The sequence below is a fragment of the Alcanivorax borkumensis SK2 genome, from assembly GCF_000009365.1.
In the GTDB taxonomy this organism is placed as follows: domain Bacteria; phylum Pseudomonadota; class Gammaproteobacteria; order Pseudomonadales; family Alcanivoracaceae; genus Alcanivorax; species Alcanivorax borkumensis.
Genome location: NC_008260.1, coordinates 637,372 through 868,057, shown reverse-complemented (window position 1 = coordinate 868,057; position 230,686 = coordinate 637,372). Strand labels below are relative to the sequence as shown.

Sequence of the window (230,686 nt, the reverse complement as noted above, 5' to 3'; positions counted from 1 at the left end):
CCTTACCTCTCACATAATTGGCGATCTGACCGTCCATTTCGTGCCATACGTGAGAAAGAATCCGCCGCTTACGAGGCAAAAAGCCCAGCATCCAGTTGACCAGGGTTTCCCTGTCTTTCAAAAAGAAAAACACCAACAAAGGGACCAGCACAAGAAACACCATTATTTCTACCAGGTTGGGAATCGATGCCAGCGACAACGTCAGCACTCCCTGGCCCGCCTCAGCCACCTCCCGCTGAATTACCGCGACAATGGAATTCACCTGATCCATGGAAATCACTTCTGGATAGTGAGCCGGCAGGCCCCGCAGCCAGATTTCCCCATTTTTGAGCATATGGGGCAGCTGATCCTGAACTAACAACACTAGCTGTCGCCACACCATAGGCAACAGCACCACCAAGGTGGCGGTCAACAGGCCAACAAACAGCACAAATACCAAATTGACCGCGAGCATACGCCTAACGCCCCGGCGCTCCAGCGCCCCCACCAGCCCCTGCATTAGATAGGCCACCACCATGGCCGTAAACACCGGCGCTAGCATGCCACCAAAAAAAGCAATCACCAGCCCAACGGCCAACAGCAGGACAACTAAATACACCGCCTCTTCGTCAGAAAAATAACTATCGGCCCAATTTTTCAGTATGCGTAGCATCAAGGCTCCTGTGTGCCGCAACGGATCACGAAATAGTAACAGCCTTTCGATTCCCCCATGCGAACTAGCGCATGGCAGGACTGTCTCAGATAGGCGGGAATATCATTGGCTGACCCCGTGTCCGTGGCAATCACTTCCAGCAATTGCCCGGCACGGAGCTGCCGCAACGCCTGCCGGGTTTTCAACAGCGGCAACGGGCACTGTAACGTGGACGCATCCACATGGAGATCAACCTTGTGTTCAGACATCTGGTGCTTAGTCATTCTTATCACTTCATTCATTGTCGCCCTGCCGGCATTATAGTCATAAGAGAGCCTTTGAATAACGCCTTGTGTAGCGATACTCAAGGTTACCCTACCCGTTACGACTCTCTGAACGGAGCCACGACTTGACGTTGTTTTTGCGTACATTTTTGCTATTCAGCTGCTGCTGGCTAGCCAACCCGTCCAGTGCCGATAACAATCTTCCGGTGCTAGGCGACCCTACCGCAGCGCTCATGTCTTCCGGCCAGGAATACCGCTTGGGTCGTGCTTGGCTACGCAGTCTGCGCGGGCAGACTTCCATCATGTCCGACCCCATGTTGCAGGAATACGTGGAGAGCCTAGTCTACCGGCTAGCCTCCTACAGCGACCTGAAAGAACCCAACCTGGATATCGTGGTAATAAACAGTCGCCAGATTAACGCTTTTGCAGTGCCCGGTGGGGTAATCGGGCTCAACGCCGGCCTGTTTCTAAATGCGGAGAGCGAAGACGAAGTCGCCGGAGTGGTTGCTCACGAAATTGCCCACGTAAGCCAGCGGCACTTTGCCCGCCGATACTTAGATTCAAAAAAAATGAACACTGCGGTGCTGGCCGCCATGCTGGCCAGCCTGGCCGTTGCCATTGCCGGCGACGGTGAAGCTGGGATGGCCGGTATCGCAGCCACCCAGGCCGGGGCCATTCAGGCTCAACTGGCCTATTCTCGTCAAAATGAACGCGAAGCTGACCGGGTGGGCATGCAGACCCTCGCCGCCTCTGGCATGGACCCAAGCGCCATGCCGCGCTTTTTCGAACGTATGCACGATAGCCAACGTTTCTCCGGAAATCCGCCGGAGTTTCTGCTCACTCACCCGGTCACCGAAAGCCGAATTGCTGACAGCCGCGCCCGCGCCCGCGCCCTTCCACCGGCACGTCTATCCGTTTCCACCAGTTTTCTGCTGGCACAGGCCCGCCTCAAGGCAGGCTTCATTACCTCTGATGAGCAAGCCATTGAATATTTCAAACGCTACAGCAATGAACGCAGTGCGTTAGGGTTACAGGCCGCACGATACGGCCTAGCCCTGAGCTATCTGCGTGCCAATCACTATGATCAGGCTCGCGGATTGATGCAGGGGCTAGCCGATCAATACCCCGATCAACTCTGGTTCCGCCTAGGGTTAGCTGAAGTGGCGCTGGATGAAGGTAGCTACCCGCTAGCGATTAAAGAAACCGGGTGGGTACTGAACATTTCACCGGACAATTACGCCGCGTCCATACTGCAAAGCAAAGCCTACCTGCGCAGCAAGCAACCAGAAAAGGCCCTGCCATTACTCAAACCGCTACTCAAAGACCACATCAATGATCCTCACATCTGGGACCTGCTGGCTGATGCCTACGGCAACAGTGGCGACACCGTGCGCGCCCTGCATGCCCGTGCCGAAAGCCAGTTTCTACGCGGCAACGATTCTAAAGCCCAGCAACAAATGCGCTATGCCCTGCGCGACGCAGAGAATGACTTTGCTTTGCACAGCAAATTGAACGGGCGCCTGCGAGAAATGAAGCGATTATCTGAAGAAGAGTTCTGAGCGCGGTGGCGGGGTACTGTCTAAATCGCAAGAATACAACCTGCGTTGTTTGCACAGGTTGTATCAGGCGTCACACAAAATAATAGCGGCCGGTCACGCTTTCAACTTGCGGCCGAAATCCAACATGCGGTTCAACGGCACCATGGCTTTTTCTGCCAGCGACGAGTCCACGAAAATTTCCTGCCCCATGCCGTTGGCATCTTCCAGCACCGCGAGCATGTTCTGCAGGCCATTCATTGCCATCCACGGACAGTGAGCACAACTGCGACAGGTCGCACCGGAGCCCGCCGTCGGCGCTTCCAAGAAGGTTTTGCCCGGCGCTAACTGCTGCATCTTGTAGAAAATGCCCTTGTCGGTGGCAACGATGAACACCTCATTGTCCATCTCGCAAGCGGCCTTGATCAGCTGTGAGGTTGAGCCGACCACATCCGCCATTTCCACCACCGAGGCCGGGGATTCCGGGTGCACCAGAATAGCGGCATCCGGGTAGGCGGCTTGCAAATCATGCAACCCTTTAGCTTTAAACTCTTCGTGAACAATGCAGGCACCGTCCCAACACAATACATCGGCGCCAGCTTTATCACGAACATAGCCGCCAAGGTGCTTGTCCGGCGCCCACAGAATTTTTTCACCGTTGCTATCTAGATGCTCAATCAACTCCACGGCGATGGACGAGGTGACCACCCAATCGGCACGGGCTTTCACCGCAGCGGAAGTATTGGCATAAACCACCACAGTGCGGTCCGGGTGCTGGTCGCAAAATGCGGAAAACTCTTCTTCCGGACAACCGATATCCAATGAACAGGTCGCTTCGAGTGTCGGCATGAAGACGCGTTTTTCCGGGCTAAGAATTTTGGCGGTCTCACCCATAAACTTCACCCCGGCCACAATCAACGTGGACGCAGGATGGTCTTTGCCAAAGCGGGCCATTTCCAAAGAATCAGACACACAGCCACCGGTTTCTTCCGCCAACGACTGAATTTCCGGGTCTGTGTAGTAATGCGCTACCAACACCGCATCGCGTTGACGCAACAACGCCTTGATCCGATCACGATAGGATGCGCGTTGCTCTTCGCTGAGCGTGTCCTCGGGCTCCACCTCAGCTAAATGCGCCTGGACCCGTGCTTGTGCCTCTGCCGTCATTGCCTTACCGCCCGGGGTTTCCCCCTGAAATCAACAACTTGGAAAATTGATAAAAGAATAAGGCGGGCATAATACCACAACAGCCAAAAACCGCTGAATAGCGGCCTGTTGTTAGCCCTGCAAAGGATTAAATGCGTCCGACGAGGGCGGTTTTCAAGCTTCCCTTCAAGCTTGGAAGGAAGGCCGGTAAGCGGGTCCGGCGGCAACCAGATGCACCGTGCTGATGGCCCGCTCCAGGAACGCGCCCTCGCAATAGCACAGGTAATATTCCCACATACGCACGAACCGCTCATCAAAACCCAGCTCGCGAATGCGGGGCAGCGCATCATGAAAACGCTGGCGCCAGTGATTTAAGGTCAGCGCGTAATCATGACCGATGTCGTGCAGTTCCGTGGTCACCAAGCGGGTATGGCGCGTGAGGTTGTCGCACATCACCGACACACTGGGCAGGAAACCGCCGGGAAAGATATAACGCTTAATGAAGTCCACCTGCTTCAATGCATAGTGGTAACGCTGGTCCGGCACCGTGATTGCCTGAATCAGCAGCAACCCTTCCGGCTTCAAACGCTTGCCCAACACATCAAAATAGCCAGGCAAAAATTCCGCCCCCACCGCTTCGATCATTTCCACGGACACCACCCTGTCATACTGTCCGGTGAGTTCGCGATAATCCTTTTCCAGAATGGTGATGCGATCACTTAGCCCGGCATCGGCAACCAGATCACGGGCATAACGGGCCTGCTCGCGGGATATCGTTGTGGTGGTAACGGTGACCCCGTAATGCTGCGCTGCATGCAGCGCTAAACCGCCCCAGCCCGTGCCAATTTCAAGCACCGTCATGCCGGGCTGTAATTGCAGCCGTTGGCAAATCAAATCCAGCTTGTGCACCGAGGCCTCCTCCAGGGACGCCTCCGGGCGCGAAAAAACCGCACTGGAATACATCATGGTGCGATCAAGAAACAGGCTGAAAAAATCATTGCCCAGATCGTAATGCGCGGAAATATTTCTGCGCGATCCTTGCAGCGAATTGCGATTATAGCGGTGCAGCATTCTCAACGCGGGTTTGGACAGCGCGGCAAAGCCGCCTTCCAGCGCTTGCATGGCGTCCACATTTGCGGCGAAATACCGTATTACCTTAACCAGGTCCGGGCTCGACCAGCTTTGTTCCATAAACGCCTCTGCCGCCCCCATCGCCCCACCGCTCATCATCATGCTGTAGGTGCACCAATCGGTGAGTACGATATGGCCGATTGCCTGGCTATTGTGTGAATCGCCGAGTAACACGGTGTTTCCATCCGGCTCATCAATACGCAGGCCGCCGTGTGGCACTTTCGCCAGCTTATTCAACACCAGAGTACGAGCCACTGATTGCGACCAACTCAATGTGCCGGCCTGGATACTTTTATTGTTAGAGGCTCTATCGCCAGACAGCATTACCTTACTCCCTGTTTCCATCATCGCCTGAATCACCATCATCACGTTGAGCGTTCTCGCCAGCGGGGTGACCGTGAAAGACCGCGCCTTTACGCCACAGTTTGAAGGCCTGCCAATAAATATTTTTCAGCGTGGCCAACCCTTGGGCACCAAACCGGAAAATGCCCTTGCCCATGGCGGCGGAATCCGGCGCAACTAATTGCAACTTCATTCCGGCCTTGAACACGCAGACCTGTTTATCCCGGTCCTCTAACCCTATTCGCAGATCGGGTAAGGCAACGTGAAGATGCCAATGGTATTGCAGCAGCATGGGCAAGAAAGGGGACACATGAAAAGCCTTGGGGTGGTTCACCAGCAGCACCCCGTTTTCATTTCGGGAAAACGTGAGAGGGTAAAAATGGCGCTCTCGCCATGGGGTATTTTGCACCTCGGCGATCATGCTGTCGGGCTGGCTTTTTCCTTGCGGGAAATGCAGGTACAACACCAATGGATTAAACAGGGTTCCGAAGGTACGCCACTGCGCCAGCATAACCGTTCTGCCATGGCTCCAGTTCAGCCCCAGGCTGAGCGCTTTTTCGCGAACTTTTTCCGCTAACGGCACGGCACGAGTATCCAGGTAATCCTGATCACGAAAAGTGACCGGTCGCCACCTCCTGCCCCAGGCCCAGTGCCGCCCGAGCATGGCATCAATTTTTTCCAGATCGCACCAAACCATCCACAGCGGGTAATCAAAGCTGTAGGTAAACGGTTGCAACCGTTGATGCCAGACGCGCCCGCGCGCAATAGCATAGGGCGTCAACGGGTCATTGACCGAAGCCTCCATCACGCAACGCCCCCTTCCTGCGCCTTGCCAGTGATCCCTGCCACCACGTTCAACGCAGACACCACACCATCTTCATGGAAACCATTGCGACACCAGGCACCGGCAAACCAGGTGGCATTTTTGCCGTTGTCTTTCAGTAATTGTTCCCGGGCCGCCACCGTCTGCGGTGTGAATAACGGATGCGCAAAATGGTAACGGGCGAGTACCTTTTTAGTATCAATTCGGTCACTGGCGTTCAGCGTGACACAGAAGGTTTCCGGGGCAGCAATACCCTGCAGAATATTCATGTTATAGGTCACTTGAACCCGTTCCTGATCCTGCGCATACAACATGGCATTCCAGCTTGACCATACCCGTTCCCGACGCGGTAGCAATGCTGTATCCGTATGCAGGACCACTTCATTGTCCTGGTAACCCAATTGCGACAGGTTCGCTTCTTCCCGTTCGTCTGGGTCACTGAGTAATGCCAGCGCCTGGTCGCTGTGGCACGCCAGCACAACCTGATCGTAATGCCGCTCTGTCCCGCCTACGGTGACGGTGACACCGACACCAGCCTCTACGCCCACTCCCGCTGAGCCCCGTCGTATCGACTGCACCGGGGTGCGGGTATGAAAGGTAGCGTTGCAACCGTCCACCAGAGGTTTCACGTATTGATTGGAACCACCAGGCACCACGAACCACTGAGGCCGATCATTCAACGACAATAAACCATGATTCTGGAAAAACCGGATAAAAAACCGAGCAGGAAAAACTTCCATCTGCTCCAGCGAACAAGACCAGATAGCCCCACCCATGGCGAGAATATAATCCCGGGCAAAGCGTTCACCGTAACCCTGCTCACGCAGATACTGCCCCAAAGGAAGATCTCCCTTGGCGCTATTAAGCAAAGCCGGTGCCTGCTTATTGAAGCGCAAGATGTCGCGAATGAAACGCCAGTGTGAAAAGTTCAGCAAATTGCGTTTCTGGGCAAACATGCCCCCCAGCCCATCGCCGCAGTATTCCAGCCCGTTCTTCTCATCACTGACCGCAAACCCCATAGGAGTGGGTTGGCCCTGCAAGCCAAGCTCCTCCAACAAACGAAGGTAATTCGGGTAGGTTCGATCGTTGAATACAATAAACCCTACATCAATAGCGTAATCACCATGGGGTCGAGATACCGGAATCGTACAGGTATGCCCACCCAGATAATCATTGGCTTCAAATACATCGACCTGATGACCCGCTTTTGACAGATACCAAGCGGTGCTAAGCCCACTAATACCGGCTCCAACAATAGCAATACGCTGACTCATGTCTTTCCCTTCCTACTATTGCCCATGGCCGGCGGCGACACGGGGTGTTGCTGATCCTAAGAGGTTTTATCAAACCGGCTTTTAGCCGCCTTGAACGCTACCGTCACCCGCTCACGCACTCCCGCATGGGGCACCACCGGTGGTGGATAATCCCGGGCCAGTAGCGGCTGCTTCCAGGGCTCATGGATTTGCTTGCTATCCAAGTCGCGCAATTGCGGCACCCAATGAGCAATAAAGCGGCCTTCGCTATCAAAACGTTGCCCCTGACGAACCGGATTAAACACCCGAAAATAAGGCACCGCATCGGTGCCAGATGAGGCACTCCACTGCCAGCCACCGTTATTGGCGGCAAAGTCCCCATCGATCAAATGTGTCATAAAGAACGCTTCACCGCGGCGCCAATCCAGCCAAAGATGCTTACTGAGAAACATGGCTGTCACCATGCGTAGCCGGTTATGCATCCAGCCGGTGGCAACCAGCTGCCGCATGGCTGCATCCACCAACGGGTACCCCGTACGCCCTTCACACCAAGCGGCGAATAGCTCGTCATCATTTTTCCATTCCAGCAAATCCGTTTCCGGCCGGAAGCCTTGTCCGCGGCTAACGCGAGGAAACTGCGCCATGATCTGGCGGTAAAAATCCCGCCAGGCCAACTCGTCGATCCAGCAGGCAGCACCATCACGGCTACCCGCATCCGCCATGGCCTGGGTTGCGGCCCGGAAACAACTGGCCACCGACAGGGTTCCCGCCGATAGCGCCACCGATAAGCCGCTGGTGCCAGACAAATCAGGAAAATCACGGTTGCGGCGATAGTCGGCCAGCGACCGCTCCATAAATTGATCAAGTTGTTGCCAGGCGGCCTCTTCTCCAGGCGCCCATTGCTGCGTTAGCGCCTCAGGCACGTCCAGCATTTCAAGGGCCTTCGCCACAACCTTAGCCCCCATAAACGTACCTTCAGCCCTGCATTGTGATGGCACCGGTGTCATCGCCGGGTGATGATCGGCCGTCCATACATCCCAACGTTTCTTATAAGCCCCAAACACCGTATACGGTGTTCCTTTACCGGTGCGCAGTGCCGCGGGTGGAACTAACACGCCATCGTCGAAACCGCGCAGGATAATCCCTTGCTCACGCAGGCGTTCAGCCACCAGTGTGTCTCGCTGCTTTTCATTGAGCGGATACTCACGATTGCAATACAGGTGTGTCACACCTTGGCTCTGGGCAAATTCTGCTAACGCCTCCGGCACCTTCTCGAAGGTGTCCACATCCAGCACATGCAGATCAATGCCGCGGTTAGCCAGGGACTCGCCCAGCTCACGCAAGCTTTCCAACACATACCAGCGGCGCAACGGCGCCACCTGATGACGATCCCATTGCCCCTGACACAGACAATACACCGCCAGCGCCTGTGGCCTCGTCTCACCCGCGCTTATCGATGACTCTGTCAACGCAGCGTGCAGAGGCGAGTGTGCCGCGACACGCAGGTCGTTGCGGTACCAGACCAGATTCATGGCGTACTCCAGGATTGTTGAAGTCGATCCAGTTCGCTCGCCAGCCCCTGCCGACGCCCGCCAAGCTGGGCTACCTCTTGCGGCAGTGTCATTTGCGATAGATCCAGCCCCCAGCACGCCTCACTGAGGCCACAACCAGAAGCGATACCGATTTGCTGACGCTGGGCCGCCGTTGGCCAGCGATCCACCACCCAGAGCACACCACCGGCCCGTTGCGCCAGGCTTTTGAGTACACTGCGCAGTTCTACCGTCACCAAAGGAGCCCCCAGACACCAGAGCGGGCGGTTCAATACCATCGCCAGTTCCAGTGCCGGCAAGGCTCTCCCCACCGGCACCAGCAACCAGCCGGCCTCCCCACCCCGTGGCGCCAGCGATAATGCCCGCGACGACCACTTGGCCTGCAGCACACCGTCAAACAGGGTGAGCCATCCACCCAGGGCTGAAGTGTCAGCCAAACGTGCCCGCACGGGATCACAAAAGTGATCCAGTACCAGAGCATGGCTATAATCATTCAGCAGCCCATTGAGCAACTGTTCCAGACGGCGGGTGTTGAGCGACTCCAGCGCGCAGATCGCGTCTGTTACTGCCCCGCGCCAAGGCCCTTGCTGTTCGGCACCCTGTTCCCACACCGCCCCGTTAGCCGCTGCTGAATCAGCCAGTAGCCCCGCCACCTGACTGATCGGCACCCCTCGCTCCAGCCAATGCTGAATCTGCTCGATACAAGCGATATCCACTTCGCTATAACGCCGATGCCCTTTATCCGTGCGTGCGGGCGTCAACAAACCATAACGACGCTCCCAGGCACGCAAAGTCACCGCGGGGATACCGCAGTGCATGCTCACGTGCTGAATGCTGATGCTACCGGCTTGTCGGTCCGCAACTTGAACCCTGCTTGTAGACTCGCTCATACCCGATTTCTCAGGCCTAGCGGGTCCGGGTACGGGGAAAGATAGCGCTGCTGGGCCAAGTAAGGCTGATCGGTTTTACGCAGGGCACCACGCAACAGGGTCATCGGCACAACCAGCGGCACCTCTTCACGCAGATAAGCGTCTATCTGTTCGTTGATCAACGCCCTGTCGTCTCCACCTAGATCCTGGCGCAAAAACCCGGCCAGATGTTGCAGGGTATTCACATGGGCGCCCCGGGATACACGCTTCTTCATGGCGGACATCACCGCATGAATATAATCCCCGGCAATGTCTTGCAGCGGGCGTGCTTGAAGGTCCGCCAGCATGGGGCCCACTTCACGGTAGGTTTTCTGGCAATGAGCCAACAGCTGAAATTTGTGACGGCTATGGAACACAATCAGCTTTTTAGCGGTCAGGCCTTGTTCCATCATCTGACACCAGTCGTCATACAGGAACACGCGCTCGATAAAGTTTTCACGCAGAGCGGCATCATTCAGGCGCCCTTCTTCTTCCAGTGGCATTAGCGGATAACGGCGTGCCAGCGCCGCAGCGAACAGCCCGCTGGCATCCCGACGTTGTACATTGCCCGCCTCGTTGTAGACACGGATTCTTTCCATCCCGCAGCTGGGAGACTTGGCCATCAGAATATAGCCACGCAACGGCGCTAGTGACGGCAACGTCCGGTCGATGAAATCCATCATCATCCCGGTGCAATCTCGCTTACCATCCGTGGTTAGCAACCGCAGCGGCGCTTCAGAGCCTTCGCCTGCGTCATTATTCACCGGATGCTTTTCCCCATCGTCCACCAAATGCATTGCTTTGCGCGGTGCCGACATTCCTGCCCCCATTTCTGGACACTGGGAGCGAAACTCAAAGTACTGCGACAGAACCTCGGTACAGTAACGCGAATGCTTGTGGCCTTTATCGTGGCGCACCTCCAAGCCCAGCAAACAGGCGCTGATACCAACCGGAATACGCGCCAGAATGTCCTTTTTCTCAGATTTAACCGCGTCCATGGAGTGACCTCAGTGGCAGTAGAGGCTGGCAAGCAGTTCCGCCGGCACCTCAGGGTTATACAAAAGTAGAAATCTGTACAACCTTACCCCAGCGACCTGTCAACGCATTGTGAAGGTGTTCCATCACACTTCAGCAAGACAGTGATCACAAAGGTGCAATCGTTGAAGTCTATGCTTATACTCCTCAAAACACTGACCTTATGGACAGCAAAATGCGCATTCTTGTCTGCGGTGGCCGTGATTTTGACAACCAGGCTCTACTGGCACGCACCCTGAACCGTCTACATCGGGATAACACCCTATCCCTCCTCATCCATGGCAATGCCAGCGGTGCGGACCGTCTGGCTGGGCAGTGGGCCCATGACCACGGTATTGATCAGGTGAGCTACCCTGCCAACTGGAAAGCCCATGGTCGAGCTGCTGGCCCCATGCGCAACCGCCGAATGCTGCACCACGGCCGTCCGCAGGCAGTGATTGCCTTTCCCGGCGGACGCGGCACAGCACATATGGTGGCGCTTGCAGAGCAAGCGGGTTTGCCGGTGTGGAGGCCTGCAGAAGAACAGGAAGCCTGCGGGTTTCAAGGTATTGGGGAGTTACAGCGCTAATTCACCTACCGCGCAAAGATCATCAAGGAAGAAAATAGAAAGGAAGCTGGAACGAAAAAGGGCCCGCCGTAGGCGAGCCCTTTTAAATATGGTGGGTCGTGCTGGATTCGAACCAGCGACCAATTGGTTAAAAGCCAACTGCTCTACCAACTGAGCTAACGACCCGCTCCCGAAGGAGGCGCAAATAATACGGATTTATTTCTTGGTGACAAGGGGTTAACCCATTTTTTTTCTGCTTTATTGATAGTTTGTTGGATCTTTAACCAATGCATCCTCGAAGCCTTGGCTGCGCAGACGGCAACTGTCGCATTTCCCACAAGCATTTCCATGATCGTCAGCCTGATAACAAGAGACGGTAAGACCGTAATCCAAACCCAACGCCACCCCCCGCTGAATAATCTGCGCTTTACTCAAATGCATTAACGGAGTCTCAATCTGCATGGGCCTCCCTTCTACCCCTGCCTTGGTGGCTAAAGTGGCCATGGACTGAAACGCCTCGATAAACGCCGGCCGGCAATCTGGATAGCCTGAATAGTCCACCGCATTCACTCCAATAAAAATAGCTTGCGCATCAATCACTTCCGCCAAACCTAGCGCCAGAGACAGGAATACCGTGTTACGGGCCGGCACATAGGTCACAGGAATACCGTCACCCCCGTTTTCCGGCACCTCAATGGAATGATCCGTCAACGCAGAGCCGCCGATATTCCCCATACCCAGCTCAATGACACGGTGACTCAACGCCCCCAACACGCCAGACACACGCTCCGCCGCATCCAACTCTGACCGAGTGCGTTGGCCATAATCGAATGCAATGGTATGGCAGGCATAGCCCTGATCACGGGCGATCGCCAAGCAAGTGGCTGAATCCAAGCCACCGGACAACAGCACCACGGCTTTTTTCATGGCAGGTTCCTTCATTACTCTTTGCTTTAGGGTTGTGAGACTTCACGTTTGGCGCATAGAGATCTTGCGTCTGACCTTAATCAGCGTCCGCGAGCATCATTCCAAAGAAGCTTATGTAGCTGCAATTGGAAACGTACCGGCAAACGGTCTTCGACAATCCAATTCGCCAAGTCTCCCGGGGCTAAAGTCCCTTGCACAGGTGAGAACAGCACATCACTGACCCGCTGGTGTAACTGGTACTGATCCAGCATAAAGCGTGCCCAATCGTAATCCTTGCGGTCCGCCAGCACGAACTTCACCTGGTGGTGAGCCTTGAGTAGAGCGATATTGCTCAGCCGATTATTGTGCTGTTCACCTGAACCCGGCGCTTTAAGATCCATCACCACAGACACCCGCTCGTCCACACCGGCAATATCCATGGCGCCGCCCGTTTCCAGGCTTACTTGATAACCCTCATCACAGAGCGTCTTAAGCAATGGCAGGCAGCTTGGTTGCGCTAAGGGCTCTCCTCCCGTCACCGTCACATACTGAGCACCGAGAGCCGCCACCTCCTCAAGAATAGCGGCCAAACTCCATTTTTCTCCCCCGGAGAACGCATATTCTGTATCACACCAAACACAGCGTTGCGGGCAACCCGTTAGGCGCACGAATACCGTTGGGCGGCCCACAGTGCGGGATTCACCTTGTAACGAATGGAATATTTCGGTGAGGCGGAGTTCCACAACATCTCCTGAAAGCCCTGAAAGAGGGGGGAAATGCGCGGATTCTATCACCTTTGCCCGCATCTGTGACGCAGATAAAGGTGATAGGCGCGGCTTACTCGTTGAGCTGCTCGAGAAGACCCTGAGCTTGCTTGGCTTCTCTACTATCCTGATATTGCTTGATAAGCTTGTGCAGATTGACCTTGGCAGGCGAAATTTCTCCGGCGTTGGCCTGCATGACCGCCAAGATATAGAGGCTTTTCGACGCCTTGCTATGGTCCGGGTAGTTGTCCGCCACAGCTTGGAAATGACCTTGCGCCTTCTGCAAATCCGGCTCTTTCTGGTCACTGTACAGCTTACCCGCCCAGAAATGGGCATCCGCCCGGGATAGCCCTTGCGGGAAATCCTTCAGGTACGCCTCGAAACCGGCAATGGCACCGCTGAAGTCACCAGCCACCAACTTGTCTTTAGCGGCGTTATAGGCAGCTCGATCCGCTTCCGGGTCATTGTTACCCGCGACTGCAGCCTCTTCCTTCGCAGTGCTTCCCCGCTCCGCTAACGTATTAATTCGGGCATCAAGATCCAGATAACGCTCACGCTCAGCTTTTTTGAGAGTGGAAAGTTCATGACGCAACTCTTCCAGCTGCCCCTGCAGCTGTTGAATCTGCTCTTCAAACTGTTGCTGCTGCTGCATTAATACCATCAACCCATCCTCATTCACCGCAGCAGACGGTGTGGAGGCACTGCGCATTTTTGATTGCGCCTGGGCTAGGCTGCGCTCTTCTACGGCCAGCGGCCCAGTGCTCTGTGCATGTGCACAGAACACCAAGGTGCCGAGCATCGCGCCTACAATCAGGCGCGCTCTCATCAATACCTTCATGCCTTACGGACGGCCAGACAGATAGTTAATTTCTACACGGCGGTTTTTGGCCCAATCCATTTCAGAGTGACCAAATGCTGCCGGCTTCTCTTCGCCATAGGACACGATTTCAAGCTGAGAAGAAGCAACACCCTGTACGCGCAGGAACTTCTCTACCGCTTTAGAGCGACGCTCGGACAGTGCAACGTTGTATTCACGAGTACCGCGCTCATCAGCGTGGCCTTCCAGACGAATTTTCGCGTTAGCGTTGTTCTTCAAGTAGGTCGCGTGGGCTCGCAGGGTTTCAAACGCCGCAGCCGGAATGGTGTTGCTGTCGAATGCGAAGTAAATAACACGTGAATCGGTGGTACCGTCATAGTTGGACGGATGGTTGTAGAAGTTGTCAGCAGTTAGCGGAATGCTGCTAGTGTCGGGCTTAACCGGCTCTGACCGCTCAACAGATGTTACTGGAGAGGTATCAGTCTGAGACATGCTATCGGTAGCAGAGGTATCATCTTCAGTCGGTGTACTGGAACAAGCTGCCAATGCAGCTGCCAGAACCAGAGCAAACAGCGGGTTTAGTAATGAACGCATGCGAAAAACTCCTATAATTTCCTAGTATTGGACTCGAGCACCACTCAGAGGAACGGCGACCATGCCGGCTCTCTGACTTCCCCTTCCTTCGACGGCAGCTCAACTTTGACTCTGCCATCAATGGATACGGCTTCCAGAACCCCCGCTCCCCCATGTTGCGTCCCGTAAATTACCATACTTCCATTGGGCGCAACACTGGGCGATTCATCCATATCGGTACGGGTCACAATATTAAATGTGCCACGCTGGAGGTCCTGCACACCGACATTGTAATTTCCATTTCGTCGATGCACATAAACGAGATAGCGGCCGTCTGGGGTTACATCCGAGCGCGCATTATAGCCGCCCTGGAACGAAACCCGCCGAACCGACTTATCATTTATGTTCAGTTTGTAAATCTGTGGCCCCCCGGAACGGCTGGAAGTGAACACCAAGTGTTCGCCATCGGGCAACCAACGCGGCTCGGTATCAATGCCGTAATTGTTCGTTAACCGGGTCAACACCTTGGTCGACAGATTCAACATATAAATTTCGGGATTGCCGTCACGGGACAAGGTCAACGCCAAGTGCTGACCATCTGGCGACCAGTCTGGTGCACCGTTAATGCCGCTAAAGCTGGACACCTTCTCCCGTTCAGTGGTGGCCAGGTTGTGAATATAAATACCTGGCCGCCCCTGATCTTCAAAGGAAACGTAAGCAATTTTCCTGCCATCTGGCGACCAGGTAGGGCTCATTATCGGTTCGTTACTACGCAAGATGGTCGTTACTCGGTGGCCATCCGCATCGGCATATTGCAGCTGATACGGATTGGCATCATGGCGATTATGGGTCACATAAAGAATTTTCGTAGAGAACGCTCCAGGGATCCCAGTGAGCTGCTCATAGATACGATCGCTGATGGCATGGGCCACATCACGTAGCTGGGACGCCGGCGGGCGATAGGTTTCCGACATCAATTTCTTTTGCCGCGCCACATCAAACAGTGCATAACCGACCTCGTAACCGCCGGTTTCCTGACGCTTCATGCTGCCGGTGATCACATACTCTGTGCCCAGCACTTTGAAATCCCGATAAATCATCTCTTGCTCATTACGGGGGCGGCTGAGCATGTCTTGCGGCGGCAGCGGTTTAAACTGACCGCTGCGGTGCAGGTCCGCCTGAACGATCGCGGAGACATCTTCCTCTGCATTTTTTGCACCATCAAAAGGCACTACAGCGATCGGCACCGCATCCACACGGCCCTCAGTTACCTTGATGAGCAACTCAGCCTGCGCACTGATCATCCACAAAGATGTCACCAAAGCGACGCTGATTTGCATCCATATCTTTCGTTTACAGGTTTGCTGCATCCTTAACACACCTATCATTGTGCAACTCCAGGATCGAATTCGATCACCAGTGAGCGAAACTGTTCGTTAAAAAGCGATCCATCAGGTACCGGTAGTGGGCTGGCTAGCTTGACTGCATTCAACACCGAGTCGTCAAAATCCGGGTAGCCGCTACTTTGCGCCACAGAGACATTCACCACTTCACCACCAGGGATCATCTTTATTCTTACCCGTGTGCGGATGTCATCTCGGTTACGATAATTGCCGGGAATCCGCCATTGCTGACCCACATGGGAGGCAATGGCATCGGTAAAACTGGCCACCTGTGCATTTGCCTGATCCGCGTTACTAGCCATTTCCTTATCTGGCTGGGCAGAGGCTTTGTTCTGCCTGTCCATTTCCAGCTCTTCCTCGGCCAACATCTCTTCCAAGCTCGGGGTATCGATCTCCGGTACCACCAGCTTCTTCTCGGCCTTGGGTTTAGGCGCCGATTTGGGTTTAGGTTTAGGCTCCGGCTTTTTTGCCGGCGCAGGCTTCGGATCGGGCTTGGGCGTCGGTTTAGGTTTAGGTTCCGTTTTGGGCTTAGGCTTAGGTTTTGCTGTCGGCTTGGGGGTCGGTTTTACTTCCTTCTTGGGTTTCGCTACCGGCGCTTTCTGCTGCTTGGAGCGCTCCACCATGGTCGCCTTCACATGGGGCGGCACCACTGGGGCCTTATGCAATGACGGATCCGTGCTCCAGCTAAACACCAACAAACCAAACACCAGCAAGTGAATAAGCAGCGTAAACAACAACGCAACACGGCGATCACTCATTGCGTCCCTGCGGCTCAGTCACCAACCCAAGTTGGCTAATGCCGGCTTCCTGCAACGCGCCCATCAATGACACCACCCGGGCATAGGCCACATTGCCATCACCTTCCACCAAAAACAGGGTGGACGGCTTATGCTTATGAATACGCAGAACATGACCTTTGACGGTTTCCAGGCTAGAAGATTTCTGGCTGTCACCGCCCACATCAATGAAATAACGGCCATCCGCAGTCACCGAAATGATCACAGGCTCGCTCTTAGTGGTATCAATAGGGTCGCTGTTGCTGTCCGGCAGGTCCACATTAATACCCTGGGTCATCATCGGAGCCGTGGCCATGAAGATCACCAGCAGTACCAGCATCACATCGATGTAAGGCACCACGTTCATCTCGGCGACGAGCTTGCGCGGCACCCGTATCTTTACGCCGCTCATGATTATGCTCCGCGCCCATGGGCTTGACGGTGAAGTACGGAAGAAAACTCTTCCGCGAACATTTCATTTTCCGTCAGTAACGCATCACTCTGAGCCGAGAAACGGTTATAAGCCATGACCGCCGGAATCGCGGCAAACAAGCCAATGGCGGTGGCGATCAGCGCCTCGGCAATACCCGGGGCAACCACGCTGAGCGTAGCCTGTTTCACGTTCGCCAACGCCATAAAAGAATTCATGATGCCCCAAACTGTGCCGAACAACCCAACGTAAGGGCTGGTAGAACCAACTGTGGCAAGAAAAGGTAAATGCTTGGTAAGGCGGGTCTGTTCGCGCTGCAAGGCAACCCGCATGGCACGCTGGGCGCCATCCATCACCGCCTCTCCGCCACGTGCGCTTTTAGAAAGCCGGACAAACTCCTGAAAGCCCGCGCGAAAAATCGCCTCGCTGCCGGAATCTAGATCCGGCTCTTTGCGGCTCTGGTTGTAGAGGGAGGCCAGGTCATCGCTGGACCAGAATTTTCCCTCAAAGGCACGGCCCGCCCGTTGAGCACGCCCAAGCACCCGGAAACGGCCAACAATCATGTACCAGGACGTCAGCGACGCCAGAATCAATAGCGCCATCACCAGCTGCACCACCACGGTGGCGTTGCTGATCAAACTGACGACAGACATGCTGGATGCCTCAACCATGTAGCCCTTCTCCTTTGCTGGCCGCGCTAAATTTTTTATACAGTGCCGTCGGGATAGCCGCCGGCTTGAGGGTATCGGCTCTCACGCAAGCCACCTTAATGTCTGCCTGACAAATTAATGCGCCGGCTTTACGCACCTGCTGATCAAACACCAGCGTGGCCTTACCCATTTTTTTCAGTGTGGCTGACACGGTCAGCGCATCATCAATACGTGCCGGCTGGCGATACTGCACATTGGCCGAGTGAACGACAAACTGAAAATTGTCATCCGCCAGTGCATAGTGCTGATAACCCAGCGTACGTAGAAATTCAGTACGCGCCCGCTCCATGAATTTCAGGTAATTCACGTAATAGACTATGCCACCTGCATCAGTGTCTTCGATGTAGACGCGCACAGGCAGGGTAAATTCCCCGTTTTGTTGATTTTTTTCAATCATTAAACAAATCACCGTCTTGACGCGGGCGCTGCAAACCAAAATGACGCCAAGCATGGTTAGTCACTGCCCGCCCACGCGGGGTGCGTTGAATAAAGCCTTGCTGTATCAGGTAAGGCTCCACCACCTCTTCCAAGGTTCCGGAGTCTTCATTGAGTGCTGCTGCCAAGGATTCCAGTCCCACCGGCCCACCATCAAATTTGTGCATGATCATATCCAGCAGGCGCCGGTCAGTGCCGTCCAGACCACAACTGTCCACCTCCAGCATGTCCAAGGCTCGCTGGGCGATCTCTTCAGTAATCCGCCCATCGCCCTTCACTTCGGCGTAATCGCGCACGCGGCGCAGCAGGCGATTGGCAATACGCGGGGTACCACGTGCGCGGCGCGCCACTTCCATGGCACCGGCCGCTTCGATAGGAATAGCAAGAATATCGCAGGCGCGGCTAACAATGCCGGACAAGTCATCTACAGAATAGAATTCGAGGCGCTGCACAATACCAAAACGATCACGCAACGGAGCGGTAAGCAAACCGGCTCGGGTGGTCGCACCGACAAGAGTAAACGGCGGAAGATCCAGTTTGATGGAACGGGCGGCCGGCCCTTCACCGATCATGATATCCAACTGGTAATCTTCCATAGCCGGATAAAGGATTTCCTCTACCACCGGAGACAGGCGGTGAATTTCATCCACAAAAAGCACATCGCCCTCTTCCAGGTTGGTCAGGATGGCCGCCAAATCGCCTGCCTTTTCCAGCACCGGACCAGAGGTGGACTTGAGATCGCAGCCCATTTCTCGGGCAATGATATGGGCAAGCGTCGTCTTGCCGAGACCGGGCGGGCCGAAAATTAAAGTATGATCAAGGGCCTCATTGCGTCCGCGGGCGGCATCAATAAAGATTTCCATGCGCTCGCTGACTTTCGGCTGCCCATGATAATCCGCCAAGCTGGCCGGGCGAATCGCCCTGTCTTGCTGTTCTTCTTGGCTACCAACGGCAACCGCGGTAATGACTCGTTCGTTATCCATGCCTGCAGCGGGCTTGCCTCTATATCGTGGGAGTCGCTAGCGTATCGTACCCTGATACCGTACTGCCATTACTGTTATCACAAAGTGTTATGCAACTCTGGCTCAAAGCACTAGCGGGCCAGACTTTTAAGCGCCTTACGGATCAGTTGCTCGCTGCTCATGCCTTCTTGATCTGCCGCTTTACCCACCGCAACAGCGGCATCCTTGTTGCGGTAGCCCAGCGCCTCCAGGGCCGCAATGGCGTCACTGCGAGCATCATCAGGTTGATCCGTATCGACCCGGCCCGGCACACTCACTGGCCCACCATCAATCTTATCGAGTCGGTCTCTCATCTCGATAACCAAACGCTCGGCGGTTTTTTTCCCAATGCCCGGCACCTTCACAAGTGACGTGGTGTCCTGATCCTGAATACAGCGCGCCAGACGATCAGCCTCTATGCCAGAAAGAATAGCCAACGCCATTTTTGGCCCCACCCCATTCACCTTGATCAAAGCGCGAAACAGCTCACGCTCATAACGATCGGCGAAACCATACAGCAACTGAGCATCTTCACGGACCACAAAATGCGTGTGCAAGGTGAGCTCCGCACCCGCCTCGGGCAAATCGTAGAACACCGTCATCGGTGCCTCGACTTCATAGCCAACGCCATTTACGTCCAGCAGCAGCACCGGGGGGCGTTTTTCCAACAGGGTGCCACGAAGTTGTCCGATCATCATTTTTCCATTTACCCGTACACAACAAAAGTATCGCGTAGAAAATACAGGGCGAATATTCGATGCTCACAATCAATCACTGAAGCAATCAACGAATACAGACACCACACTAACGAACCCGGCCGCGCCTTACCGATGTGGCACCAGCCATTCTAGCCAGGGAGAGACGCATATGAGCATGACAAAGCGCGATAGCCAGGGCATCAGCGGCGTCCTCCTGCGGGCGTTGATCCAGTTTAAGCAGATACTTCACCATTTCCCCGACCTGATTTTTTTCCGCCCCACCTTTGCCCACAACGGCCTGTTTTACTTGGCGAGCCGAATATTCAAACACTGGCACACAGGCCTGCATCACTGCCGCAATAGCTGCACCGCGAGCCTGGCCCAATTTCAGGGCAGAATCCGCATTGCGAGCCATAAACACTTTTTCGATGCTCACTTCAGCCGGCCCGTATTCCTTCACCACCTGATCAATTCCCGCGAATATCTCACCCAACCGCGGCGGGATCTCCTTGTGGGAAGTCGTAATAGTACCGAAAGCCACCGCGCGGGAACGATTTCCCACCACATCCACTACGCCGTAACCGGTGCGTCGAGAACCGGGATCAATACCCAGAATAAGCGCCATATTTCACAGACCAATAATAAAGAAGACAGGCACCCAGCCCAGCTCTTAGTAGGTGCCTCCGTTCTACCCGAGCACTGTCCAAATGTCCAGCCAACAAAGAAACGCTTCAGGTTAAACGGCTGATGCGACACGTCCTAAAGCCGCAGGCGGATTACCGCCACGCCCAGAAACCCAGACAGCAAAAAGCCCCAAACGATTCGGGGCTTTTAATTTTGCTTGCAGCTTGTTTTGTAACGTGAACCTCGCTGCTATTCCTCTTCTTGCGGTGCCGGCCAACTGGCATTGGTGTAGACGTTCTGCACGTCGTCCAAATCTTCCAGCATGTCGATCATCTTTTGCACGGTTTCAGCTGTATCCGTGTCCATTTCCGCTTCTGTAGACGGGTGCATGGTGACTTCCGCCTCAGCGAATTCCAACCCAGCTGCACGCAGGGAGTCCACCACTTCACCAAAGCTCTTATCCGGAGTGGTAATGACCAAAAAACCATCATCTCCCATCTCTTCCACATCTTCGGCACCGGCTTCCAGGGCGACTTCCATCAGCTTTTCTTCATCCACACCGGGCTCGAAAAAAATCTCACCACGTTTAGTGAATAAAAAAGCCACGGAACCACTCGTGCCCAGATTACCACCGAACTTGGAAAACGCGTGACGCACCTCAGCCACGGTACGGTTCACATTGTCCGTCATGGTTTCTACCAGAACCGCTACACCACCCTTACCGTAACCTTCATAGGTGATTTCATCCATGCTGCCGTCATCATCACCGCCGGCGCCACGCTTAACCGCACGGTCGATGGTGTCACGGGTCATGTTCTGGCCCAGTGCTTTATCAATCGCGGCCCGCAAGCGCGGGTTATCGTTGGGCTCGCCCCCACCCATCTTGGCCGCTACCGTGAGCTCGCGAATCAGTTTGGTAAAGATCTTGCCACGCTTGGCATCCTGAGCCGCCTTACGGTGCTTGATGTTGGCCCACTTGCTATGTCCTGCCATGTTACCTCCGCCAGCACGCAGCACGCGTCACGCAACACGTCTCTGGCACGCCTCTTCGCGTGATGCGTGATACCTGCCTGCGTTTCTCCTATATCAACCTTCTTCTTTACGTACCTGTACGCCAACTTCACGCAGCTGCTTGTTGTCCACCGGTGACGGTGCATTGGTCATAGTGCACGCCGCCGTTTGCGTCTTCGGGAAAGCGATCACATCACGAATTGATTCACAACCAGTCATCAACATCACCATGCGATCCAACCCAAACGCCAGGCCACCGTGGGGCGGGGCGCCGTATTTCAGACCGTCTAGCAGGAAGCCGAATTTTTCCTCGGCTTCCTCATCAGAAATGCCCAGCGCTTCAAATACAGTGCGTTGCATGGCTGGGCTATGGATACGGATGGAACCGCCACCCAGCTCAGTACCGTTAAGCACCATGTCATAGGCCCGCGATAACGCCTCGCCCGGATTACTCTTAAGCTCTTCCGCGCTACAGCTGGGCATGGTGAAGGGATGATGCAACGCATGGTATTGCCCTTCGTCTTCCTCGAACATGGGGAAGTCCACTACCCACAATGGCGCCCATTCTCCCTCGACCAAATTCAAGTCATGGCCCACTTTGACGCGCAGAGCACCCAGCGCTTCGTTAACGATCTTGGCCTTATCAGCACCGAAGAAAATCAGATCGCCGGTCTCGGCGCCAGTGCGCTCAAGGATGCCTTTAATCGCATCTTCGGTCAGGAACTTCAGGATCGGAGACTGCAGACCTTCAGCGCCGGCTGCCAAGTCGTTGACTTTGATGTAAGCCAAACCCTTGGCACCATAGATGCTGACAAACTTGGTGTAGCCATCGATATCCTTGCGCGACAGGCTGCATCCACCGGGCACTCGCATGGCTGCCACACGACCTTTCGGGTCGTTGGCCGGGCCGGAGAACACTTTAAAGTCCACGCCAGCAAGCAGGTCGGCAATATCAATCAGCTCCAATGCAATACGCAGGTCAGGCTTGTCGGACCCGAAACGCTGCATGGCCTCGGAGAATGGCATGCGCGGGAAATCCGGTAAGTCTACACTGAGCAATTCTTTAAACACCGAACGCACCATCCGTTCGGTAATGCCCATAATGTCTTCTTCCTCTACAAAGGAAGCTTCCAAATCAATCTGGGTAAATTCTGGCTGGCGATCGGCTCGCAGGTCTTCGTCACGGAAACACTTAGCAATCTGGTAGTAGCGATCAAAGCCCGCCACCATCAATAGCTGTTTGAACAACTGCGGAGACTGCGGCAACGCAAAAAAGCTACCCGGATGCGTTCGGCTGGGCACCAAGTAATCCCGTGCACCTTCCGGCGTCGCTCGGGTCAGAATCGGCGTTTCCACATCCATGAAACCCTCGCCTTCCAGGAAGGCGCGCACAACATGAGTCAGGCGCGAACGGAACTGGAAGTTTTTCAACACGTCCGGACGACGCAGATCCATATAACGGTACTTGAGACGCACCTCTTCACCGGCGGCGGAGTGGGCATCCAACTCAAATGGCGGGGTCTCCGCTTCATTAAGAATCGTCAGCTCTTTACCCAAGACTTCGATATCACCAGTGGCCATCTTGTTGTTACGCACTGATTCGTCACGCATGCGTACCCGGCCGCTCAAGCGAACCACATATTCACTGCGTACTTTGTCAGCCAGCGCGAAGGCATCCACAGTGTCCGGATCAAACACCACCTGCACCAGACCATTACGGTCACGCAGGTCGAGGAAGATCACCCCACCGTGGTCACGGCGGCGACTGACCCAACCGCAAAGCTCTACTGTTTCTCCGTCGTGGGAGGCTCGCAAATCACCGCAATAATGGCTTCGCATGCTTAAAATCCGCTTGTATTCTGATTACGCCGCCCGGCGATCAAAGGCTGGCTGAAGCCACCCCGAAGCCGGACCACTGAAAAAGGCGCCATAGTATAGCGATTCAACGGCCCCCGAGCCATGCCAGACGGCGATTCACTGCCGAACGGGGCACAAGCCTACCTAATTTCACAAAATACCTTTAAAAAGAGTGTATCTACGCCTTGTGCCCTGAAAACCCATGGCATATAAAAGATGCGAACCTTAGTTAAAGACCCTCTGCGTTGCGCAATCCAGGGGCGAAGCTAACGAGGCAGCATCGCCGGTCATCCGTAGCATTACGGGGCCAATACGACATCAAAAAGACACTAAAAAGGGGTAAGTAATTCATGGCTGCAAAAAAAAAGACAGCGGCTAAAGCGTCCAGTGCTACAGCAGCTCGCAAGGTGAAAACCATCACCGAACCGATGAATAAGACTCAGATTATCAATCAGATTAGCGAAACCACCGGCCTGACCAAGAAAGACGTGAACGCTGTTTTCGACCAACTCAACGACATTATGGAAGGCCACCTGAAAAAGCGTGGTGCCGGCCAGTTCACGCTACCGGGGTTGCTGAAAATCGTGACCCAGAAAAAACCTGCCACCAAAGCACGTAAAGGCATCAACCCTTTTACCGGGGAAGCGACTACCTTCGCAGCCAAACCTGCCCGAACCATGGTCAAGGTTCGTCCGCTAAAGAAACTGAAAGACATGACCGCCTAAATTCAAGCTCTACCACCGGGTGCCCGGTGCCCGGTGGGCATTGATTCCGTTTATCCTCACTCCAACTTGTCGCCCTACACTGGCCCCCAAAGCCCGCAACCCTCTATAATGCGCGCCGCACACGGAGGAGAACCCCATGGCTGAACGTAAAGACAAACAGAAGGTGATCGGCGAGCCGATGACCGATGAGCAGATCGCAGTGTTCCTGGATTTCTCTCCCGAGGAGGGTGTAAACGGGGACTTCCACGTACTGGAAAAAGCTTACCGCGCCCTTCGCGCCGAGGATTTCACCCGCTTCTTGGCATTTTTCAAGGACCAGAACCGGGACTTGGATGCTCGCGATCCACAAGGCCGCACCCTACTATCCCTGATTGACCAACACCCGAAAGGGGCGAAATACGCGCAGGCTCTGCGCGACGCTGGCGCCACCGCCTGAGTTTCCTCCCTTCTCCCTCTGCCGGGCCGGCACAAACCGGGCCGGCACAATAACGCGACGTCCCTGCACACCAACCCATACTGGGTAGAGCTTGTCCACATCCCGCCTGCGTGGCATTGTTATTCAATTACGGGCGATCTATGCCCGGCAAATTTGTTCGCCAACAAACACAACAACAAGAGCTGTAAAACACCATGGCAGCATATTCTGCACCCTTTTGGCGCTCCCTGTGCCTAATCGCATTCTGCGCGATCAGCTTGCAACTCCATGCGGCCAGCGATGATAAGGCCGAAGATGACATAGACGACGTCTCTCCAGAAGAACTGCAAATGCAGGACATCCCGGTGGATGAGCGTATTTTCGTCGAAAAATGGAACGAAGTGCCTTACAAGAAAAGCTATTTCACCTACACAGACAAGCAGATACGTGACAAGTGGGAATACTTGGTACGCGGCCTGAAGGTACCTTACCCTTCTGCTGCCTACATGGAAGAACAGTTCACGAAGTATCCCTTCATGAAAGAAGGCATCATAGGTTGGGATGGCGATTACCAGGCACTTGAAGCACGTAGTCTGCGAGTCTGGCGTAAATTCTTTGCCGGTGACTTTCAGGAAGCCCGCGAAGAGGGCTTACAACTAGGCCCCATCGGTAAGATTCCCGCCCTGTTTTCCCAGCTGATGTACGCTATCTACTTGGCTGACCGCCAGAGTACCAAGTACATGATGCTCCAGGACGTGGCCAACCAAGCAAAGGAATACTTCGACGACATGGAGGAGGCGGCTGACGATCCGGCCGTTGCCCCCATTGTTGCCTCTATTAAGCTGGGATACGCCTACGCCATCGCTCGTATCGCCGAAGAGTCACCGGTACCGATCGTTGTCGCCCGACGCTATATCGGCAAGATCAAGAACAGTGCGGAAGAAGTGGTTGAAATCATGCCCGATCAGCCGTTGGGGCATGCCTTCCGTGCCGGTGTGGACGCCGGCATCATGCGCCGGGTGGGCAAATTCACCGGCCGCATGACTTACGGCGCACGAACCACCACGGTGCAAGAATCTTTTGCTGACGCGCTCAAACTCGCCCCGGACATTCCCATCGTCAATTACGAATACGCTAATGCGCTGATCTACATGAATCGCAAACGCGATCTAAATGAAGCAATCAGTTATTTGGAAAAAGCCATGAAAATTCGCCCGGAATTTTCCATGGATGCGCTGGACGTCATGTATTCCTACAAACGTTTACAGGAAGTAAGGCTGTATGCGCTGAACTTCCGTAGTTTTCGCAAATTCGAGAAACTGCGTCGCAAGTACAGCAAGAAGACGGATCGGAACCTGACCAGCATCATCAGCGATCCGCTGAGCATGGAGATGCTCAATAACCCGGAAAAATACATCCTCCCAAAACGCAACTAACAGGCAACCCCATGTCTCTTTATGAAGACAAGCTGTTCCCAGTATTACTGAACTGGGCTACCCGCCCAGTTTACCGGGACCGCCAACGTTTACTCGCCCAAGCCACGGGTCGGGTTCTGGAACTGGGCGTCGGCACCGGCGCCAATTTTCCTTTTTACAGCCCTGCCGCCACGGAAATTCACGGCATCGAACCCGCCGGCGGGCTGCTTGCTTTGGCCCACGACAGTGCGCAACAGTGCGTCGCACCCGAACGCTTCCACATCCAGGAAGGCGACGCTCAACAGCTGCCTTATCCTGATCAACATTTTGATACCGTGATTGCCTGCCTAGTGTTCTGCACCATCCCGGATCCGAATCAGGCCGCGCAGGAAGCGTTCCGCGTCCTTAAGCCAGGCGGCAGTCTGCTATCGCTAGAGCATGTTCTCAGCGAACGTCCTTGGATACAGCGCCTACAGAAAACCTTGAATCCGGCCTGGAAACCGTTAGCTTGCGGCTGCCAGCTCACCCGTGATACCGCGCGCATTTTCCAGCGCGCGGGCTTCCAGGCCGATACTGCCCGCCAGCATCGCCACCCCAAACTGCCCGCCTTTGCTGGCGAGCTATACGAAGGGCGATTGCTGCGGCCCTGAAGAGGCGCAACAAAAAAGCTCAACGTTAAAAGTTGGAACGCGCGTTAATTCGGGTTTCAACTTTTAACTCGCGCCCTACTCAGCGGGACAAACTGCCACACCTCTGCACCCCAATTTACCGTTACAATAGCGGCCATGGATAACCGCCCCCCCTTATTAAACTGGCGCCTGCGTCTCATCTGGCTGCGCAGCCTGCTAGTACTGGCCATCACACTCGCCCTAATCGTGCTGCAACGTTTCGGCCACAGTGGCTATCAGCTGGCTGAACTAGGCTGGCTGGGCGCGCTGTTATTACCAAACCTTGTCACCCTACTCACTCGCAAAGCCCCTTCCCAGCGCCACAGCCAATTGCTGACGTTGGAATTGGCCATGGACGCGATTTTGTTTGCTGGTTTGATTCAAGGCTTCGGTGGTGCCGGCAACCCCCTTTCCTTTTATTTATTAGTGCCCGCCTTGATGGCCTCCCTGACTTTACCCATGGCCAACGGCATACTGGTGGCGCTATTAGCTTTAGCAGGATACATGGTGTCATTAAGCTGGTACCAAATGCCCGCCATGAACAGCCCGCTACACGCTCTCACTCATCAACTCAGCGGTCTTCACAGCACCGGAATGGCGGCTGTTTTTATCGCCCTACTAGTCATGCTCAGTGTGCTCGGACAAGTAATTCAACGGCTAATACAGCAACAACAAAAGCAACAAGAACAGGCTTTGGATCTAGCCGGTCGCCGTGAGCACATGTACCAAGTAGCTGCGACCTTGGCCGATCAGGCCCATGAACTGAACACCCCGTTAGGCACTTTGGTGATGCTGGCCGATAACCTTATCCATGCTCCCGAGATGCCCGACTCCCTGCGTCCAGAAGTGGAACAAATGGATCACCTGGCCCGCAACGTGGCCAACCGTCTTAAACAAGGCAATGAAGCTCAGCTAGAATCCGGGCTGCCGCTGAGCATACTGATACAGCGATTACAACAGCACCTGCGTCATCTGGCCCCTACGCTCAGCGTGACGCATACGTTGAAAGCAGACCCCATTGTGGTCGATAGTCAGAGCTGGTACCGAGTACTGTGTAATCTGGGTTATAACGCCATGGATGCAGGCGCCACCCGCTTGGATATCATCGTCAGCGACCATGCATCGCAATACCGGCTGCAACTCAGTGACGATGGCCCAGCCCACCCGGATTCAGAACGCGAAGGTCTTGGCATGGGGTTGACCTTAGTGCATTCCGCCTTGGCACACATTGGCGCTGAACTGGAAATGGACTTTGGTCATAGCTGGACCCAAGCCCGAATTCACTGGGCCCACACCGATAGCCCTGGAGCTGGATCATGAGCAACGCCATTTCCATCCGCCACCTGATGCTAGTAGAAGACGATGACCTACTGGCTGAGCAAACCGCACGGGCTCTGGGTCGTCATGGCATCCAAGTTCATGTCGCTCACAGTCGCGAACAGGCCTTACTCGTGATCGCTGAACTCAACGCACAGGGCACCCCACCCGATGGCGCCATTCTCGATCAAAATCTGGGAAACGATAACGGTCTTGATCTGATCGAACCGATTCGGCAACAGTTTCCCCGCTGTCGGGTAATTCTGCTCACAGGCTACGGCAGCATTGCCGCCGCCGTCGCCGCCACCCACCGTGGCGCCCACAATTATTTGACCAAACCCGCGAGTGCCAACGACATTCTGCAATCGCTTAATGCAGACCCTGCCAGCCAGACCTTACCTCTACCCGACAGCCCTCCATCACTGCAACGGCTAGAGTGGGAACACATCCAGCGTACTCTGGATGCCCACAACGGCAATATCTCGCGTGCGGCAGAGGCCCTTGGTATTCACCGCCGCACGCTGCAGCGTCGGTTGAAAAAGCGTCCCAGCGCCAGCGACTATTTACGTGACTCTCAGAGAGAGGCTCCACAAGAAAAACAAACAGAGCAGCACGTTAGCCCTACTGCCAACAAACCCACCCCACAAGGCTAACCACCTTCACCGTTAAGGTTCTCGTTCCCCTTCCCCTTGGCTTACACTGTGGGCTGACACGAACAGGGATGCAGAGCTTGGCGCACCATCGACACCACAAATGGCAGAGCAGGGCGATCGCCCTAATACTACTGATGCTATTGCCTGCTCTCGCGTTCAGCAAAACCGCGCCGAGCCTAGAAATTACCGGCAACGCCAGCGAAGCGGTGACTCATAATATACAGGCCCTGATCGATCTCTCACGCTACCCTTGCCACCCCCCCCAGGCCCAATATGGGCTGATTCGCCGGCAGATCATTGCCAACAGCACCGGTGCATTACAGGCTATGGGTTATTACGATAGCCAGCTAAACCTGTCCACCGATGAAAACAGCAATTGCGTCAGCTTCACCCTGGATGTGAACACTGGCCCCCCGGTGATACTCACGCACCTAAAAGTGGAAATTACTGGCGATGCAGCCCAGGATCCGGCGTTCTCCACGCTGCTGGAAAAAACCCAGTTGGCCATCGGCCAACGGCTTCAGCATGATCGCTACAGCAACCTGAAGAAAAGCCTGCAACAGCACCTGATCAGCCGCGGCTATGTTCAAGGCGAACTGACCGTGCACACCCTCGAGGTGGATACCAAACAACACCGCGCCAGCATCACCCTTCATGTGGACAGCGGGCCGCGCTATCACTTCGGCGAGATCAGCCTAACCGGCAGCGTGCTTGAGCGTTCGCTGGTCAACGCCTATGTAAGTTTTCAGGAAGGCGAGCCCTACGACAGTGGTCGCATGTTACAAACCCAGCAGGCTTTTTTGGGCGCCGGCTATTTCAGCGCGGTGCAGGTTCAAAAAGGGAAGCCCAACGACACCACCCGCCGGATTCCCGTCAGCATTACGCTCACCGACAACAACCGTTGGTCGCTACTCACGGGCATAGGTGTCAGTACCGATACCGGGCCGCGGGTGAGGCTGGGCGTGGAAAACCGCCGGGTGAACGAAGCGGGGCACCGCTTCCGGGCAGAAACCGAACTGTCTAAAGTGCAACAGGGCGCCGGGGCGAGCTACCAAATTCCGCTCAAAGACCCGCTCCATGAACGGCTCGATCTGCACACCAGTTTTATCAACGAAAACACCGACAGCAACGAAAACGAACGCTGGAGCACTGGGGCCGATTATATCGTCGAGCTGGAAAATCACTGGGTAGCGACCACCTCCCTGGAGTTCCTGCGTGAGACTTATCAAATCGCAGACCAAGTAGATCAAGCCGAATTGTTGATACCCGGTTTCCAGTTAAGCCGCGTCAAAGCCGACGACCCGGTCTACCCTACCTTCGGCTGGCGTCTCAGCACCGCCATGCGTTTTGCTACCCAGAGCCTGTCATCCACCGCGGACTTTTTTCAGTTCACCAGTGGCGCAAAAATTCTTTTTCCCTTACTGGGCGGGCGCGTATTGATGCGTACCGACCTGGGTTATACCGAAGTTACTGATGTGACCGAACTCCCCGCCTCTATTCGCTTCTTCGCCGGCGGCGACTCCAGTGTGCGTGGTTTCGCTTATGACTCTCTGGGCCCTGAAGACAGCAATGGCGAGGTCATCGGCGGGCGCAACCAGGCCACTGGCAGCCTGGAGTACGACCACTCACTTACTGAAAAATGGCACTTGGCCGTGTTCACCGATGCCGGCAATGCCTTCAATGAATTCGATGAATTTGAAGCCCGCCACAGTGCCGGCCTGGGTATTCGCTGGCGCTCGCCACTGGGCCCCATCCGGTTGGACATGGCCCGAGCTGTGGATGAGCATCGCGACTGGCGGGTGCACCTGAGCATGGGGCCAGACTTATGATCAGCCGCCAACGCCTGTACGGCTTTGCCATGGGGCAAATACTGACCCGCGGCTTGCTGGTGTTGCTCAGCCTGTTATTGGTCTGCCTCCTGGCCCTGGCGTTGCTGCTGGGCACCGCCACCGGCAACCGCTGGATACTGGAACAAGCTACCCCCTTTATCCCCGGCGAACTTACTGTGGGTGAGTGGCATGGCAGCCTGCTCAGCGGGATCACCCTGAACCATATCGACTACCGCTATCAGGAACTCAATATCCGCCTGGACCAGCTCAGCGCTGAGCTGGCACCGCACGCCCTACTGAAAGGCTGGCTGGAACTGACGTCGCTCTCACTGGGGACCTTGCACGTTACCTTGCCGCCCGCCGATGATACCCCGCCACAACCGGACTCCCTGCCCGATAGCCTGCTACTGCCTTTCGGTATCCGCATCGACGCACTCACCGTGGGTACCTTCCAGCTAAACGACACTGTTCTGATTCGCCAGCTGGAAGCAGACAACCTGGCCGCCTGGCGGCGCTTCCAGATCGCCCGCCTGCAAACCCTCACCTTAGCCGGCGCCAACGTACAAGCCACCGCCCAGGGCAAACTCACCGCCCCCTTTGATGTGCAGGGCACCGCCAGCTGGGCTCTGCCGCTACCCGAAAGCGACACCCTGCAAGCTAGCCATGCCAATGGCCAGCTCACCCTGACCGGCCCATTGAGTCAGCTCCAGATCCATCACCAGCTTAGCGGCCCGGTGAAACTGCAAAGCCAGGGGCAATGGCTGCTAAAAGATGGCCAGTGGCAAATCGCTTTACAGCACCACTGGCCCGCTCAAGCATTGCCGCTAACCCTGCCGCAACCGTTGGCGCTGGGCAAAGGGGAGCTAGGCACCCATGGGCCACTCGACGCACTGCAGCTGAAAGGACACACTGGCCTCGCCAGTGGGGAGCGCAAGGTAGCAATCACTCTGGATAGCGCCCTGATACCCGGCGGCATTACTCTGCACGACCTAACCGTCAAGGACGGCGAGCAAACGCTGGGCAGCCGCGGGCAAGTCCTGTTCAGTCCGTTAAGTTGGGATCTGGATTTAAGCGGCGACCTGGATACCGCCCTGCTGCATCCACTTTTGCCCGGCCAGTTGGCCATCGACGGCCACAGCAAAGGACAGTGGGACGGCGACCGCTGGTCCCTGTCTCCCAGTGAGCTCACCCTGCGCGGGGACGTTCGCCAACAACCTTTATCCGTGACCAGTACAGTGCAAAGCCAGACGGCCAATGGCAAACAACAACTGCAGTTACGCAGCCAAGGACGCTGGGGCGATAACTGGCTTCAAGCCAATGGCCAGGTATGGCCACAGTGGCAACTACGCAGCAAGCTGAACCTCACACGATTAGAACAACTCTACCCCGGCCTGGCAGGCAGCGTGGCAGGGCAAATTCAACTTAACGGCCGTTACAACGACCCCGCCCTCAGCGGCCAGCTCACTGGCAATAACCTAAGTTGGCAAGACTGGTCTCTGGATCAAATGCAAAGCCGTTTTTCGCAATTACGGCTACCACAGACATCCCAACCAGGATCGATGTCACTCACCTTGAACGGTCACCAGCTAACGCAGGCCAACACCGAGCACGTCGGCACTTTTGCCCTCAGCGCCGACGGCACTTGGGCCGAGCACCAACTCACCGCTAGCGCCCGCCGCGATACGGTGGAACTGAACACCCGTTTGCAGGGGGGCATGAATACCGCAGGTAACACATGGCAAGGCACTCTTGCCGACACCCGGCTACAACACCTTCAGCTCGGCATCTGGCAACAGGATACCGACAGCACCCTGCGCCTATCGGCCCAGTCACAATCTTTGAGTCCGTTCTGCCTGGTTCAGGCCCCCAGCCGCCTGTGTCTGCAAGGTAATCACGCCGCCAATACCCTAGAAGCTCAAGCCCGCTTGGCCGACCTGCCACTGGCCCTGATCAATACTCTGCTTGGCCCCACTCTATCGATGGAGGGCACCGTCGATGCGAACCTTTCAGTGCAGGGTCCGCTGGACAACCCGAAAGGTCAGTTTGCCCTGCAAAGCCGAGAGGCCAATATCACCATCAATACGGCGGATGCGCCCCCTCCGCTGGAAATCAAACAACTAAGCCTGCACGGCAACCTGGCCAATCAACGAGTCAACAGCGCGCTAACCCTGACCACCGCGCTAGGCAATGCCCATGCACAACTGGAACATGGGCTGGGGCTCGACGCCACGTTGCAAGGCGACGTGAATTTTGATCTGAGCAGCCTAGCCTTCGTGGAACTGTTCACCGCCGACCTCCGTGAAGTTAAAGGGAGCATCAACGGCGACTTTTCCCTGGCCGGCAGTCTCCGCCAACCCATCATAAACGGTGCTATCACGCTGCAGAATGGGCAAACATTGATTCCCTTCCTCGGAGTGGATATAGCCGATGTACAGGTAGCCATTCAGGGTAACCCCCAGGGCCAGCTGGATATCATCGGTTCTGCGCAAATGGGATCGAACACCGTGGCACTTAATGGTGCTGTGGATCCCAGCCAGCCGAATATCCCCATGCAACTTACCCTCAGCGGCGACCGTCTTCTCGCCGCCGACCGGCCCGATGCTCGCATTTTGTTAACACCGGATCTGACTCTGACAGGCTCACTGGAAGGGCTGACCCTAAGCGGCTCCTTGACCATACCTGAAGCCGAAATTAGCCCAGTGGAAATTCCAGAAGGCGCCATCACCGTCAGCAAAGACCAAGTACTGGTGCACCAACAGGCGGACAGCACCACTCCTCTTCCGCTGGCCATGGATGTAACCCTGACCCTGGGAGATAAGGTGCATTTTAATGGGTTCGGGCTCGATGCCATGCTCGGAGGCGCTCTGCAAGTGGAACAGAAACCCCAGCGTCCACCACAACTCAATGGCGAGCTAATCATCCTCGAAGGGCGCTACCGAGCCTACGGTCAGAACCTGGCCATCAGCGACGGCCAGCTGATTTTCCAAGGGCCGCCGGAGAACCCCGGCCTAGATATTCGCGCCATCCGCAAAATTCCCAGCGAAGGGGTCGTGGCGGGTGTGCAATTGAGTGGCACCTTGCAAGAACCGAATGCATCACTGTTTTCTGACCCCAGCATGGAACAAAGCCAGGCCATGTCTTATCTGCTCACCGGACGACCATTAGAAAGCGGCTCCAAGAGCGAGGGTAATAAAATCGCCCAGGCATTGGCATTGTACGGGCTGGAAAGAGGCAGTGGTGTCACCGAGAAAATCGGCGACAAACTGGGGGTAGATGAGATCAGCGTCGGCAGCGACTGGGAAAGCGATGACGCTGCCCTGATGCTCGGCAAACAACTCTCAGAACGCTTATATCTGACCTATGCGGTAGGCTTGTTCGACGCCATTTCCACCGTCATCCTGCGCTACACCCTGACACGAAGCTTGCACCTGGAAGCACGCTCTAGCAGCGAAGCTAACAGCATTGATGTGATCTGGGAGAAAGAACTGAGGTAACAGCAGCGACTAGCGCTGAGCTACTAGCCGCCAGGTAGCATAAAGCCTCCTGTAGAAAGCACGCACTTTTCCGCCTTTCCCTATCTTTTTTCGTAACGTGTAACTCAATGCGGCAGCGCGTAGGTCCCGGTGACGTGAGCCACCATTTCATCATTACCCTCACTGAACAGCTGTACTTCCAATACCGCAGCGCGCCGGCCCAACCGCAAGATCACCGCTTCAGCAATCAGATCCGCTGGCGCCGGGCGTGACAAAAAATTGATGTTCAGGTTCTGCGTTACGGCCATCTCCACCTGGCCCAACTCAGCCAAGATTGCCGCGTACATGGCCGCATCGGCCAGTCCCATCATGGTTGGCCCTGAGATACTACCGCCGGGGCGCAGGGTCGAAGGTCGAAACGGAGAGCGCAATCGCGCCCTTTGCTCCCCTACCGCTTCGATCTGCAGCCCCTCTTGCGAAGCCGCCGGCAAACCTTGGTAAATCAGATCCTGCACTTGTTGTGCATTCAGCATATCTATTTCTCAATTAACTCAGAGAGCCCAAGCATACGAAAGCCGAACAAATAAACACAGTGCAGGAAAACGCGGATGACTGGTTAGCCGTGCCCTTTGCCCATAGAATGGAGGGCTTATCGAATCAATTGGCCGAAGACTCCTTTTATGCGCACCTCCCAGTATTTGCTTGCTACCGTTAAAGAAACTCCTGCAGACGCCGTTGTAACCAGCCACCAGCTAATGCTGCGTGCCGGCATGGTCCGCAAACTGGCTTCCGGTCTTTATACTTGGCTGCCATCCGGGTTACGGGTATTACGCAAAGTGGAGCAGGTGATCCGGGAAGAAATGGACCGGGCCGGCGCTCAGGAAGTGCTGATGCCAGTGGTTCAACCCATGGAGCTGTGGGAAGAGTCCGGCCGCGCTCCGGCCTATGGCCCTGAACTGCTGCGTATTACCGATCGGCACAACAATCCCTTCTGCCTGGGCCCCACCCATGAAGAAGTGATCACCGACATGGTGCGCAATGAGCTGCACAGCTACAAACAGCTCCCCGCCAATTTCTACCAGATTCAAACCAAATTCCGTGACGAAATTCGCCCGCGTTTCGGCATCATGCGCTCTCGCGAATTCATCATGAAGGACGCCTACTCCTTCCACACTAATATGGACTCCCTGGCAGACACCTACCAGATCATGCACCGCGCCTACTGCGCCATCTTTGATCGCCTGGGCCTAGATTACCGCCCGGTAGAAGCCGATACCGGTGCCATCGGCGGGGCCGCCAGCCATGAATTCCATGTGCTGGCCGAGTCGGGTGAGGATGATATCGCCTTTTCCGATGGTTCCGATTACGCGGCCAATGTAGAACTGGCGGAGGCGTTGGCACCCACCAGCGAACGCCCGGCCCCAGGCGCGGCCATAGAAAAGGTAGACACCCCCAACGCTAAAACCATTGAAGAGCTGGTGACTCAATTCAACCTGCCCATTGAAAAAACCATCAAGACATTGGTTGTTAAAGGGGCAGAAGAAGGCCAGCTGGTAGCATTACTGGTGCGTGGCGATCACGAACTGAACGATATTAAAGCCGAGAAACTGGATGCCGTCGCCACACCGCTGGAATTTGCCAGCGAAGAGGAGATTCGCAAAGCAGTAGGTGCAGGCCCCGGCTCCCTAGGCCCCGTAGACCTACCATTTACGGTTATCGCTGATCGCAGCGTGGCAGTGATGAGCGACTTCGGCGCCGGCGCCAACGAAGACGGCAAACACTACTTCAATATCAACTGGGAGCGCGACGTGGCGCTGCCGCAAATTGCTGACCTACGCAATGTGGTGGACGGCGACCCAAGCCCAGATGGTAGCGGCACGCTGACCATCAAACGCGGTATTGAGGTTGGTCATATCTTCCAGCTGGGCACCAAATACTCCGAAGCCTTGGGTGCCACCGTACTGGATGAGAATGGTAAATCGGTGGTCATGCCCATGGGCTGCTACGGTATTGGTGTCACCCGCGTAGTCGCCGCTGCCATTGAACAAAACAACGACGACCGGGGCATCATCTGGCCAGAAGCCATTGCACCGTTCCAGGTGGCCCTAGTGCCGGTGAACATCAAAAAGAGCCCCCGTGAGAGAGAGCTAGCGGAAAAGCTCTACGCAGAACTCACCGCCATGGGTATTGAAGTATTGTTCGATGATCGGGAAAAAGAACGCTTGGGCGTGAAACTGGCCGACACCGAACTGCTGGGCATCCCCCATCGCATCGTGATCGCTGAACGTGGCATGGACAACGGCGTGCTTGAGTACAAGGGCCGCCGAGATGCGGACAAGACCGAGGTGGCCATGGACGAGATTGTGGCGTTCCTGAAAGAGAAGATGGGAATGAATTGATCATTAAGAATAGGTAGCTGTCGTAAGACAGTAAGTCATTCCTCGAAAAGCAAAGAGGCCGCGCCCATAGAATGGGCGCGGCCTCTTTGCTTTTGAGAATCACCAACGGCCCATTCGCGCTGTTATCAATTATCAGCTAGACCTTAACGCTCCGCTTTACCGCCATCACTTGGCTCATGGTATTGTCGCCGTGGGCCGTCAATTGCCAGAGCGGTAGGCCTCGGCTATCTTTTTCCGCGGAGCGGTTAATCAGCCCCAGTGCTCGCAGATGAATTTTCACCTGATTAAAAGCATGCGTTGCCAGCACCACGTTGCGTACCGCATGAGCTCGCGGAAAATCTGCCTGCACATCCCCCAATGCTTTACGGCCAATAAAACCTTCCAGAGCCTTCTGTAACACCGACTCAGCCACCGGGTTCAGCATTAGTGGCGCCACACAAGAAAACGCCTGGTCCCAGCTAATTTTAGTAGTCACCGTGGCCAGCTTACAGTCACCGCCCTCATAAACATTACAAGAATAATCCAGTGCCACCCGGTCCCCACCTCGGGCTAGAGTCCTCAATGGTGGGCGTGCTTGGTTAAAGGCCTCTTCCCGCTCTTTTTCGAGCATTTCAATACGCGCCTTCAGCGCTTCACTCGAGGCGCCGAGGCCCTCACCAACCTGATCGGCACGTACCCACCCCACCGCTTGGTGATCCCGAATAAAGTTAGGGATAACCTTACCAGCAAGCGCATTCAAGCCCGCTTCGGTACTCCACCGATAACAGACCACTTTTTCTTCTAGCAGGCGAACAAAATCGTCTCGTCGCACCTGCCCTTCACGGGTGGGCTCGCGTTGTGCTTCCGACAGCTCAGAAGGATTATCATGAATAAACGCGATGATAGGTTTGCGTTTAGTCGCGGCGAAAATGTACTCGCGATGTATCTCACTCAAGCCCATAGGAGAGAGCGTTCCGTAACGACCTCCCACAATCAGAATGAAATAATCACTGCTATCAATCAGCGTCTGGATGACCGGCAACAGCGTATTACATTCTGCAGCAGCACTGTCCAATCCGGTGGGAATCAGGCCACTAGCCAACATGGGCGGCATCAACGCCTGGCGCGCTCCCCGCATATCGGGAAACGTGGCGCTGATAAAGGCTTGATAGCATTTGTTGGCTGTCGCGCTCACCCTGATCATGACCTCATTCTTTGTAATTCCGGCCCATTGGGTTCGGTCGGCGGATGGTTATTAAAACGCCTGACTGCCCCGATCACAAGCCAGCCTGGTAGCCTGAAAGCCCAGCATACACCCGACATGGACATTTAACTGGTTCATGCTAGCCTGAGCCCAGTCTATAACGCGGCCAAGGCCGCTATAATGGCTGATTGCACCGGCGGCAAAGGAAGCCCACGCAGGCTTTGAAAAGCCCTTCCCCTTGCCCTATGGGGCTTTTCAACAACTTGCCCGCAATACACTTCCAAAGTTTACAGGAAAGGAACGCCATGCAAACCATTGCCTTTTACAACCTGAAAGGGGGTGTAGGTAAGACCTCAACAGCAGTGAACATTGCCTGGCATGCTGCTCGCTGGAAACACCGCACTCTGCTTTGGGACCTAGACCCACAAGGTGCCGCCAGCTTCTACTTGGGCGTAGATGATGGCGATGGCTACAAAGCAGGCAACTTGATCAAAGGCAAACAACCGATCGGCCGACTAAAACGGGAAACCCGCTGGAGCAACCTGGATGCTATCCCTGCCGATCTTTCCATGCGTAATGCGGACATCAAGCTAATCGAAAATGGCGGCGCCAAAAACCGCCTGAAACAATTGATTGCTCCGCTGGGGGAAAGCTACGAGCTGGTTATTCTGGATTGCCCTCCCACCTTAAGCCCGATGGCCGAAAGCATCTTCGCTGCGGTTGATTATCTGTTTGTCCCAGTGATTCCCACTCACCTGTCAGTGCGTGCTTTCCAGCAGGTTCTCGACTGGCTGGACAGCAAAAACTACAAGAACCTAACCGTAGTGCCGTTTTTCAACATGGTGGATCGCCACCGGGATCTACACGTGGAAATGCTGGTGAAGCGCCCCAAGGCAATGAAAGGCGGGCTAAAAACCTGGATTCCCTATTCCACTCACGTGGAGCAGATGGGCGACCACAGAGCCCCAGTAGGCGAGTTTGCCCCCTACACCCCAAGCGCCCAAGCTTTTCGCGCCATGTGGTTCGAGATTGTCGGAAAATTGAAATTATAGTTTCTCTAGGCGGGGGGGGCTTTTCGTGAGAGGCGAACCTCTCCTTACTTGGTAGCCCCGAGGACAAGTCCCAAGGGCACCAATGTGGCGCCAGAAAAAAGCTTAGTTCAGCATGGTCTGTGCCAGCACGCCCAGCATCGTCATGCACAGCACCATCCCCCATAGCGGCACCTTGCCGCTGTACAGCAACAATAAACCAGTCAACACCGCCAACAGATCCCAAACATCATGCACCGCGGAAACAAACACAGGCTGATAAAGCGCCGCCAACAGCAACCCAACCACTGCCGCATTGATGCCCGCCACCGCCCCGGCTAGTGCAGGACGAGAAGACAACCACTGCCAAGCGTCCATCAACCCCAACACCAGTAAGAAACCGGGCAAAAAAATGGCCAGGGTGGCAATCAATGCGCCCCACCACGGGCTAGCCGGCAATAACACAGCCCCTAAGTAGGAGGCCAATGAGAACATCGGCCCGGGCACCGCTTGCGCGGCGGCGTAGCCGGTGAGGAAGGCATCCGGGCTCAGCCGTGAGCCCACCAATTCCTGCAGCAAGGGGAGAACCACATGGCCGCCGCCGAAAACCAAGGCGCCGGCGGTGAAGAAATCATTCCACAGCGCCAGCAACGGTCCGTCAGTTAACAGCGCCGCCACCACTAATAGCCCAAACAGCACCAAAGGACGCCGCCGTAGCACGGGCTTGCCCACAGCTGGGCCGGCTAGCACTGGGCGCAACCAACGCCCCCCCACAATCGCCGCTAACAGCAACGCGATCACTTGCCCGTAGAGGGTAGGCCAACCGATTAACAGTAACGCCACCACCATTGCCAAACACCGGGTCAATTTATGGGTACAGAAGCGCCGCCCCATATTCCATACCGCATCAGCAACCACGACCACCGCCAGCCACTTAAGCCCGCTGATCACTCCCCCCTGCAGCCAGAGCGGCAATGCGTTGGCATAAAGGGCCAGCAACCCCATCAAGAGAAAAGACGGAAGCGTAAAGCCTATAAACGCCACAAAAGCGCCAGCCACCCCACCCCGTAACCGACCGATAGCAAAGCCCAACTGGCTGGATGCCGGCCCCGGTAGAAACTGGGTAAGCGCCAACAAGCGCGCAAAATCCTCGTCATTCAGCCATTGCAGTTGCACCACGAAACGCTGATGGAAATAGCCCACGTGCGCCGCCGGCCCGCCAAAGCTGATCAAACCCAACAACAAAAACTGCCGAAAAATATCGGTCATTAACTGCACTCACACCTATTATCAGTTGTACCCAAAACGCTACCACACCGTAGTGTCAGACGGATGTCATCGTTTCCGCCCTGCAGGTATACTCCCGACCATGCAATCCAATGCCCACTCCGTGCTCGAACATGTCTTCGGCTATCATCAATTCCGTGGTGAACAACAAACCGTTATCGATACCCTGATACAAGGTGACGACGCCTTAGTGCTCATGCCCACCGGGGGCGGTAAATCTCTTTGCTACCAGATTCCCGCACTGGTGCGCACAGGTACCGGTGTAGTGATCAGCCCATTGATTGCACTGATGCAAGACCAAGTGGACGCCCTTAAAGCGTTAGGGGTGAGAGCGGCCTTTCTTAACTCCACCCTGGCGCACGATCAGGCCCGGGCGCTGGAAAGCGCCCTGCTGCAGGGTGAGCTGGACATGCTCTACATCGCCCCCGAACGGCTCATACAACCGCGCACCCTGGCGCTGCTGAAACAGGCTGAGATTGCCCTGTTCGCCATTGATGAAGCCCACTGCGTTTCCCAATGGGGCCATGACTTCCGCAACGACTATCTGCAGCTATCCTTGCTGCACCGGGAATTTCCGGATGTGCCGCGCATTGCGCTAACCGCCACCGCGGACCAGCGCACCCGCACGGAAATCGCCGAGCGACTCGACCTAACTCAGGCACGGCATTTTGTCTCCAGCTTTGATCGCCCCAATATCCAGTACCGCATCGAACGCAAGGACGGCGCCCGCAACCAACTACTGCGCCTGCTGCGCGCAGAACACGCCGGCGAAGCCGGCATCGTCTACTGCCTGTCACGTAACAAGGTGGACCGGGTGGCTGAATGGTTATGCCAGCAAGGCATCAATGCCCTGCCCTACCACGCCGGGCTGTCTGGTCCCATGCGGGAAAAACATCAGCAGCGGTTTTTACGCGAAGACGGCATCGTCATGGTGGCAACGATTGCTTTTGGCATGGGTATCGACAAGCCCGATGTACGCTTTGTGGCACACCTGGATTTACCTAAAAGCATCGAGTCCTACTATCAAGAAACTGGCCGTGCCGGCCGCGACGGTAATCCGGCCACCGCCTGGATGGCCTATGGACTGGAAGATGCCATCAAATTAAAACAGATGCTCGCCCAGGGCAGCGGCAACGAGCAACACAAGCGCAATGAAAACCAGCGTTTGGAAAGCATGCTAGGGCTATGTGAAATCACCCACTGCCGCCGTCAGGCCCTGCTACATTATTTTGGCGAAACCCTGGAAAAACCCTGCGGCAACTGCGACACCTGCCTGCACCCACCGGAAACCTTCGACGCCACCGAGGCAGCTCAAAAAGCCCTAAGCTGTGTGTATCGCACCGGACAACGCTTTGGCGTCAACCATTTAATCGACGTCCTTACCGGCAACCGCTCGGACAAAGTCGCCAGCGCCGGCCACGACCATGTGTCCACCTGGAACATCGGTAACGAATTCAGCGCTACCCAGTGGCGCAGCATTTACCGTCAACTGGTAGCCCGTGGGCTTCTCACCGTGGACATGAATGGTTACGGGGCTCTCCAGCTCACCGATGCTTGCCGCCCTTATTTGCGCGGCGAGCAGCCCCTGCTCCTGCGCAAGGAAATCGCCAAAGCGAAGAAAGCGGGCCTGCGCAAAAGCCAATCCAACGTGGCAGAGGCCGACCGCACACTCTGGGAAGCGCTGCGCGCCTGTCGCAAACGGTTGGCAGAAGAAGAAGGCGTGCCACCCTACGTAGTGTTCCACGACGCCACCCTGATGGACATGCTCGCCATTCGGCCACGTAACCATCGGGAATTTTCCGCCGTAAGCGGGGTGGGCGATCGCAAACTGGACCGTTACAGTGACGACTTTTTAGCTGTCCTGAATGGCCACGCAGAGGGTAATGACAACGACGAGGCAGACGCTGCCGGCCCCGACAGCAACGACATTCTTACTCTGGCCCTGGCCAACATGGATCCACCCGCTATCGCCCGACAACAGAACGTGAACGAACAGACCATCTACCGAGCATTGAGCAAACTAATCGTGAGCGGTAAGTTGTCACTGGAACAAGCGTTGGGCCTTAGCCACGTAGAAATCGGTATTATTCAAGATGCCTTGCTTAGCCAAGCTAACTTGGCCGAAGACACGTTCAGCTACCGCCAGATCAAAGAACAACTAGCCGATGACTGGCCCACAGGCGTTCTTCATTGTGTACGTCAAGCCATTTTGGCGCAGTGCTAAACCTCCCTGCGCAGAAACACCGTCTTTTCCTCAGTGATCTCTGAATCCTGGCAGCTAACCATCTGCCCTAAACTGGTTATTTCACTCTTTTTCCGTGCCTCTCTTAAACGAACGCGGAAACTACAGTGTCAGGAAGTTTGATCAACGATGTACTAAGCCAATCTCGTAGCGGCTGTAGACCACCAGCAGGCCATACTCAACTTCGGCACGGTAATGATGACGCCGATGTAAGCAAAAAATTATACCGATACAACAAAATCCACTACTGGATTAGGCTAACGCAAGTACAAAAAACAAACAGCGGGAGGAGGAAAAAAAGGAACAGGAAGAATCTATACAGGGGAACATGCCAACCTCTTAACGGCCTAAACCGGTCATCGGCTTTACCAAGCATTACTCGTGTTCACCGCCCGGATCAGTTAGGCTTGCCGCCCTTTTCCAGCTGATCCTCCCAACTTCATGCATTTTTCAGATCTCGGGCTGTGTGATGCCCTGCAAGCGGCCGTCGCTGAACGTGGCTACGACACCCCTTCTCCTATTCAGGCTCAGGCCATTCCCGCCGTACTCTCTGGCCGTGATGTGATGGCCGCAGCCCAGACCGGTACCGGCAAAACCGCCGGCTTTACGTTGCCGCTTCTGGAGCGCCTGCGCACGGGCTCACCCGCCCGCAATAACCAAGTCCGGGCTCTGGTGCTCACGCCGACCCGCGAATTGGCCGCCCAAGTAGCAGAGAGTGTGGCCACCTACGGCAAGAACCTGCCCCTAACGTCCACCGTGGTATTCGGTGGAGTGAAGATCAATCCACAAATGCAACGCTTGCGTGGCGGTTGCGATGTGCTGGTGGCAACTCCGGGGCGCCTGCTGGACCTATACCAGCAGAACGCGGTGAAGTTTGATCACTTGGAAGTGCTTATTCTGGATGAAGCCGACCGTATGTTGGATATGGGCTTTATCCACGACATCCGCAAAATTCTTGCGAAACTGCCGCCCAAGCGGCAGAACCTGATGTTCTCTGCCACCTTCTCGTCGGAAATTCGCGCGCTGGCCAAAGGCCTGGTCAACGACCCGGTGGAAGTGGATATTAGCCCACGCAATACCACTACCGAACTGGTGACACAGTGGATTGCCCCGGTGGACAAAAAGCGCAAACCCGCTTTGCTTACCCATTTGATTCAAGAAAACGGTTGGTTCCAAGTGTTGGTATTCAGCCGCACCAAACATGGGGCCAATAAACTGGCCAAGCAATTGGAAGCCAACGGTATCGAAGCGGCGGCCATCCACGGCAACAAAAGCCAGAATGCTCGCACCCGGGCACTGGCTGATTTCAAGAGTGGTAAAGTCCGCGCCCTGGTCGCCACGGATATCGCCGCCCGTGGCTTGGATATCGAGCAGCTGCCTCAGGTCGTCAATGTGGACCTGCCCAATGTTCCCGAAGATTACGTGCACCGCATCGGCCGTACTGGCCGGGCCGGCGCCACTGGCCAAGCCATCTCTCTGGTCAGTGCCGACGAATTCCAGCAGCTCAAAGACATTGAACGCCTGACCCAACAGCAGCTGGAACGCAAAATTGTAGCGGGCTTTGAGCCTAGCGAACCCTTACCTACCGGCCGCGCGCCCCTTCCCCCCAAGAGCAAGCGCCCCAAGAAGCCTAAACCTGCCTCCGCAGGCAGGAACCGCAACGGCCAGCCCTCGGGTAACGGCCAGCGCGCCCAACAGGGCAGCAAGGGAAACCAGAGTGGTAATGGCGGCAATAGTAGCCATGGCGCCAAACCTGCCGGAAATGGACAACGCCGCCGTCGTCCCCCAGGCAACCGCCCCGCCAATGGCAACAAAGCCTAAATGCCGTGGCGAGACGCATAACGCCCGGCAACTGATGGCGAACAAAAAACGGGGCCTACAGGCCCCGTTTTTTGTACTCACGCCAAAACCTTAACGCTGGCGCAACAGGCTCTGATACTGCTCCATATAGGCCTTTAGATCGGCATCACTCAGGTCTTTCAAAACCTTGTTGTTCACCGCATGCATCGCTTTGCGGCTACCGTCCACCCCTACATTCAAGGCTTTCTGGGACACAAACCCCACCTTCACTTCCTTGGTATTGGCGACAAAAACCTCATCAATCACTTTGTCCGACACATCATTCATTGCACGGATTACCAGCGACACCTCTTCGGTTCCTTTACCCGCTGCACACAATTCAGTGGCCTTATGGAAGCGCTCGGCAAAATCGTCATCCACCGCAAACGCCATATACGCCTGGTTATCGTTATCGTCACCGGCCGGCCAGTACATCTCCTTTACATTGGCCAATACCCGCGAAAACTCTTTGCTCGTGATTTTTTTGAAAATCTGGCGAGTCAGCATGCTGGACGCCTTACTCCCCGTTGAAACGGCAAAATCGATCACTTTTTTCTGGCCGCCAGAAAGCTCGGTCCTGTTGGCCGGTTCCAAAAGAAGCAGGCTAATAACACGATCGGTCAGGTGGTCCACCATCTCAATAAACTTTTCTGCGCTATCTTTACGGTCGTTTTCAACCGCATGAATAAAATCTTCTGTGCTGTTCACCAGCGCCGGGTTTGCTGGAATCGCCACCACGTTTTTCATTGTTAGATCCTTGCTTTACAGGTCTGTGTGCCCAGGCCACCTAATGGGCGGCCGATCAAGTTGGCCATAATAACGGTGCCATGGGCGCAGGGGAAACGCCGATCAGGCCGGAATAACAAAGGCTATACGTATATGGGGCTAACGGGCGTCATGTGTAGCCGACTCTCGAGCTGCCGATCCACACCCGTTTGCCTGCTCCAACGCCGTGCCACACCAGTGATGCCGGCCCCAGCAGCCTGCGCAATGCTTCTGTTTGCTGGCATCACAAGCCATGCGCGGTACTCAAATACCCTCCGGCCCCAGATGCTGCGGGGTTCACATCATAAATAAAGACACACGTTTGTTGGCAAGCCGAGAAGGAGAAAGAGGCTTGCAGTCGGAGGGTATGCTGCAGCTAAATCAGACCCTCACCGGGTGCAGGCAGCGCCCCCTCCTTACACCAACCGGTAACCGATACTGCCCAGCACCGCCAGCACCACTATCCATTTGGCTGTCACATAGAACGGCTTGTTCTTTCTTTTTACGGACTTAAGGAACGCTTTGTAAGCCAACACCCCCTTGCCCAATTTGTTGCCAATACCCGTATGGCTGCTATCCACGTTATCGATCATGAACAAACGATTAAAGAACCAGCCAAAAAACCAATAGCTCTTCTGCACCCATTTAATTTTCATGGGCCGGTCCACGTCTGTCATCAAAATAATACGAGGCGTCTCGGTACGGTTCCAAGCGGAATGAATATAGGTTTCATCAAAGATAATACTGTCGCCATCACGCCAGATATAATCCTCTTCATCCACCGTCAATCCGCAGCCTTCATCGTTGGGTGTACTCAACCCAATGGAGTATCGCAAGGTGTAGGCAAAAGGATCATGGTGCCGATTGAGCTTCTTGCCCGGCATCAACACCGCGAACAAGGCGATATTCAGCGTCGGGATTTGCTCCAGCAGCGCCATGGTTTTAGGCGCTAAATTGTAGGCGGAGGGAAGCTTATTGTCGTACACCTTCAAGTAGAAGCTGGTCCAACGGTTATCCTTATAGAAGCTGCTAGCGGGCAGGTCATCCTTTGCCGTAATTAAACCACCTTGGTACAGCGCCACCGCCTCATCACGGATGGTTTCCCAGTTATCTTCAATCAGTTGCAGCTCCGGCAGATACGACAAATCGATACGCGGTGTGGTTGGCACTTTGGACAGCAAATAGGCGGGGATATTGAACGGCACCATAAAGGTGGAAAAATCCGACAACTGGCGCTTCAAGCCAAACGGCTCGCGATTACGCATCCGGATAAAAAGAATACAGCCGGCATAAATTAGCAGGCAGGCCAGAATCACTGTCATCAGCTTTTCCCTGGGTTCTGGGCAGACCTACTGCCCGAAAAATCGACGGACGGGATCTTAAAAACCACCCCGTAAAATCAGCATAATACCTGCCAATCAGCGCCATTGCTCTGTCAAACGGCTCCACTGGTCTGTTGCCTCTTTTGCGGGAATACAGACACTACCGTTATCACCATTTTGCTTTCTTTACAGATTGCCGCTTGAGTCCGTCAAGCCAGCCCGTAAACTTGCCGGTTAATGCTCACAAACTGACTGGAGCGCTTTATGCTCACTCGATTGATTGCCGTTCTTGCCTTTGCTTCGCTGACCGCCTGCGTAACCCCCGCCTCGCCGATTCGCGTCGCCGATGGCAACCAAGCCGAAGGCTCCGTGACCCTGGCCACCGACTACAGCCTGATGCAAAACCCACAGATAGATTGGCAACAGGGCCTGCAGAAAGCCAGCACCCAATGCCAAGGCTGGGGTTATAACGGTGCGATTCCCAGCGGCAAACCGAAGCGGACCTGCAACAATGAAACCCAGGATGGAAATTGCATCGGCTGGACCGTCAATGCCACCTTCCAATGCACGGGACCGAACCAGCCACAATAACACGGCTAAAAACGCGACGATGGCCAGCCGCTCTCCTTAGTTGCTTATAGTTGCTTATTTTTTCCTGTCCAACGTCGACCATCCATAAACAAAAAAAAGCCTCTTTCCAGAGGCTTTTTCCTTTTACTCAATGTCGATCAAGCGCAACGGCTCTTGGGGCCGATTACTTTCCGGCATCCAGCGCCTGATAATAATCCATCAGAATCTGTGCCACTTCCGGGCGCGAAAATTCCGGCGGCGGCGCAATGCCTTGGCCCAACATCTCACGCACCTTGGTACCTGACAGGAGTACAAAATCGTCTTTGGTGTGATCAGGCACATCGCGCATCATCACCACGCGATCGAGTTTTTTCGAATAGGCGGTGTGGTCGGCTTCGAAGATTTTAATTTCCAGTGCACCCGCTGGCACTTTCTCCTGGAAGATGGTTTGTGCGTCGAAGGCACCGTAATAATCACCCACTCCGGCATGATCACGACCAACGATCAAATGACTGCAACCACAGTTCTGGCGGAATACCGCGTGTAGTACCGCTTCACGGGGGCCAGCGTATAGCATGTCAAAGCCGTAGCCGGTAATCATCACGGTATTGGGCGGAAAATAGACGTCTACCATCTTGCGAATGGAGGCATCGCGCACGTCAGCCGGAATATCGCCGGCTTTCAGCTTGCCCAGCAGCATGTGAATCAGGATGCCATCGGCGTTCAGCGCTTCTTGGGCCATGCGGCACAGTTCTTCGTGGGCACGGTGCATCGGATTACGGGTCTGGAAAGCAACCACATTATTCCAGCCGCGTTCAACAAATTCATTACGGATGGACACCGCGGTGCGGAAGGTGTCAGGGAAGTCGTCAGCAAAGTAGGAGTAATTCAACACCTGGATGTCGCCGGAAACAATAAAGTTACCCGCAGCAAGGAAGTTGGCCACGCCCGGATGTTGCTTGTCTGTGGTGGAAAAAACCTTCTCCGCAACGGCTTCCAACTCAGCGTCAGTTGCTTCCTCAATGGCCGCCACGTCCATCACCGCAATTACCGGCTCACCCTCCACATTGGGATCGCGCAAAGCAATACGTTTGGCCCCGGCAATAGCGCTAACATCCTTCAACATATTGAGGATCGGCACAGGCCAGAACAGGCCATCGGCGGTCGTCAGGTTATCAGCCACCGACAACATATCGGCCTTATTCATATAACCCGTGAGCGGGGTAAAATAACCAGCCGCCATCATCACCGCATTGGCGGCGGCCGAGGAACTGATCACCACCGAAGGCAGAGTCTCCGCTTCACGCTGCAAGGCAACGCGGGCGTCTTCATCGGCGACGTAAAGGGGGGTTAATTCATCCGCACCATGCGGCTTGACCAAAGCGACCATCTAGTTACTCCAAATACTCAATCAACGAGGCATCCATATAGCGGCGCAGTATAACAAAAGACGAGTGTCAGGTCGGCCCAACAATGAGGCATAAGACAAACGCAAACCGGCATAAGGAGCCTTGTAAAGCGTTAAGCCGTTACCACGAACAGCGAGCCCCATTCTTTCCTGACTCAATTCAACGCGCCATGCTCTATGCTCTATACAATCGGCAGCTGCCCGGATTGCGTCGGCCCGTCTTCGATATCCGAGGTAAAGACTTCCAGTGACTCCGCCACTTCACTGACTTCCTCGAAACGAGCAATGTGATACAAGGCTTCGCCTTCATTCACCAGCGGCAAGTTATTGCGACCCACCAGAATGCCCGATGCGGGAGAAATAATATCCACGTCGTCGCCACCAAACGGGCTGGAAATGCGACCGATCAAATCGCCGCTTTTAATCCACGCACCCAGCGCCACCAGTGACAAGAACACACCGTCGCGTTCCGCACGGACCCAGCTTGAAGAACGAGCAATATAAGGCTCACGCGGGGCTTTGGTACGGCGGCTACCGGTCATTCCTAGGTGATGCATGACATTGAGCACGCCTTTGACGCCGGCACGAATACAGGATTCATCAAAGCGCAACGCTTCGCCAGCTTCATAGGTAATCACCGGAATGCCTTGAGCTTCTGCCACTTCGCGCAAGGTGCCTTCGCCCAGTACCGAGTTAATCACCACCGGCACGCCAAAGGCGTTAGCCATGGCACCGGTATCTTCGTTGGACAGATTAGCCCGAATTTGTGGCAGGTTATCGCGATGAATAGCGCCGGTATGCAAGTCCACCGCATAGCTAACCCGGTCCAGCACTTGAGTCTTGAACTGCCACGCCATTCGCGCGCCCAAGCTGCCGGTTTCAGAACCGGGAAAACAGCGATTCAAGTCCCGGCGATCCGGCAGGTAACGGGATTTATGGATAAAGCCGAACACATTCACCACCGGCACCGCCAGCACGGTACCGCTAAGGTTCTTTAATGCGGAGTGGCGCAACAGGCGGCGAATGATTTCCACGCCGTTCAGTTCGTCTCCATGGATAGCCGCGCTGACCATAAATACCGGTCCCGGCTTACGCCCATGAATCACATGGATCGGTACGTTTAACGGTGTTTGGGTATAAAGCTGCGCTAACGGCAATTCCACTTTCGCCCGAGTGCCGGGCTGAACCGTAATGCCGTTGATCTCGAAGGGGGTATTTTTAGGCTCTCTACTATTTTTCATTTTTTATTCAATACCTTAGAGAAAAACCGTTGTGCTAAAGATCTCCCTGCAGGAGCCCTTAAGAGGCCAATGGCGCCTACCCATTTCGTCCCTCAAGGGGCTCCTACGGTGACCTCCGTCAGCCTTTGGATCCTTTTGTCTGGGTTCTATAAGGCCGCGCATCCTTTTCGATAAATTTGATCAGCAAACCGGCCACATCCTTATTGGTGGCTGTTTCGATGCCTTCGAGGCCCGGCGAGGAATTCACTTCCATAACCACAGGGCCATGGTGTGAACGCAGGATATCCACACCGGCCACGTTGAGGCCCATGATGCGCGCAGCACGCACCGCAGTGGCGCGCTCTTCCGGGGTAATACGGATCAGGCTAGCACTGCCACCGCGGTGCAGGTTGGAGCGAAATTCACCCGGGGCGGCCTGGCGCTTCATGGCCGCAATCACCTTGCCGCCCACCACAAAACAGCGGATATCCGCACCGCCGGCCTCCTTGATGTACTCCTGCACCATCACCGAGACGTTCAAACCCATAAAGGCTTCGATCACCGACTCTGCCGCCTTGCGTGTTTCCGCCAGCACCACACCGATTCCCTGGGTGCCTTCCAACATTTTGATCACCAGCGGCGCACCGCGAACCATGTTGATCAGATCAGGAATGTCATCCGGAGAATGAGCAAAACCGGTAATCGGCAGGCCAACCCCTTTACGGGACAATAGCTGCAAGGAGCGAAGTTTGTCCCGGGAACGGGAGATCGCCACCGATTCATTCACCGGAAACACGCCCATCATTTCAAACTGGCGCACCACCGCCGTGCCGTACTGGGTAATCGAGGCGCCAATACGGGGGATCACCGCATCAAAGCCTTCCAGCACTTCACCTTTGTAGTGAATCTCCGGCTTGTGGGCCACCATGCTCATATAGCAACGCAGAGTGTCAATTACGTGCATTTCATGGCCCGCTGCTTCGCCGGCTTCGACCAGGCGACGCGTAGAGTACAAACGCTTGTTTCGGGAAAGAATCGCAATTTTCATGGTTGCTCTTTTGTGCCGCCCAGTAGGAATGAGGCTGTCGGGTCCACAGTTATCAAATCCATGGCGGTTCGTCCCAGCAGCATGCGGAATTTCATATTTTCACGGTCAGTGAGGGTGATTTCTATGGGCCATTGGCGCCCACCTAACGCGATCTCTGTGCGAATCACGGGCCGCTCTTCCTTGTGCCCACCGGAGTCAGTGACCACTCGGCGATCCAGCACAGGGGCTTCACATTCACGAATGGTGTTCTGATCTTGAATCGGATGAATACAAAAACGTACCCATTCGTTACCGCCGCGCTCAAAGGTTTCTACCTCATAGGCATGCAACGCCGAGGTACGAGCACCGGTATCCACCTTCATCTTGATGGCATCAATACCCAGCTCCGGCAAAGTAGCCCACTCGCGCCACCCTACCGTCACCTTGCTAAGTGCCTGCGAATCATTCGATACCATCAATCGCGTCCCAGCAATTCGACTTTGTAGCCATCCGGGTCTTGGGCAAAGGCCAGTACCGTAGTGCCGTGTTTCATGGGCCCCGGCTCACGGGTAATACGGCCACCTTTTTCCCGAATACGCTCACAAGCAGCGTACACGTCGTCCACGGCAAGAGCCACATGACCATAACCGTCGCCCAGATCATAGGCGCTCTGATCCCAGTTGTAGGTCAACTCCAGCACCGCACCCTCAGATTCTGGCTGGAAGCCCACAAAAACATTGGTAAAGCGGCCTTCCGGATACTCTTTACGACGCAATTCGGTCATTCCCAGCACCTGAGTATAGAAAGCAACGGACGCCTCAAGGTCGCCCACACGCAACATGGTATGCAGGATTCGCATGCAAGAATGGCTCCCAACGATATTAGAACGCTACAAGGCTTGTACAGGCCCTGCCCTATCAGGGCGGAGTGTGGTGTCAGTTTGGTGAATTAACAAGAAAAAAACCGTAAAGCTAACGCGTAAGGTCCCACGCCCGCCAAGGCCAGAGAACTATCTGAGCCTAGCATTCGGCAACATGATCCAAAGCAGCAACACAGAATCCTGGTAATCTACATCTGCTTTTCGGCCTACGGTCGTCATGTATACGTTGCAGGTGAGTATTCACTTTCACCCAGACCAAACGAGCAGGCAGAAACGTGCTGTCAGCTGCGCTCACAGCGATGCCGTGTAGGGCAAATGCAAATAGTTACCGTCTACCGAGGCAAAGATCCTACGATCGAAATGCGATTTGCAGATGTCCATGTGACCTATGGGGCTGAAAAACAGCCAAAAAAAACCGCCGCGAACCCAGGGTTCGCGGCGGTTTCCGTGCACATGCAACGTGCCGCGTTTCTTAGCTAAGCTTACGGCCGGTTTTAGCCGCAATACGTAAGCGCAGAGCATTTAGCTTAATAAAGCCTTCCGCGTCCTTCTGATCATAAGCACCGGCATCGTCTTCAAAAGTAGCAATGGAGGCGTCGAACAAGCTGTCATTGTCGGAACGACGACCCACCACAGTCACGCTGCCTTTATAGAGCTTCAGGCGTACTTCACCGTTCACGTGTTCCTGGGTGGCATCAATCAGCTTCTGCAGAGCCAGACGTTCCGGGCTCCACCAGTAACCGTTGTACAGCAGCTCCGCGTACTTGGGCATTACCGAATCTTTCAAGTGTGCAGATTCACGATCCAGTGTCAGAGACTCGATGGCACGGTGAGCCGGCAACATAATAGTGCCACCGGGTGTTTCGTAGCAGCCACGGGACTTCATGCCCACATAGCGGTTTTCCACGATATCCAGGCGGCCAATGCCGTTATCTCCACCCAGCTTGTTCAGCTTGGTCAGCACATCGGCCGGGCTCAGGGTTTCACCATCGATAGAAACGATATCGCCTTTTTCGAAGCCCAGAGTAATGTAAGTCGCCTGATCCGGCGCTGCTTCCGGGCTAACGCTCCAACGCCACATGTCTTCTTCCGCTTCCCACCACGGGTCTTCAAGGTTGCCGCCTTCATAGGAGATGTGCAGCAGGTTGGCATCCATGGAGTACGGGGATTTTTTCTTCTTGTTGGAGAAATCCACCGGAATATTGCGCTCTTCACAATACGCCATCAGCTTTTCGCGGGAGTTCAAGTCCCACTCGCGCCAGGGAGCAATTACCTGGATGCCGGGGGCTAAGGCGTAGGCGCCCAGCTCGAAACGCACCTGGTCGTTACCTTTGCCGGTGGCGCCATGAGAAATAGCATCGGCGCCCGTTTCTTCGGCGATTTCCACCAGGCGCTTAGCGATCAATGGGCGCGCAATAGACGTACCCAGCAGATATTCACCTTCGTAGATGGCATTGGCGCGGAACATAGGGAAGACATAATCACGGACGAACTCTTCGCGCAGGTCTTCAATGTAGATCTCTTTCACGCCCATGGCTTCTGCCTTGGCCCGGGCTGGCTCCACTTCCTCACCCTGACCGATATCCGCGGTGAACGTCACCACTTCACAGTCATAGGTATCTTGCAGCCATTTGACGATAACCGAGGTATCCAGGCCACCGGAATAAGCCAGTACCACCTTGTTGATCTTGGACATTGAAAAGACTCCGCAAATGGGTCGCCGGCAGCGCATGAGCCAGCGCCCGATGAATCGTGAGGCATATAGAGGGGGCGTATTGTACCCGCCTGCCCCCTTGCCCGTCACCTCCATGACGGCCGCGCGTGCGGTTTCGTCTGTTGCCTGCGTAGCTATTCCGGTAGCATAAGCCCCCCTCGCCGTTACGCTTAGCGTTCCTGCGGGGTCTTTATGTTTGATGGAGTGATCATGAGCGATCAGCATCCTAGCCTGGCGCTACGTTTCCGCGGCTTTTTACCCGTTGTAATCGACGTGGAAACAGGGGGATTTAATTCCCAAACCGACGCGCTGCTGGAAATCGCCGCCGTTTTGATTGAAATGGACGCCCAGGGCAACCTGCGCCCGTCCACTCGTATCCAATTTCATGTGGACCCGTTCCCCGGAGCCAATCTGGAACAAGCTGCACTGGACTTTACCGGTATCGACCCAAACAACCCGTTGCGCGGTGCGGTACCGGAAGAAACCGCCCTCAAGGGTGTATTCGACCCTGTGCGTAAGGCGATAAAGCAACACGCCTGCAGCCGTGCGGTATTGGTGGGACATAACAGTTTCTTCGATCAGGGCTTCCTGAACGCCGCCACCGACCGTACCGACATTAAGCGTAACCCGTTCCACCCGTTCTCCAGCTTCGATACCGCCACTCTGGCCGGCCTAGTCTACGGGCAGACGGTGCTGGCGAAAGCCTGTGAAGCTGCCGGTATCCGCTTCAGCCAGCGCGAGGCCCACTCCGCACTGTATGACGCTACTCGCACTGCAGAACTATTCTGCTCAATGGTCAATCGCTTTAAGACTTTGGGCGGCTGGCCGCCTCCACCCGCAAAAACCATCCCGCCAACTCTGGCGAGAGAACTGGATTGAGTTGAACAGCTGACGATACGCCGCGTTTTTGATCTAGATTTTAACGCCAGTCATCCAGCTTCAAGCATCCAGAAAACAGCATAAAAAAGGGGCGCTATTTCTAGCGCCCCTTTTCTTTGTGCGGCTTATTATTACAGTTTGTCGGCATTACCAGACAGGTACTCGGCCACGCCGTCCGGGGTGTCCTTCATACCGGAATCGCCTTTCTGCCAGCCCGCCGGGCACACTTCACCGTGCTCTTCGTGGAACTGCAGGGCATCAACCAGACGAATCAGCTCGTCCATGTTACGACCCAGTGGCAGATCGTTAACGATCTGGCTGCGCACGACACCGTTTTGATCGATCAGGAACACACCACGGAAAGCCATACCGCCTTCGGACTCAACGTCATAGGACTGGGCAATACCGTGGTTCATGTCTGCGGCCAGGGTGTATTTCACTGGGCCGATGCCGCCATCGTTAACCGGCGTGTTGCGCCATGCGTTGTGAGTAAAATGACTATCGATGGAAACGCCAATCACTTCCACGTTGCGTTCTTTGAACGCGTCCATGCGATGATCCAGAGCAATTAGCTCGGACGGGCACACGAAGGTGAAGTCCAGCGGGTAGAAGAACACCAGGCCATACTTGCCTTTAATGGCTTCAGACAGGGTGAACTCATCAACGATGCTGCCATCGCCCAATACAGCAGGAACAGTAAAATCCGGTGCAGGTTTACCTACCAGAACGCCCATTGTTTCTCTCCATTGTTTCCATTTATACGATATAGCCAGAGCAGTGCCATCTCTCTGGCCGCTTGAAATCAGTGCAGCAGATCATACAACGCCCATGGCAATACTGCATTGGGCTAGTGCCGCATTGGACAATCATGGGGATTGTGTCCCGGCTTTCAACAGGCAAAAGGCGTTCTTTAGCAGGAATCTGCATCGTTTGCGCAAAACGCCGTCAATTCAGGGCTAGGGCACGTATTAATCAACTGCAGCAGATCAACAAGAATGCCACAAAAAAAGACGCTATAGACAAAAAAACCCGGCGCTAAGGCCGGGTTTTACGTAATACTAACGCCCTATTCAAGCGTCGTCATCCGATTCCACGGCAACGCCGTCAACCATCTCTTTAAGCTGACCGGAGCGGTACATATCCATAATGATGTCGCAGCCGCCAACCAATTCGCCGCCCACCCACAACTGCGGGTAAGTCGGCCAGTTAGCATATTCTTTCAGATTCTGACGAATTTCTGGGGCTTCCAGAATATTCACATAGGCAAACGGCTTGCCAACGGCGGTCATCGCTTCCACCACCTGTGCGGAAAACCCACACTGGGGAAACTGGGGGGACCCTTTCATGTAGAGGATCACCGGGTTCTTTTCGATCTGGTCTTTGATGACCTGGATAACATCCATACTGACTACCTGGCGGTTGTGGGGTGTATTGGCTGTGGTTGGCCACTATTCTACCACTGATGGCCCTGCCCATCCCAGATGGGGTCACAGAGGCGCAGCTTCAAGAGGCACGAAACAGAAAAGGGGGCTTAAAGCCCCCTTTTCTTCTTACCACAAAGAGCAACCTCAGAAATGCACTTTCATGCCCACGTAGCCAGTACGCGGCTTGTTGGGGCGAGCACCGGCAGGGTCACGAGAAACGATTTCTTGATCGTCAAACACGTTATCCACTTTGACATACACTTCCATATCACTGTTCACCTGATAAGTCGCCACGATATCGGCAATCACGTAATCGCTGGTGCGTTTGAACGTGGTGACTTCTCCCGGGCGGTCACAGCTATTATCGATACACATGCCATCGGTGTGACTGACTGACATCAGCGCAGACCAAGCCGCCGGCTTCTCCAAACCAAACGTCAGGCTAGCCAAATGCTCAGGCAGGTAAGGCAACACATCGCCCTCCAGCACCGACAGGTCATCCGCATCCTTGGTGATTTCACCGTCGGTGTAGGTATAAGCCAGCCGTACCGGCGCTCGCAGGCCGGTATCACCTTCCCAAATCACACTGCTCAAGCCCACTTCCAGACCCCGTACTTCCGACTCACCAAAGCTCTGGGTGCCAAAGTCATTGCCATTGGGGCATGGATTAGCAATAGAACAGTTCTGAATGGTATTTTCATAATCGCTGTAGAACGCAATCACATCCGCACTGAAGTTTTCCTGCCAGTAGCGGAAACCGGTTTCGTAGTTAACGCTTTTTTCCGCATCAGTGCCTTTCTGGGAAGACGCACCTGCCGGCGCAAAGCCCTGGTGAACGCCCGCTAACAACGACCAATTGTCATTGAGCAGCCAAGTAGCCCCCAGCCCCGCCATCAGTTCTTCGTTACGATTTTCAGTGCGTGAGCTCACCGTGTTACGTGCCGGATCGCCCCAACGCTTGCTCTTGCTTTCCACGTTCTCGTAGCGCAATGAGCCGGTGACAATAAAATCACCAACATAAGCGTGATCTATAATCCAGGCAGACACAGCATCCGCATTTTCCAGACGGTTATCCCCCCCCGTGGGCAAGGTGGACGACTGGTACACCAAGCTGCCATTGACCTGATCAAACGTGTCCGTGGGCTGATAACGATCCACTTCATCCTGATGGTAACGAGCCCCGACAATCAGATCATTGTCCACAGAACCGGTCTGGAAACGGTGATTCAATTCAGTCTGCACACCTTCAGAGATGTACTCCCGATTATTGTTCTTGAATACCAAATCCGTGGCATCAGCAGCACCACTCAACACGGCCTGCTTAGTACCACCATTAGCGTTAGCATCCGCCACAAAGCCACCAATGCTCTGGCCACCAATACTGGCCAATTTGTACCAGTTACGGTTGAACTCGTTACGATACACCACGGAGTTCAACTGGGTGTTCTCGTCAAACACTAAGGTATGGCGCAAAGATACCGCGTCTCGATCATTATCCATCTGATCGATATCGCTCATACCGTAGCGACGGTTGGCATCATTCTCGAAATCCCGGTCGGTCAGGCCCAGGTAGGTTTCATCAGAAACCTCACTGGAATGCTCCAGCTTCAACTCAAATGCCTGTTGAATATCCGCGGTTTCCGGGGCCTGCCAGCGCAGCTTGGCGACATAATCACGCTTATCAAAACCACTATCGCGGTTGGAACGGTCGATATCCTTGAAGCCTTGAGCTCGTTGTTGATGGGTTTCCAGCATGAAACCAAACTGACCTTCGGTGGCCCCATAATAGGCATGGGCACGCTGCGATCCATCTTCACCACCCTCCACATTCACCATGCCAGACGCACGGGCAGGAATCGGGGTGGACAGGAAGTTAATGGACCCGCCCACGGTGAAGGGCCCATAACGCAAGGTATCCGGCCCTTTCAACACCTCAACACCGTAGAAACGACCGGCACTAGGGAAATAATAAGCGGCCGGAGCAGCATAGGGGGCCGGCGCAATCAGCACACCATCTTCCATCAAAGAGATTTTACTGGAGCGATCTCGGCCGGAACCACGGATACCGATATTTGGGCGCAGGCCGTATCCATCTTCTTCCTGGAAATACACGCCAGGCACGTCGCGCAGCATGCGGTGCACATCGGTGTTTTCCTTTTCTTCCAAATCTTCGTTAGAAAGCACGTGGGCAGAGCCACTGATGCTAAAAGTGCTCTGACGATCCCCAATAATCTGTACCGGTTTCAGCTCATTGGCTTGATCAGCAAAAGCTGGAGCGGCCATAGCGGAGGCGATGGCACAGCAAAGCAAGCGGCGCTGCAAATACATGACTTTTCCCTTCCCGACGCAAATGTAAATAATGTAAGCGCGCAGAAGATATAACGAAAAAGAATCAATATCAATATGCTATAGTTCTCATTTGCATTCCCTGCCGCGATACCCGCCACCGCCGGGTGAAGCCACTAACAACCGATCACCGGGGCGAGCGGTGAAGCTAGCTTTCGGTGGCAACAACCGGCCGTTATGGCGGTTTTCCCCCACCGCTCCACTCTGCCCGCCGGCCAGCCCCCAGGGAGCGAAAAGGCGACGCTCAGTAAGCAGGGTGACCTGGGCATCAGCCAAGAACTCCAACTCACGGACCAAGCCCTCGCCCCCCATAAACTGCCCACTCCCCCCACTGCCCCTGCGCAATTGATAACGGTGCACCCTCAGCGGATAGTGAGACTCAAGGCTTTCGACTGGCGTATTAAGAGTATTAGTCATATGACTGTGCACCGCCGACAGCCCAGGGCCACCAGCATGAGCGCCCGTACCACCGGCCATGGTTTCGTAATAATCCCAGCCATTGTCACCGCCAGCGCCCATAGCCACATTATTCATGGTTCCCTGACTGGCTGCGGGAATTGCCTCCGGCGCCGCCTGAGCCAGCGCACCCAGCACCACATCCACCACCCGTGAACTGGTTTCCACATTGCCGGCAGCCACCGCCGCCGGGCGGCGGGCATTGAGCAACGAGCCTGGCGGAGCGGACAGCTTTATAGGCCGAAAGAGACCATCGCAGGCAGGCACGTCATCGTCCATCAAGCAGCGAAAGCAGTAATAGACCGCTGCGGCTGCCACGGACAACGGGCAATTGATATTTCCCGCCACCTGATCTGCCGTGCCACTAAAATCCAGAGAGGCCTGATCTCCGCAAATCGTGAGGCTGACGGTAATGAGGATGCCCTGCTGGCCTTGGCCATCGTCGTCCATGTAATCCTGGAACCGGTAACAACCATCCGGCAGGGTCGCGATGCGAGCGCGAGCACGCTTTTCACCATACGCATTGAGGGCATCAAAGGCCGCCACCAGATCAAATTGCTGATCGGCCAGCTCCGCCAAACGCCGGGCACCCGCCTCACAGGCACTAGCCTGGGCAGAAAAGTCGGCAAAACGCGGAGTCTCTACCGGCAACGTCCCGTGCTCCTCCAGCCCGGCTAGGCGCCGGCACAAAGGCACCTGCCATTGCCCTGCGCGTTTTAGCCAACTGGGAGCAATAACAATCCCTTCTTGCTCCAGATGGGTAGATACCGGCATGGATCCAGGGCTGTGGGCACCAATATTCGCATGGTGGGCCCGGGTCACAGTGAAGCCCATTAGGGTCTGCGACTGAAATACCGGCGCAACCACCGTTACATCCGGCAAATGCGTGCCACCCAAATAGGGATCATTCACCACCATCAGATCTTCTGCCTGCCACTCTCTGCCCGTGACCAGATCCGCCATGGCATAAGCCATGGACCCAAGATGCACCGGGATATGGGCCGCCTGGGCGCACAGCCGACCTTGGGCATCAAAAATAGCACAGGAAAAGTCGAGTCGGTCCTTGATGTTCGGGGACAGCGCACTCAGGCGCAATACCGCACCCATTTCCTCACAGATACCGCCAAGGCGGTTGGCAAAAATACTCAGCTGGACAGGATTCATAGGGCAATAGGCAGTCAATAATGAATAGTTGATAGCGAAAATCTAATGCAGAGCAGTCTGCCCTTGTTCATTGTCTTGCATCAACTATTAACTATTGGCCAATAACTGCGCTATTATCGGCGGTTCCGGCAGCCCTCGGCTGCCGTTTTTTGTTTTGGGACGGGAACCAGACGCGGATAAGAGCGCACTGGCTCGTTATCAATTATTCATTGCCAATTATCAATTGCCTGCTATGTCGCAATATTTGATCCCCACCTACGCGCGCCAGCCAGTGGCTTTCGTGCGGGGCGAAGGCGTGTGGTTATATGACGAAAACGACCACAAATACATGGATGCCATCTCCGGAATTGGTGTGTGTAACCTAGGCCACTGCCACCCGGCGGTGACCCGAACCCTGGCTGAACAGGCCAGGCAATTAGTGCACACGTCCAACCTGTACCGCATTCCCGCCCAAGAATCGCTGGCGCAGCGTCTGTGTGAGTTGAGCGGCATGGCAAACGTGTTTTTCTCCAATTCTGGTGCAGAAGCCAACGAAGCGGCCATCAAGATTGCCCGCCTGTACGGCTCTCGCAAACAGATCACCTGCCCCACCGTGGTGGTGATGGAAGGCAGCTTTCACGGCCGCACCATGGCCACCTTGTCGGCCACTGCCAACGCCAAGGTGCAGGAAGGTTTTGCACCCTTGCTGGACGGCTTTGTTCGCGTCCCGTTCAATGACTTGGCGGCAGTAGAAGCATTAGCAGAGAACCGCGACATCGTCGCTGTACTGGTAGAACCGGTGCAGGGCGAAGGTGGCATCCACATTCCTGCGGACGACTACTTGGCTGGCCTGCGCGCCCTGTGCGATCGCAACGACTGGCTACTGATGCTCGATGAAATACAGTCCGGCAACGGCCGCACCGGGGATTACTTTGCCTGCCTGGGTGCCAATGTCACTCCGGATGTGCTGACCACGGCCAAAGGCCTAGGCAACGGCTTTCCGATTGGCGCCTGCCTGGTTGCCGGCAAAGCCGAAGGTGTGTTCGGCCCCGGTAATCACGGCAGCACCTACGGCGGCAACCCGTTGGGTTGCGCTACTGCCCTGACCGTCGTCAATGCGCTCACCGATGATGTCATTGATGGTGTGGCCGACAAAGGCGCCTGGCTGAAAGATGCCTTTACTCAGGCGTTTTCAGACCTGCCCATGGTCACCGAAATTCGTCAGCGGGGCCTGATGCTAGGTATCCAGCTCGATCGCCCTTGTCCCGAGCTGGTCAACCGCGCCCGCGACGCCGGCCTACTAATCAATGTCACCGCCGGATCCGTGGTACGGCTACTGCCGCCGCTAGTGATCAACCAAACTGAAATGCAGCATCTAGTGGACACTCTGTCTGCCCTGATCCACCGTTTTGCCGATGAGCAGGAGGTCGCATGACCCGTCATTTCCTGACCCTGACCGATCTAACTCCAGATGAACTCGGCTACCTGATTCAGCGCGCCATTGAGCTGAAAACCATGCTGCGCAACGGCCAGAACCATGAGCCATTGAAAGGCAAAACGCTGGGCATGATTTTCGAAAAATCATCCACCCGCACCCGGGTATCCTTTGAAGTAGCGATGACCCATTTTGGTGGCTCCAGCATCTTTCTCTCGCCCCGAGACACTCAGCTGGGCCGGGGTGAACCGATTGAAGATTCAGCACGGGTACTGTCACGCATGGTCGATGCGGTAATGATCCGCACCTTTGACCACGCCACCCTGCAAACCTTTGCCGACCACTCGGCGGTACCCGTGATAAACGCCCTCACGGATGACTTCCACCCCTGCCAGCTACTCGCCGACATGCAGACGTTTGTAGAGCATCGCGGCAGCATCCAAGGCAAGAAAGTGGTGTGGGTCGGTGATGGCAACAACATGTGTGCCAGTTACATTAACGCTGCCAACCAGTTTGATTTCGAATTGGTCATCAGCTGCCCAGACGGCTTCACCCCAGATAACGACCTGCTGGGCCGCTATCCGGAGCGGGTCAGCTTAGAAGCGGACGTGGCCACCGCCGTGCAAGGCGCTCATCTGGTAGTGACCGATGTATGGGCTTCCATGGGCCAGGAAGATGAACAGCAAACCCGCCTTAACGCGTTTGAGGGTTATCAAGTCACCCCTGAACTAATGGACAAAGCCGATCCGGATGCGCTGTTCATGCACTGCCTGCCCGCCCACCGTGGCGAAGAAGTCAGCCACGAAATGATGGACGACCCCCGCGCCGTGGTCTGGGACGAAGCCGAAAACCGCCTGCACGCGCAGAAAGCCTTGCTGGAATTTCTGCTCACTGGCCAACATTGATGGCAACGCTGCACGCCTCACACGCATACGTTTGCGTGTTGCGTGCAGCCTAGAGCTGCGCAATCATGAAAGAACCACTGCTTAGCCTCAATCATCTGGCCTGCGGCTACCACCAGCAGACCGTCGTCAATGACCTGAGCCTGACGCTGGCCGCCGGGGAAATCGCGTGCCTGCTCGGCCCAAGTGGTTGCGGAAAAACCACCACCCTGCGCGCCATTGCCGGGCTGGAACCAGTAACCTCCGGCTCCATCAGCATTCTGGGTAAAACCGTCTCCGGCCCCCACCAACAACTACCACCCAACCAGCGTGGCCTGGGCATGGTGTTTCAGGAACATGCCCTTTTCCCCCACCTTACCGTGGCCGACAACGTAGCCTTCGGCCTGCGGCACCAAAGCCGCTCGCAACGCCAGGAACGCGTGCAAGCCTGCCTGCAACGAGTGCGCCTTGGCGGCCTTGATCAACGCTACCCTCACGAACTTTCCGGCGGGCAACAACAGCGCGTCGCCCTAGCCCGAGCACTGGCCCCCCAGCCAGCCCTGCTGTTGCTGGACGAACCCTTTGCTAGCCTGGACTTGGATCTACGCCGGTCGCTGGCCCAAGAATTAGGCGATATTCTCCGTCAGGAAAAAGTCACCACCTTGCTGGTAACCCATGACCAAGAAGAAGCCTTTGCGTTGGCCGATCGGGTGGGGGTCATGCAGCAAGGCCGGCTAGAACAATGGGATACCCCCTACAATATCTACCACGCCCCGGCGAATCGTTTCGTGGCAGAATTCGCCGGTTACGGCACCTTCCTGCACGGCACGGTGCACGACGGTAACACCGTTCACACAAGCCTTGGCGATGTGACCGGGCGCAGCCGCGCACCCCTGCAACCCGGCACCGAGGTGGAAGTTCTGCTACGACCGGAAGATGTGATCGCCGACGAATCCGCTCCTCTGGCCCTACCCGTCACCCGCCGCCAATTCACCGGTGCAAGCATCCTCTACCACCTAAGAGTCGGCGCCAACGAAACCCTGCTCTGCCAAACAGACAGCCACACCAATGTGGTAGAAGGCGACAATCTTCATGTCCGGCTGGGAACCAAGCATCTGGTAGCGTTCGAAACGCATTGAACGTTGAAGTGCTAACCATGCAAAGTGCATATTGGCCTGCGCTACAACAATGAGACCCTTTCCATCGTAAATGACTTGCTCTGCGGCACAGGAGTTTATCGTCTAGCGGAGCCCGCTGATCGCATTGTTCGACTTTCAACTCATGCAACTCGGCTCTGGTCCCGCCCCCCGGCCTTTGCCCTATATAAGCCCTGATCCGCCCGGTTAAGCAACTCGTCCACGCGCTCTCCCTCCTGGTAAGCCGCCACGCCCACAGACAGGCTGACTATCGCCGGCCCACCTTGAGCATCGAAGCGTTGTTCGCGCCAACGCAAGCGCAAGCGTTCTGCCACCAGTAAAGCACCTTGGGCGTCACTCTGCGGCAACACCAGCAGAAACTCTTCGCCACCCAAGCGGCCAAAGTGATCGCCATCACGCATTCCCGACAACGCCAACTCGGAAAACTGACGCAGCACTCGATCGCCCCAGTCATGGCCATGACGATCATTAATTTTCTTAAAGTGGTCAAGATCCACGTAACACACCGCAAACGGCACGCTCTTACTGCTGAACAAAGCCCTCTGGCGCTCCAGAATTTCCAGTAAGTGGCGGCGGTTAAACAGGCCAGTGAGGTCATCACGAATGGCCATTTCCCGTACCTTTTTCACTGCATTGGCGAGGTCACGATTTTTATCGACCAGAGCGTCGCGAAGGCGATTGATACTGCCACCGGTGACGGCAAAGCTCACCGAAATCATGGCAAATACCAACCATTGCAACAGCTCCACTGACAGACTCAAGTGTACCCAACGATCCAGCAGAGCCAGCCACAGCATCAACGCATAGGCCGCACTGGCCATAAACGCCACTGCCACCATGACTTTACCGCTGAGCCGAAACGACACTAACAATAACGCGGAAAAAAATAGCGTTACCACGCTGAGCCGAAACTCATCCACGTAATAGCCCGACACCATGAACACGCCGATAAAATACAGGATTAACGGTAACGATAAGCTCGGCTCACGCAGCCTAAAGGTGACGCCTGTTGCCATCAGCAACTGATAAGCCAACAGTGAGCCCCAGACCAGCAAAGCCAGCACCAACGCCTCCGTCAGCGAGATATCCATGTAGCCAAGCTGAAAATAAACCACGCACAATAGGGTGTGCATAGCGATGATTACCATGGCAGAACGACTATGCCTTTGCATCAAGCGTTTCTCGCTCAGTCTCAGCTTTTCCGCCTGATGCAAATCATGCTTCATTCGGTCTCCCCGATAATCAGTTTATCGCGTCCGGTTTCCTTGGCCCGATACAAGGCGAGATCGGCTCGTTTAATCAATTGTGCAGGAGTTTCACCATCCGCCCGCATGGCCAGCCCCCCGGACACCGTCACCATCAGCCCCGGTGCATCCTTAAAACGCTGGCTGCGCATGCTCATCAGAATACCTTCCACTAAGTTACGTGCCTCCTCCTGGTCAGTCACTGGTAGCACCAACATGAATTCCTCCCCCCCCAGCCGGGCGGCCAAATCCTGCTTGGTCAGGTGGCGACGGGCCACATCCGCAAAACGCTGCAAGACCGCATCGCCCATACGGTGGCCATACTGGTCATTGGTTCTCTTGAAGTGATCCAAATCCAGGTATACCACCGCCAACTGGTACGCCCCGCGGGCAGACTGTCCGCACGCATTATTTAATAGCTCCATGGCATGGCGGCGACGATAGAAACCGGTCAATTCATCTTTCACTGCCATCTCGTGAATGCGCTCGACAATTTCTGCTAACTGCTGATTACGCCTGCCCAATTGGAACCGAATAGTGGAAATTTCAGACGCCAACAACATGGCCGCCACCACCATGACACTAAACAACCCCCACTGAATCCACTCGCCCCGGGCATCAATCGCTTCCGGCCAGTACACACAAATAACCCCCAGCACAATTGCGTAGCCCAACACGCAATAACTGGCCAGCGCCATGAACTGCCGCAACGACGCCTGAAACACCCCAAGCTGAACAATGGCGAAGAAAAGCAGCATGACACACAGGCGTACCTGATCCACGAATAACGCCGTTATTAGCAACCCGGTGGTCGACCACACCATTAACGGCATAATCATGGAAGGCTCCGCCAAACGGCGATTCAGCCCCATCAGCATGAATAGAATAAAGAGAAGATGACCCGCCCAAATGCCGGCAAAAAGAGAATAGAAAAGGAACTCTCCACCCCGGAAAAAATCCAGCTGTAAAGCGATCCAACAAAGTAGAGTATGGGCACCGCCACCCGCTAGGATCGCAAACCGCACGCGGCGCAGCTGTTGGGACTGCAAAGCCACAGGGTGAAGCGTTAACGTTTGATCCATGCCGGATTCCTGAGTTGGTGCAACCCTCCCCATTAGCAATCGCACCAACTGGTAGCATAATATTATTATTGATGTGCTAATAATAATACTGAATGTCGACTACGTCACAGTTTGATCATCCCCAAAACCGAACCGTCCATCGTTATAAAGCGCTCTTTACTGCCAGCGAAATCCTTAACGTTTATGCAAGTTAGCCATCAATTAGCACCCCGTGAGGTCTGACAAACTCGAGCCACCGCATCCCGCCACCCTTGATAGCGCTTCTGCCGCTCCGGCTCAGCCAGCGCGGGGGAAAAGCCCCGTTCACAACGCCATTGCTCTGCTATGGATTCCAGTGATGCATACAACCCGACCCCCAGGCCAGCCAGATAGGCAGCCCCCAAGGCCGTGGTTTCGGTGACTACCGGTCGGTCCACACAGACGCCCAGCACATCCGACAAGGTCTGGCTCAGCCAGTTATTCACCACCATTCCACCATCCACCCGCAGGGTGGTCGGCCGGGTGCCACAATCCGCCGCCATAGCATCCAGCAAATCCCGCGATTGATAACACACGGCCTCCAGCCCCGCGGTGACCACCTCGGCAATCCCAGTATCACGGGTCAACCCCATTAAGGCTCCCCGAGCATGGGGGTCCCACCACGGTGCGCCCAAGCCAGTAAAGGCCGGCACCAGATACACGCCTCCGGCAGAACCGACGCGGCGGGCCAGGGCTTCGGTTTCTCTGGCATCCCGAATTAAATGCAAGCCATCTCGTAGCCACTGAATCGCCGCTCCAGCCACAAAAATAGAGCCCTCCAGTGCATAGGTGGTTTTGCCATTGAGGCGATAGCCCACGGTGGTCAGTAAGCGGTTATGGGATTCCACCGCCTCACCCGTATTCATGACCATAAAGCAGCCGGTGCCATAGGTGCTTTTCACCATCCCCGGAGCAAAACAAGCCTGCCCCACCAACGCCGCCTGCTGATCACCGGCAATACCGGTCACCGGCACCGCCGCGCCCAACAATTCCGGGCAGGTGGTACCGAAATCAGCGGCACTGTCGCGCACGTCGGGCAATACCGATGCAGGCACATTGAATAATGTCAGCAGCTCTTCATCCCAGCATTGCTCATGAATATTGAACAATAAGGTACGCGACGCATTGGTGGCGTCAGTAGCGTGCACCTTGCCACGGGTCAGTTGCCACAACAGCCAGCTATCGATAGTGCCAAAAGCCAACTCTCCGGCTTCTGCACGCTGACGCGCATTGGGGACGTTATCCAGCAACCAGGCCAACTTGGTAGCGGAGAAGTATGGATCCAGCAACAAACCTGTTTTGCTACGCACCTGATTTTCATGACCCTGATCACGCAACGCTTCACAGGTAGACGCCGTACGACGATCCTGCCAAACAATTGCCCGGGCCAACGGGTCACCGGTCTCGCGATCCCACAACACCGTAGTTTCACGCTGATTGGTAATACCAATGGCCACCAATTGCTGCGCTTCTACCCGGGCATTGCGCAAGGCTTGCTGACACATGGCCAAGGTATCATTCCAGATTTCCATGGCGTCGTGTTCCACCCAGCCATCCTCGGGAAAATACTGGCGAAACTCTTTCTGAGCCTGCCCGCAAGCGTGCCCATTGGCGTCGAACACAATCGCCCTTGAACTGGTAGTGCCCTGGTCGATGGAAAGGATATAAGGCATGGCTCGTCTAACCTTGTTATGCATATGGGGGTAGAAATCAAACAAATGCCACGAGATAGCATGGAAAGCGTATTTTAAATGAAGACCGGATGACACATTGCACAATAACGGCCAACCCAATAGACCTTATCGGCTACCAGCGGCTTTGTGCAAAGGCCTAAATAGAGGAACATTTAAGCTTTCCCTATTCAATGAAGTTCGTTCACCCGCCCTAGCACATGCTGGCCCTGCTGATCCTTGGGCAAGGTCACGGTAAAGCGGGCACCACCTTGCGGGCTTTCATCCACGCAAATCCCGCCTCCGTGCCAATCCACAATACGTTTCACAATGGACAAACCCAAACCGTACCCACCGCTGGCCCGGTGGCGGCTCTTATCCAAACGGGCAAAGGGTTTAAACACCCGCTCGCGTTCGTGCTCTGGAATCCCCGGGCCGTCGTCATCCACATGAATGAACACCAGATCATCACTCTCCTCAACCCGCATAACAATATGGGATTTAGCGTAGCGCAAGGCATTGGTCACCAAGTTCTGAAGCACCCGATGCAGATAGCGTTCCTCCGCTTCCACTTTGAGGGTCGGGCAAGCGTTGTTCACGGTGATGACCGTTTCATCACGAATGGTTTCCAACTCATCGCGCAGCTGTTCGCACAATTCGCCAATCACCACCGGTTTGAATTCAATATTAGGAGTGCCTTGCTCCAAGCGAGCATAGGTAAGGATTTCGTCAATCAGCTGATCCAGCTGTTCGATATCTTGATCCATAGCATTGAGCTTTTCACGGCGACGCTCCGCCGACTCAATATCGGCAAGCATCTCCAGCCCAAAACGCAACCGCGCCACCGGGGTGCGTAATTCATGGCTCACTGCGCGAGTCATCTCTCGCTGTGACTCAATCAAACGACGAATATGTGCCGTCATACCATTAAAGGTTGCTGCCACCTGCCCAATGGCATCACTGCCTTCGATATTGGCATAGGCTCCCAGGTCCCCACTGCCCAACTGACTCACCGCCTTATCAAGCCTCTTGAGTCGCCGCTGCAGGGGGCTCACCTGTAGATAAGTGGCCAGCGCCACCGCCAACAAGCTGGTAATACCAGCAATCAACAGCAACTCAATAGGAAACCGGTCAAACAAGCTCAGCGGGCCAAGCACCAACAATTTATCGGTTTGTGCCACCGGCGCATAAATCCGGATACTGGAATCATTGCGAGTACTGTCGTCAAGAGCAATAACCACCTCACGGCGCCCGAGTCGCTGTTCTTGCTCATCATCCAGAGAGACATCATCGCGCTGCAGCAACGTCAGAGGGTAACCGAACTGACGCTGCAAAGTAGTCAACGCCTGATCCCACTCTGATTCTTGGAAATGGGACAAATAATGAAGGATCAACACAGCCGTAGCCCGCGCCTGTTGTTCAGACACCTTGGTCATCCGCGTGTTGATATAGACATCTTCGCCAGGAAGCTGAAACAAGACATCGGCGTAGCCCGCATCGTCATTCAGACGCATCACCACAAGGCCGTCTTCAAGGTGCAAACGTTCCCGATACCCCAGCGCCAGATCATCACTGGAGAGCAGCGCGATCTCGGCACTGAACAGCTTGCTAAGCACCTGACTCCAGCGATCGCGGTCGCCAACCTCATAATGCTGGTAGCCTTCCGCCATCAGAAAGAAGGTGCCCCGGGCCATCTTTTCACGGTACAGGTCGGATCGGTAACTGTTCACCAGCTCCACCGCACCATAGGTGATGGCGCCGATCAAACACAGCGCCAGCAACAAGCCCCCGTAGAGCCTCAGGAAAATACTATTCAAACATCACCCAGCGTCATCCCTGCGCCGCAACGACCAACTCAGCCGTTATATTGCGCCGATTTCCTTGACGAACAGATACCCCTTGGAGCGTACCGTTTTGATGCGCTTGGGGTTTTCTGGATCGTCCCCTACTTTAGGGCGAATCCTGGAAATACGCACATCAATAGAGCGGTCTTGCCCGTCATATTGAATGCCCCGCAGTTTCTCGAAAATTGTTTCCCGTGACAGCACCGTGCCCGCGTTGGACGCTAGCAGCCAAAGCAAATCGTATTCCGCACTGGTAAGATCCACCGAATCGCCGGCCAAAGTCACTTCGCGGGCAGAGTTATCGATCACTAAGGCACCGAATTCCAAGCGTGCCGGTGAATTATCACGCTCACTATCCGTTTCCACTCGACGTAACAAGGCACGGATCCGCGCCAACAACACCCGGGGTTTAACCGGCTTGGCCACGTAATCATCGGCGCCCATTTCCAAGCCCAGCACCTGATCCATATCATCGGTGCGAGCGGTAAGCATGAGAATGGGATTCTTATAGGCACTGCGCACTTCACGACATACCGTCAGGCCGTCGGCACCGGGCAGCATCAAATCTAGCACCACCAGATCCGGCTGATCCGCACGAATACGGCGAATAGCTTCTTCACCGTCGCTGACTACCGTCACACCAAGGCCATTGCTTTGCAGGTATTCACAGGTTAAATCGGCAAGACGCTCATCGTCTTCTACGATCATGATGGCTGGCGGGTTATCCTGCACAGTTGTCATCCCGTCCTTATCCTTCTTGAAATTTGTATCGTTATTGTCGTTTTGTTCCAACGCCAACCCGGCAAACTGTAACAAACGTATCTCTATCGTATGTTTATACGCATACGCGTTGTACACGGCAACCTCTCAGGCGGCTCATCATACAGACAACAACGCCCCTGTGGTTTTCCCATACTTCTCCCAATATAGACGCCTTATATACAACAATCTGCAAGAGCACCCCCATTAACAAACACTATATCTAGTGTGGCATGCCCCAAAAAAAAGCCTTCTCAATGCACTCACATTGCCCCACAAGTTATCCACAAGATTTCCCCAGGTGAAGTGCTTGCAAATAAGCAAGCACAACTATACCTTGTACCAGAGTCAGGCGCGCACCCCAACATGTTGGGTTTTTATAAAGCTAACGCCTCCCCAAGACAAAGCAGTCTATCGCACCGGAAAGTGCAATCTCATCAGCGATTTAGCACTTTCCTGACAAGCAAGGGGGAAAATTACGTCATGAATAAGACACAACATCTTGTGGTTCGTGCGCTCACGACCCCACCATGCATTACCTAAAACACGATTTAACGCGCCATGGCCGTACGGCCATGGCGTTTTGCGTAGTGAAGCCGCCAGGTTCACAGCACACAAACACAGACAGCTAAAGCACAAACAATGGAGAGGGCACCATGCAGACGGATATGAGCCAGAACCCACAGAACGCTGGCTCCCCTGCCAGCGACAGCAACGATCAGGACCAGAGCATTGCCAGCACAGCGCCCGGCCAGCTACGCGTCATCAAGCGCAATGGCAAGGTCGTGGGCTACGATGACGACAAGATCACCGTTGCCATTAGCAAAGCTTTCCTTGCTGTCGAAGGCGGCACCGCCGCTGCATCGTCCCGCATCCATGAAACCGTAGCTCGCCTTACCGAGCAGGTCTCCGCCACCTTCAAACGTCGCATGCCTTCCGGCGGCACCATCCACATCGAAGAAATTCAAGATCAAGTTGAACTAGCCCTAATGCGCAACGGCGAACAGAAAGTCGCCCGTGATTACGTGCTGTATCGCGAACAGCGAGCCTCCAAACGCGCTGCCGAACAGAAAAGCACAGACCTGCCCGCACCGACTCACCAAGTGGATATGTCTGTCACCATGGAAGACGGAAGCAAAGCACCGCTGGACATGGCACGCCTTGAGCACCTGATCCGCGCAGCCTGTTCCGGCCTGGAAGACGTGAACGCCGACAAGATCATCACTGAAACCGTGAAGAACCTGTACGACGGCGTCTCCATCCACGACGTGAACACCTCCATGGTGATCACCGCCCGCACCATGATCGAAGTGGAGCCGAACTATTCCCAGGTGACCGCTCGCCTGCTGATGGACAAAATCCGCGCCGAAGCACTGCAGTTTTTGCGCGTGGCCGAACGTGCCAGCCACGATGAAATGAATGCCCTCTATAGTGATGCATTGAAAGCCTACATCAGCAAAGGCATCGAGCTGGAACTGCTGTCTCCGCAACTAGCCGAGTACGACCTAGACGCGCTAGGCGCGGCCCTAGATGGCAATCGCGATCTGCAGTTTTCCTACCTGGGCCTGCAAACCCTGTATGACCGCTACTTCATTCACCATAACGACACCCGCATCGAACTACCCCAGTGCTTCTTTATGCGTGTGGCCATGGGCCTGGCAGCGGAAGAAGATAACCGTGAAGCGCGCGCCATCGAGTTCTATAACCTGCTATCCAGCTTCGATTACATGAGCTCCACGCCGACCCTGTTCAACGCCGGCACCCTGCGCCCGCAGCTATCCAGCTGCTACTTGACCACCGTGCCGGATGATCTACACGGCATCTACGGCGCCATTCAAGATAACGCCATGCTCTCCAAGTTTGCCGGCGGGCTGGGTAACGACTGGACCCCCGTGCGCGCACTGGGCGCTTACATTAAAGGCACCAACGGCCGCTCACAGGGCGTGGTTCCTTTCCTTAAAGTGGTCAACGATACCGCCGTGGCCGTTAACCAAGGCGGCAAGCGCAAAGGCGCCGTCTGTGCCTACCTAGAAACCTGGCACATGGACATCGAAGAGTTTCTGGAGCTGCGTAAAAACACCGGTGATGACCGTCGTCGTACCCACGATATGAACAGCGCCAACTGGATTCCCGACCTGTTCATGAAACGCGTGATTAACGAGGAAGACTGGACTCTGTTCAGCCCCAACGACACGCCAGACCTGCACGACCTGTACGGTGAGGCATTCGAAAAAGCGTATACAGAATACGAAGCCAAAACCCGCAGCGGCGAACTGAAACTGTTCAAGCGACTGCCCGCCATCAACCTGTGGCGCAAGATGCTCTCCATGCTGTTTGAAACAGGCCACCCTTGGTTCACCTTTAAAGATCCGTGCAACCTGCGCAGCCCGCAGCAGCACGTGGGCGTAGTGCACTCCTCCAACCTGTGCACCGAAATCACCCTGAACACCAACCAAGAAGAAATCGCCGTATGTAACCTGGGCTCCGTAAACCTGGCCCAGCACGTGGACGAAAACGGTCTGAATATCGAAAAACTGCAAAGCACCATTAACACCGCCGTGCGCATGCTCGATAACGTGATCGACATCAACTACTACAGCGTGCCCCAAGCGAAGCGTTCCAACATGAAGCACCGCCCGGTGGGCCTGGGCATCATGGGCTTCCAGGACGCACTGTATAAGCAGGGCATCAGCTATGCTTCCAGCGATGCGGTGACCTTCGCCGATACCTCCATGGAAGCGGTGAGCTACTACGCCATCCAAGCCTCCGCCAAACTGGCGGAAGAACGCGGTGCCTACCAGACCTTCGACGGCTCCCTATGGAGCCAGGGCATATTGCCCATCGACTCCATCGATATTCTGGTCAAGCAACGTGGCGAAGATTACTGCAAGGTGGACCGCAGCCAGACCCTGGACTGGGACAGCGTGCGCGCCATGGCCAAGAAAGGCATGCGCAACTCCAACGTGATGGCCATTGCACCGACAGCAACCATCGCCAACATCACCGGGGTTTCTCAGTCCATTGAGCCCACGTACCAAAACCTATACGTGAAATCGAACCTGTCCGGCGAATTCACCGTGGTCAACCCTTACTTGGTTAAGGCGCTTAAAGAACGCGGCCTGTGGGACAACGTCATGGTCAACGACCTGAAATACTACGATGGCTCCGCACAACCCATCGAACGTATTCCGGCGGACCTGAAAGAACAGTTCCGTACCGCCTTCGAAGTGGAACCGCGCTGGTTGGTAGAAGCAGCAAGCCGGCGCCAGAAATGGATCGATCAGGCTCAATCCCTGAACCTGTACATTGCCGAAGCGAACGGCAAGAAGCTGGACGTGACCTACAAAATGGCCTGGTTGCTGGGTTTGAAAACCACCTATTACCTGCGCGCCATCGGTGCCACCCAGACCGAAAAGTCCACCATCAGTGATGGCAAATTGAACCAGGTTTCCTCCGGGCCAGAAACGCCGGCTGAATTCAATCAGGCCGCCGACGTACCCAAAGCTTGCTCCATCGACGAACCTGACTGCGAAGCCTGCCAATAAGAGACGCTCGCACGCTATCACGCGCCATGCAGCACGCATTTTCCTGCGTACCCACATGAAACGTGAAGCGTGCACGCTGGCATAAAGAATACGCAAGCGGTGAATCAACACCACCAAACTTGTAATGGAATATGGAGAGAACACATGCTGAGCTGGGACGAATTCAATGCGCAAGAGACGCCTGTCGCCAAACCGCAGCCCACACCCGCAACGCCGCCGGAACCTAAGGCGGTATCTGACCAAGCGTCACCTGAAGCTAAAGCACCGGGAACGGGAAGTACTGCGGATGATGGAATCGAGCAGCAGCGACGAGACAACACCGCCGCCGCCCGAGCCGCCTCAGACGCGGTAGCCCGCGCCCAGGCCTCCGTGGCAAAGATGGACATAGAAGACGGCGTTGCCGAACTGGAAGGGGCCGCTGGCCGCGTAGAAGTTGACGACAAGCGCATGATCAACTGCCGCGCCGACCTGAACCAATTAGTTCCCTTCAAATATGACTGGGCCTGGCAGAAATACTTGGATGGCTGCGCCAACCACTGGATGCCTCAGGAAGTGAACATGAACGCCGACCTGGCGTTGTGGAAAAAGGCCGACGGCCTCACCGACGACGAGCGTCGCATCGTCAAGCGTAACCTGGGTTTCTTTGCCACTGCCGACTCCCTGGTGGCCAACAACTTGGTGCTGGCCATCTACCGCCTAATCACCAATCCAGAATGTCGCCAGTACATCCTGCGTCAGTCTTTTGAAGAAGCCATCCACACCCACGCTTACCAGTACTGCATCGAATCACTGGGCATGGATGAAGGCGAAATCTTCAACATGTACCAGGAGATTCCGTCCGTAGCCAAGAAGGCCCAGTGGGGCATCCAGTATACCCGAGACCTATCCGACCCGGAGTTCACTACCGGCACCCCGGAAACCGACAAAGCACTGCTGGAAAACCTGATCGCGTTCTACTGCGTACTGGAAGGCATCTTCTTCTACTGCGGCTTCACCCAAATTCTGTCCATGGGTCGCCGCAACAAAATGACCGGCGTGGCCGAACAGTTTCAATACATCCTTCGTGACGAATCCATGCACGTGAACTTCGGCATCGACGTGATCAACCAGATCAAACTGGAAAACCCACATCTATGGGATGCCCAGATGCGCGACAAAGCCACCCAGATGATTCTGGAAGGCACCGAACTGGAAATTCAATACGCCCGCGACACAATGCCACGCGGAGTACTCGGCATGAATGCCGCGATGATGGAAGAATACCTGCAGTTCATCGCCAACCGCCGCCTGGCCCAACTGGGCCTGCCAGAACAGTTCAAAGGCGTGAACAACCCGTTCCCGTGGATGAGCGAAATCATGGACCTGCGTAAAGAGAAAAACTTCTTCGAAACCCGGGTCACCGAATACCAGGTGGGCGGCGCACTCTCCTGGGAATAACAGTGTGAGTGTTGTGAGTTGCCATTAGAGAGGGCACGTTTGCCATTAGACGGTAACGTGCCCTCTTTTTATATCAATAACTTACAGATTTCTTGCCATTAGAGGATCTTTAGCAGCCTCGCACCACCCTTCGCCTCAACATCCAGCCAGTGAAAAGAGGAGCCGCAAATGTCAATCGCATTAGTAAAAGAACAAATTCAAGAATTTTTGGCGGATGACACGCCCGAGGTGCTGGCAATTCGTGGAGACTGGGGAGTAGGTAAAACCTTTACTTGGAATACCTTTCTTACTGCTGCCGCAGAATCACAGTCTGTCTCACTTGACAACTACTCATACGTATCCTTGTTTGGCATCAATTCACTTGAAAATTTTAAGTTTTCAATTTTCGAACAGGTAGTTGATGTTAAGGAAATAAACCATAAACCAAGCCTAGAATCCTTCAGGAAAAGCACGGAAAAAATCAGTAAATCACTGGGAAGGAAGGCCGTTCGCACAATTCAAGGCCTCCCTTATGCCAAAGACCTTTCCCCTGTTTTTGAGGCCATATCCTTTCTATCTTTAAGAAAAACACTTATTTGCATTGATGACATTGAAAGAAAAGGTGATTCATTAAAAATAAAGGACATACTAGGCTTAGTCTCTTTACTCAAAGAACAAAAAGACTGCAAAATAGTTTTGATATTAAACAACAAATCGTTATGTGATAACGAAGAAAACGAGCTTAACAAATATCGAGAAAAGGTTATCGACATTGATCTCGTTTTTTCCCCTTCAGCGAAAGAGTCTGCCCAAATCGCCATACCTGAATCCATACCAAACAGCGAACAAATATCAGAACTCACAACAAAACTGAACATAAACAACATACGAATTATCAGAAAGATCCTCAGGCTAGCAGAAAAGCTTCCCTCAATACTTTCCGACTATGAACCGGGGGTAATAAATCAGGGGCTTCACAGCTTAATATTATTTTCATATTCATATTACCAAGGAGGGAACCCCGACGTTCCTCCATTCGACTACATAAAGAATATAGGCGGAAAACTCTGGGGCATCGGGAACGACAAAGCGACAGCAGAAGAAGTCGCATGGAATGACTTTCTGTCAGGCTACTCGTTAAAAGATATAGATGCATTCGATCTTGAAATAGCCAAAGCTGTTGAAAAGGGAGTTTTCAACAAGCCTACCCTAAAAAAAGAAGCAGAAAAAATTAACGAAAAATTTATAGCCCGAAAATCAGAAGCCTCAATATCAAAAGCCTGGAATAAATATCACTTCACATTCGAAGACAATGAATCAGATTTGATCGACTCCTTACTTAACAGCTTTAAGACGAACCCCCAGCATATAAGCGTATTAAACCTTAACGGAACCGTTGATTTACTTAGAGACCTTGGCTACAACAAAGAAGCCAACGAAATCATCGAGCTATACATAGCCGAATTTCAAGACAAAAGAGAAACCTTCGATCTAGACACGACCCCTTTTTCAGAAAGGGTAAATGACAAGACCCTGCTTCAAAGATTCAAAGAGGAACACGAGAAAATCAACGATGACAGAGATCCAGATCAAGTCCTTGATACTTTCGTAAATAACAACGCTTGGAAAAGAGAAGACATAATACTTTTATCACGGGCAACGGCCGAGCAGTACTACAAAATTTTTAAAAAAACAAAAGGCGAGAAATTACCAAGCTATATCCGAGCCTGCCTTCGCTTTGAGCGAATCGCTAACATTGGTGATAACGAGAAAGTGATAGCCCAAAATGCCCGCCAAGCTCTAACCAGAATAGCAAAAGAGAGCAAACTAAATGCACTTCGAGCAAAACGGTTTGGAATCAGCCTCAATACAGATCCCCCTGAAAGCCAATAAGTGTAGTGATCTAATGAATCCGGACACCAACTTAGGTAGTAAAATTATCACCTTAAGCGAGGTGTCAGATGACCAGGAAATGACGTTCCTTTACTCCTGAGTTCAAGCCCGCTTGGTGCTAGATCAAGGTTATACTTTACCCAAGGCCAGAGCATTGCCCAATTTACTCACTGGGCCCCATTTCTGAATTCTCCTTTCGACTCTTCCATAGGCACAGATAAGCGCGCTATAGTCCATAAATATACTGAAAACTATATATTCATACGCAAGCAAAGCGTGCTATTCGCAGCTATTCAGCGTTTTGGAAGTTCTGAATTATGCTATCTAATTCAAGTAGTTGCGCGATCTGTGCTTTTTATTATGGCAAGAACTGCGATTTACCTATGGCAAGAAATCGCTAAGTTATTGTTTTTACTAGAGGTGGAGTGATACCTCTAATGGCAACTCACAAGTGTGTGAGTTGCCATTAGAGAGGGCACGTTTGCCATTAGACGGTAACGTGCCCTCTTTTTATATCAGTAACTTACAGATTTCTTGCCATTAGAGGATCGTTCGCAGCCGCAAACGCGCAACTAAACGCCCTCACACTTCACCTCAGCAACGCTCCGCCACAATCTACACAGCGCACCTCTTGCCCCTTCATTACTGCCTGTGTCCACGATTAGCTGTAACCCCCCCCCGAAAATTAATCAAGGTTTTGAGTAGAGAATTTTACTTTGATCGCACAAGGAGCGAATAATGAAGAAGTCTCGATTTTCCGACAGCCAGATTCTGGCGATTCAGCTTGAATGAAGGGCAAGAAGGAGAAAGAGGAGCGCCACCGGATGGTGGCGCTGGGCGTTTTGCTCAGCTTACAAAGATTTGGTGCAGAAGTAGAAATCCTTGCAGTCGTATTCACCTGACTCTACACGGGCGTTGGCCGCTTGCGCGGTCTTGGCCGGCGGGACGATGACCTTGTCTCCTGGCTGCCAACCTTCCGGGGTGGCGATGCCGTTTTCATCACTGGTTTGCAGTGCTTCTAGCAGGCGCAGGAATTCGGGAATGGAGCGACCATTACTCATCGGGTAATAAACCATGGCACGCAGGATGCCATTAGGGTCGATGATAAAGGTGGCGCGCACGGCAGAGGTATCCGCTGCGCCCGGATGGATCATTCCGTAAGCATTGGCCACTTCCATCTTCAGGTCTTCAATGATCGGGAAAGGGATCTCCACACCGAAGTTCTGTTTGATATTGCGTATCCAGGCAATGTGCGAGTGGATGCTGCCGATAGACAAGCCAAGCAGTTCACCGTTGCGCTTGGCAAATTCTGGGGCGGCCTTGGCAAAGGCCATGAATTCGGTGGTGCACACCGGGGTAAAGTCCGCCGGGCGGGAAAATAGCACCAACCACTTACCACGATAATCTGCCAGGGTTCTCTGGCCATCGGTGGTCAGTGCGTTGAAATTGGGGGCCGGTTCATTGATCTGCGGCAGGCCGCGGGTTTGCTGTACTGGGGCTTCCATTGGTCTCTCTCCTTGCATTAAAAGCGGGGGACCGGGCTTGCAGAAAAAGCATAAAAGGGAGACCGTATTCCTGAAATATATATTCTTATATGGTTTAGATATATAAACCCTGTCGCTCACTTTTAATCTGAATGTAGGCCGACACCAGCAAGGCAACAATCAAGCGAGACGACAACAGGAAAAAGGAGTCAGTGATGAAACGGACACGGGTAACGGGGTTGGCGTTAATGCTCATGGCTGGCCCTTGCGTTGCTGATGCGCTCACGGACAGGGAAGAGGCGCGCCAGGCCAGCATGGCTCTGGGCGGGGCACTCAAACAGGCATTGATAGCGTCCATGAAGGAAGGGGGACCGCTGGCGGCCATTGACGTGTGCAATCTGTCCGCCATGCCGATTACCGAACAGGTGAGTGAACAGAGCCAGTGGGCTGTGGCCCGCACCAGTCTGAAGATTCGCAACCCGGATAATGCCCCGGATGCCTGGGAGCGCGAACAGCTTGAAGCCTTCCAGGCACAACTGGATGCCGGAGCCTCGCCGGATTCCCTGGAGGTGCTGCAGACTGAATACCGTGACGGTAAGCCAGTGCAGCGATACATGAAACCGATCATGGTTCAAGGGCCCTGCCTCGCCTGCCATGGCAGTCAGCTGTCCGCCGAGGTGACGCAGGCACTGGATACCCATTATCCGCAGGACCAAGCCCGGGGGTACCAGACCGGTGAGTTACGCGGTGCCTTTACTCTGGAGCGTCCGCTTCCCTGACCTGGCCTGCGGTAATTTAAGGGGGCTGGCCTGAATGGCACTGAGTTAACTCCAAGCCGTTCATGCTACTGATCGATTTCCTCCCCGTTGCTTTGGAGGATGGCCATTCTTGCGTATATCGACGTGTGGCTCATGTCTGAACGCGTCAATAGTGGTGTCGGCTTTGTCCTTCATTTGATCGCTCTTGGCTCAATGTGCCAGGCGTTTTTCATCTCACCAACCAGCATTCCCCCTTTCACGCTGGTGCGCATTAAAGCCAAGTGGCTTTAGCGTTCTAACAGCAGGAATGCTTCTGTGGGTCGATTTACAGATAGCGAAAAATTGATCACTTTTCTTAATATTAAAACTAAATACATTCCATTCTGTAAATACGGTGATAGGCCCCTATGTCCACGATCCGCAGCCTGAAAGACGGACTCAACCTTGAACTCTTCAAGCTAACCCTTGCTACTCAAATACCGTGGTGATTGCCATTTTGTTGCCTGAACGGAGCCTCGGAAACTCGTGGTAATTCAAACGACGGCAGAAGGTGTAGCCCCAGGTAAGCAACCACCAAAGAACGCAGCGTCGCCTGCGAAGATCCCGAGACCTTTCATCACAAGCGCTCAAAATTTCAGCAGTTTCGGGGAAATGCCGTTTGTTTTACGTGATCATCATTGGCAACATGGAGACGAGCCCGTACCAAGGCTCATTCCAACCGCAGGAGGCTTCGCATGAGCGATTACGACGACAGAGATGATTACCAGCAAGAAGCCGAAGATCTGTTGGAGACGATTGAGCAGGTGGAAGAAACCCTGACAGTCATGTCTAAAGTGGTCGGGCAACTGAAAGAGCAAGTGGCATCACACCTAGACCCGAACACGATAGAAATGAGCGCCGAGGAATTCCTCGATCAATGTGAAAATTTAGAAGGAACTTGGCACTAGCGCTAATTCAACGCGCTTTGCGCAGAGCGCCGACCCCGCGCTCTGCGCAAACGGGGGCTACATGGCTGACCTTGGCCGCTCCGCCTGCCCGCTCGGGTAGCGGCGCACCCCTCCCACCCACGTGCCTAGCACCTGAATCTCCCTCCAGTCACCAATGGCTTCCCGTGGATCCCGGTCCATCCAAACCAAGTCCGCACGCATTCCTGGGCGCAACTGCCCCACCTGATCGGCCACCCCAAGCTGTTTAGCCGCATCCACTGTCACCGCTTGCAACGCCCGCTCCACGCCTACTGCCTGTGCCGGGCCCAACAAAGCGCCAGAGGCGGTCTTGCGTTCAACCGCGTTCCACACCAGCTGCAACGGCTCAAACGGTACCATTGGGGAATCTGCATGCAGGGTAAAGCGCAAGCCGGCTTGTGCCGCTTGTGCCAGCGGACTTACCTGCCGTGCCGGCTCCTGCCCCGGGAAAATATCCTGGTGGCGATCGCCCCAGTAAGACATATCGACATTGAAGAAAGAAGGAATCACATCCAGCGCCACCATTCTTTGCAGCTGCTCCGGGGTGGCCATTTGCACATGAATCAACACCGGCCGCACTCGCACCTGCGGGCAGGCCGATCGTGCACCGGCGATAGCATTCAAGCTCTGATCAATGGAGGCATGGCCATTGGCATGCACGGCCACCTGCCGGCCCTGGCAATGAAACTGTTGCACCTGATCATTAAGCGCCTGCTGAGATAACGCGCCCCCCCCCAAATCGTCCTCTGGGGAATCATCCGGCAACGAATAATACGGCGAGCCGAAAAAACCACTGTAGCCTTGCAGCGAACCCTCGCTGACCAGTTTCACCGGCCCCAGGTGAATACGATCGCCCTCCGGAATGTCGAGTTTCCCAGACTGTCGCTGTTGTTCCGCTTCCGTGTTAGGCCAGAGACTCAAGCGCAGCGGAATCAGCCCGAACTGTAGCGCCGGTTCCAAAGCTCGAATCGCTGCCGGGTCTGCCAATCCATTCTGCGCAAAAGTAATGCCACGGGACAGATAGATATGCGATGCCCGGGACAACACCTTCAAAAGGTCCATGCTTGCCAACGCCAATGCCTTGCTACGCACTGGATAAAACGCCGCTTCTGCTAGCAAGCCATTGAGCCGCCCGGTTTCATCGCGCCCATAAAAACCACCGGTAGGATCTGTGACATCTTCCTTGATCCCCATACTGCTCAGCGCGGCGGAATTAACGACCCCAAAATGCCCGGAGCGATGCATCACCACAATCGGTCGCGTCTCGCTTACTGAATCCAACTCCGAGCGGGTGGGGTAACGTTGCTCACCGATAGCCGTGTGGTCAAAACCGTAGGCAAGCAGCACCCCTTCTGAGCGACGCTGCGCCAAAAGACTCAAGCGCTCCAGCAAAGTGTCTATGCTGTGTAAATCGCCAATGGGAGGACTGTTAGCATCCACCGCCACTGCCGATAACCCTTCACCGGGGAAATATCCATGCGCTTCAATAAACCCGGGCATTAGCGTGCCGCCCTCCAAATCGATCACCATCACATCGCGGCTGACCTGCTGACGCAACACTTCGGCCTCACCCAACGCAACGATTTCACCATGCTTAACTAGCATCGCGTCTGCTACTGGCTGCTGCGGGTCCATGGTCAGCACCGTACCATTGAAGAACAGTTGGGCCGCCGGCGCCGGCGGATTAAACCAACGATGAACCCCTACCGCGGTTAAGATCAGCAAGGCGATCACCACCACCACAACCCACAACCCAGCTTTCTTCATCGCTCTCTCTCTCAATGCTGGCCGGTGCATTTAGCCACCCACAAGCCTTCACTCATTAAGGGCAGACTCTGCCCTTCTCCACCGCGGAGAACAAGCTTGCTGTCTCTAAGGCCAAAACCCCTTCTGCTTTCATCACCTTTTTCAATCAGACAGATTCGTTAACCCCATACCGGCTTGCCTCTTCAGCGCGCTATAGTGAAGCCGAACCTAGAGCCGCCGCACCTTTTATGTGCATTATATATGCACCATAACAAAGAAAAAGCGGCATCATCTTTGCATCACACGCGGTAATAATTTTATCGCCACGCATCGTGGAACCCGGCAAGGCCGCAAGCCAAAAACGGGACAAACTGGAGACAAAGAGTCATGAAAGCATCGGATTTGTTCGTTCGCGCCCTGGAAGCAGAAGGGGTTGAACATGTGTTTGCCATTCCCGGTGAAGAGAACCTCGATTTGCTGGAGTCCCTGCGCGGCTCCAACATTGAGCTGGTGATCACCCGCCACGAACAGGCCGCCGGCTTCATGGCATCCACCTACGGTCGACTCACCGGCAAAGCCGGGGTTTGTATGTCCACCTTGGGTCCCGGTGCCACTAACTTGGTTACTGCTGCCGCCTACGCCCAGCTCGGAGCCATGCCCATGGTCATGATCACTGGCCAAAAGCCGATCAAAACCAGCAAGCAAGGCCAGTTCCAAATCATCGACGTGGTCGACATGATGCGCCCACTCACCAAGTTCACTAAACAAGTTGTCAGTGGCGACTCCATCCCCACCCGTATCCGCGAATCGTTCCGCCTGGCCCAAGAAGAGCGCCCTGGGGCTACTCACCTGGAACTGCCGGAAGATATTGCCCGCGAACACTCCACCATGCCGGTAACGGAACCCAGTGCTACCCGCCGGCCTATCGCTGAAGACAAGGCCATCTGCAAGGCCATCGAGGCAATTAAGGGTGCTCGCAAACCGCTGCTGCTGGCCGGGGCCGGTGCCAACCGTAAGCTGACCAGTAAAATGCTGCGCCAGTTCGTGGAGAAGCTGGGCATCCCGGTGATCACCACCCAGATGGGTAAAGGCGTGGTTGATGAAACCGGCCCACACTTCCTGGGTAACACAGCCTTGTCCTCCGGCGACTTCGTGCATCGCGCCATCGACCAGGCCGACCTGATCATCAACGTGGGCCACGACGTGGTGGAAAAGCCGCCCTTCTTTATGCGCCCCGGCGGGGCCGAAGTGGTTCACATCAACTTCAACTCCGCCCAGGTAGACCCGGTCTACTTTCCCCAAATTGAAGTGGTCGGCGACATTGCCAACAGCCTGTGGCAGCTTAAAGAACGCTTGGCCCCCCAAGAACATTGGAGCTTCTCGGATTTCCACCGTATCCGCGATGCGCTGCAAAAACACATCCATGAAGGCATACAGGACGATAGCTTCCCGATCCGCCCGCAACGCCTGGTGGACGAGATACGCAAGATCATGCCGGAAGACGGGATCCTGACCCTAGATAACGGCATGTACAAAATCTGGTTTGCCCGTAACTACCCAGCGACCAAACCCAACACGGTACTGCTCGACAACGCCTTGGCGACCATGGGCGCCGGCCTTCCTTCTGGCATGGCCGCCAAAATGGTACACCCGGACCGTCGCGTGATGGCCATCGTCGGCGACGGCGGCTTCATGATGAATAGCCAAGAACTGGAAACTGCAGTACGCCTGAAGCTCGACATCGTAGTGCTGATTTTACGCGACGATGGCTACGGCATGATCAAGTGGAAGCAGAACGACATGGACTTCCAAGACTTCGGCCTGGACTTCCAGAACCCGGATTTTGTTGCCTATGCCCGTGCCTACGGCGCCAACGGCCACCGCGTGGAGTCCACTGCCGGACTGGGCCCGCTGGTGGAAGAGTGCTACCAACAGGGGGGCGTACACGTGATCGACTGCATGGTGGATTACCGCGACAACAGCCGTATCCTCAACCGGGAAATCCGCGAACTCAGCAGCAAGTTGTGAGCAACGCAGCACGCAATAAGCTTTTGCGTGCCCGTATGTTGCGTGTCCCATGCTAGCGAATCATAGATTGCCCCAACCTCATGGCCTCACTAACGCCATTAAGGAACCAACATGTTAAAAGACGCTTACCCGTACTACTTGGCCAACGAAGCTGTGTTCGCCAACCAAGATCTGGATGTTACCGACAAATACAGCGGTAACGTCGCCACCCGTGTCGCCATGGCGGATGCCGCCACTATCGACAAGGCCATCGACGCGGCCGACAAAGCCACCAAGCCCATGGCACAACTGGCCCCTTACGAACGCCAGGCGATTCTCTACCATTGCGTTAAGCGCTTTGAAGAGCGCTTTGAAGAACTGGCCCTAGCGCTGTGCATCGAAGCGGGCAAACCCATCAAGGACGCCCGTGGTGAAGTGGGCCGCCTGATCGACACTTTCCGAGTCGCCGCCGAAGAAGCTGTACGCATCGATGGCGAAATGCCGAACCTGGAAATTGCCGCCCGCGCCAAAGGCTACCGGGGCATGGTCAAGCGCGTGCCCATTGGCCCGTGCTCTTTTATTTCCCCGTTCAATTTCCCACTTAACCTGGCCGCCCATAAAGTGGCGCCGGCCATTGCTGCCGGCTGTCCCTTTGTCCTCAAACCGGCCAGCCGCACGCCCATTGGCGCCATCATCATTGGTGAAGTGCTGGCAGAAACCGACCTACCGAAAGGGGCGTTCTCCATCCTTCCCTGTCACCGTGAAGGCGCCGACCTGTTCACCACCGACGAGCGTTTCAAGCTGCTCAGCTTCACCGGCAGCCCAGACGTGGGCTGGGACCTGAAAGCCCGTGCCGGCAAGAAACCAGTCATTCTGGAACTGGGCGGCAACGCGGCGGTGATCGTGGATGAAGATGCCGATCTGGACGATGCCGTAGAGCGCATTACTTTCGGTGCCTTCTATCAGTCCGGACAAAGTTGCATCGGCGTACAACGCATATTGATTCACGATGCCATTTACGACGAACTAAAAACCCTTTTGGTAGAAAAAACGGCCAGCCTGACAATGGGGGACCCTAAAGATGAAGAAACCTTCATCGGCCCGGTGATTTCGGAAGGCGAAGCTACCCGATTGGAAAACTGGATCAATGAAGCCGTGGACGCCGGCGCTACCCTATTAGTGGGCGGCAAGCGCGAAGGCGCCATGCTCGAAGCCACCCTGCTGGAAAACGCCCCTAAAGGCAGCAACATCGTGGAAGAAGAGGCCTTCGGTCCTGTTGCCGTCATCAGCCGCTTCACCAATTTCGACGAAGCGCTGAACACCGTTAACGAGTCCAAATTCGGCTTGCAAGCCGGCATCTTCACCCGTGACCTGTACAAAGCCCACAAAGCCTGGGACGAACTGGAAGTGGGCGGTGTGGTGATCGGCGATGTGCCCAGCTGGCGCGTGGACAACATGCCCTACGGCGGCGTGAAAGACTCAGGCCTGGGCCGCGAAGGCATTCGCTGGGCCATCAATGACATGACTGAAGAGCGTTTACTGGTGATTCGTACCGCACCGTAAATTTCAAAGCGGCAGGCCTATTCACAGGCCTGCCGTCTTCTCCATCCCCCTCTTCTCTACCCGCTCAATCTCACTCAACTTCTGGCAAGTAGAAGGCTCTTAACTCAACCGGAAGCGGCACGGGGATTTCCGCTCAGCAAGCGTTTTCACACCACCGGCACCCCATCCATAACACACCTATAGTCAATGCGTGCAAGGGCACCCGAAACATTGCAGAAAGCCCTTAGCTGAAAACGAATCCCATTCATCACCAATTTCTGCCGCATTACCTGTAATTGATTTACCGCTTTTAACCTCGCTCATAAAGTCGAACCACCAAACCCAAAGCGTGACATATATCACAAAATTAATTTGTCACTTAACGACTCATTGGCAATGGATAAAAACATGAAAAAAACACTTACCGCTCTGGCTCTCGGCTCCACCTTAATGAGCACCGCAGTAATTACCTCTGCCGCTGAACTGACAGATAGCTTTGATGTACTGCTCAACCTGCAATCGTCCTGCACCCTAGACAGCACCACTGACCTGGATTTTGGCGACCAAACCGATGCCGACGTGGTAGCAGGCAACATTGATGCAGCCAACTCCGTGACGGTGACTTGCTCCAATGGTGCGGACTTCACCATCGGCCTGACAAATGGCGCCAATTTCGGCGATGGCCCTGTGGCCACAGAGCGCGCCATGAAGTCTGCCAACGCCTCCTATGTCAGCTATCAAATTTTCCAGGACTCCGGCAGAACCACCGCCTGGACCGACACGGACGATGTTGCTTTCAATGGCACCGGCGCCTCCCAGAACATTGATATTTATGGTCGCATCCCGGCTCAGACACCGACCATTGATGCCGCTGACACCTTCAATGCCACGGGCCTAGCACTCACCGATACCGTCACCGTAACGCTGACTTACTGATGCCTCTTCCCCGCTGCCCTTGGCGGCGGGGGAAAAAGGAAAGGCGCTCCGTGAATAGCAGCGATGACAGGATCTGTTCCCCCCTGCCTGCCTGTATGCTTAGCGCAGCCTTTAAGGCCGCGGCATTACTGGCTCTATTATCCGTCTCATCCGTCATTCATGCCCAAAGCTCACCCCTTGAGCGGGCAGCAAATGAATCGCAGGTCGTCCGCCTTTCCAGCGCGTACTCCCCATCCGACATTGTCCGATTACGCGCCCAGGCCAGAGGCCAAGGAGGCAATACCTATGTGGCCTACCCTCAGTTAATCCTCAACGGTCGGCCCACCGCTTACATGCTCCCTGTACAGGTATACGGTGAAGAGCTGACCATTGATACTCAAGCTCTGGCTTCTCAGGGAGTCACCTTTCCCGCCCAAGCAAGCAGCAAGCAATGGCAAACGCTAGGGCAACTTAATATTACTGGTCACTACGACAACAGCGCCCAGCAAATCAGCCTGGTAGTGCCTGCTAATTGGCTTCCCCAACAAACGCTGGAAGTAGGGTTTTCTCTGGTTAACTCACCGGTGCAACGTGGCCAAGGTATACTGATTAATTACGATGCATACAGCTCTTGGCTGGATAACGGTGAACAAACCCTCTCTGCTGCCCATGAGCTGCGCGCTTTCGATGATTGGGGAGTGGTCAGCTCCAGCGGGGTGGTGCGCTGGAGTGATAGCGCCCCTGATAACGGCGATTACATCCGCCTAGACAGTTACTGGCGCTATACAGACCCGAACCACATGCGCACCTACATGGTGGGCGACACCATCAGTGACGCGCTAACCTGGTCGCCCTCAATTCGCTTGGGCGGGGTACAGATCGGCAGAAATTTTTCCTCTCGCCCGGACTTGATCACCTTCCCCCTGCCACAGATCCATGGCTCTGCAACGCTGCCCTCGGCACTGGAGGTGTTCGTCAACGACCTTCGCCTGTCGGACCAAACCGTGCAGCCAGGCCCTTTTGTTGTTGAAACATCGCCTATGGTCACCGGCTTTGGCGAAGTGCAAGTGGTGACCACCGATACACTAGGAAGAGAAACCGCGCAAACCGTGCCTTTTTATGTCAGCCCAAAACTTTTGAAGAAGGGCTATTGGGATTACTCCGCCAGCCTGGGCGCCCCCCGGCGCTTTTACGGGCAGCGCGCCAACGACTATGACAACCAGGTCGTGGCAACCGGTGTGGCGCGCTATGGTTTCAACAACACTCTGACCCTGGAAAGCACCCTGAACGCCAGCGGCACATTGACTAACGGCGGCGCCGGCATGGTGATCCGTTCCGGCTTGCTTGGGGTATCAAACCTATCTATTGCCCACGGCAGCGATAACGACGATCAGGGAAACCAGTGGGTTGCTGGTCATGAATTTCGCACACAACGTTACAGTATCAGCGGCCAATACACCGAGCGCACCCGTGGCTACAAAGATTTATCCAACAGCATCGACCTGCGCATACCTATTAAGAGCAGCACACAATTGAACGGCAGCGTCAGCTTCGGGCAACAAGGAAACCTGAACGTAAGCTACCTAGAAACCCGACTTTTCAACGGCCCCGACACCCGGTTTCTAGTACTGGGCCATAGCCGAAGCCTGTGGCAGCAACTTTCACTGACCTTGAGCGTTAACCAAAACCTGGAAGCCTCCAGCGACAGAACCTGGCTGGCCGGCTTTACCTACCGCCTGGACAAGCCCAGCGACCGACCGATTCAGGCCGGGGCGCGCATTAACCACAACGAAAAAACCGAAAAAACCGAAACACTGCTCACATTGCGCCAGCATGTGCGGGATTTCTGGGATCTTGGCTGGGACTTGGCCTATAGTCCCGACGCCAACGGTACCCGCCAGGCAAGAGGCCGCTGGTGGACTCCCTATGGCGACATTCAGGCTGGGGTGTATGGTCAGGATGGCGAGAACAATAGCTTTGCCAGCCTAAGTGGTTCACTGGTCTCCAACTACCAAGACCTGTTCGCCGCGAACACCATGAACAACAGCTTTGCCATCGTCGATACCGGTGGCTATGCCGGCATACCGGTGCGCCAGTCGAATCGCGTGATCGGCAAAACCAATCACAAAGGCAGGTTGCTACTACCTGACATCATTCCCTTTACTGAAAACGAGCTCGCCATCGATATTGATGACCTACCGGTGGATGCACAAAGTGGTGCCAGGACGCTAACCATCAAACCCGCAGAGCTTACCGGGGTAACCGCCCGGTTTGACATTGCCCGGCAGAACAGTGCCATTGTGGTGATTCATAACGCCCAGGGGAAACCTGTTCCGGCAGGAGCCAAAGCCCTGCTGGCAGACGCAGACGCCACAGTTGTGGGCTATGATGGGGAGGTATTCTTGCAGGGCATAACCGAAGGTAAAAATGAAATAGACATCATTAGCAACGGCGAATTATGTACGGTGATATTCAACTTCGCCGCAAAGCCGGGCACCCTGCCTCGACTTGGCCCTTATCAATGTTTGCCACCGTCAGCGCGTTAAAAAGGACTGTGTACCATGAAGATATTTACCAAGGCGCTATTTCTCTCTCTATTCACGCTGTTACCTTCTGCTGCGCTGTGTGGCCAGCTCACCGTTTCGCCCCTAATCATGAAGATGTCTCCATCGCAGCCTAATGCCGCCTATAAACTCAAGAACGGTTCGTCCCAAGACGGCTTTTACCAAATCCAGCTTTTTGCTTGGGAACAAGGAGACGATGGAGAAAACCGCTTGCTACAACAAGACGATCTGATCATCACTCCCCCGGTGACCCTTATTCCAGGTAACGAAGAGCAACTAGTCAGAGTAATCCAGAAAAACCCGCAACCATCCGATAGTGAGAAGAGCTACCGTCTGGTCATCAGTGAAGTGCCGGACACCGAGTCCGATCAAGGAGCCAACCTCAAAGTTCTGCTGCGCATGTCCTTGCCGCTATTTGTTGGCACACCAGAACAAAATCATACTCTTAGCGTGTCGCTCCAGGATGGCACCCTACGCATACGCAACACAGGAACCGCCCACGCGCGAGTATCAAATGCCTACTGGCAAGCCCCCAACCAAGATAAGAAGTTTGCTATCCAAGAGGGCCTTGTGGGTTATGTGCTGCCTGGCAGGGAATTGCTCCTCCCAATTGAAACCGTTCCAGCAGAGAGCACCGTTGCCTCTTTTTCAGCATCAATCAATGGAACCCCATTCACCCTCTTGGTGAAGGATAGCCCGAAATGAAACGGTTAATGTTGGCGCTCTTTTTCCTGATAGCACCACTTAAATTGCTCGCGGCTATTCAGTGCAGTATTGATAACTCACCAACCCTTGATTTTGGTGCTACGGATCCGTTCATGGCCGGCCCCCTCAACGCCAACACCCAGATCCAGTGGTCATGTTCTCGGGGGATTGGAGTTCTTGAGAGCATCCCTTTTAAAATGTGCATTTATGTGGCTGCAGACAACGATGGCGGCATCCTTCCACGCAACCTCAGGCCGGCCAATCCTGGCCCGGCCATCCCTTTTAATGTTTACACTTTGCTTGTCGGCGGTACCATTATCCAGCCATCGACAAACGCCATTGAAGTTCAAGTAGACATGTCCAGAGCTTTCCAGTATTCAGACAGCGACACTGTCAATATTTTCGGAATTGTCCCCGGCCCACTGCCCGGCAATGCCCTTGCAGGCGAAAACAGAGCCAGTATGGTAAATTCACAGGTCACCCGCATCGGCACCAATCAGTCATGTAACACTACTAGCGGTTTACCGCTGACGAACTACACTCTGAATGCAAATCTAGCCATCCAGAACCAATGCAGCATAACCGCCAATGACCTAAATTTTGGCACCCAAAGTTCACCTCTGCCACAGACGGACAGTGACACGTTTATTGATGTGCGCTGCACCAATACCAGCCCGTTTACGGTCGGGTTAAGCGACGGACTGAACCCCTCCGGCGGCTCGCGAAGAATGCGCGACGGCAGCCAGTTCGTCAGCTACGGTCTGTTCCAGGACGCCGCCAGAAGCATTCCCTGGGACAGCACCACAAATCGCAAAGGGGCCACGGGGCTTGGCACTAGCACCAGTATCATGATGAGTGTATTTGGCCGCATTCCCGCCGCCCCCTCCACCCCTCCGGGTAATTACACGGATACCATCACCGTAGACATTGAGTTTTAGCAAGCCTATGAACATCCCTTGCATGCTCAGTCTCTCAAACCGATTCGCAATCGGTGCTCATTCAGGGCACAGAAGGCGCATTTTTGAGGGCATGCCGGTTGCCTATGGAGAAAGGCAACAATGAGAGAACTAGCCTGAAAGGCTCGAAGGGCGCAGCTTTCCATAAACGGCATCTGGATGTTCATCTTTTCATACTGACTTACACAAATAACATGATTACGCCGTATTCTTTTGCCTGAACCCATCCTATAATCAAGAAACTATGGCGTGTATGGGTGTGGTATCAAATGAGTACATCTCTAGGCCTGTTAACAGGCGCGATTACCAGCCTGCTGGACCCGCAGGAAGTGGCACAGCCACGTTACCAGCCAACAGTGGAAACCACCTGGCAAATCCAACTGCAAGGCGCCACCAATACCGGTTACCAAGCCGACCTGTATATACTCGATCTATTCGACACCCCGCAATCCGTCATCACTGACCTGCAGGCCAGCGGTCGTAAGGTAATCTGCTACTTCTCGGCGGGCACCTATGAAGAATGGCGAGAAGATGAAGGGCGTTTCACTGCGGCAGACAAAGGAGGCCAGCTGGACAACTGGCCCGGCGAACGCTGGTTGAATACCCGCTCTACCAATGTCCGCAGCATCATGGTGGATCGCCTAACACTGGCGGCGGAGAAAGGTTGCGACGGAGTAGACCCAGACAACGTTGATGGTTACAGCAACCAAACCGGCTTTCCCCTCACCTATGACAGCCAGCTGGATTACAATCGTTTCTTGTTTAACCAGGCTCAATCCATGGGCCTGGCGGTATCACTGAAAAACGACGTGGAACAGGTCGCAGACCTGATCGACTATGTAGATTTTGCAGTGAACGAATCCTGTCACGAATGGCAAGAATGCCACCGGCTATTGCCATTCGTGGAGGCCGGCAAACCAGTGTTTCATATCGACTATATCTACAGTCAAGACCCCGATGGCCATGCCATCCATTGTCAACATATGGGCAGCTTGGGCTATCGCTCGCTGACCCTGCCAGTGGCGCTGGACGACAGTTACCGCTTTAGCTGCGACTAACTCGCCCCGCAAAACACACCATCAGATACTAAGACTACTCCCGGCAACGTGGGCTGCTACACTGCCATTTCGCCCATTCGGAATGCAGTGTTATGCATGACACCCTGACACTTACTGTGGTCCTACTCAGCAGCGCGGTGGTAGCCGTGGTGCTTTTTCGCCGTCTGGGCATGCCGCCCATTCTTGCCTACCTGCTGTCCGGTCTGGCCGCTGGGCCATTCGGCTTTGGCTGGATCAACGATGTGGAAGGCATTCAGCATCTGGCGGAATTCGGCATCGTCTTTTTGCTGTTCACCCTGGGGCTGGAATTTTCCATCCCCCGCCTGTTGACCTTGCGCCGCATTGTGTTTGGCGCCGGGCCACTGCAAGTGGTTCTGACCGCAGCGGCGGTATTCGCGGTGATGCGCCTGTTGGGTTTTCAGCCCATGACCGCCGGGATTACCGCCGGGGCCCTGGCACTGTCCTCCACCGCCATTGTGATCCGTGACCTGATCGGCCGTGGCGCCGTAAATACCGGTTACGGACGAGCCTCCACCGGCATCCTGCTGTTTCAGGATCTGGCGGCGGTGATCATGCTGGTGATGCTCCCCGTGATCAGCACCAGCAACGGCAACGCCCTGTGGACCATGACCGGTATCACCCTGGGAAAATCCCTTCTGCTGTTTGCCGGCATTTACGTGGTGGGCAAATGGATACTGCCACGACTGCTGGAAGAAACCGGCCGCACCCGCTCCGATGAAGTCTTTGTGATGACCGCCCTGTTACTGGCACTGGTGGCCGCCTGGGTCACTCACTTGATGGGTCTATCCATGGCGCTAGGCGCTTTTCTGGCTGGCATGATGTTGGGGGAAAGCCATTTTCGCCACCAGATCGAAGCAGACCTGCGCCCCTTCCGCGATCTGCTGCTGGGGCTATTTTTTATCAGTGTGGGCATGCTGGTAGACCCAAACCTGTTCGCCGAGCAATGGCACTGGATCATCCTCGCGGCCGTGTCCCTAATGCTGTTCAAGGCGGTGCTAATCTTTGCCTTGCTACGCCTGTTGGGTGAACCCACCGACACCGCGACTCGTAGTGGCCTGGTTTTATCCCAGTGTGGCGAGTTCGGCTTTGTACTGGTGGCCCTGGCGGTGTCGCATCAGGTTATGTCACCGGGGAAAGCCGGTCTACTGGTTTCTATTACCGTGCTGACCATGGCGGTAACCCCGGGGCTGCTGCAACACAGCGGCAAACTGAGCCGCCGCCTGCTACGCCCCTGGATGGACATCCCCAAAGACAGCCCGGTCTCCGACGATATCACCGGCCATGTCATCCTGTGCGGCTACGGCCGGGTAGGTCAGAATCTGATGCGTTACCTGAACCGTTTCCATCTCAAAGGCGTGGCGGTAGACATGGATCTGGTGCGCCTGCAGGAAGCCAGCGCCGCCGGGGAACATATCCTGTTCGGCGACGCCAGCCGCAAGGATATCCTTGAGCGCGCCGGCATTCATCGTGCCCGCCTGTTGGTGGTGACCTTTGATGATGCCCGTCTGGCAGAGCGTATCATCCATAGCTGCCGGGACCTGAATAGCAAGGTGCGGGTTCTGGTGCGTACCCGCGATGACACCCACCTGGACACACTCACCGCCGCCGGCGCCGCCGAGGTAGTTCCCGAAGTGCTGGAAGCCTCCCTGATGCTGGTGGCCCACGCCCTGATGATGCTAGACGTACCTTTTGAAAGGGTGCTTGCAATGCTGCGCAAAACCCGCCGTGATCGTTACCGCATGCTGCAGGGCTATTACCATGGCGACTCTTTTCCCACCAGCGACAGCGCCGGCAAACCCTACCGGCTACTGCACGCGGTGACCTTGAGCGATAAAGCCCGCAGCATTGGCTTGAGCATCCATGATTGCGCCTTGCGGGATGTGGAAATCCGCGCAGTAAAACGCAATGAACAAACCCGGGAAAGACCGGACGACACCTTGCGGCTGGAGCAGGGAGACACAGTGATTCTCTATGGCCCCCTGGAAGCTGTGGAAGCCGCCGAAGTCCGCTTGCTGGGAGGCTAAACCCACAAACTGAACAAGACTAGCGGCTGCCTCTCTGCGGGCCAGTGCACTTGCGGGCAGCCTCGCAATACAACAAGCTAACCAACAACTATTTGATCAATAAAATAGACCCGATAGCCCCGGATAATGGCATAGACAGCCTGTCATCGTGGCGGACGCCAGTATCGGCTTTTTTCAGGGGAAATAGCCCATGTCTTCCAGACCCATTAGCTGATCCATGCTCAGGAAAAATCGCAACCATCGGCCCCACAGGCACCATCGCTTAGCCACGACGAGCTGCACCGCTTCAACCAGTTAGTGAGCACGCTCTATGGCTGCCCGCATTCCAGCCTCGGCAGATGATGTAGGCTGAACCTTCGGCTATCCGGAAGGTTTTGAGGGGAGGCTCATCCACCGAGACCTGCCAGAGCGGGATGAAGCTCTAGCTCGCTACACTGCGCTGCCACCCTGACAATTCGATTCCCTCCTCCACGGTGATCCCGACAAGAACATTCTCGACATGCTCAGCGCAGAAAGTCACCCTTGGGCAGAATCCGTGGGCATAGGTGACAGCGCTGACATGTTGGTCATGCCAACAAAACGATAGCAATAGAGCGTAACGGCGTGCTTGCCGAACTGTTCCGCTACGACAGCAACATGTAACCGAATCTGCGTAAGCTGCAATCCATGTTCCACTGCACCCCGGACGAAGCCAGCATTGCAGCCGAATTAATCCACGGCCTCAATGCCACTAAAATCGCAGATAAGAATGGCATCTCTATTCACACAGCTCGCCAGCACATCAAAGATTTGCTATCCAAAAACGGGTACCGAAAACAGACAGAACTAGTCCCCATGCTGGTCAGAGCCCTTTCATAGGCAACAAATTTGCGGCCAAACAAGAGCATTGTCAAAAAAAGGAACGCTTGTTCAGTTTTTCCTTACCGAGCTTCCTTATCCACAGCATCTTGTGAACATTTACACACAAATACTGTGGAGGGCTCGTTCTCATGCGAGCCACATCAGCGCAAAACGACAATATGCACTTCCCAGCGCAATCTGGTCAGGCGTCAAACTAGCAGCCGCTCAATGATTTTGCTGAACGAAAACAGCAAGACAGTGGGCCGAAGGCCTGGATTGCCGTGGTCGAAGGCTGCATCAAGGCGATTGAAAAAACCGCCTGGCAAGGCCGTCAAATTGCGGACTAGGGAATCACTGCCTGTGGTCGCCAGCATGTACTGGTACCCGGCGACGCAGACACTTCCATCGTCTCTTGTCGCCTCGCTGCAAAAGATGATCCGCAGAAAATGATGGGACCCCATCGCCCGCAACGTTGCACAGTGGCGAAGCCACCGCGATAGATCAGTGGATCAACAATGTGGCAGACAGCCGCTACACCAACGCTAGCGCCTGTAACCGATCCCCTCCTCCTCTCCGGCAACACATACAGGCATCAAGCCTTTAGCGCCCAACACTCTTCTCTCTATCACGAATGGCTTTCAACGGCGCGGATAACTTATCTGGATGACGCGGGTGAATAGCGGCATAGCATTCAAAAATTTCGGTTAGGTCTTTTTCCACATCCCCGCACGGTTCGATAACACGGGCAAAGGTAATTTCTTTTTTAGCATAATCCGCGGTGGCTACCACAATGGGCACGCCCGCCTTCTGAGCGATACGGTAAAAGCCAGTTTTCCACTGTGCCGCACCACCTCGAGTGCCCTCTGGTGCCACTACCATCACCAACTTATCGTGACGATTAAACTGCTCCACGGTCTGCTCAACGACACTGCCCGCCTTATGCCGGGCAATGGGCAACGCCCCCATCCAGCGCAGCATCGTCCCAAAGGGCCCCTTGAAGGCGCTATCCTTGATCATCACATGGGCATCTAACCCCAGCTGCATCATCGCTGCTAAGGTGTAGATACCATCCCAGTTGGAGGTATGCGGCCCACCAATAATCACCGCCTTGGGCACCGCCGGCATGGGGTTGGTTACCCGCCACCCCGCTAGGCGCAGAAAACCGCTCGCCAGAGACCGAGAGAACGTATTGCCCCTACGGGGGTAATCAGAATCCGAGGGTGATGACATGGGATTGTCCATTACAAAAAGAGCAGCGATCATACCCACGCGACTGAAAGACTGCATTGGCACTAATGCCCAACGTATGCCCAACGTTCTTACAAAGTGATGATCCGCCCATGAATTCCCTGCGTTATATCACAGGCTATCCCACTCAAATTCAGCAGCAAGCACAAGTCCTTCTGGATCAGGGAAAACTGGGAACGTATCTGCATCAACGCTATCCAGAAAAACATGATATTCAAGGTGACAAAGCACTGTTCCAATACGCGACTAACCTTAAACAGCAATACCTTCGCAAAGCTCCGCCTCTGAGCAAGGCCTATTACGACGCCAAGCTGAAAACGGTTAGCCAAGCATTGGGGATGCATACCCGGCAAACCCGCATTCACGGTAACAAACTGCGCAGCCATAATAGCTTGCGTATCGCGAGCCAATTCAAAACGGCCCCGGAAGCTTTTTTACGCATGATCGTGATTCACGAGCTGGCTCATTTCAAAGAAACCGAGCACAACAAAGCGTTCTATCAACTGTGTTCACATATGGAACCGGACTACCATCAACTGGAACTGGACACCCGGCTCTGGTTACTCTGGCAAGATACCGACAACAGCTAAAGCCGTCTTTCCGGCGAAGGACGATTCCGCCTCCTCAGCGTTACCCATGCTCCTGCTAACGACCGCGCCAATCCCAAAACCTCTTTATTCAACAAGCATTTACATTACAGGCGGCTTTAACCCTGAAACGTTCATCTCAGCCGTTTCATGTCCCCGCCATAAGGGCGTAGTATGAAATGACTTAACGTCATAACGCAGGATCACTAGTGCCGCGGTTTGTGGCTATGCTGTATTGATCCTGCGCCAGTGTTCCCTCTGGCGGTCACTCTATCCGCCAGCGCGGAACTCCCATCAGAGCCCAGGAGGTGTGTAGTGACACGGATTGGCCAGGACACCCTTAACAGCAAAAAAACGCTGCAAGCCAACGGCAAGACTTATCATTACTTCGATATCAATGCAGTCGCCGACAAAGGCTGGGGTGATCTCAGCAAGCTCCCCTTTTCCCTCAAAGTCCTTCTCGAGAATCTACTCCGCTTTGAAGACGGTAACAGCGTCACCGGTGCCGACATTGAAGCCGTAATGCGCTGGCTGGAGCAGAAACGCTCCGACAAGGAAATCAATTACCGGCCTGCCCGAGTGCTGATGCAAGACTTTACCGGCGTACCCGGTGTTGTGGACCTAGCCGCCATGCGTGACGCCATTAAGAAGGCCGGTGGTGACCCTGGCCGCATTAACCCGTTAACACCGGTAGATCTGGTCATCGACCATTCGGTGATGGTAGACAAGTTCGGCAACCCACAGGCTTTCGAAGAAAACGTGGAGATCGAGTATCAGCGCAACCGGGAGCGTTATCAGTTCCTGCGCTGGGGTCAGAAAGCCTTCAACAACTTCCGCGTGGTCCCACCGGGCACCGGCATCTGCCACCAAGTAAACTTGGAATACCTAGCCAAAGGAGTGTGGTCGTCCGAATCTGAGGACGGCAACACCTATGCCTACCCCGACACCCTAGTGGGCACCGACTCCCATACCACCATGATCAACGGCTTGGGCGTGCTGGGCTGGGGCGTGGGCGGCATCGAAGCTGAAGCCGCTATGCTAGGCCAGCCCATTGCCATGCTGATTCCCGAAGTTATCGGCTTCAAAATCAGCGGCAAACTCCGTGAAGGCATCACCGCTACTGACCTAGTACTTACCGTCACCGAGATGCTGCGCCGGCGTGGTGTAGTAGGCAAATTCGTGGAATTCTTTGGCGACGGACTGGCCGATCTAACCTTGGCCGACCGCGCCACCATCGCCAACATGGCCCCGGAATATGGCGCTACCTGCGGCTTCTTCCCCATCGACGAGCGCACCATCGAGTACATGAAACTGACGGGCCGAGACGAAGACACCATTGCGCTAGTGCAGGCCTACTGCAAGGCACAAGGCCTGTGGCGCTCCAGCAGCGATCCAGACCCAGAGTTCACGGACGTACTGGAGCTAGACCTGAACGATGTGGTTCCTAGCCTGGCCGGCCCCAAACGCCCCCAGGACCGAGTGCCGCTCACCTCAGTCAAACGCACCTTCATCGACGTGGTCACCGACACGCTCAAACTCAATGACGAGGAAATCAGCAAGCTGGAAGGCGAAGGGGGCCAAACCGCCGTGGGCAACCACGAACCCAGCGGCGGAGATGTGCCCATCACCATCGATGGCCACAAGCACCATTTAAGCCATGGCGATGTGGTGATTGCTGCCATCACCTCCTGTACCAACACCTCCAACCCCAGCGTTATGCTAGCCGCCGGACTAGTAGCAAAAAAAGCCGCCGAGAAAGGCATGAACCGCAAACCCTGGGTAAAAACCTCACTGGCCCCCGGCTCTAAGGTCGTGACCGATTATCTAAATGTCACCGGCCTGCAAGAACCACTCAACAAAATCGGTTTCGACTTGGTGGGCTACGGCTGCACCACCTGCATCGGCAACTCCGGACCACTGCCACTAGAAATCGACAAGGCCATTTCCGACGGTGACCTGGTAGTGGCCTCTGTGCTCTCCGGTAACCGTAACTTCGAAGGCCGGGTTCATCAGAGCGTGCGCACCAACTGGCTAGCTTCTCCGCCATTGGTGGTGGCTTATGCCTTGGCCGGCACCGTAAAAATTGACCTGGCTTCCGACCCCCTCGGCAATGACAAAGAGGGTAACGCGGTTTACCTGAAAGACATCTGGCCCAGCTCCGATGAAATTCAAGCGGAACTGGTGAAGATCAACGACGACATGTTCCGTAGCCAGTACGCCAGCGTGTTCGAAGGTGATGAAATCTGGCAGAGCCTGCCTATCCCGGATTCTCAAACCTACGACTGGGACAGCAGCTCCACCTACATTCAGAACCCGCCCTTCTTCGACGGACTCACCGCCGAGATGGACGATGTAGAGCCAGTGAAAAACGCGCGCATCTTAGCGATGTTAGGTGATTCCATCACCACCGACCACATCTCCCCCGCTGGGGCTATCAAAGCGGATTCTCCCGCCGGGCATTACCTGCAAGGGCACGATGTGGAACCTATCGACTTTAACTCCTACGGATCACGTCGAGGGAATCACGAAGTGATGATGCGCGGGACCTTCGCCAACATCCGTATCCGCAACGAAATGACCCCCGACATCGAAGGTGGCTTTACAAAACACCTTCCTCAAGGCGAGGAAATTTCTATCTACGGCGCCGCCATGCGCTATCAGAACGACGGCATTCCCACTGTGGTGGTTGCGGGCAAAGAATACGGTACGGGTTCCAGCCGCGACTGGGCTGCCAAGGGCACCAACCTGCTCGGCGCTAAAGCGGTCATCGCTGAAAGCTACGAACGGATTCATCGCTCCAATCTGATTGGCATGGGCGTGCTTCCGCTGCAATTCCCAGAAGGTACTGACCGCAAAACGCTCAACCTGGACGGCACGGAAGAGGTGGATATTCCAGACCTGAACAATAACCTAAAACCCGGCGACACCATCACCGTGATATTCCGTCGCGATGGCAAGGAGCAGAAAGTGGCGGCCATCTCTCGCCTGGATACCGCAGCGGAAGTGGAGTATTACAAGAATGGCGGCATCCTCCATTACGTGTTGAGACAGATGATGCAGTAGAGACGCTCCACACCGCATGCAATGGTGCCGGCAACCTGTTCTGCATGCACCAAACCCAGAAGGCCGCATCCAAACACCGGGCGCGGCCTTCTGCATTTTTGTAACCATGGTAGATCGCATTTACCCAATGACACAGACAGGCTGAGAACGCGAACCCGACACTCGCGCCTCACCTTCAGCGACGCCGCTTACGTTGTTACCTAGCGAAGCCTGCGTACGCAACGAAACAACGACGCAGTGCGCGCCTGCCCCGCATGAGCAGGCGAACCGCGTGTAGCGTTTGCCGACCGTTTTTTGCTATGCTGGCTTTTCACCACACTGAGTTTCGGGGGAACTCCGTGCGTATCGTATTGCTGATTTTCATCTTCGCGTTGAGCAACCTAGGCCACCATGCCATCGCCCAACCACCAACCAACGACACCGATTTGCTAAACGCAGAACAACGCGATGCGCGCCTACGTGAACAACAGGAACTGGAAGCCCGCACCAACGATCTGCAAGCCCAGCAAGAAACCACCCGCGAACTGCTGGACCAGCAAGACCAATATCTGAAAGCCCTGCGTGCTCAAATCAAGGCAATCAAACAGGCAAACACCCCCACTCCTTACACGCACAAAGACACACCATAATGATTCGAAAATGGTTGGAGCAATTGCTCCGTCGTAACCAACACCCTATTGCACCTACCCGCACGGCGACACGGCACACTCCGGACGAAATCAGGGCCCAGGACACAGCGAATACTAGTAACGGCCCACAGGTCCTATTGCGACCGTTTCAGATTCGGCCCATGGACAGTGGCGACTTGGGCGAACTGCTGGGAGTGTTCCGCCAAGCCATTCAGGTCAGTGCCGCCGATCAATACGACCAACAACAACGGGATGCCTGGAGCCGAGCACAAAGCCATGAGAGCCTGATTTCCGCTCTCAGTGAAGGCGAAGCGGTAGTGGCCGAATGGGATAACGTTCTGGTGGGCTTTGCCCACCGGATCAACGACTACATCAACATGCTGTTCGTACACCCGAATGCTGGCCGCGAGGGCATCGCCACTCTACTCTACCAACACTTGGAAGACGGCGCCCGGATGGAAGGCATCACTGAACTCGCCGCCCACGTCAGCCTCACCGCCCACGGCTTCTTCCATTTCATGGGCTTCACCAGCGAAGGGCAAGAAGAAGCCGAACGCAACGGCGTCAGCCTAGCCCGCTACCCCATGCGCAAGCCTCTGATCTGATCCCGGATGTTATCGATCAAATAATCTGATTAAACCGGTCGAGCCATCCCCCTGGTTTGCTCAGAAAGCCCCCGCTATAGTTACTTTATCGTTGAAGCCCTTTTCTTTAGCCACTCAATCATATTGCACTCATTCTGTGGTTATAAACCTTAGGTTTGTTAGATCCGGTATTTTCCCCCTTAGGCCGTTACCCGACGGCCGTTTTTTTGTCGCTACATAACAGCCTATGCTTCACACCCAATCAGCCACTGAAAGGCAGGTAGCGGCTCAAGGGTCTCGTACCTTATTAGTGTTGGCGAAGTTGCCACCCAACGCGCTGTCGCCTTGATCATTCCTTGATATTACCACTGTGCCGAATCCATCATGTTGTCGTATAACAGGCAAAAGGAATGAACCATGACAGGCACAAACATAGAAACACACTCCTCTCAGTTGACCACCACGTCTCTGGCCGTGCTTATTGATGCAGACAACACACCGCCCAAGATTGTCGACGGCCTGTTCGAAGAGATTGCCAAGTTCGGCACCGCCAGTGTCAAGCGCATCTACGGCGACTGGACCAAACCTAACCTTGGAGGTTGGAAAAGCGTACTACTGAAACATTCGATACAGCCTATCCAGCAATTCGCCTACACCCAGGGGAAAAATGCTACCGATTGCAGCATGATCATCGATGCCATGGATCTGCTCTATAGCAAGCAACTATCTGGTTTCTGCCTAGTATCAAGTGACAGCGATTTTACTCGCCTAGCGGCGAGGTTAAGGGAAGAAGGACTGACCGTGTACGGTTTCGGGGAGCGTAAAACACCCGGCCCGTTTGTGGCCGCTTGTGATAAGTTTATCTATACCGAAGTATTACGCTCAGACCATGCCCCGCAACATACGCCCGACAAACCCCAATCCTGCGAAGAACCCGTTAATAAAGAGGATCCACCACTTCAGCTTATCGCCAACGTTATCGATGATATTTCTGATGAAGAGGATTGGGCGAATCTTGGCACCCTAGGCCAACATTTAAGCAAGCGTAAACCCGACTTTGACACCCGTCTGTTCGGCCACAAAAAACTCAGTGACATGATCCGCGCCTATCCCAAATGGTTCCAAATCCAGAAAGGGCAAGGCAAAAGCATTCAGGTCAAAACCCTGCGCAAATAACGCCGCTAGCCTTTCAGCAAAGAAACAACGCAAGAGGCCGCGCTCGGAGAATGAGCGCGGCCTCTTTGACCTCTGCCTCAGCAAAAAATCTGATCGCGTTTCAACTTTTCACTCTCAACGTGCCGCTTAAATCAGCGCACCAGCCACAAGCTCAACTGCGGTACATAGGTAATCATTAACAAAGCGATAATCAATATCAGCATGAAAGGAATGGTTGCCGCGAACAGCTCCGTAACTTTCTTCTTGAAGCGGTAACTGGCAATAAACAGATTCATACCCACCGGCGGGGTGATATAGCCAATCTGCATGTTCGCCACGAAGATAATCCCCAGATGCACAGGGTCAATACCGTAGCGCAACGCCACCGGCAAAATCAGTGGCACCATGATCACCAGCGCCGCAAAAATATCCAGTAACGCGCCCAATAACAGCAGCAAAATATTAAGCAGGATCAGGAAGGTGATTTTGCTTTCCACATGCGTTTGGATTAGAGCAAATAGCTCCTCTGGCACACCGGCATACACCAAGTAGTCAGAAAACGCCTGCGCCACCGCCAAAATCAACAATATGCCGCCTACCATGATCATGGAATCACGCATAATTGTCGGCAGCTTGCGCAGGGAAATTTCCCGATACAGAAACACCTCCGCCACCAGCACATACAGCGCCGTCACCGCCGCCGCCTCACTAATGACTAAAAAGCCGGAGAAGATTCCGCCCAGCACCACCAATGGTAATGGCAGCTCCCAACGAGCCTGCCATAACGCATCCACCAGTTCACGGAAATCAAACGCCTGCCGGGGTACATCGGTGCCGCGGGTAGCCCACACACAGTAGCCGTAAAGTAGCACGATCATCAGCAATGCGGGCAATAGGCCAGCCAGATACAGATCGACAATCTCCACTGTGGGCATGTCCAATTGCTGAGACATTTGCTGAGCAATAATGCCGTAGATCAACAGGGGCACAGACGGCACCAATAGCAAGCCCAAACTCCCTGAAGAGGTCACCAGACCCAAGCTAAATTTTTCCGGGTAATTGCCTTTCACCAGCGCGGGCAGCAACAGCGCCCCTAATGCCACAATAGTGACGCCAGAGCCGCCGGTTAAAGCGGTAAAAAAAGCACAGGCAATCAACGCTACAAAAGCCATGCCACCGGGCATCCAGCCGAAGGCGGCTTGGCTTAGCCGCAACATACGATCAGCGGTTTTCGATTCACTCAGCAGAAAACCCGCAAACGTAAACAATGGCAATGCCATCAGCACCACAGAATTGCTGAGCTGATAGATATCGATGTGCAGCACTGCCAACTCAATCTCTAGGGTATAAAACCCCAGTGCTGCCGCGCCAAGAATAATGGCAAACAAAGGCGCGCCCATTAACGCCAATACCACCAGCAGGATAATCGCCGCTGTAATCATGGCGTCAGCTCCTGCATCTTCGGCCGTTTACCAATCAACCCCATCGCAAACAACACCACATAGCGCAAGGCCATGACCGAGAAGCCCACTGGAATAATCGCTTGCAACAACCAGCTGGGCACACTGGCAAACGCTGGCGTGGCGTACTCATATTCTTCAATCACGAATTGCACGCTGTACCAAGCAACCAACAAACAGATAAAGGCGGTAAACAGGTCTACAAATGTAGTCAGGAACGGGTGATATTTTTCTGGCAATAACGATGAAGCCACATCAATGCGAATGTGCTCATCATTACGTGAAGCGATCATGGCTCCTAACAAACCAATCCACAGCACCGCGTTCTGCAGTAAGGGCTCAATCCATACCAAGCTGGTACCAAAAAAGTTACGCAACACAATTTGCGCCACAGCCAGCAGAATCATAAACAAAAGAACGGCCACAATAAGGCCGTCCTCGATATGATGAAGGGCGCGATGCACCCTACGTAATAGTGCAGCCATCATTGCCCGTCGCGTTGCTTGGCAAGAATGCCATTAAGCCGATCCAGCATGGCTTGGCTGATTTCGCCCTCTTCCACCAGTTCAGCGGTGGCGTGCTCGGCATAACGGTGCCATTCCTTGCGCTGTTCTTCGTTCGGTTTGATCACTTCCAACCCCTGTTGTTGAACAGCGGCAAAAGCGCTTAGGTTTTCCTCGCGACTTTTCGCATTCAGGGTGTCAAAGGTGCCATCCAGTATGGCGCGAACCACTTTCTGGTCTTCCGCGCTGATGCGTTTAAAGTACTTTTCGTGGATACCCAGCATGCCAAAGGTATAGAGCAGCGGCATGTCGGTCAGATAGTTTACTCGGGAGTACCACTGCAGAGTCAGCGCCGCGACAGGGGGCGCAGCAAAAGCATTCACCGCACCGGTTTGCAGGGAGGTCAGCACAGAGCCAATATTGAGCATAATCGGTGACAGCTCGAAAGCCTTGGCCGCCTTAGCAGAGGCTTCATCATTCGCCGGCAACCACAGTTTTTGTTCACGCAAATCGGCAATACTTTTTACCGGCTGCTCAGACATCACATAAGCAAACCCGCCATCCAGCAAACCGAAGCTGACCCAGCCACCGTCTTCCAGGCCCTTTTGAATTACCGGGTCCAGTTCACTGCGTACCGCATCCACTTCATCGTAATTATTAAAAGCCAACGGGACATTGAGAATCTGGCTGTCTTTGTACGCGGAGGAAAAAGCCCCGCCTTGGGCCACCAGGCCGTGGAGCTGGCCAATACGGATTTTGCGTTCAACCGCGCGGTCATCGCCCATCACCCCGCCGGGATAAATTTTCAGTTTCACTCGGCCATCGGTTTGCGCAGCAATATCTTTACCGGCTTTTTTTAGCCCAGAAACAATGGTGGTGCCATCCGGGTACAGAGTGGAAATTTTCAGGGTGGTCGCAGCGGTGGCAACCAGCGGGAACAACACGATCAGAATCGTGGCAAGGCGCAGCATAAACACTCCTAGAAATAATCATCCGCGTCGGCAAGCAGGGCTTCAGCCTGCTGCTGCGCATAGGTATTTTGCAGGGTCAGGCCGTGGACATCAGGATCCGCCGCCAGCACCTCGTTGAGCAAGCTGTCATGCAGCTCCCGATCAAACAACAGACGCGCATATTTTTCCGCGTAAAGCACCTGGGCCAACAAGTTTTTACCGTCGGCCAACTGCACCGCCTGTTCAAAATGAGTTTTCGCCAGTTCAGGGTTGCCACCGAGCGACGCCGGTAAGATGCTGTTTAGCACGCCCAGATACATGTGTGCCTGGCCATACTGATAGTGCTCATCCAGCGCAACAATTCGCTCCATGATGGCTTCTACCCGGCCCAGTTCAGCCACCGCGTTCCAATCATTGGTGTTTTGCTGGATATAACCCGCCCAGGCTCCACCCAAGGAAAACAACACGGGCACATCACCTTTGTTCGCGTCTTCCAGCAGGGCCTCGAATTCAGGGACAGACAAGCTACGTAAGTCGCAGTAATCCTTATCGTGGGCACAGGCGGCACGGAAACCGTAATCCAGAGCCTTAATGCTGAGCTTGCGGGCACGTTCCGGCTCTTTCACGAACAGGCCTGCGTAGGCGCCATAAAGGTCCGCACCACTGCTCAACAGCGATTCGCTTTTCGGCCAGTTTTCGATCAGACCATCGACCATCAGCAAATAGGTAGGCAGGCCGTCTTCGACCAGCTGCAGGTCATTGTTATTGAGGACACCATAGGGCAGGTTGTCGTCAACATGGGCCAGAGAACAGCCTTGCAGGGCAACCACCGCTGCGAAAAATAGAGAAGGTACCCAATAGGGTACAGAGCGCCACTGCATAGGTCGCTGACATCCTTTCATTGTTGTAACGTCATCGTTTTGGCTGTCTTTATAGCAGTCCACCGGGGGTAACTCAAACTGCTCCTTGCTTCTGGCTGCGCCGCACCATGCCGAAAATGCCGCCCAACAAACAACCGCTTACCAGCCCTGCCAGATGTGCCGCATTCGCCACCACATCCGATAGCCCTACGAAACAAATCACCATCCATACCAGCATAAAAACCACAATCTGCCGACGCAGGGCAAACCCGGCACCCGGATTCAGCCACCCGAAGATCCATAGGTAGCCCAACAAACCGTACACCACTCCGGACAAGCCACCGAACATGGGCCCGCTGTATAAGAACTGAGCCACATTGGAAACCGCTGAGGTCACCAGGGTGACCAGCAACAGCTGGGCAGACGATTGATGGCGTTCAATCAGACGCCCCAGATCTGCCCACCACAGCAAGTTGAAAATGATATGGAGAAGGGAGAAGTGCATCAGCATAGGAGTGATCAACCGCCATGGCTGGCTGGTCAACCCCTCCATGGTCGCGGGAAACAACAGGGCAAGATAGACCCCGTCGCCCATTAGATAAGGCGTCAAGAAGATGGCCACACACAACCCCAGCCCAAGCTTGGTCACCCAACCCATGCTGGCCAGCCAGCCACCAGACAGCAAGGGCTGTGGCTGGCCGGTGAGAGGCTCCACAGCTTGTCGGTCCTGCCCCCGTTTCAGGTCGGCAATCAGCTCTGCGGTCAGTGTTCGCGCATGGGGATATTGCTCAGCATCAGGCACACTCAGCACGAACTGACCTTCATCCTCATGACGGTGCACCTGAAAACCATTGCGTTTCAGGGTGCGTTCGATCAGATTCGCCAGCTCTACCTGGGGGGTACGAATCAGTTCCATGCCAGTGCCTCCAGGGCTTGCTTGCGTTGTACATCATCCAAATCAGACAAGTTATCTACCTGCTGCCAGAAACAGCCCCATTGCTGCTGGCACTGTGAAAAAAGCCGGCTAAAAGCCGGCACATAATCATTATAATCACTGACCGTATTCAATTGGGCATTGTTCAACGGACCATCGAAAAAAGGTTTGTAGCCTTTTAAGCCCGGCAAACGCTGGCTTTCATCAGCGAACCGGTCTCGGGCCTGTTGCTGAATGCGAGCCTTTTCGCGAGCCAATCGCGAGGACTTCGAAGTCGACTCATACAGCCTTGCTAGCGCCTTACGAGTATCAGCAATGATACTTAGAAAAGCATCCTCCACCTGCTCTCTACGATCCCAGTAGCCATTCGGCAGTGGCTCTCCGGTTGCCAAAAAGTACTGCTTTGCGCCCTCCCGCCCCACCATGGTTGCCAAAGATTCGTTGAAGCGAGTATCACCCTTGATATACAGCTTGCGGTGAGCCAATTCGTGAATCAGCAACTCAGCCAGTGAAGGCTTTGACCGCTGGATCATGGGCGTAGTGAGGGGATCCGCAAACCAGCCTAGGGTGGAATAGGCTATAGCGCCCCCCACCCAAGTATCCATGCCGTCAGCCTGTAATTTCGCCGCTGCTTTTTCTGCCCGTTGCCGCTGGAAAAAACCGCGATAGCTGACACAACCCACCAACGGATAACACCAGGTTTTTTGCGTCAGCGACCAAGGCGGTGCCGCCAGCACATTCCACACCACCGCATCCTGCTCCAACGCCACATATTGATGGTAGACATCATCAGCCGGCAGCCCCAAATGAATTCCCGCCCAGCTCACCAGCTGCTGGCTGAATTGCAATTTCTCGACCAACGATTGCGGTGTTTCAGGATCTGCCAGCACCTGCTCCACCGGCTCGCGCTCACCCATCAACGACCAATGACCGCCAATGGCCTGGCTGTAATAGCCCAGCTGGCAGCCTGCCAATACCCATGGCAGCCAAAAACATAACAGGGAAAAACGAAACAGCGTCGGCATCAGGCCCGAGACATGAACTTGCGTTCGGCGGTATTCACCCGCACCTTTTCACCCGCTACGATATATTCCGGCACTTGCACCACCAAGCCGGTATTCAAGGTGGCAGGTTTGGTACGAGCCGAGGAGGAAGCAGCCTTCATGGCCGGCGTGGTTTCAGTCACGTCCAGCACTACCGACGCTGGCAGCTCTAGGCCGATAACCGACTCTTCTACTTTCAGAGCCAGCACGCCTTGCGTCTCTTCCGTGATGAACGCCAGCTCATCACGGATATCGTCCTGCTTGAGCAAATACTGGGAAAAGTCCTCGTTATCCATAAAGATGTAGTCATCCCCATCCACATAGGAGAACTGCACCGCACGGCGCTGCAATGCCACCGTGGCCACGTCGTCATCGCCCTTGAAGCGCTCTTCAAACTTGGGGCCACCACCAACCGCACTGGCCTTCACCCGGTACAATGTGGCCGCCCCCCGGGCAGAGGGAGACTGCACCTCGATCTGGCGAATGGCATACAAGGTGCCGTTAACTTCAATAACGTCGGATTTTTTCAGCTCACTGGCGCGGGTCATGGAAAAGGCTTCCTGAAATGTCGATGCGCCAATGCTACAACAAAGAGCCGCTGCAAGCTGCAAGCTGCAAGCTGCAAAGATAGATAGAGAGAGCCGGGAAATTCCCAAGGGTTTGCTTTTCAACTTTTAACGTTGAACTTTCAACTGCCCCTCAAGCCGTTCGTACGCCAGGGAACACAATGCCTTACGGTTCATGCCTTCCCCATCAAGAGGCTCACAAAAATGCAGGCGAACACGAATTTTTCGGCGTAACAATATGCTCCACATGTGATGATGGAACTCATCGTCACCAATAAACGCCAAACTTTGGTCCGCCGCGCCCATGCTGTCCAAGTAGCGAATCGCCAGTGGCTGAACCGGCACCTGCGCTAACAAGGGCGCATCAAACAACTGCGGGAAAAAGCGACGCAGCCCGGTACCATCCGTCGTGGTGCCTTCCGGGAACACCAGCACCGTATGCCCGCGCTTTAGACGACCGGCAATTTCTTGAGCCACGCGAACGGACTCACCGCTACCCCGCTTGATAAACAGGGTGCCCATGGCACGAGCCAGCATGCCTATCAGCGGCCAGGCACCGACCTCAGCCTTGGAAAGAAAATACAGATGTCGCTGGCTGGCAATAACAGGAATATCCAACCACGAAACATGATTACTCACCAAAAATACGGGCGTCTCGACCCTGCTACCTGTAACGGTCAATTCCACACCCAAGATACGCAGAAATCGCCGGCACCATCGTTGCTTTGCCTTCAATATCACGGGCCGATAGGGTGACCAGAACGCGCCAAGAAAAAACGCCAGCACAAAGCCCCACAATAGATAGAGCACAACACCGGCAACTCGCCACACTCGACGCAGTTGCGGCCAGACCCCTCTCTCGGGATAGGTACCAACACTGACGCTATGATTCATATCGCTCCTGTATACAGTCTGCTAGCTGTCAATTATCCACTACCCATTGTTTACACTGCCTGGGCGGGCTGCATGAAGTGCTGCACATAGCGAGCGGGCAGGTTTTCCACCGCCATCAGCACAAAGAAGTCCAAGCAATTAAAATCCGGGTCCCAGCATGGCTCACCACATACCTGCGCGCCCATGCGCAAATAAGCCTTCAGCAACGGCGGCATCTTCACACCCTCCGCTTGTGCATCGCCGGGCAATGCCTGCAACCGTAAGTGAGGCTGCACTCGATGCTCGGCCCGGCTTAAATGGCGCCCCTGAATGCGCTCGTTGACCGCCGCCACGTTATAGCCTTCACTCAACGCAATGCTGGCGCAGCCCAGCAGGTAGCGCACATCATTTTCCAGCATGTATTGCGCCAGCCGTGCCCACAGCACACTTATCACCGCCCCGTTACGGTGATCCGGATGAATGCAGGTGCGCCCGATCTCCGCCAGCTTGCCCTCCAGACGCCCAAGCATGGTGAGATCAAACTCACCACTGGAATAGAATCCACCAGTACGTTGCAGCCTGTCACCGGGCAATACCCGAGTGTAACCAACAATGTCGCCGCTGCGATTGTCGCGCACCACCAAGTGCAAGCAGTGGCGGTCAAAACGATCACGATCCAGCCCGAACGGCGCACTGAAACTCGCGCCGTATTCCTGGGAGAAAATGCGATAGCGTAAACGTTGAATTTTTAGAATTTCACGACGCGAACGGGTGAAGTAAGCACTGAAGCGACCCTGCGCCTGGGCTTCTCTATCCGTTGTCATTTCCCGAGGAAAGCGAAGAATCTCGGCAGTGGCAACGAACGGCTTAGCGAACGCTCCTTTCCATTGCGGGCTCAACGCTTTGATCTTTCCTGCGGCTTGCGCAAGCATAGTGTGCTCCACTGGCAGTTTCAGCCAGTGTCGTCAGCGACCATGGCAAGGCAGTGACACTTGCGTGACATTTGCGCGACACACCCAGAGAGCCTAAAAAATAAAAAACGAGAAGGAGAGAGCCATGGACGCCCCGCACATTGCCGACACCGTCCCGTTTCCGTTGCCCGTCAAAAAAGGCGATACGGTGTACTGGTGTGCCTGTGGCCTGAGTCAGACGCAACCGTATTGTGATGGCAGCCACAAGGACACCCGCTTCTCACCGGTGCCCTACACGGCACACAAAGACCAAATTGTGTTTTTCTGTGGCTGTAAACACAGCAACACAGGGATGATCTGCGATGGCAGCCATGTGGCGCTCAAAGGAAAAAGCACCGGCCACCGATGAGAACCCTTGCTGACAACCTATCCTGTATTGCGTAAGCCCGCTGCAATACCCGCAATGGTTACCATCAGTGCACTCTCCAAGGTCTCATCGCCATCCTGTTGGCGCAGCCTTGCCATCAGCTCCGCCTGCAACAGGTGCAGGGGGTCGGTGTAAGGGTCACGCACCCGAATCGACCAGCGCATCACCGGATTGTTATCCAGCAAGTCTTCTCGACCAGTGAGGGCAGACAAGGCGCTCACCGTGGCGGTGAGCCGCTCGCGCAGCACTTCACCAAGACGCATTAACCCGGGATCGTCCCCCGCCAAACGCTCTTCATACCAAGCGGCCACACGCAAATCCGATTTCGCCAGTACCATCTCCAGCATATCCACCACGCCCTGGAAAAAAGGCCACTCGCTAGCCATTTCCCGCACCATAGCATGCTGCGCGGCATCGTTCTGAGCATCTTCCAGAGCGGCGCCGGTGCCTAACCAGGCAGGCAGCATTAACCGAATCTGGGTCCAAGCAAACACCCAAGGGATCGCCCGCAGAGAGCTGATACCTTGATCCGACTTGCGCCGCGCAGGGCGGCTGCCCAGCGCTAGCCGCGACAACTCCGTTTCTGGCGTAACGGTACGCAGGTAGCGCACCAGCTCAGGCTCATCGCGCACCACCCCGCGATAGCCCGCCACGGAGGTATCCGTCAGGGCCTGCATCTGTTGGCGCCACTCCGGCCGTGCCGCCTGGGGTGGCAACAAGGTTGCTTCTAAAGTGGCCGCCACATACTGCTCCAGGTTAAACACCGCCACCGACGGGCGACCGTATTTAAACCGAATCACCTCCCCCTGCTCCGTCACCCGTATACGCCCGGCCACCGAGCCCGGCGGCTGTGATAACAGCGCCATGCGGGTGGGCGATCCGCCTCGGGAAATGGAGCCACCTCGGCCATGAAACAGTGTGAGCGGAATGCCGTTATCGGCAAACAGGGCCGTGAGCTTTTCCTGTGCCCGATATTGGGCCCAGGCCGCGCCGAGAAAGCCCGCGTCCTTGGCGGAATCTGAATAGCCAATCATGATTTCCTGCCCGGCAGCCACTCGCTCTCGATAGAACGGCAGCGCTAACAACGCTGACATGGTTTGCTCGGCACCATCCAAATCGTCCAAGGTCTCGAACAGCGGCACCACGCGCATGGGTTCACGAACCCCGGCTATCTTCTGCAACAACATCACCGCCATCACATCAGACGGGGTAGTGGCCATGGAAATCACATAGGCACCTAGCCCTTCGCTGCCTTGCTCGGCAATCACCTCACACGTTGCCAATACCTCTGCGACTTCGGCAGTGCAGTGTTCGCTGTCGCGGAAAGCGGCATCAATCAGCGGTCGACGTGCCTGCAGCTCATCAACCAGAAACGCTTGGCGCGCCGCCTCATCCCAATCGCTGTAACGACCCAACTGCAGATAACGGGTGATGGCATCCAACACATCACTGTGACGGGTCGATTCCTGACGAATATCCAGCCGTAGCAGGGTGATACCGAAACAGTTCAGGCGGCGAAGAGTATTTTTTAAATCGCCATCGGCAATGTCACTTAGGCCCACGGCACGCAATGAACGGTCGAGCAACTGTAACGGCGCCATCAACTCTTCACGGCGTAAATAGGCTTGGCCCTCCGGCACCGGTAAGCCTTCTACTTGTGCTTCCATCTGGCGACGAGTCAGGCGTAAGCGGCTACGCACTTCGCGCAGCAGCACACGGTAAGGTTCATGGGTTGGGCCAGTGGCCGCCAGTAATTCCTCACTGGCCGACTTCATCGACAGGTCCGCCAGCAAGTTCTCCACATCGCGAAGATACAGGTCTGCCGCCATCCAGCGGGCCAGCAGCAACACTTCCCGAGTCACCGGGGCGGTCACATTGGGGTTACCATCCCGGTCACCGCCCATCCACGACGCCAACTTCACCGGCGCCCAGTCGGAGGGGGGCGCAGGCAGCCCCCGGTCGGCCAGCTGTGCTTCCAGTTGGCGCAGAACATCGGGCACCGCCTGCCACAGGGATTGTTCAATGGTGGCAAAGCCCCATTTGGCTTCGTCCACCGGGGTCGGCTTTTCACGACGAATTTCATCGGTGCACCAGGCCGCCAGAATCACCCGGCGCAGACGTTCGCGGCGCAACTCACGCTCGTCTTCATTGAAGTCTGGGCGATCCAGCTCACTGAGCAGATCGGCCATTTGGTCATACTTGCGAATCAACGTACGGCGGGTCACCTCGGTGGGGTGGGCCGTCAGCACCAGCTCGACAGAAAGCTGCTCAAGCGTTCCCGAAATTTGCTCTTTGGCAATGTCATTATCGGCCAGGCGCTGCAGCACCTCCTGCAACCCCTGATCAGTACCCGCATCCCCCGGATAGCGCTGGTGTTGACGATGCAACCGCTCCCGGTGATGTTGCTCGGCAATATTGCTCAAGTTAAGAAACTGACTGAACGCACGCGCGACCTCCAGCAGAGTCGCGTCATCCAGCGGCGATAATAAATCGCGCAACGAGGCCAGTGACGCCCCCCCTTCGGTGCGGGTCGCCACCGAGGCTTGGCGGATTTTTTCCACCGTCTCGTAAATGGAATCGCCCGCCTGCTGGCGCAGGCACTCGCCCAACAAATCACCCAATAACCGGACATCATCACGCAATGGTGCATTTACATTGTGATCCACTGTGCCTCCTTACCGTTCAGGAATCGTTGCCGGCGCCTACCATACTCGCTCTTCAAGTCGGTGCCATAACCAACAAATGCTGTTCAAATTGCAGTTTTAACAAGATTACACTGCTGGACACCTTTATTCCGCTGCCGCCGTGCCGCAACATAGACCCCCTAACAAACTTGGGATCGACTCAATGATGAACACCTCACGCCGTATTACCTCGGATCAGGGTGTAGTGCTGATGCAATATCTGGCGCGGACCCTGTTTGCTGGGCTTGCGGTGATATATTTCCACTATGCAGACCACTTTTTCTTTAACTTGCCCCAAGCAACCCCGTGGCTGTTATTCAGTGCTTACGTGGGCATTCAACTTCTGCTATTGATCTGGCGCCCAGTCAATGCCGACGCCTTCGCCTCCGCGCTAGACCTGCTGACTCTGGGTATCGTGTTGTTATTGGATGCTGGTGACCCGCCTCCCACCATGGCGCTGCTGTTCATTGCTGTGCTCAGTAACGGCCTACTGCATGGCCTCAAACGTTTTCTCATCATGCTTGCCGGAGCTGAAATCGTATTGGCCTTCGTGCTCCCTATCCGCTTGAGTTACAGCGACGCGGCCAGCGCCTCTGCCAGCCTACTTCTGGTCGCGGCACTCAGCGCCTGCATGTTGTATTTCGGCTTGATGATCTGGCGTAACCAACACCTATCCCGAGCGGCGCTAGAAGCCACTTGGCGCGACCCAGATACTGATTTCATTAGCCGCGAAGCCTTGGTAAGCACCGCCGGCTGGCTGGTGCCTCTGCACGACCGCATTTCCTCGCCATTAACCTTAGTATTAGTGCGGCACCATGAATTACCGTTACTCGCCGACCGAGTAGCCCAGCGCATTCGCCGCAGCGATGTGGCCGCTCGCTACGATGAACAACACCTGGCTCTACTGCTGCCCTGCACCGCCACCGCGGCGGCGGAACAACTGCTCAATGATTTACGCACCCGGCACCAGGGGCTGCGTGCGGCCATGATGACCCTGGCCAATGGTGACGCCGCCCTTGAGCAAGCACTCTCTCACCTGCAGGCCTCCATGGCCCGCACCACAGAAGAAGACAATCACTGGCTGGCCCACGCACCGCCGATAAATTGAGCCTATTACACCACCAATTCATCAGGCGATCTTTGTCACACTGCCTTGTCGGCAAATGCGCTACACTGGACCAAACAACGACAAGGCAGCCCCTATGCCAATTCGCACCGTTTTTCTAACCCTGTTCGCCATCGCCAGCCCGCTGCTCGGTTTAAGCATGCTCACACAGGCGGCCGACGCCCCCAGCCCACGCATTGTTGGCGGCAGCCCGGCCGCCGACCGTTGGCCGTGGATGGCACAAATCATTATTAAAGAGCCTTCCGGCAGCCCCTCTTTCTGCGGCGCCAGCCATCTCAGCCCCCGCTGGGTTCTTACCGCCTACCACTGCACCCAGTACCTGAACGGTGACCCGGCCACCGCTGACCGGCTGTTCGTTTATATCGGTGAAACAGAGAACAAACTACTATTACCTCCAGAAGGTCGCATCACGGTGGAGGGAATTTATAAGAACCAACAGCGCTTCGACAATTTTTCCTTTGCCCACGACCTCGCCCTACTGCGCATTCCTGCCACCAGCAACAGGCTATGGCCCAGCTTGGCAGACGACGACGTTTTTAATGAGCTGAAAAACCGCCCGTTAAGCCAACGTGACGAAGCGGTAACCGCCCTGGGTTGGGGCCAGACGGGCAGCGGTGAGCGAAGCACTGTGCTGCGCGAGGTGCAACTGGACTTCATTCCCAGAGAGGAGTGCAAGCAACTATCCACTTTGAGCATTCCCGATTCCACCATCTGCGCGGCAGAGCTCAATCCGGTCAATGGCATTAATCAGGACACCTGCTTCGGTGACAGCGGTGGCCCTCTGTTCATCGGCGAAGAGGGCAACCCCTGGCTAATCGGGCTCACCAGCTTCGGGCTGCAAGACTGTGCCACCGGCGCTCCTGCCGGCTATACCCATGTCACCGCTGAAATTGCAGAAGTGGAGCGCCTGACCACGCAGGGCAATGCTCCCTTGGTGGACATGACCATCAACGGCGAGACGAAACGATACTATCAGCGCATTAACGGCACCCAGGCCATCCCGATCACCCTACGCAATAATAGTATCAACAACACCGCTACCAACCCGGCTATAAGTCGCTCTTTCAGCGGCAGCATAGCCACCAGCGCCCGCTTTAACTGGACCGGCTGCAGCACCTTGCCCTCCGTGACACGCTGCACCGTGGCCAGCAGCTTGGCCGCTAGTGCGTCCCGCACGGGCAACCTTGACGTCACTGACAGCAGCGGAACCGATCAGCTGGTGACGCTAACACTCAGCGCCAGTGCAGACGAAAACGACTACCGCCGCCGTAACAATAGCCTGATTCATGAAATCGCCTTCTCCGACAATCCTGATTTGGCCCTATCCGCCGTCCAACAGACCAGCAGCCGCTCCCAGGCCAGCGTCGCGGTGACATTGAGCAACCACTCGCCCTTGTTCGCCGCCACCAACACCGGCATCAGCTTCTCGCTCCCGACCAACACCCAACTGCTCAACGGCCCCGAGCTCGGCTGCCAGCAAGGCAACCCGATATATTGCCCCATTGGTGGCTTGGGCACCGAGCAAAGCCACACCTTGACACTGAAATTCGCCACCGACACCGGCATCAGCCAACTTTTTACCTTTAAAGGGCTCCCCACCGAAGACAACAACATCCCTGGCGACACTGACATGCAAGTGGATGTCACCGTGCAGTACAAGTACAACGCCACCGTTAGTTCAGCGGCTGGCGGTGGCAGCGGAGGAGGGGCCTCACTGTGGCTGGGGCTAATCGCACTGGTGCTGGGAGTGCGCCGACAACGCAACTAACTTGTCTGCCTGTCATTGCGCCTTTATTCTTGCCGGTTTACCAATATGCTCACCGGGGGAATCCACGTGAAGGCCAAGCCGAGTTACCGCGCCGACATCGAAGGCCTGCGCGCCCTGGCCGTGATCCTGGTGATTCTGTATCACTATCAGGTACCGGGCATCAGTGGCGGCTTTATCGGTGTCGATGTGTTCTTTGTGATCTCCGGTTTCGTGATCACACAGCTGCTGGAACGGGCCTTCCAGAAAGACACATTCCGCTTTCGCGATTTCTATGCCCGCCGAATTCGTCGCCTGGTGCCGGTATTTTTACTGGTATCCACCGCCACATTCTTGATGATCTCGCCATTCTATATCGGTGACGCCTACTATATTTTTGCCAAAAGCTGGCTGGCCTCGCTGATCGGGCTGAGTAACCTCTATTATTTCAACGAGCTGAGCCAATATTTCGCCCCGGAAACCCTGTCGCTTTCCCTGCTCCATACCTGGTCGCTGGCCGTGGAAGAACAGTTCTACTTGCTCTGGCCTGCTTCGCTGTACCTGGCCTATCGCTTCGGTAAAGGGCGCACGGCCCACTGGCCGTTTCGCATTACCTTGGTCGCCACCTTTGTATTATCCGTGTATATGGCCAGCGCCCTGCTGATCACCAAACACGATCACTTCCCCGGCTATAACGCCCTGTGGCCCACCCTCGGCACCGCCATGGTCATCTACGCCGGCCTGCATCAGCCGGCCACCTTCACCGCACGCCTACTGAGCCTGCCGGTGATGGTTTTTCTGGGAGGCATTTCCTATTCCCTGTACCTGTGGCATTGGCCACCAGTAGCTTTGATGCATTACCAGCTGATCGAGCTGACCTGGCTGAACCGATTATTGCTCATAGCGGGTGTCGTGGCCCTCTCTTGGTTCAGCTTTCGTTTTGTGGAAAACCGCTACCGCCACCGGGACTGGAGCTTCACGAAATCGTTCCTGATCTTTATTCTGGCCCCGCTGATCGTCATCTGGGCGATCCAGTCCACCATCCGCATCGCCGACGACACCAGCTTCCGCATCCCCGAAGAGCGCCGCGAACTGTACAAAATCATCGCCAACAACAACCCGGCGGATCTATACAAACGTTGCTTCAAAGGCAAACCGGTTGAATTTAACCAGAGCGACGCTTGCCTGTTCGGAGCAAAACCCGCCGACGGACAGCCCAACAGCATGTTGATTGGCGACTCCCACGCCATCGCCCAGATCGGGTTTATTGAACAACTACTCAAAGGCACAGACTATTCCGTGCTGATGGTCACCCGAGCCTCAACCCCGTTCCTGCCCCCCGCCATTGCGGAAAAAGCCCAGGCCTCTGATCCGACCAAAGTGGCCCGTAACCAAGCCCTCAGCGACTACCTGAGCCAACGCCCCATGACGGTTTTCATCGGTGCCTGGTGGAGCGCTTACCTCAAATCTGAACACTACCAACGCTACTTTGTGGACACCATCGGCTGGCTGAAAGCGCACGGCCACACCGTCATCGTGATGGAAGACGTGCCAGAACTGCCCTCTTCTTCTTACGCGGAATGTCTACTGAAAAACATGGACGATTGCTCCATCAGCGCTGAGGATGTGAAGAAATCACTGGCCAATTTCTATCGTTTCAAGCAGAACGCACAGCAGCGTTACCCGGACGTGCAGTGGATCAATCCACGCAAAGTTCTCTGTGATGCCACCCGCTGCCAAACCGTCCTGAACGGCATCCCACTCTACCGCGATGAAAGTCACTTAAATAACGTGGGCGGGATTGAAATCGGGCAGGAATACCTGAAGCGCTTCGGCAACCCGTTAACTTCATCGGAGAAATAACCCACTTTTGCACGAACACCTCTCGATGCGCGAACCGGGCTCGATCAGCAGCCGCAGACCGTAGGCCAGATTGACCCAAGGGCACCGAGAGCGCGAAAGGGGTAATACGACCTCACAAGCGCCCTTAGTGAAAACTAAAACGCATCACACCGCCTGAAACTGCGCCAACGACGCCAGAATATCCAACGCATGACGACGCTTCACCGGATCATAAAGATCCACCGTCACCATCAACTCATCCACCTCCACGGAGTCCAGCAGCTGATCCAGCTGCCCCTGCATGGAGGCTGCCGTTCCCAGCAACTGTAAGCCCAGGAAATCTTTTACCCCTGCTTCCTCTTGTGGATTCCACAAGCCGTCCATGCTTTGCACCGGCGGTTTCATCCATAACGGCTGGCCACGAAACAAAGCAAGAATACGTTGGTAACTGGTGGTGGTCAGGTAATGAGCCTCTTCGTCGGAGTCCGCCGGCACCGCAGGCAACGCCAACATGGCGTAGGGTTTGCTCAGCTGGGCAGAGGGCTGAAATTGATCCCGATAGATACGCAGCGCCTCACGGTACAGTCGCGGCGCAAAATGCCCGGCAAAGGCATAGGGCAACCCCCGCTGCGCTGCCAGCTTGGCGCTGTACAAACTGGAGCCCAGTAGCCAGATCGGTACCTGAGTGCCAGCGCCGGGAATCGCATTAACCCCCTGTGACGTATCCAGTGGCCCCAGCAAGCGCTGTAGCTCGGCCACATCATCGGGGAACTGCTCAGCCCCAAGACCTTCACGGCGCAGGGCGCGGCTGGTCATCGGGTCGGTTCCCGGTGCGCGGCCCAACCCCAAATCAATCCGACCGGGGTACAAAATCTCCAGCGTTCCAAATTGCTCCGCAATCACTAACGGCGGGTGATTCGGCAACATCACCCCGCCAGACCCGACCCGAATGGACTCGGTGGCGCCGGCAATATGCCCAACCAGCACCGAGGTAGCTGCACTGCTGATCCCCTGCATATTATGGTGCTCCGCCAGCCAAAACCGCTGAAACCCCAACGACTCTGCATGGCGTGCATAAGCCACACTGTTAGCCAACGTCTGCCCAACGGAGTCTCCCTCACGGATCGACGCTAGCTCCAGCAATGAAAACGGTACGCTTACAGACAAAATGCATACTCCCATAACGCCGGCACTATGAATGGTGTTAAACCCGAAGATTCACGTCAACAAAGTAACCTACACGATTCAGGCCGTATAGCCGCACCACGGGCTCATGCTAATGCGACCCGCGGTTTGATTTCCAGCGACAGGATGTACCGCTAGCACCAAGGAAAGATTGAAGTAGCCGCCCAAGAAATCCGCGCTCAACCAGCCCCATCGCGCGAATGCTCGCCGTCAGCGGATAGGAGACTCTGCTCCGAACGATAAGGCACCTCTTGGGCCGCTCCCGTCCCCTGAATACCAAAAAAGAACAACCGACAGCAATGGTCAGCAACGACCTCGGGGTCATCTTGTGAAGGCATATATTCAACAAAAAACTGGCGCATGTGGCGAGTTTCGTAGTGGTGCAACACCAAGCCCAGAAGCGACGTCACTAGCATGTGGGTATCGAAAGCCTGGGTTACTCGGCCAACGCTTCGCACCATCGCCTCGTACTGTTTACCAAACAATAGATCCACCAGCATCTTCAGACGTTCGCTGTTACCTTCCAGCTGCTCTCGCTTCACCAGCCGAAAAAAATGCTGATCCTTAGCTATGTAAAACGCGAACTCTCGAATGAACTCACCGAGCTGGCTCTGGGGTGTTCCTTCAATGGATACCAATGCTGAAAAATGCGCAGCCTGCTCTGCGTAGGCGAAACGCAGTACCTGCTCATACAAATCTTCTTTGTGGACAAAATGGTGGTAAAGCGTCGCTGGATTGATGCCAACCTCTTGCGCAATGCGTCGCATTGATACGCCGTTGAAGCCGGTCTCTGCGAACAACTCTAACGCTTTTTCAAGAATTACGGTGCGTGTACTTCCAGCCGGGCTATCAACCGGCACTGCGGATCGATCTGTCATCAGGCAAAACTCCCTGTAGCTGCAAAAGTGCAGGCCTCACCCAGATGCTGCACCACTCCAGTGCCCCCGTCAAACGTTTGTTTGGTTTTGGTGCACCAATGACGTTCCCACGATTTCTCGGCAAACGCTAACTGTGTTGCTACCCGATTGTTTTATAAGTCTATTTTTTAGAAACAACAACAATTGGCACGCCTATCGCATTCCCAAACAAACGTTTGGTTGATCCTTATAATGCCCGCGGTGGCCTAGTTCATAGTATGGAGTTCACAAAATGCAAAAAACGCCCATAGTCGCTACAGGTCACCCTCTAAGGTTCGCAATGGTGCCCCTCCTTTGTGCCGTGACCACTAGCGCCCTCATTGCCCCCTCTATTGTCCACGCCGCAGACATTCGTACCTCCGGTTATCTGCGACAGCACCTCGCCACTAATCTCAACGACGTGCCGGAAACTCAAGAAGACGATAAGTACGACCTGGCTATGGCTAGAACCACCTTACTGCTGCAAGTCGATGCCGATTTGGGCTGGGCCTATGGGGTCGCAATAGGCCGCTTGACCCGCGAATACATGACCAACTACCTCGATCGCTTGGAAGACCTCACTGCAGTAACTGGATCAATGAATACCCCCCCTCTACCTCGCTCAGACTTTGAAAACGACTACAGCGACGAAGAACTGCGCGAGGCCTACTTGGACATCCCGATGGGCTCGCAGTTTTCAGCCCGCATCGGCAAACAGCAGGTGGTGTGGGGGGAAACCGATTTCTTCCAGGCAATGGATGTAATTCACGGCTACGACCAGACCTGGCGCGCTTTTCTGGAACCGGAGAACGAGGAGTGGCGCAAGCCACTATGGTTGGCCAACCTGCAATACTTTTCGGTCAATTCGGACAATTCTTTACAACTTGTGCTGCGGCCTGGGATCGATGATGACGACGCCATGGGCAACAGCCTGGATACCTTCGGTGGGCGTTGGAGCCTCAATGGCAGCCGCGGATTCAATACCGCGGGGCTGATTCCGGTGAACTACGATCACTCCAAGGCGGATGCAGATGATCCCTCGTACGGCATTCGCTGGTCGGGCACAGCCTTAGGTGTCAGCTATACCCTCAACTATTACCACACCTTGAGCCAGGACCCTGTGGTGAACTTCGCGGACCTCAGTGGTGGCTTCAACCCGGCGTTTCAGGCTTATGGCGACGCCCCGGAGAATGGATTTGCCGAGTTTATCTACCCAGAGATAGACATCTTCGGTGCCACACTCAATGGCTACCTGGAAAACATCAATGCCACGTTCCGTGCGGAACTGGCCTATACACCAGACAAACCTTACAACTTTGGTTTCGCCAACACCCCGTCTGCCGGAGGCAATGGCATCATTGAAAAAGACACTCTGCGCTCAATGATCGGCCTGGACAAACCCCTACGCACCCAGAGTTGGCTCGGCACCAGCGCGCCCACGTCGATCAGCCTGCAGCTGTTCGACACCTGGATTATCGATCACAAAGACAGCGAACAAGTGGTGGATTTCGGCTCTCCCAAAAAGGAGCACTCCAGCATCCTGACCGCTCTGATAATGATGCCATTTCGGCATGATTCGGTGAACCTCTCCTTCGCAGCGATCTACGACCTAGCATACGACGGCACCATCCTCGTACCCGGTGTAAGCCTGTCGTTCGGAGATCACTGGCGGCTGATGTTCGAAGCCGATTTCTTCAACGGTGGGCGCTACAAAAGCGACCCCACGGATCCACAGGGTCAAAGCTTGATCGGCGCGTTTCACAACAGCGACCAAGCCATGGCACGTATCACCTACCAGTTCTAAATCTAAACCCAACCCCCGCTGCCCAGCGGTATGACAACGGTAGACAGGAGCACACAATGATTTATCAATTTCTTCGCGCACTGCGCAATGCTCAGGCCGCTCTGATCCTCTCACTGGGGATAACCGCTCTGCCAGCACTGGCAGAGGAGGTTCCAACCGGGTTTGTGCTGTCGGCGCAGAACCTTGACGAGCACCTGGACGATCATTATCAGGGCACCCCACTCAAGGAGCTGCTAACCGAACACCTCATTATGCGTATTCGCGAACACGGATTGCGCATAAAGCTCGCGCCGGCAAGGCCGATGCAGCCCGACTCCCGCTATATTGCTGCCACAAAAACCTACGCGCCAAAAGTGGGCTTCGATACCCAAACCAAGACCCCAACAGGTTACGTTGCGGGCATTCCGTTTCCAAAACTGGATCTGGCAGACCCACACGCTGGCTGGAAGCTCGCATGGAATTTGTTTTATGCGATTCCCACCAATGCCGACAACAGTGCAGTGGGCGGCCCCATCACCATCGCTGGCTTCGATAAAGGGATAGTTCGCCAGTTTGTGGGTGACAACTACAAGTTCCGCATGGTTGGGCGCTACACCGATGAGCAGCCCGGACACCGTGGCGATGGCACCATCAAGCAAAAGTCCGTGGTGGCACTGAGCGCACCCTATGATCTGGCTGGTCTCGGTGTGTACACCGTGCAGTCTGCGCAGGGGAAGGCAGACGAAGCCTACGTTTACGTCAAGTCCATCCGACGCATCAAACGCACCGCAGGCGCCGCCGTCTGGATGGATAACCAACCGCAGATGGACATGCTCAATGACGACAACAATGGGATAGACAGTTACCCCTTGTGGTATTCCGATTTCCGCATACTGGGCAAACGCACCATCCTCGCGGTTTCCTACCTCGAGCCCATGATGACCAAGCACTACGAAGACTTGATCGAGCAGTCTGCGCCCTGGATCAACCCAAACCCCGAACATGTGGTCTGGCGTCCCACCGAAGTCTTCGTACTGGAAGGCACCCCGCCTTCAGAGCACCCCTACGGCCGAAAAATTCTCTATGTCGGCACTGACTACCCGCAGCCCTACGCCGGTGAGTTCTACGACAAGAACGACGAACTGTGGCGCATGTGGCGGCTGTGGATCACCCAGTCGACAACACCGGATGGCTACACCATTCCCTCCGCCAACTACGTACAAGCCATCGACCTGAAAGCCCAACGCGCCACGTTCATCGACGGCACCGGCATCATGGTGCAGAACGACCCTCAGTTCAAAGAGGAAATGCTCTCTCCACGGATCATGCAACGACTGGCCACCGGCAAGCAGGGCCTTTACTGAGCAAGCCACCGCACTGGGACAATCGGTCACACACCCAAGGGAGTCATGACATGAACGCATCCATATCCAACAACAGGCCGGCCGCAACAGGCCATAGCAGTTACGCGCCCTATATCAAGGCCCGCTGGGGGCTCAAAAACCATTGGTTTCCGGCGCTATTCAGCGAAGAACTTAAAGAGGGTGAGTTCGATGCAACCACTCTCTGTGGTGAACCCATTTTGCTGCGCCGCGAGGCGGGCCAGGTACACGCGCTGGAGGACCGCTGTTGCCACCGCGGCGTGCCGCTGTCAAAAAAACCTTACTGCTTCAAGGAAGGCACGGTCACCTGCTGGTACCACGGCTACACCTACGGGCTCGGTGACGGCGAGCTGAAAACCATCATCGGCAGCCCTGATGACCCGTTGATTGGCAATGCCAGCATCAAAACTTATCCGGTCACTGAGGCGGCAGGCATGATCTTCGTGTTCGTCGGAGACGCCGACTTTGGCGAGCCCCCACCACTTTCCCACGACTTGCCCCCGCAGCTACGCGCAGCCGGAGAAGATCACTACTGCGCCCACCTGCTTAACCCCAATACCACCGTACGTGGCATCCGTCGCCAAGGTGCCGCTAACTGGCGCCTGGCCTCCGAGAATGGTTTTGATCCGGGGCATGTCCTGGTACATCAGGATTCTCCCTGGGTGTACGCCCAGGACTGGGCTCTGCCACTTGGTTTTCGACCAGTAACCGAACACGCGACCACCACCTTTGTTGAGAACAACGCACCGCGCGGCATCCTTAATGAGTATGTGCCTGGCGCCGATGGCGTCGCCCACTACGAGCCGGTGATGCACAACGAAATGCTCGACGTCTCAGCATTTGGGGGGCAAAACGTTCCCGCAGGGCTGCGTACCTCCATGTGGCTTCCCGGCGTCTTGCTGGTAGAGAACGCGCCCTACCCAGGCATGTCCATGTACGAGATGTATGTGCCCATTGATGACCAGACCTACCAGTACTGGGAGCTCATCGCCTGCGAAACGCCAACCCCCGAAGACGAGACAGCCTTCGTCGACCAGTACGAAAACTACCTCAAAAAAGCCATGTTTAATGATTTTAACGACCAGGACCTGGTTGCCCGTGACGCCATGCAACCGTTCTACGCGCAGGATGCCGGCTGGTCCGCTGAGCAATTGTGCTCACTCGACGCCGTCATCATTGGCTGGAGAAAGCTGGTGGCAGGCTACGCGCGTGGCATCCAAAGCCCGCCCAAGGAGCTCTCTCGACCACGTAAATCACGCACCCTATAACACAACATCACAGTGACAACCATCACGTTCATACCCCAGGAGTACATGCTATGAGCACACCCGACCCAACCCAATCCCAAGTCACCCCTCCAGCCCAAGGCGCAACCGCTGCCAAGAGCTACCAGCCCTATGTCGATGCCAAGTGGGGATTGAAGAACCACTGGTATCCGGCACTGTTTAGCCACGAGCTGGAAGAAGGCGCTTTCGGTTCCACCAAAATCTGCGGCGAACCCATTCTGCTACGACGAGAGAATAACCAGCTCTACGCACTCGAAGACCGCTGCTGCCACCGTGGTGTGCCGCTGTCGAAAAAACCCTACTGCTTTAAAGAAGGGATGGTTACCTGCTGGTACCACGGCTACACCTACGGCTTGAACGATGGCGAGCTCAAGACCATTCTCGCCGCACCCGATGACCCTCTGATCGGCAACGCATCGATCAAAACCTACCCGATCGTAGAGAAATACTCGATCATCTGGGTGTTTGTCGGCGATGCAGACTATGCGCCCATTCCACCGCTGGAATCCGACCTGCCACCACAAGAGTCCAAGGACTACGCCCACTACAGCCCTAACCTCACCGATGATGACGCCATCGTTCTCGGTATTCGCCGCAAAGGCGAATCCAACTGGCGCCTAGCGGTCGAGAACGGTTTCGATCCCGGGCATGTACTCATCCACTGGAAATCACCGCTCGTCTATGCCCACGACATGGCGATACCGCTGGGATTCAAACCCACCTCAGACGGTGCCGTCAAAGCATTCGAAGACCCCGATGGCCCCAAGGGCATGATGAACATGTACCCGCCCGATGCCGACGGCCACTCCCACTACGAACCCATTTTCGAGAACACCATGCTCAACGTGCGGGCTTCCGGCGGGACCCCAGCACTCGGACTACGCACCTCCATGTGGCTGCCCGGCGTGCTCAAAGTGGAAAACTTTCCATTTCCGGGGATCACCGCCCACGAAATGTACGTTCCCATTGATGACAAAAGTTACGAGTACTGGGAGCTATTGGTCAAAACCGCACCGACCAAAACCGAGCGCGATGAATTTACCGACCAATACGAAAACTACCTGCGTGACGCCGTCTTTCACGATTTCAACGACGACGATCTGTGGGCGCGGGATTCAATGCAGCCGTTTTATGAAAACGATGTCGGCTTCGCTGAAGAAAAGCTCTGCGCGATGGATGCCGTAATTGTGGCCTGGAGAAAGCTAGTGGCCCGTCATGCACGAGGTATTCAAACACCCCCCATGGAGCTTGGGACCAAGCGACGGAGATAAAAGATGACGAACCCCCAAGTGCTGATCCAGTTCGCCGACGACACCACCCGGCGCATCGAAGTAGCGCCAGACCAGACGGTGCTGCAGGCTGCGCTTGACGCCGGACTGCAACTGTTTCACCAGTGCAAAACCGGCAGTTGTGGTTCCTGCGTCGGCACCGTAGAGAACGGTGTGGTGCGCATGCGCAGCGACACCAGCATTGCACTGCTTCCCCGCGAGATCGAGCAGCGCAAGGTACTCACCTGCCTGGCGCAGCCAGAAAATGATGCGCATATCCGCATGGACTACGGGTTCAATGAGCTACAGCGGTATCGACCCCAGCGCTTCCGCGCTTGGGTCGAAGACATTCATCGGCTCAATGACTCGGTGGTTGAGCTGACCCTGGAGGTCGACGAAGCCGAACGCGATGCTCAGTTTCTTCCGGGGATGTACTACCTGTTGCGGGTGCCCAACACCGACATTTGGCGGCCCTATTCCATGAGCTCGACCGTGGAGCAGCTGCCATCCATGCGCTTTCTGATTCGGCTGCTCGACGACGGCGCGATGTCGACCTACCTGGAGAAAGAATGCGCCATTGATGCGGAGTTGGAGATCGACGGCCCCCATGGTGCATTCAAAATGCAGCAGCCGCCGCAAGGCCCCGTGGTGCTGATCGCCGGAGGCACTGGCCTCGCGCCGGTGCTGTCGATCCTCGACACTCTTGCGGAAATGCGCTGGCGGGCGCACCCCATCCACTTGCATTTCGGGGTGAACCGGCTAAGCGAGCTGTTTTATCTCGACGAACTAGCCGCGCGACTTGAATGGCTACCCAATCTGAATCTGCGGGTCACGCTAGTAGAGCCCCACACCGATTGGCAAGGCGCGCTGGGGTACGCCACCGAGGGGGTGCCCGATGCGGCATTGGGACCCGACACCGAGGTCTTTCTATGTGGCCCGCCGCCGATGGTAGACGCCGCCGTCAGCTCGCTCGAAGCACGCGGCATTCCCCCTGCCCACATTCATTTCGAATCCTTCATTCCAGCCCAGGAGGGCATATAACCCATGAGCCAACAACAGCCACCGGCCCCCGTCGAGGGGTATCAAGACATGGTGCACGCCGCCGAATCCCAATTCGATCGCGAGCAATTCAAACAGCTCCTCATGGACATGGTTAACATCCCAAGCCCCACCGGGGAAGAAGCCGAGCTGGCCCGCTACATGGCCGACCATATGACGGCCAACGGCCTCCAGGGGCAAACCCAATACTTGGACGACCAACAGGCGAATGCCATTGGGAAACTGCCCTCTCGCAGCAAACAAGGGCCGGAACTTCTACTGTATGCCTCCTTTGATACCCACCTCGGTGGCTCCGACGAAGAGGAGCGCTGGGCAGGACAGCCCTTGCCCAGCATGCTGCGCCCACAAGCCCGCCTTGAAGGCGATGAGATCAGCGGGCTCGGTGCAGAAAACCCCAAAGCCTACGCCGCCTGTGTGACCACCGCCGCCACCTGCATCGCCAAGGCGGGCTTGGAATTACCCGGCGAACTCACCGTCGGGTTGGGCGCGGGCGGCATGACCGCGCTGTCCAGACCGGGATTCAGTCGCCGCAATATCGGCCACGGCGCCGGGGTTATGTTTATGTTGCAGCGTGGCTATCGGCCTGACTACTGCGTCATGTGCAAACCGGTGTACGCGGTCGCCTGGGAAGAGGTCGGTATTTGCAACTTCACCATCCGTGTCAAAGGCGCCATGGGCTACGTTGGCGTGCGCCATATGATGCCGCAGGATCAAAACCCCTTCCCACAGGTGGCCAAGGTCATCGAAGCCCTTGAAGCCTGGTTTCCCACCTACACTGCCCGGCACACGTCAGGGCTGGTCGCCCCCCAGGGAGGCATTTCCGCCATTGAGGGTGGATGGCCACACAAGCCCATCATCACCACCGCCGATGTGGTATTGCACGTGGATATCAGACCCAGCCCCCGCACCGATCCGGTACAAGTAAAACGCGAATTACAAGCCATGTTGACCGAGCTATCGCAGCAACACCCCGACGTGGTCACAGAGCTTGAGGCAACCCTTGCGATTCCCGGGGCCACCACTTCGCCGGATAACTGGATCATTCAATCGATGATCCGAGCCTGGGAAGACGTGGAGCAAACCCCGCACGAACCCTTCCTGAATATGAGTGGTTACACCGATCTGTCGGTCATCCGCCAATGGGGCGTTCCGGCAGCTCGCCTGGGCGTGCCCTTCCGCCATCAGGAGCCGGACCCGGAAGATAGCTTGCCGATGAATCGGGTACACCTGGACGATTGCTACCGCTTGATTCAGGTGCTGATCCGTAGCGCCATCGACACCTGTAGCCGCCCCATCGAAATCACCCAGCAGTACCAATAGTTACTCGTATCCACACTCCAACTCTTCAGCAGGAGTCACGCATGGAACCACTTGAACTTGAGGACCAATTTGTTACTACCGAAGCCGGCTACCAGCTGCACTACCAAAGCGCGGGTACTGGCGAGCCGCTGATTTTCCTCCACGGTGGTGGCCCCGGAGCCACCAGCTTCGGCAACTTCTACTACAACGCACCGGCGTTCCTGGAACAGTACCAGTGTTTCTTCTACAACATGCCCGGCTACGGCCAATCCAGCAAGTTAGTGGTTGAGGCGCCGATGTACAGCTTCCACGCCAGCATGCTCGCTGAATTCATGGACCTGGTCGGCATCCCGCGAGCGCACCTGGTCTGTCAGTCCTTCGGCGGCTGTGCGGCCATCAAACTGGCGATCGACCACCCTGAGCGCGTCAATAAACTGGTATTGATGGGCGCCCAGCCGATGTTTGGCGGGGTTATTGATCCATTGAAACTGATGAGCAAACACGCGGCCAACATTATCCTCGACTACTACGGGGGCGAAGGTCCGACCCCAGAAAAGATGCGACGTTTACTGGCCGATTACGAGATGCACGATGACAGCAAGCTCACTGACTGGACGGTGAACGATCGCTTTGCCAACAGCACAGACCCGGAACTGCTTGAAGTCGCCCGCACTCCCGGTTTCATGGGGCAACCCGAATCGCTGCTCGGTGACTTGCACCGCAATGTCGTCCCCACCCTTTGCCTGTGGGGTCTGCACGACTGGTTTGGCGGCCCGGACGTGCCCCTGCTGTTTCTCAACCAGTTTGCAAACGCTCAATTGTTTATCGAAGGACAGGGCGCTCACCACTGGCAGACCGAACTACCCGAGCGCTTCAATCGCGTTGTGCTCAGCTACCTGAGTGAATAGACCATGACCTCCCGAACCCAACGTCTAATCGAGTTATGCGTGTCCTTGGGGCTGACGAGCGGATTACTCGCCGTTGCGGCCTTTTATCAACCCAAAGTGTCCCCTCCGCCCATCAGCCAGCCCGCGCAGGTGCCAACCGATCGCTACTACGGCATCACCGCTGTCCAGGGCAACACCTGGGTGGTGGGCGACGGCGGCAAGGTGCTGCACTCCATCGACGGAGGTGACAACTGGACAGTGCAACGCGGCTATGGGCACCCCGACTTGCAGGCGGTGGCGGCATGGGATGCCAAGCAAATCATTGCCGTTGGCAATGACAACCAAATCATCCGCAGCGAGGATGGCGGCCTAAACTGGTCATCCGTAAGGGAGGTTCCAAAGTCTCAGTGGAACAACAAGCTACTGCAAGTCCACCTGGATGCTAGCGGCACGGCCTGGGCCGTGGGCGCCGGTGGTGCCATTTTGCGTAGTGCTGACGTTGGCAAGCACTGGGAAGCCATGGTGGAGATGGAAGATATCACCTGGCATGGGGTAAGCAGCTGTGATCACGGCAGGCAGCTCATGGTCGTCGGTGAGTTCGGTCAGATTCTCTCCTCCATCGACGCTGGAACCACCTGGGTGACGATGCCGAGCGCCACAGATATCACCCTTACCTCGATTGGCTTGGACAACGCATGCCAAGGCCTGGCGGTTGGTTTACAGGGAACGGTGCTACGTCTATTCAACGGTCGCTGGCAACCTTTTGAACTGCCTGGGATGCAGGATGCGACGGCTTCTCTCCACTGGTTCGCCGTTGCCACAGCGGACAACCGCTGGTGGATCACCGGCGAGCACGGCGCGCTCATACAAATTGACTTACCCGAGCCCACCACAGGCCTAGCGCAAACCCAACGGCTTGAAACCGGATCGAGCGCAGCCTGGTTCACTGACATACAAGCGGCGGGCGACAAGCTACTGGTGGTTGGAGACGCCATCGTTAGCGCGATCCCAGACACCTCCTCTCTGATATCACGGCGATAGCCAAACTACTTGGGAAAACCGACTATGATAAACGCATTCGCGCAATGGAGCATTCGTCACCGCCGCATCCTAATGGCATTGACCGTGTTGATGACCATCGGTTTCCTGTGGAGCGCTACACGCCTGGAAATTGGCACCGAGTTCTCGGACCTGCAGCCAAGCGGTCACTCTTACATCGACACCAACAATCGATTCAAAGCAGGCTTCGGCAGTGAAAACCTGGTCAGCATTATGCTCGAGGTCAACGAAGGAGACCTGTTCGAACCCGATGTGCTCGCGGCCATAAAAGGGATTACCGACGGGCTGCGCAAGATACCAGGGGTGAACCCCCTGCAAATCACCTCCCTGGCCTCAAAGAAGCTGAAATCCATTCGCGCCTCCACCTATGGCATCGAGTCACAGCCCCTGATGTGGCCCGACCTGCCCTCCACGCCGCGGGAGATCGCCGAGTTACGTAGCCAGGTTATTGGCAACCCACTGGTGCATGGACGTTATGTCTCGCGGGATTTAACGGCGGCGCTGATCACCGTCGACTTCTTCGATCACTTAATCGATACCGAATCGCTGGCCAACGACGTGCAGCAACTCACCGAGCCCTACCGCTCCCCAACGCTGCAGGTGCGCGTGGTGGGAGAGCCCGTGATCAATAGCCTGGTGCTGCAGAAACTGCCCGAAACCATGCGTATTTCGTTGGCGATTGTAGGCGCGGTGGCGGTGCTGCTGTTGCTGGCAATGCGCACCTACCGGGGCATGTTATTGCCCCTTACCGCAGCCCTCGTGTCCGGCATTTGGGCGCTTGGCATTGTGTCGCTCCTGGGTTTCAGTTTGAACCCATTAGCCATCGTGATCAGCTTTGTAGTCTCTGCCCGAGCACTCTCTCACGCGGTGCAATTCACCTCTGCCTTCGAACAGGAACGACTGGCAGGCAATCTGGAACCAGAGTCCGCTGCAGTCGCCGTACTTTCCAAACTGTTTCGCCCCGGTATGCTGGGTCTTGCTACCGATGCGGGGGCAATTCTGGTGGTTGCCGCCACCCCCATCCCCTTCTTGCAGAAGGTGGCGCTCATCGGCACCATCTGGATCGGCGTCATGTTGTTTTGTGTTCTAACGCTGGTTCCCTTACTGCTGTCCTGGGTCAACGCTCCGGTGGAGCGGGCACGAGTACGCGTCTATAACCGGGATACCAACGCGCTCATGGAGCGTGGCTTGAGCCGAATCGCCGATATGGTCAACCACCGCCGTGGCCCCGCAGTCGTGTTAGGTGCTTGCGTGTTACTAATGCTGGCCACCGCTTACTATGCTCAGGGCATTCAAATCGGGGATGCAAGCCCAGGCTCGACAGTATTTTGGCAGGACTCGGAATACAACCAGGATGCAGCAGCGATTACCCAGCGCTTCCTCGGCGCAGACCACCTGTTCGTCGCGGTGGCAGGCGATGAGCCCGACACGCTCAAGCAACCGGCAGTGTTGCAACACATGTCGGATTTTCAGCGGGAGATAGGCCTCTTTCCGGAAGTCGCCGCAAATGTCTCAATCGCTGATATCGTGCGCCAGGTGAACGTCAGCCTGCATGAAGGCAATCCAAGGTTCGCAGACATTGGCAAAGTGCCAGAGATCAACAGTGAGTTAATCTACACCTATCTCGCCAGCTCCGACCCCGGTGACATCGAGCGCTACGCCGACACCGATTACAGTAACGGTGCCATCCATCTTCTGCTGACAGACAAACGCGGCGACACCATTCGCAACACTATCGCTAGGCTGGAAGACTACATCACCGATCACCCTCTGGAGGGCGCGCAATATCAGCTTGCCGGAGGCGTGGTGGGGGTCATTGCTGCGGTGAATCAGGTCATCCTGTCGACTCAAGTACAAAGCATCGCCCTCGCCCTGTTGGTGCTCTTCCTATTCTGTGCCCTCGCCTACCGCTCACCTCAAGCGGGCTTGTTTTTTCTACCCCTTGTGTTGATATCCAACCTCAGCACCTTCGCATTCATGGCTCATTACGGCATTGGCCTCAATATCAACACGCTGCCAGTGGCAGCACTCGGCATCGGGCTCGGCGTAGACTACGGATTTTACATCGTCGACCGTGTGCGCGAACGGTATCTGGTGTCTGGTGATCTGCGCGACAGTGTCCGATTCGCCCTCGCTACCGCGGGCCGCGGAGTGCTGATTACCGCGGCGACCATGATCACCAGCATGCTGTTCTGGTTTGCTTTTTCTTCCTTGCGATTCCAAGCGGAAATGGGGTTGTTAATCGCGCTGTGGATGGCCGTGTCTGCGCTCACCGCCTTGGTGTTAATCCCGGCGTTGATCCTGATGTTCAAACCGAGATTTATCGTCATGCAGCCCCCCATCGAGGCCAAGAGCACGTCCCCCACAGACACAGCGGGAAGCGCCACGTTTGGGAGCAATAAAACGGTGATGTGTAACCCAAAGACGAGTTAGAGCCGGTGTCTTTATTCATCAGAGCCACTCGGTTTCAACTAAGCAGTAGCGGTCTAATGAATCAGGACACCAACGACACTATAAAAAGGGCAAACAAAGGAGGGCACTTTACTGTCGGTGAGCATTCAGATATTCAGAGGGGGCAAGCATTTCCCAGCGTTTGAATGCTTTACGGAAATTGGCGATGTCGGAGTAACCCAGGGCAAACGAAATCTCCTGAATGGACATCTGGCCACTTTCCAGATACTGAATGGCAAGTTGATGACGAACCCCCTCTAGCACTGCCCGATAAGAGGTTCCTTCATCAACCAGCCGACGGTGTAGGGTTCTTGGGGTGATATGAAAACGCCGAGCAGTCATCTCGAGGGAAGGGAAACCATGACGGCTCTGCAACATTAGCCGACGCACCCGGGCCGACCAAGTCTGCTCGGTAGATAGCTGATCAAGCTCCTGTTGGCACACTTTCAGGGCTTCCTGAAAACTGATCTTATTGGCCATTTTAAGAGGAGTGTCGATGGCCGCTAACGGAAGGGTAAAACCAGCCAGATCCCGGTTATAAGCAACGGGGCAGCGAAACACACTTTCGGCCAGCCTTTCATCACCGTCAAAAGGAAAGGTAACTTCGCGGATTTCACTCGTGCCCATGGTGGTGAAATCCAGAACGTTGCGAATCGCCAAAACAGTGGCCTCTATTATCGAGCGCCGAACATCTTCCAGGGGGCGGTTCTCAAAAAAATCAAGCCTAAACTCCCCGTCTCGTTCAGAAGTTCCCACGGTGAGCAGGTCGGTTCGAAGAACCAGATAGTGCTGCAATAAATCAACAAGTTGCCGCACAGATCCGCTACTCAGTGCAGCATAGCCAACAATACCGTGAGTATTGATGAGCAACCGCTCTCCAACCATCAGCCCTAAGGTCTTGTCATTGCTAAAACGGCCTGCATCCAACACCAATTGCCGGAAAGTAAGCCAAGGCATCGTAATCTGGGGTTTTACGAATTTGTCGGGATTGATCCCAAGATGCTCCAACCAAGCGGCGGTAGGCACGCCCAAGTCTTCAGCGATTGAATCGTTCAATGTAAGCGTTGTGTTGGCTTCCCAGGCTGGACTAAATCAGCGTTATCCGCTTTTCGGTTGCCCACTCTACCAAGTCCTGTGGTATGTACTCCGGGCCGTTATCACAGCAAAGGGCTGCGGGCTTACCGCGCCATTCAATGGCCGGGGCAAAAGGCCGTATTAACCAAACCGACGGTAGCGACAAGTCGGCCTCAATACCCAATCCCTCGAGGTTGTAGTCGTCGATCACATTGACGGTTCAGGGCCGTGGACACATTGAGCTCGCCGGGGTAACCTCACTTGATGCGATAGACCTCGCAGGCCAGCCTAATGCTAATGCCATGCTTGGCAACGCCAAAATGTCCGTACAGCTTTCCCTCAAGCGATCACTGAAGAATCACGGAATTCATCCTATCCTGAAACGGTGAAAGTAAAATTCTCGGCTCAAATCTCGTTTATTTATCGGCGAAATAACAACCAATAAAGTGTCATTATTTTACCCAGGCTAAACATACGCCGCTTCAATGAGTCGAAAAATTGGCGGCATTATAGTTACAGATGCCCCGTCTTTACGTAAATCAAAGCCCCCTCTTCTTTGGTGAAGGGACTATGCCGGCTTAGATGAGGGCTACGTAGCCATGAGCCTTTAGGATAGCGTCCATGCTCATCATGGAAAGTACCCTCTAACACAAAAATTTCTTCTCCACCCCAATGCTGATGAGCAGTAAATTGTGTGTTTGGCGCCCACTTCACCAAAGCGACGTGTTCACTTTCAAATTCATGCAATGGCATCACTTTTAGGCCACCGACTAGCCCCTGAAACCATGGTTGCGTTTGAGTATCGATCACCTTTTGCTCTGTATCTTTTTCGTCGAACTGCTGCAATTTAACGAAAATAGTCGCCCCCTCCTTACCGATTTTAGGGGTGTGTGATGAGCCAATAGGGTTGCGTACATAACTGCCTTTGCCATAGCGTTGATGCTCATCAGAGAACACGCCTTCAAGCACAAAAAACTCTTCTCCACCGGAATGAATATGTGGCGAGAACTCACTAAAAGGCTCATAGCGAACGATCGATGTGGCACGTGCAGTTTCGCCACCCACCCTATCGAGCATCATTCGTTGCACACCCGGCATCGGGGATTCAACCCAGTGATAGTCACTAGGTTGAACCACGATGCGTTGTGAAAAATCTGCATTTATTCGTATCGTCATGTTGCGTGCCTAACCTATTTTTTAGTTCCTACCCGCCATAACGCCCCCATCTACATCCCAAATAGCGCCAGTTACCCAGCTGGATCCAGAATTTAAGAGAAACATAATGCTATTCGCAATATCATCGGGTGACCCTATTCGACCGATCGGATGAAAGTCATTAAATCCTGCTAAGGCATCATCCATTTCCGCGGGGTCAATAAATGCTTCATAAATGGGCGTTTTTACCACCGCAGGAGAGACGGCGTTAACTCTAATATTGTATTCAGCGAGTTCCATTGCCATATGTTGCGTTAAAGCATGCAAACCAGCTTTAGCCATTGAGTACGCAGAAGAAGGTGTTGCTTTAATCGCTTGCTTAGCCCACATAGAACCAACATTCACAACAGCCCCACCACCGTTATCGATCATGTTCCTTGTGACGGATTGACTGATAAAAAACATAGCGCGATTTACTACAGAATAAGTATCATAGTCATCTACTGTGTGCTCAATAAATGGCTTAGGGTTAAAATATCCCGCAGCGTTTACAAGGTATTTTATGTGCCGCTCCTCGTTGTTTATTTTGTTATTAACGGCATCTACATCACTTTGATCATAGAGATTAGCCTGTATTGTTTCTACCGCATCGCTATTAGCAATGGTCTCAAGCTCTGCTTTAGCCGCTTTCAGCTTCGCCTCATTTCTTCCCAAAATGACCGTCTTGATACCCTGAGCGACTAATTGCTTTGCGGTTGCCAGGCCTATGCCACTGGATCCACCAATAATCAAAGCAATACTAGAATTTTTCATGTCATATCTCCTAGAGGTGTTATTTGATAGAGACAATTTAGACAATCATTGAGACAATAAGAAAGTAAGCACCTTTGGGTAAGGTAGGCACTTTTGGGTATATCTTCATGAAAGATAAAGAAAAAAAATTCTCAAGAACAGAGGCTCCACACAAAAGCGCCCAGATGGTTGAGGCAATCTATGGCTGCAAATGGTCTCTTACCGTATACCAATTACTTGCCAGAGGCATTAATAGGCCGGGAGAAATGGTACGTAGCGTTGAAGGCTTAACGACAAAGGTGCTTAATCAGTGCTTAAAAAGAAATATTGAGTTCGGCATTCTTGAGCGCGTTTCTTATAACGAAGTACCTCCTAGAGTTGAGTACAAGGTCACTGTATTTGGAGAAAAATTCATGGAGATTTTAGATGAACTTGAAAAGCTACAGCGTGCAATTGAAAAACAAATATAACTGAGCAATCGAAGGCTGCTAATTCGAATATCTACAACACCCTGTTTGCGCACCACTCTAGTTTAGGGTTGCCGCGCTTCACCCATTCACCCTACCTTTTCCCTGCGCCCTGTGGTTCACTGCCGGCATCACGCTTCTGAACACGGTACGCTATGCCTACACTCAAATGCCCTAGTTGCGAGCAAGCCCTTCGCCTTTCCGATAACAGCTGGCGCTGCGATAACGGTCACCAGTTTGACCGCGCCAAACGTGGCTACACCAATCTGTTACTAGCACAGCAACGCCGCTCCCGTTCTCCTGGGGACGACAAAGCCATGGTGCAGGCGCGCACGTCATTTCTTGAATTGGGCCGTTATCAGCCGCTAGCAGACGCCCTGCTGGCCCACCTGCCAGATGAAGAGCCCGCTTGGCTAGATATTGGCTGCGGTGAAGGCTGGTACAGCGATCAGTTTGCCCAGCGACTAGGGGCAGTGAATGGTGTGGGCGTGGATATTTCCAAGTTCGCCGTGGATGCCGCCGCTAAGCGTAACAAGCGAGTCACTTGGCTGGTGGCGAGCGGCGCGCGCCTGCCTCTGTTTGATGCCAGCCAGCAACGAGTATTTGTACTGTTCACTCGCCTGTTTGTGGATGATATCGCCCGGGTGCTGCAACCTGGCGGGGAGTTAATGGTTGTGGGCACCGGTGAAACGCACCTGCTACCGTTACGCGAAGCCCTCTATGACGATGTGCGCCAGAGTGGCTTTGATGCGGGCAAGTTTCTAGATAATCGCTTTGAGCTACTTTCCAGCGAGACCCTGCATTGCCAGTGGATACCCGAGTCAGAAGAAGAGCTGCGCAACTTGCTCGCTATGACGCCTCACCATTGGCGCGCACGGCCCGAAGCTAAGGCTGGCATTGGCACCCTCGCGGGCAAGCCCATGAACGGGCATTTTGTGATTCAACGCTGGCGGCGTGTGGCGTAGTCGCTCTCGTATTCGATAAAGTGAGGTGTCCGATTACGCCTTTGGGGCTAACGAGAAACACCTCGCTCCTTCTTCGTTTCAGCTGTTAGCCTTCCCAACCACTCTCCTCAGATAACCCAGCAAATCATCCGCATTGCTCACCGGTGCCCGGTACGCTAAATGCCCATCCGGCCGCATCAACCAAAGCCGGCCTTTATCGCCAAAGGCGCTAGCGAACTCGCCCTCATGGTCACGCCAGATACGGGTGGTGCCTTCACGGGGCACGTCATCATCGGCGGTGGCACGCGCCGCAATCACGGTCAGATGCACGCTTTCGCGATACTCTTGCCCGAGTCGCTCACTCAGCGCATACATCACCAGCCGCTCGTTATGCTCAGGACTCTCACTCAGCTGCAATAACAAATGATGCACGGGCTTACGCAGCAAGCCATGCAACTGATGCAGATGCCCGGTCCGCACGGATTTCAGCGCCGCATCCGGTAGCCGATCCCCCGGTAGCGGCCCTTGATGCCGCCAACCAACATCCGCTTCCGGGCCATAGGTAACCAGCGGCGAGTTGCGATAGTGCACATTCAACTGACTGGCAGTGCGCAACAAACGACTGGAGATATTACGACGGCTACCCGCCAGTTTCAGCAGCGAATCCCGGCTGCGTCGCAGCATCGGCAACTTCACCAATGAAGCCCGCGATAGCATGTCCACGCCGTACAACATTTTCTCCGCCACCGGGCGCCGTTCCTGCTCATAACTGTCTAGCAAAGCGCCCTGCCCAAATCCTTTCAGATAAAACGCCAGTTTCCAGCTCAGGTTGAAGGCATCAGCCAGGCCCGTATTCATCCCTTGTGCGCCCAGCGGGCTTTGCACATGGGCCGCATCCCCGGCCAGAAACACCCGGTTGCGGCGAAAATGCTGGGCCAGCCGGCGCTGCACGGAAAACTGGCTGAGCCAACGGGGTTCACCCAGATTCGGTGCCTCCCCCAGAATCGACGTGAGCCGTTCAGTGAAGAGAGCTAAACTTAACGGCAATGTCGGCGGCTCGCGACGGGCCATAATCAACCGCCAGCCCTGCGGCAGCGGCAATGCCAATAACAAGCCTTCTTCCTGCAGGAACCCGTGAGAGCGATCATTACTCCAAGGGGCCTCCCAGAGCACATCCGCCAACAGGAAATGTTCCTTATAATCCACGCCATTGAAACCAATGCCCAGCTGTTCCCGGACGATAGAACCCACACCATCGGCACCGACCAGCAATTCGCACTGCAGCTTCTGCACATCCGAACCCTGACGAATACGCGCCTCGACGCCGCGACCATCCTGACGAAAATCCAGCAGCTCCGCGCTGCGGATCAATTCCCCCCCCAGCATCCGGTAACGATCAATCAGCACGGTTTCCACCTCGGATTGCGGGCAACTGAGCACCCACGGGTATGGCGCTTTCAAAGTGGTGAGATCCAACTCCAAGAGAAAACCCTTATCGCCATACACTGATACCGCCTTGAGCCGCCTCGACACCTTACGAATCGACGGCAGCACCTCCAGCGCATCGAAAATCTCCAGCGTTCGAGCATGTAACCCCAAGGCGCGCGAATACGGCGATGGCGCATCCAGCCTGTCAATAATGCAACAATCAATGCCATGACGGCGCAAACCAATACCCAGCGCCAACCCAGTAGGGCCGGCACCAACAATCAATACCTGCGCTGTGCGGTTCTCGGTAACGGCGATGGTACACTCTCCTTATGTCACTCCCGGTTGGCATAAAGGCCCCGGGGCAATCCGGCTTGTTCGACGGCGCGCTTGGGCACACCCATGGGTAGCGCCTGCAACAGCCGCGCCAACACGGCAACGTTTGACCCGAGTTCATCATGGCACAACCTGCAACACCGACGGTGCGCAAAATTATCCACGTGGACTGCGACTGCTTCTATGCCGCCGTGGAAATGCGCGATGATCCTGCGTTGCGCGGCCGGCCCGTGGCGGTGGGCGGCGACCCACACCGGCGCGGCGTGATTGCCACCTGCAATTACCCGGCCCGGCAATTTGGTGTGCATTCGGCCATGGCCTCATCCCAGGCTCTACGGCGCTGCCCAGAGCTGGTTATTGTGCCTCCGAATTTCGATAAATACCGCAAAGTTTCAACCCAGATTCATGATATTTTCCGTCGTTATACCAGTCTGATTGAACCCCTGTCCCTGGATGAAGCGTATCTAGATGTAAGCACCAGCGAACAATTCGAGAACAGCGCCACACGGATTGCTCAAGCATTACGCTTAGATGTTCGCCGGGAAGTGGGGATTACCGTCTCTGCCGGCGTCGGCCCTAATAAATTTCTGGCCAAGGTGGCCAGCGACTGGCGCAAACCCGACGGATTGTTCGTGATTCCTCCAGCCCAGGTTGAAGCCTTTGTGACAGCCCTGCCTGTTGGGAAAATTTCCGGGGTGGGCCGGGTCACTGGCGAGCGCATGAAAGGACTGAACCTGAAAACCTGTGGCGACCTGCAACAGCTGAGCCGTCTGGAATTAGGTCAACATTTCGGTAGTTTTGGAGAGCGCCTTTACCATCTGTGCCGGGGAGAAGACAGCCGCCCGATCCAGACAGGCCGGCGACGCAAGTCCGTTTCTGTGGAACGTACTTACGAAAAGGATCAGCCCACCCTCACCGACTGGCTGAGAGAGCTGGAGGGGCTGCTTGAAAAGTTAAAGGAGCGGTTTGCCAAGTTGGACCAGCATTACCTGATCAGCGGGCTAACCGCCAAAGTAAAGTATCAGGATTTTATCAGCATGAGCTGTGACAAGGCCGGCACCGACTTGGAGCCGGCCCATTTCGAAGCCTTGTTTTGCCAGTTATGGGAACGTCGGGAAGGCCCCGCCAGGCTACTGGGCATCGGTGCTCGACTACGCGACCTGAAAGCTCCCCAGCAACCAGATCTGTTCCCGGAAGAAAGGGACAAGGCTATGCACAACCAACGTAATAAGCTTTGAAGCCATTAAAAGTTCAAAACACGAACCAACCACACAGCCCTACAGAAAACAAAGCCTTCTGTATTAAGAGGCCTTCTGTATTAAGCGCTCATAAACTCAACGCGCAGCTCCCTACGCCCTTGGCTGGCAGCAAGGCCAAGCGTGTAGATAGGCGCCTCGTGTTGCGTCCTTAGTGCACCCGCAGACAAACCCTGTCATGCAAATCCGCCGGGATCAGCCCATCCATCAACTCTCGGCCACGACGCTGTACCGGCTCCATTTGCCCATCTAAATAGGCATCCAGCGTAGCGACACAATCGGCGCAATAGGTGACCGTAGCCGAGTCTGGGTGCTCGCAAGCCGCTCTAACGGCCTGTTCCAGTTGGTTCAAATATTTGAGCAACATGCTTTGCTCCTAAGTCTCACTCTCTACAAGGGCCTATTCAGCGGCCCTAGAAACTGATCAAGCCTGATTGATAATGACGACAATTCGATGACAACGGCTTGTCGTAGATCAATGTAACCGATCGTACTGCTTGTGTCGGGAAAGCTTTGCACACAGAGTTCTGAAAACCCGTATCAGCCTCGATATTTATATCCGACGCACGTGTCATCACGTCGTTCCCGGCCGAAATGTAAAAATCACAGCCTACCGACAAACGCAACCGCCCAGGTTTGCCCCTGGTTGAAACCGAGTTTCCCACCCCAACTACTCCTTTGTCACCCGGACTACGGTACTCTCTCGGGACTCTCAGAAAGAGACGCTCCAAAAGAACGCTATGTGTGTCTTAAAATACCTGACGATTTACAACGGACCGACCCTATGACCGAAACGGTATCGACCATTGTGGCGCCGGAAGGCAGCCTGGAAGTGCTTAGCCAGCATGAAGTGGAGCGCCTGCGCGACACCTCCGGTAGCGGGCTACACGATTTACTGCGCCGCTGCGCCCTGGCCGTGCTCAACTGCGGCACCCCCACCGACGACAGCCGACAGGTGCTGGAAACCTATCACGACTTTGAAATTGAAGTGATTCAGGAAGATCGTGGCCTACGCCTAAAACTGGACAATGCGCCTGCTGGCGCCTTCGTGGACGGGCGCATGATTCGCGGTATCCGCGAGCACCTATCAGCGGTGTTGCGCGATATCGTTTACGTGGCCAACGAGATTCAAAACAATGACCGTTTCAACCTGACCAGCAGCGAAGGAATTACCAATGCAGTGTTCCATATTCTGCGTAACGCTGGGGTACTTAAAGCCGGGTCATCGCCGAATATCGTGGTCTGCTGGGGCGGGCACAGCATCTCACGCCACGAATACGATTACAGCAAGAGCGTGGGCTACCAGCTAGGGCTACGGCACAAAGACATCTGCACCGGTTGCGGCCCTGGAGCCATGAAAGGCCCCATGAAAGGGGCGCACGTGGCTCATGCCAAACAACGGGAAAAAGAAGGCCGCTATCTGGGCATTTCCGAGCCCGGCATTATTGCCGCCGAAGCGCCCAACCCCATCGTTAACGAGCTGGTCATTATGCCGGATATCGAAAAGCGACTGGAAGCGTTTTTGCGACTGGCCCACGGCATCATTATCTTTCCCGGCGGGGTTGGCACCACCGAAGAAATTCTTTATTTATTAGGCGTACTGCTGCACCCAGACAATGCGGATATACCGCTGCCCATGGTGCTCACCGGCCCAGCCAGCAGCGCCGACTACTTCCGGCAAGTCGATGCCTTTATTCGCTATACCTTGGGTGAAAAAGCAACGGAACGTTATAAAATCATTATTGATGATCCGGAAGCGGTGGCTTTGGACATGTGCCACGGCATGGACCGCTTAACCTTATTCCGCCGGGATAATGATGATGCCTTTTACTTTAATTGGCGCCTTAATGTGCCGCTGGAATTTCAGCACCCCTTCTTGCCCACCCACGAGGCCATGGCAGCGTTGAACCTTAGCACCGATCAGCCGGTTCACGAACTGGCCGCCAACCTGCGCCGTGCCTTCTCCGGCATCGTCGCCGGTAATGTTAAAGAGCATGGAATTCAGGCCATAGAAAAACACGGCCCCTACAAGCTTCACGCCCCTAACGCGCTAATGATTCATTTGGACGAGCTACTTAAAGCTTTTGTAGAACAACAACGCATGAAACTGCCTGGCAGCCATTACGAACCATGCTATGAGTTAGTGAGCTAACAGGTAGCGGCTACATTGACACAAAAAAGCCCCGCAAAGCGGGGCTTTTTTGTGTTGCGGGTACCATGACGCATGTTGCGTCTTTTGTTACCGCGGCTGCATACGGATAGCACCATCGATACGGATGGTTTCACCGTTAAGGAACGTGTTCTCGATCATGTGACACACTAGCTGACCGTATTCCTTAGGGTGTCCCAAGCGCTTCGGGAACTGAGTCATTTCGATCAGCGGCTGTTTCACCTTGTCCGGTGCCGCATTCAACAACGGGGTATTAAAAATACCTGGGGCGATAGTGTTACAACGAATGCCCAGCGGAGCCAAATCACGAGCGATGGGAAGCGTCATGCCGACCACGCCACCTTTGGTTGCCGCATAAGCGGCCTGGCCAACCTGACCATCGAATGCAGCCACAGACGCAGTGTTCACAATCAGGCCGCGCTCATTGTCTTCATCCGGCTCATTCTCAGCCATAGCAGCTGCCGCGAGACGGGCCACGTTGAAAGTGCCGACCAGGTTGATCTGCACCACCATGTTGAACACACCCAGGTCATGGGGCTTGTTCTCACGGCCCACAACTTTCATGGCCGAGCCCACACCAGCGCAATTCACGCACACATGAATGGCACCGAATTTAGCCATCGTGGCATCCACGGCAGCTTTCACGGAAGCTTCGTCTGTCACGTCAGTCTGGGTAAAGGCAGCATTATCACCAAGCTGGTCCGCGACTTCCGGGCCGCGCTTGTCGTCACGGTCAAAAATCATGACCTTGCCACCCTTGGCAATAATCGCTTCTGCTGTCGCCTGGCCCAGGCCTGAAGCACCACCAGTAATCACGGCCACTTTATCGGTAATATTCATATGCTCTCCTTCTTGTGAAAGGTAGAAAGGTAACGGATCTATAAAACATTACCCGGAGTATACCCAGCCCTGCCAAGCGACTCATTGTTACTTTCGCTCAAACCAGGACTGCTTTAAGGTGAGATTGCGTCATTGCAGTCATTATTCATTATGACCGCACAGTGGCCCACGGCATGGGAGGGAAAGCCTTGCCAGATACCGCCAAACAGGACGATACCTCCTGGCTCGCCGCCACGTACCGGCGAACCCGACAATTCAGCGAGCAATTATGTGCCCCCCTGCTCGCCGAAGACATGGGCCTGCAAGCCTGCCCGGAGACCAGCCCGCCACGCTGGCATCTCGCACATACCACCTGGTTCTTTGAAACTTTTCTGCTCAAACCGCACCTGCCAGGTTATCGGCCACACAACCCCGCGTTCGAATACCTCTTTAACAGTTATTACAACGGCATCGGTGAACAGTACCCTCGCCCCCAGCGACACCTGCTATCGCGGCCCACCAACGACGAGGTAATGGCCTGGCGCCATCTGGTAGACGCGGCCATAGACACGTTGCTAACGCAGACCGATAACCTCAATGGACTAATGCAGCTAGGCATCAACCACGAACAACAACACCAGGAACTGCTGCTCACAGATCTGAAATACAGCCTCTCTTTCAACCCACTATCACCGCGTATCAGCCGCCCCATCAACACCACGAATCAGGCCAACGAAAGCACGCCAGCGCTAACGTTTCAGTGCTTCGAAGGAGGACTGGTGGACATTGGCGCCCATAGCGGCTTCGCGTTCGATAATGAAACTCCCCGGCACAAGGCTTGGCTAGAACCATTTCAATTAGCCAATCGGCCCGTTACCCAGGGAGAATTTCGCACCTTTATTCAGGATGGTGGCTATCGCAATTCAGACCTGTGGCTCTCCGATGGCTGGAGCTGGGTGCAACAGAAAGGTATTGAACGCCCGCTGTACTGGAACGCAGCGTTGAGCCACCACTTCACTCTGGCCGGTGAACAACCGCTTGCTGATAACCAGATTCTTGCCCATGTGAATTACTACGAGGCCGACGCCTACGCCCGCTGGGCAGGCAAGCGGCTGCCCACAGAGCAGGAATGGGAGCATGCTGCCCGCGCCCAAGCGATCGCCGGCAACTTTGCCGACGAGGGCCTGTTCCAGCCCGGTACGGTCCGTAACTCAGCCCTTTCTCACTTATTTGGCGACGTTTGGGAATGGACCGCCAGCGCCTACCTGCCCTATCCGGGCTTTCAAGCCGAAAGCGGGGCCGTGGGCGAATACAACGGCAAGTTTATGTGTAATCAAATGGTACTGCGCGGCGGTTCCTGCGCCAGCAGCGCCAGCCACCTGCGCGCCAGCTACCGCAATTTTTTCTACCCCCATTTGCGCTGGCAATTCAGTGGGATTCGACTCGCCAGCAACCCGAGGACGAAGCATGCCTGAACAACATACTGCATTTTCTATCGAGGCGATGATGAAGCATCAACAGACCCCGTTGAACCAACAACAGCTTCGTCCCAATTTGACCTTTTATGATTTGTACCCCCCCACCAAAGACATGCTTGCCGAAGTCAGCCAGTCCTTGTCGGGCGCTAACCCTTCCCTGCACCCCAAGTATTTTTACGATGAAACCGGGTCGGCCCTGTTTGACCGCATCACGCGTAGCCCCGAGTACTACCCCACCCGCACGGAAACCGGATTGCTTACCGACTACGCCGAAGAAATCCACGCGCGCCTTGGGCAGCCACAAATCATCGCCGAACCCGGTGCCGGCAGTTGTGAAAAAGTGCGCCTGCTGCTGGATGCTTGGCAACCCCGTCACTACATGCCGGTGGAAATTTCCCGCGAATGCCTGCTTGATGCCTCACGACAACTGGCCGGAGACTTCCCCAATGTACACATCAGCGCCGTATGCGCTGACTACTGTCAAACCATAGCCATGCCCGACGCGTTGAAACAATCGGGCCAGGTGGTGTTTTTCCCCGGTTCCACCATTGGCAATTTCGAGCCCTCCGCCCGAGCCGATTTCCTTAAGGGGCTGCATAATCTGGCCGGAGCCGGTGGTGCGCTGCTGATTGGTGCGGATTTACAGAAAGCGAATACACAGCTGAATGCTGCTTATAATGATGCCGAAGGCCTCACAGCGGCGTTCAATCTGAACGCACTGCATCACCTGAACCGCAAATTGGACTGCCAGTTCGACACGGCCAACATGCGCCATGTCGCCTTCTATAATAGCGACCATCAGCGCATCGAAATGCACTTAGAGTGCCTGTGCGACCAGCACATCCAACTCGGCGAACGCAGCCTCATTCTGAATAGCGGCACGCGCATCCATACCGAGAATTCCTACAAATTCACAGAACAAAGCTTCAGTGCTGAGTTGATCGCTGCCGGCTTTAAGCCATTAAACTGCTGGACCGACCCACAAAACCTGTTCAGTCTGCACCTTGCTCAGGCCTGAACGTAAAAGCTGTAGCCCCCCACCAAGGCTAATAGTGTGAACCCGATCCAGTATCGTTATACTGGACCGCGTTTTTCTGTGCGTGTATTCCAACGATAATATAAGAGGGGCTGCGGCGATAACCGTGGCATAGGGAAATCGGATGCTTGAACTGATCAGCGCTGCGCGCCGCCGTAAACGGCCGCCTACGCACCAGCTTTTTGATGTGGTCACCATGGAGTTCCGGGTTGGCCTGCTGGATATCGACCTGAACATGCATCTGAACAATGCAAAATACCTGAAGTTCATGGATCGCAGCCGGCTGGAACACGCCGTGGTTACTGGGCTACTCAATCGTATGTTTGAAGCTCGCTGCAACGGCGTGGTGGCCAATACCGAAATTGCTTACATCCGCGAACTACGCCCTTATCAGCACTTCCAGCTTCACACCCAAGTTCTTGGCTGGGACGAAAAATACCTTTACTACGATCAACGTTTCGAGTCCCAGCGCAAACTGCACACCCATGCCCTGCTGCGTGTGGCCAACGTTTATGGTGGCAAATCCGTCAGCCCTCAGACCGTACAAGAAATGACCGGAATGAATCTGACCTCGCCGCCCTTGCCTGAATATGTAGAGCAATGGAAACTATTGCTGCAGACCAAGCGACGGTTGACGGAAAATGGCTAGAAGCCCCGCTGTAAGCTATAAGCAACAACACGGGGCAGACATATTACCCAGCGAATAGTCAGACAGTGAATGTAGGCCATGGCGTTACGCCATGCTCAGCCAAGCGCTCAAATTACCAGCAACCGACCGGCACGCCTCTCCCAGAACCAGGGTTTTCTGTTAGCATTCCTTCATGGCAGCAAATCGAATCCACACCCCCTGCATAGGCGTCTGTTCCACCGTTTTCGGTGATACGGTTTGCCGTGGCTGTCGTCGTTTCAGCCACGAGGTAGTGCATTGGAATGGCTACACCAACGAACAAAAAAGCATTGTTTGGCGACGGCTGGATGTGTTGCTGTGCCAAGTCGTGGACAACTATTTTTTAGTAACAGATGCGAAGCGTCTAGCCGCCGAGCTGGATTTCCAAAATCTACGCTACCAAACCCAACTGTCCCCTCAGGGCTGGGTGCCGGAGTTACTCAAAGCTGCCGGCTCCAAACTTATTTCCTACGAGCACTTTGGCTTGCGCGCCCTTCCCCCCACCGACACGATGACCCCGCGACAGCTGTACGATCAGATCAGCGCAGAATGTCATGCCCTATCTCAGGCCCATTACGACCGCGCCTATGCCCGCCCAGTAACCCTGGTCGCCGAACTCACAGAGCAAGCCGCTCGGGAGAAAGGGCTGATCTAACTGCAGGCATGTACTTCAACTACCAAGAAAACAATCCCCTGTGCCAACCTGAACTCCCCCGTCACAACTAAAGAAAACATTTATCGATACACTTTAACCGTATCAACCTTTTGTGGGGGCACGCTGGAATACGACATCTGTTGAAAATTTTAGGCACAACCAACCTGCAGGCAGACAGCGCTGTGAACGTGATAATTGGTTGGCCCCCAATGCGTAAGATTTGACCGCGTTCGGCCCCTTAATGGTGGAGTCGGCGTTGCACTTACACGCGCCCAACACAGCAGGCGAGGTAACGATAGGATTACAGGGAATTCGCCGCGTCAGTCAGTGTTGAGCGGATATCTTTTAACGCTGTGCGTGCCTCAATGCCTTCCGAATGGGCAAAGACCCCCAATATCAAAGCCCCCGACACCAGCAAGGCCAAAGCCAATAACAGCACTTTTTCTTTTTCCAATACTCGCGGTTTTGGTGAGTCAGATTCGTCCCCGTGAGAATTGTGGTTGAGTTTTTCATCGCGGCTGTCGTGCATCATGCCTCCATCAGGATCTCCTATGGTTGTACCCATCCAACCAGACAAGCACAAGGCAAGAACTGACCGCTTATCTGACAGCGGCTCAAACCCCGTAGGCACAAAGAAATCATAGATGACAAGACGCCCGCCAATCCCCCATAACGCAAAAGGCCGCAACAGCAAGCTGTTGCGGCCTTTCTTTGTGATGGTGCGCCAGGAAGGACTTGAACCTTCACACCTCTCGGCACCAGAACCTAAATCTGGCGTGTCTACCAATTCCACCACTGGCGCAATGGGCGGCTATTCTAGCAGGCTCGCTGACAATTACCAGCCCTCTTGCAACCTATTAAACTGCTGCGCGGGATACGGCAATGCGCCAGCAGACCCTTGTCGATTTTTCTCACTCAATTTTGCTGCCTGCCCAGGGGAAAATCGCTTGTTTGTGCTGTCTTCTAAAAGACAAGCTGAGAGCAGCTTGACGCTGAGTGAGCACAAGCCCCCCTTACACCGGCACCGTCCCATCCAGGCCTCTACCTGAAAAACGGTTGGCAGTGGCATCTTACAAAACGACTAACAAGTTTGCCGGCCTAGAGAAATAAACAGAGCTATATTCTGACCATGGCAGAACATTTTTTGGGCTAGGGTTCTTTAAATTTAAATCTGTCACTCAGACTGCCCACCCCTCGGAGAAACAGTCCATGCCAGGTTAAACGATCAACGACCTTCCAATGAATCCAGCCGGCTGTTGACCTGCAATCGATAGGCATCAAATGCCGCAATTGCAGCTTCCAAATCATCGACAGAGGCATCCAGCGCCGAAATCTTGCCCTGGGCCTTTTCCACCTTGGCCAACCCGTTTTTCAGGTTAATTTGCTCTCGCTCCAGTTGCTTGATGCTGTCAACCAACACTTCCATTCGAGTCTGCATTTGTCCGATCTGACTCTGCCATTGATCGCTGCTTTTGTTGACTGCTGCCACGGCACTTTCCATCTGTTTTTTAAGCGCAGCCGCATCAACGCTAATGCTTTTTAATTTTCCATCCACTCCAGCCTGGCCTTTCTTCACCTCTTTCACCGACAAAGACAATGCGTTCAATGCTTTTTGCTGCTTGGCAATCGTGGTTTTATTAAGTGTGTTGCTCACGTCCCACAGCTTGCGGATTTCATTCTCATTGGCTGCTAGCTTTTTGCCATAGGACTGCACCGTCTCCAGCAATTTACCGGACGACTGATTAAGCGTTTCGTCCGTAGCCGATAAGCGGGACTGGAGATTGCCCATCTTCTCACTGGACTCCGTCAACCGGCTATCCAACTGCGCTTGTAAACCCGCCACTTGCTTACTGAACCAAACACCAAGCACCGCAATCAGCACCATCAGTACTAGACAAGCAGCCATCCAGCCGCCATTGCCACCACCTGAAGGGGTCGGCTTTTGCGGCTTAGGGGCCGTTTTTTTTCTTCCCGGTGGCGTTTTTTTGTCCCTTCCACCCGGAGAAGCCGAAAGGGAGGGGGTTGTCCCTGGTGCATCAACCGTCACACCATCCAGGTCACCAAGATTCACTTCACGATCTCGTGTCATTCCACAATCCTAATCAGAGCCTCGACTAAATATTCCAAGTCTCATACAAAAAGACCATTTACGGCCTCTATTTTTCGTTTACTCGATACGCTTCAAGCGAACATCCACTCTTACTCTGCCACTTTTCGAACAATGGCGGCTTGGTGGCGAAATAAGCCCTCACTCTCAGCCCGTATTTGCCTTTTCATTTTGACTAACGGCAGAAGAGTCTCCTAAGGACGAACGGAACCGATGACCCAAACCACGAGAACCACTACCTTTTCATCATTAGCGTTGGTGATTTTATGGAGACGCAAAAACAGCGCTATCATGCGACTTCACGCTCCCCATTGCCAATGACAGGCTTTGCAAACGGTGTCCGCGCCCATTCATCTGCAAGGACCTCTATAGCCTATTATTTTAGGTTTTCACCTAATTAAGACCAATGCTCATTGTTTGCAGTACTTGCCTATCACAGGCTGATTCGGTAGCCATAGCCGGCATTGTTCACAGCCTGCGAGCAACATTATCAATCCAATAAAACGCACACAACTCCCGTTTTGTCATCGTTATCATGAGGCCGACGATCACTTAGCGACAATCATCCCGAGCGGGTAGGACACCACCAAACCTACCCTTAAATGGCCACCTATACAGACACAAAAAAGGCCGCAAAAGCGGCCTTTTTTGTAATTCAAATGGTACCTTTGACAGCACCATCAGGCTTACCCTATCGGGTTTAAGCAGCAAAGTTGCTAGCGGCGAAATCCCAGTTAATCAGGTTCCAGATGGACTCCAGATACTTAGGACGGGCATTGCGGTAGTCCACGTAATACGCGTGTTCCCAAACATCTACGGTGAACAGCGGGGTTTGGCCCTTGCCGTGGGCAATGGGAGTGTCCGCGTCGTCAGTGTTAACGATTTCCAAGCTGCCATCACTGTTTTTTACCAGCCATGTCCAGCCGGAACCGAAATTGCCCGTCGCTTTAGCATTAAATTGGTCTTTGAACTCGTCGAAAGAGCCAAATGCCTTGTCGATGGCTGCGCCCAGATCACCACTAGGAGCGCCGCCGCCATTGGGGCTCAGGCTGTTCCAGTAAAACGTGTGGTTCCACACCTGCGCTGCCTGGTTGAACAGACCGCCTTCGGCGCTCTTGATGATTTCTTCCAGGGATTTGCCTTCATTGTCTGTGCCGGCAACCATGTCGTTCAGCTTGGTCACGTAAGCGTTGTGGTGCTTGCCATGGTGGTACTCAAGCGTCTCGGCAGAAATATGCGGTTCCAGTGCATTTTTCTCGAACGGAAGCGGCGGTAATTCAAAAGCCATAATTTGTCCCCTGACATCATGTTGTCCCATTGCTCACAGCTGCTTGCTCACAACAACGGGCAGAAATTCCCCGCAGACAACCTGCCGGTCGTCTACGGCCAAACGATAATAACAAGCTACCGGTCGTGTTCTCTACTCTGGCATGGCTTTGCCTTTCGTCATCATAGACAGAGCCTATCATTTGCCAGCAACCTGTGACCGGCGGGTCTTTGTCAAATGGGGCGCAATGCCCTTGTTTCAAGTACAATGCGCCCCAATTTTTACGTTCCGGGACGTTTCTTTTGCGTTCTGTTAACGCCTTCAACTGTTTGGCAGGAGAAAAACATGTCTGATGATGCCGTAGTGATTGTAAACGGTGCCCGTACCGCCATGGGCGGTTTCCAGGGTGCCTTGTCCGCTGTCAGCGCCCCGGAACTGGGCGCCGCGTCTATCCGCGAAGCCGTAGCCCGTGCGGGTCTGAAACCTGAAGACGTGCAGGAAGTCATCATGGGCTGTGTGCTCCCCGCTGGCCTGAAACAAGGCCCAGCCCGCCAGGCCATGCGCCTGGCCGGCTTGCCAGACAGCATCGGTGCCACCACCATCAACAAGCTGTGTGGCTCCGGCATGAAAGCCACCATGTTCGCCTACGACTCCATCAAGGCTGGCACCAACGAAATCGTGGTGTCCGGCGGCATGGAGTCCATGACTAACGCCCCTTACCTGCTGGAGAACGCGCGCGGCGGCATGCGCATGGGCCATGGTCAAGTTATGGACCACATGTTCCTGGATGGCCTTGAAGATGCAGAAACTGGCCGTCTGATGGGCTCCTTTGCCCAGGAAGTGGCCGACAAGCGCAGTATCACCCGCGAAGACATGGACAACTACGCCATCGAATCCTTAAACCGGGCCAATGCCGCAGTCGACAATGGTTGGTTCAAGGATGAAATCGTGCCGGTGACCGTGAAGACCCGCAAGGGTGAAACAGTGGTCGATACCGACGAACAGCCGGCTAACGCCCGGATCGACAAGATCCCTAGCCTGCGTCCAGCCTTCGCCAAAGACGGCACCGTCACCGCCGCCAATGCCAGCTCCATCTCTGATGGCGGTTCGGCTTTGGTACTGGCCAGCGAATCCGTTGCCAACGAGCGTGGCCTGCAGCCACTGGCGCGCATCCTCGCCCATGCCACCAACAGCAAGCATCCTAGCGAATTCACCATTGCCCCGATTGGTGCCACCGAAGCGGTAATGAAGAAAGTGGGCTGGAGTGTGGACGATGTGGACCTTTTCGAAATCAACGAGGCCTTCGCCATGGTAGCGATGTTGCCAATGATGGATCTTGGCATTCCCCACGAAAAGATGAACATTCACGGCGGCGCCTGTGCCCTGGGCCACCCGGTGGGTTCCACCGGTTCACGCATCATTCTCACCTTGATCCACGCGCTCAAGCGCACCGGCGGCAAACGCGGTGTGGCCAGCCTGTGCATTGGCGGCGGTGAAGCCACCGCAGTGGCCATTGAGCTGGTGTAAGGTGTAAGTACGCCAGACGCAAACGGGGCCTTCAGGCCCCGTTTTTTTATGTATATAAAAATAACCCGGCGTACCGCAGGAGCAATGCCCCATAGCGAAAAGCGGGGCCGGCGTCACCGGCAATCGCGCCCGAGCCACCGCTCCCAACAACGATTACTGCCGAGCCTCATCCCGAAACATCCCCTTTCACTTTCAAACTCTGTTGCACTTTCCTGACCGAATTCGCTCTGCCACGTATACGCAAACCCGGATTTCCACTGTACTCTGACTCACTAGTCATCATGTTAGAAGCAGAGCCCCGGGAGCACCATGTCAGCATTACCCGTTATCACCGCCATGGGCGGCATTAATGCGGCAGGCCGCAGCGCCCAGCATTTCGCCTTTCAAAGGCTTATTTTCGACGCGCTGAATCCCTCTCAGCAGCAGGACACGCTGAATTCGCTGAACCAGCTTACCGGCGCAGACCAGGATAGCGTGCTGGCGCGCACCCTGATCCGAGCGCTCCCCGATAGCCACCAACTCCACGGCGCGCTCGCGGGCACCAGCGATTCCCCTATCACCCTGGAAATGCGCAACATGGATCTGCCTGATAGCCTGGCGCCGGGCTGGCAGGTCCATGCTATAGACAAGCGCCGCAGCCACGTCACCTTACCTGCCGGGCTAGGGCTGCACGTGCCCCTCGATACCCCCCGCCGGGTCAGTGCCGCTGGCCAGTTGCCGGACGGTTTCGACCCCGGCGCCCTGTACGCGTCGCGCAGCCACCCCCGCGCGTTGCAAATGGCCATTTTCGGGATCAGCGATGCATTAGGCGATTTGGGCCTCGATTGGGCAACCGTAGCCGCCCATGTACGCCCCGATCAGGTGGCCGTGTACGCCAGCAATGCCATGTCGCAGATGGATGACAATGGCCTCGGCGGGGTAATGCGTTTTCCTCCCAACGGCCAACGCATCACCTCCAAACAAGTGCCATTGGGGCTGGGGGAAATGACCGCCGATTTCCTCAATGCCTATGTGTTGCATTCCGTGGGCACCACCGGTGGCATGCTGGGCGCCTGTGCTACCTTCCTCTACAACTTGGAAAAGGGCGTCCACGCCATTCGCAATGGTCGAGTGCGGGTCGCCATTATCGGCACTAGCGAAGCACCGCTGGTACCGGAAATCATGGAAGGCTACCGCGCCATGGGCGCCTTAGCGGAAGACCAGGCACTGGCCGCCTTGGACGGCGCGTCCACGGCGGACTTGACCCGGGCCTGCCGGCCGTTCTCCGGGAATTGTGGCTTCACCATGGCCGAGTCCGCTCAATTCACCGTGCTGATGGATGATGCCCTGGCACTGGAGCTCGGCGTCGACATCTTGGGCGCTGTACCCGATGTATTCATTCACGCCGACGGCGCCAAGAAATCCATTTCCGCTCCCGGCGTGGGCAACTACCTAACCGTGGGCAAAGCCGCAGCCCTCACCCGCCAACTCATCGGCGAGCAGGGGCTACGTGAACACAGTTTCGTACACGCTCACGGCACCGGCACGCCACAGAATCGGGTAACTGAATCGGTCATCCTGGACCGAGTAGCGGAGGCCTTCGGTATCCGACAGTGGCCAGTGACCGCCATCAAAGCGTTTGTTGGCCATTCTCTGGGCAGCTCCGGTGGTGATCAGTTGGCCGCGGCCCTGGGCAGCTTTGCCCATAACCAGATCCCCGGCATCCGTAGCATCGACCATATCGCCGATGACGTGCACCGCCAGCACCTAGATTTCGCCATGGATCATGTCCAGCACGACAACCTGCAGGCCAGCCTGATCAACGCCAAAGGGTTTGGCGGCAACAACGCCACCGCCGTGGCTCTGGCGCCGTCAGTAACCCGGGAGATGCTGCAACAGCGCCATGGAGCCCAAGCCATGGCCCGCTGGGAGAGCCGCCGGGAAAACGTGCTGGAAGCGAAAAGCCGCTTCCGTAACCACTGCCTCAACGAGACGCCGCGGCCAATTTATCGATTCAACGATGGCGTGCTCGGCGACGAGGCAGTGACACTGAGCCGGGAAGCCGTACAGCTCAACGGCGGCACGATCATGGAGTTTGATGACGATAGTAATCTCGCTGATTACCAACTCAATCGATAATTGTGCCTTTATGCGGCAAGCGATGCCTCACATCGCTTGCCGTCAACGCGAGGATAACCCCTTAACGAACCGGCACCTCAAAAGCCGCACAGGCCCAGCGCTGCCAACACGGGTGGTGCGATGCGGTAGCGCCATGCTCAGCCCAATGGCAGCCTTCTTTACAGAATAAGGCACGGTATAACATGAGAGATGGACCGCAAGGGACCCTGGAGGGTTTTTCAACTTTGGACCTACGGCGTTTAGCTTGGTTACCTGATAAGGTTGCCTCACTGCATGCTATGGACCAATCATGACCCGCTTGAAACTCGCCCTGTTGATTCTCCTCGCCCTGATTGCCAGCACCGCCTTGTGGCACCGTTATAAACCCATGCCCGCAGGGTTGTCGCTCAAGGGCGACCTGCATGCGGTACACGGGTTGAAACTGCTGGTGGACGATACCTGGGAAAGCGATGAAGGTGAGGGCAGCCAACGGCTTAGCCGCCAGCATATTTTTGACGAATTCTTCCGGCTGATTGGGCAGGCGGAAAAAATGATCGTAGTCGACATGTTCCTGTTCAATGATTTTCAGGGCGCCGGCAGCGAAAGTTACCGCGCGCTGTCCGGGGAGCTAATCGATGCCCTGCTAATCCAGCGCGACAAGCACCCAGATATGCCCATCGTGGTCATTACCGATCCCATCAACACGCTTTACGGTGGGCTGCACAACAAGCCTTTGGCACGCCTGAAAAACGCCAACATCACCGTCATTACCACCCCGCTCCCCACCCTACGCGATTCCAACCCCAGCTGGTCCGGACTGTGGCGAGTATGCTGCCAGTGGCTGAGCAACAACGCCAACAAGGGCTGGCTGCCCAACCCCATGGGGCCCGGCAAGGTAACGCTACGCAGCTACCTAACGCTGCTTAACTTCAAGGCCAACCACCGTAAAACCCTGCTGGTGGATGAAGGCGCACACTGGACCGCACTGGTAACCTCCGCCAATGCCCACGATGGCAGCAGCGCCCACAGCAATATCGGGCTACGATTTCAGGGCAATGCCGTTAACGACCTACTCGCCAGTGAACTGGCCGTGGCAAAATTGGCCCACACCGCTTTGCCAACGTTACCCACTTTACCCACACAACCAGCCAATCCTGCGGCCGATACACATTTGCAAATGCTTACCGAAGGGGCCATTCGCGACGCCCTGCTCACCACCCTTGAGCACAGTCAAACGGAAGATCAGGTCGATATTTCCGTGTTCTACCTATCCCATCGCCCACTGGTGAACGCGCTGCTAGCCGCACACCACCGAGGCGTACAGCTCCGCGTACTGCTCGACCCTAACAAGGATGCGTTTGGGCGAGAGAAGAACGGCATCCCCAACCGTCAGGTGGCCCATGAATTACACAAAGCCGGGATACCGGTGCGCTGGTGTAATACTCAAGGGGAACAATGCCACACCAAGATGCTACTACGGCGCAACACCAACAGCGCTGAGCTCATTCTTGGCTCCGCTAACTACACTCGCCGCAATTTGGATAATCTGAATCTGGAAAGCAACGTTCGTCTCACCGCCGCACCGGATCAGGCCATCATGCAACAGGCCGCTGACACCTTCGAACGGCGCTGGGAAAATCGCTTCCATGAAAAACACAGCACGGACTATGAGGTGTATGCGGACGATTCGCAGTGGAAGTACTGGCTGTATCGGGGAATGGAATTTACCGGGTGGAGCAGTTTTTAATGCAAAGCCCGCGCTGTAAGCGCGTCGCTGGCGCGATCAAGCAGCAAGATCAAGGGCACTTCACCACAGAGCATATGGAGCGCACAGAGCACGCGTGGATGGTTTTTCTTTTCCCGGTGATTTCTGTCTCTTCTGTTGTAGGCTTGCTTTAACCGTTTGGCTATCGCGCCACCAGCGACGCGCCGACAACTCAGTTATCCGTTACCCTAGCGTCTTTCACCGGCCGGTTACGGTGCCAATCCAGCCCACTGACCACACCATTAATCAGCCAGGCCGCCGCAGCCAAACCGCCGGCCATGGGCCAGCCCCAGCTTTGCGGCAGCAATTCTGTACCGGGAACAAACCACAGGAACAGCACAGTCTCTAGCACCGCCAACAAGAGCGGCGCCGCCAGTCGAGCGGGGTAATGCAGCGCCACACCCAACCACCGCAACATCGCCGCGCCCATGGTTAGGCCCAACCAAATAATAATTACGCCACCGATACCCACCGCCATTGCCTTCTCCCTACCTGTTCAGTGCTGGCCGCCATAGAGTGACTCACGGCCATGGCGCACGGCCATGCCTTCGCGCACTTTTTTCGGCAAGCCGCCGACCACCAGCGCAAAAGAGTGATCGATCATGCGCTGGATTTCTCCTTCAGGAATAGAGCCATCCAGCTTGATGGTGTTCCAGTGTTTCTTGTTCATATGGTAGCCAGGCAGTACCGCAGCAAAAATATCTCGAAGTGCCAGCGCTTGGTCCGGATCGCACTTCAGGTTCATGCGCCCTTCACCGCTCTCCTCACCCAGCGTGGCAAACATTTTGCCGCGCACTTTCATCACCGCCACATCCGGGCCGAAAGGAAAGTCTTCCAATGCTTCAGGCTTACCCAAGAGATAATCTCGTACCACATCAACATCCATGTCGATCACCCGATTTTATCCAGACGCGCCGTCAATAAGGTTACGGCAACAATTGCCCTCAGATTTCCCGGGTTTCGCGGAAGCGGATATCCGGATGACGTTCCTGTGCCAGTTGCAGATTAACCCGCGTCGGCGCCAGGTATGTCAGATGCCCGGCGCCATCCCGGGACAGATTGTCATGGGCCTTGCGTTCAAAGGCAGCCAACTCTTTATCGCTATCGGCCTCAACCCACCGGGCTGTCGCTACACTGACCGGTTCATAACGGCAATCGACGCCATATTCCCCTTTCAAGCGCGCGGCGACCACATCGAACTGCAACGAGCCCACAGCACCAAGAATCACATCGTTATTACGCAGCGGGAAAAATACCTGGGTCGCGCCTTCTTCAGCCAGCTGAGTCAGGCCCTTGTGTAGCTGCTTGCTCTTGAGCGGATCATTGAGCACCACCCGCTGGAACAATTCCGGCGCGAAGTGCGGAATGCCGGTGAAGGCAAGCTCTTCGCCTTCGGTGAACGTGTCACCGATTTGGATGGTGCCATGGTTGTGCAAACCGATAATGTCACCGGAAAAGGCTTCTTCCACATTATCGCGCTCACCGGCCAGAAAAGTCAGGGCATCGGCAATACGCACATCTTTACCGGTACGCACCTGCTTGAGCTTGATACCTTTTCGATAGGTGCCCGAGCAAATACGCATGAAGGCAATGCGGTCTCGGTGACGAGGGTCCATATTGGCCTGGATCTTGAACACGAAACCGGTCATTTTGGGCTCATCGGCCTCTACCGTGCGAGCGGTAGCATCACGGGGCTGCGGCGGCGGCGCCCACTGCACCAGGCCATCGAGCATATGATCCACGCCGAAATTACCCAGAGCCGTACCGAAGAAAACCGGGGTCAACTTACCGGCCAGAAAACGCTCTAGGTCGAATTCATGGCTGGCGCCCTGCACCAGCTCCAGGGTGTCGCGCAGTTCTTCAGCGTAGTCGGTGCCCACCGCCTCATCCAACTCCGGATTGTTGAGGCCCTTAACCTCGCGCACATCCTGCACAGTATGGCCCTGACCAGTCTTGTAGAGCACGGTAGTGTCGGTGAGCAGGTTGTAAACACCCTTGAAGCTCTTGCCCATGCCGATGGGCCAGGTAATCGGGGCGCACTCAATATTGAGTACGTCCTCGATTTCGTCCAGCACGTCGATGCCATCGCGCACATCCCGATCCAACTTGTTAATAAAGGTGAGAATCGGGGTATCGCGCAGGCGACACACTTCCATCAGTTTTACGGTTCGCTGCTCCACACCCTTAGCAGCGTCAATAACCATTAATGCCGAATCCACGGCAGTGAGGGTGCGATAGGTATCTTCAGAGAAATCCGCGTGGCCTGGGGTATCCAGCAAATTGACGGTGGCACCCTTGTAAGGGAACTGCATCACCGAGGTAGTCACGGAAATGCCCCGCTCCTTCTCCATCTCCATCCAGTCGGAGGTGGCGTGCTTACCAGACTTCTTGCCTTTCACGGTGCCTGCACTTTGGATCAGGTTTCCGTACAACAGCAATTTTTCGGTAATGGTGGTTTTACCGGCGTCCGGGTGCGAGATGATCGCGAAGGTGCGGCGCGTGGCCACCTGGTCTTGCAGGCTCATGGGGCTCAATCTCTGACTGGATATTTCGAGGGCGCGAGTATAACAGCCTTCGCGGCCTGATTTCCCGTCAGACCAACCCAGACCCTTTCAGTTGGCGCTGGCGCATCAGCAGGTACAAAGCAAAGCCTAGCGCCACACCCGGCACCACGCCCAGCACAAGTGCCAACCAGCCCCCGCGCACATGGTAACGCTGGCGCTCATAAAGCACCCATATTGCCAAAATCACCCAGCACAGAATCACATCTGTGGAATAGCCAGCAGCATAAGGATTGACGAAGCCGCCCGCAGCGGCAGCCAAAATATCCGGGTTAGCCATCAGCGGCGGGATAACCAGCACCGCAAAGGCACCACAGAAGATCAACGCCACCATGATCAGCAAGCGGCGAAACAGGCTTTCGGACATGGGTAACTCTCCTTGGTAAGTACTCCTGTTACCTCTATCGTTGTCATTGATTGACTCGCTGTCCAGTTTTTATGTAGTTGCGCCTGTGTCATTGGGTAAGCAGGTAAGCTGATGTAGAGTAACCTCCTTCCCTCCTCCAATCAGGAGTTTGTCATGTCTGCCACTGCTCATTATCTTCGTTTTATAACAGTCCTTCTTGCTGTTGCCCTGCTAAGCGCATGCAGCCGAGCTCCGGGGGCCGGTGATGCCCAAAAAGCCCTTGAAGCGGAGATGCGCAACGCCCATTTGGACGGTCTGCTGGCGATTACCAACGTGGAAAAACTTAATGGCTATGAAGATGGTGAAGGCGTATACACCATAGAAGTCAGTTACAGCCTCGAAGCGGAGGAAGATCTGAGCACTTACACCAGCCAGGTTAAAGGCAACGAAGAACTCTCCGGCCTGGATCGGTTCGCCATGATCATGGCCCTGAGCGCACTGCGTGTAGAGCACGGCAACTTCAAAAAAGGCGATACTTTCCAGCGCCAACGGGTGATCCAGTTTCGGGATACAGAAAAGGGCTGGATGCCGTTGGAATAAAAAACCGCAACACGCTTCATGCTGCAACACTGGCAGGGTAAATGACGTCGCATAACGACCACCCTGCCCGGTAGATTCCGTTAAAAGTGAACAGCGGAACAGAAAAGTGGGGGGCAATACGGCAATACCCCGCCCGCCATTCCTCCTGCACATTATCTTAGCGACGACGCCTCGCTTCGCGGGGCTCGCTCCCTCGATTGGATTTATTCGCTTGGCTCACCCTTCGAGCCGCACTATGTGCTTTAAGTCCGCTCCCGTTGATTCCTGCAAGGCTTTATAGAAAGACCGATGCGGTAGCTCGCAACAATTATTTATGCCCCGAAGCCAGCAGGCACTGCATCAACACCGCGTCTTCGTGACCATCGTGATCCTCACCCCGGCGGTAATAATTTTTGCGGATTCCAGATACCGTGAAACCCAGAGACTCGTACAGTGCCCGGGCGCTTTTGTTGCTTTCTCGCACTTCCAGGTAGATCACACTCATGGCGTCTTGCTGTGCAACCTGAATGGCTTGTTCCAGCAATCCTCGGGCCAGCCCCTGGCGCTGCCGGGCGGGCGCCACAGCGATGTTCAGCACATGGGTTTCATCAAGAACCCGCGACAAAATCAGAAATGCTACCGGCTGCCCTGCCGCCTCCACCACCTGACACAGATAATGATCATTACCGAGGCAATCGAGAAAGTGGTTACGGGTCCAAGGGGTCAACTGAGCGGCGTGTTCAATTTCCAGCACCGCCGGCAAATCCGATTCCTGCATGGCCCGAATCGGGCCGACAACATCAAACGCCATCGTAACCATGAGCCTGCATGGCTTGCCAGCTGGCTTTCTTGTGTTGGGCCGGATCAGCGAGCATTTCCGCCAGGCTGCTAATCACCAGCGCCGGTAGCTGGCCCAGTTCAAAAGGCTGATAGCGAGGTTGTTTAAACAAGGCTTCGGCCACCGCTTCCGGCAAGCACAACAACACCCGCTCTCCACCGCTCTGCTCACTAAGCCCAGCCACAAAAGCGGATAGCGCCTGAGCGGCTTCATCAGCCGGCATGGGCTGCTCGGTCAGCGGGCAAAAGAAACGACGCGGACGCTGTGGGCGCCCCTGGAACAAGGCCAACAAACTCGCCATCAGTGGCGCTTCGAACCGCCCCAGCCCTGGAGCCTGACTGTCTTCCTGGGCACATAGCAACCAGGTAGTGCCCCCCAGGTGCGCTTCCAGAGTGAACCTCAGGCCTGTGATTTTCTCTTTAGGCGGCGACGGAGCCGCAGTTGTTACCTGCTCCTCTTTTAAAGGAGCAGCAGGCTTGAAGGAGGAAGCCTTCGCCAACGCATCGGCAGCGAAGCCTGTGGGTGCTTGCTTCTCATCAGCAGGAGCCGAATGGGAAACTAACGCAGAATGCTGTAGGGGCGCCTCTCCCTGCGCCACGGTCGTTACGGACACATCAACGGCAGGACCCGCCGGGGCCGCTGCACTATTCTGCTCTTCCTCCGGCCAATCCAACGCCTGCGATGGCGCTGCACCGGGCAAAGGCACACGGGCCACCCAAGGCGTCAACCCCATGGCCTTCAAATAACTCTGCCGCTGCGCTTCGTTCATGAAGTGCCTCCGGTACCGCCAGACGCCGGACGCACCACCCACCACGCAAGAAGAGCACCGCCGGCTCCCTTACCGTCAGGCCTCAGACATCCGACACCAAGCATCCCCTTCATACTCCCTCTAGCGCCTGGGGATGCGCCTTTTCTACGCCGGCGGCGAAGTGATTAAGGGCATTCAGGTAGGCTTTGGCTGACGCAGTAATAATATCAACATCGGCACCATGACCGTTGACGATACGACCGCCTTTCTCTAACCGCACAGTTACCTCGCCCTGGCTATCAGTACCGGCGGTAATCGCGTTCACCGAATACAACTGCAAGGTGCTGTGGCTGTCTGCCAGCTGCTCAATGGCCTTGAAGGCAGCATCGACGGGACCGGCACCAGTGGCCGTGGCGTCCTGCTCAACACCGTCAATAGCCATCACAATGCGAGCCTGCGGTGTTTCACCCGTGCGCGCCGTCGCCTCCAGCAACACCAGCTTGAAACGTTCCTGCTCCACCGCTCGCTTGGTATCGCTGACCAATGCCTGAAGATCCTCATCAAACACTTCGTGCTTCTTGTCCGCCAGATCCTTGAAGCGCAAGAAGGCTTCGTTCATGGCCGCCTCAGACGCAAACACAATCCCCAGTTCATCCAGCCGAGCACGGAAAGCAGCACGGCCGGAATGCTTGCCCAGCACCATGCGGTTAGTGTGCCAGCCCACATCCTCGGCCGACATGATTTCGTAGGTTTCGCGGTGTTTGAGCACCCCGTCCTGATGAATGCCCGACTCGTGGGCAAAAGCATTGGCGCCAACGATGGCCTTGTTCGGTTGCACCGGGAAGCCGGTAATCTGCGACACCATTTTCGAGGTGGGCACGATCTCGCGAGCATTAATGCCGGTATCCACATTGAACAGGTCCTGACGGGTTTGCACCGCCATAACAATCTCTTCCAGAGAAGCATTGCCGGCCCGCTCACCTAGGCCATTGATGGTGCATTCCACCTGCCGCGCACCCGCCTGAACCGCTGCCAGAGAGTTGGCGACCGCCAACCCTAAATCGTTATGGCAATGCACGGAAAACACCGCCTTATCCGCATTGGGGATGCGCGTGAGCAACTGGCTAATGGTATCGCCAAATTGCTCGGGAATGGCATAACCCACGGTATCGGGGATGTTGATGGTACGCGCACCCGCATCAATCACCGCTTCGATGATGCGGCACAGGAAATCGATTTCGGAGCGGCCCGCATCTTCACAGGAAAACTCCACATCACCCATATGATTGCGGGCATGCTTCACCGCGGCCACCGCATGTTCGACCACCTGATCCGGCTCCAAACGCAGCTTATGCTGCATATGGATCGGGCTGGTGGCGATAAACGTATGGATACGCCCGGATTCAGCTCCGACCAGTGCTTCCGCCGCGCGGTCGATATCCGCCGCCTTGGCCCGCGCCAGCGAGCAAATGGTAGATTCGCGCACGGTGTCTGCAATGGCTTTCACCGAGCGGAAATCCCCTTGGCTGGCGATGGCGAAGCCGGCTTCGATGACGTCTACCCGCATGCGTTCCAGCGCCCGGGCGATGCGCAGTTTTTCATCCTGGTCCATGGTGGCACCGGGGCTCTGCTCACCGTCACGCAGGGTGGTATCAAAAATAATCAGGCGATCTTTGCTCATTGGATCTCTCGCAAATGTCCGGGGCTAATGGCTGGCCCCTTTTCACAGCAGGTTCAGATATGTCCGCATTCTACACCAGCCGCAGGGTGCGCAGCACGGCTTCACGCAGGGCTTCCCCCGCTTCACGTCCGGCAATACCTTCCGCAAGCCGGAGCTTCTTGCCATCCACCTTGGCATACAGGGTCATGTACTCGGTCTTGCGGCCATTACTGGTGCTGCTCATGCCACTTTCCAGCACCAGCTGGTCGGCGCTAAGCAGCTGTCCTTCGCGGCGGAACAACACAATACCCAACCAGCGCCGTTGATTGCGCACCTCCCCGCCACGCACCCAGGCATCCAACCGACGCGCCAGGGTATACAGGGTAGCAAGCACCATCGGGTAACCAATCAAACCGAAAATACTGCCCATGATATACAGCATGAAGCCTTCTTCTGCGGCCTGAATAAACAGGAAGGTGCCCACTGCAGCAAAGGCACAGCCAAACACCAGCAGCCCCAGCTTCATGCCCAGGTTGCGGCCAGCCCGACTGATCAGGTGCAGGCCCTCACTCGTCTGCTCTACCTCAATTTGCTGGTTGGCTGACTCCAGCGCATCCATTTTACGATCTCGCTGGTCCGCTTCTACATGAGAGTCAGGCAGTTCATAGCGGCTAGAGCCACTGCCCGCTTCCACGGGCACGTCCCAGCTCCGCTTAAGCGCCCGTCCCTGAACCTGGCCATCCAGCTCCACACGCCAACGAATCCAGTCCTTTCGCCCACTCACACTCCGATCGCGCTCTCGCGTGGCCGGCTGATCCGCTGGTGCATCGAAACAAAATTGGATCTCGGTGCCACTTTGAACGGGGCGACACCAAGCCCGCTGCCGGTTCTGCCAGCGGATGCTTTCACGGGTTTTGCGGTCTTTTCCAGAACCGCTGTAATAACAACGGATACAGCTAAGCCAGACCGTCACCGACTGCTCAGCGGACAAGGCGCGACCCAGCTGAATTGACCCGCCAACCTGTCCGCCGGCCTGGCCCGGTTGCGGATCCAGCGCCAGAGGGGTTGGACCAAAGAACCGGTAGTTATTGCGCATTCTCAAGCCCGCCAAAGCGATTCCAGCCCCGGCAAGCGGAAACAGAAGGACCAGCAAAATCATATAATTGCCACGGCTGACTTCCTTCCAGACCTCCAAATAGGCAGGAGACGGCAACAGAATAAACACGGCGCCAAAGCCCACCATAAGCCAGTGACCCGATTTCTCTCGGCTGCTGTATTGACCCGTCCCAGAGACCGTCTGAGGGTCTCTTCCCCTACGCATCAAGTACATCACCCCTGCACCCACCAAGGCAAAAACGCCGCCGAAGGTCAGCCCGAAAATGAGTGTGCTCCAACGAAAGGTTCGATCCAGATACGCCTGGGTTGGGTTGGACGGGTTCACCCAGGCTTGCAAGGCACGGTTGCTGGCACGGGCACGATCCAGCCGGCTGCTAAGCTGTTGCCAATAGTCACCCACATTATCACTGCCGCTATATAGCCCGACCTGATCGCTGGTGAAGGTCTGCCCCTGGAAGGAATACCGGTAACGGGCGGTGACGCTATAGGTGCTAGACCCATCAGAACGATGACGATGAAGTTCACTGCTAAGCACCGTGGCCGGCACCCGCTCCCACTGACCAGACAGCAGATACTTACCGACAGGGAGCAGCCCCACATACACCATCACCGCTAGCCCAGCGAATAGAAAAATGCCGCCAAACAGATACCCGCCAACGCCCGCTTTTTTATTCTCGTTTTGCTCTTCTATCGACAAAATACGATCCCCCCGTGATCAAACCCCAAAGCAACGCACCACTGACCGCACCATAAAGATGGGCGTTCACATACACCCGACCATCAATCCACCCTTGCAGGTAATCCACGTCATAGCCCGGCAAGTGCTCACTGATAATGCGCCCGATAATGACCGCCAACACGACTGAGTGCAGCACCGGATTCCCCCTCCACCCCATGAGCAAACAGAGCACCAGCAGCCCATGCAAGATACCCGACAGCCCCACATAATGTTGCAGTTGCGGATCCAATATCAGCAAAGCGACACCAGTGGTAATGCCACAGAACAACAGCCATGCCCACAAGCGGGCACGATCCAGTAAATCTTCAAAAAAATAGCCACATAGCAACAGCCCGCTCAAATTCAGCAGCAAATGCCAATGATTCAGATGCACAAGATGGCACGTAAGAATCCGCCACCACTGCCCCTGCTCAATCGCAACGCGATCGAATGCCAGCCAGGGGTTCACCCAGGAAGAGGCCAGCCCCAGCACAATCATCACGACCACCAACCAGGCGAAGTGCGGACGGAGTTTTTTATCTCTGGGTTGCATGCTATTGCCTCTCGAGGATGAACGGGTATTAAGCCACAAGCCACAAGGCATGAGATACAAGCCGCAGGATGGACGTGTACAAATTCTGACAGGGCGAAACCCGGGACCTAAATAAGCGGCACAACGCATCCGTTAGCGGCATGACCGCGACATCGAACCCGGCGGCAGCTTATAGCCTGAAAATTGTCTATGTCCTAAAAAAAGAAAACCCCGCACAAGGCGGGGTTCTCTTTGGAGCGTGTTAAGCGCTGATGATTGTCGGGTAAGGAGCGACCATTACTGGCCCCCCCTCCCCTAAGAACCGTACATGCGAGTTTACCCGCATACGGCTCAAGCCTTTGTTAACCCATCCCGAAGGATGAGCCAGCATCACAGTATTAGCGAGAGCGGGTACCGAGATTATTCTTTCGCTTACGTCTCGATTGGTCTAGTACCCAGTACTCGACTTCAAGGTCGTAAGCTTACGTCGGTCTACTCAGCACCCATCACAGTCAAACCCCCAAATAGCGTTGGGGCCAGTCCGCAGAAGGGGGCACAGCCCCCAGCTACGTACTTCCTACTAGCTCTCCATCTTTGGTCCCCTTCTGACCGACACCTAAAGCGCTATCTCCAGGCGAAGTTTGGGGACATTCAAAAGTTTGGTCAAAGTATGACCCTCCATTCGAACGCCCTTGGGGATCAAGGACACCACATATTGTATTTCAACACCCATCTATCATCAACATATTGATTTCGAGTGCAGTTGCCGATGGCAGTTCGGATGCAGCAACACCAGATTATCCAGCTTATCGGTACCGCCCTTATGCTGTTCGATCACGTGGTGGATGTTCCACCCGGTTTCCCGTGTGATCAGTTCGCGACAACAAGGACAGCGCTTCTCCTGCCGGAGCCAAAGCTGTAGCAACTTGGACTTCCCTTTCTCGCTGTTCTTCCAGAGATACGCCAGGCGTTCCTCGAAATAACCAGCAAAGGTGGGGTCATACCGTGTCGCTTCGGCCTTGATCTTGATATGCCTTTTGATGGGCACATCACTGGCGTAGCACAACGCATACCGCTTGCCTGTTGGGTCCATGCCCTGGAATGTCCAGCTGCGCTGGCCGAGGGGGCGAAAATACTTGTTCTTCACCCACCGCTTCCGTCGATTGAGATGACGTCGGCGGCACCATTGCCACAGCATCTTCCAGATCCGATAGTCCACATAGTTGAACGTCGCTTTCGAAACCACGTGCCGATGGTAGTTCGCCCAGCCTCGAATCTTGGGATTCAGAGTCTTGACGATCCACCACGCAGGCATGGTCTTGTGCGTGTCCAACACCGACTTCACCTCGGCCAGAAACCGCTTCACGTTCTGTTGGGCAGGCTTAATCAAGCACTTCCCTCCATACTTGCGAATGTTCTGACCCAGAAAGTCGAACCCTTCCTCCACATGCGTCACCACCGTCTTCTCCGCGGACAATGCAAGCCCCCGCTCCGCCATAAAGGCTTCGACGATGGGCCTGACCTCCCTCTCCAGCAGCTCTCTCGAGATACCGGAGACAACGAAGTCGTCGGCGTAGCGCACGTAGTTGACCTTGGTCCGGTAGCTGGCTTTGGTGTTACGCTGCCCGAAAGCAGCTTCTAGCACTTCTTCCAAACCATCCAGAGCCATGTTGGCCAAAACCGGCGAGATAATACCGCCCTGAGGCGTTCCCGCGTGGGTCGGGTGTGTCCTACCGGATTCCATGAACCCGGCTTTCAGCCATTTCCCGAGCACTGCCTTGTCCATAGGGACATGGGACAGCAGCCAGTCATGGCTTATGTTGTCGAAACAACCCTGTATATCAGCCTCCAGCACCCACTGCGCCGAGCTTTTGCGACCAAGCACAACAAAACATTGCTCGATTGCGTCCGCCGTAGCGCGCATGGGCCGGAAGCCATATGAGTTACGATCCGCCGTGGTCTCGGACACCGGTTCCAGAGCCAGCAGGTATAACGCCTGCATGGCCCGGTCGTGCATCGTCGGTATTCCCAAGGGACGGCGTTTGCCGTTGGCCTTCGGAATCCAAACCCGCCGGAGCGGACGCGGCTTGTAGCCGTGCCGTTTCAGACGGTGGATCGCTTCCCATTTTGATGCTGGATTGTCCCAGCATTCGCCATCGACACCCGGAGTCTTGCGACCCCGGTTTTCAGTGACCCGTTTTACCGCCAAGGCTTTGGCGGCGAACGAGCGGACTAGCAAGCGTTGCAGGGCTTTCACCCTCCTCCACTGCTGTTCCCGTGCTGCTTTCGCGATACGAGCCTGTAACCTCCTCACCCGACGATGACTGGTTTCCCAATCAATCATGTGCCAACTGGTGGCAGGGTGGGAGAATGCAGGCATCAATAGCGATGCGTTCATCTTGCTATCCTCCTCAGATTGGAACCCGAGAAGGCGCAGACGCATTTCCCCTGAGGGCGCAGTCCACACCCTCAGGGCACATTGTTTAACCGGGCAACAAGAGACTTGTTACGTCGGCATTCTTTCTGGCGGTTTTACCTGCCTTCACGCGATCAAAGACCAGATGGAAGTCTGCACGCTTTCGCGTCGGGGCAAATCTCGAACCCCTATCCCACCCATTACAGGCAAGCATTCGCTTTCTCCATCCTCCTTTACCCGCACCTCCATCAGCTTCCCTTGCGGTCCACCTGCCTGATGGATCCAGGCGAAGATACGGGCTTACCGTGTTCCGAGTCTGTCACACGAACGGGTTAGGTCCTGCCTATCCACCGGTGGCTCAGTGTCGACGTATCCCCAGATGTAAGAGGGATAGCCAGCCACACACCATTTTGGTCGAAGCCTGTCAGCAACTTTGGCTCCATGCGGTTGACGGTGTTTATCAGCAGTTCACTTACGTTGACCCTACCGTCCAGCCTAGCGTCTCATCCGCCTGTTGCTGGCAGAATCCCCGGCAACCCTCACGGGCAAACCAGACCACAGAGTGGGACTACATTGTCAGGGCGCTTCGCACCTTGCCGTTACCAGCAACGCACTGCCCATAGGCTACTGTTGGTCGAACAACAGGTTTCGCTTTCACACCTAGTCGCTGCGTGAACGAAACAATGACAGAAACGGCTTACACCGAGAGGTGCCAGCATGTTCTTCCAGACACAGGAATCCGCGTTTTATGGCCGAGGCCAAGAAACGTTTGAGGGCAGGAAGCCCAAGAGGATTAAATGCACGGGAAAAGCAATGGAGGCATGCAAACGCATACCCCCACCACTTCTCGGATGCACATTCATCGGTCTTCACCGAATAAACGTTCATCCCATTAGCATGGGAAGCCGTTTAGCCAGACAAGGTCCAGCTGGGTATTACTCCCCTAAGGGAGATACCCGGCGCCGGATCGAAGACCCGATCACCGGGTAAGGAATACGCTATTTTCTGCGGTTAATTGGGAGCGGAGCCCCCGAAGTAGCCCGCAAAGGCTAGCGACCTCGCGACTTCACGTCGCACTACATCATGCCGCCCATTCCGCCCATTCCACCCATGCCGCCCATGTCTGGGGCGCCGGCACCGGCGTTTTCTTCCGGCTTGTCCGCCACCATGGCTTCGGTGGTGATCATCAGGCCAGCAATGGAGGCCGCGGCCTGCAGAGCAGAACGGGTCACTTTGGCGGGATCGAGAATACCCATTTCCAACATGTCACCGTATTCACCGGAGGCTGCGTTGTAGCCGTAGTTACCTTTGCCATTACGCACTTCCTGCACAATCACGGATGCTTCCGCGCCGGCGTTATAGGCGATCTGGCGAAGCGGCATTTCCAGCGCACGGAAAGTCAGGGCAATACCGGCGTTCTGCTCGTCGTTGTCACCTTTGATGGTGCCAACATTGGCTAGAGCGCGAACCAGAGCAACACCACCGCCCGGTACCACACCTTCTTCTACCGCAGCACGGGTAGCGTGCAGAGCATCGTCAACGCGAGCTTTCTTCTCTTTCATTTCAATTTCGGTGGCAGCACCGATCTTGATTACCGCAACACCGCCGGCCAACTTGGCCACGCGCTCTTGCAGTTTTTCTTTGTCGTAGTCAGAGGAAGAGTTTTCGATTTCCTTGCGGATTTGCTCCACACGGCCATCGATATCTGCCTGCTGGCCAGCGCCATCAACAATGGTGGTGTTTTCCTTGTCGATGTTCACTTTCTTGGCGGTACCCAGATCTTCCAGGGACGCATTTTCCAAGCTCAGGCCCACTTCTTCGCTGATGACGGTGCCGCCGGTGAGGATGGCGATATCTTGCAGCATGGCCTTGCGACGATCACCGAAGCCCGGCGCCTTCACAGCGGCACACTTGATGATGCCGCGCATGTTGTTCACTACCAGGGTAGCCAGCGCTTCGCCTTCAATGTCTTCAGCGATAATCAGCAGCGGCTTGCCTGCTTTAGCCACATTTTCCAGGGCTGGCAACAGCTCACGGATGTTGGAAATCTTCTTGTCCACCAACAGGATGTACGGGTCTTCCAGTTCGACCTGCATCTTTTCCTGGTTGTTGATGAAGTAAGGGCTCAGGTAACCGCGGTCAAACTGCATACCTTCAACCACGTCCAGCTCGTTCTGCAGAGACTGGCCTTCTTCAACAGTGATAACCCCTTCCTGGCCCACTTTTTCCATGGCCTGGGCGATGATCTCACCAACAGATTTGTCGGCGTTGGCAGAGATAGTACCTACCTGCTCAATGCTCTTGGTGTTGTCGCACGGAGTAGATAGCTTTTTCAGCTCTTCCACTACGGCCGCAACGGCCTGATCGATGCCGCGCTTCAGGTCCATGGGGTTCATGCCCGCGGTTACGGACTTCAGGCCTTCGTTCACGAACGCCTGAGCCAGCACGGTGGCGGTGGTGGTGCCGTCACCCGCTTCGTCGTTGGCCTTGGAAGCCACTTCCTTGACCATCTGCGCACCCATGTTCTCGAACTTATCTTCCAGTTCGATTTCGCGGGCAACGGAAACGCCATCTTTAGTGATGGACGGGGCGCCGAAGGATTTTTCCAGCACCACGTTACGGCCTTTCGGGCCCAAAGTTACTTTGACGGCGTCTGCCAGAATGTTGACGCCTTTAGCCATACGTTGACGAGCTTCGTCACGGAACAAAATTTCTTTAGCCATGTTTCTATACCTCTGCAATTCTGTACCCAGTAATGGGCTGAATGCCCTTGCGGGCGTTCGATGTCTGTCTGGAGCGGAACTGGGTTACCCTGGCTATTCGCCTTAAGCGCTGAGCCTTGCAACCCTTGGCCTTCGCAACTTAGTCTTCGACGACGGCCAGAATTTCAGCTTCGCTCATGATCAGCAGCTCTTCGCCTTCCACCTTCACGGTGCTGCCGGAGTATTGGCCGAAGATCACCGTATCACCGGCTTTTACGTCCAGCGGACGCACATCGCCATTTTCGGTGATTTTGCCATTGCCAACGGCGATAACTTCACCACGGGACGGCTTCTCGGCAGCGGAACCAGGCAGCACAATACCGCCAGCAGATTTGGTTTCTTCCTCTTCACGGCGAACCAGCACGCGATCATGCAAAGGACGGATGCTCATTTTTCCTTAAACTCCCAGTTAGTTCTTCGACACCCGAGTCGGCACAATGGCCGGACTCAATAGTCAGAATTAGCACTCTCATGAGTGGAGTGCTAATCATAGTAAGGACACCAGAACAGTCAACAAGAAATACCGGCACTGACCAATGATTCCCTTTGCCTGCCTGTTGGCCGTGGAATGGGGTCGCCACGGCGGGATTCAAGAGCTGGAGAGGAAAAAATCTCCCGGAACAGATCCCCGCGCCACGGCTACACTGCGCTTGCGCACGGCACCGGGCGGATACCGTCAATCATGCCGCGCTCTGCCAGCCACTGTGCTGTCCGCCCTCCATACCAACGGCGCCACCGCACTGCCGTGCCAATAAATACACAATCGGGCTTCTGCTTCCTGGTGCATTCAACGCCCGCTCATCCGTTTCCCGTTTTGCTGCAGGCCTGAGCAATCCGGTCATTGGCCTGCCTCCTGCGCCTCACCATAATCCGTTGCACCATGAACCGACACTGTAAGGAATCACCATGGAATTGAACCAGAAAGTGATTGTTGTAACCGGCGCCGGCCGTGGCTTGGGCCGTGGCATCGCCACCTTTTTTGCTGGTAAAGGCGCCCGGCTAGCCTGTGTGGATCTTAACCAGGAAGACTTGGATGCCACCGTAGCCGCCTGCGAAGCGGCCGGTGGCGAAGCACGCGCCTACCTGGCCAATGTGGCCAAAGAAGAAGAAGTGGAAGCGCTGTTCAACAATGTGGTGGCCGATTTCGGCACCCTGCACGGTCTGGTCAACAACGCGGGCATAACCCGCGATGGGCTACTCATTAAAGCCAAAGAAGGTGAATTGATCAGTAAAATGAGCTTGCAACAATGGCAAGCCGTGATCGACGTGAACCTGACAGGGGTGTTCCTGTGTGGCCGGGAAGCCGCCGCCAAAATGGTGGAAACCGGCGTCGAGGAAGGCGTGATCGTGAACATTTCATCCCTGGCCCGTCATGGCAGCTTTGGCCAAAGCAACTACTCTGCTGCCAAGTCAGGGGTAGCGGCCATGGCCGAGGTGTGGGCGAGAGAACTGGCCCGCTACAACATCCGCACCGGGGCGGTAGCACCGGGCACCATCAATACCGACATGCTAGCAGCCATGAAACCGGAAGCCCGCGATCGGTTGGTGCAGGCGGTACCGCTCAAGCGCTTGGGTGAAGCGGAGCACATTGCTCGCAGTGTGGCCTTCATTTTCGAGACCGACTATTTCACCGGTCGCTGCATCGACATGGATGGCGGTCTGCGCTGAGCGGCAAGCCAGCATGCTGTTCTGGCTAAATAAAAGGGCAAGCCTTCGCGGCCGCCCTTTTATTTTTTCCGTTTTCCCTTGTAGCTTGAAGCTTGTCGCTTGAGGCTATAGCCCCATGAATCCAGAATTCCGAGAGGCTGTTTACCAAATTATTGCGGCCATCCCACCGGGCAAAGTCAGCAGTTATGGCGCCGTGGCTCGCCAGGCAGGCTTTCCGCACCATGCTCGTTTTGTCGGCCGGTTGATGAGCCAGTTACCCGAGGATACCCGTCTGCCTTGGCACCGGGTGTTGCGCTCCGACAGACACATTGCCTTAGTCGGCACACCCGCAGGGCAGATTCAAATACAACGGTTACGTGACGAAAATATTCCGGTAATAAATGATCGCGTGCCCAAGCCTTATTTTCTTGTCCCACAATGAACCTAAATCGCTCCGCAGGAACAAAGCGTCTATGATGAGTCTTTTCCTCATCAGCAATACCCGCTAAGAGCCCTATGCCCTCACAATCTTCTAGCTGGCAGCAATCCCTAAAGGCCTTCCTGCACCCCCGTGTGGCGACCATGTTCTTTTATGGTTTTTCAGCGGGTATTCCTCTGCTACTGATTTTTTCCTCGCTATCACTATGGCTACGCGAAGCCGGCATCGACCGTTCCACTGTCACCTACTTCAGCTGGGCAGCGCTGGCGTATTCATTTAAGTTTCTCTGGGCACCACTGATTGACCGCTTGCCTGTGCCAGCCCTTACGCGCTGGCTAGGCCGACGGCGGGCCTGGTTGCTGGTGGCACAACTGGCCGTTGCCGCTGCTATTTTCAGCATTTCCCTGGTCGACCCAACCCAACCTGGCGCCCTGAATTTGATGGCCTTTGCGGTAGTGCTGCTGGGCTTCACCGCCGCTACCCAGGATGTGGTGATCGATGCTTACCGGATTGAATCTGCCGGAGCGGAATTGCAGGCGATGATGTCTTCGTCCTATATCGCCGGCTACCGCATCGGCATGCTCACCTCCGGAGCCGGCTCACTGGTGTTGGCCAGCTGGCTCGGCTCCACCAGTGAGTCTTACCGCTATGCCGCCTGGCAAAACACCTATGCCCTCATGGCGCTAACCATGCTGGTCGGTGTCATCACTACCCTGATCATTCGTGAGCCGGCCAATCCCAGACCTTCAAACGCACACTACAGCAGCCGCCAATACCTCAAGTTCTTAACCCTGTTTGTGGCGGGCATCGCCGCCTTCGTGACGGTGTACGTGCTCACCGCTGGAGCGGCCTCCGCACTGCGGCAAACGCTGACTGACGCGATGAACAACGGCGCCTTATCCGGCCTGGTGGTGGAAACCCTTAGGTTGGCTCTGGCAATCACTCTGGTGGCCGCATTACTCAAGACACTCTCCCTAACCCCGCTATATGACAAACAACTGGTGCAAGAAAGTTACCTCGACCCAGTGAAGGATTTTTTCCAGCGTTATGGCAAACGCTTGGCGCTGTTGCTGCTGGTTTTCGTAGGGTTTTATCGCGTTTCCGATATTGTCCTTGGCGTTATTTCCAACGTCTTCTTTGAAGACATGGGTTTCACCAAAACCGAAATTGCCGGGGTGGTAAAAACGTTTGGTTTGTTCATGACTATCGCCGGTGGTTTTCTGGGCGGCCTGCTGGCCATGCGTCACGGTGTCATTCGGGTACTTTACCTCGGCGCCTTTCTCACCGTAGCCACCAACCTGCTGTTTCTGTGGCTGGCTTATGCAGGCCACGATATCCGCATTCTCTATGCGGTGATCTCCGCCGACAACCTAACCGCGGGCCTGGCCAGTGCCGCCTTTGTGGCCTTCCTGTCCCAGCTCACAAATGTGTCCTTCACTGCCGTGCAGTACGCTATCTTCAGCTCATTGATGACCTTGTTACCGAAAACCATTGGCGGGTATTCCGGCAGCATGGTGGACAATTTGGGCTACCCGGGCTTTTTCCTACTGGCCAGCCTGATGGGCGTGCCAGTGCTAGGCCTGATCTATCTGATCCAGCGACATAGCGCCTTTAAGGACTAACCCCACCATAAAAAGACTCGGCAATCACCAGGATACCCTGCGGCCCATGGGGCTGCTCTGTCGCCTGCAGTAAAGATCACTTTACGCTGATCATCCATTAGCCCCAGCATCACCATGGCCGTCTCAACAGGCATCAAAAACCCGAAGATAATGCTCGACCAGGCCCGCCTGGAACTGAAGCGGCGCTGGCGGAAAAGCATATCGCGGCCAGCGCAAATAGCTTACGGCTTGCTTCGCATTAGAAACCATCAGCGGTTTACCCTTACAGTACGGGGCAACACGTTTGCTAGACACAGAGAAAAATCTCCTTTTCCTTCACTACAGGGCTTACTATTTCTCCATGACTGAACCTCTTCCCCACTGGTATCTGCTCGGTGCCGGCAACATGGGCACACTAGCGGCTTGGTATCTGACCCGTGCCGGGCATACCGTCAGCGTGGTCACCAATAGCCCGCGATTACCACTGCAAAAGCAGCTTATCTTTGCTAATCAACGCATGTCGCTCACCCTGCCCTGCGTCAGCCCAGCCGAGCTGCCCCCCGCCATTAAACATGTGCTGGTAGCCAGTAAAACACCGTACACGGACTCGGCGTTACAGAGGGTGAAAGGCCATCTCAACAACGAGACACAGGTGCTGCGCTTCCAAAATGGGGTAGGCGCGCTGGATGGTCGGCTCCCTTCAGGCTCCGTCATGCTGGAAGCAATTACCACCAGTGCAGTAAAAGGGCAATCGCCACAGCACACCATCGTGGCGGAAAATGTCACATGGATCGGCGGCACTGCGCAACCACCTGAATGGTTTGAAGGCCTTCAAATTCACTGGCCCAACCTGCACTGGGAAGCGGACATACGCCTAGTTCAATGGAGGAAACTGGTGGCTAACGCGGTGATCAATCCGCTCACCGCCTTTTACGATATACCTAACGGCGCACTCATGAACGACCCCGCCCTGCTAGACCAAGCCCGAACCCTGTGCAGCGAAGCCGACGCCCTGCTGGCAATACTAGACTCGCAGTGGCCTGGGGATTCATTCACGGCCGTGCTAGAGGTGATCCGCGATACAGCCGACAACACCTCTTCCATGCGCGCAGATTACCAACGAGGTGCCACGACGGAAATCGAGGCCATCAATGGCTGGTTACTCTGCCAAGCGAAAAACCAGGGCATGGACCTGCCCAGCCATCGCCGGCTAGTTGAGGCGCTCACATCCACGCCCTAGCGGACGATTGCAAAGCCCTTTGCATGTGCATGCTCAGCCATTCAGATTGACTCACAATCTATACTTCTTCAGGGCACAACGCGCGATGCAACACACACGCTCCCCGTCTTCAGGACGCGCCAAGTGTGCAAAGGGCTTTTCAACAGCCTGCTGAGCGCCAACCTCTGGTAAGCTCCCCTGCGAGAAGGTCTCATTGTTCGGAGGATAAATGTTCACTCGCTGCTCTATTCACCAACGCGCGCTTTTTATACCCGCAGCTGCCAGCTTGCTATTAACTGTCCCGCTTGCGGGTATCGCCAACGAAGCCGACAGCACATCGGACACCGCTCCCGGCCGCCATGCTCTGGGCACCGTAAAGGTCAGTGGCGCCAGCAACAACAGCTTGGCGGGTGAACTCCCCACCGGCACCGTGGTGATCGACCGAGAAGCCATCGACAGCCTACCGGCAACAAACCTTGCGGAAGTGCTGGACAGCGTTGGCGGTCTGCAAAGCAGCCGCCTGTATGGCATCAACGGCAGCAGAACCAGTGTAGACCTGCTCGGTTTCGGCGCCACTGGTAACCAAAACACCCTGATTCTGTTAAACGGTCGTCGGCTATCCAACATCGATCAAGCCCCGCCGCAACTAACCGGCCTCCCCCTTGCGGCCATTGAGCGCATCGAAGTGTTGCCTGGGGCCGGAGCCGCCCTGTACGGCAACGGCGCTGTAGGCGGGGTGGTTAACATTGTTACCCGCCGCCACTACCGCAATAGTGCCGGGGTGGAAATCCATAGCGGCAGTTACAGCAACGTGGGCGGCAATGTTTATGCCACCGGCAGCCATGACAACGTGAGTGGAGCCGTGGCCCTGAGCACGCAGGACAGCGACAGCTATCGGGACAACAACGCCCTGCGCAACGACAGCGCCTTCGCCGATCTGCGTTACCATCAAGACCGCTTTGAAGCGTATTTCACTGCCAACGGCGAGACACAATCCCTGGACCTACCCGGTGGCCGCGATCCACGAGCATTCAACAATGACCCGCAAGGCGCCGATACCCCCAACGATGAGGCCGAACAGGAAAGTTACTGGCTGATGCCTGGCATACGTATTGGTATGGCCGGCAACACTGCCCTAACCCTGGACGCCAGCCGCCGCCGTCAAACCCAGGAATACCGCTACCCCTCCGGCGGTTTCAATGGTGAATCCGTGGTCGACAGCTACAGCTTTACCCCCAAGCTAGAAGGCCAGACCGCCACCGGCAGCGCTATCCATAACTGGACCTTAGGCTTCGATCTGCACGAATACGATTACACCAGCCGCACCAATTTCGGCGATCGTGAGCTAGAACAGAGCCAGCGTGCTTGGTACGTGCATAACCTGGTTAGCCTAACCCCGAAACTGTCTGTCAGCGCCGGCGCCCGCCATCTGGAAAGTACGCTCAGCGGAGAAGGTGCCGACAAGGAACAAGACGGTGAAATGTACGAGGGGGGCATCCGTTATACGTTCACTGGCAACTTAGCCCTTTTCGCCGGCGCCCAGCGCAGTGTGCGAATCGCCAACGTGGATGAGCTTTCGCCCTTTAATCCGCCCGCTGATCCACAAACTGGCCACAGTTACACCACCGGGGCCAGCTGGTCGCAAGGACGTCAGCATTCCACCCTCACCTTCTGGCGTGCCGAAATCGATAACGAAATTGTTTACGACCCCATCGCTTTCGCCAACCGCAATCTGGATGATCGGACCATTCATAAAGGCGTTAGTATCAACTCCCATTGGCAGCTGGATAAAGATATCACCTTCACCGCTAATGCCAGCGCCCAACAAGCCCGCTTTGATGGCGGACCATTCAGCGGCAACGATGTGCCCCTGGTACCCGAACACACCATGAAGTTAATCGCCGACTGGCAGGCGCTATCCTGGCTATCCGCCCAGATCAGTCACCGCTATGTGGGCGACCGACACTACGATGCTGACCTGGACAACGAATACCGCAAGTTGGACCACTATCGCACCACTGATCTGCAACTGACTGCCCGCTATCGCAAACTCTATCTCAAAGCCGGTGTCTACAATCTGGAAGATAACGTGAACGCCGACTACGGTAACTACAATCCGGCCAGCAGCAGCGCGGTACTCTACCCGCTGCCAGAACGCCATTACCGAGTTGCACTGGGCATGGAGCTGTAATGAGTGACACCAACAAAACCCGCATCAACCGGGTTATAACCCGCACCGGCGATGCCGGCGAAACCGGACTGGCCGACGGCTCTCGAGTAAGCAAACATGACCCTCGCATTGTGGTTCTCGGCGAGCTCGACGAACTGAATAGCGCCCTTGGGGTGTTACGCGCACGCCCGCAAGATGCAGATTTGGATGCGTTGTTGGGTTTAATACAGCAAATGCTGTTCGACATCGGCAGCGAACTGGCGATTCCCGGCCACAGGGTAATTGATGATCATGACCTGGTAGAGATGGAATCCCAAGCCGATACTATTAATGCCGAACTGCCACCACTGAAAGAGTTTGTCCTTCCTGGTGGGCACCCTGATGCCGCCTGGTGCCACCACTGCCGCACTGTGGCACGCCGACTGGAACGCCACGTGATAGCCCTGCGCGACGCCGACGAAGACGCGGTCAATCCCGTAAGCCAGGCGCTGATCAACCGGCTTTCCGACCTGCTCTTTGTCATGGCACGGCTGATCAACCTACGCCACGAGCACCCTGAAACTTTGTGGGTCCCCAAAGCGGACCGCTAACAGCGCGCCACATGCCCGATGCTTGAGGCCAAACATGAAAAAAAGAGCGCCCATTCCTGTGCGTTTCTTTACCTGGCTTCAGGCGTGTGGCTTTGTATTATGGAAAGATTGTGCAAACCGGCCCACCTCTAACGCTAGCGCGCTACACTGAATGCCCTGACTGATGATGTAGCGCCATGGGCATTCGCAATAAACTGTTTCTGATTTTCCTGGGCACCTTTCTGGTTCTTATCCTAGCCGCCAGCGGATTCTATTATCTGTCTTTCGTGCGTAGCCTCGACACTTACTTGGACGAACGCCAGCAATCCCAAGTGGAACGTCTAGCCAATCACCTGGGCAACCTGTACCAACAGCAGGGCTCTTGGCAATTTCTTCGCGATGACCCCCGTCGCCTCAAACGGCTTTACTGGCTAGCCGGGGATCGAGAGGAAGGAAAAGACGAGCGCGGCGATCACCGCCGCCTGCAATTGCTCGATGCCCACAAGCGTGTGCTGTTTGGCCCGCCTGCCCCGGAAAAATACCGTATTGACGTTCCTATCCAAGATAATAGCCGCATCGTGGGCTATCTAACCTACCCAGATCAGGAAGCTATTCGCGACAAACTAGACCGCCGCTTCATAGGCCGGCAACTTCGTTTTGCCCTGTGGATGCTCTGTGTGGGGCTTGCCTTATCTCTACTGGTCTCCTGGCTGCTGGCCCGCCATCTGGTGGCACCAATTCTGGCGCTCTCACGCCATACAAGAGAATTACAGGAAGGTAATTACGACTCTCGCCTGGCCAGTGATCGCCGGGATGAGCTCGGCACCTTGACCCGCCAGGTCGACCAGCTCGCCGAGCGGCTCGATCAGGGCCAACAGGCGCGTCAGCGTTGGTTCTCAGATATCGCCCATGAACTGCGCACTCCGGTAGCCATTCTGCAAGGCGAGCTAGAAGCACTTTGCGATGGCATACGACCATTGAATCAGGAAAGCCTGAAAGGATTAGAAAGTGAGGTCGCTCAACTTACCCACCTGATTAACGACCTACACGACCTGGCATTGGCCGACGGAGGCAATCTACGCTACCAGTTCCGTTTGGAAGACCTGAGCAGCCTAATAGAAGACGTTCTCGACAGTTATCAAAGTTCGTTCGCACAACGTGGTATCACCTGTAAAACCAACTTACCCGACCAAGCTCTGATCCAGCAGGATCCTGTGCGCCTACGTCAGTTACTGGATAACCTGTTCCAGAACAGCCTCAAGTACACCGCCGACGGCGGCGAGCTATCGGTGTCCCTGAGCAAACAGGAAGACAATACCTGGCAATTGACGGTGGACGACAGCGCACCTGGCGTCTCCGACGATGCCCTACCTAAACTGTTTGATCACTTGTACCGAGTTGAGAGCTCGCGCAATCGCCGCACCGGCGGGTCGGGCCTGGGACTGGCCATTTGCCAACGCATTGTCCAAGCCCATGGCGGAGTGCTTCATGCAGAGCACAGCCCTCTGGGTGGGGTTCGTATCCATATTTCGTTACCGGGACATGCCCTATGAGCCACATCCTGATCGTAGAAGATGAGCCTCGCCTGTCACAACTTGTGGCAGATTATCTACATCACGCTCATTTTCAGACAAAACAAACAGACAGCGCCAAAGCTGCCATGGCCATGGCCCATGAGCAGTCCTTTCAAGCGATCATACTAGACTTGATGCTACCCGACGGAGATGGCATGGAGGTGTGCAAGACCATCCGCCAGCACAGCAATGTACCGATTATTATGGTCACTGCCCGGGTTGATGAAGTGGACCGGCTACTGGGGCTAGAACTGGGCGCAGATGATTACATCTGCAAACCCTTCAGCCCTCGCGAACTGGTGGCCCGGGTGAAAGCGGTGCTACGACGCGCCAACCCCGAATCCCCCGAACAAGAGCACAGCTTGCAACTGGACGAGGAACGCTACGAAGCCATTCTCAAACAGCCACAGGGCCAGCAACGCATTGGCCTTACCGCTATTGAATTTGCCTTGCTGAGCACTCTCTCTCGCCAGCCCGGCCGTATCTGGTCCCGAGACCAGCTAATGGACGAGATATACAACGATCACCGCGTGGTTTCCGACCGCACCATCGACAGCCATATTCGTAAATTGCGCCGTAAACTCAGCGACGGCGATGAGCAGTCCCATGACTGGATTGGCAGTGTATACGGGGTAGGGTATCGGCTAGAAACACCATAACGGCCCCAAGGTTCGAACCTCAAACTGCACGTTAAAACGCCCATCCTGGATTTTGTACTTTTCTACACTGAGGCCGCGCCCAACTCTGGGCGAGGCCTCAGTGGTTGTGATCATGAAACTGATCATCGTATTGTAGCGTAACGTGAGGGTGTAGCTGCTTCTTCCTTTTTTCCTGCATATTCCTTGCACCTTTTTACGCAATACTCTTTCCATCACATTCAACGGCTCAATTAGAGTCACAAGGAGAAAGCCCCATGAAAAAGATCGCTATCGTTGTTCTAGCTATTTTTGCCACATCCGCTTTTGCCATGGGTCCCGGTCACCGGGGCGGTGAAAAAATGGTGGAACACATGACCAAGAAACTGGAACTGACCGAGTCACAAAGTGCCGAACTGAGCACCCTCTTTAAAGAGCAGGGCGAAAAAAGGAAGGCCCTGCATGATGAAACCCAAGAAAAGATCAACGCTCTACTCACCCCAGAGCAGCAGGAAAAACTCAAGCAGATGAAAGAAAAACGTGAAAAGCGTGGCGACGATCGCCGCGAAAAAAAGGAAAAACGTTAACCCTTTGCTTTTAGTGCACTTTAAAAAAGGCCTTCACACGAAGGCCTTTTTTTATTCCTCTTGGCTACGTTTGCCAGCTCAATTACAACAATGCCTGGCGCATATCCGTTAATAACTGGCTCAAATAAGTCGTAAATCGTGCGGCTGCTGCACCATCAATGACTCGATGATCGTAAGACAGGCTCATTGGCAGTATTAACCGCGGCTGGAACTCACTCCCATCCCAGACCGGCTGCATATCGGAGCGGCTGACGCCGAGAATCGCCACTTCCGGCCAGTTTACAATCGGGGTGAACGCCGTACCGCCAATCCCCCCCAAAGACGAAATACTGAAAGTCCCGCCCTTCATGTCCGCAGGGGTCAGCTTCCGATTACGGGCTTTCTCTGCCAGTTCGTCCATTTCCTGAGCAATCGCCTTTAGCCCTTTTTTATCCGCATCCTTGATCACCGGCACAACCAATCCATTAGGTGTATCGACTGCGATACCAATATTGATATACCGCTTTTCAATCAATGCTTCGCCGCTATTTTCCAAAGAGCTGTTAAACCGTGGATATTCCTTTAACGCCCGTGCACAGGCCGCTACTAGGAAAGCCAACATGGTGAGCTTTACCCCTTCACGTTCAAGACGCTTGTTCTGGCTCTTACGAAACGCCTCCAAGTCGGTGATATCCGCATTGTCATGCTGGGTTACATGGGGAATAGTCAACCATGAACGGGTCAGATTCTGCGCCGACACCTTGCGCAGCTTGTTCAACTCAACGCGTTCAATTTCACCAAACTGGCTGAAATCGATTTCTGGCAAGTCTATCGCCATTCCACCCGCTGAGCCCCCGCTCTGTGGCCCCTCCAAACGCTGCTTCACATAGGCATGCACGTCATCTTTGAGGATGCGATCTTTCGGGCCAGTGCCGCTGACCTGGGACAAATCCACCCCCGTTTCCCGGGCCAATTTGCGTACCGCCGGGCCGGCATGAACGGGGCGGGAAGGCGAGCCACCTGCATCAGAGGGTTGCGCACGGGACGGTGTAGAACCGCTAGAAGAAGCCGTTTCAGGAGAGGAATCCTGCTCTGCCCCATCCTGTTCGCGCTCAGGCTGTGCACTCTCTTCTGCTGCCGGCGTACCGGTAACGGCAAGGGTAATCAACGCATCACCACTACCAACCTTATCGCCGACACTAACGTTAACGGATTCCACCTTGCCGGCTTTTGGTGAGGGAATTTCCAAAGACGCCTTGTCTGATTCCACCACTACGATGATTTGCTCTTCATCAAGCTCATCCCCCACGGCCACATTCACTTCAATGATCTCTGCGGCATCAATGTCGCCCAGATCCGGCACCTTTACGGTTTCCGATCTACTTGCAGCCGGCTCGGCAGCCTTATCCGCATTATTGTCTGAAGTGGACTTTGTCTGCTTCTCCGATGCATTTTCATTCTGCGTCTGCGAACTAGCATCGTTGGTTTTACCGCCCTTGGCGGTCTCGTTTTCTGACTCAGAGTCCGATACATCTTCGGCGCTATCGGTAGCGTCACCGTCGGCGACCTCCAGCTCCATTACTGCATCGCCCTCCTTAACCCTGTCACCCACCTTTACACTAATAGAAGCCACCTTCCCGCCCTGGGGCGCCGGCACTTCCACCGTGGCCTTATCAGATTCAAGCACGATAATCGTGTCTTCAGCGCTAATGGTATCGCCGACGTTAACCCTGATCTCGATGATATCAACAGGATCACTGCTGCCCACATCGGGAACATATATTTGCGTTTTACTCACACCTTAACTCCTTATGGTGAGATCACTGATCGGTAATCAGTGACGGGGGCGATTAATGCATCACCGGATAGGGTTTATCCGTGTCAATGCCGTATTTCTCGATGGCCTGTTTTACTAGCCCTACCTCAACTTTGCCCTCTTTGCGCAGGGCATTAAGAGCGGCCAGAACCACGAAGTAACGATCGACTTCAAAGAAGTGACGCAACTTCTGGCGCGAATCACTGCGCCCGAATCCATCCGTTCCTAGAACCGTGTAGGGCGCGTTCACCCAGGGACGAATCTGGTCGGCATAGGCCCGCATGTAATCCGTTGAAGCAATCACCGGACCACTACGACCATCCAGGCATTTTTCTACCCAGTTTGCCGGACGCTCCTCTTCCGGGTTGAGCATCTCATCGCGGTCCATTTTCAGGCCTTCACGGCGCAGTTCGTTAAAGCTGGTCACACTCCACACATCAGCCGCAACGTCAAAATCTTCCCGTAGCAGTTCTGCCGCCGCTTCCACTTCACGTAAAATCGTACCGCTTCCCAGCAGCTGCACTTTAGGGCTTTTCTTGGTCTTCGCTTTACCTTCGCGCAACAGATACATGCCCTTGCGGATACCTTCTTCGGCCCCCTCGGGCATGGCCCCATGAATGTAGTTTTCATTCATCAACGTCAGGTAATAAAACACCCGTTCGTTATCCTCATACATGCGTCTGAGGCCATCTTGAAGAATCACCGCTAGCTCATAACTGTAGGTGGGATCGTAGCTGACACAGTTGGGTACCGTGCTGGAAAGAATATGACTGTGACCATCCTGATGCTGCAGACCTTCACCGTTAAGCGTAGTGCGCCCTGCTGTGGCCCCCAATAGAAAACCCCGTGCCTGTGAATCCCCTGCTGCCCAGGCCAGGTCGCCCACCCGCTGAAAGCCGAACATGGAGTAATAGATATAGAACGGAATCAGGGTAAAATTATGAACGCTATAACTGGTAGCTGCAGCAAGCCAGCCGGACATGGCGCCGGCCTCATTGATCCCTTCTTCAAGAATTCGGCCCTTCTTTTCTTCCCGGTAATACATAATCTGGCCGGCATCTTCGGGTTCGTATTTTTGCCCCCCAGAGGAATAAATACCTAGTTGGCGGAACAGACCCTCCATACCAAAGGTGCGTGCTTCATCGGGCACAATAGGCACCACCCGATCACCAATCTGCTTATCCTTGATCAGGGTGCTCATCATGCGCACAAAGGCCATGGTAGTGGAAATTTCACGGTCACCACTCCCTTCCAGAAAGTTGGCAAATACATCCAGCCCAGGGATGGTTAACTGCTGACTCGCTTTGCGTCGACGCACAGGCATGTAACCACCCAATTTGTCGCGCTGCTCCTTCATGTAACGCAGCTCCGGGGAATCATCCGCTGGACGATAATAGGGAACATCTTCTAGCTGTTCATCGGTGAACGGCATATCGAAACGGTCTCGGAAATCCTTCAGGCTCTCCAAGTCCAGTTTCTTCATTTGGTGAGCCTTGTTCACCGCTTCACCGGCACCGGTGGCGTAGCCTTTAACCGTTTTGGCCAGAATCACCGTCGGCTGACCCGTATGGTTCACCGCTTCATGATAGGCCGCATACACCTTGAACGGGTCGTGGCCACCCCGGTTCAGTCGATACACATCGTCGTCACTCATGTGCTCAACCAGTTTCTTTAGCTCCGGATTCTCACCGAAAAAGTGTTCGCGGGTATAAGCCCCGCCATTTTTCTTATACGCCTGATACTCGCCGTCCACACATTCTTCCATGCGGCGGCGCAACAGGCCCTCGCTGTCTTTTTCCAACAACGGATCCCACAAACGCCCCCACACGACCTTGATAACATTCCAGCCCGCACCACGGAACACACCTTCCAGTTCCTGAATGATCTTGCCATTACCGCGCACCGGGCCATCCAGTCGCTGCAGATTACAATTCACCACAAACACCAGGTTATCCAGCTTCTCTCGGCCTGCCAGGCCAAGAGCGCCGAGGGACTCGGGCTCGTCCATTTCTCCGTCACCAAGAAATGCCCACACTTTGCGGTTATCCTGCTGGATTAATTCCCGATTCTGCAGGTACTTCATGATATGGGCCTGATAAATGGCCTGAATCGGCCCCAGCCCCATGGATACAGTGGGGAATTGCCAAAAGTCCGGCATCAGCCAAGGGTGCGGGTAAGACGAAAGCCCTTTACCATCCACTTCTCGGCGGAAATTATCCAACTGCTCTTCACTGATACGCCCTTCCAAGTAGGCCCGCGCGTACACGCCCGGTGCCGAATGTCCCTGAAAGAACACCAAGTCGCCCTCGTTTTCTTCACTGGGGGCACGGAAGAAATGGTTAAACCCCACATCATAAAGCGTGGCCGAGGAGGCAAAGGAAGCAATATGCCCACCCAGCTCATCATCGTTATCGATGTTCGCTCGCATGACTGTGGCCATGGCATTCCAACGGATCAGAGAGCGAATGCGGCGCTCCATGAACATGTCACCGGGAATGGCGGCTTCGTCTTTGGGGGCAATCGTATTCAGGTATGGCGTATTGAGGTGGGTACGATAAACGCCCTGCTCTTGGGCTTCGTTGGTAATGACGTCGAGTAACCAGGCTGCTCGCTCCGGGCCCTCGCGCTCGACCACCGATTCTAGGGCTTCGAGCCACTCTCGGGTTTCTGCCGGATCAACGTCATCAAAAAAACTACGTTTTTGCATGGGCGTGCGTCCTTTTTCGCGTTGCCAAGCGCCGTCGCAGGATCACTGCAACGACGCTAAAAAGAGGCCCAAAGGGTGGCTGGGCCTGAGACTTGTGGTGTCGCTGTACCGGAGGCTAAGCAGCATGACTGCCGCGTTACCGGTGACGCTTTATACTAGCGCTGCAGACCGGTTGTCGGTCAAGCTGGCCAGTGGCGAGAACGTTTAACCAGCACAATATGCTGACCATTTTTCCAGTTATTTCACTACCTTGAACCCGGCGCCAGCAAACGTAAATTCGACCAATGTCGGTTATTTTGGACCCTTTTTCCCTTCCCATAGGGGCTCTTGAGAAACAGGGTCCTGCTTGCCATTCTCATAGCAGCATAATCCACAGAGCGGCCACAATCAGCCAGATGGCGACACAGCGCAGCAGCAAACCGTGCAGCGCTTCCAGCTGATCCAACGCAATGTTCAGCGTGGCGGGGCAGGCCTCAGAGCTTTCTTCCTGCGCCACATGAGCCACAGACAGAAGCAGCGAAGCAGACGGAGGCAACTGCCACCAACTACCACGCATACGGTTCATCGCCGCACTGAAGTTACCCGCCAGGGCCATGCTGAGGATTAGCAACTGCCGGGGTGGAAGGCTCAACCAGTTATCCAGTGTCTGTTGCCAGACTGGAGCATCTTCTTCTCTGCCATGTCGTCTCTTATGTTGTAACCAGGCATGATTCATCACCACCAAGAACGCGGCACCAAAGCCTAACAAAACCAGCCAGAAAATCGCCACGAACAGCCGCTCCTCACGCGCCAAGATCTGCTCATTCAATTGCTGGTGGTAGGCCGGATCACCGGGCACCCCAGTCACGGAAAATTCGTCAGTAGCCAAGGCCGAAAAGCCATCTGGATCATTCATGCGACCGCGCACCAGTAGCTCATCCACATAACGAAATTCACTGTAACTGCCAAGCAACCAAAGCAACAACAGGATGCCCAGCCCCAAGACGAGCAGCTGGCCCCAGAAACCTGATAACCAGCATGCAGCCCAAGCAATCAGCACAGCAGGCAACAGCACCGCAACCCACCAAACACGAGCCGGCTGGCCAATGCGGCTGCCGCATCGCTGCAACCAACGCTGATGCCGTTCATCATCTGCCAGCAATGTAGACCAACCAAGGTCCATCCGTCGCAACCCCATAACCACAATAAGAACGATAAACTTCATGCTCTTTTCTCCTTAAAATTGGCTAATTCCTGACGATAACGCAACCAGTCGAAGGCAGGGCCCGGATCCGTTTTTCTTCCCGGCGCAATGTGCTCATGGCCAGCAATACGAGCGTCGACAATAGCAGGATAGTGATGCTGCAAAAGTCCCGTAAGCGCAACAAGGGTAACGTACTGGGCGGTTTCATAAGGCATTGTATCGGCACCTTCTAGCTCGATACCGATAGAAAAATCATTACAGTTTTCACGGCCCTGGAACGCCGAGAGCCCAGCATGCCAGGCACGCTTGTCGCACGACACAAACTGCAACAGGCTGCCATTGCGACGAATCAAGAAGTGAGCCGACACCGTCAGCTGGTGGATGGTTTCAAAATAAGGGTGTTGCGCCGGATCAAGACAGTTCTGAAACAACGCCTGGATATGGCCACTACCAAATTGTCCCGGGGGCAAGCTGATGTTGTGAATCACCAGCAGGGAGATATCAGCAGGATCAGGACGATCGTTGAAATTAGGGGAGGGGCACCATTGCGCCTGGTCGACTCGATGTTCGGAAAGGGTAAGCACCCGCGCAAACTCCTCTTGCCTGCGCCTAAGGAAGCCGGTGCTGCACTTTAGCCCTTAGTGCTGCACATTGCCTTGCATACGACGCAGGTCGCCAATAACTGCTTCCAAAGCCCGATCAAACAGGGCTCCTTCATCGATGAGTTTAACAGCCCCATTATGCAGGGCAACGGCCAAGGTGTAAGCGGAATACTCCTGTACCTTAATGCCACGGCGGTTGGTGAACACTATTTTCACGCCAGCACGGATATTCGCCGCCAACTTCGCGCGACGGGGTTCGTCGTTGTCCTGAATTTCTATCCATTGGCCGGGTGCCAGCTGGCTGCATTTTTTCACCAAAAAATGGTTTTCTGGCAATTCAGGAGCGGTCTCTGGCTGTGCCCGTTGGGCGGGCAGCTCCGGCTCCACTGCCACCCTCTCGGTCTGCAAGCCCTTGAGTAACCGGTGGTGCACATCACGGAATTTAACCAACAACTGCTTAGTTTCCATCGCATCGTGATTAATCTTCGTCAGGCCCTCATGCAAGGTCTTCAGCAACTTGGGGCTGAGCGTCTTGAGTTTCTCTAGCGCGTCCTGATCTCGGTGCTCCAGCACACTCCAGACCACCGCATCCACTACCTTCACCTGCTGCTGCCACAGAGGACTATTCTCCCCCTCATGCAACCAAGTCAAATACAAAGCCTGCTGCCACCCCTGGCGAAGCAAGCGTACGACCACATCCGGTAGTTGCCGTCCAGCCATACGGTTATCCAGTACCGTCACCACTTCACGGCGAGCCTGCTCTGCACGGGCCTTGCCCTCTTCCGCTTCACGGACCCGCTGTTCCACACGGTCGGAGCGAGTTTTCTGGCTATCGAAAAATTGCTGAAACTCCTGCAATAATGAGGAGAACAGGCTGGCATCATCTTCATAGTCATCAATGATGCGATGCACAGCATGATTAATTCGCTGATATAGGTCATCCTGAATACCCAGATGGGGATCCCACTGGCTGCCTGCTCGGGCCAGCATGTTCAGTAATAAGCGGGCCTCGTGGTTGTCGTTATTAAAGAAGGCCTTATCCATAATCGCCACTTTCAACAGCGGGATCTGCAGGCGGCCAAGCAGTGCCTTGATGTCTGAGGGCAGGCCTTCGTCATCCAGAATGAAGTCGAATAGCAAGGCCACCAGATTAATGACATCGTCATCAGCCTGATCCAGTGCGTGGATGGCTTCACCATGCTCATTGTCGAGCAACTCGGATAGGTCCGTTTTCAGGTCGGCACGCTCTTCACCTTCATCCTCCCCTAGACTACGCTCTACCCGTTGCAAGCGGTTCAGTACACCGAGTAGATCATCCGAATTAACCTGATGCACCGACGCCGCATTGGCCAACGGAGCACCGTTCATATAAGGCACCCCGTTTTGCATAACCGCCATAGGTGCCTCGCTAGCGACGTCGGACGCACCATCCCCCGGTCTAGCCTGCATGCCACGCATGGTAACCAGCAGCTCCTGAAGCAGACCGAACACTTGATCGTTACTGTGCACGCCGGCATTGCCCGCTGTGGGCATGACGTTGTCATTACCTTGGTTGGCCAGCGAACGGGAACCGGGCTTGTGTGCCGGAGCGATAGGGGCGGACTTCATCTCCGGAAGCACCCCCGCATCAATCAATACCTTGTTGGCCTCACTGACCAGATAGCCGGTTTCAGCCATCACTTCCCGCTCAAACAGCTTGAGAATAATCAGACGAGCCTTAATATCTAACGACAGCTTTTCCAAGCCTTCACTAAAGCAGGCCACCAATTGACGAGGCTCAAGGGGATTGTTGTGCTCGTTCACCTCCCGCTTGCTTTCAAATAAGTACTCAATACGGTGGCAAAGCACCTTCAACTGCTCGTTACAGCCGTTACGGGCCCGGCGAGCCATATTATCCAGCGCCACGGAGGTTTCTAACTCGTCCTCGTTGACCAGCGTTAAGGAATCCAGGTCTACCGGGTTCTGCTCCAGCGTTTGCGTTTCCGGCGGCCTCGCTAGGCTTAAAAACTGATGGTTGAGCGCCTGCTTGAAGCTGGCCACCAAACCAGACCGCTGGATACGCAGCTCACGCATTGCCTCGAAATAGCGCTCACGCTCTCCGTCTGTCTCTCTCTCGGCAAGGTCGTACAACTTATCATCAGCGCCATCCAACATATCTCCCAGGTAAGCGCCACTCAGGAAAAGATAGCGAGCACACACCTTCTCAAGGGGCCGTGGCATACGGCCTGGCAAGACCTTCCCGGAAACCGGTTTCAGCTGTGTAACCTTGGACATTGCTCCCCCGGCAGGCGAACCCGCGACAGGCTGGTGAGAAACATGGAACTAACGCATTAATGCTTTATTACTATAACGCTCTCAGCCTGTAACAATATTGAACTAGTCGGCACTGAAAGAGCGGCGTACGAGCAATCACAAACAGACTCGCAGCTTTCCCTGCCTCAGAAATTCCCCTAGCCTAAGACTTTTCGGGGATTGGACGATAACCATGGAACAGACAGTCACCATACTCAAACAGATTAGCGGTCTGCTGTGGGGATGGCCGGCGCTCATTCTCATCGCGGGCACCGGCATATACTTGACGCTTGTTCTCGGCTTCCTGCCCCTACGCCAGCTGGGCTTTGGTTTTCGGCAAATGCTTGGCCCCCAGCGCGGTGTGGGCACCATTGGCGCAGGCGCCGCCCTCGCCACTTCCCTGTCTGCCACCATTGGTACCGGCAATATTGTCGGCGTAGCCACTGCTATTCACTCCGGAGGCCCCGGAGCACTGGTATGGATGTGGCTGATTGCCTTGGTGGGCATGGCCACCAAATACGCCGAAGCCGTACTTGCCGTGCACTTCCGGGAAAAAGATGCTGCCGGTCAATATGTGGGCGGCCCCATGTACTACATCAAGAATGGTCTGGGCAAGAACTGGCACTGGCTGGCCATCGCCTTTGCAGTATTCGGCATGATTGCCGGCTTCGGTATTGGCAACAGTGTTCAGGCCAACTCCGTGGCCCACGGCCTCAGCGACAGCTTTGGCCTGCCCCCTTGGATCACCGGCGTCACTCTAGCGGTACTGGTCGCCATGGTGGTACTGGGCGGCATGAAACGGATCGCCACCGTCGCAACGTTTATCGTGCCCTTCATGGCGCTGGCTTACCTACTGGCGGGCTTGGTGGTTCTAGCGGACCACGCCAATGCCATCCCTGGTGCATTGGCTTTGTGTTTTGAAAGCGCTTTCACCGGCACCGCCGCCGCCGGGGGATTTGCCGGGGCACTGGTAAAAGAGGCAATCCGTTTCGGTATGGCTCGGGGTATCTTCTCCAACGAAGCCGGCCTAGGCAGCGCACCCATTGCTCACGCCTCCGCCAACACCGACCACCCCGCCAGGCAAGGCTCAATCGCCATGCTGGGCACCTTTATTGACACCATTATTGTCTGTTCCGTCACCGGGCTGGCGATTGTTTCCACTGGCGTGTGGGACAGTGGCGTTAAAGGCGCTCCCCTTTCCGCCCTGGCGTTTTCGTCTACCTTCGGCAGTGCCGGCAACATCATCGTGGCCTGTAGCCTGGCCGTTTTTGCCTTTACCACCCTGCTCGGCTGGAGCTTATACAGCGAACGCTGCACACAGTTCCTGTTCGGCAACAAAGCGATCATGCCGTTTCGTATCGTCTGGGTACTAGCTATACCCTTGGGTGCGCTTGTCAGCCTGAACTTTGTTTGGGCATTGGCCGATATCATGAATATCCTCATGGCCGTGCCAAACTTGATCGCTCTGTTATTATTGTCGCCCATTGTGGTTCGGCTGAGTCGTGAGTTCTTCGCCAACCGCCCAGATTAGCCACTGACGGTTGACGGCCCCGCCATCAACCGCCATTGTCATGGTCCCTTGCCCTCACCCTCAACCCTAGAGAGTGAGGGCAAGGCCGTGATCAGTAACCGTATTAAGAGATCCCATGACCATCGCCAACCTCCCCGACTACGTGCGTGACGATATCACCCGCAATGTGACCTTCGCTCTGGAAGAAGATATCCGCGATGGCGATATCACCGCCCAGCTGATCGACGCAGACAGCACCAGCAGCGCCACCATCATCACCCGTGAAGATACCACCATGTGCGGTATTCCCTGGGCCGACGAAGTGTTCAAACAGCTGGGAGAGGTGGACGTTGAATGGCATGTCCGTGATGGCGACCGCCTCTCGGCAGAGTCCACCCTGTGCACCCTGCGCGGTAACACTCGCAAGATACTCACCGGCGAACGCACCGCCCTCAATTTCCTGCAAACCCTGATGGGCACCGCCACCACCGCCCGCCGCTACGCGGATGCCGTGGCCGGCAGCCAGGTCACTATCCTCGACACCCGTAAAACCCTACCCGGCCTGCGCGCCGGCCAGAAATACGCGGTACTCTGCGGCGGCTGCCAAAACCACCGCATCGGCCTCTACGACGCCTTCCTGATAAAGGAAAACCATGTAGCGGCCTGCGGCGGCATCACCGCCGCTATTAAGCGCGCCCGAGCACTGGCGCCGGAAAAGAAAATCATAGTGGAAGTGGAAACACTGGCGGAGCTTGAAGAAGCAGCCAAACTAATGCCGGACCAGATTATGCTCGATAATTTTAGCGTAGAAATGCTGGCAGAAGCGGCCGGTATGGCAGTTGAATCAGTATTGGAAGTATCAGGCAATTTGACTGTGGGTAATGCGGCAGAGCTACCAAAGAGCCGGCACTGGTTTTTGTCTTCCGGAGCGTTAACCAAGCATGTAAGAGCTATTGATCTCTCTCTTCGCATAAGGTAAGGAAGCCCTCAAAATAACCACGGAGCATGGGCACACCAAGGCCCTTTTCAGACTCCTACAATTTACCCTGCAACCAAAACCTTGGCGCACCTGATATATTTTCAGTCGAGACTTGATAATAAAAAATTGACGAGCTAAAGAAGGCCAGCACAATCATAAAAGCTCCAACGGCTCGCTTTCCGCTAAAATTCGTCAGGAAATCAGGCCTAGGCCTCTCTGAAACGACATTTTCAAAAGCAAACCCCACCGCTAGCGCCAGCAATAACATTGAGGGGGCGATCATGGTTAGGCCACTTACTTGCGCATAAGAAAGAAAACAGACAATCGTTGACCCGCCGACTATATGTAACATGGACTGATCGGCCACATATCCTGCTCTGAGGTAAACTGTAGCCGCCTTTATTAGCAAATAAACAGCAATAATTGTTACCAAAGCACCATATTCATACAACGAGGCAATCAAAATATTGTGGGGATGTGCTTCAGGAACACTACTGAGCTGAGAAAACGAAAGCGGCCCATTCCCAAGCAAAGGGGATTCAAACCAGCCTTGAATCCCCTCTCTAAACAAAGCAATTCTTCCGGTATCTCGATAAAGACTGGCAATATAATTTTCTTCTACCCTCAAAAAACTGCTATCAAAATAAAATACAAAATACAATGCAGTCCCAATCGCCGCATACATCAGCAAACGCATAGAGTATTTTTTTCGCGCCCTACCTTTACAAAAAAAAACTAAAAACATCGCCACAGCCAACCCTGAAAGAAAGCTTCCTCTAGCCATAATTATTAGGACAAATAAAAATAAACCGCCTCCAACAAGTGTGGAAAAAGGAAGAACAACCCTTCTGTAATCAGACAAACAGCTTTCTATTCCTGGCAGCATAAAAAAACCAAGAACCAAAAAACCTGCAGCATGATTAATATTAGCAAAACCAGAAATCACAAAAGCGGGATCAACCACGCCCTGGCCCAGCAATAAATACGTTCCAAAAATCACATAAATAAAATACAAAGAAAGTCCCACAAAAAAAATCACAGAAATGATTTTTTTATTTTGTGTCGCCACGAAAGTCCAAGAAAATGGAAAAATTAATAGCAAGACGGCCCATAGTAAAAACCTTGTCTCTTGTGCCCAACCGGCCACACCAGCACTTCCCAAAAAAGCACTTAACATCGACAGCGCACCCATCACCCAGAACAGAAAAGGGACTTTTCTCAAAGAAATGAAGGGAACCAAAAAAAGAAAAGAAATGGAAAGGAAGACGATCTCAATAGAACGCTGATGATCAAAGGGGTGCAGCCCTCCAAGAAGAAAGAATGGCTGAACCATCAACAAGAAGGAAAGTGACAAACCTAACAGGACAAGCCATTCAAACCTGATAAATAAAAAAGAGGAGGCTAACGCCCCCTCTTTATTCAAACGAGCCATCCGAAATTAAGAGCGGCAGCTAGCTGGCAAGAACTTGTTAATACTTGTAGCAGAAGGTGCGCAGCTCCAGCTAACACCACCACCAGAACTCAGGCTTGGAGTCAAGCTAATAGATGCCGCATCAAGAGTGTCATCATTGGTTCCTTGGATTGCAACCACCACCTGTCCATCAGCACCAACAGTGACAGACTCTACATACGTACTGGTAATGTTTTCGGCCTCATCCATTCCAACTGCGCTATTAGAGTTGCAACCTGCCGTCGCATTATCATTCTGGATACATTCAGTCACCGCAGTTTTAGCGGATGCAGCAAAACCAATAACTTCTGACATTTTTGCACGAGTTGTATAATCCTGGTAAGCAGGCAAAGCCACGGCAGCCAAGATACCGATGATAGCAACTACAATCATCAGCTCAATAAGGGTGAAACCCTGTTGCATTTGCTTCTTCATTTTGTTTTCTCCAATCATTGGCAAATTTTTTCGAGCTCCCCCTTGGCGAGCATCTACATGAAGTCAAAGCATGGAGCGTGCCAACTTAAACTTATTCTCGCGAAATCATGTAAGAGCGGGAGTTTCCGTGTTCAGCATGCCTCCCCACCTAGAAATTCACAGCAACAACGTCCCTCCCTCACACCAATTAACGTCACCTAATGACGCTCAGCGTCACAACCCAAGAGGTATGCGTCATTTATCAACATCCACTCGGTCGATTTGCCGCACCATACCTAGCGAGCAACACTGCTCACAACTTTACCTCCACTCTATCTTCCATGCGTTGCAAGCAACTGATATGGCTATCTTCCATTTTCCGCCTCACCGGGAGCACTTTTTGTAAGGTATAGGAAAATACAAAAATAATTGAGAACCCGATGGCAAGATACCGATTTTGCGATATCCGGACTTCCCAGCAATGGGCACACCCGGTATGTTAGGAAAAAAGTGTTGGCCGTACCGACCATACTAAGCATAAACAAGCAGGTTTCCATGACTAGCCAAACCACCTCATTTAGCGGCTTACCGCATCGATTAATACAGCAGGGCCTGCTAGACGCAGAGAGCATACAGCTAGCCCTGCAACAGGCTCGCCAAGAAAAAACCAGCCTTATTAAACAGATCGTTGCTAGTGGGAAACTTACGGCTAGGCAGGTAGCAAGCGCCGTTGCGGAAGAATTTGGCGACCCTATTTTTGACCTTAACAGCTTCCAGCGCGATAGCTTAGTAAAGGACCTTGTCGACCCTAAGCTGATCAATAAACACAACGTACTCCCCCTTTACCGGCGCGGAAGCCGCCTCTTTGTTGCGGTATCCGATCCTACTAATTTACCTGCGCTAGAAGAAATCCGTTTTAATACTGGCCTTAATGTAGAAACGGTGATTGTTGAGGAAGACAAGCTAAGCCAATGGATCGAAGCGTTGGAGTCCGAGACCGAAGATGATGCCTTTAGCGACCTGGATGCCGGACTAGAAAACCTGGACATTAGTTCGAATGAAGAAACAGAAGATGAAACTCAATCTGGTGCCGATGATGCACCAATTGTCCGCTTCGTGAATAAACTTCTTCTTGATGCCATTAAGGGCGGAGCATCAGATTTGCATTTCGAGCCCTATGAGAAAACCTATCGGGTGCGCTTCCGTCAAGATGGCATCCTGCAAACCGTATCGAAACCACCTATCAATATCGCCAGCAAACTTGCTGCGCGCCTAAAGGTCATGTCTCGGCTGGATATTTCAGAACGTCGAGTCCCTCAGGATGGCCGGATAAAGTTGAAAATTTCCAAGACACGGGCCATCGATTTCCGGGTGAACACCTGCCCCACCTTATTTGGTGAAAAAATTGTATTGCGTATTCTGGACCCGGAATCCGCAAAAATGGGCATCGAGGCTTTGGGTTATGAAAATGATCAGAAACAGATGTACCTGGATGCCCTGCATAAACCACAAGGCATGATACTAGTCACTGGCCCCACCGGCTCAGGCAAGACCGTTTCACTATACACCGGAGTAAACATTCTCAATACGCCAGAACTCAATATTTCCACCGCCGAAGACCCGGTTGAAATCAACTTGGAGGGGGTTAACCAGGTTAATGTGAACCCGAAACAAGGGATGAATTTCTCATCAGCACTACGTGCCTTCCTACGCCAGGATCCCGACGTCATTCTGGTGGGAGAAATTCGTGACTTAGAAACAGCAGAAATAGCTGTGAAAGCGGCCCAGACAGGTCACCTGGTACTTTCCACCCTCCACACTAACAGCGCACCGGAAACTCTAACTCGTCTTCGCAACATGGGCGTTCCCTCCTTCAACATTGCCACCTCGGTATTATTAATTATTGCCCAACGTTTAGCCCGGCGCCTGTGTGAAAACTGCAAAACTCCAGTGGATATTCCTAAACAATCCTTGCTTGAGATGGGTTTCACGGAAGACGATATCGCCAACGAGTTTACTGTGTACGGACCGGTAGGGTGCGACAAATGCAAGAACGGCTACAAAGGGCGAGTGGGGATTTATGAAGTCGTTAAAATCACAGACGGCATCGCGCGCATTATTATGGAAGAGGGTAACTCTATCGAAATTGCCGACCAGTGCCGCAAGGAGGGCTTTAATAACCTTCACCGCTCCGGATTGGTAAAAGCAATGCAAGGGGTTACCAGCCTAGAAGAAATTAACCGTGTCACAAGCGGACATTGATTATGGCGACTAAATCAACACAAAAAAAATTAGCCACTTTTACCTATGAAGGCGTGGACCGTCAGGGAAAAAAAGTTAAAGGGGAAACCTCAGGTAAAGGTGCCGCACTGGTTCGTGCGGAACTACGCAAGCAAGGCATCAATGCAAAAAAAGTAGCAAAAAAGCGTGAGATAAATTTGGGGGGTAAAAAAAAGGTCACCCCCATGGATATTGCTATTTTTACCCGCCAAATGGCCACAATGATGAAAGCCGGTGTACCTTTGGTGCAAGCTTTTGAGATTGTTGCTGATGGGCTAGACAACCCAGCAATGAAGGTTGTCGTAATGAAGCTAAAGACAGAAGTAGAGGGGGGGAATAATTTTGCTGGCGCACTACGAATGCACCCACTTCTTTTCGATGATTTATATTGCAGCCTTGTCGACGCAGGAGAACAATCGGGCGCCCTCGAAACAATGCTGGACCGGGTAGCTCTTTACAAAGAAAAGAGTGAAGCCTTAAAGCAAAAAATCAAGAAAGCCTTAAAGTACCCAATTGCCGTTATTTGTGTTGCAGTTATCGTTACAGCAATCCTCCTAATAAAGGTAGTGCCAACTTTTAAAGAACTGTTTGAAGGATTTGGCGCTGAGCTACCCGCTTTTACTCAATTCGTAATTAACCTATCCGAAGGGCTTCAATCTAACTTTCTTATAATCATTCTATCCCTAATCGGTTTTTCCATCGCATTTAACGAGGCACGAAAGCGTTCGGAAGGGTGTCGAAACTGGATAGATCGTACACTACTGAAGCTTCCTATCATCGGCGACATTACCTTTAAAGCGACTATTGCTCGTTACGCCCGCACGCTCTCCACTACTTTTGCCGCAGGCGTTCCGCTGATTGATGCTCTAGATGCCTGTGCAGGAGCCACAGGCAACGTAATTTATCGAAAAGCTGTATTACAAATAAAAGAAGACGTTTCCACCGGACAGCAACTACAGTTCGCTATGCGCAGCACAGGTGTTTTCCCCTCCATGGCACTACAAATGACCGCCATTGGTGAGGAATCAGGGGCACTTGACGCCATGCTAGAGAAAGTGGCGATCTACTATGAAGACGAAGTTGATAATGCTGTTGATGGATTAACTAGCATGATGGAACCCTTGATTATGTCTGTGCTAGGCGTACTTATAGGTGGCCTAATTATTGCCATGTATCTGCCAATTTTCCAGATGGGCCAAGTTGTAGGTTAATCATGATTTCAGATTCCCTGATGCTTCTCTCTTCCAGTCCGACCCTTCTGATCGGGCTTTGTGTTGTTATGGGGCTGCTGGTAGGCAGTTTTTTAAATGTAGTCATCCACCGTTTACCGTTAATGATGGAACGAAGCTGGAAGCAAGAAGCCCGTGAAGTGCTTGAGCTACCAGCGGAAGAAACCGATGGTATTTTCAACCTAGCAACGCCGCGCTCGCGCTGCCCGAAATGCGGCCATGCGATCCGCTGGTATGAGAATATCCCAGTGCTTAGCTGGCTTGCCCTGCGCGGTAAGTGCAGGGGCTGCAAAACACCGATCAGTAAGCGCTACCCCATTATCGAAATTGTCAGCGGGATCCTGGCGGGACTTTGCGCCTGGCACTTTGGTTATGGCCCCTGGTTGGCATTCACGCTTTTTGCTACCTGGGTGTTGTTAGCTGCTGCCATGATTGATGCGGATACTACATTACTGCCAGACACCCTAAATTACTGGCTATTGTGGGCAGGCTTGCTGGCTGCAGTGACGGGGGTGTCTCCGGTTTCACTAAATGATGCTGTCATTGGCGCGATGATGGGCTATTTATCCTTGTGGAGCATCTATTGGCTATTCAAGCTAATCACCGGCAAAGAAGGTATGGGCTACGGCGATTTCAAGCTGTTGGCTGCACTGGGTGCTTGGGTTGGCTGGCAATACCTACCCGTGATCATTCTATTATCGTCTATCGTGGGGCTAGTCTTTGCTATCGCCATGATGATATTTAGCGGTGAAAGGCGCGCGCAAATCCCCTTTGGCCCCTATCTCGCCACAGCCGGGTGGATTGCCTTGCTCTGGGGCGATAGTATCGTCAGCTCGTATCTGGGTATGTTTAAACTCTAACGCAGGCACGCCCCACATATCACGCTTGCTTTCGCACCGTGTGTGAGTAGGTGGCGTGATGCATGCAAGCGGAAGTGATTATGTTTGTTGTTGGCATCACTGGTGGAATAGGTAGTGGTAAAAGCGCGGCCACGGATTATCTGGCCCACCAAGGCATAACCATTGTGGATGCAGATCTGGCGTCACGAGTGGTCGTGGAGCCAGGTCAACCCGCCCTGCTGGCGATTGCCGAACATTTTGGTAAGCATGTCATCACCGACGATGGTGCTCTGGATCGGCGGGCTCTACGCGAGATTGTCTTTGCTGACCCAGACGCGCTAAAAGCTCTGGAAGGTATTACCCACCCAGCCATCGGTGATGAGCTACGACGCCAGATCGCCGCCAGCCAATCAGCCTACACAGTACTGGTTTCTCCCCTGTTGCTGGAAACGTCACAAAAAGAACTGGTGGACAGAGTCCTGGTCATTGATGCTCCCGCAGAGTTACAGGTGGAGCGCACGATGACACGAGATCAAGTTCCTGAAGCACAGGTCGCGGCCATCATGAAAGCACAGCTGGAGCGGACCAAGCGACTAGATCAAGCAGATGATGTAGCGGAAAATCACGGCTCGCTAGAGGCCCTCCACGAACAGCTTCAAGTGCTACACCAGCGTTATCTGGAACTCGCGCAAGCAACGTCATAAAGATGGACACGTGTAAAAAAAATGACTGACAACACCCCGGCCAAGAAACCCACACAGACTTATCCCTGCCCCCAGTGTAAAAGCCTAACCCGCTGGGACAACAACGCCTGGCGTCCGTTTTGTAGCGAACGCTGCAAGCTTATTGATTTAGGGGATTGGGCGACCGAGCGCCATGCCATTCCCGGCGCCGATGATGCGCCAGGAGATTTTGAGGAATTTTAAGAATTTTTTGCCGCAACAGGCTATGAGTTACCATAAGACATTGAAGATACTAGGTTGCGCCGCTACCACGCTCAGTCGACTAGGCGGGGGCCTGTAGAGTATGTGGAAGCCCATCACCGCCAAAAAGCTCGGATCCCCGCAACACCAACAGCACCGTAGTCACGAGCGCTGACCAGGTCCCCCGGCATAACTCCGCCCAACGCATAACAAGCAAGCGGTGTCCCTTTCATTAGCACCTCAGCCTGCGGCCAGCCTAATACAGGTTTACCCGGGTGTGTTGGCGTGGGCAAGACCGGCGAAACCAGCGCCATATCCAGGCCAAGAGACACAGCCTTGTCCCGTGAGGCCAGATCATGAACCGCTGCACTAGTGATCCCATCAAACGCGGGGCGTTCATCCAATTGCGCCAGAACTCGCCCTGGAAAATGCAAGGCAAATACACCCAGCGCCTTCGCTATCACCTCGCTCTGTGGACCTGAAGCTCGCAGCCAGACCTTTAGGCCTTTTTTATTACAGAGCCCCACGATGGTCGACACTTCAGCATGGTCGCTCCACTGCCGCAGATAAAGCCCCTGTCGCCCTGCATCCAATCGATCAATACCCGCCAATAACTCATGAAGTGAGATATCCTCCGGAGCAATCACCAATTGTTCGGGCAAGCGTATTGCATTCACCACCGGTTGATTCGCCGCCGGAAAGCGCAAATCCGCCAATGCCTGCGGAACAAACCACTGCACCGATTGCCCTTCCTTCCCTTCAGGTTCGCCTTGCCAGGCATGCACATCGCGAAAGTGCAAGGTCACATGTAAATCATCGTACTGATGGGCAATCGTCATAAAGGGGGTAGAGATTGCGTCCACCATGCCGAGCTCTTCCTCTAGCTCCCGAGCCAAGGCTGCGCCCAGCGTTTCACCTGGCTCCACCTTGCCACCGGGGAATTCCCAGCAGCCACCCTGATGCTGGTGGTCAGCACGCTTGCTCAGGCAAATATGGCCACTACCACGAATAATACCGGCAACGACAATGATTGAAGGGGTTGGGCTTGTTGGCATGGGGGTTTTCCAAATCTCTGCGAGAAGCTGCGTGCAAGCAAGCTCTTTACGCGCTCAGCGGTTTGTCATTATGCGATTACGCCTTTGAGGCTAATTCGACCTACCGCTGGGTTCTTGCAACAAGCATATAGCGTTTTTTCTGTTGTAACATATGCTTCTTATGCGTCTCATAATGCGTCTTTAAGTTCGATACTCCGCATTAATCTTCACGTAGTCATAGCTGAAATCACAGGTCCAGACCGTGCACTGTGCATTCCCTGATGCTAAATCGACACGTATGGTGATTTCCGGTTTCGCCATCACCGCGGCACCCTGAGCTTCCTGGTAACTATCCGCCACGCCCCCTTTCTCCACCAGCGGCAAGTCACCCAGCCAGACGTTAACCTTGTCCACATCAAGCGTCGCAATTGGTGCCCGGCCAATGGCGGCCAGAATACGGCCCCAATTCGGGTCAGAAGCAAATAGGGCGGTTTTCACTAGAGGTGAATGGGCAATGGTTTCTGCCACTACGCGTGCGTCGCTCTCGCTGGCAGCACCCGCCACGGTAATCTCCACAAACTTGGTCGCCCCTTCACCATCACGCACCAGGGCCTGGGCCAGTTCAGTGAAGACTTCTTCAAGCGTCTGGTACAACAACTGGCTATGGTCATCCAATGCCGTAATCTGATCCATTTCCGCCTGGGCCGTGCTAATTAACATGCAGGCGTCATTCGTGGAGGTATCACCATCGACCGTCACCCGGTTGAAAGATTTATCTGCCAACGCTTTCACCCACTGGTCCAGCAACGGCTTGGCAATTGGTGCATCGGTGGCGATAAACCCAAGCATGGTGGCCATGTTCGGCTTGATCATGCCTGAGCCCTTGGACATCCCCGTCACCGTCACCGGCACACCATTCATTTCCACCCGCCGGCTGGTGAGCTTCGGGTAAGTATCCGTAGTCATGATACCTTCCGACGCTCGTCCCCAATGGTGAGGGTCGAGCGCAGCCAGAGCCTTTGGCAAACCGGAAGCAAACGCCGTCAAAGGAAACTGCTCACCAATCACTCCGGTGGAGTAGGGCAAAATTTCATCCGCCTGACAGCCCGCCGCTTTGGCTAGCAGCTCACAACTCGCCAAACAGTTTTCCAGACCTTTCTTACCCGTGCCGGCATTGGCGTAACCGGTATTGATCATCAGATAGCGAGGCGTGGTCGTGGCCAAGCGGGCTTTCGCCACCTGAACTGGCGCCGCACAGAAACGATTAAGCGTGAAGACCCCGCTGACACGGCTACCCTCTGCCAACTCCAGCAGCACCAAATCCTTACGATTCGCTTTCTTGATACCCGCTTCAACCGCGGCAAGCCGCACGCCGGGGACCGGCAACCACTCAGACTGTGTCATAACGCGTTTCCTGCTATCCATGTGTTAAAGCTTGCTATGAAAAAAGCGCTCTGCCAAACATTGAGCGTCGCGGCATACTCTTAGTATTTTGTCAGATGACGGCGCCACCAAGTCGACATACAAATTAAAACGTTAACGCTAGGCCAAAACCACAAACCCAAACAAACAAAGCACCGGCATTACCGGTGCTTTGTTTGTTCTTGCAGTTTGAATCGTATAGCTTGAAGCTGCCTCTATTCGATTTTCCCGTGGCACTGCTTATACTTCTTACCAGAGCCACAAGGGCAAGGCTCGTTACGCCCTACTTTGCGGCCATTACGGACCATGGTTTTAGGTTGCTCACCCTGCTGCTGACTTGGTTGTGGTTGAGCACTACCATCCGTACCTGGCTCAGCCACCGTCTGCATCTTCATTTTTTCAGCTTGCTCGCGCGCTTCCTCTTCGCGCTGCTGCTCAAGGCGCTCCACTTCGTCATCGCGACGCACCTGGAGGCTGTGCAGCACGCGAATCAACTCGTGCTGAATTTGATTAAGCAGGCCCTGGAATAATTCGAACGCTTCTTTCTTGTATTCCTGCTTGGGATTTTTCTGGGCATAACCTCGCAGATGAATACCCTGACGCAAGTGATCCATGTTCGCCAGATGCTCTTTCCAGTGACGATCGAGAATTTGCAGCATGAGATGCTTTTCGATTTTGCGCAGGTCCTCGGTACCGATTTCCGCCTCTTTACGCTGATAATCCTCGTCCATGCTCTCAACCAGCTTATCAATCAAGCCTTCGATGTGGAGCTGATTATCCTCGTTGAGCCATTGCCCCACAGGAGCGTGGCACTGGAATTCCGCTTCGAGGGTCTTTTCAAGACCAGGAATGTCCCATTGGTCTTCAACGGAACCAGGCGCCATATAGTCGTGAACCAGCTCAGTGATGACATCACGGCGGATCCCTTTCACCGAGTTAACCAGATCTGCGGCTTCCAGAATCTGATCACGCTGACCGTATATAACCTGACGCTGGTCGTTAGCCACATTATCATATTCAAGTAAATTTTTACGAATATCGAAGTTGCGTCCTTCGACCTTGCGCTGAGCGTTTTCAATCGCGCGGGTCACCCAACGATGCTCAATCGCCTCACCATTTTCAAGGCCCAAAGAGCGCATCAGATTACGAATTTTATCTGACGCAAAAATTCGCATCAGATCATCTTCCATGGACAGGAAGAAGCGAGTGTAGCCCGGATCACCCTGACGACCGGCACGGCCACGCAACTGGTTATCGATACGGCGAGACTCATGGCGCTCAGTGCCGATAATATGCAAGCCACCCGCTTTCATAACCGTATCGTGGTTTGCCTGCCACTCGGCCCGAATTTTCTCCGCTTCCGACTCGGACGGAGTCTCCATATGTTTAATCTGCTCTTCTGGGTTACCGCCAAGCATAATATCCGTACCGCGACCCGCCATGTTAGTAGCAATGGTCACCGCTCCCGGACGGCCTGCTTGGGCAATAATCTGAGCTTCGCGCTGGTGAAACTTGGCATTCAATACTTCGTGATGAACCTTGTCCTGCTTCAAACGTTTGGAAAGGTATTCCGACGCTTCAATGGTCGCCGTTCCTACCAACACAGGTGCACCCTTAGCCACCGCTTCGGTGACCTCTTTAACGATGGCATCGAATTTTTCTTGTAGGCTTAGATAAACTAGGTCATTGGCATCAACCCGCACCATGGGCTTATTCGTCGGCACCACGACGACATCCATGCCGTAGATTTGACGGAATTCCAGTGCTTCGGTATCAGCCGTACCGGTCATTCCTGACAGCTTGTTATACAGGCGGAAATAATTCTGGAAGGTGGTCGAGGCCAGCGTCTGGTTTTCCTGCTGAATATTGAGGCCTTCTTTCGCTTCGATGGCCTGATGAATGCCTTCCGACCAGCGTCGCCCGGGCATAGTACGACCAGTATGCTCGTCAACAATCACAATTTGGCCATCTTGTACTATGTAATCCCGGTCAATATGGAACAAGGCATGGGCCTTAAGCGCCGCATGCACATGGTGCAGCAACGCCAGGTTATGGGCCGCATACAAGCTTTCGCCCTGTTCCAACAACTGGTTATTGACCAACAGCGCTTCAATTTTCTGATGACCAGCTTCCGTCAGCTCCACCTGACGCTGCTTTTCATCAATGAAGTAATCACCCTCGCCTTCTTCTTCCTGCTTCTGCAACTGCGGCATCAGCAGGTTGACGGCCTGATATAGCTCAGATGAGTCCGCCGCCGGGCCAGAAATAATCAGCGGGGTACGAGCTTCATCGATAAGGATGGAGTCCACCTCATCGACGATGGCATAGTTCAACCCACGTTGAACTCGGTCTTCCAAGCGGAAAGCCATATTGTCACGCAGGTAATCAAAACCGTATTCGTTGTTAGTACCGTAGGTAATATCCGCAGCATACGCCGCACGCTTGTGCTCGGTGGGCTGTTGAGAAAGAATAATGCCGACAGACAGGCCCAGAAATTCGTACAACGGGCGCATCCAGTTAGCATCACGCTCGGCTAGGTAATCATTCACCGTAACCACATGTACGCCTTCACCGGAAAGTGCGTTCAGGTAGGCGGGGAGCGTCGCCGTCAGCGTTTTACCTTCACCGGTACGCATTTCAGAAATGCGCCCTTCATGCAGGGAAATCCCGCCCATCATTTGCACGTCAAAGTGGCGCATGCCCATCACCCGAGTCGAGGCTTCACGGACAACCGCAAACGCTTCGGGCAACAATTCATCTAAGGTCTTGCCGTCTTTAAAGGCCTGCCGGAATGCTTCAGTCTTGTGTTGCAAGTCGCCATCGGTAAGCTGAGCCATCGCTTCTGCATGGCTATTAATGGCATCGACCAACTTTGCCATTCGCTTGAGTTCACGATCATTTTTGGTGCCGATGATTTTTTTTACGATGGTACCCAGCATAAAACTTCCGGTTCAGTAAAAGTCAGGACAAACAGCCCGGTGGCGGCAAAGTGATTCACCGCACACATAGTTTGTTGCGCGAAACTGGTGAGCTTCACGAAAGACGTCAGATCTGGCACAGAATCCAAATGAGCAGCCTTCTTCCACAAGCCCAGCCATTCTAAACACAATAGGATGAAGAGATAAGGTGGTAATCTAGGTTATCAAGGGCGCTTAACGAAAACGGCCCCTTACGGGGCCATTTTTCACAATTTTGCTACCGCCGTGCGCGATAAATATAAGGTTGAGGGTTCACCTGAGCACCGTTCTTGAGCACTTCATAATGCACGTGTGGACCTGTCGAACGACCAGAACTGCCCACTTTGCCCACCACATCACCGGTTCGAACAATTTCTCCTGGTTCAACCAGCAGCTCCATAGCGTGCCCGTAGCGAGTGGACAAACCATTACCGTGATTAATCTCAACCATTTTTCCATAACCAGAGCGCTCACCGGAATAAGTCACAACGCCAGCACCGGTGGCCACAATCGGCGTTCCTTCCTTGCCTGCGAAATCGACCCCTTTATGCCAAGCTACGCGGCCGGAGAATGGATCGGAACGTCGCCCAAAACGGCTGGACATCCAGCCCTTGGTCAGCGGACGGCCAGACAGGTAGGTCTGATCTTCCAGTTGCTTATCCGCCAACAGATCCTCCAGAATATCCAACTGACGTTCGCGACGCTCCAGCGTAGTAGTCATCTGATCTAGCGCTACCATAAACGATGGCAACTCGTAGCTGGCCCCCTCTTCTGAAGCTTCTGGGCCGCCTACACCGGGGACACTGCTAAAATCGAATTCGTCACCACCAATGTCGGCCACTTCAACCAAGCGCTCGCCCAATGCATCCAGGCGAACCAGACGCGCTTGAGCCTGAGCCAACTTAAGGGTCAACGCTCGGAATTGTTCCTGGCTTTGTTGATCCAGTTCAGAGAGCGCCAGCTGTTGCTGCTCCAGCTGGCTGGCAAAGCGCTTCGTCATCATTGAGGCGAATTCAGGCTGACCACCGACCCTATAAGCCAATAGGTAAGCACTAACACCAATAAGGACAGGAAACGCCACCAGCACCACAGCCAATAGCCAAGGCCAATGACGGGGAACGGGCAGTGTGCGCGAATGGCCGCGCTTGCTATTAAGGACTATGATGTTCATAACGTTTCGTAACGCACCATCTAAAAGTCATTCAATTCAACAAGTTATACTACGCTTATAATTTTTTTTACAATCTGCAGGCTAGTCTAAGTAAAAACCATGAGCAAGACAACGTCGCCCAAAGCCCTTCTCTCTCTGCTAAGCGGTCACCCCGCTCTGTCAGCCTTGGTAAAAGAAGCCCGCAAGGTTCCTGCACAAGAGAAAGATGATCCGTTGGACTGCCTGCCCCCCGCCCTTCGTGAGCGAGTGGCGCTTGTGGAAGATCAACACCGCTGGCTGGCCATTACAGAAACTAGCGCCACCGCTCAACTCTTACGCTTCCATCTCCCGAAGCTTCAGCAAGCCATGCCCGGGGAGCAGATCAAAATCGTGGTCGGAGGCAAACGCCAACCCATGCAAAGCAATAGGCATGCCAAAGAAACAGTAAGGCCACATTTAGCCCAAGAAAGTGCCCAGCATATAGAAGCAGTGGCCGAAGCCATCGAGGATGATGCGTTAAAAGCATCATTACTGCGGCTAGCCAGCCGCGGGGGAGCCCGATAAATAACCACCTGGCCGCGGGAGACGGCCAGGTGGTCCACAGGACTTCGACGTACAACCGAATTGCTTCGGTCGGAGCCAGCATCACTTCCGGGTCATCCTGATCCGAAGCGGCCAACTCGCTTTCCAACTTACTTTTTACTTTACCGCTACTTATTCTGCAGCCAAAACAGGGCGCATATAAGACACAGGTGCATCGGTGGCATCTTCGAACGTCACCACCTCGTAGGAGTCTTCCTGACGGAGGATCTCCCGCAACAGCGCATTGTTAAGTGCATGGCCAGACTTATGGCCAATGAACTCACCAATCAGGCTGTGGCCCAGCAGATACAAGTCGCCAATGGCATCTAGCATCTTGTGTTTGACGAACTCGTCGTCATAACGCAGACCGTCTTCGTTGAGGATACGGTATTCGTCCACCACAATGGCATTATCGACACTGCCACCCAACGCCAAGTTCTGACTGCGCAGAAACTCGATATCGCGCATAAAACCAAAGGTCCGGGCACGGGCCACTTCTTTCACGAACGAGGTCGTGGAGAAGTCGATACTGGCCAGCTGGTTGCGCTCTTCAAACACCGGGTGATCGAACTCGATAGAAAAAGTCACCTTGAAGCCGTCAAAAGGCACGAATGTTGCCGTTTTGTCGTCTTCACGCACCGTCACTTCTTTTTTGATGCGGATAAACTTCTTGGCGGCTTCCTGTTCCTTGATACCAGCAGATTGCAGGAGGAAGACGAACGGACCAGCACTACCATCCATGATCGGCATCTCCGGGGCAGACAACTCCACAAAGGCGTTATCAATCCCGAGGCCCGCCATGGCGGACAAGAAGTGCTCTACCGTACCCACTTTCACGCCATCCTGAACCAGCGTGGAAGAGAGCGTGGTTTCGCCCACCGCGTCCGCAGCAGCCTTGATCTCCACAACAGGGTCCAGGTCCACTCGCCGGAACACGATACCGGTATCCACCGGTGCCGGGCGCACGGTCATGTAGACCTTTTCGCCGGTGTGAAGCCCTACGCCAGTGGCGCGGATCACGTTTTTTAGCGTTCGTTGTCTGATCATCAGTCTGTCACACAGCTGCGGGTATCCTAAGGATACCGCTTTCCTCAACACAAAATTAGGGCGCGATTATACTGGAACACCCTTATTTTGCACCCATCTCGCCAGGCCGTTAGTCGGCCTGGCGGCGCAGAAAGGTCGGGATATCGATGAAATCCAGATCTTCGGCGGTGCTCACCGCTTGCTGGCCTCGGCCGCTTGCAGCCTGCTGAGCGGCGCGTTTACGCTCTACAGCCGGGCGATCCAAATCGCTGTAGTCCACCCGTCCGTCCGCCGCGACAGGAGTCTGACGGCCCCGCACGACTTTTAGTTCCTGAGCCGCTGCGCCCAGACCAGTGGCGACCACGGTAACGCTGATGCTATCGCCCATATCCGGGTCAATGGCAGTACCGATAATCACATTGGCGTCATCCCCAGCCAATTCACTGACGATGTCACCCACTTCCGAGAACTCATCCAGAGCGATGGACTCATTGGCAGTAATGTTAATCAGGATACCCCGCGCACCACGCAAATCCACATCTTCCAGCAACGGGCTGGAGATAGCGGCTTGGGCGGCTTCCGCTGCACGGTTGTCGCCACTGGCGGTACCCGTGCCCATCATCGCGGTGCCCATTTCGCTCATCACGGTGCGCACGTCAGCGAAATCCACGTTAATCATGCCGGGGCGAACAATCAGGTCGGCAATCCCTTTCACCGCACCTTGCAATACTTCGTTTGCCGCCTTGAACGCATCCAACAGGCTAGTGGAGCCGCCCAATACCGCTTGCAGCTTTTCGTTGGGAATGGTGATCAGTGAATGAACGTGTTCTTTCAGATCATCAATCCCCTGCTGGGCAGAACGCATACGCTTCTTGCCTTCGAAGGGGAACGGCTTGGTAACCACGGCTACAGTCAAGATGCCCAGTTCCTTGGCGATTTCGGCCACCACCGGAGCGGCACCGGTACCCGTACCACCGCCCATACCGGCTGTTACGAATACCATATCGGCACCATCCAACAGCTCAGCGATGCGATCGCGGTCTTCCTGTGCCGATTGACGGCCAATTTCCGGATTGGCACCCGCACCCAAACCCTTGGTCACCTGGCTACCCAGCTGAATTACGGTTTTGGATGAGGCATTACGCAGGGCCTGGGCGTCCGTGTTGGCGCAGATGAAATCTACCCCTTCCACACCCGAACGCACCATGTGATCCACGGCATTGCCGCCGCCGCCACCGACACCTACCACTTTGATTACCGCGCCATGCGGCACGCTGTCTTCCAGTTTAAATTGCATGGTTGATCTCCCGTTTTTGCTTCCCTGTTTACTGCACATTACGTCGAAGTGTTCCGGTCATGTTGCCGCGGCCCGGAACAACCGCTTGCCCTTATCTGACGCTTCCCTGATCGAGAAGCGTGCTGCGATTCTTGCTAAAAATTACCTTTGAACCAGCTCTTAATACGTTCCAGCCAGTCCAGCTCACCACCACCGGCTTGGGCCTTGGCGCTAGTGCCTTCCTTCTCCATGCGCTGGCCGTACAACAGCAGGCCCACAGAGGTGGAGTAAATTGGGTTTTTCACCACATCAATCAGCCCAGAAATACCCTGCGGCGCACCTAGGCGAACCGGCATATGAAAAATCTCCTCAGCCAAATCCACTGCCCCTTCAATCTTCGAAGAGCCACCGGTGAGCACAATCCCGCCAGGGATCAAATCTTCAAATCCGGAGCGACGAATTTCCGCCTGCACTAAGGTGAACAATTCGTCGTAACGTGGCTCCACCACCTCAGCCAGATTCTGACGGCTAAGGGTGCGCGGCGGACGATCACCCACGCTGGGCACCTTGATGGTTTCATCTGCGCCAGCCAGTTGAGTCAACGCACAGGCGTACTTGATTTTGATTTCGTCGGCATGCTGTTTGGGGGTGCGCAACGCCATAGCGATATCGTTAGTCACCTGGTCCCCAGCAATGGGAATATTGGCGGTATGACGAATGGCGCCTTCGGTGAAGATGGCGATATCCGTGGTGCCGCCGCCAATATCCACGATGCAGACACCCAGTTCGCGCTCATCTTCGGTGAGCACGGCGTGAGCACTCGCTAACTGCTCAAGGATGACGTCATCGACTTCCAAGTTGCAGCGACGCACACATTTCTCGATGTTTTGCACCGCATTCACCGCACAGGTCACCAAATGCACTTTGGCTTCCAAGCGCACGCCGCTCATACCGATGGGCTCGCGCACACCTTCCTGGTTGTCCACCACATATTCCTGTGGCAGCACATGCAAGGTTTTCTGGTCCGCCGGAATCGCCACCGCTTGGGCCGCGTCGATCACCCGGTCAATATCTGCCTGGGCCACTTCCCTGTCGCGAATGGCAACAATGCCGTGGGAATTGAGGCTACGCACATGGGAACCGGCAATACCGGCGTACACCGTGTGAATATGACAACCCGCCATTAGCTCGGCTTCTTCCACCGCACGCTGAATCGAGCGCACGGTGGCTTCGATATCCACCACCACGCCCTTTTTCATGCCCCGTGACGGTTGCGAGCCCAGACCGACGATTTCCAAGGTGCCATCGGCTGCTGTCTGGCCGACGATGGCAACTACCTTTGAGGTGCCAATATCAAGTCCGACAATCATGTTTTCTGTTGCAGTCGCCATGTCACCCTTTCTCCTAACTTTGCTGCTCGCGCCAGGTCACTGCCATGCCGTCCGCATAACGCAAATCGACCCGAGCTACCTGACGGCTATCCGTGTTCAGCACGCCACGATAAAGCCGCACAAAACGGCGTAATTTGGTGGTGTAATGCTCACGGTCAACCACCAGTTCCATGTCGTTATTCAGCGTCAGGCGCGCGGTCAGGCGCGCATTGACCTCCATACTACGAATGCTCAAATCCACATCCGCCAGCGTTTTGCCCATGCTGTGGTAGAAGCCCATGACTTCCTCCAACCGCTGTTCCGGGCCATTCAGGTGAGGCAGATCGTCCAGGTCGTACTGCTTCAGTGCCTTGAACGGCTGCCCGCTGTCCGACACCAACACCGACTCATTCCACACGGCCACCGGGCGTCGTTCTTCTACCGTCAGCACCACGGTATCGGGCCACTGACGGCGGACGGAAACCTCTTCCACCCAGCTTAATCCCTGAGATTGCTGGTAGATTTCCTCCAGCGGCACAGAGAAATAATTTTCTTCACGCACTAGCGCCGCCAACGCGGTTTCTATCTGCTGTTGACGGCGCACATCGGTCACACCATCCACGCCCACCTTGCGGATCGGGTAACCATCCAGCGCCGCGGGCAGGTAGATCACCGCCAGCAGGCTAACCATCGCCACCGAGCCGACCAGCATCCATGGCACCGCCGTTGCCACCCGCTCGCGCAGCGGTACGCCGACCTTTTTAACCGGCTTGCGGCGGGCGCCACGCGGCGCGGGCGCGTTTTTAGCCACGACCCCGCTCCAGCGCGTCCAGCAGAATCTCACCTACCAGCACATCGAAATCACGGCCAGTGGCTTTCGCAGCCATCGGCACTAAAGAATGGTCGGTCATACCTGGCACCGTATTCACTTCCAGCAACTGCCACTGGCCTTGCTCATCACGCATGACATCTACCCGGCCCCAGCCACGGCATCCGGCAACGCGGAATGCCGTGAGCGCCAACGTGCGCAACGCCTGCTCATCAGCATCATCCAGCCCAGCCGGACATAAATACTCCGTGCTGTCGGACTGGTACTTGGCTTCAAAGTCATAGAAGACATGGGGCGTTTGCAGGCGGATAGCCGGCAAAGCTTCATCACCCAGCACCGCCACGGTGTACTCCGGGCCGTTGACCCAGGCTTCAACCAACACGTCCTGATCAAATTTTTCCGCGGCCACTAACGCTTCGCCCAGTTCCTCGGTGTTATCGGCCTTGGCCATGCCGATGGACGACCCTTCATGGGCTGGCTTGACGATCACCGGAAAGCCCAACTCTGCCTCTTCACGCCCAGCCACATAAAAGGCTGGCGTGGGCAAACCCGCACCTTTCCACAGCTGCTTGGTACGTACCTTGTCCATGCCGATAGCCGACGCCATCACGCCGGAGCCTGTGTAGGGAATCTCAAGGTGCTCCAATACGCCTTGAATCACGCCGTCTTCGCCACCGCGGCCATGCAAGGCAATAAAGGCGGCATCAAACCCTCTCAAGGTATCGACGCTCTTATCCGCCGGGTCCACCAGCTCTGCGAGCAAACCCAAGTTACGCAAGCCTGCATGTACCGCAGCACCGCTCTTCAGCGACACAGCGCGTTCTGCAGATCGACCACCAGCCAGCACTGCCACGCGGCCTACTCGGCTCAATCGTTCTTTCAATGCACGCTTATCCATGGCCGCCTCCCTGAGCAACCAACTGCTTGGCGATGGCACCGACATTACCCGCGCCTTGGGTGACGAGCAGATCGCCATTCTGAAGCTGGCTGGCCAACAAGCCTTGCAGCTTGTCCGGGTCATCCACAAACACAGGCTCCAGCCCGCGCTTGCGCAGACTGCGACACAAAGCACGGGCGTCAGCACCGGGAATCGGTTCTTCCCCAGCGGCATACACTTCTAACATCAGCAATACATCCACACCGGACAATACTTCCACGAAGTCCTCGTAAAGGTCTTGGGTACGGGTATAACGGTGAGGCTGAAACAGCATGGCTAGGCGACGGCCCGGCCAGCCTTCACGAATGGCATCAATGGTGGCAGCCACCTCACGGGGATGGTGACCGTAGTCATCCACCAGCGTCGCGCTGCCGCCGTCAAAGTGATAATCGCCTTGCACGTCAAAGCGACGTCCCACTCCGGTAAAGTTGTTCAGGCCACGGATAATGGCCTCGTCGCCCGCACCCTCATCCGCCGACACCGCAATAGCGGCCAGCGCATTAAGCACGTTATGGCGTCCGGGCATATTTAGCGACACGTCCAGGGGCTCGCCTTCCGCGCGCACCACCCGGAAATGAGTCACCATGCCGTCCTGACGCACGTTCTCCGCACGTAGGTCTGCATCCTCGCTGAAGCCATATCGAATCACCTGACGATTGACCCGGGGCAGCAGCTTGCGCACCACCGGATCATCCACACACATCACCGCCACACCGTAGAACGGCAGGTTGTGAAGAAACTCGATAAAGGTATTCTCCAGCTGAGCGAAATCGCCGCCGTAGGTGTGCATGTGATCCGCATCAACATTAGTGACGATGGCGCTCATGGGCTGCAAGTGCAGGAAACTGGCATCGGACTCATCCGCTTCCGCCACCAGATAACGGCTCTGTCCCAGGCGCGCATTGGTGCCCGCGCTATTCAAACGGCCACCAATCACAAAGGTCGGGTCCAGCCCTGCCTCCGCCATGATCGCTGCGGTTAATGACGTAGTGGTGGTCTTGCCGTGGGTGCCGGCCACCGCGATACCGTGACGAAAGCGCATTAACTCCGCCAACATCTGAGCCCGTGGCACCACCGGAATACGGCGCTCGTGGGCCGCCGCCACTTCCAGGTTCTCGGTATTCACCGCGGTGGAGGTCACCACCACATCTGCACCATCGATATTCTCGGCACGGTGGCCAATGTCCACTCTCACACCCAGGCTGCGCAGACGCTCTAGCACCGGCGATTCCTTAATGTCGCTGCCGCTGATGGCATAACCCTGGTTGGCCAGCACTTCCGCAATGCCGCACATGCCCACACCGCCGATACCCACAAAGTGGATACCGCGAATGCGGCGCATCTCCGGCACCGTATGAATAATGTCGTTATCGGCCATTGGCCACCTCCTCACACAGCGTGGCGGCGCGCTCTGCACTATCCGCCATCGCCTGCTCACGGGCCCGCTCGGCGATTTGCGCCAACAGGCCACGCTCTGCAACCGGTTTCAAGGTGCCAGCAAGACTTACCGCACCCAGGTCCCGTTGGGGCAGCAACAGGGCAGCCCCGCGCTCTGACAACCAACGGGCGTTCAATGTCTGGTGGTCATCCACTGCGCTGGGCAGTGGTACAAACAGGGCGGCCACGCCCGCTGCGGCCACTTCCGCCACGGTCAGTGCGCCGGCCCGGCAGATCACCAAATCCGCCCACCCGTAGGCTTCTGCCATATCATCAATAAATTCACTCACCTGAGCCTGCAGCCCCAGCGCCTGGTAAATCGGTGCAGCTTCAGCGGTACGCCCGGCGCCGCATTGATGGCGCACCTGTATATCGCGACCCAGTACCGCCAATAGTAATTCCGGCAGATCCTGATTAAGTACCAGCGCCCCTTGGCTTCCGCCCAGAACCAGCACACGAAGCCCGCCCTGATGCTGTGCATAACGACGAGCCGGCTCCTCTAGAGCAGTAATCTGCGGACGTACCGGGTTGCCCACCCAGCAGGCTTGCGGGTGACCAAAAGCACCCTGGAACCCTTCCAGGGTCACCGTCGATAAACGAGACAACAAGCGATTAGTCAGCCCGGGAACCGCATTCTGCTCATGTACCACCACCGGCACCTTGCACAAGCGCGCAGCCAGCCCACCGGGGCCGCTGGCAAAACCACCAAAGCCCACCGCCAGCACCGGCTGACGGGCGCGAATCAGCTGCCGCGCCTGTAACACCGCCCGCAACAGGTTGAACGGCGCGGTCAACTTACGCTTGATGCCACCACCGCGTAGGCGGGACACAGACAATTCGGCAATTTCGTAGCCATACTGGCGCACTAAGTTGCCTTCCATGCCGTTTTCCGCGCCCAGCCAGAGAATATCGAAACCGCGGGTGCGCAGTTGGTCAGCCACAGCCAGCGCAGGGAATACATGCCCACCCGTACCGCCAGCCATAATCAGGACGGTGCCACTCATCGTGCAGCCCTCCCTCTGGCTTTCAGGTGGTCCGCTTCCGCTCCGGCTCGTAAAATCAGCCCCACCATAACGGCGGAAATCAACAGGGAAGACCCCCCATAGCTGATAAAGGGCAGGGTCAGCCCCTTGGTGGGCAGCAGCCCCATGTTCACGCCCAGGTTGATAAATGCCTGGGAGCAAAATACGAAGGCACAGCCATAGACTAGGTAGGCGTGGTACAACAATCCGCGCGCTTCCAAACGGTGGCCAATCCGGAACACCCGCCAACCCAGCAGAATAAAACCACCGATTAGCGCCACATTTCCCAGCAGCCCCAGCTCTTCAGACATCACTGCATAGACAAAATCCGTATGGGCTTCTGGCAGGTAAAATAGCTTCTGTACACTGTTACCTAGCCCCACACCAAACCAGTGCCCTCGACCAAACGCAATCAGACTCTGGGTCAGCTGATAGCCAGAACCAAACTGGTCTGCCCAAGGGTCGGTAAAGGTCATCAACCGTGCCACCCGGTAAGGTTCGGCAAAGGCGACCAATCCGCCAAGTGCCACCGCAATCAAACCGATCAGCAAGAACCGCAGAGTCGGCACGCCAGACAAAAACAACATGCCCATGGCGGTAATTCCCAACACCACCACCGCGCCGAAATCCGGCTCCAGCAGCAACAGCAGCATCAGCACACCCAGCAAACCCAGCGGCAGCAAGAAGGCCTTCCATTCCGTTTCCAACGCGGCTTTGCGTTGCGCCACATATCCCGCTAGATAAAGTACAAAGCACAGTTTGACGATTTCTGAAGCCTGAATGGTCAGGCCTGGCAAAGCGATCCAGCGGGTGGAACCATTCACCGTACGGCCCAGCCCGGGAATAAACACCATCACTAATGCCACCAGCGCCACAGGCAGCATCACAAAGCGCAAACGCTCAAGCAGTGCCAGCGGCACCGCGTAATATACAAAGGCGCCTACACCCAGGCCCAGCGCCAAATAAATGCCATGGCGCATGGCGTAATAAAAGGGGTCACCTAAACGAGTTTCAGCAATCTGCAAACTGGCGGATGACACCATCACTAGCCCTGCCAGAGCCAACAAAATAGCCGTCCACAACAGCGGTTTGTCGATCCCCGTATGGTCTACTTTCAGGATCATGCGCTCAGTCATGGCACAACTCCTGGGCACGGGTGGTGAAATCATCGCCGCGGGCAGCAAAACCGCTGTACTGATCAAACGAGGCACAGGCCGGTGACAGTAAAACGGCATCGCCCGGCTGTGCCAGGGCATGGGCGCGACGTACCGCAACAGCCATATCTGCCACCAGTTCACAGGGCGCCGCAGACATGCCCTGTGCCACGGTAGTACGGTCTTCACCCATCAATAGGGCGGCACGTAAATACTGCCGGGCAGGCTCGGCCAGCGGAGAGAAATCCTGCCCTTTGCCTAGGCCACCAGCGACCAGAATCACTTTGCCCTCGATGCTTTCACCGATCCCGGTCAGCGCCGCCAAGGTGGCGCCCACATTGGTGGCCTTCGAATCGTTAAACCAGCGCACACCACCTGATTCGGCGACCAGCTGGCAACGATGCGGCAGCCCAGTAAAGGTTTTCACTGTGGCCAGTGCTTTATCCCGATTCAAAGACAGCGCATCACTGATCGCCAGAACCGAGAGAATATTCATGGCATTATGGTGGCCGGTGAGCGCCAGCTCTGACAGCGACAATAAGGGCTCGCCTCGGCACAGTAGTTGACCGTTTTCGCTATCTAGCCGGTAATCCGCTTCCGGGTGGGCGCCAAAACTGATCTGCCGGGCCACCGTAGCCGGCGGACGGGTTGCCAAATCATCACGATTCCAGACCGCCACCTGGCAGCCGTCATAGACGCGCTGCTTAGCCGCTAGGTAATCTGCAAAGCTGGCGTAACGGTCCAAATGATCCTGGGACACGTTTAACACTGTGGCCACTTCCGCACTCAAGCTGTAAGTGGTTTCCAACTGAAAGCTGGACAACTCAAGAACGTACAACCGCGCTTGGTCGTCCAGCAATTCCAGCGCTGGCACACCCAGGTTGCCGCCGATACCTGGGTTCATCCCACAGGCATCTGCCACTTGCCCCAGCAGCGTTGTCACTGTGCTTTTGGCATTGGAACCGGTGATGGCCACCAGCGGCTCACTGGCCGCACGGGCGAACAGCTCAATGTCGCCGATCACTTCTTTGCCATCCACTACCTGCTCGGCAATGGCGGGCGTGGACACCGCCACACCCGGGCTCACGATCAGACGACGGGCCTTGCCCATCCAGCCTTTCTTGAAGCCACCGGTATGCACTTTTAGGTCCGGAAAGTCTGCGCACAGGGCGTCTAGGCCGACCGGTTCAGCACGGGTATCTATGGCGCGCACGGGCATACCCTGATCCGTTAGATAGCGGATCACGGAGCGGCCTGTTACACCCAGGCCAATGACCAGATCAAACCCGTCTTTCGCCATAAATTGACTCAATCCCCTATCGGATTTTCAGGGTCGCCAGACCCACAAGTACAAGAATCACGGTGATGATCCAGAACCGCACAATAATCTTCGGCTCCGGCCACCCCTTCAGCTCAAAATGGTGATGAATAGGCGCCATGCGGAAAATCCGCCGACCGGTGAGCTTGAACGAACCCACCTGCAGCATCACCGATACCGTTTCCATCACGAACACACCGCCCATGATGAAAAGCACAATTTCCTGGCGGACGATCACCGCCATCACACCGAGCACTGCCCCCAAGGACAGCGCGCCCACATCACCCATAAATACCTGAGCGGGATACGCGTTGAACCAGAGAAAGCCCAACCCCGCCCCACACAGGGCAGCAGAAATAATCACCAGCTCACCGGCACCCGCCACATAGGGAATCTGCAAATACGTAGCGAACTCGGCATGGCCACCGGCGTAAGCAAAAATGCCCAGAGCGCCGCCCACCAGCACGGTGGGCATAATCGCCAGGCCATCCAGCCCGTCGGTGAGATTCACCGCATTGCTGGTACCGTTAATCACAAAATAGGTCAGCACGATGTAGAACCAGCCCATATTGATGGCGACGCTTTTGAAGAACGGCACGATCAACTGGGTTTCCACCGGGCTCTGCGCGGTGAAGAACAAGGCGCACCCAGCGCCGAGCGCACCAACAGACAGCCACAAATATTTCCAGCGAGCAGGCAGGCCCCGCGGGTTCTTTTCCACCACCTTGCGCCAGTCATCCACCCAGCCCACGGCGCCGAAAACAAACAACACACCCAAGGTGATCCATACAAAACGGTTTTCCAGGTCGCCCCACAGCAAGGTGGAAATAACGATGGCCACCAGAATCAGCGCGCCGCCCATGGTGGGGGTGCCGGCCTTGCTCAGATGGCTCTTCGGGCCATCATCACGGATCGCCTGACCCACCTGTTTTTCCTGCAGCATGCGGATCATGATCGGGCCGACCCAAAAAGCGATGAACAAAGCAGTGAGAACACTTAAGATGCCGCGCAAAGTGATGTACTGCACCACCAGAAAACCGCTGTGGTATTGCGCAAGATATTCAGCCAGCCAAAGCAGCATCAGCGTGCCCCCTGTGTGAGTGTGTGTTCTTGTGTCGCCAACAGCCTTACCACCGCTTCCATACCGGCGCTGCGCGACCCTTTCACCAACACAGTGCCACCTTGTTCCAGCACTGGGGCACTCCAATTCGCCGCCTGTTGATAGTCCTTAGCAATGTTTGCCGCTTCGCCATAGCCCCGTGCAGCTGCTGCTGCACCGGTCATCACCACCAAACCGGCAATGCCGGCCTGCTGAGCGTATTCACCTAATGCTTCTACCAGGCTGTCCGCCTGCGGGCCCAACTCACCCATTTCTCCCAGCACCAGCATTTGTGGTGCGGGCTGTGCGGCCAACCAGTCGATGGCTGCACGTACCGAGCCCGGATTAGCGTTATAAGTATCGTCAACCACCGTGCCGGTGCCGGCGGATTGAATATGCATCCGCCCAGGCACGGGCTTGAGCGCTGCCAGTCGCGGCAACACCTGAGGCAAACTAGCACCTAGCGCGCGGACCGCTGCGCAGGCCATCAGGGCATTACTCACCTGATGCGCCCCCGGCAGCGGGACAAGCACAGCGTCGCCCAGCGGCTGAAGTACGAACTCGGCACTGTCGCGGTGGAGGACAATGTTCTCTGCATACAGGTCGGCTCCGGCCCGTGTGCTTTCGTCCATACTCACCCGCACCACGGTCAACCCCGCAGCACGGGCTTTTTCTGCAAAAAAATCGGCAAAGCTATCATCGTTGTTCACGATCGCCTGACCGCCCTGCGTACAACCGGTAAAAATTTCTGCCTTGGCGTCGGCTATGCCCTGCATGGAGCCAAAGCCCTCTAGATGCGCCCCGGTTACATTCGTGACTAACACCACCTGCGGGCGCGTCAACGAACTGGTCCACGCAATTTCGCCCGGTGCATTGGCACCCAGCTCAATCACGGCATAACGATGCTCGGCACGCAGCCGCAGCAGAGTTAGCGGCACACCCACGTCATTATTAAAATTGCCATTGGTGGCCAAGGTACCTTCGCCCAACATGGTCGCCGCCATTTCTTTCACGGTGGTTTTGCCGGCATTACCGGTCACCGCCAGGCGGGGCATGCCGAACTGAGCGGCATAGCCACCGGCAAGTCGCCCCAAACCTTTACGGCTATCGGCAACCTGCACAACGTTGTCGAAACAGTCCTGCTCGTGCTCGACCAAAGCAGCAATGGCGCCACCGTTTTTGGCAGACGCTAGAAAATCATGGGCATCAAAGCGCTCACCGCGCAGCGCGGCAAACAGACAGCCGGGTTCAATATCGCGGGTATCGGTGGCGACCGCATTCACTTTCAAGTCGTCACCGTGCAGGGCACCGCCGGTCCACTGGGCGATCTGTGACAGCCACATCATTGTGCACCTCCCCGAGCGTTGAACGCCTTGTGGGCCAGATCGCGATCATCACTGGGGTAACGCACACCATTCACTTCCTGATAATCCTCATGGCCTTTGCCGGCAAGCAGAATCACATCGCCGTCACTGGCCGCCTGCACCGTATCCATCACCGCTCGATCACGTTCAACAATGATCTGCACTGACCCTGTGTCAGTGAGACCAGCGCACATTTCATCAATGATTTTTTGCGGATCTTCGCTACGCGGATTATCGCTGGTAAACACCACGTGGTCCGCGCCACGCTCAGCGACCGCGGCCATTTGTGGGCGCTTGCCGGTATCCCGGTCGCCTCCGCAACCAATGATGCAGAACAAGCGGCCAGCGAAGTGCGCACGACAGGCTTGCAGAGCTTTTTCCAGCCCATCCGGAGTGTGGGCGTAATCGACAATCACCGTGGGACAGCCAGCTTGCTGCACCGGTTCCATGCGACCGGGCACTGGTGTTATCGCAGCCAGAGCTCCAGCCAGTGAATCCGTGCTGACACCCTGTCCATGCAGAATACCGGCAACGGCCATCAGGTTGCTGAGGTTGAAACGGCCGAACAGCGGCAAAGTGACCGAGAAGGACTCTCCGCCTACGTTCAGTTCGGCATTGGTGCCTTCGGCGGTGAACGCCACAGACGCACAACGCACGGTGGCACCGGTCTGATCGCCGAAGGTCACACAGCGTACGCCATCGGCCAGGCAACCCACCAACGAATACGCCACCGGGTCGTCACAATTGATCACCGCCAACTTCACGCCGTCACGGGTGAATAACACAGATTTGGCTGCCAAATAGGCTTCCATGTCGCCGTGGTAATCCAGATGATCGCGGCTCAAGTTACTGAATACAGCCACCGACACCGGAGTCGGACCCAGCCGATGCTGATCCAGCGCATGGGAAGACACCTCCATAGCCACTGTATCGGCACCCGCCTCAAGGACTCGGGCTAAGCCGGCCTGCAGGGTAATCGGATCCGGAGTGGTATGGCCGGTAATCTGTTCATTATCTTTTAAGCCTAAGCCTAGTGTGCCGACCAGCGCACAGCGATGGCCCAGCGCATTCAGTGCATCACGCAGGAACCAAGTAATGCTGGTTTTGCCGTTGGTACCCGTCACACCCACCACATTCATGGCCGAGCCAGGCTCCCCGTACCAACGGGCCGCGAGCTCACCCACCGAACGGCTCAGACCGGGGAAATTCACCCGTGGCACCGCCTGCTCCTGCTGAACAGAAAATGTCTCTGCCTCAGCCAATACTGCCACCGCACCGGCAGCAATCGCCTGGCTGACAAACTGGCGACCATCGCTGGCCACGCCCTGCACGGCCAAAAAAGCATCACCGGGCATAACTTTGCGGCTATCGAGCTGTAACCCTGAAAGCACAACACCCGCCGCAGTAGCAGGCAGGGTGGTATTAGGCAGCAGTTGCTGGAGAGTCATCATGAGCGATCCTCCCCGTCCGGCCCGCCGGCCAGCAGCCCGTCAGGCTTGTCCGGTGGCACATGGAGCGAGCGCAACACGCCACTCATAATGCGAGAAAATGCCGGCGCCGCAACGAGCCCACCGTAATAGGCATCACCCGCCGGATCATCAATCACCACCACGGTGACAATGCGCGGGTCCGTTGCCGGGGCCAACCCAGCAAACAGACCAATATAGTTATCATCGGCGTAACCACCGTTCACCACCTTGTGCACGGTGCCGGTCTTGCCTGCCACCTGATAGCCTGGCACCTGGGCCCGGCGCGCGGTGCCAACACGACTGACCACCGTTTCCAACATCTGTACCAGCTGGCGAGCCGTCGCCTTGCCGATCACCTGCTCACCCTGCGGCGGCTGATCCACTTTCTTCAAGGTCAACGGCACTTTGACGCCATCGTTAGCGATCACCGCATAGGCCTGAGCCAACTGCACCGCAGAGACACTCAAACCGTAACCATAGGACAGGGCCGCTCGTTCAACATCGCGCCATTTACTGCGCAGCGGCAACAGCCCATCGCTTTCGCCAGGAAACGCAATGTGGGTGGATTGCCCGAAACCAAAGCGCTCCAGGTAGCCCGGCAATGCCTGCGAATCCATGGCTAACGCCAGCTTGCTGGTCCCCACGTTGGAACTTTTAGTGAGCACAGTGGTGATATCGATAACACCGTAATCACGGTGATCTCGAATCGTTTTGCTGCCCACCCGCAGTGTGCCTGGATGAGTATTAATGGTAGTGGACGGCGTGACCATGCCCATTTCCAACGCCGCCGCCACAGTAAAGGGCTTCATGGTGGAGCCTGGTTCGAACAGGTCAGTCACAGCGCGATTACGCAGCGCCCCGGTATCCAGGTTGCCACGATTATTGGGGTTGTAGGCTGGCTGATTCACCATGGCTAATACTTCGCCGGTGCGCACATCCAACACAACCGCACTGCCCCCTTTCGCATTAAATTTTTGTACCGCTCCGAGCAGTTCTCGGTAGGCCAGATACTGCAGGCGAAGGTCGATGCTGAGCGTGACATCTTCACCCGGTTCCGCCGGTTCCAGCACTTCGATATCCTGAATCACCCGGCCCAACAGATCCCGCACCACCTTCTTACGACCGGAATGCCCGGACAAATGATCTTCAAGAGCCAGCTCAATACCTTCTTGCCCTTGATCATCGATATTGGTGAAGCCCACCACATGGCTTGCCACTTCACCGGCCGGGTAATAGCGACGGTATTCTGTCAATGCATAGACACCGGGCACATTTAAACTCAACACTGTCTTGGCCGTTTCCGGTGCTAACCCCCGCTCCAAATAGATAAATTCACGGGACTTATGGCGGCGAACCTTGCGGGCAAACGCTTTCTGATCAATCACCGAATTACCGGCCAAACGCCCCCACTGATCCTGGTGCTCCATCGCTTCGCGGGGATTCACCCAGAGCGTCACCACCGGTGTACTCACCGCCAATGGCTTACCCGCACGATCACGAATTACACCCCGATGAGCCGCCAGCGGCTCCACCCGCAGGTTGCGGATGTCCCCTTGGTGGGCCAAAAAATCATGCTGAATAACCTGAAGATCCACCGCTCGAATTAACAACAGGCAGGCACACACCGACCAGAAGCCCAGCACAAAGCGCCAGCGCATCAGGTGATTCGGTTGCCGTATCTTGCGGGCCTGTTTCTTCATGGCCTGATCAGCACTCTCTCATTCGTCTTAGGTAACTTCATGCCCAGCTTTTCTCTAGCCAGGCGCTCCACCCGGGCGTAACTACCCCAGGTGCTGTGCTCCAACAACAATTGGCTCCACTGGGTTTCCAATCGAGTCTGTCGCTGCTGTAAACGTTGACTTTCATCCGTGAGACGCCGCGCCTGATGCACGCTATAACTGACACCCAGCGCAGACATCACGACCATCACGACCAATACGCGAATCATCCACGGCGCCGCCATCAGGCCACCTTCTCCGCAATACGCAGCACCGCACTACGCGAGCGCACATTCACTTTCAGCTCAGCCTTGCTGGCCCGCATGACCTTACCCACCGGCTCCAGCCGCTGAGGCAGTTCATCACCCAACGGCAGACCACCGCGCCCTTTCGGTGCCCGGCCGGAATGATCACGAATAAATAATTTCACGATCCGGTCTTCCAAAGAATGGAAGCTAATAATGGCGAGACGCCCGCCGATGGCGAGCGTCTCGAGGGACTGTTCGAGCACCTGATCCAGTGCATCCAGCTCCCCGTTTATATGTATTCGCAGGGCCTGAAAGCTGCGCGTCGCCGGATGCTTACCCTGCTCATTACGCCCCAGCACGGACTCGATCAAGTCGGCCAACTGCAGGGTGCGGGTAATCGGCTGCTCTTTGCGGGTTTCACAAATACGCTTGGCGATCCAACGAGACTTGCGCTCTTCGCCGTAGCGATACAGCACATTGGCGATATCTTTTTCCGCTGCGTAGGACAACCATTCGGCCACGCTCTCGCCTTGGGTCGGGTCCATGCGCATATCGAGAGGACCGTCACGCAGAAAACTGAAACCGCGCGCCGCATCATCCAGCTGTGGCGAAGAAACGCCCAGATCCAGCAACAAACCGTCAATCGGCCGACCGGCCTGCTCCACCGCTTGTGGCAGGCAGTCAAAGCGGCCGGCCATCATATGAAAACGGCTATCGCTAGCAGCCAATTGCTGGCCAGCAGCAATTGCTTGCGGGTCGCGATCAATACCGATAAGGCGACCGTTTTCACCCAGGCGCGAAAGCAAGGCACGGCTGTGGCCACCACGACCAAAAGTGCCGTCCACATAAAACCCTTCGCTCTGGCTGAACCACATATCCAGCACCTCTTCCAGCATTACCGGCTGGTGTGCGTACTGCGTGTCCTCGGTCGTCATCAGAACGACAGCTCCTGCACGCTTTCCGGCAACGCTGCCGGGTCCAGGGTGCCATCCACATCGGCCCAACTCTCTTCTTTCCAGATTTCAAAACGGTGCAGCTGGCCGATCAGCATGGCGCGTTTCTCCAAGTTAATTGCCGCCCGCAATTCCGGCGGCACCAACAAACGACCACTGCCGTCCATCTCAATTTCAGCGGCTTGGCCCAAGAAACGCCGTTTGAGCTGGCGAACCTGCGGGTTGGAGTCGCGCTGTTCAGACAGTTTTTTTGCGGTGTCCATAAATTCAGCACGCGGGTAGAGCGCCAGGCAGTCATCAAAGGGGTGCAGCGTAAGCACAAGCTGGCCACCGCACGTGTCGATTAACGACGCACGGTACCGAGTCGGCATGGTTAGCCGCCCTTTGGCATCCAGATTGAGTGCTGCGCTCCCAGTAAACACTGGCCATCCTCTTGCTCTTGGTTATGCGGTTCCTTCCTAGGCTTTTGCCCCACTTCATGACACCAGCCACCAGGAAATTCCCACTTTTTCCCACTTTCCACCACATTGAGACACTCTAGGGCCACAGCAAAGCTCAAGTCAAGCGTGACACACCGAAGAAACGTAAAAGAATTCCCAAAAAAATCAGTCTGTTAGGGGGCATTTAAACAGAATAGAACGAACAAGGAAGCGACGAACGGAGGGAGTTCCGTGATGAATCAGGGCGCTGGGACGCGCAGAAGAGAAAGCACTTTAAGTTTTAGATGAATTTGCTATTAACAATTGCATTTATATGCCGGAAAGAAATCACGTCACCCATATCTCGATGGCAGCCGGTAATTTCCACTATCCAGCAAGTCCACGCCGCACTCCAGCGACGCCAGCCAACCCAAAAAATGATCCACATTGGCGCCTTCAAAGTAACCACCATGCTGAGGCACAATCATTCGTGGCGCCAACTTGCGCACCATCGCCACCCACAGCCGGCAAGCTCGATTACTGGCCATGTAGCGCCGATGAAAACCCAACATGCTGTGACAGTGATCCGCAAAATTATCCACCTGCCCCTCTTCACCGTCCAGACTGGCTCCGATGTCCCCGGAGAAGAGAATGCCACTGAGCGGGTCATAGAAGCTGAAATTGCCCACCGAGTGCAAAAAGTGCGCCGGCAAAACCCACAACTCAGTGCCGGCAAACGGCAACACCTTGCCCTCATCGGCGACGCCCAAAATTCGCGCCTGCAACTGCTCACCCATCTTACCCGTCACATAGGACGACGCTAAATGCGGCAGAAAGCGGGACCACAGACGGCTAACCACCACCTGGCACCGGGTATGCATCAACCAGCGCGGTAATGACGCGATAATGTCCGGGTCCTGATGGGATGCCAAAATATAGTCCAAACCGTCTAAATTAACGCGACGGCTGAGGGCAATGGCCAAAGGGGTATAGGTAAGATCGCCGCCGGGGTCGATTAGCGCCGCCCGGTCGTTGTGGCGAATACAGAATTGATTCGCTTGCACTCCCTCGCCCACCACTAGGTCAGCAAAGCGCAGCACTTCGTGGCCATCTTCACTAAAGAGAGTATCAACTTGTGCCATGCTGGACTCCGCACCACGTAAGCGAGGCCGGTAGCCTAACAGCATGAAAAATCACCATAATGACGTACATCAACTTGCGCCCTTAACAGGCGATAGAGGCCATCTATGGCGGTAAAAAAGGTGGACCGGTCGATAAGCCGGGTTCTGTCGTGGACAGTCATTCATCTTGGGTTTGCGTCGCCACAAACCTCTAGCAACCTACCCGGATCCAGCGCGGGCCACGCCAACGGATCCCTATTTGGTTTTGCTCCGGGTGGGGTTTACCCTGCCACCACTGTTACCAGCAGCGCGGTGCGCTCTTACCGCACCTTTTCACCCTTACCGATTCCAACGCGAGGAAGGAAAAGGCGGTATCTTCTCTGTGGCACTAGCCGTAACCACACCGTTCCCAGTGTGGCCCCCAGGCGTTACCTGGCACCCTGCCCTTTGGAGCCCGGACTTTCCTCCAGCGGCCATTCTTTAAAAGAACCACCGCCAGCGACTGTCTAACCGGTCCGGGCGGGATTCTAGTCGTATGGGCGCCGGTAAGCCAGAGGCATAGGCGCAAGTTGCACGTTTAAAGTTGAAACACGACACGCAGCCCCAGGCAAACCCTCCTGCGCTCTTCAACCCATCTCTTCCAACAGCACATACAGTTCCTGCCGCTTCAACCCGGTATGGGCCGCCAAGATTTTTGCCACCCGCGACACCGGCAATTCCGCCAACAGCGTTTTGGCCAGTGCTTCGTCCTTTTCTGTCCATGCTGAGGAGTGGACCTGCGGCGACAACACCAGCACCAACTCACCGCGACGTTGATTACTATCTGATGCCACCCAGTCGCAGATTTCCGCCACCGGGCCACGCCGAATCGTCTCAAATTGCTTGGTCAGCTCACGGCATAGGGTAATTTCACGATCTTTTTCAACCAGCGATTTCAATGTTTCAAGGAAAGACAGCACACGGTGAGGCGCTTCATAAATAATGCTGGTGACGGAGAGGCCCGCCAGTCGCGCAATAGCCTGCTGACGCGTCGCCCCCTTGGCAGGCACAAAGCCCTCAAATAAGAAACGATCAGAAGGCTGACCCGCCGCAGCCAACGCCGCCAACAAGGCAGAAGCACCGGGAATCGGCACAACACTCACTCCCGCTTCCTGACAAGCGCGAACCAACCTGTAGCCGGGATCACTGATCAATGGCGTGCCCGCATCACTGATCAGAGCCCCCTGCTCACCACCCAGCAAACGGCTCACCAGTTCATCACTACGCTGGCTTTCATTGTGGTCATGACAACTAATCATGCGATTGCGTATACCTAGCTGATCAAGCATGCGCTGGCTGTGCCGAGTATCCTCTGCTGCAATCCAATCCACCGCAGCCAGTACGTCAACCGCACGACGGGTAATATCATCCAAATGACCGATCGGCGTACTGACAATAAACAAAATCCCGCTCATATTCGTGCACTACTCAAGTGTTAAGACGCCCGGAAAGCGCCTACAATAGCCGCTTCATTTTGGTAATACGAACCTCGCCATGGAATTTAGAAAGGCTTATCTGGCAGCACTCCTCGCTGTCACTGTAGTGGCCGGCTGCTCTACTAGCCCCTCATCCAAGACTAGGGTCTATGAAACCCCCGTCGTTGCGGCGCCCGATGGCCTCACAGAGACCCCGCCCGCACTGACAGCCGCCCGCAGTCAACTCGCCAGCATGGATGCAGACGAACGCATTGCCTCCACCCTGTCTTGGGCCTCTTCGTATCTCAATGAAAAGCAAGCGGCTGACGCCAGTCAATTACTCTCAGATCTGAACCCCGAAAAACTCAACAGCGAACAACGCTTTGCCTGGTTACTGCTCAGCGGCCGGGCACAGCTCAGCCAGCAGCAAACAGAAAAGACGCTATCGCTGCTACAGCAACACCAAGAAGAGATATTGCAATACCCCGCCGAGCAACAGGCGCAACTCGACCTCCTACGTGCCGATGCCTTGGCCATGAAAGGGGAGCTGCTGAGCAGCCTACAGCAACGTATCGCCGCCCATCCATTACTCGGCGACGAGGATCAAGACTACAACCACAACATGACCTGGCAGCTGCTCATGCAGATGCCCAACACCGAGCTGGACGAGGCCATTGATAGCAGCAGTGGCGATCTGCGCGGCTGGTTGACGCTGGCTCAACTATACCGCGACCCGATTGCTGACCTGGATGCCCAAATTACTCGCCTGAACCAGTGGAGCAACCAGTGGCGAAGCCACCCGGCCATTGATAACGTCCCGCAGATGCTCGATGCACTTGAGAAAGCCGCCAGCCAACGCCCCAGTCAAGTGGCCATCCTGCTGCCGACCAGCGGCCCCTTGAAAAATGCTGGAGCCGCTTTGCAAGAAGGCATCATGACCGCTTTTTACCAACAACAGAAAAGCGGCCACACGCCAACTCTGCGCTTCTATGATTCTGGCAGTGACGATGTATTAGCGGTGTATCAACAGGCCATCACCGATGGCGCAGATTTCATCCTAGGCCCACTGTCCAAGGACAACGTGGCCACCATTGCCAGTCAAGGTACCCTGCCCGTTACCACCATGGCGCTGAATTACATCGAGACCGATAATCGCCCAGACAATTTCTTTCAATTCGGCCTTGCTCCAGAAGACGAAGCACGCCAAATCGCCAATCATGCTGCCCGCAATGGCGCCTTACAAGCTGGTGTTCTCTACCCGGAGGGGGAATGGGCCGCCCGCGTTGCCAACGCCTTTGCCAATCGCTGGCAGGAATTAGGCGGCTCGGTCACCATCACTCGCACCTACCAAGAAGGCCCCAGTATTGGAGAAACCGTCAAGGAAATGCTGCTGGTCTCTCAGAGCCAGCAACGCGGCAATGCCGTTAGCCGCTTCACCAGCTTAAAAATGGACAATCAGCCTCGCCGCCGTCAGGACATGGATTTCCTATTCTTGCTGGCCGACCCCAACCAAGGCCGCCAGGTGAAACCGGCTCTCAATTTCCACTACGCTAAAAATTTACCCGTCTACTCTACTTCCCTAATCTACAGCGGTGAAGAGGACCCACGACGGGACCAAGACCTAAATGGCATCCGCTTCGTAGACATGCCTTGGATTCTCACCGACGACAATCAAGCGCTACATGAGGCCGCCAACGAACAATGGCCGGATGGCCATGGCCGCTATGAGCGACTGTTTGCCATGGGGATCGACACCTATCGACTACAGGGCCGCCTATACTTGCTCAACGCACTGTCTTCCAGCGAGTTGCCCGGCGTCACAGGCAGGCTACACATGAAAAACCAGCGCATTGTTCGCGAGCTCAATTGGGCTGTCTTTTCTAGCGGCAAGGCAAAAACACTTCCACAAACCACCGAGGCAGCTCAAAACATCCCCCGTGCCATTACTTCGCAGTAAGAAAAATACCGGCCGCGACGCGGAGAAGCGCGCCGCCAAATGGCTGACTGGCCAGGGGTTAAGTATAGTGGAGAGAAATTTTCACTGCCGTCAGGGTGAGATCGACCTGATTCTTCTGGATCAGGAAACGCTGGTCTTCACCGAAGTTCGGTGGCGCAAGCATCAAAGTTACGGCGGCGCACTTGCCTCGGTGGATCAACACAAACAACGGCGCTTAATCAATGCGGCCCAGCATTTTCTAGCCCGCCACCCGGAGCACCATCATCGGCCCTGCCGGTTCGATGTATTAGGCATGGAACCAGACAGCCAACAGGCGGTCCTTTATCAATGGATACAAAACGCGTTTTATAGCGAATAAACTGAAAATTTTTAAAAAACGAACGACCAGAACATAGCGAACCGGACAATGAAGGGGCAATTATGAGCGTGGACCGTATCCGGCAACTGTTTGCCGAAAGCATAGAAACCAAAGCCAAAGCCGGCGAAGTGCTGCCCTCCGTTATAGAAGCGGCAGGTCAGGCCATGGTCGAATGCCTGCTCAATGGCGGCAAAATCCTCACCTGCGGCAATGGCGGTTCCGCCGGCGATGCCCAGCATTTCTCCTCAGAACTGCTTAACCGCTTCGAGATGGAGCGACCGGCCCTGCCCGCTATCGCACTCACCACCGATTCCTCCACGTTGACCTCCATTGCTAACGATTACAGCTACAACGAAATCTTCTCAAAGCAAATACGTGCCTTAGGCGGTAGTGGCGATATTCTTCTCGCAATCTCCACCAGTGGTAATTCCGCCAATGTGATTCAGGCTATTCAAGCCGCCCACGATCGCGAAATGCGTGTTGTCGCTATGACCGGCAAGGAAGGTGGCGAAATGGTTAACCTGTATGGTCCCAACGATATCGAAATTCGGGTGCCCGCCACGTCAACCGCTCGCATCCAAGAGGTTCACCTCCTAGTCATCCATGCGCTGTGTGATTACATCGACCAACAGTTGTTCGGGGGCCAGTAATGCGCGCTCGTTTCATCTCGCACCCAGCCATTACCGCACTGGTGCTATTGCTCTCACTGACCCCTGGCTGCACTTCATTATCCAAGGGTATGTCGGATCAACCCACCGATCAGGATCATGGCTCTCGCACCTTTGGCGCCTTCGTGGAAGACGGTAACATTGAACGCAAAGTGGCGGTCAACCTGGCTCGCGCCAGCGCCGAACTGGATGAGTCTCGCATTGTGGTAGTCAGCTACAATGGCAATGTTCTGTTGGCTGGACAAGTTGCCAGCGAAGACCTAAGCACCCAGGCAGAAAATATTGCCCGCAAGGTGCGCCATGTACGCAATGTGCACAACGAACTACAAATCGTGGGCTCTGGTTCTTTCTTGGCCCGCACTAACGACACCTGGCTCACCAGCAAAATTAAAAGCCGGCTCCTGATAAACGGTGATGCGCCGGGCTGGCGAACCAAAGTTGTCACGGAAAACGGCGTCGTCTACTTAATGGGCCTGCTTACCCATGCCGAAGCAGAGGCGGTAGTGGCACAGGTGCAGAAAGTGTATGGCGTACAGAAAATAGTAAAAATTATTGAATATATAGATTAAGCGCTCCGCATCGGCAGCGCGCTCGATGCCGCCTCATGCCCCACCTACGGAAAACAAAAAGCCCGCTTACTGAGCGGGCTTTTTGTTTTTGCATAACGCATATTACGTACAGCGCCTCACTTAACCACCTTCAAGTGACTGACCTTCCCTCTACCTTGGTCTTTCTTTTCAAGCTCAGGAGTAGTCGGAGTCGGTGGCTCCGGCGGGTCTACCGGGTCAAACGCCATACCTTGACCATTTTCACGGGCGAAGATCGCCACCACAGCATTTATCGGCACCCGAATCGTCATGGGCATACCGCCAAAACGCGCAGAAAAAGCGATCTCATCATTATCCGCCACAAACTGAGTCACGGCGCGTGGAGCGATGTTCAGAACGATTTGACCGTCCTGGACAAAATCCTGTGGCACTTCCACACCCGGGAAACCGGCATTCACTGCCAAATGGGTGGTCAAGCCATTGTCGCAGATCCACTCGTGGATGGCCCGTATCAGATACGGGCGATTGGACGTCATTTCAGACATAACTACAGCGGGTTACGCAGTTCGCGTTCGGCGTCTGTCAGGCTAGCCTGGAACGCATCACGGTCGAACAAACGCTCGGCATAATCCAGCAGCGGCTTCACCTGCTTGGCAGGCAGCTCAATACCCAAAGCTGGCAACCGCCACAGAATCGGGGCGACCACACAATCTACCAACGTAAACTCTTCACTCATGAAATATGGCAGTTCGCTGAAAATCGGTGCGGTAGCAATGATCGCTTCACGCAGCTCTTTGCGACGCTTATTGAGGCTGGTTTCTTTCTCTTCACCGGCGAGAATCGCATCCACATGACCGCACCAATCACGCTCTACCCGGTGAATCAGCAGGCGACTTTGTGCCCGTGCCACCGGGTAAACTGGCAACAACGGAGGATGAGGGAAACGCTCGTCCAAATACTCCATGATCACCGTGGACTGAAACAGAGTCAGCTCACGATCAACTAACGTGGGCACTTCGTTGTAGGGGTTCAGCGAAGCCAGATCTTCCGGCTTGTTGTTGCTGTCCACATCAACGATATCGACCGTGACCCCTTTTTCTGCCAGCACGATACGCACGCGGTGGCTGTAATGATCTTCCGGGGAAGAAAAGAAAGTCATTGAAGAACGCTTGGTCACCACACCCATTGTCGAATCATCTCCGCACTAGTGATCTATAACAGAAACAGGGTAACCGCTTACACGGATACCCTGTTCAACGCTGGAAGCCAACACTGAGGTATCAGTGTACGTCTTTCCAGTATTCCTTTTTAAGCAGGTAAGCCGGGATCAACAGGATGCCCAAGAACAGCAGCACATAAACCCCAAGACGTTCACGCTGCGGACGAACCGGCTCCGCGGTGTAGGTCAGGAAGTTAGTGATGTCACCCATCGCCTGCTTGAACTCATCTTCGCCCAGCTCGTCCTCCAAGCCCGCCATCACGTGGGGCATGCCCACACTCGGGAAGACATGGTTATTGTAACCAAATGGACGAGACTCATCTTCGTAGAAGTTGATCAGGTATGAATACACCCAATCCGAAGAGCGGTACCGGGTCACCATGGTGAGATCCGGCGGAGCATTACCAAACCACTTCTTCGCATCGTCCTGGTCCATGGCGTTATGCATCTGGTCACCGAACTTGTCGCTGACAAAGTTCAGATTCTCCATCACCAGCTCTTCTGGCATTTCCAGATCTTCCGCCATGCGGCTGTAACGCTGGTACTGGAGAGTATGACAACCCATGCAGTAGTTAACGAACAACTTAGCACCATTTTGCAGGCCAACCTTATCTTGCAGGTTTACCGGCGCTTTAACCACGTACTCGTTGTGGCCACCGCCAGCCGCGAACGCGACCAACGGCAGGCAGCTGAAAAGAATAACCGCTAGTTTCTTCATCAGTGTCCCCCCGTTACCCGTTCCGGAACCGGCTTGGATTTCTCGAATTTATGCACAAACGGCATGATTAGTAAAAAGTAGCTGAAATAATAGATCGTGCCGAACTGCGCCATCATGGTCTTACCCGGAGTGGCCGGCTGGGTACCAAAATACCCCAACATCAAGAAGTCGAGCACGAACAATGCCATGAACAACTTGCTCAACCCACCGCGATAACGAATGGACTTAACCGGGTGACGATCCAACCAGGGGATGACGAACAGGATCACAATAGCGCCACCCATTGCCACCAAACCCCACGCCTTGGAAGACATGATGAAATCGATGGTTGTGGCTCGCAGCATGGCGTAATAAGGACCGTAATACCAAACCGGCGCAATATGATCAGGGGTTTTCAGCGGGTTAGCCGGCTCAAAGTTCGGCTTCTCCAGCAGATAACCACCACCATCCGGGAAGAAGAAAATCACCACGGCAAAGATCATCAGGAAGACGATCACGCCAGGCAGATCCTTCACGGTGTAGTAAGGGTGGAACGGAATACCATCAACCGGCACGCCATTCTCATCTTTGTTCTGCTTGATTTCCACGCCATCCGGATTGTTGGAACCCACTTCATGGAGCGCCAGGATGTGCAACACAACCAACGCCAGCAACACAATCGGAATTGCGACAACATGCAAAGCAAAGAACTTGTTCACTGTAGCGGTGGACAACAAATAGTCACCACGCACCCAGGTGGTTAGGCCTTCACCAATTTCCTTGGCTTCCGTCGCACTAATGAACGGCAACAGATCAAACGGGATGGCTCC

At 55.0% G+C, this 230,686-nt stretch carries 195 protein-coding genes, 2 tRNA genes, 1 other RNA gene and 2 pseudogenes (2 of these 200 running past the window's edge); 84 read left to right on the top strand and 116 right to left on the bottom strand.

Translation table 11 applies throughout. From position 1 onward, the window contains the following. Together ABO_RS03990 and ABO_RS03985 are read right to left on the bottom strand one after the other, a co-directional pair. On the bottom strand, nucleotides 1-652 hold the 5' portion of the coding sequence (locus tag ABO_RS03990; RefSeq protein ID WP_035460811.1) for an AI-2E family transporter. 440 nt of this gene lie to the left of the window's left edge; 652 of the gene's 1,092 nt are visible here — the first part of the coding sequence; the start codon lies at nucleotides 650-652; its stop codon lies off the left edge, out of view. Continuing rightward, nucleotides 652-915, bottom strand: coding sequence for a sulfurtransferase TusA family protein (locus tag ABO_RS03985; RefSeq protein WP_231483484.1), 264 nt, complete (start codon nucleotides 913-915; stop codon nucleotides 652-654). The genes ABO_RS03990 and ABO_RS03985 overlap by 1 nt, the downstream gene beginning before the upstream one ends. A gap of 125 nt (nucleotides 916-1,040) precedes the next feature. Between ABO_RS03985 and ABO_RS03980 the strand changes: the two genes are divergently transcribed. Then, on the top strand, nucleotides 1,041-2,474 hold the full coding sequence (locus ABO_RS03980; RefSeq protein WP_011588055.1) for a M48 family metalloprotease: 1,434 nt from the start codon (nucleotides 1,041-1,043) through the stop codon (nucleotides 2,472-2,474). Nucleotides 2,475-2,567: 93 nt separating this feature from the next. Here the strand turns inward: ABO_RS03980 and nadA are convergent, their stop codons facing one another. The 7 genes from nadA to ABO_RS03945 all read right to left on the bottom strand — a co-directional run bounded on the left by nadA (nucleotide 2,568) and on the right by ABO_RS03945 (nucleotide 10,601). Next, complete coding sequence (gene nadA / locus ABO_RS03975; protein ID WP_011588054.1) at nucleotides 2,568-3,617, bottom strand: quinolinate synthase NadA; 1,050 nt, start codon at nucleotides 3,615-3,617, stop codon at nucleotides 2,568-2,570. Nucleotides 3,618-3,782: 165 nt separating this feature from the next. Beyond that, nucleotides 3,783-5,051, bottom strand: a complete 1,269-nt coding sequence (locus ABO_RS03970; protein WP_011588053.1) for an SAM-dependent methyltransferase — start codon at nucleotides 5,049-5,051, stop codon at nucleotides 3,783-3,785. 4 nt (nucleotides 5,052-5,055) lie between these two features. Next, nucleotides 5,056-5,874: a DUF1365 domain-containing protein gene (locus tag ABO_RS03965; protein ID WP_035460813.1), complete on the bottom strand. Its 819-nt coding sequence runs from the start codon at nucleotides 5,872-5,874 to the stop codon at nucleotides 5,056-5,058. Further along, nucleotides 5,874-7,166 (bottom strand): NAD(P)/FAD-dependent oxidoreductase, encoded by a 1,293-nt coding sequence (locus tag ABO_RS03960; protein ID WP_011588051.1) that lies wholly within the window; start codon nucleotides 7,164-7,166, stop codon nucleotides 5,874-5,876. Before ABO_RS03960 ends, ABO_RS03965 begins: the two co-directional genes overlap by 1 nt. 56 nt (nucleotides 7,167-7,222) lie before the next feature. After that, on the bottom strand, nucleotides 7,223-8,677 hold the full coding sequence (locus ABO_RS03955; RefSeq protein WP_011588050.1) for a cryptochrome/photolyase family protein: 1,455 nt from the start codon (nucleotides 8,675-8,677) through the stop codon (nucleotides 7,223-7,225). Beyond that, on the bottom strand, nucleotides 8,674-9,585 hold the full coding sequence (locus ABO_RS03950; protein WP_011588049.1) for a MerR family transcriptional regulator: 912 nt from the start codon (nucleotides 9,583-9,585) through the stop codon (nucleotides 8,674-8,676). Before ABO_RS03950 ends, ABO_RS03955 begins: the two co-directional genes overlap by 4 nt. Then, complete coding sequence (locus tag ABO_RS03945; RefSeq protein WP_011588048.1) at nucleotides 9,582-10,601, bottom strand: YbgA family protein; 1,020 nt, start codon at nucleotides 10,599-10,601, stop codon at nucleotides 9,582-9,584. The genes ABO_RS03950 and ABO_RS03945 overlap by 4 nt, the downstream gene beginning before the upstream one ends. Nucleotides 10,602-10,813: 212 nt before the next feature. Between ABO_RS03945 and ABO_RS03940 the strand changes: the two genes are divergently transcribed. Continuing rightward, entirely contained in the window at nucleotides 10,814-11,206 is a 393-nt protein-coding gene (locus ABO_RS03940) for a DUF2493 domain-containing protein (RefSeq protein ID WP_035460815.1), read from the top strand. Nucleotides 11,207-11,295: 89 nt separating this feature from the next. Here the strand turns inward: ABO_RS03940 and ABO_RS03935 are convergent. The 15 genes from ABO_RS03935 to aspS all read right to left on the bottom strand — a co-directional run bounded on the left by ABO_RS03935 (nucleotide 11,296) and on the right by aspS (nucleotide 23,172). Next, nucleotides 11,296-11,371 (bottom strand) — tRNA-Lys (locus ABO_RS03935). A 72-nt stretch (nucleotides 11,372-11,443) separates the two neighbouring features. Then, nucleotides 11,444-12,112 (bottom strand): 7-cyano-7-deazaguanine synthase QueC, encoded by a 669-nt coding sequence (queC, locus tag ABO_RS03930; RefSeq protein ID WP_035460816.1) that lies wholly within the window; start codon nucleotides 12,110-12,112, stop codon nucleotides 11,444-11,446. Between the two features lie 80 nt (nucleotides 12,113-12,192). Continuing rightward, nucleotides 12,193-12,834 carry a 7-carboxy-7-deazaguanine synthase QueE gene (queE, locus tag ABO_RS03925; RefSeq protein WP_011588045.1) on the bottom strand — a complete coding sequence of 214 codons (642 nt, stop codon included), beginning with the start codon at nucleotides 12,832-12,834 and terminating at the stop codon, nucleotides 12,193-12,195. A gap of 94 nt (nucleotides 12,835-12,928) precedes the next feature. Then, entirely contained in the window at nucleotides 12,929-13,681 is a 753-nt protein-coding gene (locus tag ABO_RS03920) for a YbgF trimerization domain-containing protein (RefSeq protein ID WP_231483485.1), read from the bottom strand. A gap of 15 nt (nucleotides 13,682-13,696) precedes the next feature. Then, nucleotides 13,697-14,266, bottom strand: a complete 570-nt coding sequence (gene pal / locus ABO_RS03915; RefSeq protein WP_011588043.1) for a peptidoglycan-associated lipoprotein Pal — start codon at nucleotides 14,264-14,266, stop codon at nucleotides 13,697-13,699. 44 nt (nucleotides 14,267-14,310) lie between these two features. Further along, entirely contained in the window at nucleotides 14,311-15,615 is a 1,305-nt protein-coding gene (gene tolB, locus ABO_RS03910; RefSeq protein ID WP_035460818.1) for a Tol-Pal system beta propeller repeat protein TolB, read from the bottom strand. 14 nt (nucleotides 15,616-15,629) lie between these two features. Further along, nucleotides 15,630-16,406: a cell envelope integrity protein TolA gene (locus tag ABO_RS03905; RefSeq protein WP_011588041.1), complete on the bottom strand. Its 777-nt coding sequence runs from the start codon at nucleotides 16,404-16,406 to the stop codon at nucleotides 15,630-15,632. Continuing rightward, nucleotides 16,399-16,836, bottom strand: a complete 438-nt coding sequence (gene tolR / locus ABO_RS03900) for a protein TolR (RefSeq protein WP_011588040.1) — start codon at nucleotides 16,834-16,836, stop codon at nucleotides 16,399-16,401. The genes ABO_RS03905 and tolR overlap by 8 nt, the downstream gene beginning before the upstream one ends. A 2-nt stretch (nucleotides 16,837-16,838) precedes the next feature. Then, nucleotides 16,839-17,525, bottom strand: coding sequence for a protein TolQ (gene tolQ / locus ABO_RS03895; protein ID WP_011588039.1), 687 nt, complete (start codon nucleotides 17,523-17,525; stop codon nucleotides 16,839-16,841). Continuing rightward, on the bottom strand, nucleotides 17,518-17,961 hold the full coding sequence (gene ybgC, locus ABO_RS03890; RefSeq protein WP_011588038.1) for a tol-pal system-associated acyl-CoA thioesterase: 444 nt from the start codon (nucleotides 17,959-17,961) through the stop codon (nucleotides 17,518-17,520). The genes tolQ and ybgC overlap by 8 nt, the downstream gene beginning before the upstream one ends. Then, nucleotides 17,954-18,982, bottom strand: a complete 1,029-nt coding sequence (gene ruvB, locus ABO_RS03885; protein ID WP_011588037.1) for a Holliday junction branch migration DNA helicase RuvB — start codon at nucleotides 18,980-18,982, stop codon at nucleotides 17,954-17,956. The genes ybgC and ruvB overlap by 8 nt, the downstream gene beginning before the upstream one ends. Nucleotides 18,983-19,092: 110 nt before the next feature. After that, nucleotides 19,093-19,695 carry a Holliday junction branch migration protein RuvA gene (ruvA, locus tag ABO_RS03880; protein ID WP_041704901.1) on the bottom strand — a complete coding sequence of 201 codons (603 nt, stop codon included), beginning with the start codon at nucleotides 19,693-19,695 and terminating at the stop codon, nucleotides 19,093-19,095. Between the two features lie 109 nt (nucleotides 19,696-19,804). Then, nucleotides 19,805-20,323, bottom strand: coding sequence for a crossover junction endodeoxyribonuclease RuvC (gene ruvC / locus ABO_RS03875; RefSeq protein WP_011588035.1), 519 nt, complete (start codon nucleotides 20,321-20,323; stop codon nucleotides 19,805-19,807). Between the two features lie 248 nt (nucleotides 20,324-20,571). Further along, nucleotides 20,572-21,315: a YebC/PmpR family DNA-binding transcriptional regulator gene (locus ABO_RS03870; RefSeq protein WP_011588034.1), complete on the bottom strand. Its 744-nt coding sequence runs from the start codon at nucleotides 21,313-21,315 to the stop codon at nucleotides 20,572-20,574. 93 nt (nucleotides 21,316-21,408) lie between these two features. Continuing rightward, nucleotides 21,409-23,172, bottom strand: coding sequence for an aspartate--tRNA ligase (gene aspS / locus ABO_RS03865; RefSeq protein WP_011588033.1), 1,764 nt, complete (start codon nucleotides 23,170-23,172; stop codon nucleotides 21,409-21,411). Nucleotides 23,173-23,540: 368 nt separating this feature from the next. On the opposite strand from aspS, the gene ABO_RS03860 reads away from it, so the two are divergent. From ABO_RS03860 to ABO_RS03825, 8 genes are all read left to right on the top strand, one after another. Beyond that, a complete protein-coding gene (locus ABO_RS03860) occupies nucleotides 23,541-23,915 on the top strand; it encodes an HU family DNA-binding protein (protein ID WP_011588032.1) in 375 nt (124 codons plus the stop codon). Between the two features lie 136 nt (nucleotides 23,916-24,051). Continuing rightward, the gene (locus ABO_RS03855; RefSeq protein WP_011588031.1) at nucleotides 24,052-24,351 is read left to right on the top strand and encodes a PA4642 family protein; all 300 of its coding nucleotides are present in this window, start codon (nucleotides 24,052-24,054) and stop codon (nucleotides 24,349-24,351) included. Between the two features lie 194 nt (nucleotides 24,352-24,545). After that, complete coding sequence (locus ABO_RS03850; protein ID WP_011588030.1) at nucleotides 24,546-25,766, top strand: hypothetical protein; 1,221 nt, start codon at nucleotides 24,546-24,548, stop codon at nucleotides 25,764-25,766. Nucleotides 25,767-25,777: 11 nt separating this feature from the next. Next, nucleotides 25,778-26,395, top strand: a complete 618-nt coding sequence (locus tag ABO_RS03845) for a class I SAM-dependent methyltransferase (RefSeq protein WP_011588029.1) — start codon at nucleotides 25,778-25,780, stop codon at nucleotides 26,393-26,395. 135 nt (nucleotides 26,396-26,530) lie between these two features. Continuing rightward, on the top strand, nucleotides 26,531-27,733 hold the full coding sequence (locus ABO_RS03840; RefSeq protein ID WP_011588028.1) for a HAMP domain-containing histidine kinase: 1,203 nt from the start codon (nucleotides 26,531-26,533) through the stop codon (nucleotides 27,731-27,733). Next, nucleotides 27,730-28,383, top strand: coding sequence for a response regulator transcription factor (locus ABO_RS03835; protein WP_011588027.1), 654 nt, complete (start codon nucleotides 27,730-27,732; stop codon nucleotides 28,381-28,383). Before ABO_RS03840 ends, ABO_RS03835 begins: the two co-directional genes overlap by 4 nt. Before the next feature lie 68 nt (nucleotides 28,384-28,451). Next, a complete protein-coding gene (locus tag ABO_RS03830) occupies nucleotides 28,452-30,212 on the top strand; it encodes an autotransporter assembly complex protein TamA (RefSeq protein ID WP_011588026.1) in 1,761 nt (586 codons plus the stop codon). Next, nucleotides 30,209-33,706: a translocation/assembly module TamB domain-containing protein gene (locus ABO_RS03825; RefSeq protein ID WP_011588025.1), complete on the top strand. Its 3,498-nt coding sequence runs from the start codon at nucleotides 30,209-30,211 to the stop codon at nucleotides 33,704-33,706. Before ABO_RS03830 ends, ABO_RS03825 begins: the two co-directional genes overlap by 4 nt. Before the next feature lie 104 nt (nucleotides 33,707-33,810). Here ABO_RS03825 and ABO_RS03820 read toward each other — a convergent pair whose 3' ends face one another. Continuing rightward, complete coding sequence (locus ABO_RS03820) at nucleotides 33,811-34,218, bottom strand: PaaI family thioesterase (RefSeq protein ID WP_011588024.1); 408 nt, start codon at nucleotides 34,216-34,218, stop codon at nucleotides 33,811-33,813. A 147-nt stretch (nucleotides 34,219-34,365) separates the two neighbouring features. On the opposite strand from ABO_RS03820, the gene ABO_RS03815 reads away from it, so the two are divergent. Next, the gene (locus ABO_RS03815) at nucleotides 34,366-36,084 is read left to right on the top strand and encodes a proline--tRNA ligase (RefSeq protein WP_035460828.1); all 1,719 of its coding nucleotides are present in this window, start codon (nucleotides 34,366-34,368) and stop codon (nucleotides 36,082-36,084) included. Between the two features lie 136 nt (nucleotides 36,085-36,220). Here the strand turns inward: ABO_RS03815 and ABO_RS03810 are convergent, their stop codons facing one another. Beyond that, nucleotides 36,221-37,267, bottom strand: coding sequence for a DUF4062 domain-containing protein (locus ABO_RS03810; RefSeq protein ID WP_231483486.1), 1,047 nt, complete (start codon nucleotides 37,265-37,267; stop codon nucleotides 36,221-36,223). Between the two features lie 305 nt (nucleotides 37,268-37,572). On the opposite strand from ABO_RS03810, the gene ABO_RS03805 reads away from it, so the two are divergent. After that, entirely contained in the window at nucleotides 37,573-38,319 is a 747-nt protein-coding gene (locus tag ABO_RS03805; protein WP_011588021.1) for a ParA family protein, read from the top strand. A gap of 102 nt (nucleotides 38,320-38,421) precedes the next feature. Here the strand turns inward: ABO_RS03805 and chrA are convergent, their stop codons facing one another. Beyond that, on the bottom strand, nucleotides 38,422-39,564 hold the full coding sequence (gene chrA / locus ABO_RS03800; RefSeq protein ID WP_041704899.1) for a chromate efflux transporter: 1,143 nt from the start codon (nucleotides 39,562-39,564) through the stop codon (nucleotides 38,422-38,424). Nucleotides 39,565-39,664: 100 nt separating this feature from the next. Between chrA and recQ the strand changes: the two genes are divergently transcribed. Continuing rightward, nucleotides 39,665-41,806 (top strand): DNA helicase RecQ, encoded by a 2,142-nt coding sequence (recQ, locus tag ABO_RS03795; protein WP_011588019.1) that lies wholly within the window; start codon nucleotides 39,665-39,667, stop codon nucleotides 41,804-41,806. A gap of 459 nt (nucleotides 41,807-42,265) precedes the next feature. Further along, the gene (locus ABO_RS03790; RefSeq protein ID WP_011588018.1) at nucleotides 42,266-43,645 is read left to right on the top strand and encodes a DEAD/DEAH box helicase; all 1,380 of its coding nucleotides are present in this window, start codon (nucleotides 42,266-42,268) and stop codon (nucleotides 43,643-43,645) included. A 90-nt stretch (nucleotides 43,646-43,735) separates the two neighbouring features. On the opposite strand, the gene ABO_RS03785 is transcribed toward ABO_RS03790, so the two are convergent. Both ABO_RS03785 and ABO_RS03780 read right to left on the bottom strand, forming a co-directional pair. Next, nucleotides 43,736-44,410 (bottom strand): hypothetical protein, encoded by a 675-nt coding sequence (locus ABO_RS03785; RefSeq protein ID WP_011588017.1) that lies wholly within the window; start codon nucleotides 44,408-44,410, stop codon nucleotides 43,736-43,738. Nucleotides 44,411-44,844: 434 nt separating this feature from the next. Further along, nucleotides 44,845-45,750 (bottom strand): aspartyl/asparaginyl beta-hydroxylase domain-containing protein, encoded by a 906-nt coding sequence (locus ABO_RS03780; protein ID WP_011588016.1) that lies wholly within the window; start codon nucleotides 45,748-45,750, stop codon nucleotides 44,845-44,847. Nucleotides 45,751-46,014: 264 nt separating this feature from the next. Here ABO_RS03780 and ABO_RS03775 point away from each other — a divergent pair, with 264 nt between their 5' ends. Next, a complete protein-coding gene (locus tag ABO_RS03775) occupies nucleotides 46,015-46,341 on the top strand; it encodes a YecR-like lipofamily protein (RefSeq protein ID WP_011588015.1) in 327 nt (108 codons plus the stop codon). 163 nt (nucleotides 46,342-46,504) lie between these two features. Here the strand turns inward: ABO_RS03775 and sat are convergent, their stop codons facing one another. The 6 genes from sat to ABO_RS03745 form a co-directional block, all read right to left on the bottom strand. Beyond that, nucleotides 46,505-47,710 carry a sulfate adenylyltransferase gene (gene sat / locus ABO_RS03770; protein ID WP_011588014.1) on the bottom strand — a complete coding sequence of 402 codons (1,206 nt, stop codon included), beginning with the start codon at nucleotides 47,708-47,710 and terminating at the stop codon, nucleotides 46,505-46,507. A gap of 200 nt (nucleotides 47,711-47,910) precedes the next feature. Beyond that, complete coding sequence (locus ABO_RS03765) at nucleotides 47,911-48,969, bottom strand: succinylglutamate desuccinylase/aspartoacylase family protein (protein ID WP_011588013.1); 1,059 nt, start codon at nucleotides 48,967-48,969, stop codon at nucleotides 47,911-47,913. A gap of 118 nt (nucleotides 48,970-49,087) precedes the next feature. Beyond that, complete coding sequence (rimK, locus tag ABO_RS03760; protein WP_011588012.1) at nucleotides 49,088-49,996, bottom strand: 30S ribosomal protein S6--L-glutamate ligase; 909 nt, start codon at nucleotides 49,994-49,996, stop codon at nucleotides 49,088-49,090. Next, nucleotides 49,993-50,451: an ATP-dependent zinc protease family protein gene (locus ABO_RS03755; protein WP_011588011.1), complete on the bottom strand. Its 459-nt coding sequence runs from the start codon at nucleotides 50,449-50,451 to the stop codon at nucleotides 49,993-49,995. The genes rimK and ABO_RS03755 overlap by 4 nt, the downstream gene beginning before the upstream one ends. Then, nucleotides 50,451-50,834 carry a lactoylglutathione lyase gene (gloA, locus tag ABO_RS03750; RefSeq protein WP_011588010.1) on the bottom strand — a complete coding sequence of 128 codons (384 nt, stop codon included), beginning with the start codon at nucleotides 50,832-50,834 and terminating at the stop codon, nucleotides 50,451-50,453. Before gloA ends, ABO_RS03755 begins: the two co-directional genes overlap by 1 nt. Before the next feature lie 493 nt (nucleotides 50,835-51,327). Further along, nucleotides 51,328-52,551: an argininosuccinate synthase gene (locus tag ABO_RS03745; protein ID WP_011588009.1), complete on the bottom strand. Its 1,224-nt coding sequence runs from the start codon at nucleotides 52,549-52,551 to the stop codon at nucleotides 51,328-51,330. A 228-nt stretch (nucleotides 52,552-52,779) separates the two neighbouring features. Between ABO_RS03745 and rnt the strand changes: the two genes are divergently transcribed. Next, complete coding sequence (gene rnt / locus ABO_RS03740; RefSeq protein WP_041704896.1) at nucleotides 52,780-53,448, top strand: ribonuclease T; 669 nt, start codon at nucleotides 52,780-52,782, stop codon at nucleotides 53,446-53,448. Nucleotides 53,449-53,579: 131 nt separating this feature from the next. Here the strand turns inward: rnt and ABO_RS03735 are convergent, their stop codons facing one another. The 4 genes from ABO_RS03735 to ABO_RS03720 form a co-directional block, all read right to left on the bottom strand. Further along, nucleotides 53,580-54,182 (bottom strand): peroxiredoxin, encoded by a 603-nt coding sequence (locus tag ABO_RS03735; RefSeq protein ID WP_007148668.1) that lies wholly within the window; start codon nucleotides 54,180-54,182, stop codon nucleotides 53,580-53,582. A gap of 336 nt (nucleotides 54,183-54,518) precedes the next feature. Beyond that, entirely contained in the window at nucleotides 54,519-54,851 is a 333-nt protein-coding gene (gene grxD / locus ABO_RS03730) for a Grx4 family monothiol glutaredoxin (protein ID WP_011588007.1), read from the bottom strand. Nucleotides 54,852-55,016: 165 nt separating this feature from the next. Continuing rightward, nucleotides 55,017-57,200, bottom strand: a complete 2,184-nt coding sequence (locus ABO_RS03725; RefSeq protein ID WP_011588006.1) for a TonB-dependent receptor family protein — start codon at nucleotides 57,198-57,200, stop codon at nucleotides 55,017-55,019. A gap of 87 nt (nucleotides 57,201-57,287) precedes the next feature. Beyond that, nucleotides 57,288-58,838: a hydantoinase B/oxoprolinase family protein gene (locus tag ABO_RS03720; protein WP_035460844.1), complete on the bottom strand. Its 1,551-nt coding sequence runs from the start codon at nucleotides 58,836-58,838 to the stop codon at nucleotides 57,288-57,290. Between the two features lie 232 nt (nucleotides 58,839-59,070). Between ABO_RS03720 and ABO_RS03715 the strand changes: the two genes are divergently transcribed. The 3 genes from ABO_RS03715 to ABO_RS03705 all read left to right on the top strand — a co-directional run bounded on the left by ABO_RS03715 (nucleotide 59,071) and on the right by ABO_RS03705 (nucleotide 62,272). After that, on the top strand, nucleotides 59,071-60,252 hold the full coding sequence (locus ABO_RS03715) for an aspartate aminotransferase family protein (protein ID WP_035460978.1): 1,182 nt from the start codon (nucleotides 59,071-59,073) through the stop codon (nucleotides 60,250-60,252). After that, complete coding sequence (gene argF, locus ABO_RS03710; RefSeq protein ID WP_011588003.1) at nucleotides 60,249-61,157, top strand: ornithine carbamoyltransferase; 909 nt, start codon at nucleotides 60,249-60,251, stop codon at nucleotides 61,155-61,157. The genes ABO_RS03715 and argF overlap by 4 nt, the downstream gene beginning before the upstream one ends. Before the next feature lie 65 nt (nucleotides 61,158-61,222). Next, nucleotides 61,223-62,272, top strand: coding sequence for an ABC transporter ATP-binding protein (locus ABO_RS03705; protein ID WP_011588002.1), 1,050 nt, complete (start codon nucleotides 61,223-61,225; stop codon nucleotides 62,270-62,272). A 140-nt stretch (nucleotides 62,273-62,412) separates the two neighbouring features. On the opposite strand, the gene ABO_RS03700 is transcribed toward ABO_RS03705, so the two are convergent. From ABO_RS03700 to ABO_RS03680, 5 genes are all read right to left on the bottom strand, one after another. Then, nucleotides 62,413-63,516, bottom strand: coding sequence for a GGDEF domain-containing protein (locus ABO_RS03700; protein WP_011588001.1), 1,104 nt, complete (start codon nucleotides 63,514-63,516; stop codon nucleotides 62,413-62,415). Next, entirely contained in the window at nucleotides 63,513-64,616 is a 1,104-nt protein-coding gene (locus tag ABO_RS03695) for a GGDEF domain-containing protein (RefSeq protein ID WP_011588000.1), read from the bottom strand. Before ABO_RS03695 ends, ABO_RS03700 begins: the two co-directional genes overlap by 4 nt. A gap of 197 nt (nucleotides 64,617-64,813) precedes the next feature. Further along, nucleotides 64,814-66,307 (bottom strand): glycerol kinase GlpK, encoded by a 1,494-nt coding sequence (gene glpK / locus ABO_RS03690; protein WP_011587999.1) that lies wholly within the window; start codon nucleotides 66,305-66,307, stop codon nucleotides 64,814-64,816. A 188-nt stretch (nucleotides 66,308-66,495) separates the two neighbouring features. Continuing rightward, complete coding sequence (locus tag ABO_RS03685; RefSeq protein WP_011587998.1) at nucleotides 66,496-68,121, bottom strand: ATP-binding protein; 1,626 nt, start codon at nucleotides 68,119-68,121, stop codon at nucleotides 66,496-66,498. 45 nt (nucleotides 68,122-68,166) lie between these two features. Continuing rightward, nucleotides 68,167-68,889 carry a response regulator gene (locus ABO_RS03680; RefSeq protein WP_011587997.1) on the bottom strand — a complete coding sequence of 241 codons (723 nt, stop codon included), beginning with the start codon at nucleotides 68,887-68,889 and terminating at the stop codon, nucleotides 68,167-68,169. A gap of 674 nt (nucleotides 68,890-69,563) precedes the next feature. Here ABO_RS03680 and ABO_RS03675 point away from each other — a divergent pair. The 3 genes from ABO_RS03675 (at nucleotide 69,564) to ABO_RS03665 (ending at nucleotide 75,761) form a co-directional block, all read left to right on the top strand. Continuing rightward, nucleotides 69,564-72,452, top strand: coding sequence for a ribonucleoside-diphosphate reductase subunit alpha (locus ABO_RS03675; protein ID WP_011587996.1), 2,889 nt, complete (start codon nucleotides 69,564-69,566; stop codon nucleotides 72,450-72,452). A gap of 144 nt (nucleotides 72,453-72,596) precedes the next feature. Further along, the gene (locus tag ABO_RS03670; RefSeq protein WP_011587995.1) at nucleotides 72,597-73,889 is read left to right on the top strand and encodes a ribonucleotide-diphosphate reductase subunit beta; all 1,293 of its coding nucleotides are present in this window, start codon (nucleotides 72,597-72,599) and stop codon (nucleotides 73,887-73,889) included. A gap of 168 nt (nucleotides 73,890-74,057) precedes the next feature. Continuing rightward, nucleotides 74,058-75,761 carry a hypothetical protein gene (locus ABO_RS03665; RefSeq protein ID WP_011587994.1) on the top strand — a complete coding sequence of 568 codons (1,704 nt, stop codon included), beginning with the start codon at nucleotides 74,058-74,060 and terminating at the stop codon, nucleotides 75,759-75,761. A gap of 851 nt (nucleotides 75,762-76,612) precedes the next feature. Here ABO_RS03665 and ABO_RS03660 read toward each other — a convergent pair. Next, nucleotides 76,613-77,266 (bottom strand): peroxiredoxin, encoded by a 654-nt coding sequence (locus ABO_RS03660; protein ID WP_011587993.1) that lies wholly within the window; start codon nucleotides 77,264-77,266, stop codon nucleotides 76,613-76,615. Nucleotides 77,267-77,460: 194 nt separating this feature from the next. Here ABO_RS03660 and ABO_RS03655 point away from each other — a divergent pair, with 194 nt between their 5' ends. Both ABO_RS03655 and ABO_RS03650 read left to right on the top strand, forming a co-directional pair. Continuing rightward, a complete protein-coding gene (locus tag ABO_RS03655; protein ID WP_041704891.1) occupies nucleotides 77,461-78,024 on the top strand; it encodes a Tll0287-like domain-containing protein in 564 nt (187 codons plus the stop codon). Between the two features lie 713 nt (nucleotides 78,025-78,737). Next, nucleotides 78,738-78,950, top strand: coding sequence for a hypothetical protein (locus ABO_RS03650; RefSeq protein WP_011587991.1), 213 nt, complete (start codon nucleotides 78,738-78,740; stop codon nucleotides 78,948-78,950). 57 nt (nucleotides 78,951-79,007) lie between these two features. Here the strand turns inward: ABO_RS03650 and ABO_RS03645 are convergent, their stop codons facing one another. Then, entirely contained in the window at nucleotides 79,008-80,735 is a 1,728-nt protein-coding gene (locus ABO_RS03645) for an amidohydrolase (RefSeq protein ID WP_041704888.1), read from the bottom strand. Between the two features lie 366 nt (nucleotides 80,736-81,101). On the opposite strand from ABO_RS03645, the gene ABO_RS03640 reads away from it, so the two are divergent. From ABO_RS03640 to ABO_RS03605, 8 genes are all read left to right on the top strand, one after another. Beyond that, nucleotides 81,102-82,742 (top strand): acetolactate synthase large subunit, encoded by a 1,641-nt coding sequence (locus tag ABO_RS03640; protein ID WP_011587989.1) that lies wholly within the window; start codon nucleotides 81,102-81,104, stop codon nucleotides 82,740-82,742. A 111-nt stretch (nucleotides 82,743-82,853) separates the two neighbouring features. Next, the gene (locus ABO_RS03635) at nucleotides 82,854-84,284 is read left to right on the top strand and encodes an aldehyde dehydrogenase family protein (protein WP_011587988.1); all 1,431 of its coding nucleotides are present in this window, start codon (nucleotides 82,854-82,856) and stop codon (nucleotides 84,282-84,284) included. A 387-nt stretch (nucleotides 84,285-84,671) separates the two neighbouring features. Beyond that, complete coding sequence (locus ABO_RS14100) at nucleotides 84,672-85,199, top strand: Csu type fimbrial protein (protein ID WP_050731498.1); 528 nt, start codon at nucleotides 84,672-84,674, stop codon at nucleotides 85,197-85,199. Nucleotides 85,200-85,249: 50 nt separating this feature from the next. Then, nucleotides 85,250-87,724, top strand: coding sequence for a fimbria/pilus outer membrane usher protein (locus ABO_RS03625; protein ID WP_158299160.1), 2,475 nt, complete (start codon nucleotides 85,250-85,252; stop codon nucleotides 87,722-87,724). Nucleotides 87,725-87,739: 15 nt separating this feature from the next. Further along, nucleotides 87,740-88,447 (top strand): fimbrial biogenesis chaperone, encoded by a 708-nt coding sequence (locus ABO_RS03620; RefSeq protein WP_011587985.1) that lies wholly within the window; start codon nucleotides 87,740-87,742, stop codon nucleotides 88,445-88,447. Then, nucleotides 88,444-89,385, top strand: a complete 942-nt coding sequence (locus ABO_RS03615) for a Csu type fimbrial protein (RefSeq protein ID WP_011587984.1) — start codon at nucleotides 88,444-88,446, stop codon at nucleotides 89,383-89,385. Before ABO_RS03620 ends, ABO_RS03615 begins: the two co-directional genes overlap by 4 nt. Nucleotides 89,386-89,672: 287 nt before the next feature. Next, nucleotides 89,673-90,461: an endo alpha-1,4 polygalactosaminidase gene (locus ABO_RS03610; protein ID WP_011587983.1), complete on the top strand. Its 789-nt coding sequence runs from the start codon at nucleotides 89,673-89,675 to the stop codon at nucleotides 90,459-90,461. Between the two features lie 92 nt (nucleotides 90,462-90,553). Further along, the gene (locus tag ABO_RS03605) at nucleotides 90,554-92,506 is read left to right on the top strand and encodes a monovalent cation:proton antiporter-2 (CPA2) family protein (protein WP_011587982.1); all 1,953 of its coding nucleotides are present in this window, start codon (nucleotides 90,554-90,556) and stop codon (nucleotides 92,504-92,506) included. A gap of 1,440 nt (nucleotides 92,507-93,946) precedes the next feature. Here the strand turns inward: ABO_RS03605 and ABO_RS03595 are convergent. Further along, a complete protein-coding gene (locus ABO_RS03595) occupies nucleotides 93,947-94,576 on the bottom strand; it encodes a lysophospholipid acyltransferase family protein (protein WP_231483487.1) in 630 nt (209 codons plus the stop codon). A gap of 110 nt (nucleotides 94,577-94,686) precedes the next feature. On the opposite strand from ABO_RS03595, the gene ABO_RS03590 reads away from it, so the two are divergent. The 5 genes from ABO_RS03590 to ABO_RS03570 all read left to right on the top strand — a co-directional run bounded on the left by ABO_RS03590 (nucleotide 94,687) and on the right by ABO_RS03570 (nucleotide 100,633). Continuing rightward, nucleotides 94,687-95,184 (top strand): M48 family metallopeptidase, encoded by a 498-nt coding sequence (locus ABO_RS03590; protein WP_011587980.1) that lies wholly within the window; start codon nucleotides 94,687-94,689, stop codon nucleotides 95,182-95,184. Between the two features lie 312 nt (nucleotides 95,185-95,496). Beyond that, nucleotides 95,497-98,244: an aconitate hydratase AcnA gene (gene acnA / locus ABO_RS03585; RefSeq protein ID WP_041704884.1), complete on the top strand. Its 2,748-nt coding sequence runs from the start codon at nucleotides 95,497-95,499 to the stop codon at nucleotides 98,242-98,244. A 338-nt stretch (nucleotides 98,245-98,582) separates the two neighbouring features. Next, nucleotides 98,583-98,873 (top strand): hypothetical protein, encoded by a 291-nt coding sequence (locus ABO_RS03580; protein ID WP_144412620.1) that lies wholly within the window; start codon nucleotides 98,583-98,585, stop codon nucleotides 98,871-98,873. Beyond that, the gene (locus tag ABO_RS03575; RefSeq protein ID WP_011587977.1) at nucleotides 98,873-99,478 is read left to right on the top strand and encodes a GNAT family N-acetyltransferase; all 606 of its coding nucleotides are present in this window, start codon (nucleotides 98,873-98,875) and stop codon (nucleotides 99,476-99,478) included. The genes ABO_RS03580 and ABO_RS03575 overlap by 1 nt, the downstream gene beginning before the upstream one ends. Nucleotides 99,479-99,874: 396 nt before the next feature. Continuing rightward, nucleotides 99,875-100,633 (top strand): NYN domain-containing protein, encoded by a 759-nt coding sequence (locus ABO_RS03570; protein ID WP_011587976.1) that lies wholly within the window; start codon nucleotides 99,875-99,877, stop codon nucleotides 100,631-100,633. Nucleotides 100,634-100,764: 131 nt separating this feature from the next. On the opposite strand, the gene ABO_RS03565 is transcribed toward ABO_RS03570, so the two are convergent. The 9 genes from ABO_RS03565 to ABO_RS03525 form a co-directional block, all read right to left on the bottom strand. Next, complete coding sequence (locus ABO_RS03565) at nucleotides 100,765-102,054, bottom strand: TRAP transporter large permease (RefSeq protein ID WP_011587975.1); 1,290 nt, start codon at nucleotides 102,052-102,054, stop codon at nucleotides 100,765-100,767. Continuing rightward, the gene (locus ABO_RS03560) at nucleotides 102,051-102,560 is read right to left on the bottom strand and encodes a TRAP transporter small permease (RefSeq protein WP_011587974.1); all 510 of its coding nucleotides are present in this window, start codon (nucleotides 102,558-102,560) and stop codon (nucleotides 102,051-102,053) included. Before ABO_RS03560 ends, ABO_RS03565 begins: the two co-directional genes overlap by 4 nt. Further along, complete coding sequence (gene dctP, locus ABO_RS03555; protein ID WP_011587973.1) at nucleotides 102,557-103,546, bottom strand: TRAP transporter substrate-binding protein DctP; 990 nt, start codon at nucleotides 103,544-103,546, stop codon at nucleotides 102,557-102,559. The genes ABO_RS03560 and dctP overlap by 4 nt, the downstream gene beginning before the upstream one ends. Before the next feature lie 8 nt (nucleotides 103,547-103,554). Continuing rightward, the gene (locus tag ABO_RS03550) at nucleotides 103,555-104,406 is read right to left on the bottom strand and encodes a TRAP transporter TatT component family protein (protein ID WP_011587972.1); all 852 of its coding nucleotides are present in this window, start codon (nucleotides 104,404-104,406) and stop codon (nucleotides 103,555-103,557) included. A 73-nt stretch (nucleotides 104,407-104,479) separates the two neighbouring features. Continuing rightward, the gene (locus ABO_RS03545; protein ID WP_011587971.1) at nucleotides 104,480-105,301 is read right to left on the bottom strand and encodes a rhomboid family intramembrane serine protease; all 822 of its coding nucleotides are present in this window, start codon (nucleotides 105,299-105,301) and stop codon (nucleotides 104,480-104,482) included. After that, nucleotides 105,292-106,344, bottom strand: coding sequence for an aminopeptidase (locus tag ABO_RS03540; protein ID WP_011587970.1), 1,053 nt, complete (start codon nucleotides 106,342-106,344; stop codon nucleotides 105,292-105,294). The genes ABO_RS03545 and ABO_RS03540 overlap by 10 nt, the downstream gene beginning before the upstream one ends. Next, on the bottom strand, nucleotides 106,344-106,910 hold the full coding sequence (gene yeiP, locus ABO_RS03535; RefSeq protein WP_011587969.1) for an elongation factor P-like protein EfpL: 567 nt from the start codon (nucleotides 106,908-106,910) through the stop codon (nucleotides 106,344-106,346). Before yeiP ends, ABO_RS03540 begins: the two co-directional genes overlap by 1 nt. Before the next feature lie 126 nt (nucleotides 106,911-107,036). Continuing rightward, nucleotides 107,037-107,822: a lysophospholipid acyltransferase family protein gene (locus ABO_RS03530; protein WP_011587968.1), complete on the bottom strand. Its 786-nt coding sequence runs from the start codon at nucleotides 107,820-107,822 to the stop codon at nucleotides 107,037-107,039. A gap of 50 nt (nucleotides 107,823-107,872) precedes the next feature. Further along, nucleotides 107,873-108,733: a GNAT family N-acetyltransferase gene (locus ABO_RS03525; protein WP_050731497.1), complete on the bottom strand. Its 861-nt coding sequence runs from the start codon at nucleotides 108,731-108,733 to the stop codon at nucleotides 107,873-107,875. Between the two features lie 124 nt (nucleotides 108,734-108,857). Here ABO_RS03525 and ABO_RS03520 point away from each other — a divergent pair, with 124 nt between their 5' ends. Beyond that, the gene (locus ABO_RS03520; RefSeq protein WP_011587966.1) at nucleotides 108,858-109,121 is read left to right on the top strand and encodes a CDGSH iron-sulfur domain-containing protein; all 264 of its coding nucleotides are present in this window, start codon (nucleotides 108,858-108,860) and stop codon (nucleotides 109,119-109,121) included. 17 nt (nucleotides 109,122-109,138) lie between these two features. Here ABO_RS03520 and ppc read toward each other — a convergent pair whose 3' ends face one another. Then, nucleotides 109,139-111,805, bottom strand: coding sequence for a phosphoenolpyruvate carboxylase (ppc, locus tag ABO_RS03515; RefSeq protein WP_011587965.1), 2,667 nt, complete (start codon nucleotides 111,803-111,805; stop codon nucleotides 109,139-109,141). 181 nt (nucleotides 111,806-111,986) lie between these two features. On the opposite strand from ppc, the gene ABO_RS03510 reads away from it, so the two are divergent. The 3 genes from ABO_RS03510 to ABO_RS03500 all read left to right on the top strand — a co-directional run bounded on the left by ABO_RS03510 (nucleotide 111,987) and on the right by ABO_RS03500 (nucleotide 116,556). Beyond that, on the top strand, nucleotides 111,987-112,931 hold the full coding sequence (locus ABO_RS03510; RefSeq protein WP_011587964.1) for a hypothetical protein: 945 nt from the start codon (nucleotides 111,987-111,989) through the stop codon (nucleotides 112,929-112,931). Between the two features lie 94 nt (nucleotides 112,932-113,025). After that, nucleotides 113,026-114,717, top strand: a complete 1,692-nt coding sequence (locus ABO_RS03505) for a S1 family peptidase (RefSeq protein WP_035460922.1) — start codon at nucleotides 113,026-113,028, stop codon at nucleotides 114,715-114,717. A 66-nt stretch (nucleotides 114,718-114,783) separates the two neighbouring features. Continuing rightward, a complete protein-coding gene (locus ABO_RS03500) occupies nucleotides 114,784-116,556 on the top strand; it encodes an acyltransferase family protein (protein WP_148201423.1) in 1,773 nt (590 codons plus the stop codon). Nucleotides 116,557-116,700: 144 nt separating this feature from the next. On the opposite strand, the gene ABO_RS03495 is transcribed toward ABO_RS03500, so the two are convergent. Together ABO_RS03495 and ABO_RS03490 are read right to left on the bottom strand one after the other, a co-directional pair. Next, nucleotides 116,701-117,717, bottom strand: coding sequence for an LLM class flavin-dependent oxidoreductase (locus ABO_RS03495; protein WP_011587961.1), 1,017 nt, complete (start codon nucleotides 117,715-117,717; stop codon nucleotides 116,701-116,703). Nucleotides 117,718-117,899: 182 nt separating this feature from the next. Further along, nucleotides 117,900-118,598: a TetR/AcrR family transcriptional regulator gene (locus ABO_RS03490; RefSeq protein ID WP_011587960.1), complete on the bottom strand. Its 699-nt coding sequence runs from the start codon at nucleotides 118,596-118,598 to the stop codon at nucleotides 117,900-117,902. A 319-nt stretch (nucleotides 118,599-118,917) separates the two neighbouring features. Between ABO_RS03490 and ABO_RS03485 the strand changes: the two genes are divergently transcribed. From ABO_RS03485 to ABO_RS03445, 9 genes are read left to right on the top strand one after another with little or no spacing between them, the layout of a single operon-like run. Then, the gene (locus ABO_RS03485) at nucleotides 118,918-120,420 is read left to right on the top strand and encodes a DUF1302 family protein (RefSeq protein ID WP_231483489.1); all 1,503 of its coding nucleotides are present in this window, start codon (nucleotides 118,918-118,920) and stop codon (nucleotides 120,418-120,420) included. A 56-nt stretch (nucleotides 120,421-120,476) separates the two neighbouring features. Next, complete coding sequence (locus ABO_RS03480; RefSeq protein ID WP_011587958.1) at nucleotides 120,477-121,763, top strand: DUF1329 domain-containing protein; 1,287 nt, start codon at nucleotides 120,477-120,479, stop codon at nucleotides 121,761-121,763. Nucleotides 121,764-121,813: 50 nt separating this feature from the next. Continuing rightward, nucleotides 121,814-123,049 carry a Rieske 2Fe-2S domain-containing protein gene (locus tag ABO_RS03475; protein ID WP_011587957.1) on the top strand — a complete coding sequence of 412 codons (1,236 nt, stop codon included), beginning with the start codon at nucleotides 121,814-121,816 and terminating at the stop codon, nucleotides 123,047-123,049. Between the two features lie 50 nt (nucleotides 123,050-123,099). Beyond that, nucleotides 123,100-124,338, top strand: a complete 1,239-nt coding sequence (locus tag ABO_RS03470; protein WP_011587956.1) for a Rieske 2Fe-2S domain-containing protein — start codon at nucleotides 123,100-123,102, stop codon at nucleotides 124,336-124,338. Nucleotides 124,339-124,341: 3 nt separating this feature from the next. Then, the gene (locus ABO_RS03465) at nucleotides 124,342-125,376 is read left to right on the top strand and encodes a ring-hydroxylating dioxygenase ferredoxin reductase family protein (protein WP_011587955.1); all 1,035 of its coding nucleotides are present in this window, start codon (nucleotides 124,342-124,344) and stop codon (nucleotides 125,374-125,376) included. Between the two features lie 3 nt (nucleotides 125,377-125,379). Continuing rightward, nucleotides 125,380-126,714 carry a M20 family metallopeptidase gene (locus tag ABO_RS03460; RefSeq protein ID WP_011587954.1) on the top strand — a complete coding sequence of 445 codons (1,335 nt, stop codon included), beginning with the start codon at nucleotides 125,380-125,382 and terminating at the stop codon, nucleotides 126,712-126,714. A 41-nt stretch (nucleotides 126,715-126,755) separates the two neighbouring features. Beyond that, nucleotides 126,756-127,601, top strand: a complete 846-nt coding sequence (locus ABO_RS03455) for an alpha/beta fold hydrolase (RefSeq protein WP_011587953.1) — start codon at nucleotides 126,756-126,758, stop codon at nucleotides 127,599-127,601. Between the two features lie 3 nt (nucleotides 127,602-127,604). Beyond that, nucleotides 127,605-128,621, top strand: a complete 1,017-nt coding sequence (locus tag ABO_RS03450; protein WP_011587952.1) for a WD40/YVTN/BNR-like repeat-containing protein — start codon at nucleotides 127,605-127,607, stop codon at nucleotides 128,619-128,621. Between the two features lie 24 nt (nucleotides 128,622-128,645). Next, nucleotides 128,646-131,072 carry an efflux RND transporter permease subunit gene (locus ABO_RS03445; RefSeq protein WP_035460932.1) on the top strand — a complete coding sequence of 809 codons (2,427 nt, stop codon included), beginning with the start codon at nucleotides 128,646-128,648 and terminating at the stop codon, nucleotides 131,070-131,072. 108 nt (nucleotides 131,073-131,180) lie between these two features. Here ABO_RS03445 and ABO_RS03440 read toward each other — a convergent pair whose 3' ends face one another. The 4 genes and pseudogenes from ABO_RS03440 to ABO_RS03425 form a co-directional block, all read right to left on the bottom strand. After that, nucleotides 131,181-132,146, bottom strand: coding sequence for an AraC family transcriptional regulator (locus tag ABO_RS03440; protein ID WP_046961697.1), 966 nt, complete (start codon nucleotides 132,144-132,146; stop codon nucleotides 131,181-131,183). After that, a pseudogene (locus ABO_RS03435) lies at nucleotides 132,130-132,384 on the bottom strand (IS3 family transposase); the annotation flags it as partial. The gene ABO_RS03440 and the pseudogene ABO_RS03435, both read right to left, overlap by 17 nt. Nucleotides 132,385-132,677: 293 nt before the next feature. Continuing rightward, nucleotides 132,678-133,340, bottom strand: a complete 663-nt coding sequence (locus tag ABO_RS03430) for a cupin domain-containing protein (protein ID WP_011587949.1) — start codon at nucleotides 133,338-133,340, stop codon at nucleotides 132,678-132,680. Between the two features lie 21 nt (nucleotides 133,341-133,361). Beyond that, nucleotides 133,362-134,132, bottom strand: coding sequence for an SDR family NAD(P)-dependent oxidoreductase (locus ABO_RS03425; protein ID WP_011587948.1), 771 nt, complete (start codon nucleotides 134,130-134,132; stop codon nucleotides 133,362-133,364). Between the two features lie 107 nt (nucleotides 134,133-134,239). Here ABO_RS03425 and ABO_RS03420 point away from each other — a divergent pair, with 107 nt between their 5' ends. Next, a complete protein-coding gene (locus ABO_RS03420; RefSeq protein ID WP_041705244.1) occupies nucleotides 134,240-134,581 on the top strand; it encodes a winged helix-turn-helix transcriptional regulator in 342 nt (113 codons plus the stop codon). A 152-nt stretch (nucleotides 134,582-134,733) separates the two neighbouring features. Next, nucleotides 134,734-135,543 (top strand): putative RNA methyltransferase, encoded by an 810-nt coding sequence (locus ABO_RS03415; protein WP_011587946.1) that lies wholly within the window; start codon nucleotides 134,734-134,736, stop codon nucleotides 135,541-135,543. Nucleotides 135,544-135,621: 78 nt separating this feature from the next. Here the strand turns inward: ABO_RS03415 and ABO_RS03410 are convergent, their stop codons facing one another. Continuing rightward, a complete protein-coding gene (locus tag ABO_RS03410) occupies nucleotides 135,622-137,235 on the bottom strand; it encodes an FAD-dependent monooxygenase (RefSeq protein ID WP_046961693.1) in 1,614 nt (537 codons plus the stop codon). Between the two features lie 173 nt (nucleotides 137,236-137,408). On the opposite strand from ABO_RS03410, the gene dinB reads away from it, so the two are divergent. Beyond that, complete coding sequence (gene dinB / locus ABO_RS03405; protein ID WP_011587944.1) at nucleotides 137,409-138,524, top strand: DNA polymerase IV; 1,116 nt, start codon at nucleotides 137,409-137,411, stop codon at nucleotides 138,522-138,524. 169 nt (nucleotides 138,525-138,693) lie between these two features. Here dinB and ABO_RS03400 read toward each other — a convergent pair whose 3' ends face one another. After that, nucleotides 138,694-138,909 (bottom strand): hypothetical protein, encoded by a 216-nt coding sequence (locus ABO_RS03400; protein ID WP_011587943.1) that lies wholly within the window; start codon nucleotides 138,907-138,909, stop codon nucleotides 138,694-138,696. A 417-nt stretch (nucleotides 138,910-139,326) separates the two neighbouring features. On the opposite strand from ABO_RS03400, the gene ppnN reads away from it, so the two are divergent. Then, entirely contained in the window at nucleotides 139,327-140,694 is a 1,368-nt protein-coding gene (gene ppnN, locus ABO_RS03395; RefSeq protein WP_035460705.1) for a nucleotide 5'-monophosphate nucleosidase PpnN, read from the top strand. An 87-nt stretch (nucleotides 140,695-140,781) separates the two neighbouring features. Here the strand turns inward: ppnN and ABO_RS03390 are convergent, their stop codons facing one another. After that, nucleotides 140,782-141,552 carry a 3-hydroxyacyl-CoA dehydrogenase gene (locus ABO_RS03390; RefSeq protein WP_011587941.1) on the bottom strand — a complete coding sequence of 257 codons (771 nt, stop codon included), beginning with the start codon at nucleotides 141,550-141,552 and terminating at the stop codon, nucleotides 140,782-140,784. Nucleotides 141,553-141,725: 173 nt separating this feature from the next. On the opposite strand from ABO_RS03390, the gene egtB reads away from it, so the two are divergent. The 4 genes from egtB to ABO_RS03370 all read left to right on the top strand — a co-directional run bounded on the left by egtB (nucleotide 141,726) and on the right by ABO_RS03370 (nucleotide 145,367). Then, nucleotides 141,726-143,006, top strand: coding sequence for an ergothioneine biosynthesis protein EgtB (gene egtB, locus ABO_RS03385; protein ID WP_041705241.1), 1,281 nt, complete (start codon nucleotides 141,726-141,728; stop codon nucleotides 143,004-143,006). Continuing rightward, nucleotides 142,999-144,027: an L-histidine N(alpha)-methyltransferase gene (egtD, locus tag ABO_RS03380; RefSeq protein WP_231860940.1), complete on the top strand. Its 1,029-nt coding sequence runs from the start codon at nucleotides 142,999-143,001 to the stop codon at nucleotides 144,025-144,027. Before egtB ends, egtD begins: the two co-directional genes overlap by 8 nt. 142 nt (nucleotides 144,028-144,169) lie before the next feature. Then, nucleotides 144,170-144,694, top strand: coding sequence for an acyl-CoA thioesterase (locus tag ABO_RS03375; RefSeq protein ID WP_011587938.1), 525 nt, complete (start codon nucleotides 144,170-144,172; stop codon nucleotides 144,692-144,694). Nucleotides 144,695-144,866: 172 nt separating this feature from the next. Further along, entirely contained in the window at nucleotides 144,867-145,367 is a 501-nt protein-coding gene (locus ABO_RS03370) for a DUF1289 domain-containing protein (protein ID WP_011587937.1), read from the top strand. Nucleotides 145,368-145,668: 301 nt separating this feature from the next. On the opposite strand, the gene ABO_RS03365 is transcribed toward ABO_RS03370, so the two are convergent. The 4 genes from ABO_RS03365 to ABO_RS03350 form a co-directional block, all read right to left on the bottom strand. After that, nucleotides 145,669-145,899 (bottom strand): hypothetical protein, encoded by a 231-nt coding sequence (locus ABO_RS03365; protein WP_082808112.1) that lies wholly within the window; start codon nucleotides 145,897-145,899, stop codon nucleotides 145,669-145,671. 185 nt (nucleotides 145,900-146,084) lie between these two features. Continuing rightward, nucleotides 146,085-146,169, bottom strand: a tRNA-Leu gene (locus ABO_RS03360). Nucleotides 146,170-146,592: 423 nt separating this feature from the next. Next, the gene (locus tag ABO_RS03355; protein ID WP_011587935.1) at nucleotides 146,593-147,456 is read right to left on the bottom strand and encodes a hypothetical protein; all 864 of its coding nucleotides are present in this window, start codon (nucleotides 147,454-147,456) and stop codon (nucleotides 146,593-146,595) included. Nucleotides 147,457-148,174: 718 nt separating this feature from the next. Further along, nucleotides 148,175-148,762: a superoxide dismutase gene (locus tag ABO_RS03350; protein ID WP_011587934.1), complete on the bottom strand. Its 588-nt coding sequence runs from the start codon at nucleotides 148,760-148,762 to the stop codon at nucleotides 148,175-148,177. 324 nt (nucleotides 148,763-149,086) lie between these two features. Here ABO_RS03350 and ABO_RS03345 point away from each other — a divergent pair, with 324 nt between their 5' ends. From ABO_RS03345 to ABO_RS03335, 3 genes are all read left to right on the top strand, one after another. Further along, a complete protein-coding gene (locus ABO_RS03345) occupies nucleotides 149,087-150,268 on the top strand; it encodes an acetyl-CoA C-acyltransferase (protein ID WP_035460699.1) in 1,182 nt (393 codons plus the stop codon). Between the two features lie 309 nt (nucleotides 150,269-150,577). Continuing rightward, nucleotides 150,578-152,386, top strand: coding sequence for a beta-ketoacyl synthase (locus tag ABO_RS03340; RefSeq protein WP_011587932.1), 1,809 nt, complete (start codon nucleotides 150,578-150,580; stop codon nucleotides 152,384-152,386). A 289-nt stretch (nucleotides 152,387-152,675) separates the two neighbouring features. Then, complete coding sequence (locus ABO_RS03335; RefSeq protein WP_011587931.1) at nucleotides 152,676-154,112, top strand: phospholipase D family protein; 1,437 nt, start codon at nucleotides 152,676-152,678, stop codon at nucleotides 154,110-154,112. A 190-nt stretch (nucleotides 154,113-154,302) separates the two neighbouring features. Here ABO_RS03335 and ABO_RS03330 read toward each other — a convergent pair whose 3' ends face one another. From ABO_RS03330 to ABO_RS03315, 4 genes are all read right to left on the bottom strand, one after another. Further along, complete coding sequence (locus ABO_RS03330) at nucleotides 154,303-154,608, bottom strand: hypothetical protein (RefSeq protein ID WP_011587930.1); 306 nt, start codon at nucleotides 154,606-154,608, stop codon at nucleotides 154,303-154,305. 18 nt (nucleotides 154,609-154,626) lie between these two features. After that, nucleotides 154,627-155,016, bottom strand: coding sequence for an MmcQ/YjbR family DNA-binding protein (locus tag ABO_RS03325; protein WP_041705238.1), 390 nt, complete (start codon nucleotides 155,014-155,016; stop codon nucleotides 154,627-154,629). Between the two features lie 58 nt (nucleotides 155,017-155,074). Next, nucleotides 155,075-156,655 (bottom strand): peptide chain release factor 3, encoded by a 1,581-nt coding sequence (gene prfC, locus ABO_RS03320; RefSeq protein ID WP_035460691.1) that lies wholly within the window; start codon nucleotides 156,653-156,655, stop codon nucleotides 155,075-155,077. 67 nt (nucleotides 156,656-156,722) lie between these two features. After that, nucleotides 156,723-157,058 (bottom strand): DUF2834 domain-containing protein, encoded by a 336-nt coding sequence (locus ABO_RS03315; protein ID WP_011587927.1) that lies wholly within the window; start codon nucleotides 157,056-157,058, stop codon nucleotides 156,723-156,725. Nucleotides 157,059-157,211: 153 nt separating this feature from the next. On the opposite strand from ABO_RS03315, the gene ABO_RS03310 reads away from it, so the two are divergent. After that, nucleotides 157,212-157,637: a hypothetical protein gene (locus tag ABO_RS03310; RefSeq protein WP_011587926.1), complete on the top strand. Its 426-nt coding sequence runs from the start codon at nucleotides 157,212-157,214 to the stop codon at nucleotides 157,635-157,637. A gap of 307 nt (nucleotides 157,638-157,944) precedes the next feature. Here the strand turns inward: ABO_RS03310 and rimI are convergent, their stop codons facing one another. The 8 genes from rimI to ABO_RS03270 all read right to left on the bottom strand — a co-directional run bounded on the left by rimI (nucleotide 157,945) and on the right by ABO_RS03270 (nucleotide 168,797). Continuing rightward, entirely contained in the window at nucleotides 157,945-158,427 is a 483-nt protein-coding gene (rimI, locus tag ABO_RS03305; RefSeq protein ID WP_035460689.1) for a ribosomal protein S18-alanine N-acetyltransferase, read from the bottom strand. Next, on the bottom strand, nucleotides 158,417-159,223 hold the full coding sequence (locus ABO_RS03300; protein ID WP_011587924.1) for a hypothetical protein: 807 nt from the start codon (nucleotides 159,221-159,223) through the stop codon (nucleotides 158,417-158,419). The genes rimI and ABO_RS03300 overlap by 11 nt, the downstream gene beginning before the upstream one ends. Before the next feature lie 109 nt (nucleotides 159,224-159,332). Beyond that, nucleotides 159,333-160,883 carry a 2-isopropylmalate synthase gene (locus ABO_RS03295; RefSeq protein ID WP_011587923.1) on the bottom strand — a complete coding sequence of 517 codons (1,551 nt, stop codon included), beginning with the start codon at nucleotides 160,881-160,883 and terminating at the stop codon, nucleotides 159,333-159,335. A gap of 70 nt (nucleotides 160,884-160,953) precedes the next feature. Further along, nucleotides 160,954-162,675, bottom strand: coding sequence for a DUF3592 domain-containing protein (locus tag ABO_RS03290; protein ID WP_011587922.1), 1,722 nt, complete (start codon nucleotides 162,673-162,675; stop codon nucleotides 160,954-160,956). Continuing rightward, nucleotides 162,647-163,249 carry a rhombosortase gene (rrtA, locus tag ABO_RS03285; RefSeq protein ID WP_011587921.1) on the bottom strand — a complete coding sequence of 201 codons (603 nt, stop codon included), beginning with the start codon at nucleotides 163,247-163,249 and terminating at the stop codon, nucleotides 162,647-162,649. Before rrtA ends, ABO_RS03290 begins: the two co-directional genes overlap by 29 nt. A 718-nt stretch (nucleotides 163,250-163,967) precedes the next feature. Beyond that, nucleotides 163,968-165,626 carry a group II intron reverse transcriptase/maturase gene (ltrA, locus tag ABO_RS03280; RefSeq protein ID WP_011587920.1) on the bottom strand — a complete coding sequence of 553 codons (1,659 nt, stop codon included), beginning with the start codon at nucleotides 165,624-165,626 and terminating at the stop codon, nucleotides 163,968-163,970. Nucleotides 165,627-166,720: 1,094 nt separating this feature from the next. Then, nucleotides 166,721-168,367, bottom strand: coding sequence for a chaperonin GroEL (gene groL, locus ABO_RS03275; protein WP_011587919.1), 1,647 nt, complete (start codon nucleotides 168,365-168,367; stop codon nucleotides 166,721-166,723). 139 nt (nucleotides 168,368-168,506) lie between these two features. Further along, nucleotides 168,507-168,797 (bottom strand): co-chaperone GroES, encoded by a 291-nt coding sequence (locus ABO_RS03270; RefSeq protein ID WP_011587918.1) that lies wholly within the window; start codon nucleotides 168,795-168,797, stop codon nucleotides 168,507-168,509. Between the two features lie 515 nt (nucleotides 168,798-169,312). On the opposite strand from ABO_RS03270, the gene ABO_RS03265 reads away from it, so the two are divergent. From ABO_RS03265 to ABO_RS03220, 10 genes and pseudogenes are all read left to right on the top strand, one after another. Further along, nucleotides 169,313-170,074 (top strand): SDR family oxidoreductase, encoded by a 762-nt coding sequence (locus ABO_RS03265; RefSeq protein WP_011587917.1) that lies wholly within the window; start codon nucleotides 169,313-169,315, stop codon nucleotides 170,072-170,074. A 115-nt stretch (nucleotides 170,075-170,189) separates the two neighbouring features. Further along, nucleotides 170,190-170,495, top strand: a complete 306-nt coding sequence (locus tag ABO_RS03260) for an MGMT family protein (protein ID WP_011587916.1) — start codon at nucleotides 170,190-170,192, stop codon at nucleotides 170,493-170,495. Between the two features lie 74 nt (nucleotides 170,496-170,569). Next, nucleotides 170,570-172,114, top strand: coding sequence for an AmpG family muropeptide MFS transporter (locus ABO_RS03255; protein WP_011587915.1), 1,545 nt, complete (start codon nucleotides 170,570-170,572; stop codon nucleotides 172,112-172,114). Nucleotides 172,115-172,454: 340 nt separating this feature from the next. After that, nucleotides 172,455-173,333, top strand: coding sequence for a ketopantoate reductase family protein (locus ABO_RS03245; RefSeq protein WP_041704874.1), 879 nt, complete (start codon nucleotides 172,455-172,457; stop codon nucleotides 173,331-173,333). Nucleotides 173,334-173,541: 208 nt separating this feature from the next. Next, nucleotides 173,542-175,503 (top strand): TonB-dependent receptor plug domain-containing protein, encoded by a 1,962-nt coding sequence (locus ABO_RS03240; RefSeq protein ID WP_011587913.1) that lies wholly within the window; start codon nucleotides 173,542-173,544, stop codon nucleotides 175,501-175,503. Beyond that, nucleotides 175,503-176,072, top strand: a complete 570-nt coding sequence (locus ABO_RS03235) for a cob(I)yrinic acid a,c-diamide adenosyltransferase (protein ID WP_011587912.1) — start codon at nucleotides 175,503-175,505, stop codon at nucleotides 176,070-176,072. The genes ABO_RS03240 and ABO_RS03235 overlap by 1 nt, the downstream gene beginning before the upstream one ends. 176 nt (nucleotides 176,073-176,248) lie before the next feature. Continuing rightward, nucleotides 176,249-177,604: an ATP-binding protein gene (locus tag ABO_RS03230; protein WP_011587911.1), complete on the top strand. Its 1,356-nt coding sequence runs from the start codon at nucleotides 176,249-176,251 to the stop codon at nucleotides 177,602-177,604. Next, a pseudogene (locus ABO_RS14685) lies at nucleotides 177,601-177,879 on the top strand (response regulator); the annotation flags it as partial. The gene ABO_RS03230 and the pseudogene ABO_RS14685, both read left to right, overlap by 4 nt. Nucleotides 177,880-177,924: 45 nt before the next feature. Beyond that, nucleotides 177,925-178,284 carry a winged helix-turn-helix domain-containing protein gene (locus ABO_RS14680; RefSeq protein WP_369796371.1) on the top strand — a complete coding sequence of 120 codons (360 nt, stop codon included), beginning with the start codon at nucleotides 177,925-177,927 and terminating at the stop codon, nucleotides 178,282-178,284. A gap of 254 nt (nucleotides 178,285-178,538) precedes the next feature. Then, a complete protein-coding gene (locus ABO_RS03220; protein WP_011587909.1) occupies nucleotides 178,539-178,847 on the top strand; it encodes a hypothetical protein in 309 nt (102 codons plus the stop codon). Nucleotides 178,848-178,929: 82 nt separating this feature from the next. Here the strand turns inward: ABO_RS03220 and aceF are convergent, their stop codons facing one another. The 5 genes from aceF to ABO_RS03195 form a co-directional block, all read right to left on the bottom strand. Next, nucleotides 178,930-180,624 (bottom strand): dihydrolipoyllysine-residue acetyltransferase, encoded by a 1,695-nt coding sequence (gene aceF / locus ABO_RS03215; RefSeq protein ID WP_011587908.1) that lies wholly within the window; start codon nucleotides 180,622-180,624, stop codon nucleotides 178,930-178,932. Nucleotides 180,625-180,676: 52 nt separating this feature from the next. Then, nucleotides 180,677-183,349 carry a pyruvate dehydrogenase (acetyl-transferring), homodimeric type gene (aceE, locus tag ABO_RS03210; RefSeq protein ID WP_011587907.1) on the bottom strand — a complete coding sequence of 891 codons (2,673 nt, stop codon included), beginning with the start codon at nucleotides 183,347-183,349 and terminating at the stop codon, nucleotides 180,677-180,679. A 355-nt stretch (nucleotides 183,350-183,704) separates the two neighbouring features. Further along, complete coding sequence (locus tag ABO_RS03205; protein ID WP_011587906.1) at nucleotides 183,705-184,553, bottom strand: membrane protein; 849 nt, start codon at nucleotides 184,551-184,553, stop codon at nucleotides 183,705-183,707. Then, on the bottom strand, nucleotides 184,550-185,116 hold the full coding sequence (gene ampD / locus ABO_RS03200; protein ID WP_011587905.1) for a 1,6-anhydro-N-acetylmuramyl-L-alanine amidase AmpD: 567 nt from the start codon (nucleotides 185,114-185,116) through the stop codon (nucleotides 184,550-184,552). The genes ABO_RS03205 and ampD overlap by 4 nt, the downstream gene beginning before the upstream one ends. 54 nt (nucleotides 185,117-185,170) lie before the next feature. Then, nucleotides 185,171-187,408: a DUF1631 domain-containing protein gene (locus tag ABO_RS03195; RefSeq protein WP_011587904.1), complete on the bottom strand. Its 2,238-nt coding sequence runs from the start codon at nucleotides 187,406-187,408 to the stop codon at nucleotides 185,171-185,173. A 211-nt stretch (nucleotides 187,409-187,619) separates the two neighbouring features. Between ABO_RS03195 and ABO_RS03190 the strand changes: the two genes are divergently transcribed. Then, nucleotides 187,620-188,957: an alanine/glycine:cation symporter family protein gene (locus ABO_RS03190; RefSeq protein ID WP_011587903.1), complete on the top strand. Its 1,338-nt coding sequence runs from the start codon at nucleotides 187,620-187,622 to the stop codon at nucleotides 188,955-188,957. A 115-nt stretch (nucleotides 188,958-189,072) separates the two neighbouring features. Continuing rightward, the gene (gene nadC / locus ABO_RS03185; RefSeq protein ID WP_011587902.1) at nucleotides 189,073-189,915 is read left to right on the top strand and encodes a carboxylating nicotinate-nucleotide diphosphorylase; all 843 of its coding nucleotides are present in this window, start codon (nucleotides 189,073-189,075) and stop codon (nucleotides 189,913-189,915) included. Between the two features lie 55 nt (nucleotides 189,916-189,970). Here nadC and ABO_RS03180 read toward each other — a convergent pair whose 3' ends face one another. Together ABO_RS03180 and ABO_RS14630 are read right to left on the bottom strand one after the other, a co-directional pair. Then, on the bottom strand, nucleotides 189,971-191,338 hold the full coding sequence (locus ABO_RS03180; RefSeq protein ID WP_041704871.1) for an O-antigen ligase family protein: 1,368 nt from the start codon (nucleotides 191,336-191,338) through the stop codon (nucleotides 189,971-189,973). 15 nt (nucleotides 191,339-191,353) lie between these two features. Then, nucleotides 191,354-191,800 carry a pilin gene (locus ABO_RS14630; RefSeq protein ID WP_011587900.1) on the bottom strand — a complete coding sequence of 149 codons (447 nt, stop codon included), beginning with the start codon at nucleotides 191,798-191,800 and terminating at the stop codon, nucleotides 191,354-191,356. A gap of 534 nt (nucleotides 191,801-192,334) precedes the next feature. On the opposite strand from ABO_RS14630, the gene pilB reads away from it, so the two are divergent. From pilB to ABO_RS03150, 5 genes are all read left to right on the top strand, one after another. Further along, complete coding sequence (gene pilB / locus ABO_RS03170; RefSeq protein ID WP_011587899.1) at nucleotides 192,335-194,041, top strand: type IV-A pilus assembly ATPase PilB; 1,707 nt, start codon at nucleotides 192,335-192,337, stop codon at nucleotides 194,039-194,041. Between the two features lie 2 nt (nucleotides 194,042-194,043). Then, nucleotides 194,044-195,270: a type II secretion system F family protein gene (locus tag ABO_RS03165; protein ID WP_035460653.1), complete on the top strand. Its 1,227-nt coding sequence runs from the start codon at nucleotides 194,044-194,046 to the stop codon at nucleotides 195,268-195,270. A gap of 2 nt (nucleotides 195,271-195,272) precedes the next feature. Continuing rightward, complete coding sequence (locus ABO_RS03160) at nucleotides 195,273-196,148, top strand: prepilin peptidase (protein ID WP_011587897.1); 876 nt, start codon at nucleotides 195,273-195,275, stop codon at nucleotides 196,146-196,148. 62 nt (nucleotides 196,149-196,210) lie between these two features. After that, nucleotides 196,211-196,831, top strand: a complete 621-nt coding sequence (gene coaE, locus ABO_RS03155) for a dephospho-CoA kinase (RefSeq protein WP_011587896.1) — start codon at nucleotides 196,211-196,213, stop codon at nucleotides 196,829-196,831. A 21-nt stretch (nucleotides 196,832-196,852) separates the two neighbouring features. Beyond that, complete coding sequence (locus tag ABO_RS03150) at nucleotides 196,853-197,053, top strand: DNA gyrase inhibitor YacG (RefSeq protein WP_011587895.1); 201 nt, start codon at nucleotides 196,853-196,855, stop codon at nucleotides 197,051-197,053. A 113-nt stretch (nucleotides 197,054-197,166) separates the two neighbouring features. Here the strand turns inward: ABO_RS03150 and ABO_RS03145 are convergent, their stop codons facing one another. From ABO_RS03145 to ABO_RS03130, 4 genes are all read right to left on the bottom strand, one after another. Next, nucleotides 197,167-198,105, bottom strand: a complete 939-nt coding sequence (locus tag ABO_RS03145) for a Nudix family hydrolase (protein ID WP_011587894.1) — start codon at nucleotides 198,103-198,105, stop codon at nucleotides 197,167-197,169. Between the two features lie 180 nt (nucleotides 198,106-198,285). Next, the gene (gene argJ, locus ABO_RS03140; protein WP_011587893.1) at nucleotides 198,286-199,509 is read right to left on the bottom strand and encodes a bifunctional glutamate N-acetyltransferase/amino-acid acetyltransferase ArgJ; all 1,224 of its coding nucleotides are present in this window, start codon (nucleotides 199,507-199,509) and stop codon (nucleotides 198,286-198,288) included. A 212-nt stretch (nucleotides 199,510-199,721) separates the two neighbouring features. After that, complete coding sequence (gene secA, locus ABO_RS03135) at nucleotides 199,722-202,445, bottom strand: preprotein translocase subunit SecA (protein ID WP_011587892.1); 2,724 nt, start codon at nucleotides 202,443-202,445, stop codon at nucleotides 199,722-199,724. A gap of 256 nt (nucleotides 202,446-202,701) precedes the next feature. Beyond that, nucleotides 202,702-203,634 (bottom strand): M23 family metallopeptidase, encoded by a 933-nt coding sequence (locus ABO_RS03130; protein ID WP_011587891.1) that lies wholly within the window; start codon nucleotides 203,632-203,634, stop codon nucleotides 202,702-202,704. Between the two features lie 99 nt (nucleotides 203,635-203,733). On the opposite strand from ABO_RS03130, the gene ABO_RS03125 reads away from it, so the two are divergent. Beyond that, nucleotides 203,734-204,177, top strand: a complete 444-nt coding sequence (locus tag ABO_RS03125) for a hypothetical protein (protein WP_011587890.1) — start codon at nucleotides 203,734-203,736, stop codon at nucleotides 204,175-204,177. A 150-nt stretch (nucleotides 204,178-204,327) separates the two neighbouring features. Here the strand turns inward: ABO_RS03125 and lpxC are convergent, their stop codons facing one another. The 19 genes from lpxC to rsmI all read right to left on the bottom strand — a co-directional run bounded on the left by lpxC (nucleotide 204,328) and on the right by rsmI (nucleotide 224,409). Then, nucleotides 204,328-205,242: a UDP-3-O-acyl-N-acetylglucosamine deacetylase gene (gene lpxC / locus ABO_RS03120; protein ID WP_011587889.1), complete on the bottom strand. Its 915-nt coding sequence runs from the start codon at nucleotides 205,240-205,242 to the stop codon at nucleotides 204,328-204,330. Between the two features lie 109 nt (nucleotides 205,243-205,351). Continuing rightward, on the bottom strand, nucleotides 205,352-206,518 hold the full coding sequence (gene ftsZ / locus ABO_RS03115; RefSeq protein ID WP_035460637.1) for a cell division protein FtsZ: 1,167 nt from the start codon (nucleotides 206,516-206,518) through the stop codon (nucleotides 205,352-205,354). A 134-nt stretch (nucleotides 206,519-206,652) separates the two neighbouring features. Next, a complete protein-coding gene (ftsA, locus tag ABO_RS03110; RefSeq protein WP_007151175.1) occupies nucleotides 206,653-207,888 on the bottom strand; it encodes a cell division protein FtsA in 1,236 nt (411 codons plus the stop codon). A 13-nt stretch (nucleotides 207,889-207,901) separates the two neighbouring features. Beyond that, nucleotides 207,902-208,678 (bottom strand): cell division protein FtsQ/DivIB, encoded by a 777-nt coding sequence (locus tag ABO_RS03105; RefSeq protein WP_011587887.1) that lies wholly within the window; start codon nucleotides 208,676-208,678, stop codon nucleotides 207,902-207,904. After that, nucleotides 208,671-209,594 (bottom strand): D-alanine--D-alanine ligase, encoded by a 924-nt coding sequence (locus ABO_RS03100; protein WP_011587886.1) that lies wholly within the window; start codon nucleotides 209,592-209,594, stop codon nucleotides 208,671-208,673. The genes ABO_RS03105 and ABO_RS03100 overlap by 8 nt, the downstream gene beginning before the upstream one ends. Beyond that, nucleotides 209,587-211,011: a UDP-N-acetylmuramate--L-alanine ligase gene (gene murC, locus ABO_RS03095; protein WP_011587885.1), complete on the bottom strand. Its 1,425-nt coding sequence runs from the start codon at nucleotides 211,009-211,011 to the stop codon at nucleotides 209,587-209,589. Before murC ends, ABO_RS03100 begins: the two co-directional genes overlap by 8 nt. Further along, complete coding sequence (murG, locus tag ABO_RS03090) at nucleotides 211,001-212,074, bottom strand: undecaprenyldiphospho-muramoylpentapeptide beta-N-acetylglucosaminyltransferase (RefSeq protein ID WP_011587884.1); 1,074 nt, start codon at nucleotides 212,072-212,074, stop codon at nucleotides 211,001-211,003. Before murG ends, murC begins: the two co-directional genes overlap by 11 nt. Beyond that, complete coding sequence (ftsW, locus tag ABO_RS03085) at nucleotides 212,071-213,228, bottom strand: putative lipid II flippase FtsW (RefSeq protein ID WP_011587883.1); 1,158 nt, start codon at nucleotides 213,226-213,228, stop codon at nucleotides 212,071-212,073. Before ftsW ends, murG begins: the two co-directional genes overlap by 4 nt. Further along, nucleotides 213,221-214,546 carry a UDP-N-acetylmuramoyl-L-alanine--D-glutamate ligase gene (gene murD, locus ABO_RS03080; RefSeq protein ID WP_011587882.1) on the bottom strand — a complete coding sequence of 442 codons (1,326 nt, stop codon included), beginning with the start codon at nucleotides 214,544-214,546 and terminating at the stop codon, nucleotides 213,221-213,223. The genes ftsW and murD overlap by 8 nt, the downstream gene beginning before the upstream one ends. Nucleotides 214,547-214,562: 16 nt before the next feature. Then, on the bottom strand, nucleotides 214,563-215,645 hold the full coding sequence (gene mraY, locus ABO_RS03075) for a phospho-N-acetylmuramoyl-pentapeptide-transferase (protein WP_011587881.1): 1,083 nt from the start codon (nucleotides 215,643-215,645) through the stop codon (nucleotides 214,563-214,565). After that, nucleotides 215,645-217,009 (bottom strand): UDP-N-acetylmuramoyl-tripeptide--D-alanyl-D-alanine ligase, encoded by a 1,365-nt coding sequence (gene murF / locus ABO_RS03070; RefSeq protein WP_011587880.1) that lies wholly within the window; start codon nucleotides 217,007-217,009, stop codon nucleotides 215,645-215,647. Before murF ends, mraY begins: the two co-directional genes overlap by 1 nt. Continuing rightward, on the bottom strand, nucleotides 217,006-218,478 hold the full coding sequence (locus ABO_RS03065) for a UDP-N-acetylmuramoyl-L-alanyl-D-glutamate--2,6-diaminopimelate ligase (RefSeq protein WP_011587879.1): 1,473 nt from the start codon (nucleotides 218,476-218,478) through the stop codon (nucleotides 217,006-217,008). The genes murF and ABO_RS03065 overlap by 4 nt, the downstream gene beginning before the upstream one ends. Further along, complete coding sequence (locus ABO_RS03060; protein ID WP_011587878.1) at nucleotides 218,475-220,196, bottom strand: peptidoglycan D,D-transpeptidase FtsI family protein; 1,722 nt, start codon at nucleotides 220,194-220,196, stop codon at nucleotides 218,475-218,477. The genes ABO_RS03065 and ABO_RS03060 overlap by 4 nt, the downstream gene beginning before the upstream one ends. Continuing rightward, nucleotides 220,193-220,459 carry a cell division protein FtsL gene (ftsL, locus tag ABO_RS03055; RefSeq protein ID WP_011587877.1) on the bottom strand — a complete coding sequence of 89 codons (267 nt, stop codon included), beginning with the start codon at nucleotides 220,457-220,459 and terminating at the stop codon, nucleotides 220,193-220,195. The genes ABO_RS03060 and ftsL overlap by 4 nt, the downstream gene beginning before the upstream one ends. Continuing rightward, nucleotides 220,459-221,397, bottom strand: a complete 939-nt coding sequence (gene rsmH / locus ABO_RS03050; protein ID WP_011587876.1) for a 16S rRNA (cytosine(1402)-N(4))-methyltransferase RsmH — start codon at nucleotides 221,395-221,397, stop codon at nucleotides 220,459-220,461. Before rsmH ends, ftsL begins: the two co-directional genes overlap by 1 nt. Further along, the gene (gene mraZ, locus ABO_RS03045; RefSeq protein ID WP_011587875.1) at nucleotides 221,397-221,837 is read right to left on the bottom strand and encodes a division/cell wall cluster transcriptional repressor MraZ; all 441 of its coding nucleotides are present in this window, start codon (nucleotides 221,835-221,837) and stop codon (nucleotides 221,397-221,399) included. The genes rsmH and mraZ overlap by 1 nt, the downstream gene beginning before the upstream one ends. A gap of 350 nt (nucleotides 221,838-222,187) precedes the next feature. Then, nucleotides 222,188-222,976, bottom strand: coding sequence for an MBL fold metallo-hydrolase (locus ABO_RS03040; protein ID WP_035460759.1), 789 nt, complete (start codon nucleotides 222,974-222,976; stop codon nucleotides 222,188-222,190). 117 nt (nucleotides 222,977-223,093) lie between these two features. Then, nucleotides 223,094-223,473, bottom strand: an RNA gene (gene rnpB, locus ABO_RS14160) — RNase P RNA component class A. Nucleotides 223,474-223,581: 108 nt separating this feature from the next. Further along, a complete protein-coding gene (gene rsmI / locus ABO_RS03035; RefSeq protein ID WP_011587873.1) occupies nucleotides 223,582-224,409 on the bottom strand; it encodes a 16S rRNA (cytidine(1402)-2'-O)-methyltransferase in 828 nt (275 codons plus the stop codon). 79 nt (nucleotides 224,410-224,488) lie between these two features. On the opposite strand from rsmI, the gene ABO_RS03030 reads away from it, so the two are divergent. From ABO_RS03030 to ABO_RS03015, 4 genes are all read left to right on the top strand, one after another. Continuing rightward, nucleotides 224,489-226,366 carry a penicillin-binding protein activator gene (locus ABO_RS03030; protein WP_011587872.1) on the top strand — a complete coding sequence of 626 codons (1,878 nt, stop codon included), beginning with the start codon at nucleotides 224,489-224,491 and terminating at the stop codon, nucleotides 226,364-226,366. Next, nucleotides 226,347-226,724, top strand: a complete 378-nt coding sequence (locus ABO_RS03025; RefSeq protein WP_011587871.1) for a YraN family protein — start codon at nucleotides 226,347-226,349, stop codon at nucleotides 226,722-226,724. Before ABO_RS03030 ends, ABO_RS03025 begins: the two co-directional genes overlap by 20 nt. A gap of 62 nt (nucleotides 226,725-226,786) precedes the next feature. Next, complete coding sequence (locus ABO_RS03020; protein WP_011587870.1) at nucleotides 226,787-227,374, top strand: phosphoheptose isomerase; 588 nt, start codon at nucleotides 226,787-226,789, stop codon at nucleotides 227,372-227,374. Then, on the top strand, nucleotides 227,374-227,961 hold the full coding sequence (locus tag ABO_RS03015) for a BON domain-containing protein (protein ID WP_011587869.1): 588 nt from the start codon (nucleotides 227,374-227,376) through the stop codon (nucleotides 227,959-227,961). Before ABO_RS03020 ends, ABO_RS03015 begins: the two co-directional genes overlap by 1 nt. 116 nt (nucleotides 227,962-228,077) lie before the next feature. On the opposite strand, the gene ABO_RS03010 is transcribed toward ABO_RS03015, so the two are convergent. The 4 genes from ABO_RS03010 to ABO_RS02995 all read right to left on the bottom strand — a co-directional run. Further along, a complete protein-coding gene (locus ABO_RS03010; protein ID WP_011587868.1) occupies nucleotides 228,078-228,485 on the bottom strand; it encodes a ClpXP protease specificity-enhancing factor in 408 nt (135 codons plus the stop codon). Nucleotides 228,486-228,487: 2 nt separating this feature from the next. Next, on the bottom strand, nucleotides 228,488-229,126 hold the full coding sequence (sspA, locus tag ABO_RS03005) for a stringent starvation protein SspA (RefSeq protein ID WP_011587867.1): 639 nt from the start codon (nucleotides 229,124-229,126) through the stop codon (nucleotides 228,488-228,490). 94 nt (nucleotides 229,127-229,220) lie between these two features. Then, nucleotides 229,221-229,877 carry a cytochrome c1 gene (locus ABO_RS03000; RefSeq protein WP_011587866.1) on the bottom strand — a complete coding sequence of 219 codons (657 nt, stop codon included), beginning with the start codon at nucleotides 229,875-229,877 and terminating at the stop codon, nucleotides 229,221-229,223. After that, nucleotides 229,877-230,686, bottom strand: the 3' portion of a protein-coding gene (locus ABO_RS02995; protein WP_231483481.1) for a cytochrome b. It continues 465 nt past the right edge of the window; the window shows 810 of its 1,275 coding nt (coding positions 466-1,275); its start codon lies beyond the right edge, outside the window; the stop codon is at nucleotides 229,877-229,879. Before ABO_RS02995 ends, ABO_RS03000 begins: the two co-directional genes overlap by 1 nt.

Bases quoted from the DNA above. Each gene is read 5' to 3' on its own strand.
- ABO_RS03560 (WP_011587974.1), bottom strand. From the start codon at position 102,560: ATGATGGCTGCACTATTACGTAGGGTGCATCGCGCCCTTCATCATATC.
- ABO_RS03745 (WP_011588009.1), bottom strand. From the start codon at position 52,551: ATGTCCAAGATCAACAAGGTGGTACTGGCTTATTCCGGTGGCCTGGAT.
- ABO_RS03790 (WP_011588018.1), top strand. From the start codon at position 42,266: ATGCATTTTTCAGATCTCGGGCTGTGTGATGCCCTGCAAGCGGCCGTC.
- ftsZ (WP_035460637.1), bottom strand. From the start codon at position 206,518: ATGCAATTTAAACTGGAAGACAGCGTGCCGCATGGCGCGGTAATCAAA.
- chrA (WP_041704899.1), bottom strand. From the start codon at position 39,564: ATGACCGATATTTTTCGGCAGTTTTTGTTGTTGGGTTTGATCAGCTTT.
- ABO_RS03235 (WP_011587912.1), top strand. From the start codon at position 175,503: ATGAGTGACACCAACAAAACCCGCATCAACCGGGTTATAACCCGCACC.
- argF (WP_011588003.1), top strand. From the start codon at position 60,249: ATGACCCGTCATTTCCTGACCCTGACCGATCTAACTCCAGATGAACTC.
- ABO_RS03000 (WP_011587866.1), bottom strand. From the start codon at position 229,877: ATGAAGAAACTAGCGGTTATTCTTTTCAGCTGCCTGCCGTTGGTCGCG.
- ABO_RS03970 (WP_011588053.1), bottom strand. From the start codon at position 5,051: ATGCTGTCTGGCGATAGAGCCTCTAACAATAAAAGTATCCAGGCCGGC.
- pal (WP_011588043.1), bottom strand. From the start codon at position 14,266: ATGCGTTCATTACTAAACCCGCTGTTTGCTCTGGTTCTGGCAGCTGCA.
- ruvB (WP_011588037.1), bottom strand. From the start codon at position 18,982: ATGGATAACGAACGAGTCATTACCGCGGTTGCCGTTGGTAGCCAAGAA.
- ABO_RS03940 (WP_035460815.1), top strand. From the start codon at position 10,814: ATGCGCATTCTTGTCTGCGGTGGCCGTGATTTTGACAACCAGGCTCTA.
- ABO_RS03450 (WP_011587952.1), top strand. From the start codon at position 127,605: ATGACCTCCCGAACCCAACGTCTAATCGAGTTATGCGTGTCCTTGGGG.
- ABO_RS03835 (WP_011588027.1), top strand. From the start codon at position 27,730: ATGAGCAACGCCATTTCCATCCGCCACCTGATGCTAGTAGAAGACGAT.
- dctP (WP_011587973.1), bottom strand. From the start codon at position 103,546: ATGCTGCGCCTTGCCACGATTCTGATCGTGTTGTTCCCGCTGGTTGCC.
- ABO_RS03165 (WP_035460653.1), top strand. From the start codon at position 194,044: ATGGCGACTAAATCAACACAAAAAAAATTAGCCACTTTTACCTATGAA.
- rsmH (WP_011587876.1), bottom strand. From the start codon at position 221,397: ATGACGACCGAGGACACGCAGTACGCACACCAGCCGGTAATGCTGGAA.
- murD (WP_011587882.1), bottom strand. From the start codon at position 214,546: ATGGCGAAAGACGGGTTTGATCTGGTCATTGGCCTGGGTGTAACAGGC.
- yeiP (WP_011587969.1), bottom strand. From the start codon at position 106,910: ATGACCCGCGCCAGTGAGCTGAAAAAATCCGACGTTATTGAAGTTAAC.
- ABO_RS03820 (WP_011588024.1), bottom strand. From the start codon at position 34,218: ATGCTGAATGCACAACAAGTGCAGGATCTGATTTACCAAGGTTTGCCG.
- ABO_RS03510 (WP_011587964.1), top strand. From the start codon at position 111,987: ATGATGAACACCTCACGCCGTATTACCTCGGATCAGGGTGTAGTGCTG.
- ruvC (WP_011588035.1), bottom strand. From the start codon at position 20,323: ATGGCGCTTATTCTGGGTATTGATCCCGGTTCTCGACGCACCGGTTAC.
- ABO_RS03655 (WP_041704891.1), top strand. From the start codon at position 77,461: ATGAAACGGACACGGGTAACGGGGTTGGCGTTAATGCTCATGGCTGGC.
- aspS (WP_011588033.1), bottom strand. From the start codon at position 23,172: ATGCGAAGCCATTATTGCGGTGATTTGCGAGCCTCCCACGACGGAGAA.
- ABO_RS03545 (WP_011587971.1), bottom strand. From the start codon at position 105,301: ATGGAACTGATTCGTACCCCCCAGGTAGAGCTGGCGAATCTGATCGAA.
- ABO_RS03130 (WP_011587891.1), bottom strand. From the start codon at position 203,634: ATGAACATCATAGTCCTTAATAGCAAGCGCGGCCATTCGCGCACACTG.
- ABO_RS03575 (WP_011587977.1), top strand. From the start codon at position 98,873: ATGATTCGAAAATGGTTGGAGCAATTGCTCCGTCGTAACCAACACCCT.
- ABO_RS03590 (WP_011587980.1), top strand. From the start codon at position 94,687: ATGAATTCCCTGCGTTATATCACAGGCTATCCCACTCAAATTCAGCAG.
- ABO_RS03015 (WP_011587869.1), top strand. From the start codon at position 227,374: ATGCGCGCTCGTTTCATCTCGCACCCAGCCATTACCGCACTGGTGCTA.
- ABO_RS03540 (WP_011587970.1), bottom strand. From the start codon at position 106,344: ATGCCGACGCTGTTTCGTTTTTCCCTGTTATGTTTTTGGCTGCCATGG.
- ABO_RS03270 (WP_011587918.1), bottom strand. From the start codon at position 168,797: ATGAGCATCCGTCCTTTGCATGATCGCGTGCTGGTTCGCCGTGAAGAG.
- ABO_RS03870 (WP_011588034.1), bottom strand. From the start codon at position 21,315: ATGGCAGGACATAGCAAGTGGGCCAACATCAAGCACCGTAAGGCGGCT.
- ABO_RS03340 (WP_011587932.1), top strand. From the start codon at position 150,578: ATGTCAGCATTACCCGTTATCACCGCCATGGGCGGCATTAATGCGGCA.
- ABO_RS03460 (WP_011587954.1), top strand. From the start codon at position 125,380: ATGAGCCAACAACAGCCACCGGCCCCCGTCGAGGGGTATCAAGACATG.
- pilB (WP_011587899.1), top strand. From the start codon at position 192,335: ATGACTAGCCAAACCACCTCATTTAGCGGCTTACCGCATCGATTAATA.
- ABO_RS03295 (WP_011587923.1), bottom strand. From the start codon at position 160,883: ATGAGCAAAGATCGCCTGATTATTTTTGATACCACCCTGCGTGACGGT.
- ABO_RS03755 (WP_011588011.1), bottom strand. From the start codon at position 50,451: ATGGTATCGAATGATTCGCAGGCACTTAGCAAGGTGACGGTAGGGTGG.
- queC (WP_035460816.1), bottom strand. From the start codon at position 12,112: ATGAAAAAAGCCGTGGTGCTGTTGTCCGGTGGCTTGGATTCAGCCACT.
- sat (WP_011588014.1), bottom strand. From the start codon at position 47,710: ATGGTCGCTTTGGTCAAGCCGCATGGTGCGGATGAATTAACCCCCCTT.
- ABO_RS03920 (WP_231483485.1), bottom strand. From the start codon at position 13,681: ATGAGAGCGCGCCTGATTGTAGGCGCGATGCTCGGCACCTTGGTGTTC.
- ltrA (WP_011587920.1), bottom strand. From the start codon at position 165,626: ATGAACGCATCGCTATTGATGCCTGCATTCTCCCACCCTGCCACCAGT.
- ABO_RS03905 (WP_011588041.1), bottom strand. From the start codon at position 16,406: ATGAGTGATCGCCGTGTTGCGTTGTTGTTTACGCTGCTTATTCACTTG.
- ABO_RS03490 (WP_011587960.1), bottom strand. From the start codon at position 118,598: ATGACAGATCGATCCGCAGTGCCGGTTGATAGCCCGGCTGGAAGTACA.
- ABO_RS03605 (WP_011587982.1), top strand. From the start codon at position 90,554: ATGCATGACACCCTGACACTTACTGTGGTCCTACTCAGCAGCGCGGTG.
- ABO_RS03620 (WP_011587985.1), top strand. From the start codon at position 87,740: ATGAAGATATTTACCAAGGCGCTATTTCTCTCTCTATTCACGCTGTTA.
- ABO_RS03495 (WP_011587961.1), bottom strand. From the start codon at position 117,717: ATGGGAGTATGCATTTTGTCTGTAAGCGTACCGTTTTCATTGCTGGAG.
- ABO_RS03700 (WP_011588001.1), bottom strand. From the start codon at position 63,516: ATGAAGCATGATTTGCATCAGGCGGAAAAGCTGAGACTGAGCGAGAAA.
- ABO_RS03370 (WP_011587937.1), top strand. From the start codon at position 144,867: ATGGCAGCAAATCGAATCCACACCCCCTGCATAGGCGTCTGTTCCACC.
- ABO_RS03365 (WP_082808112.1), bottom strand. From the start codon at position 145,899: ATGATGCACGACAGCCGCGATGAAAAACTCAACCACAATTCTCACGGG.
- ABO_RS03810 (WP_231483486.1), bottom strand. From the start codon at position 37,267: ATGATCAGGGTGAGCGCGACAGCCAACAAATGCTATCAAGCCTTTATC.
- ftsL (WP_011587877.1), bottom strand. From the start codon at position 220,459: ATGGCGGCGCCGTGGATGATTCGCGTATTGGTCGTGATGGTCGTGATG.
- ABO_RS03960 (WP_011588051.1), bottom strand. From the start codon at position 7,166: ATGAGTCAGCGTATTGCTATTGTTGGAGCCGGTATTAGTGGGCTTAGC.
- ABO_RS03205 (WP_011587906.1), bottom strand. From the start codon at position 184,553: ATGAAGTTTATCGTTCTTATTGTGGTTATGGGGTTGCGACGGATGGAC.
- ABO_RS03565 (WP_011587975.1), bottom strand. From the start codon at position 102,054: ATGATTACAGCGGCGATTATCCTGCTGGTGGTATTGGCGTTAATGGGC.
- ABO_RS14630 (WP_011587900.1), bottom strand. From the start codon at position 191,800: ATGAAGAAGCAAATGCAACAGGGTTTCACCCTTATTGAGCTGATGATT.
- ABO_RS03595 (WP_231483487.1), bottom strand. From the start codon at position 94,576: ATGTCATCACCCTCGGATTCTGATTACCCCCGTAGGGGCAATACGTTC.
- aceE (WP_011587907.1), bottom strand. From the start codon at position 183,349: ATGCAAAAACGTAGTTTTTTTGATGACGTTGATCCGGCAGAAACCCGA.
- ABO_RS03680 (WP_011587997.1), bottom strand. From the start codon at position 68,889: ATGACAACTGTGCAGGATAACCCGCCAGCCATCATGATCGTAGAAGAC.
- ABO_RS03860 (WP_011588032.1), top strand. From the start codon at position 23,541: ATGGCTGCAAAAAAAAAGACAGCGGCTAAAGCGTCCAGTGCTACAGCA.
- ppnN (WP_035460705.1), top strand. From the start codon at position 139,327: ATGACCGAAACGGTATCGACCATTGTGGCGCCGGAAGGCAGCCTGGAA.
- ABO_RS03100 (WP_011587886.1), bottom strand. From the start codon at position 209,594: ATGGATAAGCGTGCATTGAAAGAACGATTGAGCCGAGTAGGCCGCGTG.
- argJ (WP_011587893.1), bottom strand. From the start codon at position 199,509: ATGGATAGCAGGAAACGCGTTATGACACAGTCTGAGTGGTTGCCGGTC.
- ABO_RS03375 (WP_011587938.1), top strand. From the start codon at position 144,170: ATGCTTGAACTGATCAGCGCTGCGCGCCGCCGTAAACGGCCGCCTACG.
- rimI (WP_035460689.1), bottom strand. From the start codon at position 158,427: ATGGCGTTTGATGTTGTCGGCCCGATTCGGGCCATGCAGGAATCGGAT.
- ABO_RS03635 (WP_011587988.1), top strand. From the start codon at position 82,854: ATGTTAAAAGACGCTTACCCGTACTACTTGGCCAACGAAGCTGTGTTC.
- grxD (WP_011588007.1), bottom strand. From the start codon at position 54,851: ATGGATGTTATCCAGGTCATCAAAGACCAGATCGAAAAGAACCCGGTG.
- ABO_RS03310 (WP_011587926.1), top strand. From the start codon at position 157,212: ATGTCTGCCACTGCTCATTATCTTCGTTTTATAACAGTCCTTCTTGCT.
- ABO_RS03945 (WP_011588048.1), bottom strand. From the start codon at position 10,601: ATGGACGCGGTTAAATCTGAGAAAAAGGACATTCTGGCGCGTATTCCG.
- rimK (WP_011588012.1), bottom strand. From the start codon at position 49,996: ATGAAAATTGCGATTCTTTCCCGAAACAAGCGTTTGTACTCTACGCGT.
- lpxC (WP_011587889.1), bottom strand. From the start codon at position 205,242: ATGATCAGACAACGAACGCTAAAAAACGTGATCCGCGCCACTGGCGTA.
- ABO_RS03985 (WP_231483484.1), bottom strand. From the start codon at position 915: ATGACTAAGCACCAGATGTCTGAACACAAGGTTGATCTCCATGTGGAT.
- ABO_RS03550 (WP_011587972.1), bottom strand. From the start codon at position 104,406: ATGCAGTGGCGCTCTGTACCCTATTGGGTACCTTCTCTATTTTTCGCA.
- ABO_RS03240 (WP_011587913.1), top strand. From the start codon at position 173,542: ATGTTCACTCGCTGCTCTATTCACCAACGCGCGCTTTTTATACCCGCA.
- ABO_RS03260 (WP_011587916.1), top strand. From the start codon at position 170,190: ATGAATCCAGAATTCCGAGAGGCTGTTTACCAAATTATTGCGGCCATC.
- ABO_RS03805 (WP_011588021.1), top strand. From the start codon at position 37,573: ATGCAAACCATTGCCTTTTACAACCTGAAAGGGGGTGTAGGTAAGACC.
- ABO_RS03160 (WP_011587897.1), top strand. From the start codon at position 195,273: ATGATTTCAGATTCCCTGATGCTTCTCTCTTCCAGTCCGACCCTTCTG.
- ABO_RS03955 (WP_011588050.1), bottom strand. From the start codon at position 8,677: ATGAATCTGGTCTGGTACCGCAACGACCTGCGTGTCGCGGCACACTCG.
- mraY (WP_011587881.1), bottom strand. From the start codon at position 215,645: ATGCTGCTTTGGCTGGCTGAATATCTTGCGCAATACCACAGCGGTTTT.
- ABO_RS03345 (WP_035460699.1), top strand. From the start codon at position 149,087: ATGTCTGATGATGCCGTAGTGATTGTAAACGGTGCCCGTACCGCCATG.
- ABO_RS03855 (WP_011588031.1), top strand. From the start codon at position 24,052: ATGGCTGAACGTAAAGACAAACAGAAGGTGATCGGCGAGCCGATGACC.
- ABO_RS03020 (WP_011587870.1), top strand. From the start codon at position 226,787: ATGAGCGTGGACCGTATCCGGCAACTGTTTGCCGAAAGCATAGAAACC.
- nadA (WP_011588054.1), bottom strand. From the start codon at position 3,617: ATGACGGCAGAGGCACAAGCACGGGTCCAGGCGCATTTAGCTGAGGTG.
- rsmI (WP_011587873.1), bottom strand. From the start codon at position 224,409: ATGAGCGGGATTTTGTTTATTGTCAGTACGCCGATCGGTCATTTGGAT.
- ABO_RS03195 (WP_011587904.1), bottom strand. From the start codon at position 187,408: ATGTCCAAGGTTACACAGCTGAAACCGGTTTCCGGGAAGGTCTTGCCA.
- ABO_RS03420 (WP_041705244.1), top strand. From the start codon at position 134,240: ATGAAAGATAAAGAAAAAAAATTCTCAAGAACAGAGGCTCCACACAAA.
- ABO_RS03265 (WP_011587917.1), top strand. From the start codon at position 169,313: ATGGAATTGAACCAGAAAGTGATTGTTGTAACCGGCGCCGGCCGTGGC.
- ABO_RS03300 (WP_011587924.1), bottom strand. From the start codon at position 159,223: ATGAACGAAGCGCAGCGGCAGAGTTATTTGAAGGCCATGGGGTTGACG.
- ABO_RS03480 (WP_011587958.1), top strand. From the start codon at position 120,477: ATGATTTATCAATTTCTTCGCGCACTGCGCAATGCTCAGGCCGCTCTG.
- ABO_RS03725 (WP_011588006.1), bottom strand. From the start codon at position 57,200: ATGTATTTGCAGCGCCGCTTGCTTTGCTGTGCCATCGCCTCCGCTATG.
- egtB (WP_041705241.1), top strand. From the start codon at position 141,726: ATGGGAGGGAAAGCCTTGCCAGATACCGCCAAACAGGACGATACCTCC.
- rnt (WP_041704896.1), top strand. From the start codon at position 52,780: ATGAGCGATCAGCATCCTAGCCTGGCGCTACGTTTCCGCGGCTTTTTA.
- ABO_RS03400 (WP_011587943.1), bottom strand. From the start codon at position 138,909: ATGTTGCTCAAATATTTGAACCAACTGGAACAGGCCGTTAGAGCGGCT.
- ABO_RS14100 (WP_050731498.1), top strand. From the start codon at position 84,672: ATGAAAAAAACACTTACCGCTCTGGCTCTCGGCTCCACCTTAATGAGC.
- ABO_RS03145 (WP_011587894.1), bottom strand. From the start codon at position 198,105: ATGCCAACAAGCCCAACCCCTTCAATCATTGTCGTTGCCGGTATTATT.
- ABO_RS03645 (WP_041704888.1), bottom strand. From the start codon at position 80,735: ATGAAGAAAGCTGGGTTGTGGGTTGTGGTGGTGGTGATCGCCTTGCTG.
- rrtA (WP_011587921.1), bottom strand. From the start codon at position 163,249: ATGCAACCCAGAGATAAAAAACTCCGTCCGCACTTCGCCTGGTTGGTG.
- ABO_RS03425 (WP_011587948.1), bottom strand. From the start codon at position 134,132: ATGAAAAATTCTAGTATTGCTTTGATTATTGGTGGATCCAGTGGCATA.
- ABO_RS03470 (WP_011587956.1), top strand. From the start codon at position 123,100: ATGAGCACACCCGACCCAACCCAATCCCAAGTCACCCCTCCAGCCCAA.
- ABO_RS03325 (WP_041705238.1), bottom strand. From the start codon at position 155,016: ATGGATGTTGATGTGGTACGAGATTATCTCTTGGGTAAGCCTGAAGCA.
- ABO_RS03715 (WP_035460978.1), top strand. From the start codon at position 59,071: ATGTCGCAATATTTGATCCCCACCTACGCGCGCCAGCCAGTGGCTTTC.
- tolR (WP_011588040.1), bottom strand. From the start codon at position 16,836: ATGAGCGGCGTAAAGATACGGGTGCCGCGCAAGCTCGTCGCCGAGATG.
- ABO_RS03615 (WP_011587984.1), top strand. From the start codon at position 88,444: ATGAAACGGTTAATGTTGGCGCTCTTTTTCCTGATAGCACCACTTAAA.
- ABO_RS03065 (WP_011587879.1), bottom strand. From the start codon at position 218,478: ATGATGACTCTCCAGCAACTGCTGCCTAATACCACCCTGCCTGCTACT.
- ABO_RS03825 (WP_011588025.1), top strand. From the start codon at position 30,209: ATGATCAGCCGCCAACGCCTGTACGGCTTTGCCATGGGGCAAATACTG.
- dinB (WP_011587944.1), top strand. From the start codon at position 137,409: ATGGCACAACCTGCAACACCGACGGTGCGCAAAATTATCCACGTGGAC.
- ABO_RS03445 (WP_035460932.1), top strand. From the start codon at position 128,646: ATGATAAACGCATTCGCGCAATGGAGCATTCGTCACCGCCGCATCCTA.
- ABO_RS03475 (WP_011587957.1), top strand. From the start codon at position 121,814: ATGAACGCATCCATATCCAACAACAGGCCGGCCGCAACAGGCCATAGC.
- ABO_RS03720 (WP_035460844.1), bottom strand. From the start codon at position 58,838: ATGAATCCTGTCCAGCTGAGTATTTTTGCCAACCGCCTTGGCGGTATC.
- ABO_RS03430 (WP_011587949.1), bottom strand. From the start codon at position 133,340: ATGACGATACGAATAAATGCAGATTTTTCACAACGCATCGTGGTTCAA.
- nadC (WP_011587902.1), top strand. From the start codon at position 189,073: ATGACCATCGCCAACCTCCCCGACTACGTGCGTGACGATATCACCCGC.
- gloA (WP_011588010.1), bottom strand. From the start codon at position 50,834: ATGCGAATCCTGCATACCATGTTGCGTGTGGGCGACCTTGAGGCGTCC.
- ABO_RS03315 (WP_011587927.1), bottom strand. From the start codon at position 157,058: ATGTCCGAAAGCCTGTTTCGCCGCTTGCTGATCATGGTGGCGTTGATC.
- ABO_RS03330 (WP_011587930.1), bottom strand. From the start codon at position 154,608: ATGGCGGTGGGTATCGGTGGCGTAATTATTATTTGGTTGGGCCTAACC.
- ABO_RS03765 (WP_011588013.1), bottom strand. From the start codon at position 48,969: ATGAAAAATAGTAGAGAGCCTAAAAATACCCCCTTCGAGATCAACGGC.
- prfC (WP_035460691.1), bottom strand. From the start codon at position 156,655: ATGAGCCTGCAAGACCAGGTGGCCACGCGCCGCACCTTCGCGATCATC.
- sspA (WP_011587867.1), bottom strand. From the start codon at position 229,126: ATGGGTGTGGTGACCAAGCGTTCTTCAATGACTTTCTTTTCTTCCCCG.
- ybgC (WP_011588038.1), bottom strand. From the start codon at position 17,961: ATGATTGAAAAAAATCAACAAAACGGGGAATTTACCCTGCCTGTGCGC.
- groL (WP_011587919.1), bottom strand. From the start codon at position 168,367: ATGGCTAAAGAAATTTTGTTCCGTGACGAAGCTCGTCAACGTATGGCT.
- ABO_RS03570 (WP_011587976.1), top strand. From the start codon at position 99,875: ATGACAGGCACAAACATAGAAACACACTCCTCTCAGTTGACCACCACG.
- recQ (WP_011588019.1), top strand. From the start codon at position 39,665: ATGCAATCCAATGCCCACTCCGTGCTCGAACATGTCTTCGGCTATCAT.
- tolQ (WP_011588039.1), bottom strand. From the start codon at position 17,525: ATGGTTGAGGCATCCAGCATGTCTGTCGTCAGTTTGATCAGCAACGCC.
- tolB (WP_035460818.1), bottom strand. From the start codon at position 15,615: ATGCAGCAAACCTGTAAACGAAAGATATGGATGCAAATCAGCGTCGCT.
- ABO_RS03465 (WP_011587955.1), top strand. From the start codon at position 124,342: ATGACGAACCCCCAAGTGCTGATCCAGTTCGCCGACGACACCACCCGG.
- ABO_RS03390 (WP_011587941.1), bottom strand. From the start codon at position 141,552: ATGAATATTACCGATAAAGTGGCCGTGATTACTGGTGGTGCTTCAGGC.
- ABO_RS03010 (WP_011587868.1), bottom strand. From the start codon at position 228,485: ATGTCTGAAATGACGTCCAATCGCCCGTATCTGATACGGGCCATCCAC.
- ABO_RS03950 (WP_011588049.1), bottom strand. From the start codon at position 9,585: ATGAGCGAGTCTACAAGCAGGGTTCAAGTTGCGGACCGACAAGCCGGT.
- ABO_RS03125 (WP_011587890.1), top strand. From the start codon at position 203,734: ATGAGCAAGACAACGTCGCCCAAAGCCCTTCTCTCTCTGCTAAGCGGT.
- ABO_RS03780 (WP_011588016.1), bottom strand. From the start codon at position 45,750: ATGACAGTGATTCTGGCCTGCCTGCTAATTTATGCCGGCTGTATTCTT.
- ABO_RS03415 (WP_011587946.1), top strand. From the start codon at position 134,734: ATGCCTACACTCAAATGCCCTAGTTGCGAGCAAGCCCTTCGCCTTTCC.
- ABO_RS03030 (WP_011587872.1), top strand. From the start codon at position 224,489: ATGGAATTTAGAAAGGCTTATCTGGCAGCACTCCTCGCTGTCACTGTA.
- ABO_RS03965 (WP_035460813.1), bottom strand. From the start codon at position 5,874: ATGGAGGCTTCGGTCAATGACCCGTTGACGCCCTATGCTATTGCGCGC.
- ABO_RS03705 (WP_011588002.1), top strand. From the start codon at position 61,223: ATGAAAGAACCACTGCTTAGCCTCAATCATCTGGCCTGCGGCTACCAC.
- ABO_RS03660 (WP_011587993.1), bottom strand. From the start codon at position 77,266: ATGGAAGCCCCAGTACAGCAAACCCGCGGCCTGCCGCAGATCAATGAA.
- ABO_RS03485 (WP_231483489.1), top strand. From the start codon at position 118,918: ATGGTGCCCCTCCTTTGTGCCGTGACCACTAGCGCCCTCATTGCCCCC.
- coaE (WP_011587896.1), top strand. From the start codon at position 196,211: ATGCAAGCGGAAGTGATTATGTTTGTTGTTGGCATCACTGGTGGAATA.
- ftsW (WP_011587883.1), bottom strand. From the start codon at position 213,228: ATGACTGAGCGCATGATCCTGAAAGTAGACCATACGGGGATCGACAAA.
- glpK (WP_011587999.1), bottom strand. From the start codon at position 66,307: ATGCCTTATATCCTTTCCATCGACCAGGGCACTACCAGTTCAAGGGCG.
- ABO_RS03640 (WP_011587989.1), top strand. From the start codon at position 81,102: ATGAAAGCATCGGATTTGTTCGTTCGCGCCCTGGAAGCAGAAGGGGTT.
- ABO_RS03350 (WP_011587934.1), bottom strand. From the start codon at position 148,762: ATGGCTTTTGAATTACCGCCGCTTCCGTTCGAGAAAAATGCACTGGAA.
- ABO_RS03060 (WP_011587878.1), bottom strand. From the start codon at position 220,196: ATGAAGAAACAGGCCCGCAAGATACGGCAACCGAATCACCTGATGCGC.
- ABO_RS03775 (WP_011588015.1), top strand. From the start codon at position 46,015: ATGCTCACTCGATTGATTGCCGTTCTTGCCTTTGCTTCGCTGACCGCC.
- ABO_RS03845 (WP_011588029.1), top strand. From the start codon at position 25,778: ATGTCTCTTTATGAAGACAAGCTGTTCCCAGTATTACTGAACTGGGCT.
- ABO_RS03650 (WP_011587991.1), top strand. From the start codon at position 78,738: ATGAGCGATTACGACGACAGAGATGATTACCAGCAAGAAGCCGAAGAT.
- ABO_RS03610 (WP_011587983.1), top strand. From the start codon at position 89,673: ATGAGTACATCTCTAGGCCTGTTAACAGGCGCGATTACCAGCCTGCTG.
- murC (WP_011587885.1), bottom strand. From the start codon at position 211,011: ATGGCCGATAACGACATTATTCATACGGTGCCGGAGATGCGCCGCATT.
- ABO_RS03505 (WP_035460922.1), top strand. From the start codon at position 113,026: ATGCCAATTCGCACCGTTTTTCTAACCCTGTTCGCCATCGCCAGCCCG.
- ABO_RS03695 (WP_011588000.1), bottom strand. From the start codon at position 64,616: ATGGATCAAACGTTAACGCTTCACCCTGTGGCTTTGCAGTCCCAACAG.
- ABO_RS03335 (WP_011587931.1), top strand. From the start codon at position 152,676: ATGACCCGCTTGAAACTCGCCCTGTTGATTCTCCTCGCCCTGATTGCC.
- ABO_RS03230 (WP_011587911.1), top strand. From the start codon at position 176,249: ATGGGCATTCGCAATAAACTGTTTCTGATTTTCCTGGGCACCTTTCTG.
- ABO_RS03355 (WP_011587935.1), bottom strand. From the start codon at position 147,456: ATGACACGAGATCGTGAAGTGAATCTTGGTGACCTGGATGGTGTGACG.
- ABO_RS03190 (WP_011587903.1), top strand. From the start codon at position 187,620: ATGGAACAGACAGTCACCATACTCAAACAGATTAGCGGTCTGCTGTGG.
- secA (WP_011587892.1), bottom strand. From the start codon at position 202,445: ATGCTGGGTACCATCGTAAAAAAAATCATCGGCACCAAAAATGATCGT.
- ABO_RS03245 (WP_041704874.1), top strand. From the start codon at position 172,455: ATGACTGAACCTCTTCCCCACTGGTATCTGCTCGGTGCCGGCAACATG.
- ABO_RS03520 (WP_011587966.1), top strand. From the start codon at position 108,858: ATGGACGCCCCGCACATTGCCGACACCGTCCCGTTTCCGTTGCCCGTC.
- ABO_RS03840 (WP_011588028.1), top strand. From the start codon at position 26,531: ATGGATAACCGCCCCCCCTTATTAAACTGGCGCCTGCGTCTCATCTGG.
- ABO_RS03675 (WP_011587996.1), top strand. From the start codon at position 69,564: ATGCAGACGGATATGAGCCAGAACCCACAGAACGCTGGCTCCCCTGCC.
- murG (WP_011587884.1), bottom strand. From the start codon at position 212,074: ATGAGTGGCACCGTCCTGATTATGGCTGGCGGTACGGGTGGGCATGTA.
- ABO_RS03455 (WP_011587953.1), top strand. From the start codon at position 126,756: ATGGAACCACTTGAACTTGAGGACCAATTTGTTACTACCGAAGCCGGC.
- ABO_RS03850 (WP_011588030.1), top strand. From the start codon at position 24,546: ATGGCAGCATATTCTGCACCCTTTTGGCGCTCCCTGTGCCTAATCGCA.
- ABO_RS03040 (WP_035460759.1), bottom strand. From the start codon at position 222,976: ATGGCACAAGTTGATACTCTCTTTAGTGAAGATGGCCACGAAGTGCTG.
- ABO_RS03670 (WP_011587995.1), top strand. From the start codon at position 72,597: ATGCTGAGCTGGGACGAATTCAATGCGCAAGAGACGCCTGTCGCCAAA.
- ABO_RS03785 (WP_011588017.1), bottom strand. From the start codon at position 44,410: ATGAAAAACGTGGTGGCGATTCCAGCAAACCCGGCGCTGGTGAACAGC.
- egtD (WP_231860940.1), top strand. From the start codon at position 142,999: ATGCCTGAACAACATACTGCATTTTCTATCGAGGCGATGATGAAGCAT.
- ABO_RS03220 (WP_011587909.1), top strand. From the start codon at position 178,539: ATGAAAAAGATCGCTATCGTTGTTCTAGCTATTTTTGCCACATCCGCT.
- murF (WP_011587880.1), bottom strand. From the start codon at position 217,009: ATGATGTGGCTGTCACAGATCGCCCAGTGGACCGGCGGTGCCCTGCAC.
- ftsA (WP_007151175.1), bottom strand. From the start codon at position 207,888: ATGGCGACTGCAACAGAAAACATGATTGTCGGACTTGATATTGGCACC.
- ABO_RS03815 (WP_035460828.1), top strand. From the start codon at position 34,366: ATGCGCACCTCCCAGTATTTGCTTGCTACCGTTAAAGAAACTCCTGCA.
- ABO_RS03530 (WP_011587968.1), bottom strand. From the start codon at position 107,822: ATGAATCATAGCGTCAGTGTTGGTACCTATCCCGAGAGAGGGGTCTGG.
- ABO_RS03830 (WP_011588026.1), top strand. From the start codon at position 28,452: ATGCAGAGCTTGGCGCACCATCGACACCACAAATGGCAGAGCAGGGCG.
- ABO_RS03150 (WP_011587895.1), top strand. From the start codon at position 196,853: ATGACTGACAACACCCCGGCCAAGAAACCCACACAGACTTATCCCTGC.
- ruvA (WP_041704901.1), bottom strand. From the start codon at position 19,695: ATGATCGGACAACTTCGTGGCACCCTGTTGGAAAAACGCCCCCCGGTG.
- ABO_RS03255 (WP_011587915.1), top strand. From the start codon at position 170,570: ATGCCCTCACAATCTTCTAGCTGGCAGCAATCCCTAAAGGCCTTCCTG.
- ABO_RS03735 (WP_007148668.1), bottom strand. From the start codon at position 54,182: ATGGGCGTTCTGGTAGGTAAACCTGCACCGGATTTTACTGTTCCTGCT.
- ABO_RS03525 (WP_050731497.1), bottom strand. From the start codon at position 108,733: ATGCTTGCGCAAGCCGCAGGAAAGATCAAAGCGTTGAGCCCGCAATGG.
- ABO_RS03665 (WP_011587994.1), top strand. From the start codon at position 74,058: ATGTCAATCGCATTAGTAAAAGAACAAATTCAAGAATTTTTGGCGGAT.